The organism is Streptomyces sp. NPDC048254, from assembly GCF_043201895.1.
GTDB lineage: Bacteria > Actinomycetota > Actinomycetes > Streptomycetales > Streptomycetaceae > Streptomyces.
The window spans coordinates 201,680-432,365 of the sequence record NZ_JBICZJ010000008.1; the positions used below are offsets into that span (position 1 = coordinate 201,680).

A 230,686-nucleotide genomic window follows, 5' to 3' on the forward strand; every position below is an offset into this window, starting at 1 on the left:
CCCGCCGTCGTGGACACCGTCGCGCTGGCCGGCGGCCGCGGCAGCCGCTCGGAGTACGTCGCGACGCTGGCCCCGGGCAACACCACCGACTTCCTGGTGGTGCCCGACGAACTCGGGCATCCTGACCGTGCTGCGCACCGAGAGCCTGCTGAACGACGGCACCGCGCTGGTCCTGCTGGCCGTGGCCGTCGATGTCGTCACCGGCGAACGCCCCTTCTCCTGGTCCGGCACGGCGGTCGCCTTCGCCGGGTCCTACGCCGGCGGAGTGCTGGTCGGCGGCGCGGTCGCCCTGCTCCTGATCCCGGTCAGGCGCCGGCTGCCCGAACCGCTGCTGCACAGCGTGCTGAGCGTCGCCACCCCGTTCCTGGCGTACCTGCCCGCCGAACTCGTGCGGGTGTCCGGCGTCCTCGCCGTCGTCACCTGCGGCCTGGTGACCACCCGGTTCGGCCCTCGTGTCATCGGTTCCGACGCCCGTATCCAGGCCGTCGCCTTCTGGGAAGTGGCCGGCTATCTGCTCAACAGCGCGCTGTCCGTTTTCGTCGGCATCCAACTGCCCTCGGCTGTGCGGGCGTTGACGTCCGTCTCCCTGGTGCAGGCGACGCTCGCCGCTGTCGCCGTGAGTGTCGCCGTGATCGGGACACGGATCGCGTGGTTCTACTCGATCCCCTGTCTGGTCAGGCTCCGGGACCGGAGCCCTCGACAGCGCGACCGCCGGATCACCGGACGCCGGCGGCCGCCGCCGGCGTGGGCGGGGATGCGTGGCGCCTCTCGCCGGCGGCGGCGCTGACCTTGCCCGCCACGACCGCCGGGGGGCACGCCGTCGGGCAGCGTGACGCCGTGGTGTTCCTCACCACCGTCGTCATCGTCGTCACCCTCGCGGTCCTCGGTCCCACCCTGCCGGCCGTGGTCCGCGGGGCCCGCTTCCCCGAGGACACCGACAAGACCGCGGAACTCGCCCTCGCCCGCTGCCGTATGAACGGCGCCGCGATGGACGCCCTGGCCTCCGGCCGGGGACAGCGCACCCGGCATCTCGACCTTGTCGAGACACGCGGTGTCGCCGTGGCCGACTACGACCACGACGCCCGCCCCGACCTCGCCGCGTTCTCCTACTCCGGCGACGGCGTCTACCAGACCGAGGCCCGCCTCGGCAGCGCGGAGACCGGACTCGCCGACGCCACCGCGGGCACGAGCACGAAGTACACCGTCTACGCGTATCAGCGAAGCCCGGTCAGACTGCCCCGTTCGGGCCTGCCCAGGTTCTACCCGGAGTGCGGGAAAGCTCGCGCCCAGGGCTGAAGTGCCCGCCCGCGTCGGCCGGTTCGCCGTCAGCCCGCGGCGGCGGTAAGCGCTCCGAGGGCACTGGCCTGGGTCCGCCAGTCGGTCTGGTTGGGGCTGGTACCGGCCCAGCGCTCGCCGAGGGCGTTGAGGGAAGTGCGGTCCTGCGCCCACAGGGTGTCCGCCTGCTTCTGGACGTAACTCCGGTACGCGGCGGCGCCGGTGGTGGTCGCCAGGTCGGCGAAGTTCCGCATGAAGATGCCCTTGAACTGCTTCTGGTTGTCGTCGCAGGACGCCGAGCCGACATCGCAGGACTCGGTGAGCACTCCGCCGGAGGTCAGCGCCGGGCTGCTGATCGCGGCATCGGCAAGGGTCCGCGCGGTGGTGAGCAGCGAGCTGTCGCCGGTCGACTTCCACAGTTCGGTGAAACCGCCGATGGCCAGCCCCTGGTTGTAACTCCACACGGTGGAGCCGTTGTTGGCGCAGGACGAGGTCAGGCCGTCGTTCACCAGACCCGAGGAGCCGATCATCCCGCTGGCCCGGTACCAGGCGGCGGACGTCTTCGCCCGCTGGAGCCACACGGTGTCGCCCGGGATGCGCTGGTGGAGCGCGGTGGTCAGCCACAGGTACTGCCCGTTCGTCACCGCGTTCTTGTAGGTCCGTTCACGGTCCCACCAGACGCCACCGCCACAGGTGCCGGTGTCCCAGTACTGCTGGACGTAGTTCGCGATGGTGACGGCCTCGTTGAGATAACGGGCGTCGTGGGTGTAGTCGTACGCGTCGATCCAGGCGATCGCCCACCAGCCCGAGTCGTCGATGGACCGGCTGATGAAGTCGCCCTCGATCGCGTCCGAACTGCGCGTCCCGGCCGCGAAGACGCCCTTGTTCTGCTCGAAGGTGCGCGCGACGACCCAGTCGTAGTCGTGCGTGCCGGTGGTCCTCGCGAAGTCGATGAGGGAGGTGAGCGTGGCGGCGGAGTTCCACCAACTGCTCGGCCACCAGCCGTTGTAGGGGTCGTACGACGCCATCAGCGTGTCCGCCGCCGCGCGCGCCCTGGTCGGTGCGGGCCTGACCCAGGCGGTGCAGCTGCCCTCGTTGTGGCTCGCCTCCCGGCCGCAGGCGCGGACCGCGCCACCGTAGAGGAGGCCGCGCGGGTCCCGGGTGGCGTACATCGCGGTACGGGTGCCGGTGGCCCCGGACGGGGTGCTGGTACGGCCGAGGGAGGAGCCGTCCGGCCAGGTCGAGCCGCCGTCCCAGGAGCGGTCGAGCCATATCTCGTCGCCGGCGCCACCGGTGTCGACGCTCGCCCAGGCCATGGAGTTCTTCTGGTCGACGTGCAGCCTGATCGTGCGGCCGTAGAGGGTGGTGGACGGTACCGGCTGGTCGTCGCCGGCCGCCTGGCCCGCGCTCATACCGTCGCAGAGGGTGTCGCAGACGGTGGGATAGACCCAGTTCGTGCAGCCGACTCCGGCCGCGTCGCCGCAGGCCCGCACGAGTCCGCGCCGGTGGTCGCGGGGGTCGGTGATGTTGTACATCAGCGTCCTGGTGCCGGTCCAGGAGCCCGGGATGCTGGCCTTGCCGAGCAGTCCCTCCCAGGTGGCACCGCCGTCCCAGGAACGGTCCAGCCACACCGAGTCCCCGGTCACGCCGTTGTCGATGCTGGCCCACGCCATGTCGTCCGCGTCGGACACGTGCAACTCCAGGCGACGGCCGTTGAGGTCCTTGTCCGGTACCGGGAAGGTCTCCTGCCGGGCCTGCGCGGGGTCGAGCGTGTCACAGGCCAGGACGCAGACCTGGGTGGCGGCGGACGCGGGCGTCGCGGCCGGCACCAGGGCGGCGAACGCGAGCGCGACCGCGAGCAGGAAGCCGAGAAGGCGTTGTGCGACAACGTTGTCTGAGCTGCGTGAGGACACCGGGGCTCGCCTCGATTTCGCGATGGGGGACGACGGTCGGCGCGCGTGGCACAGGCCCGGGGCTCCTGTCGAGCCGGGCCGGAATCGAGCACTGGTCCATACCTGTCTGCGAGGCAGTGAACCGGCTTGGCGAGGCCCTGTCAATGCCGTAAGGGCGCTCCGTTCCAAGGGAGTTGAGAGGCGGCCGTGACGGGTTGACACCCGGTTTCCGGGCGCCCATCATCGGTGGAACTTCGGCGAGGCTCCTCGTGCATCCAGCTGTCACTGCGGGCACGGGGCTTCGTGCGGCACGGTTTTGAATCGTTTCAGAACGCGCGTCCCCCAAGCACCCCCCACTCAGGAGGTCTCCATGCGCCGTCGCTCACCACTGAGCAGACCGCCGGGCCGGCATCACCTGCTCGGCCTCGCCGTCCTCGCGGCCACCGCGCTCGCCACCGGCCCGGCCCCCTCCACCGCCGCCGTGCCGATGTCCGCCGCAAAGACCCCGACGGGCGTCCGGGCGGCGGCAGTCGACCCCCTGAACTACTCGCCGACCTCACGCACCCTCAAGCCGACCGCCGTCTACCGGACGTCCGGCAGCGTCGCGAACCCGCAGAACGTCCTGAGCGGACAGCCGACCCGGATCTCCGGCTCCCAGTCGGCCGTCACCCTCGACTTCGGCAAAGAGACCGGCGGCGTGACAACGTTGTCCTTCGGGGGTGTGAGCGACGGCGGACAGCGGGTCGGCCTGGCCTTCAGCGAGTCGTCGCTGTACGCGGGCAACAGCAGCGACCGCAGCAGCGGCCGTGACGGTGAGGACGGCGCCCTCTACGCCACCGCCTCCGCCAACGGCACCTACACGGTGCCCACCGCCCAACTCCGGGGCGGCTTCCGCTACCTGACGGTCTTCCTCGACACCTCGGGCTGGGTGGACCTCAAGGGCGTCAGCCTCGGCTTCACCGCGGCGCCCGGGAAATCGAACCCGGCCGACTACGCCAACTACTTCCACTCCAGCGACGACCTGCTCAACCGCATCTGGTACGCCGGGGCGTACACGGTGCAGCTCAACACGATCGCCTCGAACCAGGGCCGCGCCTGGCCCCCGCCGGCCTCGGCCTGGGACAACGGCGCCACCGTCGGCGTGGGTGACTCCGTGCTGGTCGACGGCGCGAAGCGCGACCGCACGGTGTGGCCCGGCGACATGGGCATCGCGGTCCCCACGCAGTACGCGTACTCCGGCGATCTCACCTCGACCCGCAACGCGCTCACCACGATGTACGACGCGCAGTCGGCGGACGGTGAAATCCCTTGGTCCGGCCCGCCGTTCAACCTCACCGGCTCGGACACCTACCACACCTGGACGCTGCTGGGCACGTCGACGTACTACACCTACAGCGCCGACCGGGCGTGGCTGGACTCCGAATGGGCCGACTACAAGCGCGGGATGGCCTTCATCACCAACAAGATCGACGGCAACAACCTGCTCAACGTCACCCGCACCCAGGACTGGGCCCGGGTCGGCCAGGGCGGGGAGAACATCTCCGCCAACGCGCTGCTGTACGCCGCGCTCAGGGGCGGCGCGACCCTGGCCACGGCCGAGGGCGACAGCGCGCTCGCCGCGAGCTGGACCGGCAGGGCGGACGCGATCAAGGCCGCGGCCAACTCCCGCCTGTGGGATGCCTCGAAGGGCATGTACAAGGACAACCCCACCAGCGGTCTGTACCCGCAGGACGGCAACTCCCTTGCCGTCTGGTACGGGTTGGCGGACACCGCGGCCAAGGCCAAGAGCGTCGTCGCGGGGCTCGGGAGGAACTGGGGCGCGTACGGCCCCACCACCCCCGAATGGGGCGGCAACGTCTCGCCCTTCGCGGGCGGCATGGAACTCAACGCCCGCTTCACGGCGAACGACGACTACACCGCCCTGGACCAGATCCGCCGGACCTGGGGTCACATGCTCGACAGCGACATCGGCACCAAGAGCACCTTCTGGGAGGGCGTCAAGGCCGACGGCGGGCTCGCCTACGGCGGTTCGTTCATGAGCCTGGCCCACGGCTGGTCCTCCGCGCCCACCTCCACGCTCACCTTCGACGTGCTCGGCACCGCGCCGGAGTCGGCGACCGGCGCCTACCGCTTCGTCCCGCACCCCGGCGACCTGACCAGCGCCGAGGGGCGTATCACCCTGCCCCAGGGCGCCGTCGAGGCGTCCTGGTCCCGCGATCCCGCTGCCGGCACCTACTCGGCGCACCTGACCAGCCCGTCCGGCACCACCGGCCGTATCGGCGTGCCGAAGTCCGGCGGCGGCAACATCTCGGTGTCCGTGAACGGCACTGTCGTCTGGAGCAACGGAACCTTCACCCCCGGCGCCGGCATCACCGGCGCGAGCCAGGACGACAGCTACGTCTACCTCACCGGCGTCGCCCCGGGCGGCTACACCGTGACCGCCACCGGCCTCGGCAACCCGGCGGCACCGGCCGACCCGGCCACCACCGGTGCACTGCGCGCGGGCTACACCCGGTGCGCGGGCGAAGGCGGCAGCTGCTCCTTCAGCGGCACCCGCTCGGTGGCCTACGGGGCCGGAACGTACACGTACAAGACGGTGACCGACAGCACCGCCTGCACCAGCGACGCCTTCGGCGGCGACCCGGCGCCGAATCTCGTGAAGTCCTGCTACGTCGCCGACGCGGGCGGCCCGCCGGGGTACACCGCCTGCGCGGCCGAGGGCGGCACCTGCGCCGTGCCCGGCTACAACCGCGACGTCGTCTACGGCGGCAACGGCAACTTCGTCCACCAGGTCACCAACGGCTCCGTCACCTGCTCCAACGCCCACTTCGGCGACCCGATCGACGGCGTCGCCAAATCCTGCTACCTGCCGCCCTCCGGAGCACCGGCCGGCGGCTGGACCAAGTGCGCGGACCAGAACGGGACGTGCGCGGCCGCCGCCGGACAGCCGGTGCTGTACGGCGCGTTCGGAGCGTTCACCACACTCAGGGCCACCGGCGACACCCCCTGCACCGACGCGACGTTCGGCGACCCGATCCCCGGCGAGTCGAAGGCCTGCTACACCGCCACCGGCGGCCCGGCCGGCTACGCCACGAACTGCTCGGACGAGACCGGGACTTGCGCCTTCAGCGGGCAACAGACCGTGGCCTACGGCGCCCGGGGCACCTTCGTCTACCGGACGTTCAGCGGCGGCACCGGTTGCACGACCGCGTCGTTCGGCGGCACGGACCCGCTGCCGGGGGTACGGAAGGGCTGTTACCTCACTCCCTGAGGAGGGCGACGCTCCCGGCGGCCCGCGCGCGTGCGGTGCGCGGGCCGCCGGATCACTCGGGGTGCGCCGGTGTCAGCTGCTGGGCACGGTGTCCTCGAAGGTGGTGCCCGCGCCGCGGTACGCCGCCACCTTGGCGGCGACCTGCGCCGGTGTGAGGACCTGGTCCTTGACGTGCAGGACGTAGTCGACCTGCTCGTCGTACGCGCGCGCGGTGGAGCTGGTCAGGCCGCCGAAATCGATCAGCCACTGGTTGAAGTTGATCGACATCGGCCGCTCCGGCAGGTACGCGGCGTCATGCGTGCCGAAGAGCTGTCCGTCGATGTAGTACCTGATGTTGTTGTTGTCGATGGTCAGCACCAGGTCGTGCCAGCCGTCGTAGCTCTGCCGGCCCTCGGTGTGCTGGTTGACCGCCACCCACGGGTCGGGTTGGTAGGTCTCCCAGGACGTCGTGTAGAGGATGTTCGACGACTCGCCCCAGCCGCCGTTGGGGAGGTACTCGAAGTCGTACTCGGAGTAGTCGTCCGCCATCGGTGCCGTGAGGTCGTTGATGGTGAAGAACGTCTGGACGAGGTGGTCGCCGTCCGGGCCGTACACGGGTGCGTCGCTGAACCTGACCCGGGCCGCGTAGGTGCCGTTCTTGAACTTCCGTGCGTTGGTGACGACCTCTGTCTGCTTGGTGCTCTCGCCGGTGCCCGATGTCGAGGTCTCCAGGTTCATGACGGAGTTGCCGCTGGAGGTGGCGAAGGTGACGTTCCCGGGCGCCCAGGTGGCGCCGGACACGCCGGGGCCGCCGGAGGCGGAGCGCACGCTCCAGCCGTGCGCCGAGATCTTCGGGTCGTTGTAGGCGCTGTAGTCGAAGTCGTCGAACAGCGTGGCGCCGGTGGCCGGAGGGTCGGTCGGCGGGTCGGTGGGCGGGTCCGTCGGGTCGTTGCCGGCGGGAGCCTGGCCCCACAGGGTGGTGCCGGACAGCTGTGCGGTGACCTTGGACCAGTCGCCGTACGAGGTCTGGGAGGCGCCGAAGGAGTAGTCGTCACTCTGGACCAGCGGCTGCCACGTGGACTGGTAGAAGCGCAGCTGCATGTCGCCGGTGTCGGCGCCCGGAGCGAGGGTGCCGGCACCGGAGGTGAAGCCGATCTCCAGGTAGCGGTCGGCCGTGGCCGTCGGGTTGGTGAGCGTGCCGAAGGTGCCGGTGACGTTGGCGCAGCCCTTGACGGCCCAGGAACAGGCGAAGCGGTAACTCGCGCTCGCCGAGTCGGCCTTGAAGTAGTAGCGGATCCTGACGCTCGCCAACTGCACGGTGGTGGTGCCGGTGTTCTTCACCTTGAACCAGGGCTCGGCCTGGTCGGCGCTGGCTCCGGCGGCGCTCGTACGGTACTGGACGCTCAGTCCGTCGCCGGCCGCGCTCGCGGTGCCGGGGAGTGCGGTGAGCGCGGCGGCGCCCATGGCCACCGCGACGGCGGCGGACGCGGTGGCGCGCAGCCGGTTCTTGGTGAGTCTCATCGTGGTTCCTTTCCAGAAAGGTGGGGGTGATTCCCGGAATCGGACAGGTCAGGGGTGGCGCCGGACGCCGAGCGCGTCGAGCCGGGCGGTGTGCCCGTCGAGGCGGGAGCGGAAGTCGGCCCAGTCGGTGGTGCCGCTCCAGGCGCGGTCGGCGAGGGCACACAGCCGGGGGTAGGTGAGGTACTCGATGTGGGCGGGCGTCGTGACGAACTCGGTCCACAGCTGGGCCTGGGTGCCGAGCACCCGCCCGGCCACGTCCGGTTCGGCGTCCTCGGGTACGGGGTCATGGGCGTGGGCGGCGCGCAGATCGACGACGGTGCCGGGCTGGGCCGGCGGCTCGTGCGGGTCGGCGGTCTGGGCGTGGTCGAGGTAGGTGGCCCGGTGGTACGCGCTGACGACGGGGTGGCCGCGGCGCGCCGCCGTCAGGGTGTGGGATGCGTCGCGCCAGGTCATCACGGTGAAGTCGAGGGGCAGTTCGGCGCCGGTCTCGGCCCAGCCGACCGGGCGGCGGCCACGCCGGACGAGGAACTCGCCGATCTGCCCGAGGAACCAGCCGTGCAGGGCCTCGGGGTTCGGCAGGCCCTGTGCCGACGCCCGTTCGCGCGCGGCGGCACTGTGCGTCCACTCGGTGGTGGGGCACTCCTCGCCGCCGATGTGGATGTACGGCGAGGGGAAGACGTCCATGACCTCGTCGAGGACATCGCGGCAGAAGTCGAGGACCTCGTCGTGGACACCGAGGACGGTGTCGCACACGCCCCAGCGCGTCCAGACGTCGAGGCTGCGCTCCGGCTGGTTGCCCAGTCCGGGATAGGCGGCGAGGGCCGCGCGTACGTGTCCGGGCATCTCGATCTCCGGCATGACGGTGACGCCGCGAGCGGCCGCGTACCGGACCAGGCCGCTCAGTTCGGCCCGCGTGTACGACCCTCCGTGCGGGACGCCGTCGAACGTGCCGCTGCCGGCCGGGCCCTGCTGCGACTCGGCACGACGGCCGCCGATCTCGGTGAGCTTGGGACGGGCGGTGACCGGCATCCGCCAGCCCTGGTCGTCCGTGAGGTGCAGATGGAACACGCTGATCTTGTGCAGGGCCAGCAGGTCGACGTAGCGGCGCAGATAGGAGACGGGCTGGAAGTGGCGGGCCACGTCCAGCATCGCGCCGCGCCAGGGGTGCCGCGGGACGTCGGTGATCTCGGCGCAGGGCAGCAGCCACTGTGTGTCTGGCCGCGGGGTCTTCGACAGGGTCTCGGGGGGCAGGAGTTGACGGATCGTCTGGATGCCGCGCAGCAGGCCGGTGAGGTGCGCGGCGCGCAGCAGCACGGTGTGCGGGGCGATGGTGAGCCCGTACCCTTCGTCGCCGAGACCGGTGAGCCCAGGGGCGAGCGCCAGCGTGAACTGTCCGTCCGGGGACGGTCGCAGGGGCAGCCCGGTGGCGGGAGCGAGCAGGGTCCGCAGCAGTTCCGCGGCCGGTTCGGCGCCCGCGCCGATGTGCAGCGCGGTGTCGGCGTCGAGCGTGAAGCGCCCGGGCCGGAGTACGGCTTTGGCGGGGCGCGGGACGAGGGAGAGCACAGGTCGGTGTGCGGGCATGGGTCGTCTCCGGAAGCGGGTCGCGTGGGGGTGGGTGTGCGGTCAGCCTTTGACCGCACCGGCCGCGAAGCCGGCGGTGACATGGCGCTGGAGCAGCAGGAACACCACGAGTGCGGGGGCGGCGAAGAGGGTCGAGGCGGCCATGGTGGCGCCCCAGTCGGTGCCGAAGACGTTCTGGAACGAGGACAGCCAGACGGGCAGGGTGCGGTTGTCCTGCTGCTTGATGATCAGGAAGTTGGCGTACGCGAACTCGTTCCAGGCGGTGATGTAGCCGAACAGCGAGGTGGCCATCAGGCCAGGGGCCAGGAGCGGGAACGCGATGTGCCGGAACGCGCCGAGCCGGGTGCAGCCGTCGACCTGGGCGGACTCCTCCAGCTCCGGCGGGATCGTGCCGATGAAGCCGCGCAGCACGATGACGGTGAAGGGCAGCGTCATCATGAAGTAGACGAAGGTCAGGGTCGGCAGCCGGTCGAGCATGCCGGTGTCCCGGGAGATGATGTACACGGGGATGATCAGAGACTCCCAGGGCGCCATCTGGGCGATGAAGACCATGAGCATGAACTGCCGCCGTCCCCTCCACCGCATCCGGGCGACCGCGTAGGCGGCGCCGAGCGCGATGACGAGGGCGAGCAGGACGGCGCTGAGCGTGACGAGGATGCTGTTGCGCCAGAACAGGCCGAAACCTGCGGCGCCGACGGCGGTGCGGAAGTGGTCGAGGGTCCAGCTCTCGGGGATGATCCGGGGGTTGCCGGACTGGATGTCGCGGGTCGGGGTGAACGCGGTGACGACCATCCAGTAGACCGGGAACAGACAGACCACGACCGTGAGGACGGCGGCGGCGTTCAGGGGCAGGCGGCGGACGCGGGGCCGGGTGGTGCTCATGCGAGCTCGTCCTCCTGGCGGAACATCTGGCGGAAGTAGAAGACCAGCACTCCCGACATCAGCACGACGGTGACCATGGAGGCCGCCGAGCCGAGGTCGTAGCGCTGGCTCGACAGGGCGGTCTGGACCGCGTACACGGGCAGGATCGTGGTCGCGTCGCCGGGCCCGCCGTTGGTCATCACCCAGATCTGGACGAACGCCTTGAACGTCCAGATCACTTCGAGCGAGAGCACCAGCAGGAAGATCGGCCGGACGATCGGGAGGGTGATCGAGCGGAAGATCCGCGGCCCCGACGCCCCGTCGAGCCGCGCCGACTCGTACAGCTCGGTGGGGACGGTGGTGAGGGCCGAGTACAGGGTGATCGCGGCGAACGGCACGGACTGCCACACGACGAGGACGACCACGATGGCGAAGGCGGCCGGGCCGTGCGCGAACCAGGGGTAGCGGTGGAAGGACTCGAACCCCAGGTCGGTCAGGACCGCGTTGACGATGCCGAACTCCGAGTGGAACAGCCACTGGAACACGGTGGTCGCCGCGATGACGGGCATCGCCCAGGTCAGCACGAGCGCACTGAGGACCGCGGTCCGCCCGAACCGGCCAAGGCGTTCGACCATGAGCGCGACCAGGGTGGACAGCACCATGATCAGTACGACGTTGACCGCCATGAAGAGGAAGGTGCGGCGCACCACCTCCCAGAAGCGGCCGTCGCCCAGCAGCGTCTCGTAGTTCCGGAATCCGACGAACCGTGCGTCGCCCAGGATGAGCTGGCGCAGACCGAAGTCCTGGAGCGAGATCACCACGGCGCGGACCAGGGGATAGACAAGCAGGTAGAGCGTGCCGAGGACGGCGGGCGCGATCAGGAGGTACGGCCAGATCCCGCGGCCGGCGGCCGTCGACGGGCGGCGCCTGCCCGCCGCGGTGGACCGCCGGGCCGGCCGGGTGGTGAGTGGGGGGCGGGAGACGGTCTGCTCTCGGAGTGCCGGCACGGCATTTCTCCTTCCCGTGCGTCGACGACGGTTCAGGAGCCGGAGTTCATCGCCGTGGTGATCGCGTCGGACGCCGTGGTGGCCGCCTTCTGCACATCGCCTCCGGTGAGCACGGCCGTCATGTAGTCCTTGATCGGGTTCTTGGCCTCGACCGCGGCCCAGCCCGGCGTGTTGGGTGTGGCGTGGCCCTCGGCGGCGCCGACCGCCATGGCCGCGGCGCCCGGGTCGGAGGCGACCGCGGAGGCCAGGGTGGTCTTGTTCGGTACGTAGCTCATGGCGAGGGCGAGCTTCTTCTGCCAGGTGTCGCCGGTGAGTTCCCTGATGAAGGTGTAGGCCGCGTCCTGCTTGGTGGAGGCCGTGGGGATGACGAGGTCGGAGCCGCCGGTGAAGACCGCGCCGGGCTTGTCGGCGGTCTTGCCCGGGATCGGGAAGAAGCCGAGCTTGCCCTTGAGCGCGGGGTTGTTCTGGATGACGACGTTGGCGCCGCCGGGTGTCGAGACGACCTGGGCGACCTTCCCCTTGGCCATGACGTCCGCCTGCGGGGGGTTGGCCTCGTCGGCGTCCTTGGGGCCCCGGCCGAGGGCCTGGAGCTTCTGGTAGAACTCCATTCCGCGGATCGCCTCGGGGGTGTCCAGCGTGCCCTTCCACCTGCCGCCGGACTCGGCGGCGAGGTCGCCGCCCTCGTCCCAGACGAAGCCGGCGAAGGTGTACCAGTTCTGGCCGGGCAGGTAGATGCCTTGCGTGTCACCGGTGTTGAGCTTCTCGGTGGCGGCGATCCACTGGTCGCGGGTCTTGATCGTGGTCGCGTCGATGCCCGCCTTCTTGAAGAGGTCGGTGCGGTAGACGACGACGCGGTTGGCGGCGTAGTAGGGGACGCCGTACTGCTTGCCCTCGTAGGAGCCCGGCTCGGCGAGGCCCTTGAGCCAGTTCTGCCCGCCGAGTTCGCCGACCTTGTCGCTGAGGTCGAGCAGCCCGCCGCTCTGCGCGAACTGGGCGACCTGGGTGTTGCCGGTCTCGATGACGTCCGGGGCGTCGTTGCTGGCGAGGGCCGCCGTGACCTTCTCGCCGATCCCGTCCCACTCCTGGATCTGCACCTTGGCCTTGATGTCGGGGTGGGCGGCCTCGAAGCCCTTGACGAAGTCGCTCTGGAACCGTGCCGAGACACTGTCGCGCATCAGCCACACGTCGATGGTGGTGCTTTTGCCGGAGCCGTCGCCGGAGGCGTCGGAGGAACTACTGCAGGCACTGAGCCCGGCCGTCATCAGGAGCGCGGACACACCGGCAAACAAGCGGAGCTTCACGGTTCACCTCTGGAGGACATGACCTGACCATCTGACCAGTGAAGTCCACTGGTCAGCTCACCTCTTGATGTGAGGATGAAGGTGGCATAGACCAATTGAGGCGTCAACCCTCCGTACAGCAACGGCATTTGCTGGGCAGACCAGGCGGAGTGCGGACGACCGCCTCTCGGTGGCCGTTACACTTCCCGGAACCAGGAGGGCAGTTGTAGGTGACCACTGGTCAGCTGGTTAACTGGTCAACTGGGATTCCGGGCAACAGGGAGCGCGACATGACGGCCGACGAACCAGGCGCGGTGCTCAAACGGGAGCGCGTGCGCGACTTCCTCCTCGACCTGGTCGAGTCACAGCGCCCGGGGGACGCGATCCCCTCCGAGCGCGTCCTCTGCGCCCGCCTGGGCGTGTCCCGCCCCACCCTGCGCGCGGCGGCCGACGAACTGGTCGCCGCGGGGCTGCTGGTACGGGAGCACGGGCGGGGCATGTTCGTCGCTCCGGAGAAGATCACCCAGGAACTCGTCTCCGGACAGCAGGCCATGACCGTGCCCCGGGCCACCGGAACCTGGTCGAGTCGGCTGCTGGAGTTCACCACCATCCCGGCGGGCGCGCGCGTGGGCCGCAGGCTGCGCATCTCCCCCGCCGCCGAGATCGTGTACGTGGCACGGCTGCGTCTGGTCGACGGCGCCCCGATGGCCATCGAGCACCTGCACATCAAGGCCGGTCTGGTCCCGGCCCTGTCCGCCGGGGAACTGGAGGCCGGCGACCTGTACGAGCACCTGCGCGAACAGCACGGCGTGCACGTCCAGGAGGCCGTCCAGGCGATCGAGCCGACCGTCGTCACCCGGGCCGAGGCCGAACTGCTCGACGTGCCCGAACTGTCACCGGCGCTGCTCTTCGAGCGCCTCACCTCGGACACCACCGGACAGCCCGTCGAGTACGTCCACTCGATCTACCGCGGAGACCGCTACCGCATCGTCTCCCGGCTCACCCTCGGCCCCGCGGCCACAGTGCCGTCGGCAGGCGTCGGACACCATCCCGGCATCCCTCCCGGCGACTTCGCGCACGGCGACACCATCACGTCCTCCACACGCGGCGACATCCAGTCGGCACCGTGAGCCGCTGCGGGAGGGACTACAGCTCGCCCGGCCGGCCGTAGCAACTGTCCTCCGGCAGCCGCGCTCCCGGATCGAGGTCGCCGACGTACACGGGGTCGAAGCCGGCGCCGCCGATGAGCCGTGCGGTGACGTCCATCGCGTCCGGTTCGGCCGCGTACAGGTTGCCGGGTGTCACGCGCTGTGCTCGCCGACCAGCTCGTACGAGGACGCGAAGACCGTGTTGAACGCTTTCGCCGTCGGGCCGCCGACGACGGACTTGACCTGATGCGCGAGCGACGGGAAGGCGCCGTCGCGTTCGGTGTAGAGGTTGGTCGCGTCGATGGTCACCTGACCGTTCAGCCCGGCGACACCGCGCAGCACCTCGCCGATGAGGTGGCCGGGCACGGCCACGACGACGGCATCGGCGGCCGAGGCATCGCCTCCGTCCCGCCCTCGTCCGATCACCGTGATGTTCATGTCGGGTCCTCTCGACCGATGGAGACGTGGGGGGGGAGAACAGCACCGGGCTGCTCTCCCCCCCCACGCCGGAACGGACGTCAGATGGCCTGGGCGGTGGGCAGGATGGTGATCTCGGTGAGGTTGACGTGGCGCGGGACGGCGGCCATGAAGGCGACGGTCTCGGCGACGTCGGCGCTCTGCAGGACGTCGATGTCGTGGATGAGGTCGGCCATCAGCTTGGAGGCGTCGGGGTCGGTGACGTGGGCCGGCAGCTCGGTGTCGACCATGCCGGGCTCGATGGTGGCCACCCGGACCATCTTGGGACCGAGCTCGACGCGCAGCAGCCGGGTGAGGTGGCTGATGTACGCCTTGGTGCCGGAGTAGACGGAGAACTTCGTCAGGATGCGGGTGGCCGCGATCGACGAGGTGTTGATCAGGTCGGCGGGCCGGCCCGCGGCGGCGGATTCCGTCAGGTGCGGGACGAACGCGGCGATCACGTTCATCAGGCCGCCGATGTTGAGGTCGATCTGGCGCTGCCAGTCGTCGACCTTGAGCTCCTCGATGCCGGAGATCAGCTGGACACCGGCGTTGTTGAACACGAGGTCGGCCTTGCCGAAGCGCTCGGCGACCTGGTCGGCGGCGGCCTGGACGGCGGCGCGGTCGGTCACGTCGACGGCCAGGGCGAGCGCGGTGCCGCCGGCGGCCTCGATGTTCTTGACCACATGGTCCAGGCGCTCCTTGCGCCGGGCCAGTACGACCACGGTCGCGCCGAGTCCGGCGAGGCGCTCGGCGGTGACGGCCCCCATGCCGCTGGAGGCGCCGGAGACGACGGCGACACGGCCGGCCAGGGGGGTACCGGTGAGCAGGGCAGCAGACATCACAAAACCTCGATCTCTTTGATCACAGGAGGCGGGGAGGGAGGAGGGGGGAAGTGAAGGGGGAAGGCGCCGGGTGCCCGAGCGGGGCGGGCACCCGGCGGGGCGTCAGGCGGCGTCGTCGTGCGCGGTGGCCGCGGACTTCTCGCGCCACGGGGCGAGGTCGTCCTGCACCTGCTGGTACTTGACGTCGAGCCGCTCCAGCGTGTCGCGCCCGAGGTAGAGATGCGTGGGCAGCTTGTCGGTGGCGGCCACCTCGACGATGAGGGCGGCGCCCTTGACGGGGTCGCCGAGCTGGGCGTGGTTGGCCTGGTCGATCCAGTCGAGCGTCACGTGCGCGGGGGTGTCGTCGTAGTCGCTGATGCGGTTCCCGGCGACCGACAGGGAGCTGGCGTCCAGGAAGTCGGTGCGGAAGACGCCCGGCTCGACGACCATCGACTGGATTCCGAACGGCGCCATCTCGGCGGAGAGCGCTTCGCTGATGCCGGCGACGGCGAACTTGGACGCGGAGTAAAGGCTGACGCCCGGCTCGCCCTCGAAACCGGAGCGGGACCCGATGTGCACCAGCCGGCCCGAGCCCTGCTTGCGCATCACGGGCAGCACAGCGCGGGTGACGTTGATCAGGCCGAAGACGTTGAGGTCGAACAGCGACCGGGCCTCCGCGTCGGAGATCTCCTCCAGCGCGCCGAGCAGGCCGCGGCCGGCGTTGTTCACCAGGACGTCGATACCGCCGAACCGCTCCACGGCGGCCTCGACCGCCTGCGGAATGCTGTCGTTGTCCGTGACGTCCAGGGCGGCCGCGAAGACCTTGTCGGAACTCCTCAGATCGTCCGGTACGCGCTCCGGATTTCGTACGGCGACCACGACATTGTTACCGCCGGCCAGAGCGGCGCGGGCGATTTCCGCGCCGATTCCGCGGGAGGCACCGGTGACAAACCACGTAGCCATGGGAAAAACCTCTTTCGTCGCTTTCCCCTTTGCGGGGGGATTTCTTGTTGACGTATTCGAGTCTGTCCCTCCACCGGGGTGATATGAAGGCAGCGGTTTTCCTGGGAGTCCTACACCCAGGATGGGGCTCAGGTGCCGTGCGCGGGGTTCGGCTGGTGCGGCACCTCGGGCGCGCTGACGGAGCCCAGCAGGGCCAGCCCGTCGGCGGAGGGGGAACCCGGCTCGGCCTGCAGGACGACGAGCTGCTGCCCCGGGGCGCTGCGGATACTGAGGGCCTCGTGCCGCAGCTCCAGGTCTCCCACGACGGAGTGGTACACCTGCTTGATCTCGTAGGGCGGGACCCGGGTGTACTCGCGTGCCCACAGGGCGCGGAACTCGCTGCTGCGCACCGACAGCTCACCGACCAGCTCCAGGATGCGGGGGTCCTCCGGGGTGCTCGCCGCCGTCTGCTGAAGGTCGGCGACCGCCCGGTGCCTGGCCCGCTCCGGGCTGCGGTAGAAGGTCTTCGCGGCGGGGTCCAGGAAGAGCATGCGCAGGACGTTGTCGTGCTGCGCGAAGTCGCGGTAGAGGGCGTCGGCCAGTGCGTTGGTGGCCAGCAGGTCCTGGGCGTGGCCGATGATGAAGGCCGGTGTCCTGGTCCAGCTCCCGATCAGCTGTCGCAGGTGCGGCCGGACACGCTCGACCCGGACGGGTGCCTTCGTACGGCGGGCCGCCGGCTGGGCCAGCCGGAAGAGCTCCCGCTTGTCCTCGTCACCGAGTTGCAGCACCCGGGCCATGGCCTCAAGGACCCGGGGCGAGGGACTGAGCTCACGGCCCTGCTCCAGCCGGCTGTAGTAGCTCAGGCTGACGCCCGCGAGCGTGGCGACCTCGTCGCGCCGCAGCCCGGGCACCCTTCGCCGGCCGGCGGCGGGCAGTCCCGCCGCCAGGGGGCTCAGGCGTTCTCTGCGGGCCCGGAGAAACCGACCCAGCCCTTCCACCGAGTCGAGGTGCGTGTCGTTGTCCATGTCATCGAGGCTAGGCGGAAAGCACCCGGAAAAGTCCCGCCGACGGTGGGTGCATTACACCCAGGATTACGGCGGCGCGGAATCACCCGCTGCGACGAACGCGCGACCTGATGTGATACCGCACGTCCGGCACTTCTCACCGGGCGAAATCCATCTAGTCTTGCCGCATGAGCAATGGGACGCCTTTGGGTGATTTTCTCCGAGCCCGCAGAGAAGCCCTGAAGCCACACGACGTCGGTCTGCCCGAACACGGGCGGCGCCGGGTGCCGGGACTGCGCAGAGAGGAAGTCGCGCTGCTCGCCGGAGTCAGCTCCGACTACTACATCAGGCTGGAACAGGGGCGTGAGAACAGCCCGTCCCCGCAGGTCCTCGATGCCGTGGCGCAGGCGCTGAAACTGGACGCGGAGTCCACCGACCATCTCAACCGCCTCTGCCTCGCCGCCTCGCAGCGCCCCCACGACTGGGGCGGGACGGACGTCAGCCCGCAGCTGCTGCAGCTGATGGAAGGGTGGGATCACACTCCGGCCTTCGTCGTCGGGCCGGCCCTCGACATCATGGCGGGCAACTCCCTGGCCACGGCCCTCCACAGCGGGTTCGACCAGTTCGACAACCTCGCCCGCATGGTGTTCGTCGACCCGGCGGGCCGCGACTTCTACCAGGAATGGGAGCGGACCGCGCACTCCTGCGTCGCCGAGATCAGGGCCGCCTACGGCCATGATCCCGAGTCCGCCCGCATCGCCGAGGTCGTGGCGGAACTGTCCGCCCGGAGCGCGGAGTTCGCCGCGCTCTGGCAACTGCACGACGTCAAGGGCAAATCCCAGGAGGGCAAGCACCTCAAACACCCTCAGGTCGGGGACCTGCACATCAAGTTCGCGGCTTTCACGGTCAACGGGGCCCCGCACCAGCAGCTGGTGGTCTACCAGGCCGAACCGGCGAGCCCGACGGCGACCGCCTTCGAGACGCTGAGGGCCTTGGCCACCCGGCCGAAGCGGGCCCGGACCGGAGCGGTGGACGCGAGCAGGTGAGCTCCGGTGCAGGCCGGTACCGGCACACCCCGGAAGAGCGCGGCCTTCATCGCGGTGCCCCCGCCCTGATTCCGCACGGCCCACCCCGGCAACCGTCCCGCAGCCGGCGGGGTGAGCCTCGTCCTCCAGATCCGAGACCTGCCGCTGCGACGTCACCCGCTAATGGCGGTCCGTCCCCACCGGCCACACCCGGTACTGCCGCTTGCCGTAGACCAGCGGCTGCCGGTCCGGGAACGGGGTGACCCGCAGGACGTTGCCGAAGACCACGAGGTGGTCCCCGCTGCGGTGCTCGTCGCTCACCCGGCAGTCCGCGATGGCGTGTGCGTCGTGGAGGAGATGGGGGCCGGCCGTGTACGGGTCGTCGGCGTCGTACTCCCAGCGCACGCGGTCGAAACGATCGGGCGCGCCCGACGCGAACAGTTCGGCGACCGGCTGGGCGGCGCCGTGCAGCAGGTTCACCACGAACCGGCCGGTGTCCAGGACCGACCGCAGAGTGGGGCTGCCGCTGCGGAGGCAGACCAGCAGGACAGGCGGGTTCAGCGTGACACTGCACACCGAGGAGACGGTCATCCCGCGGGGCGTGCCGTCGGGGTCGGTCGTGGTGAGGACGGCGACCCCGGTGGGGAAGCCGCTCATCATGGCGCGCTGGCTCTCGGCCACGGACGCCGGGGCCGCCGGCCGTGCGGATTCGTTGAGTCGGGCGAGTTCGGTCACGGGGTGAAGCTCCCTGGGGCGACGGACGCGGCACCGCGGCAGCCGGAGCGGCCACCGCGGCGCCCGCGGGGTCAGCGGCGCATGTGCGTGAAGTACTCGTACTGCGTCGGAAGCTGGCCGATGAGAGCGGCGGCATGGTCGTGCACCGACTGGAACTCCTTCAGCGCCGCGCTGTTGTCGGCGAGCGCGAGCGCCGGCGACGGCCTGAGGTCGATGCCGCCCATCCCGAGCAGGATGCACATGTAGGAGTACGGCGGCAGCCCGTGGTAGTACGGGAAGACCGACTCGGTGTCCGGCAGCTGGTACTTCCAGTGCTCGATCCGCTCGGCCAGACCGTCGGGCAGCTCCCGGGTCTTGGTGTCCTTCCAGTACTGCGTGTCGTTGCGCCCGGCGGCGGCGTAGTGCAGGGCGAGGAACTCGCGTACGCCGTCCATCACATGGGCGACGGAGTTGTTGTAGCTGTCGCGCTGCACCGGGTTCCAGTCGGGCCCGGGGAAGTTCTTGACCAGCTGCTCGGCCGCGTGATGGATGAAGAAGATGCCGGTCGACTCCAACGGCTCGACGAAGCCGCTGGTCAGGCCGATACCCACGCAGTTGTTCACCCAGGAGCGGTTGCTGCGGCCGATGCGCATCTTGATGTGGTTGGCCTCGGCGTCGGCCGCGCTCGGCCCCACGAACTCGCGCAGGGTGCGCTCGGCCTCGTCGGCGGACAGGTAGTCGCTCGCGTACACGTACCCGGTGCCGATACGGCCGTACAGCGGGATGGTCCAGATCCATCCCGCGTCCTGCGCGGTGGCGGTCGTGCAGGGCCGGATGCCCCGCGCCTCCATGTCCTGCGGCACCTGGAGGGCGACCGCGCTGTCGTTGGGCAGGGTGTTCTGGAAGGAGATGAAGGGCTCCTCCAGGGCCTTGTTGAGCAGCAGCCCGCGGAAACCGGTGCAGTCGATGAACAGGTCGCCGGTCAGCTCGCCGTGCTCGGCGGTGACCACGCTGCTGATCCAGCCGCGCTCGTCGAGCTTGACGTCCTGGACGTCGTCGACGATGTGCTTCGCGCCGCGGTCCACCGTGTACTGGGTGAGGAACTTCGCCAGCAGCGCGGCCTCGAAGTGGTAGGCGTACGGGAACTGCGTCTTGCCCTGGTGCTCCGACATCGTCAGGCCCTGGGGCTCTTCGCCGTTCTCGTCGTACGGCTGCGACAGCATGGCGCCGCCGAGGTGACGCGGGCTGCGCTCGGCGTCACAGATGTTGGCCATCACGAAGCAGTCCACGTCGAACCGGTCGGTGCGGCCGTTCTTGAGCCACCAGTCCGACAGCGGGAAGCCGTCGACGGACCGCATCTGCTCGAACGGGTGGTAGAAGTGATGACCCGGCTTGCGCCAGTTCTCGAATCGCACCGCGAGCTTGTAGGTGGCGTTGCACGCCGGCATCCAGTCCGATTCCTTGAGCCCGAGAAACTCGAAGAAATGCCGGATGTCGCTGAACGTGGCTTCGCCGACACCGATGGTGCCGACCTTTCCGGATTCGACGAGGGTCAGGTCGATCCGGTCTCCGAAGGCTGCCTTGAGGTACGACGCGGTTATCCAGCCGGCAGTACCACCACCCACGATCACTACTCTATTCAGCATCGAAAAACTCCAATTCTGTGACGAGATGGTTTCCGATGGGCTTCAACGCCATAAGAGCGAGCGTAGGTTTGACAAGGCTTCGTCCACCACGTTGTTAAGTGGTGGACGAAATACGCAGGTGGTAAAGGTGAGACGGACGGGGTTCGGCTCAGTCGCGGCTGCCGATGGCCGAGGAGAGCCGGGTGCGCAGCGCCAGGCGGGCGGTCAGCAGTGTCGTACCGACCGTCAGGACGAGTGCGGAGGCCAGGACCGCCAGCAGAATCGACGGCGGACCGGCGGGCATCGCCCGGGCGAGCACGGCCTGGCTCAGCGGTACCAGGGTCGCGACGGCGACCAGCATGCCCAGCCCGAGACCGGCCAGCGCGGTCAACAGCGCCTCCACCGTCATCATCCGCATCACCTGGCCCTGGGTGGCGCCGACAAGACGCTGGAGGGTGAACTCCCGACGCCGCTCGCCGGTCGCCATCACCAGCGAGTTCACCAGGGCGATGACCGCGTACCCGACGACCATGGCGACCAGGAGGTACGCCACCCAGGCCTGGGTGTCGTTCTGCTCGGCCGAGGCGGTGACCAGGTCGCCACGGTCGGCCGCGCGCAGCCCGGGCAAGGGCGCGCCGGAGCCGGTGAGTTCGGTGGCGAGCCGCGCGGCGCCGGAGCCGGAGTCCGCCGCGACCAGGATCTGCGGCACCGTGCCGTCGGTGGTGTGCGCGGCCACAGTGGCGGCGGGCATCAGGGCCGCACCGTATCCGCGCTGATCCCCGACCGTCGCCACCAGGCGGGGCTCGACCTCGGTGCCGTCGCCCAGGCGCATGGGGATCCGCTCACCGATGCGGTGTCCTCCGGCGGAGGACTCGGGCAGGGCCACGGTGTCCCCGGTCAGATCGGTGAGGCTGCCGCTCACCGCACGGATCGCCGTGGTGCGCTCGATGCCCGTCGCGGATACCCCGGTGACCTGTACGGGGGTGCCCTTCGGTTTGCGGCCCTTGCCGTCGTACGCCGCCATCTCGGCCTTGGACGGCTCCAGGAAGCCGGAGCTCGGCACGTAGGCGGAGGCCGCCGCCACGCCGGGCTCCTTGTCGATGTCGGCGGCCAGCGACGCGGGCATCCCGCCGGTCGCCGAGGTGAGCACCACGTCGGCGCGGAGGTTGTCCTCGAACGCCTGCTGGGCGCCCTGGTTCTGGGTCGTCTGCAGGTAGATCAGGGCGGTGGCCATGCCGGTGGCGAGCATGACCGGCATGACCGCTCCGGCCAGCCGGGTCGCCCGGGCCTTGGCGTTGAGGATGGCCAGTTGCCCGGCGAGGCCGGTGACCGCGCGCAGTGGCCAGCGCAGCAGGGCCGTCATCAGTCTGGTCAGGGTGGGGCCGAGCAGACCGAAGCCGGCGGCCCACAGCATCGCGGCCGGCGTGGCCGTGCTGCCCGCCGTGGCACCGTCGACGTTCATCGTGACCAACGCGAGAGTGGTGCCGCCGGCCAGACAGAGCACGGCGAAGACCGCGCGGATCCAGTTGAGCCGGCGACGCTGGAGAGAGGCCTCGGCCAGTGCCTCGGTCGGGCGGGTGCGGGCGGCGGCGCGGGCCGCGATCCAGGCGGCCCCCAGTGCGGTCAGCAGCGCCGCCCCGGCGCCCGCCACCATCGGGATCCAGCCGCTGCGGTAGATCAGCACGTCGGGCACCACGTCCGCGTCCACGAACCGGCCCAGCAGCCAGCGCCCGAGGCGCGGCCCGGGCACGCAGGCCAGCGCGGTGGCGAAGACGGCGACGGTGAACGTCTCGGCCAGCACCATGCGCCGGACCTGGCCGGGCGTCGAGCCGATCGCGCGCAGCAGAGCCATCTGCCGCTGCCGCTGCTGCAAGGACAGTCCGAGTGTGCTGGCCACCACGAACACCGTGACCATCGCGGCCAGCCCGCCGAACACCGCCGACATGGACACCAGGTTCTTGCCGTGGATCACCACGTCGGGAAACTCGGCACGGCCCCGCTCGTCGCCGGTCAGCACGGAGACCGACTCGCCCGCGAAGGCGTCGGCGAGCGCGGCCCGCACTCGGCTCCGGTCCGTGCCCGGGCGGGTGAGGACACCGATGGAGTCGACCTTGCCCTGCTGCGGAGCGAGACGCGCCGCGTCGGTGTCCGCGAGGAACAGTGTCCCGGCGGCGCCGGGGCCGCTCACCAGCCCGGTCACCCGGTATGCGGTCAGGGTGCCGTGCAGGCCGAGTGTGACCCGGTCGCCCGCCTTGGCACCCGCCCGGGCGGCGAGCCGCGAGTCGAGCGCGACCTGGCCCGCGGCGCTCGGGGCGCTGCCCTGGACCAGGCGGTACGGTCCGAGCCGGGCGGAGTCCCAGCCGTGCCCTGTGGCGGTGACGCCGCCCTTGCCGCCGGCCGGAACGACCACGGCCGGGATGGAGATGTCCGGCACGGCCGCCTGGACACCGGATACCGCCTCGGCCTTGGACACGGCAGCGGCGTCGAGCCGGACCCGCTCTCGGAAGACCTTGTTGGAACCGGGGTAGCCCTGGTCCCCGGTGAGGACGATCGGTGCGGCCTGGAGCCGCTGCGGCGCGGCCAGTTCGCGTACTCCGGTCTCCAGCAGCCCGCCGCAGGCGATCACGATGGCGGCGCCGAAGAACAGCGCGATGAACGAGGCGACGAAGCCCCCCTTGTAGAACTTCAGGGAGCGCAGCGCGAGGCCGATCACTGGGCCGCTCCGTACTGCCTGTCGTGCGCCGTCTGTTCCTCGGCCCAGGCCCCGAGATGGGTCATGCGCTCGGCGACCACGTCGGCGGTCGGACGCTCCAGTGCGTCGACGATCCTGCCGTCGGCGAGAAAGAGGGTGCGGTCCGCGTGCGCGGCGGCCACGGGGTCGTGCGTGACCATCACGATGGTCTGCCCGGACCACTGGACGGCCTCGCGCAGCAGTCCGAGGACCTCGCGAGCGGTTCGGGTGTCCAGGGCTCCGGTCGGCTCGTCGCCGAAGACCACGGCGGGCCGGGTGACGAGCGCGCGGGCGATGGCCACCCGCTGCTGCTGACCGCCGGAGAGTTCGCCGGGACGGTGCTTCTGACGTGCGGCGAGGCCGACGCGTTCGATGACCTCGTCGACCTCGGTGGCCTTGGGGCGGCGTCCCGCCAGACGTAAGGGCAGGGTGACGTTGTCCCGTACGTTCAGTGCGGGCATCAGGTTGAACGCCTGGAAGACGAAACCGACGCGCTCGCGTCGCAGCTTGGTCAACTCACGTTCCTTGAGCCGGGACAGGTCCACGCCGTCGAGCCTGACCGAACCGGACGTCGGCCGGTCCAGGCCCGCGGCGCAGTGGAGAAAGGTGCTCTTGCCGGATCCGGACGGGCCCATCACCGCGGTGAAGGTCCCCCTCCGCAGACTGATGGTGACTCCGTCGAGAGCGGTCACCTTGTTCCTGCCGCCGCCGTAGACCTTGTGCACGGAGTCCAGGTGGATGACCGCGTCAGCTGGCCCGGCCGGTGTTCGGTTCATGGGATTCCCCGTTTTCTGTCGGTTCTGTGGGGGTGCCGGTGCGAAGGCCACCCGGCACGGCGGAGAGCGGACCAGGGCGGTCGAGCACGCCCTTGGCTTCTGCGAGGGGGTCGCCGGGCGGGCGGAGCACCGCCTGGGCCACGGTCAGGTGCAGCCGGGCAGTGGCCAGGAGAAGCCGGGCGGCGAAGGGAAGCAGGACGAGCGCGACGAGCGCGAGCGCCAGTGCCCCGGGCAGGGTGTGGACCCACGCGAGCATGCCGTCCTCGCCCGCGAGCCTGCCGGAGACGTCCGTCGCCCGGTACCACAGGGGCAGCGTGAGGCAGCCGAGGGACAGCAGCCAGATGACCAGCGCGAAGAGGTCCAGGACCAGCAGAGGGGGGAAGAGGAGGATGAGGTAGGCGCAGTCGCGGACGATCGCGGGGTCGGCGCAGCGGGTTCTGATGTGAGCGGGCAGGCCAGGCTCGGTGACCTCGCTGTACCGGTACGGGATCGGCCGGTCGACGAGTGCGGCGCGGCCCCGCTCGACCTGCGCGCAGCCCCTGATCACCCACACCAGGCCGACGAGCAGCGGTACGGTCACCGTGAATTGGCTCAGTACCACGCCGCCGAGGAAGGCGGCCGTCGCCACGGCGAACAGGGCGCCCCCGACCAGGGGATAGCCGGCGAGGTAGCCGGCGGCGAGCCAGGGGGCGGCGGACAACGGAAGTCTGACCAGGGAGGCCGGTGGGCGCAGGCGCCCGGGTGCCGGCCTGGTCACTCGATCCTCCGCAGCATGTCGTCGATCGAGCTCACCTTGGCCTTCAGTTCGGCCAGTTCGGTCTGCAGTGCCTCCTGCCGGGCGACTGCCTCCTCGGCGAGCTTGCGGTACGAGGCCATGGCCACGGCGTCAGCGCGGTGGCGCTGCAGTCTGAAGTTCGAGACCACCGCCGCCGTGATACCTCCGACGACGATCAAGACGATGGCGATGGCGACAACAGCGCCGGTCATGTCAGGGTCCCCCTCATAACGTTCTAACCTTCCTCATCGGCAGGCCCATCCGCTGCAGGCGACTGCAGCTCGTCCGCGCGCAGGGTTTCCAGAATCGTCTGCAGGTTGATGTGCAGATCGAACGGCACCAGCTCGAAGTACTTCAGGGCCTTGCCGTCGTCCGAGAGTTCAAGATGGCCGACGACCAGGCCGGCCTTCTCCAGACGCTCCAGATGCATGTACAGCAGGGGGCGGGACATGCCCAGCTGCCGGGCCAGTTCACTGACGTACATACGCCCGTCGGCAAGGCCTGCGATGGCCCGCAGCCGCTGGACATGACCGACGGCGGACAGGAAGGCCAGAAGCTCCTCGCTGGTCAACGCCCCACCTCCCGCCACCCCGGACTGCATGTGTAAGCCAAATCTTACACATGCCAGAAACGCAGTCAATCAAGGGTCGGGGACACCACGCACGCCAGCACAAGTCCGTCCCGTACCAGCCACCGTCCGGCGAACTCCCGCGGTGCGGCGACGTGTTGCGAGGGGGCCGGGGACAGGACGCGCGCGAGCAGAGTGCCGTCGGGCGCGAGTGAGATCGCTGCCCCGTCGAAGCCGAGCCAGCTCTGTGTCGCGGGGAACCATGCCTTGTAGACGGCTTCCTTGGCGCAGAACAACAGCCGGTCCCAGTGCACTGCGGGGGTGTGGCGGGCCAGCCGGGTGACCTCCGAGGCCTCCCGCGGCAGCGCGATGTACTCCAGCACGCCGTCCGGCAGAGGCGCATGGGGCTCCGCGTCGATGCCCAGGGTGTGCACGTCGGACCGGTGCGCGGTGGCGGCGGCCCGGTATCCCGCACAGTGGGTCATGCTGCCGACGACGCCCTCGGGCCAGCGCGGGGCGCCCCGTGGGCCCGCCACCAGCGGCGCCGGTGCCAGGCCCAGCCCGCCCAGGGCCCGCCGGGCGCAGTGGCGCACCGTCGTGTACTCCCGGCGGCGCGGCTCGCCGACCTCTCCCAGGGCCGTCCGCTCCTCGGGGAACAGCCACGCGTCCGGCTCGTCCCCGAAGGACTCGGCGCTCATGACGACCGCGGGAAGTATCTCGTCGATCACGCGAGCCGCCTGCCGCCGAGGTGTCAGTGGGACAGCGAGGAGCGCTCGGGTGCGCCTTTCGCGGCCACGCCGTCCCGCTCGGGCTCGCACGGCGAGGGCGCGGGCTCGACGCCCTCCGGCCCGATCAGCCGGAGCAGCGGCCTCGTCAGGATCGTCGTGACCAGCGCGATGATGGTGAGGATGCTGAGCAGGCGCTGGTCGATGACACCTGCCTGGTAGCCGATCTGCAGGATGACGAGTTCGGTCAGACCGCGGGCGTTGAGCAGCACTCCGAGCGTGAGGGCCGGCCGCGGGCGCATGCCGGTGAGGACGGCGCTCAGCGCGGGGCCGCACACCTTGGTGACGACGGCCAGGACCAGCAGGGTGGCGATGGCCAGCACCGAGGAACGGTCGAAGCGCAAGGACCCGAGATCAATGGTGAGCCCGAATCCGAAGAAGAAGAACGGGAGCAGCACGGTCTTGGACGTGCTCGACAGCCGGTCCGCCACCCGCGCCGTGCGGGCGTTGCCGGTGGGCCAGGCCAGTCCGGCCAGCAGGGCCCCGATCAGCTGGTGCACGCCGATGACCGTGGTGAGAGTGGCCGTCGCGGCGATACCTCCCGCCAGCAGAAGCATGAGCGTGGCGTCGCCCTCGGCGCTCTCGTCGGCCGCCTGACGGGACCGGGCCCAGCGGGCCAGCCCGCGGCGCAGCGGGCCGAGGAAGACGATGGTCAGGGCGGCGGCGAACAGGCCGTTCCACAGCACGCCCGTGGGGCTGCTGCCGTGCACCACCGCCAGGATCGCGGTGAGCACCAACCACACCACGCCGTCCCCGAGCGCGGAGGCGAACAGGCTCAACTGCCCCTGATGTGTGCGGGTGAGCCGCAGATCGGTGAGGATCCGGGCCAGTACGGGCAGCGCGGTGACGCTCAGCGCGCACCCCACGAACAGGACGAAGGCCGCCGGGTGGCCCGCCCGTCCCGTGAAGTCCTGGACGAGGGGCACGGCGGCCGCGGTGCCGGCCGCGAACGGAATCAGCAGCGAGGCCTGGCTCACCATCAGCACCTGCGGTCCGATGCCTCGCAGCGACATTCCGGTCAGCTCGCGGCCCACCCCGAACATGAAGAACACCAGGCCGATCTGAGCCAGCCCGTCGAGCATCGGCAGGTTGTCCGCCGGGAACAGCCAGTCCTTCGCGTCGGGTGCGAACCGTCCCAGCACGGTCGGCCCCATGGCCAGGCCCGCGCAGATCTCGCCGATCACCCGCGGCTGTCCCAGCCGGTCGGCCAGCCATCCGCCCACGAAGACGGCCGACAGGATGGCCGCGACCGCGAGGAAGAAATGACCGCCCTTGTCCAGCCGTACCGCCTCATGCACCGCCGCCCCGGCCGACGACTTCGACGTGGCGACCGCCACCGCGGCCCACACGATCACCGCCAGTGGCAGCACGACCATGGCGATCATGGCAGCCCTCTGCCCGTTTCTGCCCCGCACTTGCGTCCCCCAGTGATCGAGCTTCTTCGAATCGAGGCCGGCCGGAAGACCGGCATCCGCCCTTCGGCTGCCGGACCGGCCTACCGGCTCGGTGTCTCACCCCGCTCGGCGCACACCTCCCGCACCAGCTCGTACGGCGGCGAGTCCGCGAGGTAGAAGTGCCCGCCCGGCACCATCCGCTGCCGGAACGGCCCCTCGGTCACCTGCGCCCACTGGGCCACCTGCTCCGCCGTCACCCGGGGATCGCTCGCCCCCGCCACGGCCGTGACAGGGCAGCCGAGCAGTGCACCCGCGCGGTGTTCGTAGCTGCCCAGCATCCGGAAGTCGGCCTGGACGTACGGCAGGATCAGCTCACGGAACATCGGGTGGTCCAGCAGTTCGGTGTCGGTACCGCCCAGCTGCTGGAGCGCCGCGATGACGCTCTCTTCGTTCTCCCCGGCCGCCCAGGCGTCTCGCCGTACCAGATGGCCGGCGCGGGCACCCGACACGAACAGCTGCGACAGCACGGCCCCTTCGGCCTCCAGCGCCCTGGCCGTCTCGTACGCCACCACCGCGCCCATGCTGTGTCCGAAGAGCGCGGTGGGCCGGTCCGTCAGCGGCTTGACGGCCTGGGCGATCTCACCCGCCATCGCCACCAGGTCGGTGGCCGTCGGCTCCCCGAACCGGTCGGCCCGACCCGGGTAGCAGACCGCGTGCACCTCGAACTCGGGCAGCCCCTTGCGCCAGTCCCGGAAGAAGTACGACGACCCGCCGGCATGCGGGAAGCAGACCAGCCGCTTCGCGGCGAACGGCCGGGGTTCGCTGCATTCCGTCCAGGACATCAAGAGCCTCCTGCTCGCCGCCGGCCGACCACGTTCGGCACCTCCGCGGATCCGGCCCCAGTACACCAACCGGCCACTGACAACCAGCTGACAGCAGGTTCCGCCGCGGTCCCGGGAACCGCCGTGTCGGCGGCGCGTCGGCGCCACGGCACAGGACGGCCCAAAGCTGTTGGTTGCGGCGGCCCGAGGGCCGGTGCATCAGACCCCGGCCGAGGACGGCACGGGCTTCGGGCCGCGTACCTGGCCCGCGGCGACCGTCATGCCGTCCAGAAGGGCCAGCCCGAGCGGGGTCACCGAGTGCAGCACGGTGTTGCGCACCCGCCGGGTGGTGATCAGCCCGGACTCGCGCAGTACGGAGGCGTGCTGGCTGGCGCAGGGCGCCGAGACGCCGAGACGGTCGGCGAGTTGGCTGGTGGTGCGCGAGGCCCGCAGCTCGCGCAGGGCCGCCGCCCTGGTCTGGCCGACCAGGGCGGCCAGCGCCTGGGACGGGAGACTGACGTCGTCCCACAGCAGGGCGGACTGCTCCGCGCTCGGCGGCGCGGAGAAGACCAGGACGGGCTGGCCGCGCTGCTCGTCGGCGCGGAAGAGCCGGGCGGGGCGGTGGGCGAGGAACACGGAGGGGCTGAGCACCAGGCCCTTTCCGCCGAGACGTACATCGCTGTCGGGGCCGTCGTGCAGTTCCAGCACCTGGCCGTTCCAGATCGCCCGTCGTCCCAGCCCGGCGAGCAGCTGCTCGACACCACCCGCCATGACCATCCGCCCGCGGGCGTCGCACTCGGCCTCGTAGTGGGCCAGCACCCGGCTCCAGTAAGGGGCCACCGCGGCCCGCCAGAAATCGCCCGGGGCCAACGCGGACGCCGACTCGTGGCCCGATTTCGCGCACAGCCTCGCATAGACCTGGCGCTGCCATCGCGCATAGATGGTGCCGACGCCACGCGTGAACAGTTCTCGGGCCAGTCGCGACTCTATTTCTGGTCCCGCGGTGGACTGCAGTCGTGTTCGCGCCAGGTCGGCTGTCGTGAAATGAATTCGCTGCAAGGCAATACCCCCGTGTTGTGCAGGACTTCAGTCATGTATCCACCCTCACCGGTCGGCCGACGGGGCGATTGATTTTCGTACGGTCGTGTGCGGCCGAATCAGTCCGATCGTCCGGTGAGTCGGACAAACGCGTCGTCGAGTGTGGGGCGACGCACGGCGAAGTCCACGACGGTCACCCCGGCCTTTTCCAAGGCCGTCGCGGCAGCGGCGATACTGCCCATGCCGGCATCGAGCGGGAGGGAGATGACGCCCTCGTCCCGGCCCACTGCCGGGTCGTCGAACGCGTTGGTCCGCAGGGCCGCCAGGGCGTCGGCGACGGCGCCGTGGCCCGCCACCCGGATCTCCAGCCGGTCCGGTCCGACAGATCGCTTCAACTCGTCCGGAGTGCCCTCGGCGACGACCCGTCCGGTGTCGACGACGGCGATACGGTCGGCGAGGAAGTCCGCCTCTTCCAGATACTGGGTGGTCAGCAGGACCGTCATGCCGTCGGCCACCAGATCGCGCACGGCGGTCCACAGCGACATGCGGCTCACCGGGTCGAGGCCGGTGGTCGGTTCGTCGAGGAAGAGCACCGAGGGCGACGCGACCAGACAGGCCGCGAGGTCGAGCCGGCGCCGCATGCCGCCGGAGTAGGTCTGGACGGGCCGGTCGGCGGCGCCGGTCAGGTCGAACTGGTCCAGCAGCTGCCCGGCCCGGCGACGGGCGCCGCGTCGGCCGAGGTGCAGCAGCACACCGATGAGGGTGAGGTTCTCGCGTCCGGTGAGCAGCCCGTCCACGGCCGCGTACTGGCCGGCCAGGCCGATCCGGCGGCGGACCTCCGCGGGTCGGCGGACGACATCGAATCCGGCCACTTCGGCGTGGCCGCCGTCCGGTTCGAGCAGGGTGCTGAGGACTCGTACGGTGGTTGTCTTGCCTGCTCCGTTGGGGCCGAGCAGGCCGAGAACGGAGCCCTCCACGACGCTGAGGTCGACGCCGTCGAGGGCCTGGTGGCCCTTGAATCGCTTGCGCAGGCCTTCGGCCCGGATCGCGGTCTTCACGGGTCTCGGCGGTGTCCGCGACGCCGGATCAGGCGCCGAGGCCCTCGGCGGGCTCGCGGAGGCTTCTGGGCCGCATGTCGGTCCAGTGTGCCTCCACATGGGCCAGGGCGGCCTCCCGGGTGCCTTCGCCCAGCGACACCGTCCACCCGTCGGGCACCGCGGCGAAGGCGGGCCACACACTGAACTGGTCCTCGTCGTTGACGAGTACGAGGAACGTGCCGTCCTGGTCGTCAAAGGGGTTCGTCACTTCGTGCTCTCCAAGTCTGAGGAATTCAGGGACCAAGGCCGTGGCGGGCCCCGATACGAACATCGTGTCGAGGCCCGCTGACACGGCACTGACCGCTGCCCGGAACCGGGCGTCAGGCGGGAGTGGCCGCCCGGCGGGACTCCACGAAGCGCACGACGTGGTTCACCGTGCGGAAGTTCTCGATGTCGAGGTCGGTGGGGTGCACCGCGATGTCGAAGGTCCGCTCGACCCACATCACGAGCTGCACGGCGAACAGTGAGCTGACGCTGCCCGTGGCGAAGATGTCGTGGTCGTCACCGAGTTCGGTGTCCCGGACGTGCTCGCCGATGAAGGTGCGCACGATCTTGGCGATGTCGTCTGTCATCAGGCCTCTGCCTTCTTCCCGGTGTGGACCGGCTCGTACGAATAGAAACCATGACCGCTCTTGCGGCCCAGGCGGCCCGCGGCGACGAGTTTGCGCAGCAGCGGCGCCGGAGCGAACTTGGGGTCGTTGAAGTTGTCCAGAAGGACCTCCAGCGAGTACATGACGGTGTCCAGGCCGATCAGGTCCGCGGTCTCCAGCGGACCCATCTGGTGGCCGAGGCACTGCCGGAAGAGCCGGTCGATGTCGCCGGCCTGCGCCACGTTGTCCTGCAGCAGCAGGATCGCCTCGTTGACGCTGAGCATGGCGACGCGGTTCGTGACGAAGCCCGAGGAGTCCTCGACCACCACGATGTCCTGGCCGACGGCGCGGAACAGCCCACGGGTGACCTCGATCGTCTCCGGCGAGGTGTGGAAGCCGCGGATCACCTCGACGAGCTTCTTCAGCGGCACGGGGTTCATCAGATGGGTGCCGACGACCCGGTCCGGACGGCCGGTGACCGATGCCATCCGGGTGATGGGGATGGCCGAGGTGTTCACGCCGAACACACAGTGCTCCGGCGCCACCGCGTCCATCTCGCGGTACAGCTTCTCCTTGATCTGCCAGTTCTCCGTCACGTTCTCCACGACGAAGTCGGCGTCCGCGAGCCCGTCCAGACCGGTGCGGAACTCGATCCGGGAGAGCACCTCGTCGGGGGTGCTCTTGGCCAGCTCGCGGTCGAGCATCGCGTACAGCCGGGCGTTCTCCCCGATCAGCTCACGGGCCCGGGAGAGGGCGGCGTCGGTGGTGTCCACGAGCACCACGGAGAAGCCCGCCGCGGCGAAGGCGTGGGCACCGCCGACGCCCATCGTGCCGGCGCCCAGGACGGCCACGCGCCGGATCTGGCTGGTATCAGTCATCGCTTTCCCTTGCCCGGTCGAGGTGTGGTGCGGCACCGCTCGGCAAGCGGGGCCGGCCAGTCGGCGACGTCCCATCCGTACTGGCAGAGCACGGCGTAGGTGAACCGCTCCAGGCCGAATCCGACGCAGGCGGAGTACACCGTGGCGCCGTCGGGTCCCTTGATGCCGAAGGCGTCGCCGAAGTGCTTTTCATGCAGGTTGAACGAGCCGATCGAGATGCTGTCCCCGGGGCCGACGTCCAGATGGAGTTCGTGCTTGAGTTCCAGCAGACGTTGCGAGGAGACCTGGGCCGCGGTCGCCGCTCCGGCGAAGAAGGGGTCGCTCGCCACCTCGACCCGGCCGGCCAGGTCGAGCTGTTCGACCAGCTCGACGGCACGCCGGCGGAACCGGTCGCGGGCCTCGCGGACGAACTCGGCGGTGCCCAGGAAGACGGTCTCGCGGATGGTGAAGTCGGACAGCCGCTCCAGGGTCCGGTGGTAGCGGGACTCGTGCCGGAAGGAGCCGCCCTTGGCGGTCACGACCGTGTTCTCGTCGGGAAGGGTGCTCCCGGCGAACTGGTCGAAGGTGTGGTAGCACATCGTGGGCGGCAGGCACCGGTCCACCGGTGCGCAGCGGTGCAGCACCCGGTCGCCGATGGTGTCCCGCGCCCCGACCTCCTCGGCGAAGGCCCGGTAGGTGTCGACGTCTCCGTCGAGCCGGGCGGCGAACATCATGTGCTGCGGGAAGGAGGAGAGGTATCCGCTGCGGTGCAGCGCGGTGATCGGCAGCAGCGTCGGGTAACGGTACTCGTGGGCCCCGAACTCCTCGCGGATGATGTCCCGCAGGAGTCCGTCGAGCGCGTCGAGCGCGGCCAGTGCCGGGGCGCCCAGGGCCACCTGGCCGGGCCCGATCTCGTGCACCACGCCGTCCGCCAGCAGCCCGTCGAAGGTGTCGGCGCGCGGGGTGCGGTCCGTGGCGGAGCGCCACAGCACCTTGGGCGGGGTGGGCAGTTGAGGGCGCACCTCGGTGTCGACGACGTGCCGGAGCTTCTTGCCCAGGGCCTCCGCGTCGACCGGATACCCGGTGGTCACCTCGACCGCGTCGACCGCGTCGCCGTCGCCGTCGCCGGGGACGAGCCGGAAGCCGGTGATGGCCTCGGAGATGTAGTAGACGCGCCGGTTGAGTTCGTCGAGGTGGGCCCCCGAGACCGGTTCGTCGAGGGCGAGTCGGTAGGAGTGCATGTCGGCCTCTCGTCCTTACGCCGTCGTCGGCAGGCCCATGAGGCCGGCGATGATGGACCGCTGGATGTCGGAGGTGCCGCCGTAGATCGTGCCCGCGAGCACGTCCCGTACCTCCCGCTCGATGCCGAGCTCCTCGGTGTAGCCGCGGGCGCCGTGGATCTGCATGGCGTCGAGCGCGGTGGCCTTCAGGCCCTCGCTGACGTAGAGCTTCAGCATGGACGCCTCCTGCATCGCGAGGCGGCCCTCGGTTCGCAGCCAGCCGACCTTGTAGAGCATCAGCCGGGCCAGCTCCAGGCGGACCCGCATGTCGGCGATCCGGTGGGAGACGGACTGGAACGCGCCGATGGGGCGGCCGAACTGGCGGCGGCCGGTGGCGTACGCGACACAGCGGTCCGTGAGCCGGCTCAGCACGCCGACCTGGCTGGCGAACATGAAGCCGCGCTCCCACTCCATGGTGGAGGTGAACAGCCGGTACCCGGCTCCCTCCGCGCCCAGCCGCTGGTCCTCCCCGACCACGCAGCCGTCGAAGGTGATCTCGCCCATCAGGGTGCCGCGCAGGCCCGCCTTGGGAATGTCGCGGGCGGTGAGCCCGGCGGTGTCCGCCGGGACGACGAAGGCGGACAGGGCGCGCTGCGGAGCGACGTCGTCGCCACCGGTGCGGGCGAACACGATGAACAGGTCCGCGCGCGGGCCGTTGCTGATGAACTTCTTCGTCCCGTTCAGCACATAGCCGTCCCCGTCACGGACGGCGGTGGTGGTGAGGGAGAGCATGTCGGATCCGGTCTCCGGCTCCGACAGGGCGTGCGCGCCGACCAGCGAGCCGTCGCAGAGGGCGGGCAGCCAGCGGCGGCGCTGCTCCTCGGTGCCGTGGTCGGCGATGTAGACGGCGCAGGCGAAGAGGTGGTTGTTGATCGCGAAGACCAGGCCGTTGTCGACGCAGCCTTCGCCGAGCGCCTCGTAGGCCATGATCGCGGTCAACGGGTCCAGGCCGCCGCCGCCGTACTCCTTCTTGATCGGCCAGCCCAGCACGCCGAAGTCGGCGCAGGCCTTCCAGCCGCTCTCGTCGAACGTGGCGTTGCGATCGTGCTCGGCGGCCTGGGCGCCGAGGTTGTCACGGGCGAACCGGACGACCTTCTCGCGCAGCGCCCGTTGCTGTGGCGTGGGTGCGAAATCCATCAGTCTTCTCCGTGGTCGGGGAGCGAGGTCCGAAGCGGTGGGCGGCTCACACCTCCCACAAGGTCACCGCCCAGGCGGCCACCTGGCTGTTGTTGAGGACGAGCACCAGGTCGCCCTGGTCCAGTTCGCCGCTCGCCAGCAGGGCGTCCATGTTCAGCACCACGTCGGCGGCGCCCAGATGGCCGTACTCGGCGAGGTGCCGGCCGCACACGGGGTGGATCGGCAGGCCGAGCAGAGAGGTGTAGAAGTCGTAGGCGGAGGCGGTGACGTTCTGCATCAGCGTGGCTTTGACCCGGTCCCGGTCCACCCCGGCGTCCGCGAGAACCTGGTCCACCATCGCGCCGAGCCGGCGCGAGCTGAGGGTGGCGAGCTGGAAGCGGTAGCGCGACAGGTCCTGGCACACCTCGCGCCACTCGTACCAGGGGGTTTCCTTGTACTCGACGCGGAACAGGTCGTGGAAGCTGCCGTCCGCCTGCTCACGGTGGGCCCGCAGCACCGGCCGCCCGCCACGGACCATGGTCATGGCGAACGCGCCGTCGCCGACGACGGTGACGGGGAACCGGATCCGGTCGACCCCGGTGGGGCGGCTGGCGTGGGCGATGACGATCTGCTCGCGGCGCGGGTCCGCGACCAGCAGATCCCTGGCGAGGGCCCAGGCGGTGCTGGACCCGGTGCAGCCCAGCCCCTCGACGGTGAGGGGGTACGCGGAGTTCAGCTTCGCCTCGCTCTGCACCCGGCAGACGTCCGAGCCCAGCAGGACGTCCGGTGCCCGCGGCGCCACCAGCAACAGGACGTCCGGCTCCCCCGGATGTGCCTCGAACAGTTCCCGGCAGGCCCGCGCGGCGAGCGGCGCCTGCTCGTTCTCGTCGAAGACCCCGACGGTCCGCACACCGCTGCCCCGGGCGAAGTCCGCCGAGGCGGTGTCCAGCATCGCGAACTCGGGGAGGTCCTCGACGGCCACCCTGGTGTCGGGCAGCAGGCAGTGGATCGCGCCGATGCCGATGTCCGTGCCGGCGTTCATGCGGCGCTCCCTTCTGTGGCCCGCTCGGGGGTCAGGGAGACCGGCAGGCCGCTGTAGCCGTAGACGAAGTTGGAGAAGAGCCGCTCGGGCGGGCCCTGGAGACTGATGCCGGCGACCTGGGTGCGCAGCGCGTCGAGCATCGCGTTCACATGGACGCGGCCGAGGAAGGCACCGAGGCAGAAGTGCGGGCCGTGGCCGAAGGCGACGTGCTTGTTGGGAGTCCGGGCCAGGTCGAAGACGTCCGGGTCGGCGAAGACCGTCTCGTCCAGGTTCGCCGAGCTGTTCCACAGGCTGACCACGTCACCGGCCCGGACGGTCTGGTCACGCAGCGGTACGTCCACCAGGGCGCGGCGGCCGAAGTGCATGGCGGGGGTGGTCCAGCGCAGCACCTCCTCGGTGGCGCTGTCGACGCTGACCGCGCCGGACTTCAGCGCGTGCCACTGCTCGGGGTGCTCGGCCAGGGCTATCAGGCCGCCCACCGAGGACATCCGGCTGGACTCGTCGCCGCCCAGGATCAGGCTGTAGCAGTTGAAGACGATCTCGTCCTCGGTCAGCGGTTCGCCGTCGACGGTGGCCGTGGCGAGGGCGCTGATCACGTCGTCGCCGGGGTGCCGCCGACGCCTGGCGGCCAGGTCGGAGAAGTACATGAGGATCTCGTTGCGGGCGAGCCACTCCTCCATCTCGCTGTCGTCGGCGCTGTGCCGGGAGAGCGTCCGGGTGTTCCAGGCGACGAGTTGCTCACGGTCCGCCTGCGGGACGTCCATGAGGTCGCCGATGGTGTTGATGGGGATGTGGTCGGCCACGTCGGTGACGAAGTCCAGCTCACCGTGGGCGAGGGCCTCGGCGACGAGGGCCCGGGTGCGCCGGTGCACGCCCTCGACCACGGGCTCCAGCACCCGGGGCGAGAAGGACCTGAGCATCAGGTTGCGGATCTCGCGGTGCCGCACGCCGTCGGTGACGGCGAGCATCTTGCGCGAGGCGGAGTCCTCGCCCTGGAGCAGGGTCGCCAGGACGTTGCCCCGCTCGGAGGTGAACCGCTTGTTGTCGCGGTAGACGGTGACGACGTCGTCGTAGGTGGAGATCACCCAGAATCCGGGACCGTGTTCGGTGGCGCGGTGCCAGAAGACGGGCTGCTCCGTGCGGTACCTGCGCCACATGTCCGGCAGGTCCACGTCGAGGAAGGTCTGCGGATCGGTGAGGTCCACCGTGGCCAGGTCGTCCACGGTCTGCCGTGGTGGGGTGGTCATGTGCTGTCTCTCTCCAGGGGTCAGGCGCCCGCGGTGCGGTAGCGGCGGAGGCTCACCAGTGAGCAGAGGGCGAGAAGCAGGCCCAGGGACACCGCGACCACCACCCAGGGGTGGTCGGCGGGGAAGGTGCCGCCGGTGCTCGCGGGGTTGCCCCACAGCCGACGGCAGCAGGCGATCACGGCGCTCACCGGATTCCACTCCGCGACCGGCCGGATCAGGGACGGGATGTTCTGCGAGGCCAGGAACGCGTTGGACAGGAAGGGCAGCACGATCACCACGAAGGGCGTGATCACGCTGATCGTCTCCACGTTGCGCAGGGTCAGCGCGAACAGCACGCCCAGCCACAGCATCACGTAGATGAACGCGCCGATCAGTGCGAAGCCGGCGAGCACGGACCATGGCCCGGTGTGCGGGCGCCAGCCGAGCAGCAGCCCGGCGCCGGTGACGACGGCCAGCCCCAGCAGACCCACCAGGAGGTCGGCGAGGGTGTGTCCGAAGAGCACCGCGGAGCGGCTGATCGGCAGCGAACGGAACCGGTCGGTCATACCGCCGTGCAGGTCCAGCGCCACGGAGATGGCGGTGGGTCCCACACAGGCGAGGGCCACCTGGACGGCTCCGCCGGCGAAGACGTACTCCCCGTAGGTGCCTCCGCCCGGCAGTGTGATGGAGTCCCGGAACAGGTAGCCGAGCATCACCATGCTCACCAGTGGGCTGAGCGCCACGCCCAGCACCCGGGCGGGCGCCCGCCGCAGGTGCCGCAGGCGGCGGCCGGTCACCGCGGAGATCTCGGTGACGAGCGCCGCCACGGGAGCGGGCCGGGTGGCGGCGGCCGTCATGACTGCCGCCCGGCGTTCTCGGTGTTGTTGGCGTTCTTGGTGTTCTTGGCGTGCCAGCGGGCCAGTTCGGCGGTGACGGCCGGGCCGATCTCCTGGAGTGGTCCGTGGCTCATCATCTCGTCGTGGGTGCAGGCGAGGTGGTGGACGTCCATCGGCCCGTCGAAGACCGGCTTCCACAGCCCCACCTTGTCGGCCCGCTCGCCGTCGGAGAGCGCCGACTCGGAGACGAAGAGCTGCATCTTCCCCTCGTAACGCCCGGGGGCGTACCGGGACTTCAGCGTCTGGTGATGGCTCATCAGGTCGACCATCGCCGCCATCCGCCGCTCCCCCATCCGCGCCAGCGGGCTGTCGTCGCGGCGCAGGGTCTCGAAGATGTCCTGGACGGTCAGGTCCCGGTCGCCGAACTCGGAGCGATGGTGTCCGATGCCCTCCAGCAGCCAGGCGTAGAGCGACTGTTCCTCGCGGTCGTCCGGCACCCCGGTGCGTGGATAGGCGTCGAGGACGGAGAGCACGCCGACCTCCTCGCCGGCGGCCCGCAGCTGGACGGCCATCTCGTAGACGATGGTGCCGCCGAACGACCAGCCGAGCAGGTGGTACGGACCCTCGGGCCGCACCTCCTTGATCATCCGGATGTAGTCGCCGGCGATCTCCTCGACCGACCCGGGCAGCGGCGCGAAGTCCACCACGCAGGGCGCCTGGATGCCGTAGATCGGGTGCTCGGCACCGATGTGCCGGGCGAGCGGCAGATACGGCAGGCTGAAGCCGACGCCGCTGTGCACGCAGAACACCGGGGGCAGGCTGCCGGTCGGCCTGATGCACAGCATCGCGCTGAACGGATCGGCCATGTCGGGCGCCGCCGGAGCGGCGAGCGCCTGCGACATCAGCTCCGCGCCGCTGCGGTGCTCCGGCCCGGTGGCGGCCTCGACCGGGCCACCGCGGCAGACCTCGGCGAGTTCGGCCACGCTCTGGTGCACGAAGACATCGGCGACGGTGACGTCGAGTCCGGCCTTGCGGGCCCCGCTGACCAGCAGCAGCGACTTCATGCTGTCCATGCCGACGTCGAAGACGCTCTGCTCGACCCCGATCCGGGCCAGCCCCAGCACCTCGGTGACGATGTCGTGCAGCACGGACTCGGTCTCGTCGCGCGGTGCGGTCCCGGCCGTGTCCCGCGCCTCTTCCGGGGCGGGCAGCGCGGCCCGGTCCACCCGGCCGTCCGCGGTGAGCGGCAGTGCGTCGACCGCCACCCACGCGGACGGCACCATGTACGCGGCGAGCGCCGAACCCGCGGCCCCGGCAAGGGCGGTGGTGTCCGGCACGGCCCCGTCGGCGGGCACGACGTACGCCACCAGCCGGACGTCGCCCGGACGGTCCTCACGGGCCACCACCGCCACCCGGTCCACCGCCGCCTGCGACGCCAGCACCTCTTCGATCTCGCGCAGGGCGACCCGGAAGCCGCGCACCCGCACCTGGTCGTCCGAGCGGCCCACGTGCCTCAGGTCACCGTCCGCACCCCACTTCACCAGGTCGCCGGTCCGGAACATCCGGGAGCCGGGCGGGCCGTAGGGGCAGGGCACGAAGCGTTCGGCGGTCGCCGCGGGGCTGCCGACGTAGCCGCGGGCCAGGCCGTCGCCGGCGAGGTACAGCTCGCCGGGCACGCCGGGGCCGACCGGTCCCAGCCAGGGGTCCAGGACGTACGCCCGTACGTTGCCGATCGGCCGGCCCAGCGGCAGGACTCCGGTGCCGGTCTCCTCGCCGGGCTCGACGATCCGGGAGAGCGCGCCGACCGTGGCCTCCGTCGGGCCGAACTCGGTCACCACCCGCACCCGCGGGTGGGCCGCGCGCCACTCGTCCAGCCGCTCGGCCTGCACGGGCTCGTCGGCGAGGACCAGTTCGCCGCTCGGCGAGCAGCCGTCGGGCAGCGCGCCCAGCAGCGCGAGGTGGGTCGGGGTGCCCTTGAGGAACGCGGCTCCGCCGCGCGCCGTGGCGTCGTCCTCGGCGAGTTCGGCCAGGCGCACCGTGCCGCCGGTGACCAGCGGCAGGAACAGTCCCGTGACCGACACGTCGAAGGACAGCGGAGTGGCCAGCAGCGCGTCGTCGCCGGCGCGGTGGTACGTCTCCCGGGCCCACGTCAGGTAGTTGACCACCGCGCGGTGCTCGACGACGACGCCCCTGGGGCGGCCGCCCGCGCCGGCGGTGTGGATGACGTAGGCGGGATGGGCCGGGCGCAGCGGGTTCGGACGGTCGGTGTCGGTGACCACCGTCGCTGACGCGGCCTTCACCGCCGGCCCGTCCACCACCACCGGGGTCGTCCCGGTGGCCAGCATCCGCCGGGCGAGGCCACCGGTGGTGACCACCCTGAGCGGCGCGGCCTCGGCGAACATCCGCTTGATCCGCTCGACGGGTTCGTCGGCCTCGACGGGCAGGTAGGCGGCACCGGACTTCAGGACACCGAGCACCGCGACGACCGCCTCCGGCGACCGGGGCAGGGCGAGCGCCACGACCTTCTCCGGGCCTGCACCGGCCTCGATCAGATGCCGGGCCAGCTGGTTGGAGCGGGCGTCGAGCTCCGCGTAGGTGAGGGTGCCCGACTCGGCGAGCACCGCGGTGGCGTCAGGGGTGTGTGCGGCCTGCGCGGCGAACAGCTCGGGCAGGGTGGTGTCGGGCACCTCCCGGGCGGTGTCGTTCCACGCGGTGAGCACCTGGGCGCGTTCGTCCTCGCCCAGCACGTCCAGCCGGCTCAGCCGGACGCCCGGGTCGGCGGCCACCGCGCGCAGCAGCCGTACGAAGCCGGCCACGAGGCGCTCGGCGGTGGCCCGGGTGAACAGGTCGGTGCTGTAGCCGAGCAGGCCCCGCATGGAGCCGTCCTCGGGCCACTCCAGCAACTGCAGGGCGAGGTCGACCTTGATCCGGCCGGACTCGACGAAGGCGGGGCGCACCGTCAGACCGGGCAGCACCAGCGGGGCGTCCTCGTTGTTCTGCAGCGTCAGCATGACCTGGAACAGCGGGTGCCGGGCCAGCGAGCGCGGCGGGTTGAGCGCGTCCACGATCTGCTCGAAAGGCACGTCCTGATGGGAGTAGGCGGCCAGGTCGGTCTCGCGGACCCGGGCCAGCAGTTCGGTGAAGGCCGGGTCGCCCGCGGTGTCGGTGCGCAGCACCAGGGAGTTGACGAAGAAGCCGACCAGGTCGCCGAGCGCGTCGTCGGTGCGCCCGGCCACCGAGGTGCCGAGCGGGATGTCGGTCCCGGCGCCGAGCCGGGTGAGCAGGGCGGCGAACGAGGCCTGGAGCACCATGAACTCGGTGGCGCCGGCCTGCCGGGCGATGGCCACCAGGGCGGCGTAGAGCTCGGCGTCGAGTTCGAACATGACCTCGCCGCCGGAGTTTCCGCTCACCGCCGGCCGCGGGAGGTCGGCGGGCAGGGCCAGTTCGTCGGGCAGCCCGGCCAGCGTCTGCTTCCAGTACGCCAGCTGCCGGGAGAGGTGACTGCCGGGGTCGTCCGCCGAGCCGAGCAGCTGCCGTTCCCAGACCGCGTAGTCCGCGTACTGCACCGGGAGCGGCGCCCAGCCGGGGGCCCCGCCGGCGCACCGCGCCCGGTAGGCGGCCGACAGGTCGCCCAGCAGCGGTGCCATCGACCAGCCGTCGAAGGCGATGTGGTGGAAGACCAGCAGCAGCACGTGCTCGCCCTTGCCGAGGCTGAACAGCCTTACCCGCAGGGGCGTTTCGCAGGTCAGGTCGAAGCCGAGGTCGTACTCGGCGTCGAGGGCGGCGGCCAGACCGTCCTCGGACAGGGCCCGGACCTTCAGCTCCGGAGCACCGTCGTCGGCGTCCAGCACCCGCAGCGACGGCATGCCGTCGGTCTCCGGGATCACGGTGCGCAGCACCTCGTGCCGGGCCGCCACGTCCCGCAGTGCGGCCCGCAGGGCCTCGGCGTTCAGCCGCCCGGTGAGCCGGAAGGTCATCGGCGAGTTGTAGGTGCCGGTGGTGCGCCCCTCGCGGCGGTTGAGGAACCAGAGCCGCTGCTGGGCGAAGGACAGCGGCCGGCCGGCGGCCGCGGGGGCCGGTGCCAGGGCGGGGCGGGCCGCGTCGGCGGTGTCCAGCTGCCCGGCCAGGGCGGCCACCGTGCGCGCCTCGAACAGGGCGCGGATGGGCAGTTCCACGCCCAGCGCCGTACGGGCCCGGCTGACCAGCCGGGTCGCCAGCAGCGAGTGGCCCCCGATGTCGAAGAAGTCGTCGTCGATGGTGACCCGGTCCAGGCCGAGCACGTCGGCGAACAGACTGCGGAGGATGTCCTCGACGGGGTTGCGGGGCTCACGTCCCTGCGCCGCGGTGTGCGCGCTCGGCGCGGGCAGCGCCTTGCGGTCGAGCTTGCCCTGGGGGGTCAGCGGCAGCTCGGGCAGGGCCACGACCGCGGAGGGGACCATGTAGTCGGGCAGTTCGCCGGCCACCCGCTCGCGCAGCCCCTCGGCGACGGCGTCCTCGTCGGTGAGGACGACGTACGCCACCAGCCGCCGGTCCCCGCTCTCGTCCTCGCGCACGGTGACCGCGGCCTGGGCCACGCCCTCCTGGGCCAGCAGCACCGAGGAGATCTCGCCGAGCTCGATCCGGAAGCCGCGCAGCTGGACCTGGTCGTCGGCCCGGCCGACGTAGTCCAGTTGACCGTCGTCCAGCCGGCGCACCAGGTCGCCGGTGCGGTACATCCGCTCGCCGGGAGCACCGTACGGGTCGGCGACGAACCGCTGGGCGGTGAGGTCCGGCCGGCGCAGATAGCCGCGGGCGAGTCCGCCGGAGACATACAGTTCGCCGGTCACGCCGACCGCGGTCGGCGCCAGGTCGCGGTCCAGGACGTAGACACGGTGCGCGGAGGTCGGGCGGCCGATGGGCGGCCGGCCGGTCCCGGACAGCGGGCCGGCCACCGTCGAGCTGACCACGGCCTCGGTCGGGCCGTACCCGTTGTACAGCCGTACGCTCGCCGCCCAGCGTTCGACGACCTCGGCGGGCACGGCCTCGCCGGCGACCGCGAGGCGCAGATCGGCGGGCAGGGTGCTGCCCTCGGGCAGTCCGCCGACCACCACCGGCGGCAGACCCGCCAGGTTGACACGGGCCTTGTTGATGAGGTCGACCAGGGGCCGGCCGGGCGTGCGGCACTCCTCGTCGGCGATCACCAGCGTGCCGCCGTTGAGCAGCGCCAGCATGATCTCCCAGACCGACGCGTCGAAGCTGAACGAGGCGAACTGCAGCACCCGGGTGTCGCTGTCAAGGCCGAAGCGCTCGACCAGGCTGGAGACCATCGCCAGCAGGCCCTGGTGCGCCACGGCGACGCCCTTGGGCCGTCCGGTGGAGCCGGAGGTGTAGATGACATAGGCGAGATGGCGGGCGTCCAGCGGAGCGCGGCGCTCGGCGTCGACGACGTCGTGGTCGTCGTAGCGCGCGAGGTCGCCAGGAGTTCCGTCGGTGGTGACGGTGACGACGGCCGCCGGTGTGCCGGGGAGGCCGGCGGCGATCTCCTCCGTGGTGAGTACGGCGACCGGGCGGGCGTCCTCGAGCATGTACCCGATGCGGTCGGCGGGGTATGCGGAGTCGACCGGGAGATAGCCGGCGCCCGCCTTGAGGACCGCGAGCGCGGCCACCACCATCGTGGCCGAGCGCGGCAGGGTCACCGCGACCAGGTCCTCGGGGCCGACGCCACGGTCGATCAGCAGGCGGGCCAGCCGGTTGGCGCGGGAGTCGAGTTCCGCGTAGGTGAGTTCGTCCTCGCCGTCGACGACCGCGACGGCCTGCGGCGTCCGGGCGACGTGTTCCTCGAAGACCTCGGTCGCGGGGCGGGACGCGACCGGCGCCGCGTGGCCGGCCCAGTCACCGAGCAGGAGGCGGCGCTCCTCGTCGCCCAGTGCGTCCACGCTGCCCAGCCGTGCGCCGGGAGCGGCGACCAGCGCACGGAGGACGTGCACGAGGCGGTCCACGATCGCCCCGACACCCCGGACGTCGAAGACGTCGGAGCGGTACTGGGCCTCCAGCCGCAGGCGGTCGCCGGGGAACACGCCGAGCGCCAGCGGGTATTCGGCGATCACCCGGGCCTGCCAGTCGAGCATCGACAGCCCGGGAACGTGCTCGCCGATGCGGTCGAGCACACCGGTCGGGTAGTTGTGGAAGCTCACCACGGTGTCGAAGAGCTCGCCCACCCCGGCGAGTTGCTGCACCTCGGCCAGGCCCAGGTGCTGGTGCGGTTCGAGGGTGAGCTGACGGGACTGGAGGTCGGTCAGCATCTCCTCGAACGTGGTCCCCGGGGTCAGGGGCACCCGCACGGGCAGCGTGTGCATGAACGAGCCCACCATCTGCTCCACGCCCGGCAGTTCGGCGGGGCGCCCGGAGACAACCGCGCCGAAGGTGACGTCCTGGCGTCCGGTCAGCCGGCCCAGGGCCACCGCCCAGGCGCCCTGCATGACGGTGTTCATCGTCAGGCCGCGCGCATGGGCCCACGAGGTCAGCGCCTGCGTCAGGTCCTCGGGCAGCTCCACGCTCCAGGTCCCGGGCAGCGAGTCGACCCGGTCACGGTCGGCGGGGCCGAGCCGGGTGGGCTCGGCCACTCCGGCCAGTTCCTGCCGCCACGCCGTCCGCGCCGCCTCCTTGTCCTGTGCGCCCGCCCACTCCAGGTAACCGCGCACCGAGGCGACCGGTGGCAGTGCCGAGGTGTCCGCGCCGTTGGACCACAGCGTGACCAGCTCGTGGGCGAGGACGGCCGACAGGGACCAGCCGTCCACCAGGATGTGGTGGGCGGTCCACACCACCCGGTACCGGTCCGGCCCCAGGGTGTAGACGGTGAACCGGGTCAGCGGGGCCTCGGCCACGTCGAACCGGCGCAACCACTCCTCGTCGGTCAGCCGGACCGTCTCGTCTTCTCTGCCGTCTGCCGCGGTGTCGGTCAGGTCGACCTCGTACCAGGGCACCTCGACGGTTCCCGGGATCACCTGCACGGGGTCGCCGGCGTCCCGGTCGCGGAAGCAGGCCCGCAGGACGTCGTTGCGCTCCAGCAGAGCCGCCACCGCCCGGCGCAGCGCGGCCTTGTCCAGCGGCCCCTGGATGTCCATGAGGACCTGGAGGGTGTAGGCGTCCATCCCGTGCCGGTCGAACTCCGCCTGGAACAGCAGCCCGCGCTGCAGCGGCGACAGCGGCAGGATGTCCGTCAGTTCCTCGACCTCGCGCTCGTAGGCCTCGATCTCGTCCTGGCCGACGGTCACCAGCGGGAACTCGGAGGGGGTACGGCCGCCCGCCCCCGGGCGCCGGGCGTGTTCGGCGAGCAGGCGCAGCGAGCGGAACCAGCCCTCGGCGAGCTCCCGGACGTCCTCTTCCGGGAGCAGCCCGCCGGCGTACGTCCAGGTCGCCGAGAGCACCGGTCCCCCGGGGCGGTCCTCGGTGACCGCGACGACCTCGACGGGGTGGCGCAGCGGCGTGTCCGGGTGGGCGCTCTGGCCGGAAGCCCCGGACTCCATCTGCCAGGCCTCTCCCGTGCCGGCGGTGAAGCGGCCCAGGTAGTTGAAGCCGAGCTGTGGCACGGGCTGCCGGGACAGCACGCGGGCGGTCTGCGGGTTGACGTGCCGCAGCAGGCCGTGGCCGAGGCCGTGACCCGGCACCGCGCGCAGCTGTTCCTTGACGCGCTTGAGCGCCCTGCCGCAGCTCTCGCCGGCGGCCGCGACCTCGTTCCAGTCGAGGTCGCCGAGGTCCAGGGCGACCGGGTACACACTGGTGAACCAGCCGACGGTGCGGGAGAGGTCGGGCTCACCGTGGATCGGTTCGCGGCCGTGTCCCTCCAGCTCCACCACCGTCCGGGCGGCGGAGGCGCCGTGCCGTCGGCGCCGGTCGGCGATCGCCAGCGCCAGGCCGGTCAGCAGGACGTCGTCGACCTCCGCGTGGAAGACCGCCGGCACGGAGGTGAGGAGCTCGGCGGTCTGCTCGACGGTCAGCTCGATCGTGACCTCTCCGGCGGTCGCGTGGGTGTCCCGGACCGGGTCGAGGGCACGGGTGCCGAGCACCGGCTCGTCAGCGCCCGACTGCTCGGACCACCAGGCCAGTTCAGCCGCGCGCCGGGCGGTGCGGGCCTCCTGCGAAAGGGCCTGGGCCCACCCGCGGTAGGAGGTGGCGACCGGTTCGAGCCGCACCGGTCGGCCCTGCGTCAGCTGGTTCCACGCGGCCTCCAGGTCGGGCAGCAGGATGCGCCAGGAGACCCCGTCGACGGCCAGGTGGTGGATCACGATCAGCAGGCGGCCCGGCCGGTCCGGGCCCGCGTCGAGGAGTACGGCCTGCACCATCAGCCCGTCCTCGGGCCGCAACCGGCCACGCGCGGCGGCGAGTTGGCCGGGCAGCGGATCCTCGTCGGCGCCGGAGACGTCGACCCGCGTGACGGTGTCCGAGGCGGACACGGCGCCGACGGGCAGCGCCTCCAGGGACCAGAGCCCAGGGGCCGGGACGGACAGCCGCATCCGCAGCGTGTCATGGGTGTCCAGCAGCGCCTGTACGGCGGTCGTGAGCTGCTCCATGTCGGTTCCGGCCGGAACCGTGAGCGTCACGTACTGGCTGAACTCCCGTGCGGCGTCGGGATGTTCGGCGAGCTCCTCGCGGAGCTGGTCGACGATCGGGGTGGGCTCGATCTCACCGACGCCGTCCTGGGCGGCCGTCGGGGCCTTGTCCTCCACGGGCTGCGCGGCTGCCGCGATGGCGGCCGGCGTGCGGTGCAGGAAGACGTCGCGGGAGGTGATGACCAGCCCGGCCTTACGGGCCCGGCTGACCACCTGGATCGAGCTGATGCTGTCGCCTCCGAGGGCGAAGAAGCTGTCGTCGGGGCCGACCGAGGGCAACCCGAGCACCTCGGCCAGCACCTGGGCGACGAGCTGCTCCGTGGGGTTGCGCGGAGCCTCGGACGCGGCGCCGGCCACTGCCGCGGCCGGCGCGGCGAAGTCGGGGGCGGGCAGGGCCTTGCGGTCCACCTTGCCGTGCGCCGTCAACGGCAGCCGGTCCAGGGCGACGAGGGCGGCCGGAACCATGTAGCCGGGCAGGACGCCGGCGAGTCCGTCACGGACCGCGTCGGTGCTCGGGGCGGGCTGCTCGGGCACGTAGTAGCCGATGAGCCGCTTCTGGCCGACCTGGTCGGCGCTCGCGGTGACCACCGCGTCGGAGACGCCCGGCAGGGCGCGCAGCGCGGCTTCGACCTCGCCCAGCTCGATGCGGTGGCCGCGGATCTTGACCTGGTGGTCGCGGCGCTCGATGAAGTCCAGCTGCCCGTCGGCGCGCAGCACCACCCGGTCGCCGGTGCGGTACATACGCGCGCCCCGGCCCACGAACGGGTCGGGCACGAAGGTGGTGGCCGTACGGCCCGGGTCGGCGAGGTAGCCGCGGCCGACACCGGCGCCGCCGATGAAGAGTTCGCCCGGCACCCCCTGCGGCACCGGCCGCAGTTCGTCGCCCAGCACGTACAGCCGGGTGTTGCGCAGCGGCCGGCCGATCGGGACGTACGCCCCGTCGAGGAGGTCGCCCCGGCGGACGTAGGCGTGCGTCACGTCGTCCGAGCACTCGGTCGGACCGTACATGTTGACCAGCGGGATCGCCGGGTAGCGGGAGAACCAGCGGTCGCACAGCTCGGGGGCGAGTGCCTCTCCGTTGGAGATCATCCAGCGCAGGCCGGGCAGCTTCGGGGCGCTGCCGGTGGTGTCCCACGCGTCGAGCGTGGCGCGCAGCAGGGAGGGGACCACCTCCAGGGTGGTCAGGCCCTCGTCTCCGATGACGCCGAACAGCGCGTCCGGGTCGGCCGCGGTCTCCCGGCTCACCACCCGGATCCGCCCGCCGACCAGCAGGGTGGTCAGGGTCTGCCACACCGTGATGTCGAAGGTCACCGGCGCGTTGTGCACCAGGCTGTCCGCTCGGGTCAGGGCGAGTTCCTCGACCTTGGCAAGCAGGTGGTTGATCATGCCGCCGCGCTGCACCATCGCGCCCTTGGGCTTGCCCGTGGAGCCGGAGGTGAAGATGACGTACGCCAGGTCCTGGGGACCGCCGACGACCGGCGGGAGGTCCTCCGGTGCGTCCTCGGCGCCGTCCAGGACCAGCAGATCGAGCTGGTGGCCGGCCTCCGCCGCCAGTCGCTCCGCCAGTCGCCGGTTGTCCGCGTCGGCCACCAGGCAGGTGGCCGAGCTGTCGGCGAGCAGCGCGGTCAGTCGGGCGTGCGGCGAGCGCGCGTCGAGCGGCAGGAAGGCGCGGCCGGAGCCCAGCACACCCAGCTCGGCGACGACGAAGTCCCGTCCGGGCTCGACCAGCAGGGCCACCGGACCGGATCCGGTGAGCCGTCGGGAGAGCGCGCCCGCCCGGCCGGCCAGCCGGGCGTAGGTCAGGCTCCCCGCGTCGTCGGTCACGGCCACGGCGTCCGGGCGCTCGGCGGCCCGGGCACGTACCCGCTCGACGACACCGAGGTACGGTTCGGGCCGCTCGGGGCCGGTGAGCACGCGGGTGAGCCGCGTCTGCTCACCGGGCGCCAGCAGGTCCAGGGCGCCGAGCCGGTCGTCGGCGCCGAGGGTCACGAACCGGTCGAGCCAGGCGATGAAGCGCTGCAGGTGGTCACGGGCCTCGTCGCGGTCGTAGCGGCTCTCGTTGGCGCTGAGGTCGACGCCGACGCCGGCCGTGCCCTTGTCGGCGACGGTGAACTCCAGGTCGTCCACCAGACCGGTCGAAGGGCTCTGCAGGACGGCCTCGCACGGCCCGATGGTCAGCTTCTCGATCTGCGGCATCATGTTGAGGAACGGGCCGAACGGGCGCCGGTCGTCGCTGGCCAGCCCCATGCCACGGCGTACCTTGCTGACGCGGTAGCGCTGGTGCTTGAGGGCGCCGGTGATCTCCTTGTGCGCGGCGGCGAGCAGCTCGCCGCGGGTCGTTCGCGGCCCGATCCGCAGCCGCAGCGGCAGATAGTTGACGACCATGCCGGGGATGTTCTGCAGAGCGCCGCCCACGCGGGCGGTGACCGGCAGCGACAGCATGACGTCGTCCGTCCCGGTCATCCGCTGGGTGTAGGCACCCAGCGCGGCGACCAGCACGGTCTGCCAGGTCACCCGGGCGTCCCAGGCAACCGCCCGCAGCCGCTGGGCCAGGTCGTCGGCGAGGACGGTCCCCTCGCGCAGGAACGACTGGGCCGGCTCGGCGTCCCGACGGGCCAGGGTCACCGGTTCGGGGGCGTCGGCGAAGTGATCCAGCCAATAGGCCCGGTCGCGGTCCTGGCGCGGGGAATCGGCGTAGGCGGCCTCCGCCTCGATCAGCGCGCTCAGCGGGGCGAAGCGCCCCTCGTCGAGCGAGGTGCCCGCGGTCATCGCCTCGTAGATGGCGGACAGCCGCTGCCAGTAGATGACGTAGCTGAAGCCGTCGGACGCCAGGTGATGGTTGAGCAGGCAGAAGATCGTGCGGTCCGCGGCGAGCGTGAACACGCTGAACCGGAACAGGGGCGTGTCGCCGCCCACCGTGAAGGGAACCCGCAGGTCGGCCCGGATGGCTTCGTTCGCGGCGGCCACGGGGTCGGCGGCGCCGCTGACGTCGGTGACGGTCAGCGGCAGCTCGGCGAGGTCCTCGACGACCTGGCGGGGCTCGCCGTCGACCTCGAAGAAGCGGGTCCGCAGGCACTCCGACTCCTCGGCGAGCCGGGCCAGCGCCGCCGTGAACCGCGCACGGTCCAGCGGGCCCTTGATGTCCCAGTAGATCGCGGTGTTGTACGTGGCACCGCCGCCGGTGAGCTTCTCGTCGAACCAGATGTCCTTCTGGCCAGCGGTGAGCGGCAGTCCGGCCGTCGGCACACGCGTCATTGCAATCCCCTCGGAAAGGTTCACCAGGTCCATGCGGCCGTCCCGGCCGGCGCAGCGCGATCAGCGCTGGACGCTCAAGGGCTTGGGGCCATGCATGAAGCGCTGCCCCGTCCGGCTGTCCGGAGCGGGCAGGGCAGCGTCGTGATCGATGGTGGTCGAGCGCGCTGACAGCGCACTGACCGGGAACTGACGGTTCGCCACACCCCTGTGGCGTGCCGTGGGCAGGCCGGGACACGACCCGGCAGGGCCCACGAGCGGCCCGGTCAGCCGCAGCCGCCCGCGTGGCCGTCGTCGGCCGAGCGGCCGACGCCCACCGCGCCGGCGGTGGCGGGTGCCAGGGACGCCGCGGAGGCCACCCCGGTACGCACGTGTTCCACGAAGGCGTCGAGCCGGTCGAGCCCCCAGAAGCGGGTGAAACCCTTGACGAAGAACGGCACTCCGAAGACGCCGTCCGTACAGACCTCCATCAGGATGTCCGCACCCCGCTCCCGCAGTTCGGGGTCTTCGTGGGCGCGGGAGATCACCTCGGGGTGGATCCCCAGCTCGCGGCCGATGTCCGCGATCGTCGCCGGGTCGCAGACGTCGCGCCCCTCGCCGAACCGGGCCCGGTAGACCGCGGCGATGTAGTCGTGCCCCCGGCCCTCCCGGGCCGCCACCAGATAGCCCAGGTGCGGAACCTCCCAGACCGGCTCGACGTCCACGGGCCAGTTCACGGTGATGCCGCGTGCCTTGGTGATCCGGCCGACGTCCTGGAGGATGTACCGGTTCTTCTCCCGCGACATCTCCGAGTACGGGAACCGTCCGCCGCGTTCTCGCAGCATCCGCGCGCTGGTCTCGTCCGGTTCGAAGAACGGCAGCCATTCCAGCCGCTCCACGAGGTCTTTGTGGTGTTCCGTCAGTTCCTGGTACGCGAGCCAGGAGTACGGGCTGCGCAGTGAGAAGTAGAAGCGCGGGGTCTTGTTCTTGGGCATGCTGCTCCTTAGCGGGTCAGACGACGAGGCCGCCGTCGACGCCGAAGACCTGTCCGGTGATGTAGGCGGCGCGGTCGGAGACCAGGAACGACACCAGGTCCGCCACCTCCCGGGGGTGGCCTAGGCGGCCGAGCGGAATGCGCTCGGTCATCTTCCGGGTGTGCTCCGGCGCCAGCCCGGAGAGCATGTCGGTGTCGATGAAGCCCGGCGCCACGGCGTTGACGCGCACGCCGTAGCGCCCGGACTCCTTGGCCAGCGCCTTGCTGAAGCCGATGATCCCGGCCTTGGACGCGGAGTAGTTGGTCTGCGTCGCGTTGCCGTACACCCCGGCCACGGACGACATCGTGACGACGGTGCCCGCCCGGCGCTTCATCATGGCGAAGACGGCGGCCTTGCACAGGTGGTAGGTGCCGTCCAGGTTGGTGCGCAGGACGGCGTCCCAGTCGTCCTCGGACATCATCACCAAGGGGTTGTCCCGGACGATGCCGGCGCACGAGACCGCCGCGTGCAGCGGGCCGAGCGTGTCCTCCGCGCTGCGGACGAAGTCCCGTACGGCGCGGGCGTCGGCGACGTCGACGCGGGCGGTGAACACACCCGCGCCCTCCTTCTCGGCCTCCTGGGCGACCGACCGGGCCGCCTCCTCGTCGGACCGGTAGCAGAACGCGACGTCGAAGCCGTCCCGCGCGAGTGCGGTGACCACATGCCGCCCGATGCCCCGGGAACCCCCGGTCACCAGCGCCACCCTGCGGGCGTTCGTCTCCACTCAGCTCTCCTCGTTCGTCGCGGCGGCGAGCAGCGCGCAGCCGGCCGTGCCGTCCCGGTCGACCGCCGTCACGAGGGCGAGTGCGCCGGGTGGGGTCTCCTCGTCGTCGAGCAGCGACAGCACCGCCGCGAGCTGCAGGCCCGCGGTGGCCGCAGAGGTGTCGCCCAGCAGCGCGCGGCTGCCGAGCAGGCGGGGCCCGGCCGAGCCGAGGACGTCCCCGATCGCGGCCTCCTCGGTGCCGGCCAGGTGCCCGCCCGTCTCGGCCGGGGCCACCACGCGCACATCCCCGGCCCGCGCGCCGGCCTGCTTCAAGGCGTCGCGCACGCACTCCGCCAAGGCCGCCCGGGCGTCGGACGGTTCGGCGAAGGCACGGAACCGGGTGGTCAGCAGGCGGGCTCGCACCCGCCGGCCGGCCGCCCGGGCGTCCTGTGCGGTCTCCAGCAGGAACACCGCGCCGCCCTCGCCCAGTGGGGACGTCCGGTCATCGCCGTCCCGGCCGTGCCACTCCAGCCAGGCCCGCTGCTCGGAGTACTCCTCGGCCGCCCCGCACAGCACCCGCGTGCAGTGGCCGCCACGATGCAGCCGGGCGGCGTAGCTCAGCGCGGTCAGGCCGGTCAGGCGGCCGCCGGCGATGGTGGTGTTCGGCCCTTTGATGCCGTGCCAGATCGCGCTCTGCCCGGCGGCCCGGTTCATCACCGTGTTCGGGAAGCGCGCCGGGTCGACGTGGTACGGGCGCTCCCCCACGAGTGAGTCGCGGGTGAAGTCCATGATGCTCTGCACACTGCCCGAGCCGGTGCCCAGCACCAGCCCGGTCTCCTCGGGCCGGGACGTCAACTCCGGTCCGCCGTCGGCCAGCAGCAGTCCCACGGCGGTCACCGCGATGCCGGTGACCCGGTCCATGGTGCGGGTGCCCTTGCGGCCGATGTGATCGGCGGCGTTGAAGTCCGGCACGAGCGCGCCCTCGGTGAACGGTCCTGGGAAGGCCGCCCGGTCGAGTGCGCCGATCGCGCTGCGGCCGGCCCGGATGCCGGTACGGAAGGGCTCGCTGCCCACGCCGTACGGGGACACCGCCGACCAGGTGGAGAAGACCAGCGCGGACATCAGGCGGCCTCCCGGTGCCGGCCCAGGATGAGCACGGCGTTGTTGCCCGCGAAGGCGAGCGCGTTGTTCTGCACCACGGTCAGGTCAGCGGGACGCGCCTCGTTGGGCACACAGTCCAGCCCGCATTCCGGGTCGGTCTCCCGGTGGTTGATGGTGGGCGGGATGAAGCCCTCGGCGATGGCCAGGGCGCAGGCGGCCGAGCCGAGGGCACTGGCCGCACCCATGCTGTGCCCGACCATCGACTTGATGGACACGGTGGGCGGCGGAGTGTCGAAGACCTGACGGATGGCGCCCGCCTCGGTCACGTCGTTGGCCTTGGTACCGGTGCCGTGGGCCGAGATGAAGTCGACGTCCGCCTCGGTGATCCCGGCGTTGCGGTGGGCCAGTGCCATGCAGCGGGCGAGACTGTCCTGGTCGGGCGCGACGGGATGGTGGGCGTCGCAGGTGAGCCCGTATCCGAGGACCTCGGCGTAGATACGGGCGCCGCGTGCCCGGGCGGACTCCAGGCTCTCCATCATGAGGATGCCGGCGCCCTCGCCGGTGAGGATGCCCTTGCGGTCCCGGTCGAAGGGCTGGCACACCTCGGGAGCGATGGTGCCCAGCCGGTAGAAGCCGGCGAAGGTCTTGCGGCACACCGCGTCGGCTCCGCCGCAGAGGGCCACATCGACGTCGCCGGCCCGGATCGCGTCGTAGCCGCTGCCGATCGCGTAGTTGCCGGCCGCGCAGGCGGTGGGGATGGTCAGGGCCTCGACGTCGGTCAGCCCGAGTTCGCGGACGATGCTCGTGGACAGCCTGCTCGCGTGGGCCCGTCGGGCGATCCCCGGGGTGAGGTGCTCGGGGCCCTTGTCGAGCTGTTCACCGACCAGCAGGTCCAGGTCGCGGGACTCCGCGTCCGTGGTGCCGACCGACACCATGGTCCGCCGGCCGCGGAGTTCCTCCGCGCCGATCCCCGCGTCGGCGACGGCCATGTTGGCCGCCGCCACGGAGAACTGGGTCGCCCGGCCCAGTTCCTCCGGTTGGTACGTACGGATCCACTCCGCCGGGTCGAAGCCGGCGACCTCGCACCCGTAGGAGTGGGCGAAACCGCTGGTGTCGAAGGCCGTGATGGGCTTGGCCCCGCTGCGGCCGGCCCGCAGGCCGGCCAGGAACTCCTCGGCTCCGAGGCCGATGCTGGTGACCAGGCCGAGTCCGGTGATCACCACCTGGCGCGGCCACTGATCGTTGTCGTACACCCTGCACTCCAGTCCCTCACGCCCGACCCGGGCGGGCCCGGCCGGGCAGCACCCGCTACTTGGCGGCCACGGCCTCGTCGACGACGGTGACCACGGCGTCGAGATTGACCATGCGGGGCAGCACGCTCTGGTCGAGGTCGATCCCGTACGTCCGCTCAAGGTTGGAGAGGATCTCGATGGCGCCCATCGAGTCGGCCTCGTGGTCCTCCTTGAACCGGCTGGTGCCGGTCATGTCGGACGGCTCGATCTCGAGGATGTCGCAGATGATGCCCTTGATCTGGGCACGCCGTTCGGCGCTGGTGGCTGCAGTAGTCATGCAGACGATGCTGGAGCAAGCGGCTGACAGGCCACTGACCGCGAACTGACGTGACTGCGCGGGGAGTCGGAAGGCCCCTCAATCCGAACCGGGCACGTCCTCATGAGGGTTCGTCAGGTAGCGCTCGACCTCGCGGAAGTTCTCGGGGTGGGCGACCATCCACGACCAGAAGCGCGGGATGGTACGGGCGTATGCGCAGTAGTAGCGGCGTACGTTCTCCACCAGGGTCGCCACGGTCGCCCGGCTGAGCGACCCCGTGCGCCACACCAGGAGCAGCTCGCAGATGTGGGCGTCGGCGACCGGGACGAGACTGACGTCCTTGGTGGCACCGGTGGGAACGGTCAGCGCGGCCACGCCCGCCTCGCGGACCCAGCTCATCGCCTCGTGATGCCCGCGCACCCGGTGGGCCGGCGCGGGTTGCCCCTCGACGAGATCGGCGAAGGCCGCGTCCTCGTGGTCGTGGAACCAGTGGCCGCGCGCGTAGCGCACCCAGTCGAGGGAACGTACCTCGGCCGCGCCGACGGGACCGTTCGCGGCCAGCGGGTGGCCGGGCGGCACCGCCAGCCACACCGGCTCGCGGACCACGACCGCCGTGCTGAGGGGCAGCTTTCTGATGTCGGCCGACTGGCGGTCCGGTGGACTGGGCACCAGCGCCAGGGTGAGCAGCCCCTCGGCGACCGCGCTCATCGCGTCGGCCGGATCCACCGTCTCGGTCTGCACCTCGACGGAGGGCAGGCACGTGGCGATCGCGTCCTTGAGGGTGGGCGGCGTCCACTCCACGTTCCCGACGCGCAGCGTGTTCGTGCTCTGCGCGGCCACCTCGGCGATGACGGCATCACCGCGCCGGGCCAGGTCCACGAGCATCGGGATCAGCCGTTCGCCGAGTGGAGTGGGCACCACGCCGCTGTGCGACCGTACGAACAGTTCCCCTCCGAACTCACGCTCCAGTCGGCGTAGTTGGGAAGAGAGGGCGGGCTGCGGAAGATTGAGCTGGGTTGCGGCCGACGATATGCTCCCGGCACTCGCGATGGCGGCTACGAGTCGGGCATGCCGTAACTCGACGCGCATTGCAGACCCAGCCCCCAGTCCCGGACACATACGACGGTGCGTTCCGCCCCGTTGCAGGGGCACACGCTCCGACCTACGTTACATCACTGTAATTGAATCACGCCGGTTACGGGGCCTCGACGGAATTACCGCCTCCGAGGGATGGAGAGGTGGGTCAGCCGATGAGGGCCAAGGAGCCGCGGGGACGTCCGAGGGCGTCGTCCTGGTGAAGGATTGCCTGGTACACCGCGTGCAGGGAACGCCCCGGCTCCACACCGAGGTCCTCGGCCAGGCGCCTGCGGGCCTGATGGAACACTTCGAGCGCCTCGGTCTGCCGGCCGTCACGGTACAGGGCCAGCATCAGCAGTTCACTGAGTCGTTCGCGGCCGGGATGCTCGGTGGCCAGCTGACGCAGCTCCGGCACCGGCGCGCCTTCCACACCGGCCGCCAGCCTGGCGGTGACCCAGTCTTCGTACGCGGTGAGCCGTCGCTCCTCCAGCTGTACGGACGCCGTCCGGCAGCGGAACCCCTCGCTGACGTCCAGCAGGGCCGCGCCCCGCCATCTGCCCAGCGCCTGTTCCAGTACGCCCGCCGCCGCTGCGGGATCCTGGCCCAGCAGGGCCGCGCCCTCGTCCGCGAGGGCCACGAAGTGGTGGGCGTCGACCGATTCGGGCCGGATGTCCAGCAGATAGCCGGTGCCGACGGTGCGTACGAGTTCCCGCCCCTCTCTTCCGGCCACCGACGCCAGGAGTTTGCGCAGCCGGGTCACGTTGGCCTGCAGAGCGTTCTTCGCGTTGGCGATGTGGTCGTCACCCCACAGCTCGTCCACGAGCTGGTCGAACGGGACAGCCTGACCCGGAGTCAGGGCCAGCAGGGCGAGCACCGAGCTCACCCGCTTCGACGTCACACCCCAGCTCCGTGTGCCGCTGGTGAGCAAAAGTGAACCAAGTATATGGATCTCCACGATTCAATACCCCCGTCTTCGTTTGATCCACATCCTTGTCCGCCCCATCGCGGATGAGAAATATCAAACTTACGACTCCGCCATACCTGAAAGATATGACAGAGGAACAAGCCATTCCGGAATGATTCCAGCCCGAAAACGGTGCTGGGCCGCCCAGCGTGTGAGCGGCCCAGCACCTGGCCTTCCCGGGGGATTGGAAGGCCGGTCAGTGCGGCTGCCTGCATCGACAGCCGTGGCTCAGATGCGCCCCGACTCCTGCGGACGGTACGAAGTGACAGTCCCGGAACCAGCTGATCCGGTCTGCTTCGGCCGTGCCGATCGCGCCTTTCGCGACGGCCACCAGCTCGCGTCGCCCAGCAAAGTCAGGACCGACGGAAGGATCATGATCCGCACGATGAAGGCGTCGAGCAGGACCGCGGCGGCGAGGACGAAGCCCATCTGCTTCATCTCGACCAGGGTGAGGAAGACGAAGCTGGCGAACACGGTGACCATGACCACAGCCGCACTGGTCACCACACCCGCGGAGCTGCCGATCCCCTCGATCACGGCCCTGCGGGTGTCCAGGCCGCGCAGGACGGCCTCCCTGATCCTGCTGACCACGAAGACCTGGTAGTCCATCGACAGCCCGAAGAGGATGACGAACAGGAACAGGGGTACCCGCGCCCCGATCGATCCGGTGGAGTGGAAGTCGAGGATGCCCTCCGCCCAGTGCCCCTGGAAGACCAGGACCAGCAGGCCGAAGGCGGATGCCGCGGACAGCAGGTTGAGCAGGGTGCCGATCACGCCGATGACCACCGACCGGAAGGCCAGCACCGTCACGGTGAACGTCACCAGCAACAGCAGTCCGACGATCAGCGGGAGCTTGGAGTTCTGGTGGTCCAGGTAGTCGGAGTCGCGGGCGATGTCACCGGTGACGTAGGCCTCGGCGCCGGGCACCTTGCCGACCGTGGCGGGCAGGTAGTCGTCGCGGACGCGGTCGAGCGACTGCAGCGCCTGGGGCGAGCTGGGCTTGAACGGTACGGAGAGCATCAGGCTGGAGATCCGGTGGTCACCGGAGGAGCTCAGCTTGAACTCGACGTCCTTGGCGAACAGCGGGTCCGCCTGGGCCCGCCGGCGCAGGTCCTCCATCGCCTTCACCACCTGCGGTGCGCGGTCCGCGTCGGCACGCACCACCACCTGGTGCTGGACGAGCATCTCCGGGAAGGCGGCGGTCAGCCGGTCGTAGGTCTGAACGGCTGTGATCTTGCGCGAGAAGGTGTCCTTCCCCAGCACGCTCAGCTTCAGGTCGAGGGCGGGCGCCGCCAGGCCCAGCATGATGAGCACCGAGACCAGCAGGGTGATCCCGGGGCGCCGGGTCGCGGGCCGCAGCAGCGCGTTCCACGCCCTGCTCGTCTCACCGTGTCCCCGCGTCCGCTTGCCCTGGGCCGCGCGGCGGGCCGTACGACGCTCGGCGCGGGCCCCGAGCTTGGCCAGCAGGGCGGGCAGCACCGTCAGCGAACTGGCCACGGCGACCATGACGACGATGATGGCGCCGGTGGCGAGCGAGGAGAAGATGACGTCGGTCGCCAGGTACAGGGTCGCGGTCGAGACGATCACCGCGAAACCGGAGACCACGATGGCCCGGCCCGCGGTGGCCGCGGCGAGTTCCACGACGGCCTCGGAACCGAGATGACCGCCGGCCCGGGCCCGTTCCTCGCGATCTCGCTTCAGGTAGAAGAGCGAGTAGTCGACACCGACGGCCAGGCCGATCAGCAGGATGACGTTGTTGCCGACGCCGGCGTCCGGCAGCACGTGCGAGGCGACGGCGGACAGCCCCATGGCGGCGGCGATGGAGGAGAGCGCCAGCAGGACCGGTACACCGGCAGCGATCACCGAGCCGAAGGCGATCATCAGCGTGATGACGGTGACCGGCAGGGTGAGCATCTCGGAGAAGGCCAGGTCGTCACTGCGCTGCTGGTCGAGGCCCTTGCTCATCGAGGGGCTGCCGGTCTCCTGCACCCGTACCTCGGGGTGGGCCTTCTGCACGGCCGCGGTCTGCTCGACCAGCGGGCCGACCTTCTTGCGCGCGGCGAGTTCCTCGCCCGCCATGACGACCTGGACCATGAGGACCTTGCCGTTCCGGGAGAGGACCGGCTTCTCGACCCGGTCGACCTCCTGGAGTTTCCGCATCCGCGTGGTGACGTCCGCGGCGGCTGCCCGGGCCGCGGACACGTTCAGCGTGCCGGACGGGGAGTCGATGACGATCTGCTCGGCCGGCCTGCGTTGCAGGCCGCCCTCCGTCGCGATCGCCTCCGCCTTCCCGGCCTTGCCGACCCGGTAGTCCTCGGTGGTGGCGCTGTGGGTCCCGACGGCGGCCGACGCTCCTAAGCACAGCGCGACGAAGACGAACCAGCCGACGATGGCGCGCCAGGGGTGAGCCGCGCTCCAACTCGCCACCCTGACGGTGACCGAGCGTTTCTCCACTGTCTCCAGCCCCTTACTCACGTCGCTTATTTCTTCTACATGTAAGTCCGAGCTTACATGCGTAAGAGTGGTCGTCAATCGTCCTTCACGCCATCTGCGCCTCACCGGAAGGCGGTTGGGCGGCATCCGGCCATTCGGCACGGTCCCCGCCCCCCGGTTTCGGGGGCGGGGACCGTTTTGGCATGCGAAATGCCAGGTCAGGCGGTTGCCGACAGCTTGGCGAAGAAGTAGCTACAGGTGGCGGTGCCGAGGCCCTTGGTGGTGCCGTTCGCGCCAGAGGTGCTTCGTCGGCCTACTGCCGCTGCTCTGTCTTCCTCCCCCTCAGTTCGACGCCGACCAGTGCCGTGGCCCGGTCGAGCGCCTCGACGACCGCCGCCCGGCTCTCGCCGACGGCGACGATATGCCCGATCCGCCCGTATGCGTCCGTGGGCGGGGCGACCTGGGTACCCGCCGCTGCGGTGACCGTCACGCGTTCCACGCCCGGGACCGCCCGGGCCTCCTCCAGCCCGGCGACCCGCTCCAGCACGCCGCGCTCGGCGGGCAGGATGAACTGGATGCCGGCGTGGCGCGCGAAGCCGTCGGGCAGCAGCGGTTCGCCTCCACCGGCATGGGCCACCTGGGCGGCGAGCAGGTCGACACCGGTGGCCAGGCGGTAGAGCTCGGGGATGAGGCCGCCCGCGAGCCTCGGGTTGATCTCCACGACGGCGGTGCCGGTCGCGGTGCGCTTCACCTCGGTGTGGCTCGGGCCGCGGCCGAGGCCGGTCGCGGCCAGCGCGGCCGACACCGTCTCGGTCACCTCCCGCGCCGCCTCGGCGGGCAGTTCGGCGGGCACGAGGTGCCGGGACTCCACGAAGTGGGGTGCACCGGTCACGGTCTTCTCGGTGATGCCGATCAGCCGGTGCACGCCGTCGACCCCGAACATCTCCACGCTGTACTCGGGCGCGTCCAGATACTCCTCGACCAGGGCCCGGCCCGCCATGGCCTGCCCGCGTCCGTTGGTGGTCCGGGCGGTGATCTCCTCGGCCAGCTCGGCGGCCTGCTGCGCCGAGTCGCAGCGACGCACCCGCGTCGAGCCGGAGTCGTCGACGGGCTTGACCACGCAGGGGGTTCCGATCCGGTCGGCGGCCGCGGCGGCGGACGGGCCGTCCTCGACCACCTCGAAGAGCGGCTGCCCGAGCCCGGCCCGCTGCAGGGTCTCGCGCAGCCGCCCCTTGTCCCGGCAGCCGGCTATCGCCTCGGCACGCTCCGCCGGCAGCCCCACAGCGGTGGCCAGCGCCGCCGCGGCCACCAGGTAGAACTCGCTGGTCGTGGACACCCCGGCGATGCAACCGGACTCGAACGCCTTGGTCACCGCCCGGATCAGTGCGTCCAGGTCGTTGGTGTCGCAGTCAACGACCGTCGCACCGGTCTCGGCGAGCCCTCCGTACCGGGTGGAGTCGCCGGTCACGAGCACCGGCTCGTAGCCGGCCTCCGCCGCGATCCGTAGCGCCAGCATGCCGGTGCCGGTGGTGTTGGACTCCACGAAGACCAACGCCGGCCGCGGCGCGTCCGCCCTGTTGCGGCGGAACGACCAGCTGTGCACCTCCGTGCCGTCGAGGACCTGCCGCGGCACGGTGGCCACGGGCAGGCGCCGGAGATCCTGTTCGGCCCAGTGCGCGTCGCTGTGCACGGTGTCGGCGTACCGGTCCCCGCGGTCCGGGAAGATCCCGACGACGGTCGTGCCCGGTGTGGCTCGTTCGGCCATGGCGCCCAGCACCCGGTACACCGACCCGGAGGTGTTGCCGGCGAACAGCTTTTCCTCACGGGCCAGTTCGCGGGTGGCGCCGAAGGCCTCGTGGTCGTTCAGCCAGTGGACCTCGTCGATCAGGGAATGGTCGAGGTTCTTCGGGTGCAGGCTGTTGCCCAGCCCGCTCTGCAGCCTCTTGGGCCGGTCGGGCTGGCCGAAGAGCACACTGCCGACGCAGTCAACCCCGACCACGTACAGTTCCGGCAGGGACTCACGCAGCACTCGTGAGGTGCCGCACAGCGAGCCGCCGCTGCCCACGGCGCCGACCAGGACGTCCACCGTGTCGAGGTCGGCGAGCAGCTCATGGGCCAGGTGCCGGTAGGCGGCCGGATTCTGCGGGTTCTCGTACTGCCGTGGCCAGAACGCCCCCGGGTTGCTGTCCATGATCTCCCGCAGCCGGGTCAGCCGGGCGCCCTGCCAGCCGTGGTCGTCCATCGCGGACACCACATGCACCTCGCAGCCCAGTGCCTCCAGCTTGGCCAGCGTCGTGCGGTCGATCCGCGGGTCGGTGACGATGTGCACCGGATGGCCGAGCGCGGTGCCCACCAAGGCGACTCCGAGGGCCATCGTGCCCGAGGAGCTCTCCACGATCGGGGCGCCCTCGGCCAGGTCGCCCCTCTGGCGCGCCTCGGTGATGATCTGCTTGGCGACCCTGTCCTTCATCGCGAACAGGTTGTTCATCTCGAGTTTCGCGTAGACCCGGACGTCCCGGTCGGCCCCCAGCCGCAGACGTACCAGCGGTGTATGGCCGATGGCCTCGATCACGTTCTGGCTCAGCATGTGCGCTCTCTCTTCCCATCCCTGCGCCGGGCCGGCGAAACGCCGGAGTTCATCGGTCGAAGCTCAAGGTCCGGTACACCGTGACGTTGCCGACGAGCTCGGAGCACGCGCTCGCGGCGTCCACCAGCCGCTGCGGATACGAGGGCTCGGCCGTGTCGAGGAGCACCCCGAGGCAGGTCCCGCTGTGGCCGACGACCACCCCGAGCCCGCCGACCTGCCGACAGACGTCGATCATGTCGTCGAGCGTCCGCTTGGGCCGCAGCACCTGGTTCATCAGGGCACTGCGCGTGGCCACCGCGCCCACCTCGGCGAGGTCCGCACGGGCCACCGCCCCGGCCATCCGCTCCAGCAGTCGGGCGTACTCCGCCCGGTCCGCGGCGGAGAAGGGCTTGGGGATGCGGTTGAAGGCGATCGTGTCGATCTCGCCGCCCTCGTCGACGCCCACCACGGTCATCGGCGGCAGGGACCCCAGCTCGGTGTGGAGTGCCACCCGACGGTGGTAGAAGGCCACGATGCCGGGGTACAGCACGCCGTCGGTGGGCTCGATCTGCGCCAGCAGCGACTCGATCCGCCGGGGCGGCATCGGCTCACCCAGTGCGTTGGCGACCGCGCGTGCCGTCGCCACAAGGTCGGCGGACGAGCTGGCAAGGCCCTTGCCCTCGGTCAGCGTGCTCTCGATGGTCAGCACCCCGCCCATCGGCGCATCCGCGGACTGCATGATCATCCTGGTGAGCCGGAGCGCCTTGAGCTTGTGGGCCGGCTGGACCTCCAACTCGTCGGTACCGGGTGTGCCGTGGAAGGTCACCCGGGCCCAGCGGGCGATGGGCAGGGTGACCAGGAAGTCGCTGTTCTCCTCGGGCAGCACGCCCTGAAGCAGCTCGCCGAATGTGCCGGACGCGGTACTCATCCCCGTCACCGCGGCGAACGGCGCCGGGGCGCGCCCCGGGGCGTCCTGCCGCAGGACGGCGTCGGAGGACCTCACCACTCCTGCCGTCCCTCCGGACCGGCGAGCAGCCGGTCGACCTCGGCCGCCGCCGCGTCGATGTGCGCCCGTCGTCCGTACCAGCGCTTGTCCCATGCGTCGAACGCCGTCTCCTGGTCCGCGAGCAGGGCCCGTACGGCGTCCGGATGGGCCGAGCCGTCCGAACGCTTCGCCGTGAGTCCGCCCTGCACGCTCATCGCCTCGGCGAGCAGTTCCGCCGCGTGTTCGGCCGTATGCCCCTCGGCGGCCAGGATCGTGTCGAGCAGGGCACCGTCGGGCTCTGCGGGAGGCAGCCCGTGCTCGACGGCCTGGACGATGTAGCGCCCTGCGACCACCTGGGCAGTGCGCCAGGGGACCCCGGCTCGCAGGGTCAGCAGGTTGGCGAGCGTGAACCCGCCCAGGTACTCGCTCTCGCAGGCCTCGCGCATCCGGTCCTCCCGGAACCGCAGGTTCTCCAGCACCGCGCCGAACAGCCGCAGCACCGACCCGACGGTGTCGAAGGCGGCGGGTACTCCTGCCCCTGCCTCCTTGGAGATCTCGACGGAGTTGCTGTAGGGGGTGGAGCGCTGCCCGGCGGCGATGGCCGTGTAGGCCGCGCCGAGATGCGCCGTACGGGCCCGGATCCGCTCCAGCACCGGGTAGTTCTTCTTCTGCGGCATCGCCGAGGAGATTCCCGACCAGTGGTCCGGGAGGTCGATGAAGCCGTATCCCGCGCTGCCCCAGGTCATCAGGTCGGTGACGAAGCGGCTCAGCGCGACGCCCAGCAGGGAGAACTCGGCGCAGGCCTCCAGTGCCCAGTCGCGCTGTGCCACCGCCCGCAGCGCGTGCGTACGGACCTCGGTGAAGCCCAGCAGCCCGGCCATCCGGGCCCGGTCCCAGGGCAGTTCCTGTCCCGCCATAGCCCCCGCGCCCATCGGCGAGGCGGCAGCGGTCCGGTACACCGACTCCAGCCGCTCAAGGGTGTGCAGTACTTGGTCGCACAGTGCCGCGAAGTAGAAGCCGGGGCTGATCACCTGGGCCGGCTGCATATGGGTGTAGCCGGGCATCACCAGGTCGGCACCACGGCCGGCCAGCCGGTGCGCGGTGCGGCCGAACGCGATCAGCTCCTCGGCGCACCCCAGCAGCCGTGCCCGGCCCTGCATCAACTGGGCGGTGGCCTGGAGGTCGTTGCGGCTGCGGTCGACGTGCCACGCGGGCGGCACCGTGGTCAGCCGGCGGGCGACGTGGCGCTCCAGGGTGAAGGCGATGTCGCTCATGCTCTCCTCGGCCTCCCGGGCCACCGCCTCGGGTGTGACCCGGTCGAGCAGGTCGGCGATGGCACCGACCTGGGCACCGTCCAGCAGGCCGAGCCGGCGGTACTCCAGCAGGAGCACCTTCTCCAGTTGGACGTACCAGGGCAGCAGGGCGTCGATCTCGAAGCGGAGCTGCGGCTCGAGCACCTCGGCGCGCAGGAGCGCGTCGGGGCCGGCGGTGATCCGCCCGGTCAACCCTTCCGCACCACTGGAACTCGCCGTCGTCACATGGTCGTTGGGCATCGGTTTCCTCACGGGGACGAAGGGGCGGTTCGGTTCAGCGCGGTCAGCACCGCGTCTTTCGCGTCGGTCGCCCGTGTGCGCGGGAAGTGGGCTCCGCCACCCGGAAGCCGGCGGTGCGTCACCTCGTCGGTGAAGAGCCGCCAGTCCCAGTGACCGCGGCCGTGTTCGCCGTCCGCCCCGTCCTCGGCGACGACGAGCTCGATGCCCGCCTTGATTCGGTGGGACTCCGGGTCGAGGCGGGCGGCCAGCAGGAAGTCTCCGGCCGACCGCACGTCGTGCCGGTAGGCGGGCCCGAGCAGCCGCGCCCGCTCCGGCTTGAGCCCGTCGAACTCCACGTACGCGCCCTCGCCCAGGAGGGTCGCGGCGACCTCCTGGTCACTCATGGCACGGGTGCGGTCCATGACCGCCCGCACCCCGGCCGGCCAGTCCGGGGCGACGCCGCCGACGATGACCCGACGAGCTGCCGAAGGGCCGTCCTCCAGCAGCCGGGCCAGGGCGAGCGCGGGCGCCGCACCCTCCCGCTGGCCCCACAGCACGAGCGTTGCGGCGGTCAGCCGCCCCAGCTCCTGCGCAACCCGGCGCGCCACCTCGGGCACCTCCGCCAGATCCTGCGCGCCGGGCACGAAGTCGTGGCCGGGCAGCTCCACGCCGTACACCTCGATGCCGCTCGGAGCGAGTTCCCGGGCCAGAGCGAGGAAGTTGACCGCGTTCCCGCCCGCGCCGGGGAAGCAGACCAGGCGGCCCTCGGGCTCGGTCCGGCCAGGGAGCGCACGGGTCAGCGGTCGGAGCAGGCCGGGCTCCGGGCCCTCCGCCGTCGCGCTCCCACCCGCGTCGACGGCGGCGGCGAGGTCGGACAGCACGGGATGGGCGACGATCTGCGTCAGCGAGACGAGCCGGTCCAGCTTCACGACGAGCCAGGTCGCCGCGAGCGACGTACCGCCGAGCGCGAAGAAGTTGTCGGCCCGCCCGATGCTCTGCAACGGAACGTTGAGCGCCTCCGCCCAGGCCATCGCGAGGCGCTGCTCGGTGGGCGTGGTGGGCGCCGTGCTCGGCACGCCGGCATGGCCGAGCGTGGCGGCCAGCTCGACGAGAACCTTCCGGTCCACCTTGCCGTTGTCGCTGACCGGCAGGGCGTCGATCCAGTGGCAGTGCGCGGGGATCATGTAGTCCGGCAGATGGCGGGCCAGGCCGGTCCGGATGTCGGCGGCCTGCCGACGGACGGCACCGACCAGGAAGGCGACCAGGACCCGGTGCCGGTCACCCGCCCCCGAGGCGACGACCACCGCGTCCTTCACCTCGTCCAGGGCCATGAGCCGGTTCTCTATCTCACCGGTCTCGACCCGGAATCCGCGGATCCTGACCTGCTGGTCGCGGCGGCCGAGGAACTGGAGCCGGCCCCCGGGCAGCCAGCGCCCGAAGTCACCCGTACGGTACATCCGCTGGCCGGGCCGGAACGGATCGGGCACGAACGCGGCCCGGGTCCGCTCGGGGTCGTTGACGTAACCACGGCCGACCGCGACCCCGGAGAAGACGATCTCTCCGGTCGCACCGAGCGGCACCAGCCCACCCTGCTCGTCGAGCACGTAGCCATGCACGTTGCGCCGCATCCGGCCGAGCGTGACGGGCCCGTGCTCGGGCACCATGTCGAGGAACTCGTGCATGGTGTCGTCCGAGACCTCGGTCGCGCCGTACGCGTTGACCACCCGGACGCCCGGATGGCACGCGAACCACCGCCGCAGCAGCGCCGGTTTCAGTTCCTCCCCCGTCACCGAGACGGTGCGCAGCACGCCGAGACCGCGGGGGCCGCGCTCCAGTGCCGTGATCAGCGCGTCGAAGTAGGACGGGGCGAACTGTGCGACGGAGACGCGCGACGCGGTCAGCTCGGCGACGAAACGGTCCACGTCCAGGAGCACGTCGGTGTCCACGATGCGTGAACCGCCGCCGGTCAGCAGGGGGGCGATCAGCTGCCACAGCGAGATGTCCAGGGACTGCGCGGCGGTCTGCGCCACCACGTCGCCGGGGCCGAGTCCGAGGTCGGCGACCTTCATCAACAGGTGGTTCAGCAACCCCGCGTGCTCGCACATCACGCCCTTCGGCGTGCCGGTGGAGCCGGAGGTGAAGTAGATGTAGGCGAGCCGGCGGGGCGTGAGCGGCCGGCCCGGATTGCCGGTCGTCCGCGCCTCGGAACCATGACCACTGGTTCCGGCGGTCAGGGCCGCGACGTCCACCGAGCGGCGCGCGTCGTCCCTGCCCCTCACGAAGGCATGCGGGTCCGCACCCTCCCCGAGCACGAACCGGCAGTCCGCGTCGTCGAGTTGAGCGGCGATCCGGGCGGCCGGGAGGTCCGGCTGCACCGGCAGATAGCACCCGCCTGCCTTGAGTACGCCGATCGTGGCCGCTGCCCACTCCAGGCCGCGTTCCATGACGACGGCCACCACGTCCTCGTCACGGAGCCCGTCCGTCAGCAGCGCGTGGGCGATCCGGTTGGCGCTCGTGTTGAGGCGGTCGTAGGTCCATGACCGGCTCCGGTGCGACACCGCGATCGCGTCAGGGGTCGACCGGACCTGCTCCTCGAACCGCTCGACGAACAGCCTCCCGTCGAAGGGCACCGACTCGCCCGCCAACCCGTAGATCTGGAAGTGCCGTTCGTCCTCGGCGAGCAGACTCCGCTCGCCCGCCGGTGCGTCGGGGTGGGCGGCCAGCAGTTCCAGGGCCCGTCCGTGGTAACCGACGATTCGGGTCAGCTGCTCCTCGGACATCACGTCCGAGCGGGACCGGGCGCAGACGGTGACGCGGTCCGCGTGCACGGCGATACGCACCCACAGGGGCGGTGCGTCCTGCTGGGCCGGATCCGCTGCGCACAGGTCCGTCGTGATCAGGTCTGTCGCGGACAGGTCCAGGACGCAATCGTGGTTCGCCCCGGAGGCCGGGCCCGGCGCCGGGGCGCGCCGGCTCGCCTCCGCGGCCGCCTGCCGCACGAGTTCGCCCCAGCTCTTCCGCAGCACACCACTGACACCCAGCGAGCGTGGCGCGCCGGGATCACCGTCGGCGGGCACGTACCCGGTGACCGGGTCCTGGTCGGAGGTCAGCGCGGCGACCACCCGCAGGTGTGCGGCCAGGAGCACGGCGTCCAACGGGGCCGCGCTCTCGACGGCCACCGCACGCAGCCGGGGGGTCAGTTCGGGAGACAGCACGAGTTCGGCGGTCACACCTCGCCGCGCGCCCGTCTCGTCGGCCGTGGTCCACCGCGGAACGCGTACGGCCGTCGTCCCGGCCGCGACTGAACAGCCCAAAGTCTTCGACACGTGATTGCCAACCTACGGAGGAATGGACGGAAGAATGTGTTGTTCGGCATCGCCTTCGTGACCATGCTGTCGACCGGCACTGACAGGCCACTGACGACGGCTCCGCACCCCGTTCGCGCGCTCACATGGAAGTTTTCGCCGCTGCTTAAGGAAGTGTTCTCCGCCCGCTCCGAACGTTTATCGTCCGGTCGGTCACAGCCCGCAGGTCAGGGAGGGGAAACACAGCGATGAATGCTCTCGACGACATCGTCAGGGGCGTACGTGACGATGTGGCGTCACGCCGGCAGCGCCTGCCCGAGGCGGCCGTGCGGGAGCGGGCCCTGGCCCGGGGCGCGGGGCGGGACTGCGTGCCGCTGCTGCGGGGCGGGCCGGGGGTGCGGGTCATCGCGGAGGTGAAGAGGGCCAGCCCGTCGCGCGGTCCGCTCGCCGGCATCCCTGACCCCGGGGCCCTGGCCGCCGACTACGCGGCAGGCGGTGCGGCCGCGATCAGCGTCCTGACCGAAGGACGCCGGTTCGGGGGCTCCCTGGCGGATCTGGAGGCCGTGCGCGCCCGGGTGGACGTGCCCGTGCTGCGCAAGGACTTCGTCGTGGACCCCTACCAGGTGTGGGAGGCGCGTGCGTACGGCGCCGACATGGTGCTCCTGATCGTCGCCGCCCTGGGCCGAGCCCAGTTGGCCGAGTTCGTCGCGCTGGCGCGCGAGGCGGGACTGACGCCGCTGGTGGAGGTGCACGACGAGCCCGAGGCGGAGCGCGCGGTGGCCGCCGGCGCCACGGTGATCGGCGTCAACGCACGCGACCTGACGACGCTGGAAGTGGAGCGCGGCACGTTCGCGCGGGTCGCGCCGCACCTTCCCGAGGGCCTGGTGCGGATCGCCGAGTCCGGCGTCCGCGGCCCGGCGGACGTCGCGGCATACGCCCGCGCGGGCGCGGACGCGGTCCTCGTCGGCGAGGCGCTGGTGACCCACGGCACCCCCCGAACGGCAGTAGCCGAACTCCTGGCCGCATCCCAGGTCCAGGGTCCGGTCGACGGATGACGCCGGGCAGGTGGGGTGAGTGCGGCTCGGACCTGTCCGGGATCCGTCCCACGGCTCGCCGCGCGGCCATCCGGCCCGGCGTACGTGTCCCTCGCCGCGTCGCATCCCGGAGTCGGCCGGCGCCAGGCCGGGGCCCGGGTACCGCAGAACGGGACCCCTCGGGGCTTGCGCGGCAGAGCCGTCGACGGCAGCCGCGGCTCACCGAGGTGCCGGCCCCGCCGACTGCGCCCGCTTGGTCGTGACGGCCGCCCATCGTTCCAGGACCGCTGCCGCCGCGCCCGAGTCCACCGATTCCGCCGCCCGCTCCCATCCCGTCGCCAGATGTTCGCCGACCGAGCGTCCGCCGTCCGGCTCCAGCGCGGCAAGACCGGCCGCGGCCGACAGCAGTACCGCGTCGCGCACCGGACCGCGCGCACCGGCGAGGACCTCCCGCGCCACCCGGGCGTTGTGGGCCCGGTCGCCGCCGCGCAGGGCGTCGGGCGTGGCGAGCCCGATGCCGATGTCCCGCGGGTCGAAGGTCTCCTCGCGCACCCCGGAGTCCGTGACCGCCCAGATCGTGGAGGTTGTGGTGACCGTCAGTTCATCCATTCCGTCGTCGCCCCGGAACACGAGCCCCCTCGACCCACGCCGGGCGAGGACCCCTGCCAGCAGCGGCGCGAGCCGCGCGTCCGCCACTCCGATCGCCGCACCCGTGGGCGAGGCCGGATTGAGCAGCGGGCCCAGGGCGTTGAAGACGGTGCGTATCCCGAGTTCGCGGCGCGGCGCCGCCGCGTGCCGCATGCCGGGATGGAACGCCGGCGCGAAGCAGAACGTGATGCCGACCTCTTCGGCGACGGCGCCGACGTCCTCCGCGGGCAGCCCCAGAGCCACCCCCAGCTCCTCCAGGACGTCGGCCGATCCGCAGGAGGAGGACGCCGACCGGTTGCCGTGCTTGACCACCCGCGCCCCGGCTCCGGCCGCCACGATGGCCGAGATCGTGGAGATGTTGACACTGTTCGAACCGTCCCCGCCGGTGCCCACGATGTCCACCGTGGGGCCGGGCACGTCCAGCGGCACCGCATGCCGCCGCATGGCGCCGACCAGACCCTCGATCTCCTCGACGGTCTCGCCCTTCGCCCGCAGCGCCACCAGGAGCCCGGCCAGCCGCACCGGCCCCGCGACGCCGGACATCACCTGATCCATCGCCCAGTCGGTCTCCCGCGCGGAAAGGTCCTTCAGATCGAGCAGCGAATTCAGCAATTCGGGCCAACTGAAACTCTGCGGTCCGGTTGTCACGTGAATTCTCCTCGGACATCTGCGGCACGGATCTGACGTCGATCCGGGCGACCAGTGTCACGTCCGGGCACGCGCCCCGACCAGACCACTGCCAAGCGAGAAATACAGGCCACTTCCCAAGAGAGAGAACAAGAGAGAGAAAAGGTCATGTCCCTCCACATGGCGGTCGAAGTCGTCCGGGATTCCGAGGTCTCCCTGACCGCGCAGATACAGAGTTTCATCAAGAGCGAGATAGCGGCCGGAAGCCTGCACGCGGGAACCCGGCTGCCCTCCAGCCGCCGCCTCGCGGACGACCTGGACGTCTCGCGCAGCGTGGTCGTGGAGGCGTACGGCCAACTCGTCGCCGAGGGATACCTGGAAGCCGTCCAGGGCGCCGGCACCCGCGTCGTCGGACACCTGACCGCCCAGGCGGTCGTACCGACGCTCCTCGGGGAGGACCGGGTGCCGGAGGTCCGCTGGGACCTACGGCCGGGCGGCGGCAGTCCGTCCGACTTTCCGCGCCGCGACTGGCTCACCTGCTACGAGCGCGCGCTGCGGGCGGGCGCCCCCTCGGCACACGCCTATCCTCCGCTGGCCGGAGCCCCCGCGCTGCGCCTGGAACTCTCCCAGTACCTGGGGCGGGCACGCGGCGTTCGGACCACCGCCGAGCGGCTGGCCGTGGTGGGCGGGTTCGCGCAGGGACTGGACCTGCTGTGCGGCGTGCTCCGCCGGCAGGGGGTGGACACGATCGGCGTGGAGGATCCGGGCCATCCCGGACAGCGGCGGTTCCTCCAGGAATGCGGTGTGCGTCCGCTGCCCCTGCCCGTCGACGAGGCGGGCCTGGATGTGGCGGCGCTGGCCGCGACGGACCTGCGCGCCGTCCTCGTCACCCCCACGCATCAATTCCCGACCGGCGTGACCCTGCGCGACGACCGGCGCGAGCACCTCGTGCGCTGGGCCCGGGACGTCGACGGCCTGATCATCGAGGACGACTACGACGGGGGCCTGTGGTACGAACGCGGTCAACGTCCGCTGGCGCTGCAACGCCTCGCCCCCGAACGCGTCGTGTACGCGGGCACAGCCAGCAAGTCCCTCGCCCCCGGGCTGCGGCTCGGCTGGCTGGCCGCACCGCCCGATCTGCTGGACCGGCTGCTGCGCGAGCGTGCCCGGCACGACCTCGGCACCGAGACCCTCACCCAGCTGGCCTTCGCCGAGCTGCTGCGCGGCGGGCTGCTCGACCGTCACCTGCGAAGGCTCAACTCCCGGGCGAGCAGCCGCCGTCAGGCCCTCGTGGAGGCCGTCCGCCGGCATCTGCCCGACGCCGACGTGCTCGGCCCGGCAGCAGGGCTGCACGCGTACCTCAGGCTCCCCCGGCACACCGACGAGGCGGCCCTGGTGTCCGGGGCGCTGCGCCGCTCCGTCGCGGTGCGTGGCGGGGCGGCTTTCCACGCCTGGCCGCGCCGGGGCGCACCCGCGCTCGTCGTGGGCCACGCGCATCTGCCGCGCTCGGGCATCACCGAGGCCGTCCGCGTACTGGCGGAGGTCAGATCCCGCTGAGCGGCCGCTCCCGGCTGCGCTCGTCCGCCGCCATGGCCAGGAAGTTCTCCAGCAGTGTCAGGCCTCCGGTGGTCATCACGGACTCGGGGTGGAACTGGACGCCTTCCACGGGCAGGGTGCGGTGCCGCAGGCCCATCACATAGCCGTGGTCGACGGCGACTGCCGTGGTCTCCAGGGCCTCCGGAACCGGTTGGGCGACCACGAGGGAGTGGTAGCGGGTGGCCTGCAGGGTGTGGCCGAGACCGGCGAACAGACCCGTGCCGTCGTGCTGCACGGTGCTGATCCGCCCGTGCATCACCTGGTCGGCCACCTCGATCCGGCCGCCGTAGGCCAGGGCGATGGCCTGGTGGCCCAGACACACGCCGAGCAGCGGCACCCGACCGGCGAACTCGTGCACCAGTTCCACATGGCCCGACTCGGCCGGATGCCCGGGACCCGGCCCGAGGACCACGGCGTCCGGTTCGTACCCGGCGAGTTCGTCGACGGAGCGGGTCAGCGAGCGCACGACCCGCGTCTGCGCGCCGAGGTGGCGCAGATACTGGTCGATGATGTGCACGAAACTGTCGTACGCGTCGATCAGCAGCACCTTCATCGCAGTTCCTCCCCCGTGAGCGCCCAGTAGGCGGCGCCCATCTTCGCCAGCGTCTCCCGCCACTCGGACTCGGGGTCCGACTGGGCCACCAGGCCCGCCGAACTCTGCGTGGAGTAGGTGGCTCCGTCGTACTCGATCGAGCGGATGCACAGCGCGAGTTCGCTCCACCCGCGTACGTCCACCAGCCCCACGGCGCCCGCGTAACTGCCGCGTCGCTCCCGTTCGAGACCGTCGATGATCTCCATGGCCCGCACCTTGGGCGCGCCGGTCATCGTCCCCGCCGGAAACGTCGCGCGCACCGCTTCCCAGGTGCCCAGGCCCTCGTCGAGACGTCCGGTGACGGTGGAGACGAGATGGAACACGTGCGAGTAGGACTCCACGGCCATCAGCCGGTCCACGGGCAGCGTGCCGGGGCGGCTGACCCGGCCGATGTCGTTGCGGCAGAGGTCGACCAGCATGATGTGTTCGGCGCGTTCCTTCGTGCTCTCCCGCATCTCCTTGACGCGCCGGGCGTTCTCCTCGTCGTCCGGCCCCCGGCGCGCGGTGCCCGCGATGGGGCGCATCTCGAGTTCGTCGCCCTTGATCCGGAAGTACAGCTCGGGGCTGGCACCGATGAGCAGGCTGCCGGCGCGGGGCATCAGGTACATGTACGGCGAGGGGTTACGGCCGCGCAGCCGCCGGTAGACGTCGACGGGGGTGAGCTCGGTGCGTACGTCGATACGGTGGCCGATCTGGATCTGGTAGATGTCCCCGACCCGAATGTGCTCCAGGCACCGGTGAGCCCACGACAGGAACGTCTGGCGGCCGACGGTGTCGTGCACGGACGAGGGGGAGGGGGCCGCGGGCACCGTGGCGGCGTCCGTGCCGCCCCGCTCCCGGGCGGCCCGAGCGGCCGCCTCCAGCGACGGGGCATCCGGTGAGCGGTCCCCGAACGCCGCGCTCTCCGCGGCGAGATGACGCACCGTGGCCGTGGTCAGGTCGTACCACACGGCATCCCGGAAGAGCGTGAGCGTGATGTCGGGCCCGTTCGCCTTCTTGGTCCGGGGAGGCAGCGTCTCCATGTGCCAGACGGACTCGTAGGCGAGCGAGGCCAGGAACCCGAAGGCGTACGAGGTCTGCGGTATGTCGGTGTCCACCTCGAAGGCGTGCTGTGCCAGGGGCAGCAGCCGCCAGACGGCGGCTGGGCCGGGTATGCGCAGTCGTCGGGTGCCTGCTCCGGCGGCGCCCGGCGGCGACTCCTCGGGAAGCAGCCCTGCCTCCTCGGCGACCAGAGCCAGCACCGACGCCACGCCCGGCACGCCGTCGATCTCCACGTGTTCGGCGAAGACCCGGATCTCGGCCAGACGGCCCAGACCGACGACGGCGGACCGGCGGTCGGGTGCGGCGCCGTCCGTGCTCTCGAAGAGAAAGACGTCCTCGGCCCGGCACGTGTCGCGCAGGCGCTCGTACAGCTCGAGAGGGGCGTGGTGCGGTAGTTCGGCAGCGGCGACCCGCACCGTGATGCGTTCCTGCGACGACACGACAGACCCCCTGTGAATTCTGAATCGTCCACTGAATGACGTGCGCTCCGCCGTCCTCAGGAAATCAGCGGCTTCGGCGACCGGGCCAGACCGGTCGGTCCCCGTGCGGGCGGACCACTTCCACGAGCGTGCCGCGGTCAGCGTTCCTTCGGCCCTGACAGGTCGATGTCGTGGACCGGGATGTCCGGAGTGGCGGCGGCCGTACGCAGCAGCAGCGTGAAGCGGGTGCAGAGGGCCTCGACGGTGGGCCGGTCGAACAGCTCGGTCCGGTATTCCACCACGCCGTCGAGTCCGCGGCAGGTGCCGTCGGCGTCGCGCCGCTCGAACAGGCCGAAGGTCAGGTCGAACCCGGCGGAGCTGCTGCCGACCAGGTCCACCGTCGCGGACCCGCCCGGTAGCTCCAGCCTTTCGGGAAGGGAGGGTGTGAGCACCAACATCACCTGGAACAGGGCTCGGCCGAACACGGCCTGCCCGCTCGCCGCCCGCCGTGGTCCCTGCGCCTCCACGACCAGGTCGAAGGGCACGTCCTGGTGAGCGAAGGCCGCCAGATCGGCCTGCCTGACCCGGCCGAGCAGCTCACGGAAGGTGGGCTCTCCCGAGGTGTCGGTGCGCAGTGCGAGCGTGTTCACGAAGAAGCCGACGAGGCCGTCGAGCTCCGCGTCCGCACGGTCGGAGACCGCCGTGCCGATCGGGATGTCCGTACCCGCGCCGAGGCGGGTGAGCAGCGCGGCCAGTCCGGCGTGCACCACCATGAAGAGGCTGGCCTGCTCGTCCGCGGCCACCTCCAGGAGCCGTCCGTGGACGTCCGCGGGGACGGTGAAAGCGACCGTGTCGCCGGCGGTGTGCGCCGGGCGCCCGGACGGCGCCTGCTCCCTCCGGTCGGTGGGTAGCGCGATACGTTCCGGCAGACCGGCCAAGGTCTTGTTCCAGTGGGCGAGTTGAGCGGCCCGCAGGGCGCTGGGCTCGCCGTCGGTGCCGAGCAGTCGACGCTGCCACAGGGTGAAGTCGGCGTACTGGGTGGGCAACGGCGGCCAGTCAGGGGCGTCACCGGTGACGCGGGCCCGGTACGCGGTACCGAGGTCGTCCAGCAGCCGCGGTAGCGAAGCCCGGTCGCAGGCGATGTGGTGGAGCAGCAGGAGCAACGTCTGCCTGCGCGGGGTCTCGGTCGTGAAAAGGACCGTACGGAGCGGGAGTTCGCTCTCCAGGAGGAAGGGGCGGCCGGCCGCGGCGCTCAACGCGGCCGGCAGCCGGTCCGGGGCGACGGGTTCGACCGTGAGTGCCGGGCGCGCTGCCGTGACCGGCAGGATGTGCTGGACCGCCTGGCCGTCCCGCTGCTGGACGAGGGTGCGCAGGGGCTCGTGCCGGGCCGTGAGGTCGCCCAGGGCGGCACGGAGCGCTTCCCGGTCGAGCTCGCCGTCCCAGCGCAGCACCAGGGGAACGTTGTAGGTGCTGTCGGGCCCGGCGAGCTTGTGCAGGAACCAGAAGCGCCGTTGGCCGAAGGAGAGCGGGACCGGCTCGGCGCCCCGGTCCCCGGCCGACGGAAGCCGAGGGACGAGCCGGGCCCCCGATGCCACGGAGGTGTCGCCCGGATGATCCGTGTCGCCCAGATGAGCGGCGAGCCCGGCGACGGTCGGGTGGGCGAAGACGTCCCTGACATCCAGCTCCGCCCGGGCCCCGAGGCCGGCTCGGCGCACCATGCTGACCAGCCGTGTCGCCCGCAGGCTGTCGCCCCCGAGGTCGAAGAAGTCGTCGTCGGCGCCCACCCGCGCCACGGCGAGCAGGCCGGCGTACAGCCCGGCCAGTTCGGCTTCCAGCGGCGTGTCCGGGGCGCGTGACGGCGTGTGCGCGCGGGCGTGGGGGGAAGGGAGCGCCGCCCGGTCCAGCTTCCCGTTGGGGGTGAGCGGCAGCCTGTCGAGGGGGACGAACACGGACGGGACCAGATGCGCCGGAAGCCGCGCGCGCAGCCATTCCCGCAGCCGGGCATGGGCCGGCCCGGGATCGTCCGCCGCCGCCTCCCGGGTGGGGACGACGTAGGCCACCAACCGTGCGGCCCCGTCGGCTCCCTGACCGCCGTCCGCCCCGGTGCGGGCCGGACCGTACGGAACGACACCGGGACTCGCCAGCACGGCCCCGCCCGCCACGCCGGGGGCGGCCAGCAGCGCCGCCTCGACCTCGGCCGGTTCGATCCGGAAGCCACGGATCTTGACCTGGTCGTCCGCCCTGCCGAGGTACTCCAGTGAGCCGTCCCGACGGGCGCGTACGAGGTCGCCCGAACGGTACAACCGGGACCCGGCGGGGCCGAACGGGTCGGCCACGAAGCGCTGCGCCGTCAGGGCGGGGCGGTGCAGATAGCCCCTGGCCACACCGGAACCCGCGACATACAGCTCACCGGCCGCCCCGGGGGGCACCGGGCGCAGCCGGCTGTCCAGCACGTACAGCCGGGTGCCGGCGATGGCCTTGCCGATCGGGACGACCCGCGCCGTGCCGTGGCCGCGGTCCAGGTCGAGCCGGGTCGAGAGGACCGCGGTCTCGGTGATGCCGTACATGTTGACCAGGACGGGCGAGAAGTCCTGGTGCCGCCCGTACCAGGAACGCACGACGGCCGGGGAGAGCGCCTCACCACAGAAGATGACCCAGCGCAGGGCCAGTTCCCGCCCCCGCGCGGGCGCTTCGGCGTCCGCCTGCTCCAGCGACCGGAAGGCGGAGGGCGTCTGGTTGAGCACCGTCACGCGCTCCCGCACCAGCAGGTCGAGAAAGGCGCGGGGCGAGCGGCTGACCTCGCGGGGGACGACCACGAGTCGGCCACCGTGCGTGAGGGCGCCCCACATCTCCCACACGGAGAAGTCGAAGGCACAGGAGTGGAACATCGCCCAGGTGTCGTCGGGACCGAACCCGAACCCGGCGGCTCCCGCCTGCAACAGCGCCACCGGACCGCGGTGCGGGACCACCACGCCCTTGGGGCGGCCGGTGGATCCCGAGGTGTAGATGACGTATGCGGGATGGTCGGGCGTCAGCGGCCCTGTGCGGTCCGCGTCGGTCGGGTTGGCGTCGCTGTCCGGCGAGCCGGTGCCGCTCGTCGCGGACGCGGTCGCGGCCGCGTGCGCCGCCGCGGCGGCTCCCGTCGGATCCGTCACGGAGAGAACGCATACCGGCCGGGCGTCGGCGAGGATCCGCTCCGTGTGCTCCGGCGGCCATCCCGTGTCGAGCGGGAGGTAGGCCGCGCCGGTCTTGGACACCGCCAGGATCGCGGTGACCATGTCCTCGGAGCGGGGGAAGAGGACGGCGACGGTGCGTCCGGGTCCCGCGCCGCGCCGGATCAGCGTCCTGGCCAGCCGGTTGGCGCGCCTGTTGAGTTCGGCATAGGTGAGCTGCCCGTCGCCCTGGCCGACCGCCGGTGCGTGCGGGGTGCGTGCGGCCCAGTGTTCGAACAGCTCGGGGAGTGTACGGGGCGAGTGGGGTGCGGGTGTGCCGATGCGCGGTGCGAGCAGCCCGCGCTCTTCCGGTGCCAGCAGATCCAGCTCTCCGACGGGGCGTCGGGGTTCGTCGATCAGCTGGTCGAGCAGGCGTACGCAGCGGTCGGCCTCGGCGGCGACCTCCTCGGGCTCGTACCGCCCGGCCTCGGCGTGCACCTCCACCATCAGGCCGGCCCGGCCGCGTTCCGGCCTGATCATGACGGAGAGGTCCTCCACCGCGCCGGTGTTGAGCTGTCTGAGGGTCATCGGCCGCCCGGCGAAACTGCGGCCGAAGCTGAACGGGACGATGTTCGCGATCAGTTGGTACGGCGCGTGTACGGACCCGGTGAAGCCGAGGTCACGGCGGAGGTCCTCGTACCGATAGCGCTGGTGGTGGAGGGCGAGGGTGGTTGCCTCGCCGACGGTCCGGATCAGTTCGGCGGCCGACCGGCGCAGGTCGACCGGTATCCGCAGCGGGAGCACGTTCGACGCCGCACCGGTCACGGCGCCCGCCGTCCTGGGGGTGCGGCCGGCGACCGGGAACCCCACGACGACCTCATCGCCCCCGCCGGTACGGGCATGGTCCAGCAGGACGGCGGAGGCGGTCGCCAGCACCGTCCAGGGCAGGTCGAGTTCGCGTGCGCGTGCGCGGAGGGCGGCCACCCGGTCCTGGGGCATCCGGGACGCACCACGCACCGGTGCCCCGCCCGTCCCGCCGACGCCGGTCCGGCCGGCTATGTCCCGGCCAGGTGCGGCGGCCCCGGACCCACCCGGCCGGACGGCTCCCGGCCAACCGACCATCTTCGCCGTCCAGAACTCACGGTCGGCCTCGAAGTCGGGCGTGGAGCGGTAGGCCCGCTCGGCGTTGAGCAGGGTGTCCAACGGCACCTGGTGGCCGGGCTCCGGGGACTCGCCGCGCTCCAACGCCGCGTAGATCTCGCCGAGTCGTCGGGCGAACAGCGCCAGACCGAAGCCGTCCACCACCAGGTGGTGCACGAGCAGGTACCAGCAGACCCGGTCCCCGGCGAGGCGCAGGAACGCGGTCCTGAACACCGGACCGTTCTCCAGGTCGAGCGGGCGTGGGAGGTCCGCCCGCATCCAGTCCAGCGCGGCGGCCATCGGCGCGGGTTCCCGCTGGAGGTCGACAACCGGTATGTGCCAGGGAGGGAGGGGGCCGGCCCATTGCCTCGGCTCCCCGGAGGCCGTGACGGCGAACCGCGACCTGAACGGCTCGGTCTCCGACACCGCGAAGCGGAAAGCGGCCTCGTACAGCTCTGGATCGAGGTCTCCGGCGATCTCGAACGCACTCGCCAGTTGGTACCGGACCGGAGGCGCCAGGTGCTGCGCCCACCAGATCCCGTGTTGCATCGTGGTGAGCGGCATCGACGGGTGATCCGGCGAGCCCACATACTCCGGCTCGTTCCTCACGGAGCGTTCACCGACCCCTTCTGTGGTGCCTCGGCGGCCCACTGTTCGACGAGGACGCGGCCGATCTCGCCGAGCGCGGCCGGGCGTCCCATCTCCATGTGCGTGCAGTCGACCGGCAGGAGCTGGAGCGCCCCCTTGATCAGTGGGCGCCACAGGCCGAGCGCGGTCTCGGGCGGGTGGTCCCGGGAGGTGAACATCACCGTGTTCCCGCCGAACGGGCGCGGCCTGTGCAGGCCGGCGACCCGGGCGTTGTTGGTGAAGATCCGGGCCAGCGCGGCGACCCGCCGCTCGTCGAACGAGGCCGGCAGCCCCTCTTCCAGGAGCGCCGCGAGGGCGTCCCGGCCGGCGGCCGGACTCGCGTCCTCGGCCGAGGCCGCGAGTCCGGCAACGCCCGCGCCCGCGGGGTAGGCGTCCAGAAGCACCAGCGTCTCCACCGATTCGCGGTTCTCCTCCAACTGCACCGCCATCTCGTGGGCGACCGTCCCCCCGAAGGACCAGCCGAGGAGGTGGTAGGGGCCCGTGGGCTGGACGGACCTGACATGGTCCAGGTAGTCCGCCGCCATCTCCCGCAGGGACGCCGGCAGCACTTCGGTGCCGTCCAGGCCCCGGGCCTGCAGGCCGTACACCGGCTGATCGGCGCCGAGCGGCGAGGTGAGTCCCGCGTAGCCCCAGGAGAAGCCCGCCGCCGCGTGCACGCAGAACAGAGGTGCCTTGTCGCCCGACTCCCGAAGCGGCAGCAGGACTCCTATGTCGCTTTCGGACGTCTCCTGGATGCCGCCCCACCTGCTGCTCGCGGTGTCGTCGCCCGCCCCGGGCGAGCGGAGGGAACCGACGCTTCCGGCGGGCTCGGCGGCCGCTTCGGCCGGCGCGGCGGAGGTCTCCGGGCTCTTCGTACGGTTCGTCTCGCGCACGACCGAGGCCAGCGCCCTGACCGTCTTGTGCTCGATGATGTCCTGCGGTGTGAGGAGAAGACCCACCCGACGCAGTCGGCTCACCAGCTGGATCGACATGACGCTGTCGCCGCCGAGGTCGAAGAAGCTGACGTCCATGGCGACTTCGGGGAGCCGGAGCACCTCGCGGAACACCCGCGCCACATGCTCCGCCCGCGCTCCGTCGGCGGCGAGCGAAGCCAGATGGGGGTCCCGCCGGCCGAAGGCCGGCGGAGGGTCGGCCTCCAGCGGCCGTACGCCTGTCGGCGGTTTCCCGCGGTCGAGCTTGCCGCTGCCCGTACGCGGCAGCACGGAGGCGGCCTTCAGCTCGGCCGGGACCAGATGCGCCGGCAGCCGCTCGGCCGCCCAGTCCCGCAGCGCGTGGCCGCCGGGAAGGCGGGCTCCCTCCGCGGACACCAGGTAGGCCACGAGCCGGGCGTGGCCACTCGTCCCCTTCCGGACGCAGGCCATGACCTCGGTGACGGCGGGGTGCCGGGCGATCACCGCCTCCACCTCGCCGAGTTCGATGCGAAAACCATTGAGTTTGACCTGGGCGTCCGCGCGGCCGAGGAAGTCGAGCTGCCCGTCGGGGCGCCAACGGGCCCGATCACCCGTCCGGTACATCCGCTCGCCGGGCGGACCGAAGGGGTCGGCGACGAAACGCTCCGCGGTCAGCCCGGGCCGGCGCAGATATCCCCGGGCAAGGCCGTCTCCCGCCAGGTACAGCTCGCCCTGGCGGTCGGCCTCCACCTGGCGCAGAGAGCGGTCGAGCACGTAGGCGCGTACGTGGCCCAGCGGCCGTCCGATGGGCGGTGCGCCCTCCGGCACCGGACCGTCGCCCGCCGAGGCGGTGGCGTGGACGGTGGCCGCGGTGGCATGGACGGTGGCCTCGGTGGGCCCGTACAGGTTGAGCACCCGGGTGCCGGGCATGATGTCCCGGATCCGCGCGGCAAGGGTCGCGGGGAGCGCCTCACCGGTCATCGAGAGCGTTTTGACCGACACCTCGAGACCGCCGGTCTCCATCAGCTTGGAGAACAGTGAAGGGATGGCGCACAGCAGACCGCCCGACCAGCGCGGCGGGTCACCGTCGAGCAACGACAGCAGACTGCCGACCACTTCGACCCTGCCGCCGGCCGCCAGCGCCGGGAAGATCTCGGCCACCGACACGTCGAAGCTGAAGGAGCTCGCCGCCAGCACGTGTGCCAGCGATCCGGCGCCGAACCCGGCGGCCGCCCAGTCCACCAGCGCGACCACACCGCGGTGCGGCACCACGACCCCCTTGGGCGTACCGGTGGAGCCCGAGGTGTAGATGACGTAGGCGGGATGCGAGGGCCGCAGCGGCTCGGGACGGTCGGCGTCGGCCGGTGCCGTGGGTGAGCAGTGCTCCAACTCCCGGGCGATCGCGGGGTCGTCGAGCCGGATGATCGTGGTCGACCGGCTCACTACGTCCGCGACGTACGAGTCGGTGGCGGTGTCGGTCAGCACACAGACGGGTTCCGCGTCCTCGACCATGAAACGGAGTCGCTCGGCCGGGTAGGCGGGGTCGAGCGGCAGGTACGCGGCACCGGTCTTGAGTACCGCGAGCATCGCCACGAGCGTCCCGGCGCACCGAGGGAGCAGCAGCCCGACGACCGACTCCGGCCCGGCACCCCGGTCCAGCAGGAGCCGGGCCAGCCGGTTGGCACGCTCGTGGAGTTCCGCGTAGGTGAGCTGGTCGTCGGCGCCGGTGACGGCGACCGCGTCCGGGTGGCTCCGGGCGGCGCTCTCCAGCAGGTCGGTGAGCGTTCGACGGGGTGCTCCGGAGGCCGTGCCGCCCGTCCGGGAGGCAACGGCCGCCCGCTCGTCCGCCGCCGGCAGGCGGAAGGTGCCCAGCGGGTGCCCCGGGCCGGCCACGGCCAGGGACAGCAGACGGCCGAAACGCCTGGCGTGCGCGTCGAGTTCGGCGGCGGAATAGCGATCCGCCGCACCGCTGAAGACGACCCGCAGCCGCTGGTCAGCGGGGTCAGCGGGGTCGTCGTCGAGTACGACGCGTATGTCGTGGACCGGGTCGGGCACCAGGTCGTGGACCCTCACGGACAGTTCACCGAACCGCACGAGGGTCCCGGGGGTGCGGATGTCGGCGATCGGCCCGAACAGCCGGGGCCGATCGTCCGTCGCCCCGGCCTCGCGCCACAACTCCCGGTGGCCCAGCCGCTGGTGCCTGACCGCCTCACGCGACTCCCGGGCGACGTCCTGGACGAGTTCGGCGAAGGTGGCGGCGGACCGTACCGTCAGCCGCAGGGGCACGATGTACTCGCTCGCGTCCGGGGCGCGCCTGCTCACCCGGTCCGGCCGACCGTCCATCGGCATGCCGATGACCACGTCCGTGGCGCCGCTCAGCCGATGGGCGTAGGCCGCCACGGCGGCGCACAGCACCGCCCGCACCGGCACACCGGCGTAGCGGGCCGTGGTACGCAGGCGTTCGGTGTCGGTGGTGCCGAGCGTCACCGGGCGGGAGTTCACCGGTGCCCGCAACCGGTCGGCGGCCCGGACGGGAGCGGACGCGAAGGTCACCGGCTCGGGGAGGCCGGCGAACCGCTTGCGCCAGTGGGCGCGGTCGGCTTTCTGCGCGGCGGATCCGGCGTACCCGGCCGCTGCCGAGGCCGGCTGGGCCCGGGTGGTCAGGGCGCCCTCGGCAGCCGGGCGGCCCTCGGCCAGTGCCGTGTACACCTCGGAGACCCGACGGGTGATCAGCGCACAGCCGAAGCGGTCGACGACGGCCCGGTGGTGTCGGTGGAACCAGTGGTGGTGGTCCGGGCCGAGCCGCAGCAACGCCTGGGTGGACCAGGGCCGGCCGGTGTCCTCGCCGCCCCGTGCGAGCGCCGCGCGTGTCCACGCGTCGGCGGCGCCCCGCGGGTCCGTCTCCGTGCTCAGGTCCACCACGGGCAGCGGCAAAATCTCCGGGGCGGGCGGTCCGTCCGGTCCCTCGTCGGTGAAACGCGACCGCCCTGCGGTGGTCTCGGCCACGACCAGGGCGACCGCCTTGCCCAGCATGGTGAGGTCCAGGTCGCCGTGGATCTCCACTAGCTGGGCGGTGTGGCCGCCGGGGGCGGTGGACGCCGGACCGGAGTGTCCTGCGGCACGCCAGGCGTCCTGTCCGGCGCGGGGCGTGTCGGTGGGTGCGCCCCGGCGGTCAGCCACGGTCCGTACCTCCCGGCGCGGTGAGGTGCTGTGACGAGTACTGGTAGAAGCCACTGCCCGATTTGCGTCCCACGTTGCCCTCGGCGACGAGACGGGCCAGCAGGGCGCAGGGCCGGAAGCGGTCCTCGCCGGTATGCCGGCGCAGCACCTCCAGCGAGTCGGCGATGGTGTCGAGACCGATGAGGTCGGCCGTGCGCAACGGCCCCATGGGGTGACCGAAGCAGTCCTGGAAAATGCGGTCCACGGTCTCGGCGTCGGCGGTTCCCTCGCCCAGCACGGCGGCCGCCTCGTTGAGCGTCAGCATCAGCACCCGGTTCGTGACGAAGCCGGGGGCGTCACGTACCACGTGGGCGTGCTTTCCGAGGCGGGCGAGGAACGCCTCCGTGCGCTCCACGGTGAGACCGCTGGTCTCCGGCGCGCGGATCACCTCCACCGCGTCCTTGAGCGGCGCGGGGTTCATGAAGTGGGTGCCGATGACCCGGTCGGGGCGGGCGGTGAAGGACCCGAGGCGGCTGACCGGGATGCACGAGGTGTTGGACGCGAAGATCGCCTCGGACCCGCAGATCCGGTCCAGCTCGCGGAGGATCCCCTCCTTGACGTCCTCGTCCTCCCGGGCGCACTCCACCACCAGGAGAGCGTCCGCCAGGTCGGCGAGCTCGGCGGACCAGGTCACGAGGGAGTCGACGCGGGATGCGGGCACGCCCGCCCGCGCCTGCCGGGACCCCGGGCGCACCAGCGTGGCCGTCCTGATCCCCGCGCGGAGCCGGGCCGGCCCCGAGGCCAGCACGCCGGGGTCGTTGTCGACGACGACCACGGGGTGGCCGGCTTCGGCGAAGCACTGCGCCACACCGACACCCATCGTGCCCGCGCCGACGATGCCCACCGGTGCCCCGGCCGGAACGGTCCCCGCGGTCTGTTGAACGTCTGTCTGATCGCCCACTGTTGCAGGTCTCCTTCGTCGGCCGAGCCGCGTCAGTCGGTGTACGCGGGCTGTGCCGTGGCCGGCTTCGCGGGTGTGCTTGCGGTGGTCGTCGTGCTGATGGGCCACAGGCCGGACAGCGGTGCACGGGGGGCGCGGGTGGCCGCGCGCAGAATCGTGAGCAGTCCTTCGAGGAGAGCCCGGGCACTCGACCGGTCGAAGAGCTCGGTGCGGTAGTCCAGCGAGATGGACAGCTCGTCCCGGCCCGGCCCTTCGACGACGGACCAGGAGAGGTCCAGCTCGCTGCGGACGGGCGGCAGCGTGAGCCGTCCCGCGTCCGTGCCGGGCCACCGCACGGGGGCCGCCTCCACCCCGGCCGCCGAGCCGAGTGCCGCCGGCAGCGCCTGGTAGGAGTACGTCACATCGAACAGCGGTGCCCGGCCCGGCTCGTGGGGCAGTCCGGCCGCGCGCACGATGTCGGCGAACGGCACGTACCGATGCTGTTCCGCGTCGGTGATGGCGCGCCGCACCCGGTCGGTGAGCTTCTCGAAGGACGGGTCGTCGGCCAGATCCAGACGCAGCGGCAGGCTCCGCGCCGCCGGGAGGGGAAGTGCCGTGCCGCCGGTCAGCCCGATGAGCGCCTCGTCCGCCTCCGTGTGCAGGGCGAGCAGGGCGGCGAGGGCCGCCAGCACGCTCTCCCTGGTCCCGGAAAGGCCCACCGCATGGGCGAGGTCTTCGGGAATCCGGGACCCGAGGCTGGCGGTGGCGCGGGTGCCGTGGGCGGGCCGGGCCCGGTCCAGCGGCGGCGCGCCATCGGGCAGTCCCGTCAGTGTCCGTCTCCAGTAGGCGAGTTGGTCCTCCCTCCGGGGGCCTGTCCCGGGCTCGGTGTACTCGCCGGACAGCGTGGGAAGCTCGGGCGGCGCGGCCCGGCGTCCGTCCGGGCGGGCGCCGTACAGAGTGAGCAGATCCCGGAAGAACGCCTCCGGCCGACCGTCGTCGTGGGCCTGCTGGTGGGTGGTCACCAGCAGGACGTGCCGGGCCGGGCCCGTCGTCGCGAGGAGCGCGTGGAGCCGGTGACCCGATGCCGGATCGAGTACGCGTGCGGCCTCGTTCCGCGCGATCTCCCTGGCCGCGAAGAGGGGCTCGCTCTCGCCGGAGACGTCAGCGGTGGTGAAGAAGCCGTCGCCGGACGATGAGCCGTACCCCGGGGCTTCGCCGGTCCCGGCACGCGTCGCCTCCTGCCGCTCGGCCAGTTCCGCCAGCGCCGTGCGCAGCGCGGGGAGCCGCACGTCGCCACGCAGTTCGAGGCAGCTGACGACCGGGCGGTCCGCGACCGGTACGGCCACCGGGGGAGGTCCGCCGGGGAGGTCGCTGTAGCGCGTGTCCTCGTTGTCCGCGACGGCGTGCAGCAGGTCCAGGAACGCCTCGGACATGGCGGAGATCGTGTCGGCGTCGAAGAGCCGCGTCGCGTACTCCATCATGACCACGATGTCGTCCTCGTCCGCCAGTTCGCCGACGACCATCGAGATGTCGAACTTGGCGGTGCCGGGGGGCAGCCCGGGGAAATGCGGGATGATCTCCGGATCGTGCGCCGGTCCCGTGACGATCTCGCCGAAGGCGGCGGCCGGGGGCAGCGTCTGGTGCACGTACATCACGTCGAAGAGCGGGTTGCGGCTCGGATCACGGTCGGCGGCGACCTCGCGCACGACCCTGTCGAACGGGACCTCCTGGTGGCCGAGGGCGCCGAGCACCACCCCGCGCACCTGGCACAGCAGCTCGCGGAAGCTCGGCTCACCCGACAGGTCGGAGCGCAGCGCGATGGTGTTGTTGAAGAAGCCGAGCAGACCCCACAGTTCGGGCCGGTTACGACCGATGGTCGAGGTGCCGACGACGATGTCCCGCTGGCCCGACCAGCGTGCGAGCAGCACTGTGAGCGCGGTGAGCAGCACCATGAACAGAGTGGCCGTCTCCTGGGCGCCCACCTCGCGCAGCCGCTGCACCAGTGCGCCCGGGATGGTGAACCCGTGGGTCGCACCCGTGAAGTCCATCCGGCGGGGGCGCGGCCGGTCGGTGGGCAGCTCCAGTGCGGGCGGGTCGCTCAGCCGTTCGCGCCAGTAGCTCAGCTCACCGTCGAGCCGGGAGTCGGCCACCAGCTCGCGCTGCCAACGTGCGTAGTCCGCGTACTGCACCGGCAGCGGTTCGCGGCTTGGGGCACGGTTCTCCAGGCGGGCCGTGTAGAACTCCAGCAGGTCCTGCATCTGGATCTCCGGAGCCCAGCCGTCGTTCACCGCGTGGTGCATGCACCAGCAGACGATGTGGTCGTCGTCGCCGAGCCGCACGACGGTCACCCGTACCAGCGGTTCGCCGGCGATGTCGAAGACCCAGCGCATGGCGGCGGTGACGACCGCACCCGCCGCGGTGTCCGGAGCGTCCTCGCCCGAGACGTCCAGGTACGTGAAGAAGTCGCCCAGTTCTGGCCGGATCACCAGCTCGGGCCTGCCATCGGCCTCGACGAGATTGGACCGCAGCACCTCGTGGCGCCGCGCCAGGTCCTCCCAGGCGAGCCTGAACTTCTCGACGTCCAGGGGGCCGCGGTAGCGGGAGGCGCCGGGGAGGTTGTAGAGCGTGGTCGTCGGGTCGAGCTGATGGTGGAACCACATGCGCTCCTGCCCGTACGACAGCACCGGCTCGCCGCCCGGGACGATCGGCGGCAACTCGGCGTCGGGCACATCGGGAACCACCGGGGCCGTCGGCGCGCCGACGGCGCTCGGCGATTCCGGCCCGGGCGCGTGCGGCACCCGGTCGTGAATGGCCTCCGCCAGCGAGCTGACGACGGGGTGGTCGTAGATGTCCGCCAGCTTGAGCCGGACCCCGTGCCCCGCCCGTACCCGCTCCACGAGCTGGAGCGCGATGACGGAGTTGCCACCGATGGAGAAGTAGTCCGCGTCGGCCGCAACCTCATCGGCGTGCAGCAGTTCGACGAGGGTGCCCCGCAGCCAGTTCAGTACGGTCCCGGATGCTTCGGTCCGTTGCTCGCCGGGTGCGCGGACCGGCTCCTCGGGGGCCGGTGCCGGTGCCGGAGCCGGAGCGGTGGGCCGTTGGAGGTCGTCGAAGGAGAGCACCTCACCCAGTGGCCTGGCCCAGCAGCGAACGCCGGTGAACGGATGTCCCGGCAGCGGAATCCGGCCCGCCGACGGGTCGGCCCGCAGCGCGGACCAGTCCAGGTCGACGCCCTCCTCGTACAACCGGCCCAGCAGCTCCAGGACGGCGGCGTCGGCGGGACCGGGCCGCAGGCGGAACACGCGGGCGTCCGCGCGGTCGTGGAGATGGGCCGTCAACCGATCGCTGATCTCGCCACGGGACGCCAGCTCCACGAACACCACGGGGCCCTCGGAGAGTTGCTCGTCCGCCGCCGCGTGGAGCTGCTCCACCCGCAGCGGGTCGCCCGCCACCGCGGGGTCCTGCCCGCTGCGGGCTCGCCGCAGAGCGGCGGTGTCCTCGGCGCTGAGATCGCCCCGCAGGTACCGGGCGGTGTAGCGGGAGAGCCCCGAACTCATCAACCCGTCCGGCGAGACGCCGGCCCGGACCAGCCGCCGGTACGTCGCGAGCTGGCCGCCGACCATCGCGGCGCGGTCGGCCGGTGCGGGCAACTCGTCCGGCAACCCGTCCGCCACCTGATCGCTCGGCTCGTCGGGTATGGCGTCCGCGGAGAGCAGGAAGACCACCCGAGGGGCAGCCATGGCACCGGGGGCAGCCGCCTCGGCCGCCTCCCCCGCCTCGAGCCGACGCCAGGTGACCTCGGCGGCCAGGCGGGCCGCGAGCTCGAAGGTGTCCCGGGCGACCACCGACGCACGGTGGGCGTCGTGGTCCCTGCCCTCGTTCAGCGTGCGCGCGACGTCGGCCAGCGGGTGTGCGGTGTGGCGCAGTCCGAGCGACAGCCGCTCGCACTGGGCGAGCAGGTCCGCCCGGCTGCGGGCGGAGACCGCGACCAGCTGCGGGGTGCTGACGGCGGGGCGTACCGGGGCGGTCGCCGGGGGCCGCTCGACCACGCAGTGCGCGTTGACGCCGCCGAGGCTGAACGAGCTCACGCCCGCCCGGCGCGTCTCGTCGTCCCACCGCTCGAGCGAGGTGACGACCTCGAGGCGGGCGCCTTCCAGGTCGACCTCGTCGGCGGGCTCCTCGAAGTGCAGCGAGGGGTACAGCTCGCCGTGGTGCACGCTGAGGACCGCCTTGACCAGCCCTGCGATCCCCGCCGCGTGGTCCAGGTGCCCGATGTTGGTCTTGACCGAGCCCACCTTCACCGTACGGTCGCCGTCGGGGCGGGCGAGGGCCAGGCCCTCGGCTTCGACCGCGTCGCCGAGCCGGGTGCCCGAACCGTGCGTCTCGATGTATCCGGCGGTCGCCGGGTCCAGCGAGGCGTTGCGCCACGCCTTGGTGATGACCTGGGCCTGCGAGCGGGCACTCGGGGTACTGATGGTCGCGGAGTGCCGGCCGTTGTGCACCACGGCGCTGCCGCGGATCACGGCGTGGATGAACGAGCCCTCCGCCAGCGCCCGTTCCAGCGTGGTGAGGAGCACCACCCCACCGCCCTCGCCGGCGCCCGCACCGTCCGCCGCACGGTCGAACGCGCGGGACCGGGCGGTGGGCGAGGCGATGCCGGGGAAGTCGGCCACCGCGGCCGCCGGCTGCACGATGTGGCGCAGCTGCACCCCGCCCACGACGGCGTAGTCCGCGTCGTCGTCGCCGAGTTCACGGCATGCCTGGTGAACGGCGACGAGTGAGCCGTTGCAGCCGGTGTCCACGCCGTAGCAGGGGCCGGTGAAACCGAAGAGGTGGGAGATCCTGGCGGGCAGGGCACAGGGAATGTTTCCGGTCATGCCGAGGGTTCCGTGCTCGCGCACCAGAGGTGCGTAGCCGTTGCTCGGCGAGCTGAAGATCACCGCTGTCCGGCTGTCCCTGAGCCCGGACGGGGCGTATCCGGCGTTCTCCAGCGCCTCGTGGGTGAGCTGGAGTGCCAGCCGGTGCTGCGGGTCGGTCACCTCCGCCTCGCGACGGGACATCCCGAAGTGCTCGTGGTCGAAGAGGTCGATGCGGTCGAGGTAGCCCTGTTCCGGATAGTCGTGGCGGGGATCGAGCCCGGTGCTCCGGATCCGTTCCGGAGGGATCGGGCGCACCGAGTCCCTCCCCGCCCGCAGGTTCGCCCGGAAGGCGGTGAGGGAATCCGCCTGCGGGAATCTCGTGGCGATGCCGATCACCGCGACGGCCGGTCTGCGGGGTGTCACGCCCGTACCGCTCATGTCACCTCTCCGTTCACGCGTGTCAGAGCTCGTAGGTGGCCGGCGGGGCGTGTTCCTCGCCTTGCGCGCGCTCGCCCAGGCGGTCGGCGATGCGCTGGGCCTGGGTGGCGATGGTGATGTAGTCGAACAGCTCGCCCACCCGCAGCGCCCCGGGCCATCGCCTGTCCAGCCTGTCGTGCAGGTCGACGACCTTGATCGAACTCCCCCCGACGGCGAAGAAGTTGTCGTCCGGGCCCGAGCCGGAGTGCCCGAGGACCTCCGCCCAGATCCGGCGGACGGCGAGCCGGTGCCCGCTCCAGTCCCCGCCCGCGGTGCCTCCGGAGGCTTGCCGGTCCGTCGGGACGAGCGTGCGGAGCGTGGCCCGGTCCACCTTGGTGCTGCGGTCGAGCGGCATGTGGTCGACCGGTACGAACAGGGTCGGTGTGGCCTGCTCCATCAGTCGGCCCCGGCAGTGTTCGCGCAGCTCCGAGGCGTCCGGCGGCCCGCTGCCGGGTGCCGGTAGTACGAAGGCGATCACCTGCGGCTCGTCCTGTCCGGCACGTTCGCAGAGCACCACGGCCTGCTCCACACCCGGATGGCGTTCCAGCACGCTCTCGATCTCGCCGAGTTCGATCCGCACACCGCGGATCTTGGCCTGGTCGTCCGTTCTGCCGTGGTAGTGCAGCGCGCCCCGCTCGTCGACGCTGGCGATGTCCCCGGTGCGGTAGAGGCGCCCGCCCGGCCGCCCGTACGGGTCCGCGACGAATCGCTCGGCCGTACGGGCCGGCTGGTTCGCGTAGCCGAGTGCCACGAGGGGGCCGCCGACGTAGAGTTCGCCCCGCTCCCCGGCCGGGACCTCACGCAGCCGCTCGTCCAGTACCAGGGTCTGTGTCCCCGGCCAGGGCCGTCCGATGGGGACACGTTCCCGGGTCGGGTCCGGATCGGTCTCCACCGTGCAGGCGATGGTCGTCTCGGTGGGCCCGTACTCGTTGACGATCCGGGTCCGCGGCAGTCGCTCGTGGTGCGCGCCCACCAACCCGGGGGTGCACGCCTCACCCCCCACGACCACCACCCGCAGGGTGTCGGGCAGGCCGGCGGGATCCTGGAGCACGGCCCGGTAGTAGGAGGGAATGTTGAACAGGTGTGTCACACGGTGTTCCCTGGCCAGCCGGGTGAACTCCGCCACCCGCGCGAGCTGTCGGGGGTCGGGGAGTACCAGCGTGTGGCCGCCGGTGAGCGACCAGAACATTCCGCCGAGAATCCCGTCGAAGGACAGCCGCAGCGCGATCAGGAAGACGGAGTGCTCGGTGCCGTACACCGGCCCCCGGCAGCTGATGGACGCCGCGAGCTGGCCCCGGCTGACCATCACGCCTTTGGGCACACCGGTGGATCCCGAGGTGTAGGCGACGTAGGCGGGGCTCTGCTCAGGGACCGGTGGGTACGGGTCGGCAAGCAGTTCCTGGCCCGCCTCGACGAGCCGAGTCAGACGGAGGTCCGCCGCGGCCACGACCGTCGGCGGAGCGGGCATCGCCGAGAGTACGGAGGCCGGCACGGCGTCGCCGCCCTCGCTCAGCACCACCGCGCAGTCGACGTCCCGGCACAGCGCCTCGAACCTCCCGACGGGCAGGTCCGGTTCCAGGACCGCCCAGGCGGCACCCACACGCAGCGCGGCGAGCATGGCGACCACGGACAGGGCGCTCTGCTGCGTCCGGACGCAGACGACCCGTCCTGGCCGCAGTCCGTGCTGCCACAGCAGCCGCGCAAGACCGGCCGAGGCATGGTCGAGTTCGCGGTACGTCAGCGAGACCCCGCCGATGATCAGCGCGGTCGCCTCGGGCGCCCTGACCACCTGGCTTCGGAAGGTGGTCCACACCGGCCGTACCTCCGCCGGGGCGTCCGCGGGGACGAACCCATCGGTGCCATCGGGATGTCGGGGCATCGCGGCCTCGCTTCCCGCGCCGTTCACGCCGCACCGGCGATCACGCGCGTGTGGCCGGGGGCCTTGGGCAGCGGGCGCTCCGGGTCCACGGTGAGCACGAGGTGGTCCTCGTCGGTGTCCGTCGTCTCGTAGCCGGCGAAGCGCATCGTGACCAGCATGTTCCGGTTTGCCTCGGTCGGGATGAAGTGCGCGACAGGGCGCCGGCCGGCCGCCAGGGCCTGCTGGATCAGGTGGTGCAGCAGCACGCTCCCCGCACCGCGCGAGGCGACTCGGCAGGACATCAGCATCAGCCGCAGGACCGAGTCCCGCCCGACGAGTGCGGTGACGGCCAGGCCGATGATCCCGTAGTCACCGAAGCGGTCGCGGAGCGTGGCCAGTAGCACCTGATGGTCCGGTGAGGAACTCAACCGGCGCAGTTCGTCGATGTCGTACGTCAGTCCCGTGCTGTTGAGCTGGTGCGTGCGGACGGTCAGCTCGCTGGCCCGGGACAGGTCTTCCTCGGTGGCCGGGCGCACCTCCATGACCAGGTCGAGCGAGTCGAGGAACGCCTGGCGTCCTTCGGTGAACTCCTTTTCGGCCTCATGGCGTTGCCACTCGGCCCGGTAGAGCCGGCGTCGCCCGGTGGCCTCCGCGGTGATGTGCTCGGGCTGGAACTCCCGGTATTCCGGCAGCTGCCCGACCTCCGCCGCCGCATAGCAGCGGACCATGGGGAGTTCGCTCGCGACCTCCGCCCGCTCCACCGGGTCGTTGTCGACGAACGCGATGGTGTCCAGACCGATGTTGAGGGCCCTCGCGATCCGGCGCACCGCGGCGGACTTGGCGCCCCAGCCCACCTCTGTCGCGCAGAACCAGTCCGCCAGCCGGCGCTCCGTCAGATGGCGTTGAGAGACGCTGTGTTCGCCACGGCCGGCGGCGGCGTGCAGGATGCCCCTACGGTCCAGCTCGGCCAGGGTCTCCAACGCCGGGCGGAAGGGGACGGGATCGTCGCCCTCCAGCACCACCCCGTCCCACAGGGTGTCGTCCAGGTCCCACACCAGGCACTTGACGGTGGGCGCGCCCGCTGCCGCCGTCACGGCGACTCTCCGGGAAGCCGGGGCCCGACGGTGCGGTCCGCGCCGCGCGCGGCATCGCCGAAGCGGCGCAACAACCGCTCTGCTATGTGAAGTTCGGACACTTGCTGCGCTCCTTCGATGATCTCCATGACCTTGGCGTCCCGGAAGTGACGGCCCGCCCTGCTGTCGGGCGCGCAGCCGGCCGAGCCGAGCACCTGTACGGCGGCGCGGCTGCCCTCGGCCGCCGCGGAAGCCGCCGCGTACTTGGCCATGAGCGTCTCCGACACCCCGTGCCCCGGGCCCGCGGCCCGTACCTCCGCGGCCCTGCGGGCGAGTTGCCGGGCCCCGGCGGCGTCCACCGCGGCCCTGGCCAGCAGTGACCGGACCAACTGGTTGTCTCCCAGCGTGATGTCGCCCTGCCGACGGACCGCGGCGTGGGAGGCGGCGTCCTCGACGCACGCCTCCGCCATGCCCACGCATCCCCAGGCGACCGTGAACCGGCCGTGGTCGAGCGCGGTACCGGCGACGTGGGAGAGCCCCAGACCGGGAGGGGCGACGAGCTGACGCCGGGGCACCCGCACGCCGTCGAAGGACAGATGGGCGATCCGGGCGCCCCGCATGCCGAGCTGGCCGTTCACCGGCTCCCGGTCGACACCGGCGCGGTCCGCGTCCACGAGCACGGCGGCCGGCTTTCCCTCGTACTTGCCGAGGACCAGGAACACGTCGGCGACCGCACCGAAGGTGACCCACCTCTTGTGGCCGCTCACGACCAGTTCCTGGTGGTCCGACCGGCCCGACGCCTCGATACGGGTCTCCACCGACCCCAGCGCGCTGCCTGCGCCCTGCTCGGTCGCCGCGAAGCCGGCGGTCAGCGCACCGCCGGCCAGCCGGGGCAGCCAGGCGGCCCGCTGTGCCTCGGTGCCCCAGCGCAGCAGCGCCGCCGCGACCATCCCTTGTACGGTCAGCAGCCCGCGCAGGGCGCTGCACTCACCACCGATCCGTGCGGTGATCTCCCCGAGCGTGAGCGGATCGAGGCCGGCGCCCCCGTACCGCTCGGGCAGGTCCGCGGCGAGCAGTCCCGACGCGGCGACCTCCCTGCGCACCGAATCGGGCAGTCCGCCGTCCTGGTCCCAGCGTGCGGCGCGGTCGTGTGCGTCGGCCGCCAGATCGGCCGCGACCCGACACAGGTCCACGGGCTCCGTGGGCGACAGATCCGTGGTCACCACGTCGGGGCCGCTTTCAGGAACCCTCGGCATGTGCCTCTCCCCACTCGGGCGCCGCGATCTTGCGCCGGACGAACTCCGTGACGCGGTTGGCGGTCCTGAAACTGTCCAGATCCAGGTCCTCGACCTCGACGGTGAGGGCGAAGCGGCTCTCGACGAAGGTCACCAGCTCCAGTGCGAACAGTGAGTCGGCGAGGCCCTGTGCGAAGTAGTCGTCGTCCGGCTCCACCTGCCGACGGAGAGCCATGCTCAGAAAGCCGGTGATCTGCGAGGTGATGTCGTTCATGCCGTGTCCTCCTGTGAACCTGTCTCGACCAGCAGCAGACTCCAGGCGGCCACCGGGCTCACGTTGATCAGGACCGCAAGGTCACCGGGGGCCAGCTCCTTGCGGTCGAGTGCGGTGCGGAGATTGAGGAAGACGTCGTTGGGACCGAGGTGTCCGTACTGCCGGAGGTTCGCCCGGCACGCCGGCAGCAGTTCGATGTCGAGGGAGTCCTCGAGGAAGGTGAAGCTCCCGGCGGACAGGTTCTGGCTGACGAAGCCGGCGACGTCCCCCCGGCCGATTCCGTTGCGCCGCAGCAGGTCGCCCAACATCGCGGAGAGGCGGTTGCGCGTCTCCATGGCCAGGCGGAAGGAGTAGGTTCTGGGTTCCGTGCACTGTTCGCGCCACTGAGCGGTGGGGCGGTCCCGGTAGTCGATGTGGAAGAGGTCCCAGTAGCGCCCGTTGGTCAGCTGCGCGATGTCGAGGACCCGTGTCCTCCCGCTGCGGGAGAGCAGCAGTGCCTGCCCGCCGTCGCCGTTCACGGTGACGGGGTGGCGGTAGCGCAGGGCGGCGGCCGGTTTGCTGCCGTGCACGACCAGGACATGGTCCAGGGCAGGGTCTGCGGCCAGCAGTCCGCGGGCCGTCAGCAGGGCCGGGGTGATCGAGACACAGCCGAGCCCGCCCACCGAGAAGGTGGTGGCGTTGTCGGCACCGAGTCGGTGCTGGAGCCTGGTCACCTCGGAGCTGAGAAACGTCTCCTGGACCCGCGACTCCACCATTACCAGGGCGCCCAGGTCCCGGGCGTCGAGCCCTGCCTGGTCGAGCGCCCGGCGCGCGGCGCGTTCCGCGAGAGTGACGGAACTCAGCCGGTCGTCCGCCCGGACCGTGTCGATGCCCAGAGCGTCGCGTGTGGCGCGCTCGGTCTCGTCGAGCGTCCGTACATCGGTGATCGGCAGGGTGTGCTCGGGCAGATACCAGGCGGCGCTGCGGATGGCGACGGGTGCCGCGCCATGCCTGAGGGCCTGCTGGGACACGGTCATTCCCTCTCGTCTGAGGCAGGATGTCCGGACTGTCAGCCGATCTCCGCGACGTACCAGGCATGCTCAGGAACCGCAGGCGATGGCCATGGCGCCTCCGGATGACTGCGTTGGTCGGGACGTCCCCGATTGTCGCGAGGGCAACTGACGCCGAACTGACGGACCGCTGACGGGAGGTCGGGGGCGACGGCCGGAGAACCGCTCATTGAGCACGCACTGGGTGCCGTAGAGACCGGGCTCAGCGCGCTGCGGTGCGTGTCGGTCGTACGGGAGCGCACATGAGGTCGGCGGCGGGGAGCCGGCCGGTGGCGAGGAAGGCGTTGACGGTGTCGTTGACGCAGACGTCGCCGTAGTCGGTGCCGTACACCGCGTGCCGGTACGAGCCGGTGACGGTGACGAGCCGGGAAGCGGTCCACCTGGCGTGCATCCGCCGGGCCTCCGAGTACGGCACCCGGGGGGCGCCGGTGGCGTTGACCATGAGCGCCGGGATGTCGTTGTGAACGGTGGTGACCGGCTGCTCCCTGGGCGGCGGCCAGAAGGAGCAGGGTGTGACGTTGTTGAGGATCGGGCCGAACAGCGGGTGCCGGGCCCGGGTCCGCTCGATCGCGCGCCAATGGACCTCGGTGTCACGCGGCCCCGGCGTGTCGGCGCACAGGTACGCGGTCTGGGTGCTGCCGTACGCGGAGCCGTCGCCGGTCAGCGTCGCCGCCAGGAAGGCGGCGAGGAACGCGTCCGGCTCGGCGTGCCCGGTGTCGGCGGCCCGCTTGAGCGTGCGGAAGACACCCGCGATGAGCGCGTCCCCCTCCTCCGTGTCGTCGCCCAGGACCGCGTAGTCGAACAGTGGCGCCACGTGCCGGTCCACCCGGTACGGGCCGACCGAGAGCGGCCGCCTGACGGCTGCGGCCTGGATGCGGTCGAGGGTGGCGAGTACGGCGTCAGGGGTGTCGCCCAGCCCATACGTTCGGTCGTGGGCCGCGGCCCAGCCCGCCCAGTGCCGCAGGGCGTCCTCGTTGACCTGCTCGGTGCCGTACTCCGCCCAGGGGGCGAGGCGGCTCGGATCGTGCACGCCGTCGAGGACGACACGGTCGGTGCGGCCGGGGAACATCGCCGTGTAGACCTCGCCCAGGTACGTGCCGTACGAAACGCCGTAGAAGGAGATCCGGCGCTCGCCGAGGGCAGCGCGGACGGCATCCATGTCGCGGGCCGCGTCGCGCGTGGAGACGTGGGGCAGGAGAGCTCCGGAACGGTCGCGGCACTGCTCGGCGAGGCCGCGCTCGAAGGCCGTCATACGGTCGAAGCCGGCCCGGTCCGGGCCCGCCGAGCGGAAGTAGGTCTCGGTCCGCCAGCCGCAGCCCAGCGGCGTGTTGCGGCCGGTGAAGCGCGGGTCCACGCCGACGATGTCGTAGCGGCGGGCGGTCACCCCCATCGCCGCGCTGACGGCCGGCAGGGACTCGATCGCGGGATCCGCCGGTCCGCCCATGTTGTAGAGCAGCGTGCCGATACGGTGCGCCGGGTCGGCGGCCCGGAGACGGGCCACGGCAATGCTGACCGTCCGGCCGTCGGGGGCCGCGTAGTCCAGGGGGACCGTCAGGTCGGCGCACTGGGCGCCGGCCTTGTCGAGAGCCTTGCCGATGTCGTCGTCCTGGCCACGGGCGCAGGTCTTCCAGGTGAGGTGCTGGTGGTCCGCAGACGGGTCGGTGGGCGTGGTCCCGGGCGCCGGGAGAGCGGCCGCGGTCGCCGGGAAGGCGGCCGTGGCCAGGAGAACGGCGGCTGCCGCCACCCTCCCGACTCCCACACGAGATGTGATCGTCACGCCACTCAGCGTAGCCATCCGTCAGTGGGTTCTGTACCCGGATTCCGGGCAGCCACCGAACCGGCCACCCACTGCCGGACCCCCAACAGCAGCACTCCCGAGGCGGCCGGGAGCGCCGTCCAGGTCCGCGCGGACCTGGACCAGGGTCGGGGATCCGAAGCACTCGCACGGGAGCCGGCGCGTCGAGCGGGTCGACCGCCCGTGACCTGCCGAGCTGCTCGCCTCACCGCCGCCGCTGCTCGGCGCGCAGCTCGAAGTCGCCGTAGCTGTTGTCGACCGGGTTGACCGTGACGCCGGGTGCGACGATCTCGTCGATGGCGTCGAGCACGTCCGGCGGAAGTGTGACGTCGGCGGCGGGCAGGAACGCCTCCAGCTGTTCCATGGTGCGGGGCCCGATGATCGCCGAGGTGACGCCGGGGTGGTTGACGACGAAGGCGACGGCGAGCTCGATGAGCGGGAGACCGGCCTTCTCCGCCAGGACGGCGAGTTGTTCGACGGCGTCGAGCTTGCGCTGGTTGGCGGGGGTGCTCATGTCGAAGCGGGCCTGGGGGCGGGCCGCGGAGGCGGGTCCCTCGGTGGCGTGCTTGCGGTAGCGGCCGGAGAGCCAGCCGCCGGCGAGGGGGCTGTAGGTGAGGGTGCCCATGCCGTGGCGGCGCGCGGTGGGCAGCACGTCCTCCTCGATGCCGCGGACCAGGACCGAGTACGGCGGCTGCTCGGTCACGAACCGCTCCAGGTTCCGCTCGCGCGAGACCCACTGGGCCTCGACGATCTGGGAGCCGGAGTAGGACGAGGATCCGATGTAACGGATCTTGCCCTGGTGGACGAGGTCGGAGAGGGCGCCGAGGGTTTCCGAGACGTCGGTGTCGGGGCTGGGGCGGTGGACCTGGTAGAGGTCGATGTGGTCGGTGCCGAGCCGCCGCAGGGAGTTCTCGACCTCGCGGATGATCCAACGCCGCGAGCCGCCCCGCTGGTTGGGGTCGTCCTGGGCCATCGGCATGAAGAACTTGGTCGCCAGGAACACGTCCTCGCGGCGGTCTTTCAGGGCCTTGCCGACGATCTCCTCCGAGACGCCTGCGGAGTACACGTCCGCGGTGTCGACGAAGTTGATGCCCGCGTCGAGGGCGCGGTGGATGATCCGGATCGAGTCGGCCTCGTCCTCGTTGCCCCAGGGGCCGAACATCATCGCGCCCAGGCAGAGCGGGCTGACCTGGACGCCGGTGCGGCCGAGCGGTCGGTACTGCATGAAACGGTTCTCCTCGATCGTGTGTGTGGTGATCAGTCGTTCACGGTGGGGACGACGGTGCCGGAACCCGCCCAGCTGGCGAGCAGGCCCAGGGCCTCCCGCTCCCGGGAGTCCGGTTCCGGTGTGTAGAAGTTGAGGCGCAGGCCGGGATCGGCCGGCAGGTCCATCGCCTCGTAGGGCAACGCGAGATCACCGACCAGCGGGTGGTGCAGGTTCTTGACGCCGGAGCGGTGGAACTTCACGTCATGGCGGGCCCACCGGCGGGCGAAGCCGTCACTCTTGGTCGTCAGCTCTCCGATCAGGTCGGTGAGCGCCTTGTCGTGGGGTGCCCGGCCCGTCTCGGTGCGCAGGAAGGCGACCGCGTCGTCGGCGCCCTTTTCCCAGTCCTTCCAGAACTCCTGGCCGGCGGGGTCGAGGAACATGAAGCGGGCGCTGTTGACCGGGCCGCGCCGGGCGAACAGCGGCGAGTCGAAGACGGGTGCGTACAGCGCACGTCCCAGCATGTTGGCGGCCAGGATGTCGAAGCGCGCGTTGCGCACGTACGCCGGCACGTCGGTCATCGAGTCGAGCAGCCGCAGGATCGTGGGCCGCACGCGGGACGCGGTCACCGTGGGCCGTCGGCCCGACGGCGTCGCCGCGCGGGCGAGGTCGTAGAGGTGGGTGCGTTCGGCCTCGTCCAGCTGGAGTGCCTGCGCGAGGGCGTCGAGCACCGAGTCCGAAGCACCGGTGAGATTCCCGCGCTCGAGCCGGATGTAGTAGTCCACGCTCATGCCCGCGAGCAGGGCGACCTCCTCACGGCGAAGGCCGGCGACACGACGGTTCCCGCCGTAGACCGGCAGCCCGGCCTGCTCCGGGGTGATCCGCGCCCGCCGGGTGCTCAGGAACTCGCGGACCTCGGCAGCCAGAGCCCTCCTGTCCGTGTCAGCCATGCTCAGGCCCCGGAGCTTCTGCGGTGGCGGCGAGGGCGGACATGCGGTGGCTCCTTCTGATCGTCGTGAATCCTGTGCCGGTCCTCACGGTAGATCCGTCGGCAGGCGGCTGCGAGGTACTGCCATTACCTGGAAGAGCAGTGACTCCCACCTGCGGGCCGAGACGCGGTTCTCTGGAAAGGACCGAGGTCCCGATCGCGGCCCGCCCACCTCCCGGGCCCCCCCTCACCGAAAGGTCCCTGTGATGCAGACCCTCACCCTCAACAACGGCGTCGAGATGCCCGCCCTCGGACTCGGCGTCTTCCAGACCCCGCCGGACGAGACCCGGGCCGCCGTCACGGCCGCGCTCGACCTCGGCTACCGGCACATCGACACCGCCGCCGCGTACGGCAACGAACGCGAGGTCGGCCGGGCCATCCGCGAATCCGCCGTACCCCGCGAGGAGATCTTCGTCGAGACGAAGATCTGGATCAGCGACTACGGGTACGACGAGACCCTGCACGGCTTCGACAAGAGCGCCGCCAAGCTGGGCGTCGACCGCATCGACCTGCTGATCCTGCACCAGGCCCTCCCGTCGGACTTCGACAGGACCCTCGCCGCCTACCGCGCTCTGGAGAAGCTCCTGGCCGACGGCAGGGTCCGGGCCATCGGCGTCAGCAACTTCATGGTCGACCACCTGACCGCGCTCCTCGACGCCACCACCGTCGTCCCCGCGGTCAACCAGCTGGAGATCCACCCCTACTTCCAGCAGCGCGCCGTCCTCGACTTCGACGACGAGCACGGCATCCTCAACCAGGCGTGGTCCCCCATCGGCGGCATCACCTTCTACCCGGGGTACGGCGAGAACCGCAGGAGCGTCCTGGAGGACTCCGTCGTCACCGGCATCGCCGAGGCGCACGGCAAGAGTCCCGCCCAGGTACTGCTCCGCTGGGGCGTGCAGCACGGCCGCTCGGTGATCCCCAAGTCGACAAAGCGGCACCGCATCGCCGAGAACATCGACGTCTTCGACTTCGAGCTGACCGCGGACGAGCTGAAGGCCCTAGACGCCCTGGAGACCGGCCGCCGCGGCGGCCCCGAACCCGAGAACATCACCCTCGCCGCCTACGGCCGCGCCATCCCCGAAGCCTGACCGCAATCGTAGGGAGCGATCATCAAGGTCACGTCACGCTGACCGGCCACACGGGGTTGCGCGCAGTACACGGGGCCCGCATCCCGATCGTGGGGCTTCGGCACCCCACCTCGCGGACACGCTGCACCCATACGGCCGGCAGGCGGCCCGGTGTCAACCCTCGACTCCGCGCCGTACCCTCCGCGACGGGCTGAACTCGTACAGGTCCAGGATCTCCGGCGGCTCACTCAGGCCCGGGCCCCCGGCGCGGACCCAGGTGGCGATGTCGGCCGTCGCGTCAGGGTCGTTGACCAGACCGAGCCACACCGGTCGGCCGCCGGCCGCGCGCCCGGTCGGGGACGGCTGGACGACGATGACGTCGGCCTGTTCGCAGGCGTCCAGGCAGTTCACGACCCGGATCTGCGCCACGCCAGTCAATTCGGCTTTGAGAGCGGCGAGTTGGGCAGCATGGTCGACACCGGGCACCTTGGCCGTACCGCAGCAGCAGCCTCGGCACACGGTGACCGTGCACCGGGGCGCCGGCTGCGCGACAGGCGTCCTGCGGCGGCTCATCGGGCAGCCCGCTTCCAGGCAGCCTCGCGCAGCAGGCGGAGTCCGTTGAGGCCGACGATGACGGTGGATCCCTCGTGGCCTGCCACACCGAGCGGCAGGGGCAGAGCCCCGGCCAGGTCCCAGACGACCAGGGCGGCGATGAACACGCCCGCGATCACCAGGTTCTGGACGACGAGTCTGCGAGCCCGCCGGGACAGCGAGATCACGGCCGGGAGGGTGGCGAGTTCGTCACGGACGATGACCGCGTCGGCGGTCTCCAGCGCCAGGTCAGAGCCGGCCCGGCCCATCGCGATGCCGGTGTGGGCGACGGCCAGCGCGGGCGCGTCGTTGACGCCGTCGCCGACGACCATCACCTTACGGCCGGATTCCTCCAGTTCCTGGACCGCTTGCACCTTGTGCTCGGGCAGCAATCCGGCACGCACGTCCTCGATGCCGACCTCAGCGGCCAGCAGGACTGCGGTGCGTGAATTGTCACCGGTCAGCAGGAGAGGTGCCGTTCCGGTCAGAGCCGCGAGAGAGGCGACCGTGGCCGTGCCGTCCGGGCGAAGACGGTCGGCGATGCCGAGGACACCGAGGGGCTTACCGTCCGCCAGGACCAGAACGGCGGTCCGGCCGCCGTCCTCCAACTCGGCGGCAAAGACCGACGCACGCGCCAAGTCGGCGTCCACGGCACCGGCGAGCAGCCGCACGGGAGCCCCGACCGCGACCTCTTGCCCGTCCACGGTGGCCCGCACGCCGACCCCGGGCGTCGAACCGAAGCCGTCGACCGCCGGAAGGACGAGGCCCTTCTCCCGTGCCGCGTCCACGACGGCACGGGCCAGCGGGTGTTCGCTGGAGTGCTCGGCCGCGGCGGCCAGGGTGAGCAGCGCGGCCTCGTCCAGGCCGGAGCCCGGCAGTGGCCGGACGTCGGTGACGCGCGGGGTGCCCTCGGTCAGCGTGCCGGTCTTGTCCAACGCGACCGCGTCGACCTCGCCGAGCCGTTCCATGACCACCGCGGACTTGACCAGCACACCGTGCCGTCCGGCGTTGGCGATCGCGGACAGCAGCGGCGGCATCGTGGCGAGGACGACCGCGCACGGCGAGGCCACGATCATGAAGGTCATGGCCCGCAGCAGCGAGCCGGTCAGTGCGGCACCGAAGGCGAGCGGCACGAGGAGGACAGCGAGGGTCGCGGCGACCATGCCGAGCGAGTAGCGCTGTTCGACTTTCTCGATGAACAACTGGGTGGGCGCCTTGGTCTCCGACGCCTCCTCGACCATGCGCACGATCCGGGCGATCACCGAGTCGGAGGTGTCGCGCTCGACCCGGACGCGCAGCGCGCCGGTGCCGTTGAGGGTCCCGGCGAAGACCTCGTCACCCGGCTCCTTGGCTACCGGCAGGGGCTCGCCGGTGATGGTTGCCTGGTCGACGGCACTGGCCCCGTCCACGACACGGCCGTCCGCCCCGATGCGCTCCCCGGGCCGCACCAGGATCGTGTCGCCGACGCACAGTTCCTCGACGGCCACCGCGGCCTCGGTGCCGTCGTCCGTGATCCGGGCGGCGGTGGCCGGGGCCAGGTCGAGCAGACCGTGTACCGAGTCGGCGGTGCGGGCGGTGGCCAGCGCCTCCAGGGCGCCGGAAGTGGCGAAGATGACGATCAGCAGTGCGCCGTCCATCACCTGCCCGATCGCCGCCGCGCCGAGTGCCGCGACGACCATCAGCAAGTCGACGTCGAGGGTCTTCTCCTTCAGGGCCTGGAGCCCCGCCCAGCCCGGTTCCCAGCCGCCGGCCGCATAGGTCAGCGCGTACAGCGGGCCCCAGGTCCAGGCCGGGCCGCCGGTCAGCTGGAGGGGCAGCGCCACCAGGAACAGCACCAGGGCCACCGCCGCCCACCGCGCCTCAGACAGTGCGAGGACCCGGGTACGACGCTGGGGCACGACGGCTCCGCGCGCATCGGCGGTCCGGTCGGCCGGGACCGACGGTGTGACGAGGGTGGAGGTCATCGGGTGGGGTCCTTCACGAGGGCATGACGGATCTACGGACGACCGGAAACCCGGCACCGTCCTCCCACCGTACAGGACCATATGAAGACTCATTCAAGTGTTCATGGATGGTTCTCCGTAGGATGGAACCCATGGGCCATGGAGCTGACGGACGGACCACCACCACCGCCACCGCACGCGAGCGCCTGGAGACCGTCGGCGCCGGCGACGTGGCCGCCACGCTCCAGGCGCTGGCCACCCCGTCCCGGCTGCACATCCTGGCCCACCTCCAGGAAGGCCCGTGCGCGGCGACGGAACTCGCCGACGCCGTCGGCATGGAACAGTCCGCCTGCTCCCATCAACTGCGCCTGCTCCGCAATCTCGGCCTGGTCACCACCGAGCGCCGGGGCCGCTCGGTCATCTACGCCCTCTACGACAACCACGTCGCCGAACTCCTGGACCAGGCCCTCTACCACGTCGAGCACCTGCGCCTCGGCCTGCGCGACACCCCGGCCACAGCGCACCCCGTGGCCGAGGTGGGCTGAACGCTTCTCGCAAGCAGCCACGCAGACCGACCGCACCCAGCGAGACGGTGGACCTGTGTCGCGGAAGGCCCCGACCGGGACACAGGGGAGGCGGAACTGACGACGACGGCCTTACGGCCACTGCCGCCGGAGGCCAAATGGTGTGCCGTGCAAGCCTGATGGTGGCTCACGCTCGACATGGGCCGCCCAGCAGCCACACTCGCTGTTGGGGCTTGACGATCCGGCGAGATACGTAAACGGAGCGCACCAACACGAGCTTCACCCAGCGTCTCGGCCCCGCAGCGGCGGCAAGGACGGCACCCTTGCCGCAGGTCAGCGTCAGGCGCTCTTCCCGGCCGGCTCCAGAATCGCCACGCACTCCACATGATGCGACATCGCAAAGATGTCACTAGGTGAGAAACCTGCTATACCGGCTGGTCAACGGGGGTTTTGTGCTCTGCTGGAGGCCCCTTCGGACGCCCAGGGCGTCAAACGAGCGTCACGATCCGCCGCAGTGGCTTCCCTCGTGAATCGCTTCGGCCAGGTCTGCCAAGAGCACGTCAGTCACTAGTTCCTCGACCACGGCGGTGCCGTGGTCGGTCATGGCGAAGGTCAGTTCGGGGTCCCAGGGGGCCTCGGTGAGGCGGCCTGGCCGGGGGCCGTGTGGTGTGCGGGCGACCGCGGCGCGGTAGTCCGCCGCTGTCATGCGCCAGGGGCGGGCCGGCGTCTTGTCCAGGAGATACGCGGCGATGCGGATGCCTTCGCCATCGAAGTCGCCGTGGTAGCGGAGGCCGGCGCCCTGATCCGCGAGGAGGCGGAGGAGGTGGACGGCCGCGGTGTTGGGCCAGCCAGATGTGCACACGAGCGGCGGACAGTCCGGGCCGAAGCGGCGTACGGCGAGAGCCAAGATGCTGGGGTTCTCAACGGCGTGGACGACGGGTGCGGGATCGGAGGCGAGGATGAACTCTCCCGGGGCCCGCAGTTGGGCAAGGGTCAGGCTGGCTGCCTGACCGGCCTCGGCACAAACGCGGGCCACACGGGCCAGTGGGCCGTCGCCGGCCGGACGCAGGCCGCCGACGAGAACCGTGGCCGACAGGTCGTTGTCGGCGACACCGGCGCGGGCCCACAGAGCGCGCCGGTCCGCCGCGGACTCCGGTGCAGCGGTGTCGTGGAGGGTCGCCAGAGCACGGACGACGAGGGCGGACAGGCGGGTACCGTCGTCGAGTGCGTGGGCGTCGCCTTTCAGGACCCGGGCAGCGAAGACGGGCAGGGGCTCAGCCTGAGCCGGGAGTTCCCCGAGCACGGTCAGCGCGTCCGCGAGCAGGGTTCGGGTCAGTTCCGGTGAGCCACCGACCAGCCCGGTGGCTCGGCATGACGCGGTCCAGTCGGCGAGCGCGGGCTGGGCCCGCACAGTGGCGTGACCGTCCAACCATGTCCACAGCTCCGCACGTTCGTCCTCCTTGCGACGCCGTTCGCCTGCACGGTCATCGAGGGGGCCGACGAGTTCGGTGACGGTTTCACGCACCGTATGGCCGGACAGTTCCGTGACAGCCTCTTCCAAGCGGGCCAGCGAGACGGAGGGGCGAGGGTCCGGCAGGCGGTCCAGACCCAGGAGGTCGGCGAGGGCCTCACGCTGGGCCTCGTCGAGCGGTCCGAGGCGCACCCGTTTGACGGGGCGGCCGGAAGAGAGACGGCTGTGGACCGTGTGCCAGAGCGGGCGGAGTTCGGGGCGGCGCAGGGTGCGTTCGCCCGGGGCGGGTTCCGTGTGGGTCATCCCGCCTCCAGGTCGGTGCCGTTCCAGACGAAGCGAGCGCTGGTGACAGCGTCGTCGTCCCCGTCGGTGAGGAGTTGGTGGACGGCGATGCCGGGCAGTTCGCCGTAGGTGCACCATTCATGGTCGGAGGTGATCATGAGATCAAGGTCGAGTGCGGTGAGCAGGGCGAAGACCTGTCCGCGGTTGACCGCGTCGACACCGACGAAGACCTCGTCGAGCAGGATGGGCCGGGGTGCCAGGGGCACGGCCTCGTAGTGGGCGGCGACGGCGGCGAACAGCGGCAGGTGCAGTGCGATGGCCTTCTCTCCGCCGGAGAGCGCGCCGTGCAACTTCTTGGTCAGCGGCTGCCAGCCGGTTCCATTTGCCCGGTCGAGGCGGACGGTGAAGCGGTGCCAGGCGGTGTAGTCGAGCACCTCGCCGAGTTGCTCCTCCCAACTCGCGGCCGTGTCACTGCCCTTGGCCTCCTCGATACGGGCACGGAAGAAGGCGTGCAGGGCTTCCCGGTCGGTCTCGTCGACCCGGCCAGGGTCCTTGAGCAGGAGCTGACGGGCGGTGCGGGTGCCGTCCGGGAGATCCGGACGGACGTCCCAGACAAGCTGGACGGCGACGTTGGAGGCGGTACGGACCCGCTCCAGGTGTCTGTTCATGCGGTCGACGAGTTCGCCTGCCTGGCGGATGCGGGCCGCGAGGTGCCGGCGGATGTCACCGGTCAGGATCTGGTCGAAAAGACGCCGCTCGGCGGTGGTGATGTCGCCACGGCTGCGGTCGCGCTCCTGAGTGAGCGTGGTGAGCATGCCCGTCGCCCCCACGCGTACGCCGTCCAGGGTGGCGGTGAACAGCTGGATGTCGTCGTCGGGCTCCAGGTCCAGGTCGGCACGGGCGCCGAGTCTCTGGCGGGCCTCGTGGACCGCTTCGGAGAGACGAGTCGCGGCGTCGCCCAGATTGCGAGGGGCGTGCGGGATGCCGGGCCACTTCGCCGCTGTGGCCCGGGCGGCCTCCAGGGTTGCTTTGGTGCCGTCACCGGCGTCGAGTTCCGGTGCGATGCCGGCGTCCTCGGCCAGCCCGACCAGGCACAGATGCCGGAACCGGTTGGCCGCGGCGTCCCGGGTTCCGGCGGCCTGTTCCCGCCGTTCGGCGTCCTGACCGCTGGTGGCCTGCAGGCCACCGATACGGCCCTCCAGGCGTAGCAGGAGATCGGCTGCCCTACGGGCCTCCTCACGGCAGCGCCGCAGTTCGGCGCGTGCCTCGGCGACACGTGCGACGATCTGCCGGTAGTCCTCACCGACGGTCGCCTCCACCGCCTCCATACGGGCCTTCAGACCCGCTGCCTCCGCTTCGGTGGCAGCCGCCGCCTCGGCCTGTTCCTCGGCGGTCCGACGCGATCGGTCTGCCAACGCGGTCAGTTGGCGGGCCCTGTCGGCAGCGACGGTCGCTGTGAGGCATGCGTCCACCCAGTTGTCGGCGGTATCCCGGAACTTGTCGACGTCGACGGAGAGTTCCCGCAACCGGTCCCGGTCGGTGGGCAGTCCGTGTTCCGCAGCCCGGCGGCTGAGCGTGTGCAGGGCCCCCGCCACCTCGGTCTCACACCGGGCCAGGTGCGCGGCCGCGTCACGCACGGCGTCGTCCCGGGCAGCCGCCTTCGCCTCGGCTCGGTCCCAGTCGCGCCGACGGGCGTCGAGGTCCCTGTGGTCGGGTCGAGCAACACGGTCGGCGTCCAGCAGGACACGACGGGCATCGAGGCCCCTCAGTCGGTCGTCGACCACGGCGAGGGAGGCGTTCACCTCGCCGATGTGCTCAGTCAGTTCACTGATCCTGCGCTGCCGGGCCCGCTGCCGGGCCAGGGCACCGATGTACGCGGGTTCCGGCTTGCTCCAAGTCCCGGTGGCCAGCGCGAGACGCCAGGCGCCGTCGGCGGAGACGGCCGCGGAGTGACCCCCGGGCAGCGCCGCGCCGTATGCGACACCGGCGAGGATGCGGGTCACGGTGTCGGCCGGAACGGGGATGTCTTCCTCGGTCCTCAGCACGTCCAGCAGACTGGGCCCCGCGACTGTCACGGCCAGGGCAGCCTCGGCGCGGGTGTCGTGCCCTGGCAGGGTGATCCCGTCGTAGGGGCTGACCCAGGCGTCCAGGAGGCCCGATGCCTCCAGCGCCGCTTCCACCGCGGCCTGAACAGGGAGCGGGACGTCTTCACGGAAGGCGACCAGCCGCCACAGCGGTGCTCCCGCCGTCGCCGTGCGGACGGTGGTGCGGGTGCGCGGAGGCGGTGGCGGGAGGTCTGTCTCGCCGCTGAGCCGTCGTACCTCCTCCTCAAGTCGGTTCCACTCGTCCCGCAGTCCCTGACGCGCGGCTCGGGCGGTGGCCTCCGCCGTTGCGATCTCCTGTTCCAGCGGGCGTGCGGCAGCTTCGACAAGGGCTCTCACGTCGGCTTCCGCCGCCGCTTCGGCCGCTAGTTCCCCAGGGTCGGCGATGCGCAGTTCCGTGCAGCCCTCGGCCCAGGCGAGGAGCCGTTCCGCCTGCGTGGCAAGGGCCTCGTCCCAGGCGCCGGACGCCTCCTCCCGCCGGGCGATCGCCTCCGCGAGTCGGGTACGGGCCTCGTCCAACAGGTCCTCGCCGGCGCCCCGGTCGCGTACCGCACGGTCGTGGGCGTCGATCGCCTCGGTGATGAGGGCGACCTGCTGCCGTCGGGCGGTGACCGCGCCCCGTAGGAGCCGACGGGCCTGTCGGGCCCCGTGCTCGCCCACCGTTCGTCGCATGCCTTCGGAGAGACGGCTGCCATCGGAGAGACGGCTGCCGTCGGAGGGACGGCCTCCCTCCTCACGCACCGTGCCGTCGGAGAGCGTCACCGTGGGATCCGCGTCGAGGATCACCTTCACCTCGTGGTGGACGGATTCCATACCCGCCGCCCGTGCCGACCGACGTGTCTCCTCTCCCGCTTCACGCGCGTGCTCGTCGAGTGCGCGGGCCTGACCCGCCGCCTCGTCCGCGTGCCTCCTGTCCTTCTCCGCCCCGACCTGAGCGGTCTGGGCAGTGGCGCGCTGTCGCCCGGCGGCGGCTACCGCGTCTTCCGTGCGGCGGCGGAGCCGGTCGAGTTCCTCGCCCTGCTTGTACGTGTCGCTCTCACGCAGACCTTCGACGGTCTCTTCCAGGGCGTGTGCTCGCAGCTCCTGTTCTTCGCGCCGAGCCCGGGCTGACTCACGCTCCGTCAGCGCCTGTTCGAGTTCCTCGGCGCTCTGCCGGGCGGCACGGGTGAGGTCGTCCATCTCGGTGGTCGCCGAGATCAGCGCGGCCGAGCCGGCCCGCAGAACCCGTCGGGCGTAGGCGCGCTGCCGGGATGCGACGGTCTCGGCCGCCGTCACCTCGTCATTGAGCCGCTTGAGGTGTTCGCGCTGACGGTCCAGTCGCTCGAACCCCTCGGCGAGTTCGGCGATCTCTCCCTCGCCCAGCGGGGGCAGAGCTCGTGACAGCAAAGTGGACAGCAGGGACGGGTCGAGCCGTTCGGACAGTTTGGGCTGGCGCAGCTGGAGCAGGGCGGACAACAGCGAGTCATAACGCTGCTCACCCATGCCTGCGAAGAGTTCACGCCGGACAGCGGTGCGATAGTCAGTGGCCGAGGCGTGTACATCGCCGCGGTCGCGCAGGGCTTCTACGAGGGCAGCACGGGTCAGGGGCTGTTTCGACTCGTTGACGAGGAGCACACCGTCGGTGTGGGCGATCCTGGAGCCGGTGGTGAAGTAGTCGGCGTGCACCCCGCTGGTGTGCACGCTCGCCTGCAGGCGCGCACCGCAGCCGAACCATCGCTCGGTGCCGTCGTCCCCGACGCGGCGGAACTCCATCCACACGTATCCGACGCGGGTCTTGCCGGAGGCGCCTTCGCCGAGCAGGTTCCAGTGCATGGTTCGTTCCGAACCGCCGAACGTGGAGAGGCGGTTGGGCCGGAGGCTGGCGTCGAAGAGGAAGGGGAGCAGAAGCTCCAGGGCCTTGGACTTGCCCGAGCCGTTCTGGCCGCGCAGCAGCAGGCGCCCCTGGTGGAAGGTGAAGGTCTCGTCGTAGTAGCGCCAGACGTTGAGGATGCCCGCGCGGTGCGGCTGCCACCGGTTGCGGGCGGCGTCCGCCTCTTGCCTCGGCGGCCCGGCCGGTTCGGCCGCCTCCTCCGGCCGTCGCGGGAGGGGAAGCTCTGTCACGCTCACTGCTTGTCTCCTTCTGCGAGACCGCCGCCGGAAGTCGTGGTGCTTGCCGTCTCGCACGAACTCACGCCCGATTCCGGTCCGGACCGATCCTCCGGATCCGAACTCGTCGTCTCTGTCAGGCGGTAGCGGTACGCGGCCGGGCACGCGACGACACGGTCCCCTGCCGGGCGGGCGAGGCCGACGTCGCGCAGTACGCGTACGGCGTCCTCTGACAGCCGGGCCGCGCCGTCCTCGGACTGGTACGCCTTGGCCCAGCGCGGGAAGCGGCGCAGCAGGTCCGCTCCGGCCTCGGCGAGCTGTTCGGGCAGCATTCCGGCAGGCGCGGCGGAGAGCGGCTCCAGAAGGAGGAGAGCGGCAACCCGGGCAGTGGACGTGTCGTCGGGAAAGCGGACGTCGGTGGCGAGCCCGTCCGGGTCCACGAGCAGGAAGCCTTCGGCTCGTTCCTCCAGGAGAAAGCCGGCCTGCTCGACCGAACGGCGCAGGATCTGGCGTCCGGTCAGGGAGGTGACGTATGCGAGCTCGTCATCGGCGAGGTCCGCCCGGTGCAGCACGGGGTCGTCGAAGAGCCTGCGCAGTACCGAGTGACGCAGCCTCAGGTTGCGTTGTGCATCCGTGGTGGCGGTCTCGCTGTGTGCCTCGTCGGCTGTCCCGTCGACGACTACGCCGCCGTAGCGGCGCTCCCGCACAAGGCCCGTGAGGAGCCCCTCGAACCGCGCCGGCACCTCGTCCGGCGGTACGGCGAGTCGGGAGGCGCCGACGGGCGCGGCGGGCAGCCGCATCAGCAAAGTGGTGTCCACGCGGTAGAGGACCTTTGCCTCCGCGGACTCGACGTACGCCTCGGTCGTGCCGTCCACCGCGCGCAGTACGTCGTACGACTCCAGCAGCTTCAGGACGTCGACGAATGCCATCCGCTCCGGCTTGTGGACCGGGTCGAACGCGGCCAGTGCCCGATCGGCCGCCGTGGCCTGTACGACGCGATCGGCGAGCATGCCGATGGTTGTCATCGGCATCGACAGCAACTCGGCCGCGGTCACGCACAGCAGAACGTAGCGTCGGCGGTCGAACGGGGCCCGGCCGGAGCGGGCCCTGCGGGCCGGTCGGGAGCTGTCCGGGTTCGCGCGGACTTTGGTGAGGCGGGCGTACCCGCGGCGAGGCTCCACGACCAGACTCCAGCCACACGTGTAATCGAACCACTGGGCCAGCGGCTCGCGACGGCGTCGTACCAGTTCGAAGCCGGTCGGCTCGGCAGCCACGGTCAGTAGGGGGCGAGCCAGGAGGAGGCGGATGGCGCGCGCGACCTCCTCCCGTTCCGCAACGGCCAGTTGGTTGGCCAGCGTGCTCATCCCGCCGCCTCCTGCCACGCGGCGCGGCCGGCCGGGAGGGCGTTCGCTCCGCCCGCCGCGGTGATGTGGAGGACGTAGTCCGGACCGGTCAGTGAACCCTTCGCGGTGTGCAATACGGCGGTGCGCTCATCGGGAGGCGGCACGAGCACGATCTCCACCCGGCCGTCTCCCGTCGTGGCACGCCGCAGACCGGCCACGTCCGGCCGGGCGGACAAAGCCCGACCCAGCAGGTCGAGCAGGCGGTCGAAGACAGCGGGATCCAGCGCGCCGAAGGAGGACAGGCGCACGGGTCCGTCCGTCTCCAGTTCCTGCCACGCGCGCGCGAGTTCCGCTCGCTCCACTCGGGCCCGCTCGGCGCGCTCCGCCCTGACGGCCGCGACATCTCGCACCTTGGCCGTACGGGTGAAGCGCTCCGTCCGTCCGCTGGTCCGCAGCAGCGCCGACACCTCCACCGGCGGGGCTTCGGACCAGGAAAGGGACGACGGAATCAACTCCGGGTCGGGGTGCGCGAGGTGAGCGTGGCGGGCCGGGCCGAGGCCGAAGGCGGTCGACCACAGCCGGTGCAGGTCCTCTTCAGCGGGGGCCGCCGCGAACCAGCGCGCCAGTTCCCGGAAGTCCTGCACCGCGCTGGAGGAGCGGCGCCGCGACTCGTTGATCCGTTCCAGAACCTGCAGGAGGGAGACGATGGCCCGCCGGGCGATGTCATGCAGCTGCTCGATCCGGGGCCGCGCCCCTTCGTCCGGAAGGAACCATGCCCGCAGACCCGCCCAGCGCGCCCGCCTGCTCTCCAGCCAGCCGGCCGCGGGATCCTCACCAGCCACCGGCGGCAGCTCGGCGCCGCGCAGGGCTCGCTCTCGCAGCACGGCGGTCCCCCGCTCCTCCACCCGGGCCACGGCGGCGGCGACCATCCCCCCACGCCGGTCGAGGTTGACCAAGAACTCCTGTAGATAGGCGACGGTGGCGGCCTTGACCTCATGGAAAACTTCCAGATCCGCGCCCTCTGCGCGCAGGAGCCGCTGCAGTTCGCCGTTGAACGCCTTGGTGTTCTCCACCAGGGCCTCCAGATGCCCCTCCAGCTCCCGCAGCGTGCTGAAGATCCGGCGGTCGGCCGAGGCGGGTTCATCGGACAGCAGGCACAGCTCGTCCAGCCTGTCGGCGATCGCCTCCAGCACGGCCGTCTGCAGCGCCCCCGTGGAGGCAAGAACCTCAAGCGCGTGCCGAACTCCGGCGAGAGCGGCCTCACCCCGTCGGGTCAGCGAGTACTGCAGGTTGCGCCGCTCGTATTCCTCGGCCGTGCGGTAGTTCTCCGCGTGGTTGTGCACCACGTCCAGGAGCTCCCACTGCACGAGCTTCCTGAGCGCCTCATGCAGTTCCTCATCCTCGACCGCCGCCGCCCAGCCCACCCCGCGCAGCTGCTCGCGCACCGCATCGAGCCCCAGGGCCGTCTCCAGGTGCTCGCCGGCCACACCGAAGGCGTTCAGCACCGCCCCGTACAAATCGGACCTCTCCACCGTCGTGAACCGGAACATCTCCGGTGGAACCCTGCGCATGCCTGTCCCCCCTCCCCCACCGCTTCGGCGGCATCCGGATCTCCACGGTAGAGGGCGGCTCCGACATTCACAGGCGAGTCCCCGAACAGCAGATTCATCCGAGGAGAATCGGGCGGTCTCGTGGCCTGGGCCGCTAAGAAGTGTGGTCGCACTCGGCGGGCGAGCAGCGTCCGGTCCCCGCCCTCGTGCAGGAGCTGGGGCCGATCCGTGACTCGTCGAAAAGATGTCGTCCCAGACGAGTCACGAAAAACACCAGCTCAGGGACCGTTTCCCGGCTCATTGCTCCGCATGCGTGCGCCGAGAGCGTCAAGAGCAACAGTCCATTCCTCCTCATCACTCGCGACCGGCATTCGGGACTTCAAGGACAGCTTCTTCCTGCACCACCAGGACGTGCTCGAGCAGTCGCAGCAGGGAAGACGAGCCTTCGATACATGCCGGAATCCGGTTGGGGTACTCGACTCGATTCGGGCTTGAACAGAGGAGGAACATGGACGACGTCGCCGCTCCTGGGAGGGAAAGTGTTCCCCTGTCCGGGCATCAGGCGCATTCTTGCGCCCTGCTCGACGGAACGCTGGAAAACCTGCGGGCGTCCGCCATCGCGGTCGATGACGATGGCCTCATCGTCGCGGTCAACAGCGCGGCCCAAAGCCTGCTGGGCAGGGAAGCCTCAGAACTCGTCGGTCAGGACTTCCACGACCTGCTGCACCGGGACAGATACGGGCACTCGGTGCCGCGCACGCGCTGCCTGATGAGGAAGGCCATCCTCACGGGGGACACCAGACATGGCGACGCCGAATGGTTCGCCTGCGGGGACGGCACTCTCGTCCAGTTGTCCTGGCTGGTCACGCCCTACTCACCCGGTCCGGGCGGGACAGGTGCGCTGGCGATGCTGTACGAGCCGAAGCCAGGGGACGTGCGCCACACCGACGGCGGGCACTCCGCGCCGCTGGCGGAACTGGACCGCCTGTCCCTGCTGGCGGAGACAACCACGCAGCTCACATCCACCCTGGACGCGGACGAGGCGCTGCACCGGCTGGCGGCCCTGACCGTGCCCCGGCTCGCGGACTGGGCCGTGTTCGACCTGCTCACCGAACGTGACGAAGTACGACGCGTTCTCGTGATGGAGCACAAGGACGGCATCCTCGTCGAGCGGGACGACCTGCAAGGCCCGATGCCTCCCGTGCCGGCAGAGTCACCGATGCCCCTGTCACGGGCCCTGCGCGGCGCCGCCTCCTCCCTCGCCGGCCCCGCCACCTACCAAGGTCCGCCCGACTCCGGCATAGCGGTCGAGCAGCAGCGCCTGTTCACCGCGACAGGTATGCATTCCGCCGTCATCGCACCCATTCGCGGACTGCGGGACGTACTCGGCGCCCTGACCCTGGGCCGCGCCCAGCGTCATGACGCTTTCACCCCTGCCGACCTGCCGCTGCTGGAGGACCTCACCCGCCGGGCGGGCCTGGCGCTGGACAACGCGCGCCTGTACCAGCGCCAGCGCAAAGTCGCCGAGACCATGCAACGCCACCTGCTGCCCCAGCTGCCCGTCCTGCCCGGGCTGGAGATGGCCGCGCGCTACGTACCCGCTCCGGACGCCTCATCCGTGGGCGGTGACTGGTACGACGCCTTTGCTCTGGCCGCCCACGCCCACGCACTGGCCATCGGCGACGTCGTCGGACACGATCTCGACGCCGCAGCCGGCATGGCGCAGGTCCGCAACATGCTCCGCGCCTTCGCCTGGTCCCACCCCGAGGCCGCACCCAGCGCCGTCGTCACACGGCTTGACGATGCCGTGATGCATATAGCCGAGGTACCCATGGCCACCATGATCCTCGCCAGGCTCACCCTCGGGAATGACACACTGTGGCGCCTGCGCTGGACGAACGCCGGCCACCCGACGCCCCTGCTCATCACCCACGACGGTCAGACCCGCTACCTCGACGAGGCTCACGGCATACTCCTCGGAACCGGAGTCACCAGACCTCGCCCCGACGCCGTCACCGTCCTGCCACCCCAGGCCACGCTCCTGCTCTACACCGACGGACTGGTCGAATCCCCGCACCACTCCATCGATCACGGGCTTGACCGGCTGCGCCGACACGCGGCCTCCCTCGCCCACCGCCCCCTCGACTCCTTCTGCGACTTGCTGCTGGACCAGGTCCGCCCCAGCGACAACGATGACGACGTCGCCATGATCGCGCTGCGCACACCCCCTCCCGTAGGACTCGCCTGACCCGCGCGTGAGGCAGATCGAGTGGGCGGAACGGGAGACTGTCGAAGCTCCTGAGCCGGTGGGCTGAGGCTTCGAACGTCTCTCTCCACCGCGCTGGAACTTCGCCGGGGACGGGCACCGCGGGCATGTAGGTCGGGGGCGGCCGGGAGGAGCTGTCTGGTGAAGGCGTACGGCAGGTCCCTGCGGTGCTCGCGGGTATCGGCGTCATGGTGTCCAGGTCGGCTCCGGCGTATGGCCATCACTTCGACGGCGCACTCGGCACAGCACGACATTCGCCTCAACCGCCTTACGCACACCGATGACGGGACAGCCTCTTGGCCACACGTCCGTCGTCCTTCCAGGCGCCCCGTCGGACGACTTCCGCGAAGCCCTGCTCTACACATGGGCCATCGCCTACATCGCGGGCAGCGACGGCAAGGAACCACTCCTACTGGGCCCAGAGTCATCCCCATTTCGTCCGCCGCCTTCATCGACCGACGTCTATGCACCCCACCTCGACGGCAGCACGGTCGCCCGGTTCTGGACGGCATCCGCCGACGGACTCTGCGGACCTGGCATCGCGTTGCCGGTGGGCCTCAGCGGTGGGTGAGCATGCCTTCACGCAGGCGGCTCAGGGTCCGTGACAGGAGTCGGGAGACGTGCATCTGGGACACGCCCAGGTGTTCGCCGATCTGGGCCTGGGTGAGTTCTTCCACGAACCGCATATGGATGATCTGCCGGTCCCGCTCATCGAGTTCGGCGAGCAGCGGGGCCAGGGTGTGGAAGTCCTCCACCAGTTCCAGCGCCTGGTCTTCGGCACCGATGAAGTCCTGCAGGGCGCTTTCGCCGTCTTCGCTCCCGCCGATCGCGACGTCCAGGGAGGAGGAGTTGTAGCCGTTGGCGGCCAGACGAGCCTCCCGCACCTCTTCCTCGGACAGGCTCATCAGCTCCGACAGCTCCTGGACCGTGGGCGTGCGGCCGAGTCGGCTTCGCAGTTCCTCGGTGGCGCGGGCGAGTTCGACGCGGGCTTCCTGCAGCCGGCGCGGCACGTGCACGGCCCAGGTGGTGTCGCGGAAGAACCGCTTGATCTCGCCCACGATGTAGGGGATCGCGAACGAGGTGAACTCCACTTCGCGCGTCAGCTCGAACCGGTCGATGGCCTTGATCAGGCCGATCATGCCGACCTGGACGATGTCCTCCATCTCCTCCGCGCCGCGGCTGCGGAAACGGCCGGCCGCGTATCGGACCAGGGACATGTTCATCTCGATCAGCGTTCCGCGAGCGTAGCTGTACTCGGGGGTGCCCTCTTCCAGGACCGTCAGCTGTTCGAAGAAGAGCCGGGAGAGCTGGCGAGCGCCCTTGGGCGCCACCCGGGAGGGGTCGGCGACCTCCGGCAGCTCGCTCGTTCGTGCGTCCAGTGCCGCCGCAATGCTCATGACCGCCATGCTGTGCCCTCCCAAAGTTCGAGCCGACCGCTACCGCCTGCAAAACTGCCGACGGCGCAGCGCATACCCCGTACTCCCGTACCCATACGTGTGCTGTGTTGAGCGGGCCCGTCACCTGGTCGTGGTCAGCTGGGGAGGTAACAGCGAATGGTGGTGCCGTCGGGGCCGGTGTGGACGCGGACGAGGTCGGCGAGTTGGTGGACGAGTAGGAGTCCACGGCCGCCGGGCTGCGTGGGATTCGGCGGCCGGCGGCCGGCCAGGGGATCGGCCAGCTGTCCGCCGTCGTGGATCTCGCAGACGATCCGGTCGCTCTCGGCCCAGATCCGCAGTGTCCCCGAACCGGCGCCGTGGATGACGCTGTTGGTGGTCAGCTCCGCCACCGCGAGTTCCAGATCTCCCAGGCTCACGCCGGACACGCCCAGGGACCGCGCCTGGGACACGGCGAAGTCGCGGGTGTCGGGCAGTGTCTGGGCGGCGAACGGGCGGGCCGCGGCTTCGAGGGGGGCGAGCAGTGGCTCGTTGTAGCGGGCGATGATCTGCTCGGGACCATAGGCTGTGGATTGCGTCTGGCCATCGGCGTCGATGACGACCGGGTGGGTCGCCAGGGCGTCGCTGAGGGCCTGCTTGTCCAGCTGGCCGGCGTCGTAGGGGCACAGGATGGTCACCGCGCGCCCGGTGAAAGCGGTGTTGATCAGCGCCTCGTGCTGGACGCACGCCGGGTACTCGACGGCGGAACGACCCTGCCAGATCGGCTCGCCGATGATGCGGACCCGGCGGGCGCTCGGCTGGGCGTCGGCGAACTTGCGCAGCACGCTGGGGATGATGCGGCCGGGGTTGCGGCCGGCCTGGGTCATGTCGATGAAGCGCACCTCCGCTGCTCGCTCACCCAGCCCCTCGCGGATCAGCTCCAGGCGATCCGGCGGAGCGGCGACGGCTGCGGGCTCACCGGCGTCCAGCCCTTCCCGCAAAAAGGGAACCGTGCCCTCGATGTACTGGTCCGTGCCGCGGTAGAAGAGAGCCGGGTGAACGAACGGCTCGTGCGAGGTGGCTGTGCTCATCACGCAGCCACCTCGATCGCGGCGATATCGGGCCAGAAATGCTTGAGGATGCGTGGCAACTGCGGCGGTGGTCCGTGAAGCACGATCCGCTGCCCCTCGGGGAGACGCTGGGCGGTGACCGCCAGGTCCGTCACACCGGCCACATCCACGAACCTCACCCGGGACAGATCCACGTGCAGCACATCCGTGCGACGCTCGACCAGCTGATTCAGCGCCTGCTGCCATACGGACCGCGTGTTCATGCTGATCTCCCCTATCGCCCCCAGCCCCGAACTGTCAGGCAACGGATTGATCTGCAGTACCGCACCACGTGGCGGCACGGCGGGGCACCCGCCCACGCCAGGTACGTCATCCACGCTCTTGCCCCCAGTTCCCCGGGCTCGGCCGCACGGCGGCTCTACCGATCACCTTGCACGATACTCGGTCAGACACCGCGGACTCCCGGTCCGGCCAAGTGAGGGAATCGGGCCGGGCGCCTGGCCTGCACGGGTCCCGGGGAGGCGAGTTGGTGGAGCTCATGCGACCGAGTAGGTGTCCTCCCGTAGTGGCGCCCATGCTGACTCACGCTCAGGGGGAGGGCGAGCTCAGGGAGCGAGGCTGAGTTCGCCCCAGGCCGTCGTGCGTTCCTGCAAACAGGTCGGCCTACCCCGCACCCAACCAACAGGAACCGAAGAAGCGCAGGTCAGGAGCCTTTTTCAGCGGGCTCAAGAATCGCCACGCACTCCACATGATGCGTCATCGGAAAGATGTCACACGAAACGGGGGCGGAAAACACCAGCTCAGACGATGTTTCTCCGTCTTTGGACGGACAGGCAGGCCTTCGGAGCGTCAGACGAGCGTCAGGAGCGAGGTGCTCTGCCTCGCCTCATCGCATCGGGCGGGCGGGCGGGCGGGCGGCCGACGGATGCAACGGATCCCCCGTCAGGACGCCCTTGCAGCTCATCCGTGCTGAGCGAGCCCGCCCGCTCCTGTCGCGTGCGGCGCGTTACCGGGTCGCGTCCGCGGCCGGTGCCGTCGTGAACGGCAGCACCAGACGGGACGGGTGTGCGGCGTCGCGGTAGATCTTGTGGGTGACGGGGCGGCCCACCGGGAGGTGGAAGGCGTCCGGCGGCAGCAGCGCGTTGTGCGCGTCGGCCAGGGGCTCATCGTTCGACAGCTCCACCACCAGGCGGTGACCCGGCCGGAACGTCGCGGCGAACGGGTAGAGCCGCAGCACGTACTCCTCGATCTGCCCGGGCTCCACCGGCACCGCCCGGGTGTGCGGGTGGTACGGGTCGCCCTCGGTGGTGCGCTCCTCGTCGAGTTCCCGGTGGGACGCCTTGAGGTAGCCGGTGGTGATCAGTTGCCGCTTGCCGCCGGGTGCCTCGTCCCACAGGCGCAGGATGAAGTTGGTGTCGGCCTGGTCGATCTCGGCGAACAGGTGCGCCGCGCCGGTGCCGATCATCTCGGTGGGTTCCTCGAAGGGCTCCGTGCTCCACCTGAGCACCTCGACCTTGTCGGTGACGGTGAGCGGTGCCTGGTAGAAGCCGTCAGGGGCGGCGTGTCCGGTACCCATGTACTCGGGCTCGAAGGAGAGCTTGTGCCGCGGGCGCAGGTAGAGCGACCTGTGCTGGTTCTCCTTCGGCGGCCACTGCGCCGCGGTGACGACCTCCCGCGAGCCCTCCACGAAGACGCTCACGGCCGGCTCGTCCATGATTCCGTTGTCGATGCCCTTGAGCCAGTACTCGTACCAGCGGAACATCGTGTCGTGCTCCTCGATCCAGGGACGCGACTGCATCGGGGGGTAGGAGCCGATGTCGAGCTTCTTGGGCCCCTTGAGCACGTTGAAGAGCTCGATGTGACCGTCCACCGTCCAACCGCGGCCCTGGTCGATCTGGAGGTAGACCGGGATGTCGATGTTCCGGGCCAGGTTGACGGGATTGCGTTCCTCGTACCAGTCGCCGTCGAGCGGGTTCATGACGATGTCGAACCAGAACTCGCGGTTCTTGGGGTACTTGAGCACGTGGACGAGGTTCGGCCAGGCCGCGACGTCCGGGTCGTTGAGCCGCTCGTCGACGAGCTTCCTCAGCTTCTCGGGGCTGTGGACCTCCTGCATGCGGGACTTCACGTCGGTGTGCGCGATGCCGGAGTCGCCGCCGCGGCCCTCGCGGGCGGCCCGCGGCATGAACCACATGACGCCGCCGTGGTACGTCGTCTCGTAGAAGTCGAAGTGGCCGCCGCTGACGAAGATCGCCTTGAGGTGCGGCGGGCGTTCGGCGGCGGCGAGCACCTGCATCGAGCCGAAGTAGGAGATGCCGATCATGCCGACGTTGCCGTCGCACCACGGCTGCGCGGCGACCCACTCGATCAGGTCGTGCAGATCCTGTCCCTGGGGGACTCCGCCGGCGTTGTAGTTGCCGATCATCTCGCCGCCGGAGTCGCCCGTGCCGCGCATGTCGCCGATGACGTGGACGTATCCCTCGCGGACGACGCGGGCGATGTCACCGGCCTCGATGCAGCCGTCCCACATCGGGCTGGGCCGGCGCTGCGGGGGCGTGGTCAGGGCGAGGGCCTGCAGCTCCTTGCCGTAGGCGCTCATCGCGATCAGGGCCGGCCGGGGCGCGTCGTCCATGCCGTGGTACGCGTCCACGGCCAGTTCGACGCCGTCCCGCATCGGCACCCGCAGGTCCTTGTGGACGGCGATGGCCTGCTCGCCCGCCCGGATGGTGTGAAGGTCTGTCATGGTGCGAAGCTCCTGTACTGCACGGTCTGGTGGTGCTGCGCGCGGTAGCCGTGCAGCGAGGTGAAGAAGGGCGACGGCTCCAGCGCCGGGTCGCCGGTGTAGCCGAGCGCGTCGGCGACGGGGGTGAAGGGCGAGTACGGCGAGTCCGTCTCGCCGAGGCCGGCGTCGAGGCAGGCGCAGGCGGCCTCGGCGACCCGGTGCTCGGCGGCGAGGCTCTGGGCGAGGGCCTCCCGGGCCTGCGCCTCGTCGAGCTCGACGCCGTACGGGGTGCCGTCGGCGCGGCGGTACGGATGGCCGAGGTACAGGCGCCGCGGGCGGATCTCGTCCCGCAGGTACCGCAGGCTGCCGCGGTAGCCGGCCGGGTCGGTGTAGCCGGGGAAGCCGTTGGCGGCGCCGTGGACCTGCACGGCGTCACCGACGAAGACCGAGCGCTGCCCGTCGAGGACGTAGGCGACCGAGCCGGGGGTGTGACCCGGGATCGCGTGCACCGAGACGGTGACGTCGCCACCGAGGGAGAGAGTCTCCCCGCCCCGGACGAGCAGGGAGGGTTCCATCTCCCCGGAGATGACGGCGTGCGCGGCCGCCGCCACCCCGGCCTCGCCCTCGGCGTCGCGGAGGTACCGGCCGCGTCCGGCGCGGTACTCCTCGACGTGCGACCGCCGGGAGCGGAGCATCGGTGCGTCGGCCTCGTGGATCACCACCTGTGCGCGCCGGCCGGTGAGTTCCCACAGGGCGTGCGCCCCGCCGACATGGTCGATGTGGCCGTGCGTCAGCAGGATCCAGCGCACGTCCTCGATGCGGCGCCCGATCGCCTCCAGTGCCGGGGCCATGCCCTCGGCGGGCGAGCTGGCGATCCCGGTGTCGACGATCGCCGGTTCGGGTGCGTCGACGAAGAAGCTGGACAGACCGAACCGGCCCCATGGCGAGACCAGGGGGTGGACGGTGACGTCGTGTGTCATGGTCCTCTTTCCGAACTCGTGCGCGACGGCGGCCGGCTCAGCGCCGGGTGAGGAAGTCGCGGGTCTCGGTGAAGACCCGGTAGTACTCGGGGAGCCGGGAGAAGTGCTGGACGAACCCGTGGCCGGCGCCCTCGTACCGGCTCACCCTCGCCGCCACGCCGGCCTGCCGGAGGCGGCGGCCGTAGAGTTCGCCCTCGTCACGCAGCGGGTCGAACTCGGCGGTGACGACCAGGGCCGGCGGCAGTCCGCTCAGGTCCTTCCGCTTGACCGGGGAGACCAGCGGGTCCGCGGGGTCGGCGCCGCTGTCGAGGTAGAAGGAGTTGAACGGCTTGAGGCCTGCTGTCTCCAGGCCGTAGCCGACCGCGTTCTCCCGCAGCGAGGCGTACCGGTCCTCGTCGAAGTCCAGGTCCAGCGAGGGGTAGTAGAGGACCTGGTGGGTGATCCGGTCGAAGCCGTCGTCGTGTGCCCGGGCCGCCACGGCGGCCACGAAGGTGCCGCCGGAGCTGTCCCCGGCGAGGGCGAGGGTCGTCCCGTCCCAGCCCAGGCTCTCGCCCTGCTCGGCGGCCCACCGGGTCACGGCGTGGCAATCGTCGAGACCGGCCGGGAAGGCGGCCTCGGGCGCCCGGCGGTAGCCGACGGAGACCACCTTGAGCCCGGTCTCCTTCGCCAGCGAGCGCGTCACGTGGTCGTGCGTCTCCAGGCTGCCGAGGAAGAACGCTCCCCCGTGGAAGTAGACGAGCAGGCCGTGGCGGTCCGCGGCGGTGGGCGTGTAGACGCGCACCGGCACGTCACCCGAGGCGGTGTGCGCGGTCAGGTCATCCACCGCGTGCAGCGGCAGGCGCTCCTCGACGGGGGGTATGTGTGCCTCTTCCGCGGCGCGCATCGCGACCGGGTCGAGCGGGCCCTCGGGCGGGGGCGGGAGGGTCGCGAGGAACGTCGCGATCTCGGGGTGCAGCGGCATGATCTCACTCCTTCGTCGCGGCGGCCGCGGTTTTCTGGCCGGGGAAGACGTCGTTGATCTCGTCCTCGGTCCAGCCCTGCCGCGAGATGGCCTGCAGCTTGTCGGTGACCGGCTTGCGGGTGGCCTGGTACAGGGCGAGGCCCTCCTTCAGGGAGTCCGCCCCGCGCAGGGCGTCGGCGAGCGCGCCGGCGTCCTCGATGGCCGAGTTGGCGCCCTGGCCCTGGTGGTGCAGCATCGAGTGCGCGGCGTCACCGACGAGGACGACGGAGTCGGAGTGCCAGGTGTCGACCGGGTCGATGTCGTAGACGGCGCGGATGTTCACGGTGTCCATGTCGAGGCCGCGCGTGATGTCGACCAGGCGCTCGTCGAAGCCCTCGACCGTGCGCAGCATGTCCTCCTTGGTGGCCTGCGGCGTCCACGTGCTGTCCGGGCACAGGGCGGTGATGTCGAAGGACACCTGGTTCCGGTGGCGCAGCGGCAGCAGGTAGATCTTGGTGCCGCGGCCGATGTACATGCGCAGGTTGTCGTCGGTGACCATGCCGTGGGCGTCGTCCACGGAGATGACGGCGCGGTAGGCGTGCTCGCCGGAGAACACCGGGCCCCTCTCGCCGAACAGCCGCTGCCGGACGACCGACTTGATGCCGTCGGCGCCGACGACGAGGTCCGCCTCGACGGTAGTGCCGTCCGCGAAGGTCAGGACGGAGCTGCCGCCCTTGTCCTCGACGGTCTCGAGCCGGTGGCCGAGGCGCACCATGCCCTCGGGCAGCACGCCGAGCAGCGCCTCGATGAAGTCGCCGCGGTGGATCAGGTGCGTGTGGGTCTGCTCGCCGTCAGCCGGCCACGCTTCCTTCATGATCGGGTCGCCGGTGGCGGTGAGGATCTCGAAGCACTCGCTGGGCGAGCTGACCCGGTCGATCGCGTCGAAGATCCCCCACTGGCGGAACCGGTTCATGGTGGCGGGGCGCAGACCGATGCCGGCGCCGACCTCCCGGATGCGGTTGGCCTGCTCGTGGACGGTGACGTCCGCGCCGAGCAGGCTGAGGGCCTTGGCCGCCGCCGCGCCGCCGTATCCCGCTCCGACGATCGCGATCTTCAGGTTCTTCAGGTCCGAGGACTGCATGGGGGTCTCTCTTACTTCTGGATGGTCAGGAAGTCGGCGGGGTTGCCGACGAAGATCGTCCGGATGGCGGCGTCGTCGAGGCCGGCGGCCCGCAGGTCCGGGATCAGGTCGTCGAAGAGGTAGTTGACGGTGTGGCCCTTGACGCCCGGCCAGCCCAGCGGGGAGCAGTTGGCGTCGGCGGAGGCGAGGACCTGCCGGATCCGGCGGCCCCCGTCGACGAAGCGCAGGAAGTGGTCCAGGCGCTCCTTGCGGGGACGTGCCCAGAACGGGGGGTCGGGCAGCTCGGTCTCGTAGCCGAAGGTGTCGAAGCCGATGCGCCCGCCCTGCTCGGCGATCCAGACGTCGCGCGTCCTGTCGGCGTTGACCCCGTCGTCGACATGCCCGAAGAGCACGCGGTGCAGGGGGAGTCCCTCTTCCTCGAAGATCGCGATGGCGTTCTCGGCGTCGATCGCGAGGTGGGTCAGGATCGGTACGCCCGTGGTGAGCGCGGCGCGGGCGGCGGCACGGTAGATGCGCTTGTCCAGGTCGGTCATGCGGCCGCCCCGGCTCACGCCGACCTTGACGACGCCGGCGAGGCTGCCGGTGTCGCCGATGCCGACGGTGATCTCGTGGACGAACTGCCGCGTCAGGTAGTCGACGTCGGCACGGGCGAAGTGCGGCAGGGCGGTGTCGCCGCCGACGAAGCCGGTGCAGGCGACGATGTGGACGCCGGTCTTCGCCGACAGCGACTTGTAGTGGTCGACGTCGCGGCCGTTGCAGATGCCGGTCGCGTCGACGAAGGTGCCGCCGCCCAACTCGTGGAACCTGCGCAGCTTCGGGACGGTTTCCTCGTGACGCTGCTCGGGGGTCTTCCACCATTTCGTGTCCAGCTCGGAGCCGGGCATGCCGTAGCCGACGTGCTCGTGGATCGCCACGAAGCCCAGTTCCTCGGCGGGGACCGGCCCCAGGACGGTGTTCACTCGCGACACAACACTCACCTTCGGAAAAGATCTTGACAGTCGATCGGGACGGCGCGTTCAGCGCATCGCGAGCAGATCGCGCGGGTTGGCCTCGAGGATGCGCCGCACGTCGTCGTCGCCGACGCCGTGCGCCGTCAGCAGCGGCACGAAGGCGGTCAGCACGTGGCTGTACGGCAGGTCGTTCGCGGGGTGCCCCTTGGCCACGCCGGTCGCGCCGACGGAGAGCAGGATCCGGTCGGCGTGCCCGGCCCGCACGAGCTCGGCGACCAGGGCGGCGCGTTCGGCGTCGGTGAGGTGCTCGGCGTCCTCGGTGCCGATGTGGTCGAGGACGAGGTGGGCGCCGCGGTCGGCCACCTTCTCGGGTGCGCCGGCCGCGACGGCGTCCCTGCGGTCCAGTCCGCCGACGGCGACCCGCTCGGCCGGCAGCTTCTCGTCCAGGACGACGTCGAGTTCCCCTACGGCGTCGCCGCCGTACCGGAGGGAGACGGCGACGCCGGTGGCGAGGGCGGCGCGGGCAGCTCCGCGCAGCAGGCTCTCGTCGGTCGGGGTCATGCCGGCGCGGGTGGCGGCGGTGGCGACCAGTCCGGCGGGGCCGCGGCGCTCCACGCGCGGGACCACCATGCCCTCGGTGATCTCCCGGGTGAAGAGGTCGGCGAACTTCTCGGCCGGCCAGGGGGTCGGCGGGTTGGTCTGCGGAGTGAGGAAGTAGCCCCCGAGCAGTTCCTCGGGCCCCTGGCCGGTCGAGGTGACGATGTGCACGCCGGTTGCGCGGGACAGGGCCTCGTACAGCCTGACGTCGCGGCCGTGGAACATGCCGGTGCTGTCGACGACGGTGCCGCCGCCGTGGGCGCGGAAGTCGCGCAGCTTGCCGGCGAGCGTCTCGAAGATCTCGGCGCGGCCCAGGGTGATGTCGAAGGCGTGCTCGGCACCCGGGAGCACCGACAGCAACGCCTCGTGGACCGAGACGACGCCCAGCTCATCGGCGGGCACGGGGCCCAGGACGGTGTGGACGGTGTTGCTGTTCACGCTCATGGCTGCCTCACGTGTCCGGTGTGGGTGCGGCGGTGCACCCTGTGGCTGCCCGTCACGGTAGCCATTCGGTTTACATGACGTCAATGAAACGTACATCACGAGAAGACATTGGCCACGGGGTTGCGCTGGAGCGCGGCATCAGAGCACGGCACGGGCACCGAGCCAGGCCGTGTGAATCATTCGATGGACGCGACGGGGGCCACTTTCACCGAGGGGCACGCGCTATGAGGTCATCCATAACGCCCTCGCCGACCGGGAGTCGTCCCTCGTCGATGTAGATCGCCTTCGATCCGGCGGCCGACCAGGGCCTGACCGGCACCTGGCCGGCGTCCGACCCGCCGGTGCACACCCGGCTGCCCGCCGCCCTCGCCGAAAACCTCTCGCCCCGCGCCCTGCCCGGACCGAAGGGGCGGATCAAGGCCAAGGACGACGCCGGTCACGGCCGACGGCCTGGCCGAGGGCTCGGTGGGCCGCGGCATCTTCGACGCCGAGGCTCGCGGGGAGGCGAAGGAGGGGAAGTCGATGATCTGCGCTGCCGCTGCCGTTCCACGCGGCCCGCGCCGGGGGCGTCGCCCTGCTGAGCTACCGGGTGGCCGCCACCATGCGCACCCTCGCCGCGCCGCGGGTCGAGGAGTTCCCGTGCCCGCTGCCCGGGCCCGGCGTCCACATGGTCTGGAATCCGCGGTCGGCCGACCGCCGCTTCGTCGCCCGGCTGCGGGCGTTGCTGCTCGACGCCGCGACCGACCGAGCGGTGAGAGGACCTGTCCCGCCCGTGGCGGTCAGGTCAGCAGCCGCACCCAGCTGGCGCTCAGCTCGTCGAGCATCTGCTCGCGGGTGAGCCTCCAGTCGGCATCGCCCCAGTGCTGGGCGACGTAGTCCAGCTCGGCCATCGCCAGCACGCCCCGGAAGCGGCGCTGGTGGCGGTCGAAGCGCCCGGCCTGCGTCAGGCCGTCCTCGATGTCACTGATGGCCTCCTCCAACCACCGCTCGACCAGGTCGCGCAGCTCCGGGTCGACCGCCGCGGCGTCCCGGCCCACGCGGATGATCGGCCGGATCTCGCTCCAGCTGCCGGCGGTGCGGCGCAGCCAGGCGCCGATCGCCTCCGGCGCCCCGTCGGCCACGGTGGCGACCAGGTCCTGCGCCGTGGAGCCGTGCTCGGGCGAACGGACGCGCTGGAGCGCCTCGTTGAGCCGCTCGTCGATGAGCGCCTTCATCAGATCGCTGCGGGAAGGGAAGTAGGCGTAGAAGGTCACCCGGGTGGTGCCCGCCGCGGTCGCGATGTCGTCGACCGTGGTGGCGGCGTAACCCTTCGCGGTGAACAGCTCGAGCCCGGACTCCAGCAGCAGGCGGCGCGTCATCTGCTTCTGCGCCTGTCGAAGGTTCGCCATGCCGGAGATCCTAGCCCCACGTCGCACGCCGGACGTACGGACCGGTTCCGCCGCTGACACCCTGCTCGGGTCATGGACGGTGTGTAAAGCGTCCCGGGGGGCCGGTGCCGTGGGCCGTCACCGCAGCGGCGCCCACGCCTTCAGACGAGCAGTTCGACAGAGAGCCGCTCGCGCGGTTCGGCCACCGTGATGCCGTACGTCTCCCGCACGCGCACCCCGTCCGGACCGGGCTCGAAGACGCCGTGATCGGTGTAGACGAGGCTCACGCAGCCGACGCCGGTCAGCGGGTACGTGCACACGGGCACCAGCTTCGGGGCGCCGTCTCGGGGCGAACAGCTTCATCATCACCAGCACCCGGCGCGCCCCCACGGCCGGGTCCATCGCGCCGCCCACGGCGGGAACGCGGTCCGGGTCGCCGGTGTGCCAGTTCGCCAGGTCGCCCCGCCGGGAGACCTGGAAAGCCCCGAGCACGCACACGTCGAGGTGGCCGCCGCGCATCATCGCGAAGGAGTCGGCGTGATGGAAGTACGCCGCCCCGGGCAACTCGGTGACCGGAACCTTCCCGGCGTTGGTGAGGTCGGGGTCCACCTCGTCGCCCACCGCGGCCGGGCCCATGCCGAGCATGCCGTTCTCGGTGTGCAGCACGATGCCCGCGTCGGGTGGCAGCTGCTCGGCGATCCGGGTCGGCTGCCCGATGCCGAGGTCGACGTAGGAGCCGGGCGGGATGCCGCGGGCCGGGAAGGCGCGGTCCGGCTTGGGCACCACCCAGGGCGCGCGGGTCATGGACTCCACGCCGCCGGCGCCGACGACGTCTGCGTCGCCCGACTCCAGGGTGCGCGAGGCGATGATCGCGGCGTCGAGGCCGGAGCCGCACAGCCGGTTCACGGTGGTGGCGGGGACCTCACCGGCAGCCCGGCCAGCGGGACGGCCATGCGGCCGACATTGCGGTTGTCCTCGCCGACGCCGTTGGCGTTGCCCCACACCACGTCGCCGACGGCGGCGCGGTCGAGGTCCGGGGCCTGCGCGAGCAGGCCGGTGAGCGCGGTGGCGGCGAGGTCGTCGGGGCGCACCCCGGACAGGCCGCCGCCGAACCGGCCGAAGGGGGTGCGAGCGGCGGCGTAGAGGTAGGCGTCGCTCATGCCGTACCAGCCGCCGTCACCGCATCCTCGGCGGCCGTGGAGGCGAGCGGAATCGGCGTGAACATCTCGGGCTCCTCGTCCGGCGTCAGCGCGGTGGGGCCGTACAGCCAGTCGGTGAAGGAGTAGTCGGAGGTGTCGCGGGCGCGCAGCAGCACGTTGCGCTGCTCGCGTGCGAACCCGTCGAGGTGCCACAGCTCGCCCCACTTCCGGGAGGTGGTCAGCACCCGTCGGCAGTGCTCGGGGCGGACGGCCTCGTAGGCGGCGAGGGCGCCGTGCCAGTCGATCGTGCCGTCCTCGGCGCGGTTGCGGGCGACGTGCTCGCCCAGCACCCAGCCGTCCTCGACGGCCATGATCGCGCCCTGCGCGATGTACTGCAGCGGCGGATGCGCGGAGTCGCCGAGCAGTGCGATCCGGCCGTGGACCCACTTCGTGATCGGGTCGCGGTCGAACATCCGCCACCACTTGTCGCGCCACATGAACGGCAGGCCGTCCCTGACGAAGTCGCAGGTCCGGGCGAAGGCGGTGTCGAGCTCGTCGGGTGTGCCCCAGTCCTCCCGGCCGGCCAGGGCCTTGGGCGACTCGAAGACCGCGACCTGGTTGAGCAGCTCGCCTCCGCGCAGGCCGTAGTGGACGAAGTGGCAGCCCGGGCCGACGTACACCACGACCTCGCTGAGGTCGACGGACGTCACCCGCGGCTGCTCGGCGGGGACGGTGCCGCGGTAGGCGACGTACGCCGAGGAGACGGGCCGGTCGTCGGCGAGGAGCTTGCGGGCGACGGAGTGCAGGCCGTCGGCCGCGATCACGACCCCGGCCTCGTGCGTCGCGCCGGAGGCGAGCGTCACGCGGGCGCCGCCGTCGGTGTTCTCGTACGACGTCACCTGCGCGGCGTTGATCAGCTCGACACCGGCACGCTCGCAGGCGCGCAGCAGCAGGCCGTGCAGGTCACTGCGGTGGATGACCAGGTACGGGTAGCCGTAGCGCTTCTCCAGGTCGCGCAGGTCCAGCCGGGTCAGCTCGTCGCCGTCGACGGCGTCGCGCATGACCATCGCGTCCGGGACGACGCCGAGGCTCTTCGCCTCCTCCAGGAGGCCGTAGTCGTCGAGGATGCGGGTGCAGTTGGGGGCGAGCTGGATGCCGGCGCCGACCTCGCCGAAGGCGGGGGCGCTCTCCAGCAGGCGGACGGAGAGGCCCTGGCGGGTCAGGGAGAACGCCGCGCCGAGGCCTCCGATGCCGCCACCGACGACGATCACATCAGGTTGGGACATGGGACTCTCCTGTCAGAGCCACGGGCCGAGCTCGGGGGCGTCGGCGAGCGAGTGGGGCCGGCCGGCCAGCCAGGCGGCGACCTCGGGCAGCGGACCGTCGGGCAACCCGGCCAGCCCGCGCTTGGCGCGGATCTCCTCGGCCAGGGCGGCCAGGAAGCCCCTGGGCAGGTCGGCGAAGGTGACGACGCCGCTGCCGAGATCCACGACGTGGACGCACACCTCGCGGGCGCGCATCCACGGCAGCTCGGTGGCGGGGACGGTGCGGCCCTGGGCGGTGACGACCTTGCTCTGCCACTGCTCGTCGGTGAGTCCGTCCAGTCCCTCCGCGAGCCGGTGCGCCGAGTTGGTCAGCCAGGAGCGCAGTTCGTCGGCCGACAGGGTGGGGCCCTTGGCGATGCCGGCGGCGCGTTCCCCGGCGGAGCCGTACATCGGCGTCTCCTCGCCGGTGGCCGCCCAGTGCACCAGGTTGCACAAGGCGTCGGCGTTGGCGGCGACATGCGCCACGAGGTGCTTGCGGGTCCAGTCCGGGAGCACGCTGGGGGCCGAGAAGCCGGCCTCGTCGAGTCCCGCGGCGGCGTCCAGCAGCAGAGCGGTGCCGGTGCGAACCCACCCGCGCGCGTCGGCGAAGGTCCGCGTGCCGGCAGCCGTGCCGGTCATCCCTCGACCACCTTGTTGGTGCAGGCGCCCAGACCGGCGATCTCGGTGACCACGGTCTGGCCGGGGAGCAGGAAGACCTTGGGGTCGCGGGCGTTGCCCACACCGGCCGGGGTGCCGGTGGCGATGATGTCGCCCGGGCGCAGGGTGATGACGGTGGAGATGTACTGGACCAGGAAGACCGGGTCGAACAGCAGCGTGCCGGTGTCGTCCTGCTGCATGACCTGGCCGTCGACGACCGTCTTCACCCCGAGTGCGGGGCGGACGCCGCCGACCTCGTCGGGGGTGACGACGTACGGGCCGACCGGGGTGGTGGCCTCCCAGATCTTGCCCTGGGTCCACTCGATGGTGCGGAACTGCCAGTCGCGCACCGAGATGTCGTTCATGACGGTGAAACCGGCGATGGCGTCGGCGGCCTGCTGCTCGTCGGCGCGGCGCACCGCCTTGCCGATCACCACGGCCAGTTCGACCTCCCAGTCGAACGCCTCGGTCTCGGCCGGCCTGACGATGTCGTCGTTCGCGCCGAGCAGGGTTTCGGCGAACTTCGGGAAGAGGGTCGGATGGGCGGGCAGGTCCCGGCCCATTTCCTTGATGTGGTTGGTGTAGTTGTGGCCGACACAGACGACCTTGGACGGGTTCGGCACGACCGGCGCGAAGTCCGCGCCCTCGACCGGGTACGTGGCGCCGGATGCGGCGGCGGCCTTGGTCTGCCAGCCGTCCTCGGCGAACAGCTCGCCCAGGTCGGCGTACCCGAGATCCACGAGGACGTCGCCGTCGAGGCGAACCGCCCGGGTTCCGTCGGCGGCGCGGAGGGTGGCGAGCTTCATGGTCAGGCGTCCTTCTGGGTGCGGTCGGTGCGGTCGAGCTTGAGCGCCTCGAAGACGGGTGCGTCGGAGAAGCGGAACAGGTCGAGGGAGCCGGAGTCGGAATCGGTCGCGCCGGCCTCGGAGCGGGCGGAGAATGGCTCCCAGGACGGGACCACGAACAGGTCGCCGCGGGTCACCGTCCACGTGGTGTCGCCGACGGTCACCACGCCGGAGCCGTCGAAGACCTGGTAGACGGAAGAGCCGGTCTCGCGCGTCGGCGCGGTCTCGGCACCGCGGGCGATGCGGTGGAACTCGGCGCGGATGGTCGGCAGGACGTCGCAGCCGTCGTGCGGGTTGGCGTAGCGCACCGCGGCGTGGCCGGGCTCGACGGTGCCGCCGAAGCCCTGCTTCTCCAGCAGGAGCTGGTCGCGCAGGGCCGCGTCGGTGTACTGCCACTTGTAGGACAGCAGCGGGCTGCCGGGCGTGGCGGGTGCGGCCGACAGCGGGCGCAGGCCGGGGTGGCCCCACAGGCGTTCGGAGCGCGACCGCTCGGGTGTGGTCCGCTCGGCGTCGCTGATCTCGTCGCGCCCGAACTCGAAGAACTGCGCCTCGGTGACGTACTGGAAGGGGATGTCCAGGCCGTCGATCCAGGCCATCGGCTCGGAGGTCGCGTTGTGGTGGGCGTGCCAGTTCCAGCCGGCCTGCGGCAGGAAGTCACCGCGGTTCATGGGCACGGGGTCGCCGCCGACGACGGTCCACACGCCGGAACCCTCGACGACGAACCGGAAGGCGTGCTGGGTGTGCCGGTGCTCGGGAGCGTCCTCACCGGGCATGAGGTACTGGATGGCCGCCCACAGCGTCGGGGTGGCGAAGGGCCGACCGCCGAGCGAGGGGTTGGCCAGGGCGATGGCCCGGCGCTCACCACCGCGGCCGACGGGGACCAGTCCGCCGGCCCGGTCCGCCAGCTCCCGCAGCCGCTCCCAGCGCCACAGATGCGGCACGGCGCGCGAGCGCGGGTGGGCGGGCATCAGGTCGCCGATCTCGGTCCACAGCGGGACGAGGAGTTCCTGCTCGAAGCCCCGGTACAGCTCCTCGAGCGCCGGGGTGACCTCGGGTTGCCCCTCCTCGGCGACGGCCTGCAGCCGGACGGGGGAGCCCGCGGTGATGTCTTGGGTGATGGAGGACTCAGTCACAGGCTCAGCGTGCCGCGCGTCTACAGCGGGAACATCTAGATTCTGGAGAGCAGAATTCACGAGGGATCATCATGGACAAGCCGCTGAAGACACCGCCGCCCTATCCCATCGCCAGCGTGGACCATGCCCTGCGGGCGGCGACCATCCTCCAGATGGAGGGGGGCGCGACCGTGGCACAGCTCGCCGAGCGTCTGGGCGTCGCCAGGTCGACGGCCCACCGCATCCTGGCGATGCTCGTCTACCGGGATTTCGCCGTGCGGGGCGAGGACCGTGTCTACCGCGCGGGCCCGGTGCTGGAACTGGCCGCGCACTCACAGTCCCTCGTGTCACGGCTGCGCGCGGCGGCTCTTCCCCACCTCCACCGGGTCGTCGACCTGGTGGACGAGACCGCGAACCTGATCGTGCGCACCGGGGACACCGCGCGGTTCATCGCCAGCGTCGAGTGCCGGCAGGCCCTGCGAGTCGGCTCCCGAGAGGGCATGGTCTTCCCGGCCCACCGCACCACGGCGGGACTGCTTCTGCTCGCCGACCTGACCGACGAGGAACTCGAGGAGGTCTACGCCCCCGGGCGCTACCGCGACCGCCCTGCCGACCGCCCCGACCTCGTGCGGCTGCGGACGGAGCTCAGGCGTATGCGCCGCAACGGCTTCGCCGTCAACAGGGAGCGGTCCGAACGCGGTCTCGTCGCGGTCGGTGTCCCGGTGCGCGACCGGGACGGCACAGCGTTGGCCGGCCTCTCCGTCTCGATGCCCAGCGTGCGCTACGACCCGCACCGGCTCCAGGCGCTGGTCAAGACCCTCCAAGCCTCAGCGGACGCGCTGGAGCAGGACCTGTCTCACCAGGACTGACACACCTGGCCAGGCAATCAGTTTCCATGGTGGCCATTACCTTGCTTGTACGCATACATCATTGACGTGACGTAAAGCGAGTGTCATTCTCCACGGCATTGCACCCTCTTCGGGCTCCCGCTCACGGGACGTCCGTCTTTCCCCAGCCAGGGAGAACAGCAATGACGCTCAACAACGGGACGACCATGTCCCAGGGCCCAACCGCGGGGGCCGCCCGGACGCCGGGCTACGCGGGAACACTGGCTGCCGCCTGCGGTGCGGTCTTCGTGGCCCAGGTCGCGAACGCACTGCCGGCCTCGCTGAACGGACTGTTCCAGCAGGACCTGAACACCCGCGGCTCGCAGCTCACCTGGATCACCGCCGCCTTCATGGTCGCGGTGGTGTGCTTCGAGTTCACCTTCGGCGTCCTCGGCGACCTGTTCGGACGCCGCAGGCTCGTCGTGGCCGGTACGGCTTTGGTCGCCGCGGGCAGCACCGTCGCCGCGCTCGCCCCGACCGTCCATGTGCTGTGGCTCGGCACCGCCCTGAACGGCCTGGGCGCCGGCGCCATGTTCCCCGGCTCGCTCACCGCACTGAACGCTCACACCCGCGACATGCGTCAGCGGTCCCACGCAGTCGCGGTCTGGAGCGGGTTCCTGTCCGCCGGCGCCGCCGTCTCCCCCCTCCTCGGCGGCGTGTTCGCCAGGGTGGGGTCGTGGCGCGGCTCCTTCTGGGTCCTCGTCGGCCTGGCCCTGGTCAGCATGGTGCTCACCGTGGCACTCGCCACGGAGTCGAGGGCGCCCGAGGGCCGCAGGCTCGACGTGGCCGGTCAGGTCACCTTCGCGCTCGGCCTCATCCTGGCGCTGTACGGCGCCGTCGAGGGACCCGAGTCGGGCTGGACCACCCTGCCCGTCATGCTCTCCCTCATCCTCGGCGCGGTGTTCCTCGCGGGGTTCGTCGTGGTGGAACTGGGGGCCGGGTCCCCGATCTTCGACCTGCGGTTGTTCCGCAACCGCGCCTTCGCCGTGTCGTCCGCGGCCGCGGTCATCGGCATGCTCGCCTTCCTCGGTGCCTGTTACGCGACGAGCATGTGGCTGGGTCCCGTGCAGCACCAGGACCCGATCCGCGTCGCGATCCCCTTCCTGCTCCTCCAGGGGCCCGCCTTCCTGCTCATTCCGGTCGTCTCGCGGCTGCTCCACCGGGTCGCCGCGTCCTGGCTGCTGACCTCCGGATTCGTCCTGATGGCGGCCGGCTGTCTGCAGTGCGCCCGGCTGGACGTCACCGACCCGCGGCTCGCCGCGTTCGTGGCGCCCGCCCTGCTGATCGGCGTCGGTTTCGCCCTGACCGTCAGCTCCGTCACGGCCGTGGCGCTGAACAGCGTGCCCCCGCGCCTTGCAGGCATGGCCAGTGCCACCACCAACATGCTGCGCGACCTCGGCTTCGTACTCGGCCCGGTCGTCGTCGGCGCGGTGGCCCTCAGCAACGCCGGGTCGGCGTTCGCGACGAACCTCTCCGGCGCGGGCCTGTCGGCCGCTCAGACGGAAGCGGCACAGGAGATCGCGAGGGCCGGCGGACCGCTGGCCGTGAACAGCGTGCCGTCCGGTGCTCCTGGCTCGCCTGCCCACGGCCTGGCCCTCGACGCCCTGGGCAGCGGGTTCGGCACCGCGTTCCTGGTATGTGGGGCGGCGGCGGCCGTCGCCGCGGCGCTCACCGCCTTCGGCATGATCGGCCTCCACGCCGGCGACGAGGTGGCGGCGCCTGCGCCGCCCGGCCACGACGGCAGCCCGGAACCGGTTGCCGGCGCCACACATCCCTGACCTCCGCATCCCTCGGGACGCCAGAGGGAACGATCAGCGTGCACGGCCTGTCCGCCCTACACCACCGGGGTGCGGACGGGCCGCGCCGCCGCTCGTCGACGGACCTCGCCCGCGCTCCGTTCACGCCTTGAGCCGCGCCCGGCACAGCAGGCGGCGCTTGGTGAACGGTGTGCAATCCGGGACCGTCCGCCCCCGGGTGACGGCACATCAGAACGAGCGTCACCTGAGCGTCGGGACGGTTGGCGCCGTGCCGAGCATGATCGGCCCTCACCCCAGCACGGCCGCATGAAGGGCCTGGTCAAGTGTGGTTCACGAGAAGGAACGCGCCTCACGTCGTGCTTATCCGGAAACACGTCGCAGCGCCCGGCACCACACTCGCTCACCTGCACGAACGTGCAGGTCAGACGCCCTTGGTGACGGGTTCGAGAATGGCGACGCACTCCACGTGATGCGTCATCGGAAAGATGTCAGCCTGAGCGGATCCCAGAAAAGCCCTGGTCAGAGCCATTATATCGACTCATCGCCCTTCATGCAGACACCCGGAGCGTCAAACGAGCGTCAAGGCCGAGAGTCCGTCCTGCCCAGCGCTGAGCAGACTGCAGCAACCAGTTCACCGGGGATCCGCCACCGCTCCGGACGTCAGGTCGCACATCATGCCCCTCGCAACGTCTCCGGCCGCCATAATGGAGTCATGCCCTCCAGCACACAGCACCCCGCCCCGGCCCCGAGGGACATCTCGGGCGCGGACGCCGAGGACCTCGCGCTGTACCGGGAGAAGTTCCGCGGCCGTCTGCCGGAGTCGCTGGACGAGCTGCACGGACCGATCCACGGTGTCGTGGATCTGCCGCTGCACATGGCCTGGTCCGGGATGACCTCATATGACCTGGGCAAGCCACGCCAGCGTATGGGCTTGTACCGCACCGTCCTGCACGAGGGCCTGCACGACGACCTGCCCCGCTACCTCAACCAGGACCTGCTCCACGAGCTGTGGCCGGTGCTGCGCACACTCGTCGGCCGCACCGTACGCGCCGTATGGGAAGACGCTTTCCCCCAGCTCGCCTCCCGTACCCGGGCAGCCGCGTGACGGACATGCCGGAGCTGCACACACGGCTCTTGGCGGATGTGATCGCGCTCGGTTCCCCGTACCCCCTGGTTCTCACCGGCGGGTACGCCGTACGGGCGCACCACCTCGTCAACCGCCCGAGTCAGGACCTCGATGTCGCCACCGAGAACCCGGCGCCCATGGCAGACATCGCGGCTGCGCTCCGCGCCGGCCTGGAAGCCCACGGCTGGAAGGTGCACGCGCTGGAGACCGCCCCGCTGTCCGCCCGCTTCACCGTGACCGACCCGGCCACCGGGCAGGAATGCGAAGTCGACATCCTCAAGGAGATCTTCTGGCGGCCGGTCGCCCAGAGCCCGTACGGGCCCGTCCTCGCGGAGGAAGACGTGATCGGGACCAAGGTCCGCGCCCTCGCCGACCGCGGAGCGCCACGCGACCTGATCGACGTGTTCGCAGCCTCCCGCCGCTGGACCAATGCCGAGCTCGAAGAATTCGGCCGCCGCCACGCCCGCGGCCGCTTCGAGCGCGAGGATCTGCAGGCGAACCTCACGGGCGCCGAGTGGACCGACGACGAAGCCTTCGCCGCCTACGGGATCGATGACGCCACCATCACCGCTCTCCGCGCCTGGGCTGTGGAGTGGGCCGACGACCTCGCGGCCCGTCTCCTCGAAGAGGCCGACGATCCGGGCATCGACTGATCACGCCGGACTGGGGCATCTCCACCACCCTGACCTCCCTCACCCCCTGCGACGGCTTCACCGGCGGCGGCGCCGCACCCAACGACCCCTGCACCAGCACCGTCGACGGCAACCGCACCGACGTCAACGGCTGGCTCGACGACATGGACCTCGGCAGCCCCTGGTCCCCCCACCGGTCTACTACGCCGACTTCGACACCACCCTCGCCGTACCCGACACCAGCAAGGGCGAGGACAAACTTTCCACGGCCGCGGACACCGGCGACCACGTGAACCTCATCAACTCCGGATACGCCGCCGAAACCCTCGCCATCCTCTCCCCCCACGACGCCTGGGCCCTCAACGACGGCGACGGATTCACCATCGCCAACGACACCGCCCCCACCGACACCCCCTACACCGTCAACGACACCACCGGCGTCGGCAGCAACACCGTCGCCCTCAATGGCACCACCACCTGGACCAACGACCCCACGCCCGTGGGGAAACCCTCTCCTTCGACAGCACCACCGGCTACGCCGCCGGCAGCGGCCAGGCGCTCAACACCACCGGCAGCTACTCCGTCGCCGCATGGGTGCAACTCTCCTCACTGCCCACCCGCAGCGCCACCGTCGCCGCCCAGGACGGCACCGAGAGCAGCCCCCTACTACCTCCCATACGACTGCACAGACACCAGTAGCCCACAGTGGGCCTTCACCTTCGCCAACACCGACACAGCCAACCCGGACCTCACAGCCGGCGACTCGACAACAGCAGCCACCGCCAACACCTGGACCCACCTGGTCGGCACCTACGACGCCACCACGAAAACCGCCCAGCTCTACCTCAACGGCAGCCTCGCCGCCACCGCCACAGGTGTCATCTCCTGGAACGCCGCCAACGCCTTCACCATCGGCCGCAGCCTCCACAACGGCACCAACTACGACTTCTTCCCCGGCCTGATTAGCACCGTCCAGGCATGGAACTACGCACTCACCCCCAAACCAGGTCACCGCCCTCTACCATCAAATCCCCTGGCCCCTCCCGCCACGGGTGCCCCGAGCCGACAGCCAGGAGCACCCACGGCAACGAGCCACATGGGCCACAAGTCCTGCTGAGCCCGCTGCTCGCCCTGCCCGACCTGGAGGCCGCCATCCGGAGTCGGCATCTCCGGAAGCCGGTTCAAGAGGCCGACCGCCCGCACGTCGCCACCAGCGAGCTGCGACCAGCCCACTTCATCCGAAATACCACGTAAACCTGCAAGACGGCGTTCCAGAGCATCCGGCGAGAGGTCACGAGATTGTCACGCACTTCAGGTGATGCCTCATCACCCTCGCGTCAGCGACAGGTTCAAGCAGTACATCGCACTCCACAGTGCACCCGCTCGGCGGTCCAAGTAGGACGAGGAAACCTATCGCATCCTTGAACGCACCGGTCAGACGGTTTTCGCCACAGGCTCCAGGATCACGACGCTCTCCACGTGCGAGGTCATCTGAACCGTGTACGACTCCATGCCGCCAAAGAAGTCGCAGGTCAAACGATACTTATGGCCTCTCCACCGTGAAATTTCGGGGCTGGAGCGATAAATGAGCGTCACGCGAGCCTGCCACACCACCCACAAAGTGAGGCTCTTCAGCACTGACGCTCCAGGGTGAGGACGGCGGCAGTGATTGACGTATTCGATTCGGGCTGTACCGGGCTTTGCGGAAGATGCGCCAGGACTTCAGGTCGGCCACGCCTCGCTCCACCGGTGCCAGTGCTGCGGAGAGTGCGCGGTTGACCGGGATCTCTGGGTTCGCGGCCGGGTGGGCGCCTGACCGGTGGTAATCCATGACCCGACGGCCGTCGTGTAGGCGGGGGCAGTACCAAGGGCGATGCCAAAGCCGGCCGCGATCTGCGCGCCGGGGCGGGCGACCAGGATCCTTCGGGCATGACCACTTCGTGGGAATCGAAATCGGCTGACCTCCAGCCGCTTTTGAAGGCCAGCGACGGCGGGATGCCGGCTGCCCTGCGTTCAGAGGTCGTCGCCAGTGGCGGCCTGGCGGAGCCTCCGGGGTGTCGGAACGGCCGAGGGCCACGGCGAGGAAGCGCCCGATGGTTGGTGGCGACTGCCGCCTTGTGGCCCTGACGCTGTCCCAACTCGGTTCCGAGGAAGCCAGCACGGATTATTCAGGAGCGTACCTGAACCGTGCTGGTGTTCTGGTCGGGCACACGGACCTGGCGTGCAGTGCGACGCGGCGACAAGGGCATTTTATTACTGTCCGGGTCGGCTGATTCGTGCTGCACCTCGGTGAATCTGCGGGCCGAGCCAGCGCGGACGACTTCGGGCATACGCTCGTTGGGTCGGAAGTACGCCATCTCCCAGACCCCGTCAGAGATCCATAGATTCCAGGTCTTGAGCAGCAGCCCCAACTGAAGTGAGCTGACAGTGTTGCCGCGCCGTGGGCGAGCCGGATGCTGAAAGTATCGGCGGACGACCCATCTGGGGTCGGCTGTGTCCAGGTGGGCTCCGGACACCAGTCCTCGGAAGAAGTCGTCTGCCTGCGAGGTGCTCCCGCCGTCCCGGTGGACCAGGTACGCGCATGCCAGTGATGCTGCGGGGGCGGAGTACACGCCGCTCTTCAGGGCGGTCATCAGTGGCAGGAAGTCCGGAAGGTCGAGGTACTCCGACTGGAAGAACCGTACGATCTCGGCATTGGTGTAGACGACCGACCGCCACGCGGGCCAGGCAACGTTCTTGCGTTCGGCGTCGTAGAGTCGCAGCAGCCGGACGGTCGAGGAGATGTCCTTGCGGTGCCGCTCGACGCCCACCAGGGACAGTGCGGTGGCGGCGGAGCGCGCCTTGCCGCAGTCCATAGTGGTGGCCGTCTGGTGTGGAAGGTCTCGGGCGACAAGGAAGCTGCGGGGCGTCTTGCTGATAATTACCGCTTCAAGGCGGTGCTGTCCCTGGATTGCGGCTCCATGACCGCACAGAGAGAGGACGTCGGGGTTGTAGTCGTCCCAGCGTCCGTTGCACATGTCACGAGCGAGTCGCCGGGCGTGAGAGGAATCCAGCTTGCGCGGATTGCAGCCGTGCAAGCGGGTCTTCTCAAGGATTTCGGCCGCCGCAGCAGGGGTGATGATCTCACGCACCGGCAAGGGGAGCGGTGCAGAGGAAGACATGCTCTCGTCGTTCATGTCAGACTCCGATGGATGCGAGACAGGGGCGATTGAGTGGCGTTTCCGTAGCGATGGTTCGTGTCTGCGTAATCAGGAGCGGGCTCACGTCGCCGGAACGGGTGACCTTGCTTTGCCGGAGGTGAGCCCAGCACGGTGAGTAATGCCCGCCATTGCCGACGGCTCGGCTTCCTTTTCTGGATCGAGAATAGGGCACAGTTGACGGCGAGGCGGGCGGTGCACCGTCAACTCGGCACGGTGTTCAGTGGCCCGTGACGTCAATCCGTATGTTCGTGGAAGAATCCGATGGCTGCACCGAACGCGAAGACTCCTGCGGTCAGCCCGGCCATTGGATCGCTACTTGCGGACGCCGCGATGTAGCCCACGCTGTTGGCAAGGGTGACCGCTGCGCACAATACGAGGAGGGTGCGCTGTCTGAACAATGAATCGTTCCGGCCTGCTCTGGGAGGAGCGCTCTCGGGAGGCTGAACGTGCGAAGAGACATCACAGAGCGGTGAAATTACGTCCGGTTGAGGGACGGCATCACCGGGGGGCCTGCGCCAGCGTGAAGTGGCTCTGATTCTGGGAGAGTGACTCATGACCGTGTTTCTCCTTGATTGGGCACACGGGATTGTGGTGGGAGCCCTCTCGCGAAGGGCTCCCACCTTTATATGATCAGTCACACCATCGAAGATCAATGTCTGTCGCGCGAATCGATGTCGTGGCGCGACCACGTGAAACCGGGTGGCGCAACGGGGCGCGTTGGATGTGACCATTCGCTCAATGATTCGGATCTACGACGGAGACGCGTGACCGCGGCTTGTCGACAGCCCTGTCAAAAGACGTTCTGCTTGGACCAGCGCGTTCCTGCCCGGTTCGACGAGTATTGGGCTCCACCGACGTCCCGCCGTCCTCGGCATGGAGCAGCATCACCGCGAATCCACTCCTCGCTGCGCGGTCCGCTGCACGGGTGACGCCGTGACAGCAGTCCGTTGCGCCTGCTGGTCGCAGCGGCACTCCGCGGTGGCTTCGCCTCAGGAGGCGCCCAAGCATGCCGACCGACTCTAGGGGGCAGAGCCAAAGGCTCCTGACGCTCGTCCACGTCGATGTCCGAGCCGGCATACACGTCCGAAGCTCGGCGGGGCATGGCATTGCGTGACCGCCCGCCAAAGCCTTGGGCTCCAGCGGTGCTTGTTGAAGAGGTCGGGCAGGGCAAGCGGCCCAACGCCATCGCCTTGTCCGGGATGCGCCTCTCATCCGGGGAAACCCTCTTCCAGGGGCAGGTGCATCATCCCCATCGTCTGTCCAGGAACGCTGACTCGGTCTGCAGCTCGGCGGCGTGGAACGACGGGTCCGTCCTCGCTCGGATTCCTGAAGGCTTGCTGCGCTTGTACAGCACATGACGCATTGACGATGTCAGGCATGCGCTGTGTCGCGCGAAAGTTGGCGATCTCCCAGGTCTCACCGGTGACCCAAAAGTTCCACGTCTTCAGGAGCAGTCCCAGGTGAAGGGCGCTGGTGATGTTGCCGCGTCGTGGCCGGGCCGGGCTGTGGAAGTACCGGCGAGTGATCCACCTAGGATCGGCTGTGTCCAGGTGGGCTCCGGAGATCAGGCCCTGGAAGAAGTCGTCCGCGTGCGAGGTGCTCCCGCCGTCCCGGTGGACCAGGTACGCGCATGCCAGTGATGCTGCGGGGGCGGAGTACACGCCGTTCTTCACTGCGGTCATTAGCGGCAGAAAGACCGGCAGGTCGGAATACTTGAATTGGAAGAACCGTACGATCTCTGCATTGGTATAGACGACCGACCGCCACGCGGGCCAGGCAACGTTCTTGCGTTCGACGTCGTAGTTCTGCAGCAGCCGGATGGTCGAAGAGATGTCCTTGCGATGCCCATCGACGCCCACTAGGGACAACGCGGTCGCAGCCGATCGAGCCTTGCCACAGTCCATCGTTGTCGCCGCACCATGTAGCACGTCTCGGGCGACAAGGAAGCTGCGGGGCGTCTTGCTGATGATTACCGCTTCAAGGCGGTGCTGTCCCTGGATTGCGGCTCCATGACCGCACAGAGAGAGGACGTCGGGGTTGTAGTCGTCCCAGCGTCCGTTGCACATGTCACGAGCAAGTCGCCGGGCGTGAGAGGAATCCAGCTTGCGCGGATTGCAGCCGTGCAAGCGGGTCTTCTCAAGGATTTCGGCCGCCGCAGCAGGGGTGACGACCTCGCGTACGAGATCAGGCAGCGCTACGGTAGCGGGCGCGGCGTCTTCGATCACGGTCAACTCCGGTTGCGTGCTGAATGCGGGGCGAGCCGGAGTGGTTCACCGTGCGGACTTCTATGAGCGTTCGGGTGACCGTTCTCCGAATTAGCGTCACTTGGCGCGGCGACCTGAAGCGCGGGCAGTGACGCGGCGGCGATTTATCACATCGGGCAGCTTCATCGCCCGTAAATGCCTAGTTCATCGGGTAGGCGATACGTTGTCGCAATAGTGGCGGATGACGCACTGTCAGTCGCTGATGACACGCATACTCAGGTTGAACTCGTAGAGCCTGCTGGGTCGTGACGGTTCATGGTCCCTGCGATACGACGGGATCATGCGGTACGCACGGAGGGGCGGGTATACGCCCGTCGAGGAGGAGAAGCGGAAGTTGCTGAGGCTGGAGGCGGCCGAGCGGTTCGAGCACGGCGATGAGGCCACCGTGATCGCGGCCGATCTGCGGGTCACGGAGCGGACGGTGCGGCGGTGGCGCAAGGCGTGGCGCGAGGGCGGGATCGCGGCGCTGACGTCGAAGGGGCCGGTGTCACGCGAGCGGCAGTCGGTGCGGGAGTGGGACCGGCTGGAGGCGGAGCTGAAGCGGGGGCCGCTGACACACGGTTTCAGTGACGACCAGCGGTGGACGCTGGGCCGGATCAAGACCTTGACCGGCAGGCTGTTCCACAAGGGCTATACGGTTCACGAGGTGGCCAAGCTGCTGAAGCGGCATGGCTGGTCCTGCCAGGTCCCGGTGCGTCATGCGGTCGAGTTTGACGAGGAGGCCATCGAGACGTGGAAGGACGAGGTGTGGCCGCGGTTAAAAGGACAGCGGCTGACCTGGGCGCCTACATCTGCTCCGAGGACGAGGCGGGCCAGGGACTGAGGCCGCCGAAAGGCCGCACCTGGGCACTGCGCGGAGCACGCCCAGTGGTGCGGGTGCGAGGCCGGGGAAACGGCTGTGTCAACATCGCCGGCGCCGTCTGATACCGGCCCGGCAGCCGCCCGCACTTCCTTCTACCGGCTGCACGTCGGCCACGGCCGCGGGGGCGAGCCGAAGACGTTCGCTCGGCACGAGTACCGCGATCTGATCATCACCGCACACCAGCAGCTCAACGCCCCGCTCGTGTGGTGCTGGGACAACCTCAACGTCCATCTCGCCAAGGAAGTCATCGCCTTCGCCGAAGAGCACGTGGACTGGTTACGGATCTTCCAGATGCCGTCATACGCACCAGAGCTGAACCCCTCGGAAGGTGTGTGGTCACTCCTCAAGCACGCTATCGCCAACTTCGTGGCCACCGATCTCAGCGGCCTCGTCCGTATCGTCAAAAGCAAGCTGAAGAAGATCCAGTTCAGAGCCGACCTGATCGACGGCTGCCTCGCCGGGACCGGCCTGACCATCCAACCCTGACGATCGCTCGGGCAGGCTCTACGAGTTCCAGGGCACCGACGGCGCCGTCCGGGTGCCCCTCCGCAGCCAATGGGAGCGACTCTTCGCAGGTCAGCAGGCCGTCAACCGATGCCACGCGCGCATCTGAGTGCTGGGCGAGCATGCCATGGCACCTTGAAGGGCTGGCATCTTGCTGCGGAAACTCCGCTGCAGCTCGTCCCGCATCACCATGCCTCGTCCAAGCCGTCCTCACTCTGCACCTGACCTGCTCAAACTGAGGTTGGAAAAGTCTCAGGGTCTCGGCGCTGCACTGGGGTGCCGGTTGCTCGACGACGCCCGACGGCTCGGGGCTTGCCTGGAATCAACACGTCGATTTGATCTTGCTTTTGTCGGGGCCGAGGAACCTGGCGATGTCTTCCCACATGCGGAAACGGGCTGTTGATGCGGGCAGGTGAATACCGTGGGCTTCCAGGAGCGGGCGGACGTCTTTCACTGCGCGGCTGATGGTCATGGCGGTGGTGTTGAAGAGCTGGCCCAGGAGGTCCATGGTCGCGAGTTCTCGCAGGAGGAGCGCGGTGACCAGGACCCGGTCGGCTGAGGTGAGCTTGGCTTTGGCACCTGCGCCAGGGGCCACCAGGCGCTCGTGGCCTCGACGTGTGCGGAGCACTTGCTCGCGTTGGACACCCATCGTTGGAGTCAAGGGGTCGATGAGCTCGCTGAGCTGCCGGCGGGTCATCCCGGTCAGTTCCGGGTCCTGGAGCGAACGCCGCATGAGGCGAGTCGGCCTGTCCGCCAGGGCTTCGTCCGGTGTGCTGCCGGTGGTCGCATCGTCCATCGGACGCTGAGGGTGGAGAGTGTAGTTCCAGTCGCCGTGGAAGCGATGGCGGGTGATGGGCAGGGAGGCAATCTCGTCGTCGCTGACGCGGATGCCGGTGGGGTACTCACCGCTGTCGAGTTCGGCATGCACGGTGAGGCCGGTGCGGCTGGTGGTCGCGGCGATGGTCTGGAGCATGACTTCACGGCTGGTCAGGGGCCTGCCGAGCCAGTTCATGGTGATGTGGAAGAACAGCCGGTGCTCGATCTTGTTCCACTTCGATGTGCCGGGCCAATGCCGTTGCTTGAGCTAGTCAACTATTGCCCGATGGAGCGTGATGACCTTGGGGGCGATGCGTCTGGTCGGCTGCCGGTCGCGGGTGTTGATCCGGTAGGAGAGCTTCGAGGAGTACTTCGAGTCCGGCCGTTTGAGGTGCCGGTCTGCCTCGCGCAGGCGCCGGGCGCCGTTGTCGAGCTTCCGGCGGACCTTCGCCGCCAGTACGGCCAGGAACTTCTTGATCTTCATGGGTGTGTCGGCGCACTGACGAACCACGCTGCGCCGGGTGTGCTTGAGGACCTTCACGAACGAGATCCGGTCCGGGTCGATGCCGTTGTCATCGGCGAGGGACATGATGACCCGTGTGAGGCAGTGGTGCACCACCATGTGCGCCCAGACCTCCTGCCGCACCAGTTCCGGGGCCGCCGAGCGTAGGACCTCGGCGGGCCCGCGCTGGAAGGTCTTGATCTGCCGGAATGCTGATTCCGCCTCCCACCTGGCGTGATAGAGCCGGGCCAGCTCCGCCGCCGGATACGCGTCCGGGGCCAGCAGATCCGTCAGCAGCCTGACCACCTCGCCGCCGTCGACGCGGTACTCGACCACCCGCACCGTCACCCCGCCCGGGTGCGAGGCCCGTTGCCCCGCCAGGCTCATCCTCGCCAGGTAGGTGCCGTCGGGCAGGTGCTGCACCGGACGACACGCGACGCAGGAGCGCGCCCGCAGCAGCAGGTGCGCGCCGGCGGCGGTGTAGGTCCTCCACAGATCCACTCCAGGAAAGCCCCGGTCCATGATCACAAGTATCCCGGCGGCCGAGACCGCCATGGCGACGGCCAGGTCGCGTTCGCCGCCGTTGAAGCCACCCACTACCGCGTCGATCTGGGCGTGCGTGCCGCACTCGGTCAGCGTGACCACCCTCACCTGGGGAAACCCCGCGGGCAGGCCGTTCTTGGTCGGACCTCCGAACGCGGCCCGGTTGGCCTTCGTGTCCGGCGCGTCCAAGACGAACCCGTCCACCGCGGCCAGCCGCATCCCCTGGTAGAAGGAAGCTTCCAGGCCGACCGGCGCCAACGGGCCAGCCAGCTCACGGAACAAGGTCTCGAGAACCTGCGGCCCCAAGCGCGTGCGCGCCCGCGCGAACGAGGACTTGTTCGGAACGCTGGCGCTCAACTCCGGCATACTGCCGACCAGTTGCTCGGCGACATCGTCATAGGAGTCATGCTGGAACAGCGCCAGGGCGAGGGTGTAGTAGACCATGAACCCGGCCGGCAGCGCGCCGGGCTTCTTGTCCCGGACCCCGCACCTGCCCAGCACCGCGGCGACCAGTTCCGGAGTCACCCACCGGGTCACCACACCCAGCCGCACCCGATCAGACAACCCCACCCAAGGATGCATGCCGGGCTCAACGACCGCCCCTGCTCCAATGTTACGAACTGTTTGACAAGCTCAAGCAACGGCATTGTGTGCCGGGCGGCAGGTGACACACCGTAATCTCAAGGCCGGTCTCGGCAGCGAGATCGGCGAGTTGGGTCTTCCAGCCGCGGGGTGCGGTAGCCGTTGGATCCCCCGCCGTCGGCGGTGATCGGCAGTCGGCGGGCGCGGGGCTAGTCGTGTCGGCCGCGGGCCTGCCACCAGCGACGGAGTGAACGTGCAGGTAGTGGCCGATCCGGCGGAAAGCTGCTGCAGCTCTCGCCCGCACTGCCCGGCCGCACCCACCGGATCATCTGCATCTGCGAGCGCCAGGGCGCGCCCGTGCTCGCCTACCGCGCCTGCCTGGGCGCCGGTCCATGAGTTACCACCGGTCAGGCGCCCACCCGGCCGCGAACCCAGCGTTCTCGGTCAACCGCGCACTCTCCGCAGCACTGGCACCGGTGGAGCGAGGCGTGGCCAGCCTGAAGTCCTGGCGCATCTTCCGTAAAGCCCGGTACAGCCCGAACCGAATGTCGTAAATCACTGCCGCCGTCCTCACCCTGGAGCGTCAGCGCTGAAGAACCTCAGTGTTAGCACGGCACCCAGGACCCGCTTTCGGGGGATTCTTAGGCCGGGGTCCAGTCGTATCGGCGGGGCGCCGGGGGGTGTCGGTCAGCTCTCCTTCGGGACGCAGTTTCCGCGCCGAGCGGACTCGCTGCTCCGCCTCTCGAAGGCATACAAATTAATCCGCTGAACGAACGGATCCCAAGCGAACGGGATCAGCCTGCCCGGCGGAATGCATGGAACCAGCACCGCTTACGGTGGCGATGACCGGTACATCGATGTTGTCCTGCGCAACTTCCTCGACGAACGGGCCGGCAATGGAGACGGGTGGCGGACGGTACTCGCGCTGACGCGTTGAACCGCGGGAAGACGCGCACGGCGAGCCAGGTGGTGCGTTTGTTGCTGTCGATCAACGCACGATTTCGGGCGACAGCGTGCAGCCGTCTGCTCGTGCAGCGTGGGATACAACTCGACTCCGAATGTGTTCGTCCGGGGTCGCTCGATCGCCGACACCAGAAGGCTCATGCCACGAACGCTGTACTCGGTACCGTTGACCGTGCGCGCGATGGCCAGGATCTCGTCGATCGGGACGTAAGGCACGTCGACAATTTCAGGTAGTCCAGGGTCTCCGCATCGCTGTCCATGAGTTCGGCCAAGACGTCCTCAACCTTCAACTCGGCCCGGTTCGGAGCGTCACGTGATTACCTCAACGACAAGTCCCTGACTGCTGCGGCCCTCATGACGAGCCCGCTCGGTGAGCTTCGTATCAAGGTCGTCGGAGAGCCGGAGTGTCATCGCCATGCAGGAGCGATACGAGGTCGGTATCAGAGTGGCGCGGTCGAGCCACGTTCTCAGCTCCAAGGAACGTGGGCCGGGTGGTCGCTCGCACCGCCACTGCAGAGCATCAGAGACGTCCGCTTCGAGCGTCAGCCGAGCGTCAAGAATCTCCGAAAGAACCTCCGAAGGCGTCGCCGATACAAACGCATCGCTCACGAATCCGCAGTTCAGGGGTCTCAAAAATCGATCCGCCCGCTCGAACCGCTCCCAGGAGGGAAACAGGTCGAGCAACCCACCCGCACAGTAAAATCGCAGGTCAGACGCCCTTGGCCGCTGGCTCCAAAATCGCCACGCACTCCACGTGCGAGGTCATCGGAAAGATGTCGACCTGAACGGATCCCAGAAAATCCCTGGTCAGAGCCGGTTTCTCGGCTCATCGTCCATCCTGCAGGCACCCAGAGCGTCAAACGAGCGTCACGGCCGAGAGTTCGTCCTGCTCAGGACTGAGCAGGCTGCGGCAACCAGCTCACCCAGGCATCCTCCCCCGTTCGCTCCGGACACCAACTCGCACATCATGCCCCTCACAACGTCACCAGCCGCCATTATGGAGTCATGCTCTCCAGCCCACAGCGCCCCACACCGAGGGACGTCTCAGGCATGGACGCCGAGGATCTCGCGCTGTATCGAGAGAGGTTCCGCCGCCGTCTGCCGGAGTCGCTGGACGAGCTGCGCGGGCGACCCATGGTGTCGTGGATCTGCCGCTTCACATGGCCCGGTACGGGGTGGCCTCGTACGACCTGGGCAAGCCTCGCCAGCGTATGGGCATGTACCGCACCGTCCGGCACGAGGGCCTACGCGATGACCTGTCACGTTACCTTGGCCAAGATCTGCTCCTCCAACTGTGGCCAGTGCTGCACACCCTCGTCGGCCGCACCGTGCGCCCAGTATGGGAGATGCTTCCCAGCTCACTTCACGCACCGGGCAGCCGCATGACAGGCATGCCGGAGCTGCACACGCGGCTTCAGGCCGACGTGATCGCCCGCGGCTCGCCGCACTTCCTGGTCCTCGCCGGCGGATACATCGTGCGGGCGCACCGCCTCGTCAACTCTGCGGCGGCCGAAGAGTATGCAGCCGGTCGTGTCGTCCATCTGCCACCGCGCGGGGTTTTCGCCTGGCCTCATCTCGTCCGCCACCGCGCACCCCTTCCGCTGTGCTCCACCACGGAACACTCCTCCGCAGCCCGGCGCCCCCCACCGCCCACGTACGAACCCGATCCCCCCAGCGCAGCGTCCCTGCGCACAACGACCCGATGTCTCCCGGCGCACCGGTTAGTGACCTGCGGCGTTACACCACAGCAACCTGTCAATCGGGATGTCCGGCTAGCGGCAGTACGACGCTGAAATGCGCGCCCCTGAGCGTCGAAGGTGCAGTGTCCGAAGGCAACGCACTGATGCCCGCGAAGTCCGGTCTGACCATCTGCAAGATCCTCATGACGCGGGACAGGCCGGCGCCGCGGCCTGTCCCGCGCGTGGAGTACCCCTCGCGGAACACGGTGCGTTCCCGGCCGCGTACATCGGCAGCGAAGCCCGGGCCGCTGTCCCGGACATCGACGACGGCGTCGTACGCCTGCAGGCCGACGTCGATCCTGATCGTGCCGCCTTGCCGGGAGGACAGCGCCTCGGCCGCGTTGTCGAGGAGTTCGTGGAACACGACCCGAAGGGCGTCGTCGGCGACCGCGACCCGGGTGTTCTCGGGACAGCGCACGTCGACATGCACCTCGGGGAAAACGGAGCGCAGTTCCGTGGTCAGGACCGCCAGCACGGTGTCCAGCGCGGCCGTGCCGACGGGGACGACGGGGTCGGACGAGGCCGTCTCGGCGAGCACGGTGCGGGCGCGGTCGAGGAGTTCCCCCGCTTCCGCGCCCTCCGCCCCGGCCAGCTCCTGGAAGGCCGCGTAGGACGGGGTCAGCAGGTGGCGGTGGGCGGGCCAGCCCGTCAGCAGCGCGACTTCCGGGGCGACGACGGATTCGGCGGCTGGGGCGGCGGGCTCCGCGGGAAGCCGTTCGACGGCCGTGGCCAGTTCCGCCTCGGCTCGCTGCCGCAGCCGTCGTTCCAGAGCGGAGTTCCGCAGCGTCAGCTCCCCCTCAGCGGTCCGTACGAGGGTTCCGTTGGCCAGAAGGGTCTCGGTGCCGGCGGCGATCGCGGCGTCGACGTTCCGGCCGCCCGCGACCGCCTCCGTGATGACGGACATGTCCTCCTCCGTCACGCTGCCGTCGGGTCCCGCGACGACCAGCGCGGCCCACAACGCCGCCTCGGACCGCGTATCCGTACAGCGGCCGAGCAGTTCACCCTCCAGCGCCCCGACGAGCTCGGGGTGGTCCTCCCAGGCGTCGACCCGGCGGGACCCGGACACCGGGCCGGGCCACCCGCAGCCCGGTCTCACCACCGCGCGCAGCATGACGAGCAGTAGTCCGGGGTCCATCCCCGTGCACCCGGCCATGGCGTCGGCCGCGACCGCGTCGCCGGCCCCCGTCAGGTCGAGAATCCAGCGAAGCGTCTGCCAGGCGGCGTCCCGGTCGGTGGCCAGGACGCGCCGGAAGTCCTGGACCGTCGAGCCCGTCAGCGCGTCGAGTGGCCATTGCCGGGCGATCAGCCGCAGCAGCAGTACGGCACGCCGCTCCCGCACGGTGGCCAGCCGCAGCAGATCGCGCAGCGTGACCACCGCCACATGAGCGCGGCCCAGATAGCCAGAGGGTTCGAGGTCCGGGCCCAGCGCCAGCCAGAGCCTGCTGTTGGCGGAGTGGCCGGTGAGATCCGCGGGGATCTCCCGTACGTCGGGGCGCGCGATGAAGAGATCGATCCGCCCGGAGGTGTGGAAGCGGCGCAGCGGCTCCTCAGTGAAGAGCCCGTCCAGCGAGGTGACGAAACCGTCGCCGTCCGGACGGCGGTCGGCCCGGGGCTCCGTGCCACCTCCGCAGAGGGCCGTGGCCAGCGCGGCGGCGAAGCGCACCGCGGAGCTCTCGTGGTTGTGCTCAAGCCCGGCGTAGGCGTCGAGCAGTTCCCGGCCGTGCTGATCGGCCGGCTTCCAGCGGGCGAACCCCGCCTCCCGTTGTGCGGTCTCGTCACGAATCAGGTCCAGGACCCGTTGCGGAGTCAGCTCGCGCCAGTCCCCCGGCCACAGCGGGGGTACGGCCTCGGGGAACAGAGCGGTGGCGGGCTCGTGGGCAAGACGGGAGCGGACGATCCTCAACTGGCCTGCCTTGAGCAGGGCTTCGAGGTCGGCGGCCGCCCCGTGGGGCTCCTGCGCGTCGCTCTCCCCGCCGGTCGACCTGGCGGCGATCCGGGCACGCAGCATCTCGGTCTCGGCGTCGACGATCCGGTCGATGTGCCCGGTCCGGTCCTTCAGCAGCAGAGTGGCTTCCGGTTGCCGTCGGCGGGCGGCGGCGGCGAACTCGTCCACCTCGTCCGGTCCCATCTCCAGGCCCGCCTCCTGCGCGCGGCGCATCAGCTCCCCGCCCTCCAGCCGGGCGGCCTCGTCGGCCCGGTCACGGGCGGCCAGCAACGCGGCCCACCGCTGCCCGGACGGGTCGTCCAGCCCCGCGCACTCCAGGAGCATCGCCTCCGCGGCGGTGAACTCGCCGTCGTGGACCAGGCGTTCGTACACCTCGGCGGGCTCCCGGCCACCGAACCCGTCCAGGATGTCGTCGCCCAGTGCCTCGCGGTCCGGGTCGGCGGTTCCGTCTGCCAGCGCGAGCAGCACGGCCCGGTGGCGGAAGCGGCCCGGCCAGGTGGCCAGCAAGTCACGCAGCGGGGTGGTCATGGGGCTCCTTCCGGGACCTGCTCAGCAGCCGCAGCTGCTTGAGCAGGGCCAGGGCCGGCATACGGTACGGATCGCCGAGGGCGTCCGCCTCGCTGAAGAGCTGGTTCCAGTGCTGCGCGACGAAGACGGCGAGGGGAAGGTGATCCGCTGAAACGGGCCCCTTGGCGCTGTCCCGGTCCGCGAACTCGGCCGTGTCCCGGATCAGCATGCGGGCGTCGTCCACCATGATGTCGATCCGCTCGGCGTAGTTGAGATGCCGACTCCACTGGATCTGCTGCCGTTTGCGCGGGCCCGGGAGCCGCGGCATATCGGCGACGATCTTATCGACGTACTCCCTGATGTCCCGGTCCGGCAGCAGGGTGGCCAGCTCCTCGCGTCCGCTCTCCGTGCCCCCGCCCGCGAGCCCCACGGTGATCATCGTGTCCAGGAAACCGCCCGCCTCGCACAGGGTTTCGTGGACATACCGCCCCGAGGCGAAGCCGAAGCTCTGGCGGGACGCCGTGAAATTCTGGGCGCGCTCGGCGAGTTCCTGCCACCGCTTGGTGATCCGGTCGGCCTGCGAGGAGTGCTCCGCCTCACCCTCCAGCAAGTGCAGCGGAAGTGCCGTCAGGGCGATCTGGTGGTACGCCACGGTCAGTTCGGCGAGCTCCGACCAGGTCGGCGGAATCCCGTCCAGGCCGCCCCCGTCGGCACCCGCCAGTTCGGTGTAGGCGAAGACGCCGGTCTCGCCGCCGCGCAGCAGCAGCTCGGCGATCGTGCCGACCAGGGCGACGGCCCGTTCCTGCGGCGAACCGGTGAGCAGTTCGGCGATCGCGTAGAACAACAGCTCGCCGGTGGGTCCGTGTTCCACGGGTACCGCGGCGGCGGTCAGCGCCGGGGACAAGGCGGCCGCCGTTCCGATCCGGGGAGCCAGCAGGCTCGCCTCCAGGAACGCGTTCCGGCGCCAGGCATCCTTGAGCAGCCAGTTCGCCCAGGTGTCCCAGTCGGGGCCGGGAGCAGGGTGTTCGCGCAGGGTTCTGGCGATCTCGGCGCGCAGGGTCTCGGGTGGGCACGCCGGATCCTCAGCACGTGCTTCGAGGATCTTCCAGGGGAGGCGCGCCGCGGTGCCGGTGTCCGTGGCCACGGCCTGTTCCTCGGGACGAGACGCTGCGGCCGGCTGGGCAGGGGCGGGGAGGGCTTCCCAGTCGGCGATGCCGAGGGTGCGGGTGAAGGCGACGGCGAAGTCGGCGCCGAGGACGTGCAGGCCGACGTGTCCGCTGTGCGAGGACGCCGCCGAGCGTGCCGTCGGCCGGTCGAGCGGGGAGTAGCTGCCGGTCAGAACCTCGTGGTCGCTGACGATCGCGCGAACCTCCGCGCGCCCCTCGCGGTAGGTCCGCCGCCGTCGGAGGTCCGCGAGGAGATGGTCGTACTGTCCGGGTTCGGACAGCGGAGCCGGCAGCGCGGGGTGGTGGAGGTGGAGCACCGCGCCGGCGTCGAGCCGCAGGCGCAGACGGCGGGCGAGGAAGTCTCCGCAGACGATGCGGTCGGCGCGGTCGTCGGTGATGGCGAGCCGGTTCGTCGTTCCGCCGAGGGCCTGATGGACGGCGTCCCGGTAGTCGGCGTCGTCGGTCATGCGGACGACCGGGGCGCCGTCCCGGAGGGCGGCGACCGCACCGACCAGCCGAGCGTGGACGTCCTCCCACTCGGCGGTCCACACGACGCGCGCGGCGACCTGGTCGTCCCGCCAGCCGTCGGCCAGGGTGGGGAGCCGGCCCGGCGGTACGAGGCCGGGGGCGGCAGCGGTCTCCCGGGTCCGGCCGAAGTCCTCGTGCCGGAAGGCGATGCGCCGGCTGTCCGAGCGGTACGGGTAGACCCGCCGGGCCCACAGCAACAGGTCGACGACGCAGCGGGCCGGTCCCGGCGTGTCCGGGGCGGCCTGGACAAGGACGCTGCCGCCCGGGTCGAAATCGAGGACACTGCGAGTGCCGACGAAGGCCCGCTCGTCGTCCTGGATCAGGACGCAGGCCCGGGTACGAGAGCTGCGGTTGGCGAGCAGGACCTGTTCCGGGTGCCGCGCCTGCAGATCGTAGAGCGCGGTGGAGACTTTGGCGGGCAGGGTGGCCGTCGGATCGGTACCCCAGAGGAAGACCAGGGTGACCCCGCGGGCCAACGCGGCTTCCAGCTCGGGAAACACGTCGTTCAGCGCCGAGTAGTCGATGGTCGGAACGGACAGGACCAGTTGGTGCCGGGCCCGGCGGATGAGCTCGCCGCGCCACCAGGTCACGTCCTCCCCCGCCGCGACGGGTGTGGCCGCGGCCCGGAAGTCGGCGAGCTGGTCGACGCGTTCGGCGAGCCGTCCGGCGGCCTCCGTCAGCTCGTCGTTGTCCGCCTCCATCGTGGCCGGGTCCGCGGTGCCGGTCCGCGCCACCAGGGCGGTGAGCCGGTCGGCGAGATGACCGAGGTCGATGCGTTCGGGGTCCGCGGGCTCCGCCTTGTTCCGCAGGGAGGTGACGAAGGGGTCGTTCGGGCTCTGCTCGGCGAGTGCCGCGATCTGACTGCGGAACCGGTCCCTGGCCTGGCGGTTCCAGCCGGAGGTGTCCGAGAGGGACACGGCGAGCCGCCCGGTCTCGGGGTCGATCTGGACGGTGCCGCTCACGGAGAGCCAGCGGACGCCGCCGTCGGTGCTGATCAGCGGGTTACCGAAGGAGACGTCGAGGATGTTGCTGCGCAGTCCCCTGGTGCGCTGCTCGTGCCGGATGGTGGCGCGCACCGCGCGCAGCAGTTCACCGCGCGGCAGGTCGTCCGCACCGACACCCTGGCTGATCGGGACCTCCACGCTGTCCACGGGCGCCTTGAGCAGGGACCGTTCGAAGACGAACACGCTCCCGGTCATCGGCTCGAAGACGAACTGGCGCTGCTCCGTCTGTGTCGAGGCGTCCTGCAGGCCGTCGCCCGCCGCGAGGAGATCCTTGGCGGTCTCGGTGAGTTCCAGGAAGCCGTAGGAGAAGTCGATGGACACATAGCCCTTGGTCCACAGGCCGTGGATCACGTCCAGCATCACCCGGTGGGGCAGCGAGAACAACTGGGCCAGCTCTTGGACGGTGCGTCGGCCGGCGACGACGCCGCGTGCGACAAGACCTTCCAAAGTGGTCGTCCCCGCTTCGGGGCCGAGCACCAGGTTGAGGGTCACGACCTGGCAGGGCACCGCGATGTCAATGGTCTGGGCCATCAGTCGCCTCCTCCTGTGTCCCGAGGTACGCGGGCGCGGGCTTGATCGCGTCGTGGCTCCGGAACACGTCGATGACGGTCCGCCAGTCCTCCCCGCCGTGCTTCTCGAAGTGCCGCAGATCCCCGACCACAACGAGGAGCTGTACGGCTCGCGAGAGCATGACGTTGATCAGCTCCGCCTGGGCGACGTGGCCCACGTTCTGCCGCGGGTGGGGGCCCTGTTCGACGGAGCGCACCAGGGAGACGACGACGATGTCCGCCTCCTGCCCCTGGAAGGAGTGCACCGTGTGCACCTTGTCCTCGATCCCCCGTTCGGCCAGGCACTTGCGCAGCAGTTTCTGCTGCTGAATGTACGGGGTGAGCAGGGCGAGGTCGCCCGGGTCAGGCCGTTGTTCGCGCAGAGTGACGACCAGATCTCGGACCAGCGCGGCCTCGCCCCCGTTGCTCCAGTGCGGCTGGTCCCGGCAGCCGTCTCGCTGGGAGGTGTCCAGCCAGACGAGCGGCGCGTTCTGGAGGTACGACGGTCGGCTGAGGCCGTGGAGCATCTCGGCCTCGGTTGACGGGGATTCGAGGAAGCTGACGGGCAGGCCCGTGTCGTCCCGTTCGACACCGCCGTCCTTTTTCCTCTTCTGGTAGAAGGTACGCCCGACCGTTTCGGCGATCGACGGGTGCATTCGGAACTGGCTCACGAGCCGATTGAGGGGCCGGTGTTCGGCCGTGGGCGAGGGCCGGACGACGCGGGTGACGCTCATCCGTGCCCCCGCGTCGGCGCCTTCCTGGTCCTCCTCGTCGGCGCTGTCCCCCGTCACATCCGCGAACAGCGAGCCGAAGAGCTCCAGATGACGGAGGTAACGGTCTGTGGCCTGCACATGGCGCATGATCTCGTCGCTCCTGTTCGACTTCAGTCGGTCCAGGAAGCCGGCGAGATCCGTCGCGCGGTGCGGGCCGAGCTGCCGGTGGTCGCCGATCAGGGTCCAGCGAACGCCGAGGGCGAGCGGCATGATGATCTCGGTGGGCCACGCCTTGGCCGCCTCCTCAATGATCACCCAGTCGAAGACGTCGGTCGCGTCACGGATGTCGTCGTTCAGGGTGCCCGCGATCGAGCAGGTCGCGAGCACGATGTTGGCGCCGGCCTTGATCCGGTCCGAGACCTCCACGTCGTTGCCCTCCACGACCCGTGCCCACTCGTCCCTCAGATGCTGCTCCGTCGGGCTGAGGACGGGGCCGCCCTCCTCGGGGTCGGTGGTGCCGTGCGCCGCCTCGACGATCTTCTCCCTCAGTCGCTGCGTGAGCGTGGTCAGGGTGTGATTCCGCAGGACGGGCGGAAGCTGGTCGTCGCTGCGGCTGTCCTGGAGTTCCCGGAGCAGCAGCACCTTCCCTTCCGCGATCTCCTTCTTCAGCCGCTCGGCCAGACGGACACCGAGGCTGTCGAGGGCGTGGTTGGACTGGGCACTCACCAGCACCCGTCCTCCCGGCTCGGCATCCAGGTACTCCTGGACCGCGTGGGTGGCGACCGTGGTCTTGCCGGTGCCGGGTGGTCCCTGCAAGGCGTAGAAGGGGTGGTAGTCCAGCATCTCGTTGATGATCTGCGGGGCGTTGCCCTTGAGGCGCTTTATCCGTTCCTCGCCCTCGTGGCTCCACCGGCCTCGGCTGAGCCGGATCGAGGACGGACTGTGCAACGCGCGCATCAACCCGTGCCGCTGCCGCAGCGCCTCGATCCCCCGTGCCATGCGGCGCAATTGGATGTCGGTGCCGCGGTCGCCCGACGGGCGGACCCACCCTCGCTCGGGGAGGGTCTGACCGCCCGGCGCCGTGACCGTGATCGAGTCCTCGTCCTCCTTGCGCTCGATCCTGACCTCGACGGAGTCGCGGCCGAAGTAGGGTTTGCCGCCATCGTCGCGTACGACGGTGAGCGTGCCCCCGCCCTCTTCGTGGAGCAGCGCGGCGGCGAAGTCCCCGAGGGACGGACGGCGCACGCGATCCCCTGCGTACGCGGTGAGCAGCGGCGATTCGTTGATGCGTTTACGGTCGCGCTTGAGGTCGTGCTCCAGCACGTAGCTTGTGCCGGAGTGGGCGCCCTCCGGCAGCCGGTAGGCGTACTGGCGGGCGCGGTAGATGACTCCCTGATACTCCATCATGAAGCGCATGGACTGGAGAAGTTCCTTGTTCTCCGGGTCCGCGGGCGCACTCGCGGCCCTGACGGCTTCGGTGATCGGCACCCAGAGGGGCCGGTCATCGTGCACGTCGTCGCCAAAGTCCTGCCCGATCTTGTACGGCACGAGGTCGAGACGGCCGACACGGCGGCGCGGCCGGGCGGCGAGGACCTCCGGGGCGAACCTCCGGTCCACGAGGTACTTGATGACCAGGGTGTCCTCGTGGGTCTTCTTGATCTCTCCGGTGAGCTTCTCGTCATAGAGGAAGGCGCAGAACCAGACGGCCCGTTCTCCGATCAGCACCCACTCGGCCTGGGCGAGCCGCTCCTCCCGGCCGGTGTACACGTATCCCTTGGCGCCGCCGGGCACCCAGACCAGCTCAGCCTGCCGCAACTCCCTTTCCAGAAAGGCTTGCAGTTCCTCTCGGCCGGCCGTCTCGATGGGGCTGCGCGAGATCCAGCGGCGCTGGCGGTAGATGGTGTCGACGGACTGCTCGGGCATGAAGGCGACGAGATAAGGCCGTTCGGTCTCCTGGTGCCGGGACCACACCGAGCTGATGGGTTCCCAGTTCTCCTCCAGCGCCCGGGCCGCCTCGAACGAGGAGCACCGGCCGCGGGGGTCGGGATCGAGCATATCGAGCAGCACCTGCCGCAGTTCGCGGGGCACCCGGACGGCGGTGTGTACGTTCAGGTGCTGGCGCATACGAGCGTGCAGTTCCCGCAGCGCGTCCGGCAGTTCCGGCGGGGCGGCCGCGGCCACCGCGGCGTACGCCTCCGGAAGGGTCGTGGCCAGCGGGCCGCAGAACAGCTCCCAGCCGAACACCCCGAGCCCGAAGACATCGGTACTGGCCCAGTCCCGGCGCGGCGGCGCGTTGTCAGAGAACAGCGACGGCCATGTCTCGGGCGCGAGGTACGCGAGGTGGTGGGCGGGCGCGATGCCGTCGTGCGCCTCCAGGTACAGGTCGGTGACCATGCTGCGGTAGTCGCTGTCCCGGGTCGGCGCGTACATCGACTGGACGAGGTTGCCGAGCAGGGCGCTCATCTCGAAGCGGCCCAGCGCGAAGGAGTAGCGGTCCTCCTGATCGGTGCGGCGGATCGTGATCGCGGCGAGCGTCACATTGCGGTGCAAGATGCGAGCGCCGTGCAGCTGGCTGAGGGCGTCGACGAGCAGGGTGTACTGGTCGAACACCACGTCCCGGTTGCCTTCCACCCAGCCGGGGAAGTCGCCCTCGTGCCACTCCTCGCTGACCCGGCTGCCCTCCTGGCGGGTGAGGGTGAAGGCCGCGCCGAGGCCCTCGTCGTACCTCCCGTCGACGAATTCGGGCAGCGCGGGGTGTCCGAGTGCCTGGAGGCGCAGCAGGCTGCGCACCTCGTGCTCCCACAGCTCACCGACGATGCTCGTGAGCTTCCGGAACACGCACACGTCGTAGCGTTCTGGGTCGCCGGGCCGGCCGAGGGTGGCCCGGATCATGCGACCGCCCGCGACGGCGACCGCGGCGCCGTGACGGACGTACGGGCCGAAGGGGGCTCCGTCGCCGGTGAAGAGCGAGTCGAGGACTTCCTCGGGGGTCTCGTCGTCGAGTTCCGTGATCATGACTCCGTCTCCCCTTGTCCAGCCGGGCGTCGGCGGAGGGCCTCCACCACGATCACCCCGTCATCCAGCGCCAGCGCGGTGCGCCGACGGTCGAGTACGGCCCAGTCCCGCAACCGGGCACCCAGCTTGTCCGGCAGTTCGGGCAGCGTCCCGGGCAGCGGCGCCGGCCTGTCGTTCCCGGTGGCCCGGTCGGCGCCGTCGGCCGCGGAGCACACCCGCCGGGTGCCGTCACGCAGCCCGAGCAGCAGCAGCTCTTCGCCATCGGGCCCCAGCGCGCGGTCGACGCTCGTCACTCCGGTGAGCGCCCGGTCCGCCGGGCCGCCGGGGTCCGGCGTCCCGTCCAGGCCGTCGGCTTCGCTCGGCCCCGCCGCTCCCGCCGGGGCGCCGGAGGTGTGCGGGCTCCAGAGCCGTACGGCGCTGTCGCGTCTCGCGGCGGTGGCGGGCAGCGGCACCCGGGTGGGCCCGGTGACGGGCAGTATCCGAACCGTAGGCGCCGACGCTCCCTCGCGGAGCACCCCGGTGCGGGTGCGGGTGCGGGGGTCCCACAGGTACAGCGAGCCGTCCCGGGCCGCCGTCACCAGCCGGGTGCCGCCCCCCGTCCCGGTGATCGCGCCGATGGCGGTCAGCGCGCTGTCGCCGGTATGCAGGGGTTCGCCGTCCTGTGCGAGGCCGTCGTCGGTGAGAGTCCAGAAGGTCACTTCCGCCGCGGCCTTCGCGTCGCCCGCCGCGGCCTCGGTGTGCGCGGAGGCGAACCGTACGACGCCGGGCGCGCCGGGCAGCACGGCGAGGGCGGTCGGGGGCGTGGCGGGGCGGCCGGAGACGAGGCTCCGCGGCGCTTCTCCCGAGGCGTCCCAGACCTTGACGTAGCCGCCCTCGTCGACGGTGACCAGCCGTCGCTGTGCCACGGAGACGACGCCGTGCACGCGTCCGGCCGGCTCGGCGCCGGAGCGTGGCCTGTCCGTCGGCCGGGTGAAGTCCCACAGAGCGACGTAGCCCTGCGTGCCGGTCAGCGCGAGCCGTGGCCCGGGCACGGCGGCCATGCCGGTGAGGATGGTGGGCACATCGGTCTCGGCGTGGACGGCGGGGGTGTCGCCCAGGTCCCAGATCCGTACCCTCCGGTCGTTGTGGGCGACGGCGAGCCGGGGGCCGTGGCCGCCGCCGGGCGGAAGGGCGGCCATGGCCAGAAGGCTGCTCCGCAGCGGTGCGGGCAGCGCCGCGACCGGCGCGTGCCCGGCCCACGGCTCCCACAGCAATACGGTGCCGTCCTCCGCGCCGCTCGCGAGCACGGTGGTCTCCGCGTCCCAGGTCACCAGTTCCTTCACGGGCCGGACATGGCCATCGAGCGGCAGGTGCGGGAAGTGCCGCGCCATCCGGCTCCAGCAGACCCGCCACGCGGCGTCCGGTCCGGCCTCGGTGTGCTCGCCGGTGATGCGGGCGGCGCCGAGCTGGCGGAGGCCCGGTCGGTCACCGGGCGACGCCGATCGGATGAGGTGGGCCGAGGCCACGGTGCCGAGCACACCGCCGGGCAGCCGTCCGGCGTTCCCGGCCTCGGAGGTCAGCGACATCCCGCCGGAGAGGACGTCCCCGGCCAGGGCAGGCACGTCGATCCGGTCCAGGACTCGGGGGCACCCGGCCAGTTCCCGCCAGCCGTCGGGTCCGGCCTCGGCCGCGTACGCCGACAGGTGCCGGGCGAGGTGGCCGGGCAGCGGGACGTCGGGGGCGGCCTCGACCCGGTCCGCTGCGAGGGCCACGAGCGCGCGCAGGACGGCCGCCCGCTCGTGCGGGCCCGACCGTTCCAGGAACTTGTCCGCGAAGGTGCGGTGCGCGAGCCGGTAGACGGTGTGGCCGTCCTCGCCGTCGAGGAGTACGTACGCGGCGGCGCGGTGGAGCAGGCGGGCGATGTCGGCGTCGGCGGGGGCGACCCCGCCGGGGTCGAGGGCGCCGGCAACGGTGGCCCACAGCTGGCCGGCGCGTGGCAGGCCGCGGCCCTGAGCGTGGGCGAGCGCGGCCAGCAGCGGAGTGGCCTGCGGAAAACCTTCGGCGATCCTTCCCACGGCGGAGTTGAACAGGCCCCGCTGGTCGTGGGCGAGCAGCCGGTGGAGATCGGCCAGTCGCTCCGGTCGGAGCAGCTCGGGGCTCTGCTGGATCTCCTGGACGACGAGTGAGGCCTGGAGGAACTCCCAGTCCCCGCTCTCGACCCGCTCCCGCACGATGTCGGCGACCCCGTCGACGGCCTCGGCGGACAGCCCTCCGGGCGTGCCGCGCAGACTGCGGGTCACATAGCGGTGCACGGCCTCGGCGTCGCGCTCCAGGGCGTGCACCTGGGCATGGCCGGTGTCGCGCCCGAGCGCGTCGAGCAGTTCCTCCGAGGCCGCGCGCGTGCCGCGTCCGGAAGGCAGGACCGGGTCGGCGCCGGGCGTCTGCCCTTCCGGGGCGCGGCTCACCTCACCGGGCGGCCTGTGCCCGACGACGGGCGTAGGTGCGGTGGGCCGGGTGCCGACGATCAGGCGTACGCCGGTCAGCGGAGCCAGTTCCCTCAACAGGCCGGCGACGAGGACGGGTTCGCGGGCCTCGTCGAGTGCGTCGGCCATGATCACGGTACTAGCCCGGGCCTCCACGGCCTTGCGTAGGGCGGCGATCCGCTCCTGGAGGGCGAGTCCCGGCTCGGCGGGGGCGACGCCCAGCAGCGTCGTAAGCCTGCCGACCACGTCGTCCAGGGTGGAGCCGGCGAGGTGGAGAACGGCGTCGACGGCGGGGAGCGCGAGGTCCGGATCGAGTCGGTCCGCGAACCCCGCCGCGTGGAGCTCCTCGCCGACGGCGGGGTACGCGTGCACCATCAGATTGCCGAGCAGCGCCGACTTCCCCGCACCGGGTGCGCCGGTGACGATCAGCATGCCCGGCGTGTGCGGGTCGGCGGCCCAGCGGGCGACACCGCGGCGGTCGGCCGCCCGGCCCGTGAACCCCCAGGTAAGTTCAGTGAATCCGCTGCAGACGCCACTGCGTAGGAAGTGCGCCAGCGCGCTGTCCGTCTGAGTGTCGAGGAGCCGGTGGAGCCGGTCGTAGTCCTCCACGGTGGCGGTCACCGGCAGCGGGTGTGCCGTCCTCGGCCGCAATGGGAGTTGCCTGCTGCACCCGATGGCACGGGCGTACACCCCATCGTGCGCGTTGAGGCGGTGCGCGAGTTCTCCGGGCTCGATGTCCCTGTCGTGGTCCGTGAAACCGTCGAGGACCTCGGCCATCTTCTCGCGGAAGGTGCCCAGGTGTCCGGGACCGAGATGCTGGCCGGATCCGACCAGCAGCAGGGCCAGTTCCTTCTCCGCAGTGGCGCCGACGGCGGTGAGTTCCTCGGCGACCCGGTCGACGAAACCCCCGGATCCGCAGGCTTCGACGACCACGAAGGCCCAGTGCGGTGCCACGCGTCGGCTCGCCTCGTCATGGAGGTGCCACGCGAGGGTCTGTGGGACGACGCGGGCCGCGCGAGTGTTCTCGGGGTTCCCCGGTACGAGCAGGCCGGCCTGTTTGTGCTTCCCCTTGCCGTGCCCGATCCACAGCAGGACCGAGGTACGTTCGCCTCCCGATGACGCCCAGTAGGCGAGCCGCTCCTCGACCGTGTTCAGGTCCCACGTCACGGCCTCTGGGACGCCCGGTGCGGCGACCGCCCCAAGGCGGCCGAGGAGCGCCAGGATCGCGGCGGCCTCCTTGGTGGCGTCGACGTGCGTCTGGTCGTGCACGTCGTCGAAGGCGAGTGCGTGGACGGGTAACTCGTCCACGTACTCGGCTCCGTAGAGGTCTGTCTCCCCCGCGTTCATGTGCTCAGTTGTCGTCTGCGACCGCCATGACGAGGTGCGACACGGGTTCGAGTCCGCCGGTGACCTCGATGCGGTAGAGCCCGGGGCGGGGCAGTGCGCACTGTCCCGTCATGGTCTCCGGGTCGGCGCGGTCGGGCTTGAGGGTGGTGGGGGCCGAGACGTCGGCGCCGGTGACCTCCTCCACGGTGCAGTGCACCTCGGACGGATCGTCGGCGCCGGTGAGGCGGATGGTGAACGGCTCTCCCGGCCGGGCGGCCTCGGGGGCGTCGAGGCCGAACTCCCCGCCGCCGAGAACGGCACCGCGCTCGCCGGGATCGCGTAGACCGCTCAGTGCGGAGACCGCCATCGTCCGGACCTGCTTGGAGGACATCAGTGACCCGTGCTTGCGGGCGACGGGGATCTCCGTCGCGTCTCCGGTCGCGGCCGCGTGGCGGAAGACCGTGCCGTCACCCATCCCGTCCTCGGTGACCGCCCGCCCCTGGCCGTCATAGCGGAGCTCACCGTCCGGCCGCCGACCGGGGAGAAGGCGGGCGGTGGCGGCACGTCCATTGTCGATCCGCAGGCTCAGGGGTGTGGGCTGCGCGACCCCCACGACCATGCTGTGGCCGCGCAGCTCGGTGTCGGCGGTCGCGGCCTGCCATGCCTGGGTGTCCCGTACGAGGTCGGCGTCGCCGCCGAGTCCCGTGATGTCGGAGACCGTCAGCCGCCGGGTGTCGTCCCCGTCCCAGACACAGCGGTAGGAGGGGAGGAGGTCGTACAGACCGGGCATCGTACGGCCGGCTTCCCGCAGCGCCTTCTTCGGCAGCCAAGGAGCGCCCGCCTTGCCGCTGGCGAGCACGACGGCGGACTTGACGGAGCCGTGGAAGGGCGTGCCCGCCGTCAGCACGGCCCGTACGTTGTCGGCGGCGCCGGAGATCCGGAACAGTTCGCGGACCAGCAGTCCGCCCATGGAGTGGGCGACGAACAGGAGTTGGGCCGGGCGGTCCTCACCCGTGCTCCTCATGTGGTCCGCATGAGCCCGATGGGAGCGCCAGCGCTCCAGGTGGCGATGGGCGGCGACCGCGAGGAGGTTGGCGTTGTGCCGTACGGACAGGCGCCAGTCGTAGGGGAACGGGACGACGGCGTGCGGATGAACGGCGTACTTGCGAAGGTCGCCGAGCAGCTGGCTGTACGGTTCGAGGCCACCGAGATCGGGCAGCCACTCATGGACCGAGAGCAGCCCTCCTGGTTTGATCCGCCCGGTCCGCCCAGCGCGTTCGTCCTCGGTCACCGCCAGCGAGCGGAGCCGGTCGGCGTGCATCCGCGCGGTGTACTTGAACAGATGGGGCGCGCCCCAAAGGAGCTTCCGACTCTCCGAGTCGATCAACTCGCTGCCCATGATCCCGGGCACGACCACCACCGCGTCGTGCAGACGTCGCCTCGGGGCCATACGTGTCATTCGATCCACAAAGCCGGTCACCCGCTCATTATGCCGACGGCTCGGCGGGTGCGATCTACGCTTCCCCGAAAAGGGGCTCCGTCCTCGTTGCCAGACGGCGAGATTGGGCGCACCGGGCGCGCACTAATGACGCGAGTCACAGGTTCGGGGTGAATCGTCGCGGTCCGAAGATCTCGCCGTTGCCGGTAATGGACGCCCAGCGGGCTGTGCTTGAGGGGCGGGTCTGTCTCCGTTCGACGACGACTCAGGCCCTGCCTCTGCGGGTCCGGATCGTGCTGGCGTGTGCCGCGGGACACGCAACCAGCACATCTCGCGGACCGCTGGGAGTCAGTATCGCTCACGAGATCATCGTCACGGCCGATCTCCCGCTGTGAGCGACCAGGCGTGACGAGGGTTCAGCACGAGCGTCATCTGAGCGTCGAAAGTGCGAAAACGGCTCCGGGCCAAGACACGGCGGGTCACCGTCTGTGCCTCAAGACCGCACCTCGGAGCGCACAGGGAGGATGGTTCCCCGCTATATATGTCCTGTGCCGTGGAAGACAGGTCGAGGCAACCCCCGGGCTGGCGAACTCGCAGGTCAGCGACCCTTTTCGGTCGGCTCCAGAACCGCCACGCACTCCACGTGCGAGGTCATCGGAAAGACATCAGAAGGGGAAGGATCTGACGTATTCCCAAGTCAGATGCCATTCACAGCCCAGCCAAAGGGCCCTACGGACGCTCGGAGCGTCAAACGAGCGTCAGCCGAGACATGAGGTGACCTTCACCCACCGAGGCCCAGCCAGCGGTAGGCGCTGGCTCCGCCTCACCGGTGCCGACCCACATCCCAGTGACTACGGGGCTACGGAACGCCGTGGAGTGAGGAACCTACCGCTCCTCATGCCCTGCGGTAGGCATCACTCCTCGACAGCTGAGAGCAGGCTGGCAACTGCCATGACAAGCAGGCAACGGCCACAGAAGGATGTGGGACGGCATGCACGAGCTAGGCAGTATTCCGGTGGAGATGGAGCGGCTGCAAGGACACGCTGAACGCGCCTTCGTCGAGGTACAGCGGGCGGATACGAAGGCAACGGCCTTGTGCGGAATAGCCGGTGGCCTTCTGGCTGCAGGGGTTGCCGTGCTGTCGAGTGCACACGACATGGCCCCCATCGCAGTGTTCTCCCTGGTCCTGATGTGCCTCTTGCTGATGGCCACGATAGGGGCTGCGCTGCTCGCGCTGCGGCCCGTGGTCCCAAGGGAGGGACTGCATACCGAATTGATGGGCGAGGCGCTCGTACACCACCGGGTCGGTGTGAGTACGACTGCGCATGGGGAGCTCGAACGGCATGTCGAGGGCCGCCGACTGCAGGTGCTGGCCTGGCTGGCGGACAGGAAGCTGCGAGCGGCCCGCCTGTCCGTCGACTTTGCCCTGGCAGCACTCCTGATGGCTGGAATGTGTCTATTGAGCAACATTCTGGTTAGTTGAGACGATCACCTAAGTGTGTCGGGGCCGCATAGCAGGGGGACGCGTGTATCAGCCGCATGCCACGGTGATCGGCGACAAGTTATGGGCACGCCTGAAGGCGCTAGCACCGCAGCGCGTCAGGCCCGCTCGGAGTGTGCTGCTCCGCCAGGGAGACCCAGCAACTCACGTGATCGTGCTGGAGTCCGGGTCAACGTTGATCACCCTGGCCTTACTCGGCGAGCTGGCCGTGTTGGACTCCCAGCCGCGCACCGCCACGGTCATCGCCGCCGAGACCTGCCAGATCCGAATCATCCCGGCTGCCGCTTTCCTCACGTTCGTTGAGGAGCATGATCTGCTGGCCCCACTCCTGCGCCATGCCATCGCCCGGGTCAGGGAATCGGAGGCCGTTCGACTCGAACTGGCCACCGCGTCTGTGCCGCTGCGACTGGCATCGGCTCTGTCGCGACTGGTCGAGGCCGCATCTGCTTCGGCTTCGGATCTCGCCGTGCGTCTGACCCAGACGGAGCTGTCTCAGATGATTGGCGCTTCCCGCAACGCGGTGGTCAACGCGCTCAAACCCTGGCGCGAGCAGGACTGGGTCCGCACCACCTCCAGTGGTGGGCTCCTCGTTCGCGACATCCATTCGATTCAATCGCACGCGCGTACGCAGGCGTGACGGGCCGCACTTCAGGCGTGCCCACTACTGGGCAGCGGCGGCCGTCCCGCCCGATCAGCATGGGCACTTCCCTGACCGCCTGTGCTGACAGGACGGTGCCCGATGGATGCGCCGCTGCACGCAGAGCCCTTGGATGTGCCCGCCGAACTCGCCCTCGTGGCGATCGACATGGAGAAGTACAGCCAGATCCCCGAGGCGAAGATGGCCGCCGCCCGGTGCGACGTGGACGACATCGTGGCGACCGTGCTCGCCGATTGCCAGCTGCCCGACCCGCAGGAACTTCCCGGCGGCTACAAGGACAGTGGCGACGGGGCGATCCTGCTGTTCCCTCCCTCAGTACTGGCACGACTCGTCGACCCGCTGCTGGGCCGGCTCAATGCGGCTCTGGTGCGCTACGAGCGGCAGCGGCTGGCCAGTAGTCCCGTCCTGCGGCTGCGGGCCAGTGTGCACATCGGCCCGCTGTCCCTGCCCGACCACCGCGGTAACGCCATCAATGACACCACCCGGCTGCTCGACAGTCAGGCAAACCGCGAGGCGCTGTCCGCCGCGAAGGACAATGGCGGCTTCCTTGCTGCCGCGCTCTCCGAGATCGTCTACCAGCGCACCGTGCACTCGGGACGCACGCAGGATCTGGGCTCACATCACTTCCTCGAGGCGGTTGCCCGCGTCAGCGACAAGCCCGGCTTCGAGCAGCCCTGCCGGATTCATGTACCGGGCCTGACCGGTCCGGCCGTACACCCCTATGTCACAGACGCCGCATCGTCGGCTTCTGCTCCGTCCTCTCCCGCGCAGCAGAACGCTGCGTCGGCGGCACCTGCTGCCAGCAGCGGCGGCACGTTCCAGTTCCACGCTCAGGTCAGCGACGCCACGATCGCCAACAGCATCGAAACCGTGCGAATCGATCGCCGCCAGCGGTGAGGCGTCTGGCCTTCCGCCCCACTGCCTTTCCCGCACTCGCCCTGGAGTTCCAGTATGACTGACGTACCGTTCGACCCCACTCGCTCCGACGCCACCCCACCGAACAACGAGGGTGATGAGAGCCAGTCCAACGGCTCCGGCGGCTGGCTGCATCGATTGCGCACCGGAACCGGCTCCGCCGATCGACCGGGCGCGAACCCTGACGACCCGCCCCCTTCTCCAGTTCCCTCACAGCCGGGCGCTTTGCCACCCGCGCCCCGGGTGCACGAAACGGACGGTGCAGCGACACACGTGTACGGGGACCCCGAAGTTGTCGCCCACCACATCGAGCAGGTGATTCTGGAGACTCGAAAACGGGACCTACTGGAGGGTGTGGAACAGAACCGTGAGCGGCTGCTCGACCAGCCGTTCGTACGGGGCCCGCACTGGGACGTGGTCTGGGAGCAGATCGTCAATCCTGTCACCGGCCGTCCTCGCCAGCCGATCATCGTCATTGTGGCACCACGTTCGTGTGGCTCCACTACCTTCGCTCTGCGACTGTTGGCCGAGCACACTGCCGACGAAACCACCGTGGTCCAGCTGGATGCGGACTGGGACACTCCCCGCCAAGGGCGCCTACCTCTGGAGAGGGCGCATGCGTACCAACTCGATCTCAAGCATCCGGAGAACGACCAAGTCTCCGCCGACTTCCTGAACGCCCTGTCGAAACACGCCTCCCACCTGCGCGACTGCCGCTCCTATCTCGCGCTGACCGTCGCACAGGACCTGTGGAAGGACCACCGCCTCAGCGATCGTGACGGCATCCAAGTCGTTCACCTGCACGAGGCGCCCGATGCCCAGCGCGTGGTCGAGGCACACCTGACTGCCCACGGCTACGACCAACTCGTCACGTCACTCCGCTCCTTCTCCAAGACCACCACGTCCTTGCGGGGACTGACAGCAGTGGCCGCCGTACGGGCCGCGCACACCGTCGTGATGGCCTGGAAGGAGCACACCCGCACCAGCTCCCAGCAGTCATTCGTGCAGGCCGAAGGCGAGGGCGAAACCGGGAGCACCCTCGAAGACCGCATCATCGCAGCGTTGACCGACTGGCGCGGTGAACTCGACAGCCGATTCGGCGAGATGAACAGCCTGCACACCCCCGACAACCCATCGCTCACCGTGGAAGACCGTTGCCTGCTGCTGGCCTTGGCCGTGCAGCAGTCTGCGCCCATGCCCATCGTCGCGAGCAGCGCAGCCGCGCTGCTCGCAGCCATCGGGGACGCGCCCGGCACCGCCGACACAGCACCTGGATTTTCGCCGACCTTCAATGCCTTGGCAGGACGGGGAATGCGGCGGCGTATCCGGGACGTCGGAGGTCGAGTCGACCTGCAGGACACAGTGGTCTTCGACCGGCCCGCCTACGGACGCGCGGTGCTGGAGTACGTCTGGGACAACTACGACGTCATGCGCAAACCCCTGCTGACCTGGCTCGTCGCGACAGCCCAGAGCGCCGATCCGGAAGACCACGCCGTGGCGGCGCTGGCCGAACTCACCGTGCGGCACGGAACGGTGGGCTACCTCACCGACTTGGGTGAACTCGTCGGCAGCAGCCAGCCAGAGGTGCTCGGTGCGGTCCTGGAAAAGGCCGTGCGCAACGAACACGTCGGCCGCCTGGCGTGGGCAGCGCTCTACGGGTGGGCAGAACAGAGGAGTTATGCGTCCGCCGTGATTGCGCTGTGTCAACGGATCCTGGAGGACTCATCCGCCGCCACGTCTCTGACCAAGCGAGCAATGGTGCGCCTGCGTCGCGTCGCGCACAAGAACGCCGACGCAGCGGGCCAAGTCCTGGCTGCCTACGACGATCTGGTCCAACACCCCACCGTGGGGCAGCGACTGGTCGCTGAGGTCCAGGGCTGGCAACAGGGCAAAGTCTCCGCCCGCGGCGGTGCACTGGCCTTCCTCGCGCTGATGACCGTCCGCCGGGACGGCACACCGTGGCTCGTGTGCGCGCCTCCCCCGGACATCGACGTACAGCGAGCCCTCAACAACCTGCTCTCCTCATCGGACACCGCTGCCCAGGTCATTTCGCGTCTGACGGACTGGATCCGCTCGTGCGCCGACGATCCCAGCGCCTACACACAGTTGCGCGACCAGCTCCTGCCTGCGCTACGCGGCCACAACATGTTCGAGGCCGGCATGAAGCTCATGAACGAGCTGCGTGGCATCTCCACCGTTGAGGGCGTCAGTGTGGCTGACGACTTCTACAACCACCTCGTCGACAGCCGTCTGCGCACGGTCTTTCCGCTCGAAGAGAGCCTCACGTGAGGTGGCCATGGAGGCGCGCAGTCCGTAAGAGTACGTCTGTCCAGCCGCGTCTGCTGCCGAGTGCCACGGACGACATCGCGTTCGAAGCCGTGTACACGATCACCTGGCGACCGCTGTGGCGTGTGCCTCCCAATGCGGAGGAGACAGTACGCGCCGCCGTGCATGCCACGGCCTCCGCTACAGCGGCACGCCTGACGGCCTCGGACGTACCCGCTGCCCAAGACGCCGTCAACGCCGCCCTCGGTTGTCTGCCCCACCGCGCCTCGAACTACTGCCTGTTGAACGTCTACGCGGCTCTCGGTCTGCCCAGCACCGCGAAGGACCTACTGGCACAGCGGGCAGCGGACGAGCAACGCGTTCGCCGTCTGCGTTTCTTGAAGGACAACCTCTACGATCACCCGGACCTCGTCGTCCTGGACCAACTTGAGCACCACGCCCCCGGTGCCCTGACTGACGAGCATGTTGCCGAACTCCAGCGCCTCGCTCGCCTGATCTACTCCTGCAACCGCTGGTGGTTCCCACTCCTGCAGCAATGGGAGCAGGTCGGCCAAGGGTTCACGGACATCGAAAAGCGACAGCAGGCAATGGTCGTACTGTCCGACTCCCTCAAGGCACTCAACGGCGGCAGCCTGCCCAGCAGCATCGCGCCGGTGGACATACCCGGGGCCGACACGACAGCTCGAAGGGCACATCCATGAAGCTCGTCTTGTGGCGAGTGCTGCTGGCCCCGATGACCAGCCTCCGAGCCCTCCTCGCTCAACGGCGCAGCGCAACGCCCCTGTCCTACGACGCTGCCTGGCGTCGAGCCCGCCTAGACCGTTGTCCGGATGAAATGGTCTATCGACTCCACGGCCACCAAGCCTCCAGCCCCTCCGATCAAGCGACCGGCGCTCAGGCACCCTCCGGTCCGCCCAAGAGCGACGAGCCCACCGACCGGCGCCCGTAACTCGAGCATCCCGGGAGCGGACAACTCCTTCGCCCTGTCGCGGATACTCGCGTCCATTGGTTCAGGCTCATGTCTGAGAACGAGGTTCGCCTCGACCGCGGCCTGACGAGATTCCCGGCTGTTCACCCGAGGAGGCACGCACCGGTGATGCCCGCAGCCCGGGCCCGCGTCCCGCATAGACGTTTCTTTGCCCCGTCCTTGAACGACGGGGCAAAGAAACGTCTATGCGGCGATCGTCAGTGGAGCGTCCAGGCTCTCCCAGGCCCCGAGAACCGCCTTGTGAGCATCCGGCTGCAGGTGGGCGTACCGCTGCGTGGTCTGGAAGCTCTCGTGCCCGAGGAGGTGCTGGACCTCATAGAGCGAGACTCCCTTCTGGACCAGCCACGAGGCGCAGGTGTGCCGCATGGAGTGCGGCGGGTAGTGCGGGACGAGCTGCTGCTCGCCGTCGGCGTCGAAGTAGTGGGCGCCTTCGACGGCGGGCCACCAGGTCTGCCGTCGCCAGTTGCTGTCGGCGAGAAGGCGTCCGGCCCGCCCCTTGGAGCCAATGAGGGCGTCCTGCAGACTCTGTCTGGTGATCCTCAGCGTCAGTAACGGGGAGTACCCCTGCCACATCCGTCCACGCCGCGGGATTTCCTGATCCGGCTCGCCGTACGGTCTGCGCAGCACCTCGTCGGTAACACCGGACAACTGGGAGTGCATCCACCGGATGTCCGCCGAGTCGTAGGTGTAGCCCGCAACTTGATGGGTGTACCGCACGGATGTCCGCACATGCTCCATCATCGCCTCAACTCGCTGGCGCAGTTCAGGCACAGAGACCCCGTCGCGGGGCACGTTTCCCTGGCGAAGTCGCTGCGCAAGGTGCCACAGCCGCTCATGGGCCAACGGGGAATCTGGCGGCATCAGAAGAGCACCACGTCGGACTACACGCTCAAGGGGCTCGCGGATCCGTCCGCGAGCCCAGCCCCACCTGCCCAGCGGATCTCCAGGAAAGAGGTGCTGACTCCACCATCGCCATTCGGGGTCTTCACGGTTCGACGGGTGCGAGGCCAGTGGAGTCACCGCGGGCAGCTCTGAGGAGTATCTCGACGGAGAGATGGCCACCCAGCCCTCCTTCACCCACACTCCCCACCGAGGCAACCGTCCATCCCGCATTTCGACAAGCGAGCCGCTCAACGGACCGAAGCCTTCAACAAGGGCTTCGAGCGCCTCCCGCAACCAAGTGCCTGCGGCTTCAGCGGTTCGGAGTTCGCCGTGGTCCACCCGGACCAGTCGAGCGATGGCGGTCCTGGCGCTGTCTTCAGCCTCTCGCATGTCATGGCGTTGCTTCTTGCCCCGGGCGATCTCGTCGAACGTCCAGGAAGCGGCCGCTGGGTTGGCCCGGGCAAGGCGGAGCATGAGGTTCTCCGCTTCGTCTGGGGCACTCGCGCTCACGGCGAATGCGATCGCGTAGCGCCACCGGGGGAAAGCGTCAGCAGTGACGATCTCCTCCGGCAGCACGGAGCCCTTACGCAAAGCCTGGGCGCCGAAGTGCTGCTCGAAGACAGGCAGGGCGAAGCGAAGTCCCGCAGCTTCCTGGACGACCAGACCGGTGTCGGTCAGCTCCCACACCTCGGCTTCATGCCCGAAGTGCTGAGCGGGGACTGGACCTCCGGCATTCAGGATGTGTACGGCGAGACGAGCAAGGCGGTCCCAGGTCTGTGACGTTGGGGAGCCCTTGCGCCGTCCTTTGATGACGGAAGCGGCCAGACCGGACAGTAGCTCCAGGCTGGACACCCGTGCGTCTTCACCGGCCAGGAGGCGGGAGGCGACGGACAGGACTTGAAGGGGGCTGGTCAGCAGGTCCTGTACTTCACGCTCTTCGAAAAGGATGCGCCCGTCGTCCCCGACCACAAGGTCCAGAAGTTCCGCGCCTCTCCGCACTGGCCACGGGGCGACCTCGTGCACGACAGCCCTGCCCAGCTCGATTCCAGGTCTGCACGTCGCGAGAATCCGGGCAGTCGGGTGGGCGGCCAGCAGAAGCCTGGCCTCGTACAGGAGCTGCGCAACCTGCTCGGGTGAGAGCCTATCGAGATCGTCGATCACGATACGCCCGAGTCCACTCGCCGGCTCGCCGCCCGCGCGCGTGATGGCATCCAGCAGATCCGGTACGGCCTTGCCCGCATCCACCCACACAGGGATCACTGCATCAGGGTCACCCGCAGCCTCGCGGAGCCCTTCCCGCCACCAATTCTCGGCTTCCTCGCTCTTGCCGGCGCCCATCGGAGCGACCAGAACCGCCAGAGTGCCGACAGGGACGGTCACCACCTGCGATGAGGATTTGTCAGCCCAGTCCAGAACGGCATCGACACGTTCCTCGGGCACAAGACTCAGTCGTGCCTCACGGCGGTATTGCGAGGCACGGGTCGCATCGGTGAGGGCATCTGACCTGGACTTGTGTCCGGCGGACACGGTGTCGCGCAACTGCGCGAGGACGTCACCAGAGGTGATGGCACCAGCATAGGTACGGCGGATGGAGTCGTACCGATCGAGGTAGCGGCACAGCTGGTCGTAGGACCATACTGCCCAGCCCTTGAGCCCGAGGCGTGCCGCATACGTGGACACGAATTGCTCGATCTGGGCAATGCCTCCGCTGCCCGGCACGGGAGTCAGGATCACATTGGTGGTGAAGATCAGATACTCGGGCAGCCGCTCCCGCTTCGAGGCCGGGCTGAGCCACGCTTCGAGTTCCTCTTTAACCTGCCCCTTCAGCCACGAGACCGCATCCTGGGGCTGTTGATCCGTACGCTGTCGAAACTTGGCCTGCACCACCCCGTAGCCGTCCCATGCGTCAAGCTCGCTCGGGTAGGGCACCCGCCCCTCGAACGTTGCCTCACGCCCGCCGTCCCTGCCGTCCCCGAAGACGGAGACGCCCGGCCCGAGGATCGCCTGGGTCAGGGCCTGCGACACGTGCTCGAACTCCCGGGTGCTCAGCCCGCTGAGGTTGTGATCCACCCCGCCATGATGCCGCCGCGGCTATCTCCCGACCGCCTAATGGAACATTTTCCCCGGCCGGGCCTCTGCAACAACGCCAATTCACGTGGCTTGACCAGCCCAGCGACACACCTGACATCCCATCAGAACGAGCGTCAAATGAGCGTCACGAGCGTCATTTCAGCGTCAAGATATCGCCCGTAACGCCCACACCGCACATAATGCGCGTCAGTGAAACCGCAGGTCAGGAGCCCTTTACTGCCGGTTCAAGGATGGCAACGCACTCCACATGATGCGTCATCGGAAACAGATCGAACGCCCGCAGCGTCCGCACCCGGTACCCGCCGTCCCGGAAGTACGCCAGGTCGCGGGCGAGGGCGGCCGGGTCGCAGGCGACGTAGGCGACTCGGCGGGCGCCCAGCGATGTCAGGTGCTCCACCGTCTTACGGCCCGCGCCCGCGCGGGGCGGGTCGAGGACGATGAGGTCGACCTCGGTGATGCCGGTGCGCGGGAGGACCGACTCGACCTTGCCCTGTTCGACGCGGACCCGGGGGAAGTCGGCCAGGTTGTGGCGCGCGTCCTCCACCGCTCGCTTGCCGGACTCGATGCCCAGCACCGCGCCCTTCTCGCCGAGGCGGTCGGCGAGGGCGCCGGCGAACAGGCCGACTCCGCAGTAGAGGTCCAGCGCCATCTCACCCTTGCGCGGCAGCAGGCCCTGCATCACCGCCGTCACCAGGGTGTCCGCCGCCTTCGGATGGACCTGCCAGAAGCCGCCGTTGCCCACGCGGTGGGTGCGGCCGTCGGCCCGTTCGCGGACGAAGGCGCGGCCGTGGACGCGGTGGATGCCGCCGTCGTTCTCGTCCACCCGCAGGACCGAGACCGGCTTGTCCAGTTCGACCAGGGGCAGGCGGGCGCCGGGGCGGGGCTCCAGGATCACCATCCGGTCCTGGGAACCGGTCGCCGCGATCGCGTCCACCGACACCATGCCCGACCAGTCGCGCTCCTCGATGCCGAGTTCGCTGACACCCGGCGCCGCGATCATGCAGTGCTCGATCGGCTCCACCTCGTGCGAGCGGTGCCGGCGCAGTCCCGCGTTGCCGTCGGCGTCGACCGCGTACTGCACGCGCGTGCGCCACTGCGGCACCTCGCCCGCCGGCAGCTTGTCGCCCTCGGCGGGCATCACCGTGCCGTCCCAGCCCGCCTCCTCCGGCGTCAGGCCGGCCAGTCGCCGCAGCTGCTCGGCGATCACCTCGCCCTTGAGCCGGCGCTGGGCACCCGGCTTGGCGTGCTGCCAGTCGCAGCCGCCGCAGCGACCGGGGCCGGCGTAGGGGCAGGGGGCCTCGACGCGGTCCTTGGAGGCGTCCACGATGTCGACCGCGTCGGCGCGCAGGAAGCGGGCCCCCTCCTCGCCCTCGGTCACCCGGGCCACGACCCGCTCGCCGGGCAGCGCGTGCCGGACGAACAGCACCTGGCCCTCGGCGGTCCGGGCGATGCAGTGCCCGCCGTGCGCGACCGGGCCCACCTCGACCTCGTACTCCGTCCCCACCAGAGATTTCTTCGGTTCTGCCTGCATGGCGGGGTGACTCCAGATCAACGAGAGGGGGTACGGCCGCGCATGGGCCGACGACAGCCCACCAGTCTACGTGCTCGCCGAGGCGCCCCGGCCGACCGTGATCGCCGGGGCCCCGGGCCGCGGTCAGCCCCCGCTGTGCTCCTTCGGCCGGTGTTCGGCCGGCCCGCGCCGGACCGCGCCCGGTGCGTTCCAGTCCTGCCGCTTGCGGGCCCGGTTCCTCGCGACCTCCGAGGACTCCAGCTGGTAGGGCACCGAGGTCACCATGACACCCGGCGTGAACAGCAGCCGGCCCTTGAGGCGCAGGGCGCTCTGGTTGTGCAGCAGATGCTCGTACCAGTGGCCGACCACGTACTCCGGGATGATCACGGAGACCGCGTCCCGCGGGGACTGGGCGCGCAGGCCCTTGACGTACTCGATGATCGGCCGGGTGATCTCGCGGTAGGGCGAGTCGAGGACCTTCAGCGGCACGTCTATGCCGCGCCGCTCCCACTCCTCGCGCAGCGCCTTCGTCTCGGCCGGGTCGACGTTGACGGTGAGTGCCTCCAGGGTGTCCGAGCGCATCAGCTTGGCGTAGGCCAGGGCGCGCAGGGTGGGGCGGTGGATCTTGGAGACCAGGACGACCGAGTGCACGCGGGACGGCCGCACCACGTCGTCGTCCGGCTCCTCGGGGGCCGAGATCTCCTCGGAGACCCGGTCGTAGTGCTTACGGATGGCGGTCATCGTCGCGTAGAAGATGCACATGCCGAGCAGCGCCACCCAGGCGCCGTGCGTGAACTTCGTGACCAGGACGACGACCAGCACCAGGCCGGTGAAGAAGGCGCCGAACGCGTTGATCGCGCGGGAGCGGATCATGTGGCTGCGCTTGGCCGGGTCCTTCTCGGTCGCCAGGTGGCGGTTCCAGTGCCGGACCATGCCGGTCTGGCTGAGCGTGAAGGACACGAACACACCGACGATGTACAGCTGGATGAGGCGGGTCGAGTCGGCGCCGTAGATGACCACCAGCAGGGCGGCGGCGCCGGCGAGCAGCACGATGCCGTTGGAGAAGGCGAGGCGGTCGCCGCGAGTGTGCAGCTGGCGCGGCAGGTAGCGGTCCTGGGCGAGGATCGAGCCGAGCAGCGGGAAGCCGTTGTACGCGGTGTTCGCCGCCAGGAACAGGACCAGGGCGGTGGCGGCGGCGAGCAGGATGAACAGGAAGCTGCCCTTGCCGAAGACGGCCTCGGCGACCTGGGAGATCACCGGGTTCTGGACGTAGCCGGAGCCGATCGCGACGCCGTTGTGGAGCAGGTCGGTGGCCGGGTTCTCGGCCATGCGGACCTTGGTGACCATGGCGAGCGCGATGATGCCGCAGAACATGGTGACCGCCAGCAGACCCATCGCGGCCAGCGTGGTCGCCGCGTTCTTCGACTTGGGCTTGCGGAAGGCCGGGACGCCGTTGGAGATCGCCTCGACTCCGGTGAGCGCGGCACAGCCGGAGGAGAAGGCGCGCAGCAGCAGGAAGACCAGGGCGAAACCGGCCAGGCCCTGGTGCTCGGCCTTGATGTGGTAGTCGGCGGTGGGTGCCCGCATCGTGTCCCCGAGGACCAGGCCCCGGAACGCACCCCACGCGATCATGATGAAGACGCCGCCGACGAACACGTACGTCGGGATCGCGAAGAGCTTGCCGGACTCCTTCACCCCGCGCAGGTTCATCAGGGTCAGCAGCACGATCACGGTGACCGCGCAGAAGACCTTGTGCTCGACCACGAAGGGGATCGCCGAGCCGAGGTTCTCGATACCGGAGGCGATGGAGACGGCGACGGTCAGGACGTAGTCGACTAGCAGGGCGCTGGCGACGGTCAGGCCGGCCTTGTTCCCGAGGTTGGTGGTGGCGACCTCGTAGTCGCCGCCGCCGCTCGGGTAGGCGTGCACGTTCTGCCGGTAGGAGGCGACCACCGTGAACATCAGCACGACGACCGCGACCGCGATCCACGGACTGAAGTGGTACGCCGACACGCCCGCGATGGAGAGGACCAGCAAAACCTCCCCCGGCGCGTAGGCGACGGAGGACAGCGGGTCGGAGGCGAAGACGGGGAGTGCGATGCGCTTCGACAGGAGCGTTTCGCCCAGCCGGTCACTGCGCAGTGCGCGCCCGATCAGGATCCGTTTGGGCACGTCGGTCAGTTTGGACACGAGAGAGGATCGTAGGCCTTCCACCTGGCAGGTCTCCAGCCGCAGTGCAGGATCTGCCTCCCGAGTGAAAAAGGTGATGGCTGGAACTGCGGATTCCGCAGCTTACGCCCGATCCGTGCCTAGATGACAGACCCCAGCTGTCATCGCACTTCGGAGGTCTCATGCCCGCGACCGCAGAACTGATCGGTGCCGCGGTGACCCTCGTCGGGCTCGGAATCCTCACTGCCTGGAGCGTGCGCAGCATCACTCGGCGATGAGCGTGGCACAGGGGTGCCCGGCCGGGACGGTGCGTGTGTAGCTTGGGCCTCGGTCTGAGACCCTGATGGGGCTGAGCACTAACTTTTGGACACCGGAAGGACGGTCGTGCACATCGTCATCATGGGCTGCGGCAGAGTGGGTTCCGCTCTCGCCCAGACCCTGGAGCAACAGGGGCACACGGTCGCCGTGATCGACCAGGACCCCACCGCCTTCCGCAGGCTGGGCCCGGGGTTCGGCGGCCGCCGGGTCACCGGGGTCGGCTTCGACCAGGACACTCTGCGCGAAGCGGGCATCGAGGAGGCCGGCGCCTTCGCCGCCGTCTCCAGCGGTGACAACTCGAACATCATCTCGGCCCGGGTGGCCCGCGAGATGTTCGGTGTGGAGAACGTCGCGGCCCGCATCTACGACCCGCGCCGTGCCGAGGTCTACCAGCGCCTCGGCATCCCGACCGTGGCCACGGTCCGGTGGACCGCCGACCAGATGCTGCGCAGGCTGCTGCCCTCGGGCGCGGAGCCGCTGTGGCGCGACCCCACCGGCGGGGTCCAGCTCGCCGAGGTGCATGCCTCCCCGAAGTGGGTCGGCCACAAGATCAGCACGCTCCAGGAGGAGACCGGCGTCCGGGTCGCGTTCCTCACCCGGCTCGGTGAGGCGATGCTGCCCACCTCGCAGACGGTGCTGCAGGAGGGCGATCTGGTGCATGTAATGATGCGGACGGACGACGTCGACAAGGTCGAGGCCGCCTTCGCCGGGGGTCCGGAAGAGGAGAGCGGTCACTGATGAGGGTCGCCATTGCCGGAGCCGGCGCCGTCGGCCGCTCGATCGCGGGCGAGCTGCTGGAGAACGGCCACGAGGTCCTGCTGATCGACAAGGCCCCGACCGCCATCTCGGTCGAGCGGGTCCCGCAGGCGGAGTGGCTGCTCGCCGACGCCTGTGAGATCACCTCCCTGGACGAGGCGGCGCTGCAGCGCTGCAACGTCGTGATCGCCGCGACGGGCGACGACAAGGTGAACCTGGTCGTCTCGCTCCTCGCGAAGACGGAGTACGGCGTTCCGCGCGTCGTCGCCCGGGTCAACAACCCCAAGAACGAGTGGCTGTTCAACGAGGCCTGGGGCGTGGACGTCGCCGTCTCGACGCCCCGTCTGATGTCCGCCCTGGTCGAGGAGGCGGTGAGCGTCGGCGATCTGGTCCGGCTGCTCCGCTTCAGCCATGGCGACGCCAACCTGGTGGAGCTGACCCTGCCCGAGGAGTCGGCCCTGGCCGGCACCCAGGTCGGCGACGTGGAGTGGCCCGAGGACACCTCCCTGGTCACGATCATCCGGGGTACCCGGGTCCTCACCCCCTCGCGCGAGGACTCCCTGGAGGCGGGCGACGAACTCCTGTTCGTGGCCGCCCAGGCCCGCGAGGAACAGCTGGAGGACCTGCTGTCGGTACGACGGGAGGACGTCTGAGGCAGCGCGGGAAGGTCTGACGCGGCGCAGGAAGACAGGAAGCTCTGACGCGGCGCAGGAAGAAGGGCGCCCTCCGTAGCGGGGGGCGCCCTTCTCCCGTGTCCGGGTGTACGCCTACCTGCGGTGCCGTCCGCCGGTGGGTTCGCCGCTCTCCGCGGCCAGCGCGGCCTTGCGCTCCTCCTCGGCCTTCTCCTCCGCCTCCATCTCGGCGAAGACGTCGATCGGCGCCGGCGCCTTCGCCAGGAAGACCCAGGTGAGCCAGACGGCGAGCAGGAACGGCGGGATCTTCAGCGCGACCAGCACCCAGCCGAGCTGGGCCGTATTGGCCCACCAGTACAGCGGGAAGAGGATCGCGCACTTGGCGAGCAGGATCAGGCCCCAGGCCCAGCTGGCCTTGGCGTACGCCTTCTTGCGGCCGGGGTTGCGGGTGCGCCAGGAGAGGTTCTCCTTGAAGACCGGGCCGAGGATCAGGCCGATCAGCGGCACCCCGCACAGCGTGGTGATGATGTACGCCAGCGCCAGGCCCAGCGTGTAGAGCATGCCGGGCAGGTAGAAGTCCTTGGCGTTGCCGGTCATCATCGCGAAGACGACACCGAAGGCGACGCCGAAGACCCCGCTGAAGGCGTGCTTGACGGTGTCCCTCATGACCAGGCGGACCACGACCAGCGCCACGGAGACCGCGAGGGCGGCGATCGCCGACCAGTGCAGGTCCTTGTTGATGGTGAAGATCGTGACGAACAGCAGGCCGGGCAGCACCGTCTCGACCATGCCGCGCACGCCGCCGAAGGCCTCGAACAGCGCGGCCTCGGTCACCGCCCGCGCATCGTCCTTGGCCTGAGTGTCTTCGGTCGGCTTGTCGAGCGACGTCACCGGCTACTCCCTACCGAGGGGTCTCAGTTCGTACTTGGGGTTGAAAAGCACCCGGCGGCCCCGGCTCAGCGAGATCCGGCCCGATGCGATCAGCCTGCGCCCCGGTTCTATGCCCACGATGGAGCGCCTGCCGAGCCACACCACGTCCAGTGCCGCGGAGCCGTCGAACAGCTCGGCCTCCAGGGCCGGGACTCCGGCGCGCGGCCGCAGGGTGACCGTGCGCAAGGTACCAGTAACGGTGACGATCTGCCGGTCCTGGCAGTCGCCGATGCGGATGCAGCCCGCCGTGTCGGCGTCCTCGCGCAGCTCCTCGGACTCCAGGTCCTCCTGCGACGAGGACAGCCGGCCCAGCATGCGCCGGAACCGGCCGGCCGGCTTTTCGGAACGAGGAACAGCACTCATGTCTGAAGCGTACCGGGGCTCGCCGACACTGCCGTAGTCCAGCTCACGCCCGGGCCGGTTTCCCGAACCGGTCGCCCGGTTCACTTCTCGAACCGGTAACCCATCCCCGGCTCCGTGATGAAGTGCTTGGGGTGCGAGGGGTCCGCCTCCAGCTTCCGGCGCAGCTGTGCCATGTACACGCGCAGGTAGTTGGTCTCCGTCCCGTACGACGGCCCCCACACCTCCTGCAGCAGCTGCTTCTGGCTGACCAGCCGGCCGGTGTTGCGGACCAGCACCTCCAGCAGATGCCACTCCGTGGGGGTCAGCCGGACGTCCCGGCCGGCCCGGTTGACCTTCTTCGCGGCCAGATCGACGGTGAACCCCTCGGTCTCCACCAGCACGTCGTCCTCGCCGCCCCCGGCGACCGGCTCGGCACGGCGGACGGCGGCCCGCAGCCGGGCCAGCAGCTCGTCCATGCCGAAGGGCTTGGTGACGTAGTCGTCGGCGCCCGCGTCGAGCGCCTCGACCTTCTCGTCGGAGGAGTGGCGGGCGGAGAGCACCAGGATCGGCACCCGAGTCCAGCCGCGCAGCCCCTTGATCACCTCGACGCCGTCCATGTCGGGCAGGCCGAGGTCGAGGACGACCACGTCGGGGTGGCGGGAGGCGGCCAGTTCGAGGGCGGTACGGCCGTCGGGGGCCGCGTCGACCTCGTACTTGCGCGCCTTGAGGTTGATCACGAGGGCACGCACGATCTGCGGCTCGTCGTCGACCACGAGCACACGGGTCATGAGGCCTGCCTTTCCGGTTCTGCCGTGGCTTGTGCTGCCGCTTCCGCCACGGGTTCTGCTGCTGCGGTCACCGATCCTGCCGCGCGAAGGGTGAGGACCATGGTGAGGCCGCCACCGGGAGTGTCCTCGGCGTTGAGGGTGCCGCCCATCGCCTCGGTGAAGCCCCGGGCGACCGCGAGCCCCAGACCGACCCCGGCGCCGCGCGGAGCGTCACCGTAGCGCTGGAAGGGCTCGAATATGCGTTCTTTGGCATCGTCGGGCACGCCGGGCCCGCGGTCCACGACCCGCAGCTCCACCCGGTCGGCGATGGCGCTGGCGGACACGACGACCACACTGTCGGGCCGGCTGTACTTGACGGCGTTCTCGACCAGGTTGGCCACCGACCGCTCCAGGAGCCCGGCGTCGGCCTCGACCATGGGCAGGGTCTCGGGGACGTCCAGCTCGACGCTGCCCTCGTCCACCCCGACCAGCGCCATCGGGACCACCTCGTCCAGGTCGATCTCACGGACGATCGGGGTGACGGTGCCGGTCTGCAGGCGGGACATGTCGAGCAGGTTGCCGACGAGGTGGTCGAGCCGGTCGGCGCCCTCCTCGATGCCCTCGAGCAGCTCCGCCTGGTCCTCCTCGGACCACGCCACGTCGTCCGAGCGCAGCGACGACACCGCCGCCTTGATCCCGGCGAGAGGGGTGCGCAGATCGTGGCTGACGGCGGCCAGCAGGGCGGTACGGATCCGGTTGCCCTCGGCGAGCGCGCGGGCCTGCTCGGCCTCCTCCTGAAGCCGCCTGCGGTCCAGTACGACGGCTGCCTGGGCGGCGAAGGCGGCGAGCACCCGGCGGTCCTCGGCGGGCAGCACCCGGCCGGTCAGCGCGAGGGCCATGTGGTCGCCTATCGGCACGTCGACGTCGGCGTCCTCGGGCCGCTGGAGGGCGGGGCCGACACCGACGCGCCCGGCGCAGCTCCACGGCTCGACGTCGGCCGCCCGCTCCAGGAGGGCGGCGGACTCCATGCCGAAGGTCTCCCGCACCCGCTCGAGCAGCTCCTCCAGGCTGGTCTCGCCGCGCAGCACGTTGCCGGCGAGGAAGGAGAGGATCTCGGACTCGGCGCGCAGCCGGGCGGCCTGGTGGGTGCGCCGGGCGGCGAGGTCCACGACCGAGGCGACGGACAGCGCGACCCCGAAGAAGATCACGATGGCCACGATGTTCTTCGGATCGGCGATGGTCAGCCGGTGCAGGGGCGGGGTGTAGAAGTAGTTCAGCAGCAGGGACCCGAAGGCCGCCGAGGCCAGCGCCGGGAAGAGCCCGCCGAGCAGCGCGGCCGCGACCGTGAGGGTCAGGAAGAGCAGCATGTCGTTGGCGAGGCCGAGGCCGACGGTGTTCAGCAGCACCGCCAGGACGGCCGGGCCGGCCAGTCCGACCAGCCAGCCCGCGATGATCCGGCCCCGGCCGAGCCGGGCACCCCGGGCCACCGGCAGTCCGCGTCCCTTGCCTGCCTCGGAGTGGGTGACGATGTGGACGTCCAGGTCGGGTCCCGACTCGCGGGCGACCGTGGCGCCGACGCCGGGCCCGAGGACGTACTGCCAGGCCTTGCGTCGGGAGGAGCCGAGCACGATCTGGGTGGCGTTGACCCCGCGTGCGAAGTCGAGCAGGGCCGCGGGGATGTCCTCGCCGACGACATGGTGGAAGGTGCCGCCGAGGTCCTCGACCAGGGTGCGCTGGACGGCGAGTTCCTTCGGGGAGGCCGAGGTCAGGCCGTCGCTGCGGGAGATGTAGACGGCGAGGACCTCGCCGCCGGCGCCCTTCTCGGCGAGCCGCGCGGCCCGCCGGATCAGCGTGCGCCCCTCGGGGCCGCCGGTGAGCCCGACGACGATCCGCTCCCGCGAGCCCCAGATCGCGGAGACCCGGTGCTCGTTGCGGTACTGCTTCAGGTACTCGTCCACCCGGTCGGCCACCCACAGCAGCGCCAGTTCGCGCAGGGCGGTCAGGTTGCCCGGCCGGAAGTAGTTGGAGAGGGCCGCGTCGACCTTGTCCGACTGGTAGATGTTGCCGTGCGCCATGCGCCGGCGCAGCGCCTGGGGCGACATGTCGACCAGCTCGATCTGGTCCGCGCGCCGTACCACCTCGTCGGGCACGGTCTCGCGCTGGCGCACTCCCGTGATGGACTCGACGACGTCGCCGAGGGACTCCAGGTGCTGGATGTTGACGGTCGAGACGACGTCGATCCCGGCGGCCAGCAGTTCCTCGACGTCCTGCCAGCGCTTGGCGTTGCGGGAGCCGGGGATGTTGGTGTGGGCGAGTTCGTCCACCAGGGCGACGGCGGGGGCGCGGTGCAGCACGGCGTCCACGTCCATCTCCGTGAAGAGGGCGTCCCGGTACTCCAGCTCCCTGCGCGGGACCTGCTCCAGGCCGTGCAGCATCACCTCGGTGCGCGGCCGGTCGTGGTGCTCGACGAACGCGACCACGCAGTCGGTGCCGCGCTCCACCCGCCGGTGGGCCTCGGAGAGCATGGCGTAGGTCTTGCCCACACCCGGTGCCGCACCGAGATAGATCCGAAGCTTGCCGCGTGCCATGGCCCTATTGTCTTCCCGTAACTACCGCCTACGCAGCGTCGACCTTACGGCCAACAATCCCGGCGAACGGGACAGCGGACGGGGCAGCGGGCATCTTTGACGCAACTCTGATGTGCCCCGCGGCCCCCTCCGGGTGGGCCGCGGGGCACCTCGTCGGCTCAGTTGGGGTTGTCGCCGTGGGTGAGGGTCTCCCAGGCCACGAAGAGGTTGTTGGTGCCCGCGGGACGGTTGTTCTGGGTGAGCGTCTGGGTGTTGGTCATGGCGATGCCCAGCCGGTTGTGGAGGGCGTTGTAGCCGACCTCGGTGACGGGCCCGAGGCCGAGGGTCAGGGAGCCGCCGCAGAGCCAGCTGGGGACGGCGGTGCCCAACTGGTACTTGGACTGGAAGCCGAGCGCCTGCCGCAGCCGCTCGCCGACGTCCGTGCCGTACAGGTCGGTGCCCTGGATCCGGCTGGTCTCGGCGACGTGCGAGATCGAGGAGATGCCGTAGCCGGTGTGCGTGAAGTCCCGGCAGGTCTCCTGGGTGAGGCCGGTGACGAAGGTGGACTGGCCCTGCCAGTAGGAGACGATCTTGGCGGTGGTGTCGAGGTTCTGGCTGGGCACGGTCTTCGGCACCGACCCGTCGGAGGCCAGGTAGACATAGGCGGCCGTGCGGGTGCGGAACTTGGCCATGGCCGTGTCGTACGACGCCTTGTCCTCCAGGAAGACGGAGATGCCGACGGCGGCCTCCATCATCGTCAGCTCCCAGTTGCCGTTGGAGTTGGAGCCCTTGATGACGGTGGGGAGGTAGACGTTGCGCAGCATGGTGGCGAAGCGGGCCTCGTTCGCCCAGGTGCCGGTGTACGTGTACTTGATGATCTCGGCGGCCTTGGGCCAGGAGGAGCCGGCCCAGCCGGTCTGCAGGGGCGCGTTGCTGTTGGTGTGGCTGGTGATGGTGGCCGACCAGGCGTCCATGATCTGGATGGCCTTCTGGGCGTAGCGGGCGTCCTTGGTGATGTACCAGGCGAGGGCGTCGGTGTAGGCGGCGATCGCGTCCTCGCGCTCGTCGGTGCAGCCGTAGTTGGGGTTCGAGTACGACCCGCACTCGACCGTCGCTCTGGGTGCGGGCGTCCGGTTCAGGTCGGCGTACTTGCTCGCCATCATCTGGTCGTAGGCCGCCTTCCAGGGCTGGGCGCCGGCCAGTACCTCGGTGCGGGCGAAGTCCAGCTGGGCCCTGGAGACGGTGACTCCGGGATGGACGAAGGTGGCGGGGGCGGCCTGGGCCGGCCAGGAGAGGGCTCCGACGACGAGGGCGACGACGGCCGCGAGGAGTCCGGTTCTGCGCATACCTGAAGGCCTCTCGTTCATGTGGGTGAACGTGAAGCGCCTTTATGAACGGCGCGTTGAGCCGTGACCGTAGGTACAGACCAATGCGCCGTCAAGGGGGTGCGCACACAAAAGAGCCGCACCCCGAAGGGTGCGGCTCACGAACGGCTCTCCCGCGGATCGCCTAGCGGACCTCGGTGATCTCCGGTCCGCGCTGGAGCTGGCCCATGCCGCCGGAGAAGCGCGAGGACTCCTCCTGCTGCTGGACGCCCTCGGGGACCATCTGGGCGTCGTTCGGCAGCTTCAGGACGATCGGGTCGCGGGGGGCCATCGGACCCTCGCCGCGGACGACGACGGTGTCCCGGAAGATCTGCTCCAGGAGCCCGGCGGCCTGCGGCTGCACCGCGCCCTGCCCGGAGATCACCCCGCGCAGGAACCAGCGGGGACCGTCCACACCGACGAACCGCACGACCTGGAAACCGCCCGTGCCGTCCGGCAGCTGCACCGGCACCTGGGCACGCAGCTCCCAGCCCAGCGGACCCTCGACCTCGTCGACGATGCCGCCCTGCTGGGTGATGCCGGAGCCGATCTCCTCCCGCACCTCACCCCAGATGCCCTCGCGCTTGGGCGCGGCGAAGGCCTGCAACTGCACGGCACTGTCCTTGAGCACCACGGTCGCCGCGACGATCGCGTCACCCGCGACCTCGACCCGCAGCTCCATGCCGTCGACGCCGGGCACGAACAGCCCGCCGAGATCCACCCGGCCCTCGCCCGGCTCGCGCACCTCGGAGTCGTCCCACGGCCCGTCGGGCCGGGGCTCCGGTTCCAGGCGTACGCGCTCGCGCCCGCCCTCTTCCTCGTCCGCCTCGGTGCCGACGCTGTCGACGACCTGCTCGGCCTCGCCGGCCGCGTCCTCGGCGGCACCCTTCTTGTTGCGACGTCCGAACACGTCACTGTCCTTCCCGGTCGGATACGACCGAAGCGTATCGATTCCCACCCGTCCGGCCGCCGTCGGCGGCCTGACCGCTTGTGCCGCTCACGTCGCCCACCGCGGCATGCCCGCCGGTGGACCCGAAGCCCCCCTCGGCCCGCGCCGAGCCGGGAAGCTCCGCCACCTCCTGGAAGCGGACCTTCTCGACCTGCTGGACGACCAGTTGGGCAATCCGGTCGAAGCGCTCGAACCGCACAGCCTCGCGCGGGTCGAGATTCACCACGATCACCTTGATCTCCCCACGGTACCCGGCATCAATCGTCCCCGGGGCATTCACGAGGGCCACACCGCACCGGGCGGCGAGCCCCGAACGAGGGTGTACGAAGGCCGCGTACCCATCCGGGAGGGCGATCGACACCCCTGTGGGCAGTACGGCCCGTTCGCCGGGCTTCAGCTCGCACGCCTCGGTGGTACGCAGATCGGCTCCCGCGTCACCGGGGTGCTCGTACGCCGGAAGCGGTACGCCGGGGTCGACGCGGCGGATGAGCACGTCGAGCGGGCTCACTGGGGATGCGGGGTTCACGGGTTCACCTCGAAGGCGCGAGTGCGCCGGATCTGGTCCGGGTCGTTCATGGCGGCCTTGATCTCTTCCTCGCGGCCGTTGTCGACGAAGTGCTCGACCGGTACCTCCACGAAGAGGGCGTCGGCACGGACGGCGACGGGCCCGCCGGGGCCGTCCAGGCACCCGGTGGCGGTCGAGTAGATCTTCCGGCCGGCCACCGCGACGACCTCGGCCGCCAGGTACAGCGTGGTGCCCACGGGCACCGGCCGCACGAAGTCGGTCTCCAGCCGGCCGGTGACGGCGATCTTCCGCAGCAGCCAGTTCAGCGAACCGAGCGTCTCGTCGAGAGCGGTGGCGAGGACACCGCCGTGCGCGAGGCCCGGGGCGCCCTGGTGGGCGGCCCGCACGGTGAACTCGGCGGTGAGGGAGACCCCCTCGCCGGCCCGCACCTCCAGATGCAGCCCGTGCCCGTGCTCGCGGCCGCACCCGAAACACTGTTCGTAGTGCGCGCCGATGAGCTCGCCGGGCGCGGGAGCGTCGGGATGCCGCACCGGTTTCCGGGCACTGGCGGGAGGCTGAAGAGCTGCGGAACTACCACTCACAGCCGCAGACCTTACCCGCGCGTCCGGTGAATCCGGACACCGTGCCAAGCTTGGCTTCATGCAGCTTTCCGCCACCCCGTACGAAGAACGCCTCACGGCCCCCCGGTCGTGGTGGTTCCTCAGCTTCCTGATCGGCGTCTCGTGCGCCCTGGTCCTGCTTCCCTTCGGCACTCTGCCGACGCTGGGCGGCCTGGTGGGCGGCACGGCGGCGGCAGCGGTGGTGGCCAGTTCGTACGGCTCCCCGCGCATCCGGGTGGTGGGCGACTCGCTGATCGCGGGCGAGGCGAAGATCCCGGTGTCCGCCCTGGGCGCGTCCGAGGTCCTGGACCCGGAGGAGGCGCGCGCCTGGCGCACGTACAAGGCCGACGTCCGCGCCTTCCTCCTGCTGCGGGCCTACATCCCCAGGGCCCTGCGCGTGGAGGTCACGGACCCGGCGGACCCGACGCCGTACCTGTACCTGTCGACGCGGGAGCCGGAGGCTCTGGCGGCGGCGATCGAGGCCGCCAAGAAGGCCCAGTAGGTCCGGTAGATCTCTCCGCCGGCCGGCGTCAGCCCCCGAGGTCCTCCGGCAGCTCGGCGATCGGCAGTGGCTCCGCCGGCTTCTCCAGCGGCGGCAGCTCGGGCAGTTCCTCCCACGGCACCTGGATCTTTCTCAGGTCCGCCCGGATCCGCGCGGCGAGCTTCTTGGTGTCCCGGCGGTTCATGACCGCGCCCACCGCTGCGCCCACCATGAACGGCATCAGGTTGGGCAGGTCCCGCACCATCCGCTTCATGATCTGCTGGCGCAGCTCGCGCTTCATGTGCCCGCCGAGGGCGCCGTTGATCGTCGACGGCTTCATCACGTCGATCCCGCGCTCCCCCGACCAGGAGGACAGATACGCGGTGCTGCGGGCCTTCAGGTTCCCCGGCGGCCGCACGCCGTAGACCTCGTGGAGCTCGGCGATCAGCTTCAGCTCGATCGCCGCGACCCCGGTGATCTCCGCGGCCAGCTCGGTCGGCATCGCCGGCGGCACCGGCAGCATCGCCGCCGCGCCGACCCCGGCCCCGACCGCCGAGGTCGCACCCGCCGCGCCCGCCACCAGCTTGTCGGCGAGCTGCTCCGGTCCCAGGTCCGGGAACTGCCGGCGCAGGGTCGCGAGGTCGCGTACGGGGACACGAGGGGCGATCTCGATGATCCGGTCCGCGAGGTGGGCCAGCCCCGCTCGCGCCCGGCTGCCGCCCTTGCGGGCGCCTTCCCGGGCCAGATTCACGGCCCTGTCACGGATGACCCCGGCCCGTCGCCGTGCGACGGGCGCGGGCTGGTCCGCCGGCGCCGGGAGGTCGCCCCGGTCGGCCGCCGGTTCGAGCGAGGCTCCCGGATCGGATGAGCCTCGCTCGTCGTCACGCGCGCGTGGGCCGTCGGACGGCCCCGAGTCCGCTCCCGGAAGAGAGAAGCGGCGCCTCCGAGGTGGGGTCGAGCCAGTCATGCCCGACCCCTCCTCAGTCGCAGTCGCGGCAGATCGGCTGACCGTTCTTCTCGCGGGCCAGCTGGCTGCGGTGGTGCACCAGGAAGCAGCTCATGCAGGTGAACTCGTCCTGCTGCTTGGGCAGCACCCGGACGGCCAGCTCCTCGTTCGAGAGGTCCGCGCCGGGCAGCTCCAGGCCTTCGGCGGCCTCGAACTCGTCTACGTCCACTGCGGACGTGGACTTGTCGTTCCTCCGAGCCTTCAGCTCTTCAAGGCTGTCCGAGTCGACGTCATCGTCGGTCTTGCGTGGAGTGTCGTAATCGGTTGCCATGTCGCTCTCCCCCTCTGGGTGTCTGCGGTGTCTCCAGCGCACGTAACGCGTGAGAGGCCGGACTTGTGCCCGACCCGAGGCGGAGATTTTGCCTCACATCAAGGTCTGTTACTCAATCGACACCCAACCGGATCCCCCAAGAGTGATCGGGTTGAATGGCGATGGGGACCGTACACGGTTCTCACGAGACACCTCAAAGGCGCCTCACCCTGTACTTCCCGTGATCAAGACCCCTGAAAACAGGGATTTTCCCGGCTTTATTCCCCTAGCCATGATCACGGAGAGTATATGGCCGGAAAACCGCCCCTGTGATCGATCACACAAGGGGTACCACGCCACGCCGATAGAAAATTCCGCGCAAAGCGAACATCCTCCGGGTGTGTCGCGATCTTGTAACGGCATCAGATCGGCAGGGTGACCCTCATCACGAGCCCACCGCCCTCACGGGGCTGGGCCGCGATATGGCCGCCGTGCGCCCGGGCCACGGACCGGACGATGGACAGACCGAGGCCGACACCCTTGTCGCTGCCCGTGCGCTCGGTACGGAGCCGCCTGAAGGGCTCGAACAGGTTGTCGATCTCGTACGCCGGCACCACCGGGCCGGTGTTAGAGACGGACAGTACCGCCTGGCCGTGCTGGATGTCGGTGTCGACCTCGACCCAGCCGTCCTCGGGCACGTTGTAGCGCACCGCGTTCTGCACCAGGTTCAGCGCGATCCGCTCCAGCAGGACGCCGTTGCCCTGCACGACCGCCGGCTTCCGCACGCCCCGGATGGTCACGCCCTTGGCCTCCGCCTCGGCATGCACCTGGTCGACGGCCTGGGTGGCCACCTCGGCCAGGTCGACCGGTTTGCGCTCGACGATCTGGTTGTCGCTGCGGGCGAGCAGCAGCAGGCCCTCCACGAGCTGCTCGCTGCGTTCGTTGGTGGCCAGCAGGGTCTTGCCGAGCTGTTGCAGCTCCACGGGCGCACCCGGGTCCGAAAGGTGCACCTCCAGGAGCGTGCGGTTGATCGCCAGCGGTGTGCGCAGCTCATGGGAGGCGTTGCCGACGAAGCGCTGCTGGGCGGTGAAGGCCCGCTGCAGCCGCTCCAGCATGTCGTCGAAGGTGTCCGCGAGCTCCTTGAGCTCGTCGTCCGGGCCGTCCAGCTCGATCCGGCGGGACAGGTCCGAGCCGGCCACCGCACGGGCGGTGCGGGTGATCCGGCCGAGCGGGGACAGCACCCGTCCGGCCATCGCGTAGCCGAACGCGAAGGCGATCACGGCGAGGCCCAGCAGGGCCAGCAGCGAACGGCTCAGCAGGTCGTCCAGGGCCGCCTGGCGCTGGTGGTCCACGCACTGGGCGATCGCGTTGTTGAAGTCCGGCAGCGGCACGCTGGACGTGGCGCTGGCCATGTTGATCGCGGGGCAGTTGTCACTGGAGACCTGGAGCGCCGAGAATTTGACGATCTTGAACAGCGGCTGGTTGCCGGTGCTGATCGCCTGTGCCGCGAGCAGGTAGATGATCGAGAGCAGCAGGATGCCTGCGATCAGGAACATGCCGCCGTACAGCAGCGTGAGCCGTATGCGGATGGTCGGGCGCAGCCACGGGAAGACGGGCTGTGGTCTCCGGGGGTCCCAGGTGGGCTTGGGGGGTGCCTGCGGAGGTGCGGGAGTGGTGGCCACGGTCATCAGATCCGGTAACCCGAGCCGGGGACGGTGACGATCACCGCGGGCTCGCCCAGCTTGCGGCGCAGCGTCATCACGGTCACCCGCACGACGTTGGTGAAGGGGTCCGTGTTCTCGTCCCAGGCCTTCTCCAGGAGCTGCTCGGCGGAGACCACGGCGCCCTCGCTGCGCATCAGCACCTCCAGGACCGCGAACTCCTTGGGCGCGAGCTGGACCTCCTTGCCGTCGCGGAAGACCTCGCGGCGGTTCGGGTCGAGCTTGATGCCGGCGCGCTCCAGGACCGGGGGCAGCGGCACGCTGGTACGGCGGCCGAGGGCGCGCACGCGCGCGATCAGCTCGCTGAACGCGAAGGGCTTGGGAAGGTAGTCGTCGGCGCCGATCTCCAGCCCCTCCACGCGGTCGCTGACGTCGCCGGACGCGGTGAGCATCAGCACGCGCGTGGGCATGCCGAGCTCGACGATCCGGCGGCAGACGTCGTCGCCGTGCACGAGGGGGAGGTCACGGTCGAGGACGACCACGTCGTAGTCGTTGACGCCGATGCGCTCCAGGGCGGCCGCACCGTCGTACACGACGTCGACGGCCATGGCCTCCCGGCGCAGTCCGGTGGCCACCGCATCGGCGAGCAGTTGCTCGTCCTCGACGACGAGTACGCGCACGTCGCTGTCCTTCCGCTGTCCACCCGCGTAGCGCGCACCGGCGTACGTGGGCAGGGGTCTCCATGGGGTGTGTGGCCTCCATCCTGCCCTTTTCGGCCATAAGTCGGCAGTAAGACGGGGGCTGGGGCAGCAGGATCGGCGGCGCCGGGCGGGAATGCGAGATTTTCTCTTCCGGTTGAGGTTTCCACGGAAGGGAGCGGGGGGAGGACGGCATGTACACCCCGCGATCACGCTCTGCATGTGCCGCAGCACCATGCGGTACGTACGTCGCCGCTACAGCAGAGTGGACGATGGGGGTGTCCGGCACCGTCGCCGCCCAGCTGGGCAGCGCTGGGCACCCGCGAGAGACGTGATCGCCCCTTCCAACGGCACACCCCCGTGCCACCGACCCACGACCCAGGACGAGGGGGCGCAGCATGGACGCATTCACCACAGGACTTCTGCAGCGCATAAAGGCGACCGAGTCCGACATCACCCGGGCTCGTGACGAGGGCGACGACTTCCTCGTCGAAGTGGAACAGGCCGAGCTCGACGACCTGCGCCGCCTCGCCGCCGAACACGGCGTGGAAGTCGGCGCGACCAGCGTCTGACAGTCCACCAGCAGCAGCTCACCGGCACAGGAGCAGGGCCCCGGCGAATCCAGCGCCGGGGCCCTGCTCATGCCTTGACCACTACCCACCGCAACGACGTTCGATTCCCCACCAGGCGAAAAGAACCCAGGCCCCCCTACCCCCACACCACTCCCAGCAGCCCCTCCAGCCCGAACGTCAAGGGCTCAGTCGTGCCAGGCCCCGAAGTCGTCCAGTAGGTGCTGGAGCGGCTCGAAGACGCCCGGGGTGGCCGCGATCGTCAGGGCACGGGACGGGGGTTCTCCGGGGCGGCCGCCCGTGAGCGCGCCGGCCTCTCTCGCGATCAGGTCGCCCGCGCCCCAGTCCCACGCGTTCAGTCCGCGCTCGTAGTACCCGTCCAGCCGGCCGCCGGCCACGTCGCACAGGTCGATCGCCGCCGACCCGCTCCGGCGTACGTCGCGGAGCAGCGGGATCAGCCGGGCGGCGACCTCGGCCTGGTGGGTGCGGACCTCCGTCACGTAGTTGAAGCCGGTCGACACCAGCGCCTGCTCCAGCGGCGCGGCCGCACGGCAGGTCAGCCGCCGCTCACCCGCCCACGCCCCGGTCGCCCAGGCTCCGCCGCCCCGCACCGCGTGGTACGTCTCGCCGCGCATCGGCGCCGCCACGACCCCGGCCACGGTCTCGCCGTCCTGTTCGGCCGCGATGGAGACCGCCCAGGTCGGCAGCCCGTACAGGTAGTTGACCGTGCCGTCGAGCGGGTCGATCACCCAGCGGATCCCGCTCGTGCCCTGCGTCGACGCGCCCTCCTCCCCGAGGAAGCCGTCGTCGGGGCGGTGTCCGGAGATCAGGTCGGTGATCAGCTTCTCCGCCGCGATGTCCATCTCGGTCACGACATCGATCGGGCTGGACTTGGTCCGGGCCACGGCGAGGTCGGCCGGGCGGCCGTCCCGCAGCAGCTCGCCCGCGCGGGCGGCCGCCTCCCGGGCGAGCTTGAGCAGGTCGGTGTGCAGGGCGTCGGTCACGGGGCTCCTCACGCGTACGGGCTGTCGGCGCCGGCCGCGGCCGGCCGGGGGGCACGGGCCGGGCAGCAGCCGACCGGGCACAGGTGGTGGCTCGCGCCCAGCGCGCCCAGCGCGCACGGCGTGACCTCCCGCCCGCTCTCCACGGCCGCGCGCTCCAGGACCAGCTCACGGATCGCGGCGGCGAACCGCGGGTCGTCCCCGACGGTCGCGGACCGTCGTACCGGCAGGCCCAGCTCCCCGGCCTTGGCCGTGGCCTCCGTGTCGAGGTCGTAGAGGACCTCCATGTGGTCGGAGACGAAGCCGATGGGGGCCATGACGACGGCCGGGACCCCCGCGCCGTGCAGCGCCTCCAGGTGGTCGCAGATGTCGGGCTCCAGCCACGGGATGTGCGGGGCGCCGGAGCGGGACTGGTAGACGAGCCGCCAGGGGTGGTCGATGCCGGTGCGCTCGCGGACCGCGTCGGCGATCAGCTGGGCCACGTCCAGGTGCTCCTCGACGTACGCGCCGCCCTCGCCGTGCGTCTCGACCGGGCCGGAGGTGTCGGCGCTCACGGTCGGGATGGAGTGGGTGGTGAACGCGATGTGGGCGCCCGCGCGGACGTCCTCGGGGAGGTCGGCGAGGGACGCGAGGACCCCGTCGGTCATCGGGTCGAGGAAGCCGGGGTGGTTGAAGTAGTGCCGCAGCTTGTCAATCTTCGGGAGTTCGAGGCCCTCGGCCGCCAGCGCGGCCAGCGAGTCCGCGAGGTTCTCGCGGTACTGGCGGCAGCCCGAGTAGGAGGCGTAGGCGCTGGTGGCGAGCACCAGGATGCGGCGGCGGCCGTCGGCGACCATCTCGCGCAGGGTGTCCGTCAGGTACGGCGCCCAGTTGCGGTTGCCCCAGTAGATCGGCAGGTCCAGGCCGTGCTCGGCGAAGTCCTTGCGCAGGGCGTCCAGCAGGGCGCGGTTCTGGTCGTTGATCGGGCTGACCCCGCCGAACAGGAAGTAGTGCTGCCCGACCTCCTTGAGACGTTCCTTCGGGATACCGCGCCCGCGCGTCACGTTCTCCAGGAACGGGACCACGTCGTCCGGGCCTTCCGGGCCGCCGAAGGAGAGCAGGAGCAGGGCGTCGTAGGGGGTGGCATCGAGCGCGTCTGACATGTGCCGATCCTGCCACCCGGCGCTGACGGCCCGGAAACAGGAGCGTGAAGAGTCGGATTCGGGAGGTTTATCCCCAGTGCCCAGCAGGTGCGTCGGGGTGACCGCACTCGTAAGCTGTATCAGCCGCAGTCACGCCTTACCCAGCCGTCGGAGATCCCCGTGCCCAGCCCCTATCGCGCCCTGTTCGCCGCCCCCGGCAGCAAGGGCTTCTCCGCCGCGGGCTTCGTCGGCCGGATGCCGCTGTCCATGATGGGCATCGGCGTGGTCACGATGATCTCCCAGCTCACCGGTCGGTACGGCCTCGCGGGCGCGCTGTCGGCCACCATCGCGCTGTCCGCCGCGGCGATCGGGCCGCAGGTGTCCCGGCTGGTCGACCGGCACGGCCAGCGCCGCGTCCTGCGCCCGGCGACCCTGCTCGCGCTCGCCGCGGCGGCCGGACTGCTGTTCGCCGCGCACTACGGGTGGAGAGACTGGGTGCTGTTCGTCTGCGCCGCCGGGATCGGCGCGGTGCCGAGCCTGGGCGCGATGATCCGGGCCCGCTGGGCCGCCCTCTACCGGGGCACCCCGCAGCTGCACACCGCCTACTCGTTCGAGTCGGTCGTGGACGAGGTCTGCTTCATCTTCGGGCCGATCATCTCCATCGGCCTGTCCACGGCCTGGTTCCCGGAGGCGGGGCCGCTGCTGGCCGGCTGCTTCCTGGCCGCCGGCGTCTTCTGGCTGACCGCCCAGCGGGCCACCGAGCCCGCACCGCACCCGCGCGAGCAGCACGCCCGCGGTTCGGCGCTGCGGGCGCCCGGCCTCCAGGTGCTGGTGGCGACCTTCGTGGCCACCGGGGCGATCTTCGGGGCGGTCGACGTGGTGACCGTCGCCTTCGCCGACGAACGCGGCCACAAGGGCGCCTCCAGCGTCGTCCTGGCGTTGTACGCGGCGGGTTCCTGCGTGGCCGGAGCGGTCTTCGGGCTCATGCGGTTCGCGGGGAAGCCGGAACGCAGGTGGCTGCTGGGCATAGGTGCGATGGCCGTGAGTATGATCCCCCTCCTACTGGTCGGAAACTTGCCGCTTCTGGCCGTGGCGCTGTTCGTTGCGGGCCTGTCCATCGCACCAACGATGATCACGGCGATGTCCCTCATCGAAAAGCACGTACCTCGCGCGAAGCTCACCGAGGGCATGACCTGGGTGAGCACCGGCCTCGCGGTCGGGGTGGCGCTCGGCTCCTCGGTCGCCGGCTGGGTGATCGACGCGGCCGGGGCCCGCGCCGGGTACGGGGTTCCGGCCGTGTCCGGGGCCGTCGCGGTCGCGGTCGGTTTCCTCGGGTACCGCCGGCTCAACAGGCCGGTCACGGGTCGGGGAGGCACCGTTGAGCAGTACAGCGAGCGGGAAGAACGGCGCGTGGCGTAACTGGGGAGGGAATGTCACCGTCCGCCCCGCGCGGGAGGTCACGCCCGCCTCCGTGGACGAACTGGCGGCGGCGGTACGGCAGGCGGCGGAGGACGGTCTGAAGGTGAAGGCGGTCGGCAGCGGCCACTCCTTCACGTCGATCGCCGCGACCGACGGCGTCTCGATCCGCCCTCAGCTGCTGACCGGGATCCGCAACATCGACCGCAAGGCCATGACCGTCACGGTCGAGGCGGGCACCCCGCTCAGGAGACTCAACATGGCCCTGGCCCGCGAGGGCCTGTCGCTGACCAACATGGGCGACATCATGGAGCAGACGGTCTCCGGGGCCACCAGCACCGGCACCCACGGCACGGGCCGCGAGTCCGCCTCGCTCGCCGCCCAGATCCGGGAACTCGAACTGGTCACCGCCGACGGCTCGGTGCTCACCTGTTCCGAGCAGGGGACCGAAGAGGAACGCGCGATCTTCGCGGCCGCGCGGATCGGCCTCGGCGCGCTGGGGATCGTCACCGCGATCACTTTCGCCGTGGAACCGGTCTTCCTGCTCACCGCGCGTGAGGAGCCGATGCCCCTGGACCGGGTCCTCGCCGAGTTCGACCAGCTCTGGGCGGAGAACGAGCACTTCGAGTTCTACTGGTTCCCGCACACCGGCAACACCAACACCAAGCGCAACAACCGCAGCGCGGGTCCGCCGCAGCCGGTGGGGCAGCTGGCCGGCTGGTTCGAGGACGAGTTCCTCTCCAACGGCCTCTTCCACGGCGTGCAGTTGCTCGGCCGCGCGGTGCCCGCCGTCGTGCCGACGGCCGCCCGGATCTCCAGCAGGGCACTGTCCGCGCGGTCGTACACGGACATTCCCTACAAGGTCTTCACATCCCCGCGCCGGGTGCGCTTCGTGGAGATGGAGTACGCCGTGCCGCGCGAGGCGCTGGTGGACACGCTGCGGGAACTGAAGGCGATGGTCGACCGTTCCGGTCTCAGGATCAACTTCCCAGTCGAGGTCCGCACCGCCCCGGCCGACGACATCGCCCTGTCCACCGCCTCCGCCCGGGACAGCGCCTACGTCGCCGTGCACATGTTCCGGGGCACGCCGTACCAGGCGTACTTCACCGCCGCCGAGCGCATCTTCACCGCGCACGAGGGCCGCCCGCACTGGGGCAAGGTGCACACCCGGGACGCGGAGTACTTCGCGAAGGCCTACCCGCGCTTCGGCGAGTTCACCGCACTGCGGGACCGGCTCGATCCGGATCGGCTGTTCCAGAACGACTACTTGCGGAGGGTTCTGGGCCAGTAGCCGAGGACGCGGCGGGCGAGGGGGCCGTACCCGGCTCCCCGCTCGCGGACCCGCTCGAGGACGGGGCCGGCGTCGTGGCCCCCTCGCTCGCGGGCGTCCGGGACGCGTCCGAGGAGGACGACGGCGACGGGGCCGGCGAAGTGGCGGTACCGTCACCGGACTTCGGGTCGGGGGAGCCCGACGGGTCCGAGGGGCCCGGGGGATCCGAGGGGTCCGACGACTTCGAGGAGGTGGTGTCGCCGGTGACGGCGCCGCTGACCGTCGTACCGGAACCGCCGCTGAAGCTGCTGCCGGAGACCAGTTCACAGGTCGTGATGCCGGCCATGGTCACCGCGAACACCAGGGCCGCCGCGCACACCGGGCGCCGCCAGGTCCGCACCCGGGCGCGGTAGACGGTGCCCTCGGTGAACTCGCCGGGCGCCTGGGGCGCTTGCTCGCGGGGCCGGGTGGTCATCGTGGCGTCGCGCAGCTGCTCTCCGGTGCGCTTGAAGAAGTGCTGGAACAACGAGCCGCCGCAGGTGGCGACCACGCTGACGACTCCGGCGCCGAGGATCGTGCCGTACACCCCGGCACAGGACGCGAGTTTGGCGGCCACCACCGCGGCCACCGCGCCGCCCGCGACCTGGGGCACGCTGAGATCGATCCGCTTCGAACTTCCCTTCACCTCCTCCCCCGTACTGGTCTGGTCACCGAAACCGGGCCTTTCGCGCATTCCCGAACCTTGCCTGCCCTTCCCCTACTTGTTCGATCGACTGCATAAGAAAGGGACGTACGGACGAAACCATTAGTTCCGTTTCTGCGGATTGCGTGAAGTACGCCACGTTCAAGATCCCCCGAAGTGGGCAACCGGCGGCCAGGGAGGGGTCGTTGCCAGAAGTTGGGCGGCGCGCCAATCCACGCACGTGGCCCGAATGGAGTACTGTTGCGAGCCCTGGGTCCGGTCTCCCGCCAGGGCGTCCGGGGCCTTGCAGGACCGCCGGGAGGGGGCTAGTTGCACAGGGTGACGGTTTTGGTCACTTAGCGTTGCGAATAGGTAACCGTGCCATAACGGCGGTGCAGGGCCTGTGCCCGACACGCCGGGCAACTCGGCAAGGTTGTGGCAGGCTGCACCCGGGCAGGCCACACTCGACTAGCGGAAGCAGCGACGCACGTGACGTCGGCAGGCACCACCCGGGAGGTCCCCATGCCCGAACTGCGTGTCGTGGCCGTCTCCAATGACGGCACACGGCTGGTGCTCAAGGCTGCCGACTCTACGGAGTACACGCTTCCGATCGACGAACGGCTCCGTGCCGCCGTGCGCGGCGACCGGCCCCGGCTCGGCCAGATCGAGATCGAGGTCGAGAGCCATCTGCGGCCCCGAGACATCCAGGCGCGGATACGAGCGGGCGCGACCGCGGAAGAGGTCGCCCAGCTCGCCGGGATCCCCGTCGACCGGGTGCGGCGCTTCGAGGGTCCGGTACTGGCCGAGCGCGCCTTCATGGCCGAACGGGCCCGCAAGACGCCGGTCCGTCGGCCCGGCGAGAACTCCGGGCCGCTGCTCGGCGAGGCCGTCCAGGAGCGGCTGGTGCTGCGCGGTGCCGACAAGGACACCGTGCAGTGGGACTCCTGGCGCCGCGACGACGGCACCTGGGAAGTCCTGCTCGTCTACCGGGTCGCGAGCGAACCGCACTCGGCGAGCTGGACCTACGACCCGCCCCGGCGGCTGGTCCAGGCCGTCGACGACGAGGCGCGCTCGCTGATCGGCGAGTCCGACGACCTCGCCGTACCGGAGCCCAGCTTTCCGTTCGTGCCGCGGATCGCACGGCTGCCGCGCGACCGCCCGATGGACCGTTCCGGCGACCGGGACCGGCCGAGCCTGCCCGCGCAGTCGTCCGACCCCGTCGAGGAGACGGCCGGCGAGCGGGACTCGCTGACCAGCCTGCTGGAGGCGGTGCCGAGCTTCCGGGGCGACATGGTGGTCCCGGAGCGCCCCGCGGAGGTCGTCCCGGAGGAGCCACCCGCTCCGGAACCGGCGGAGGAGGAGCCCCCGGCCCCCGCGGCCTCGGCCGGCTCCGCCTACGCGGACGTCCTCATGCCGCGCTCCGTCGGCAGCCACCGTGACCGGCTGATCGGCGCCACCGACCGCCAGGCCGAGGCGGACGGCGTCCGCCCGGGCCGCCGGGCCGCCGTGCCGAGCTGGGACGAGATCGTCTTCGGGACGCGGCGCAAGAAGCAGGAGTAACAGCAGTCGTACGGCCGTACGAAGAGGGGGCACGCGCGCGTGCCCCCTCTCACCGCTGCCCTACTGCGGGTCGGGGCCGACCGCGACCGGACGGTCCGCGTCGGCGGACCACTCCGACCAGGAACCGACGTACAGCGCCGCCGGAATGCCCGCCACCGCCAACGCCAGCACCTCGTGTGCGGCCGAGACGCCCGAGCCGCAGTAGACGCCCACCGGGGCTGCCCCGGAGGCGCCCAGGGCCTTGAAACGGTCACTCAGCTCCCCGGCGGACCGGAAACGGCCGTCTGGGCCGACGTTCTCGGTGGTCGGCGCGGAGACGGCGCCCGGGATGTGGCCGCCGATCCGGTCGATCGGCTCCACCTCGCCCCGGTACCGCTCCCCCGCGCGGGCGTCGAGCAGCACGCCCGCGCGGGCCAGCGCGGCCGCCCCGTTCGCGTCGAGCAACTCCAGTGCACCGGGCGCCGGTTCGAAGTCACCCTCGGCCGGCTCGGCCGCGTCAGTCGAAAGAGCGCCTTCCCAGGACGGCAACCCGCCGTCCAGGACCCGCACTTCCGGGTGACCCGTCCAGCGCAGCAGCCACCACGCGCGCGCCGCCGCCCAGCCGGGTCCGCCGTCGTACACGACCACCGGCCGGTCCGCCGACACCCCCGCACGGCGCATCGCCGCCCCGAAGACTGCCAGGTCGGGCAGCGGATGGCGGCCGCGGCCCGCGGGCGCGGCGGCCAGCTCCGTGTCCAGGTCCACGTAGCCGGCGCCCGGCAGGTGCCCTGCGGCGTACTCGGCCCGGCCGTCGAAGGGCGCGGCGCCCGGCGTGGTCAGCTGCCAGCGCACGTCCAGCAGCACGGGCGGGTTCGGCCCGGTCAGGGCTTCGGCGAGTTCGGTTGCGGTGATGATGGCTTCCATGGCCCCATCCTTACGCCAGGGGTGGCCGCATCGTCCAGGTACGACTACTCTGCTCGGCCGGACAGGCTCGATCACCGGGCGTGCGGGATCGGGCACATGCTGTACGGCTGATGGACACCCGGCGGCAATCGGCCGGAAACGGGCGAGAAACGGCAGATCAGGCATCCTCGCGGCGAAGGCCGCCGCCACAGCCTGGACACAGGGCGCCACGGAGGGTGCGAGCATCGGCACGGGGCGTGCCCACGGCTGTGGCACAGCCGGTCCGGAGAGCGGAAGCGACACGGCCACCGCGAGGGGCCGAGGAGAGAGTGACGATGACCGAGGTACGGGGATCGGCCGGCCCGAACGGCGGTACACACGCTCGGCGCGCGCCCGGCACCCCCTGCTGGGTGAGTCTGATGGTGCACGGCTTGACCGCGACCGAGGAGTTCTACGAGGCCCTGTTCGGCTGGGAGTTCCAGCCCGGGCCGCAGCAGCTCGGCCCCTACGTCCGGGCGCTGCTGGACGGTCAGGAGGTCGCGGGCATCGGGCAGCTGCCGCCGGACCGCCGGCTGCCGATCGCCTGGACGCCGTACTTCGCCTCCGAGGACGTGGATCTGACGGCCGAGACGGTCCGGCTGTGCGGCGGCACGGTGGGCGTCGGCCCGCTGGACGCGGCCGAGGCCGGGCGGATGGCCATCGGCTCCGACCCGTCGGGCGCGGTGTTCGGCATCTGGCAGGCCTCCGCCCGCCTCGGCACGGCCGTCACCGGTGTCCCCGGCACACCCGCCTGGAACGAGCTGCTCACCTTCGAGACCGTGAGCGTCGCCAAGTTCTACGAGGCGGTGTTCGGCTACGCGGAGGAGCCGGTGGTGTCCGCCGACTTCGACTACGTGACCCTGCACGTCGAGGGCCGCCCGGTGGCCGGCATCCACGGGGTCGGGCTCTCACTGCCCCGGGACCGGGGGCCGCACTGGCTGACGTACTTCGAGGTGGCCGACGCGGACGCGGCCCTGCGCGAGGTCGCCGAGCTGGGCGGACAGGTGCTGAAGCCGGCCCGGGACAGCGCACACGGCCGGGTCGGCACGGTGGCCGACCCGGAGGGCGCGGTCTTCTCGGTGATCCAGAGCCCGCGCCGAGTCAGGTCGTGACGGGCAGGACGTCCGGGGAGAGGGCCGCCGCATGGGCCGACGTGGCGGTCATCCGGCGCCGGTGGTGGCGGCGGCACAGCACCTCGTAACCGACCTCCCCGGCCGACCCGTTGACATCGCCCACGACCACCTGGGCGCCCTCGACGACCATCTCGCCACCCACCGTGCGGGCGTTGTGGGTGGCGCGGGCGCCGCACCAGCACAGGGCCTCGACCTGGAGCACCTCGACCCGGTCGGCCAGCTCCACCAGCCGCTGGGAGCCGGGGAACAGCTTGGAGCGGAAGTCGGTGGTGATGCCGAACGCGTAGACGTCCAGGCCCAGATCGTCGACCACGCGCGCGAGCTGGTCGATCTGCTCCGGCGCCAGGAACTGTGCCTCGTCGGCGATGACGTAGTTCGCGCGGCCGCCCTGCGAGAGATGGTCGACCAGGTACGCGTACAGGTCCTGGCCGTCCTCGACCTCCACGGCGTCCGTGACCAGGCCGAGGCGGGAGGACAGCTTGCCGTGGCCGGCGCGGTCGTCACGGCTGAAGATCATGCCGACGAGGCCGCGGGCCGACCGGTTGTGCTCGATCTGCAGAGCCAGGGTCGACTTCCCGCAGTCCATCGTTCCGGAGAAGAAGACCAGCTCGGGCATGGGGAGTTGAGCACCTTTCGGGGGTGGTGGGATCAGGGGCGCTAGGAGCGTACTTCGAGCAGCGGGACGAGCTGCTCGACGGGGGTCATCGAGCCGTGGTTGCCGACCATGGCCGACTCCTTGGGCTCGCGCTCGGAGGCGATGATCAGGACGTCGTCGTGGGCGGCCGCGACGACGTCGCCGATCCGGCCGTACACCCGTTCGTCGAACCGGTCCGGCGGGCCGAACCAGCCGGCCGCGATCGCCTCGTCCCGGGAGGCCACCCAGAACTGCTCGCCGAGCACCTCGCGCCAGCAGGTCAGCACGTCGTTCTGGGCGCCCTGCACCGCGTAGACGTGCCGGGCGCGGCCCTCGCCGCCGAGCAGGGCGACGCCGGCCCGCAGTTCCCAGTCCTCGTCGAAGTCGATGCGGTGCTGCTCGTCGAACGGCACGTCGAGCATGCCGTGGTCGGCGGTGACGTACAGCGCGCTGCGCGCCGGGAGCTGCTCGGCGAGCCGCTGCACCAGCCGGTCGACGTGCATCAGCTGGCCGCGCCAGGTGTCGGAGTCGACGCCGTACCGGTGCCCGGCGCCGTCCAGTTCGGCGTAGTACGTGTACACCAGGGAACGGTCGGCGGCGGCCAGTTGCTCCGCCGCGAAGTCCATCCGCTCCTCGCCGGTGAGCCGCCCGTGAAACGTTCCGCCGCTGAGGGCGACCTTGGTGAGCGGGGTGTGCTCGAAGGTCGGGGAGGACACCTGGGCGGAGTGCACACCGGCGTCGGCGGCGAGCTGGAAGACGGTGGGGTACGGCTGCCAGGCGGCCGGGTCGGTCCACGGCTGCCAGCGCAGCTGGTTCATCAGCTCGCCGGTGGCCGGGTTGCGGACGGTGTAGCCGGGCAGGCCGTGCGCGCCGGGCGGCAGGCCGGTGCCGACGGAGGCGAGGGAGGTCGCGGTGGTCGCCGGGTAGCCTGCGGTGATCGGCCGTCCGGTGCCGCCGCGTGAGCTGCCGAGCAGCGAGGCCAGGAAGGGCGCCTCGTCGGGGTGGGCCCTGAGCTGTTCCCAGCCCAGCCCGTCGACCAGGAAGACGCAGTTGCGGTCGGCCGCGGTCAGTTCCGTGATGGACGCGGTCATTCCGGGTACGGCCATCCCGGCGGCCAGGGTGGGCAGCAGGTCGGCGAGGGAGCCGCTGCCGTACTCGGGCAGCGGCGCGGAGCCGAGGGCCAGCGGTTCCGGATGGTCCCAGGTGGCGTACGCCATCAGTGCGTGACGTCCGCGGTCGCCTCGGAGATGGCCTGGGCGAAGGCGAGCGCCTGGCGCACCGTCTCCGGGCCGTCCCCCGCCTCGCTGACGCGCAGGCTGAGGTCGTCCGCCGTGGAGTTGCCCGTGTAGCCGTGGTCGGCCTCGCAGTTGGGGTCGCCGCAGGCGGCGGGCTCCAGATCGATACGGGAGACGGCGCCCCAGCCGATGGTCAGCACGATCTCGCGGGGCAGAGTGCCCGGCGTGTACTGCTCCGGGTTGGCCACCACCCGGCTGACCACGACCGACGAGATCCGGCTGAGCTTCACCGACTCGGTCGAGGTGGTGGCGTACGGCGTCGGGGAGGTGGTGTCGGCGGCCTGCTCGTCGGTGTGGCTGACGATGAAGCGGTTGCCGGTGAGGACGAGCACGGTCACGTGCCGCCGCACCTCGTTCTGGTCGAACGTCGTCTCCTGGTGGACCAGGTACGACCGGATCGGCTCACCGCCCACGGAAGCCTCCACCGCCTCGGCCACGAGGGCCGGGTAGTAGCCGCTGCGCTCGATCGCGACGCGCAGCCCCTGGGTCGTCGTACTGGTCTTGGCCATGGCGTCCATCCTAATCCGTGGGCAAGGGGGGTCCGGGCCAGTCGACGCACCCTCTTGGAAAGCCACCGCGGGGACGGGTGTTCGCGGCGGTCAGTAGGCGGGCAGGGTCCGCGGACCCAGGTCGTCGCGGGCGGGCGGGGGCGCCAGGCGGACGGTGGCACCGAGGACGCTGACGCCGTGCCGGGCGACCACGACCGGTTCCAGGGTGACCGCGACCACCTCGGGATGGTCGTCGACCAGTCTGGAGACGCGCAGCAGCAGCTCCTCCAGGGCGGGCGTGTCGACGGGGGCCGAGCCGCGCCAGCCGAACAGCAGGGGCGCGGTCCGGATCGACCGCACCAGCGAGGTCGCGTCCCGGTCGGTCACCGGGACCAGCCGGTGGGCCGTGTCCCCGAGCAGTTGCGAGGCGGCCCCGGCCAGCCCGAAGGACAGCACGGCCCCGGCCGCCGGGTCGATCACGGCCCGTACGACGGTGTCCACGCCCCGGGGTGCCATCCGCTGGACCACCGGGCGCAGTTCCCCCGGCGGCCCGAACAGCTCGGTCAACTCGGTGTACGCCCGGCGCAGTTGCTCCTCGTCCGCCAGGTCCAGCCGGACTCCGCCCAGGTCGGCGCGGTGGCGCAGGTGCGGGGCGGTGGCCTTGAGGGCGACCGGGTAGCCGAGGTCGCGGGCGGCCGCGACGGCGGCCTCGGGGGTCGGGGCGGCCAGTGCGCGGTGCACGGCGACGCCGTACCTGCCGAGCAGCTCGCAGGTCTCCTCGGTGCCGAGGGTGAGCCCCTCCCCGCGCTCCAGCAGGGCGCCGATCAGCTCGGCGGCCCCCTTCTCGTCGATGTCGTCGTACTCGGGCACCTTCCCGGGGTCGGCGGCCTCCCGCCGCCACTGCGCGTACTTCACCGCTTCGGCGAGGGCCCGGACGGCACGCTCGGCGGCGGGATAAGCGGGGATCAGCCGGGAGCAGGGGTGGGGATGGGGGGGCTTGGCGGCCTCGGCGACGGCGGCGGGGGGCGTCTGGGCTCCTGTCTCCACCGGGGTGGGCAGTCGTTGCGCAGGCCGGAACAGCTGGACGCCGGGTGCCATGACAGCCGTCTGCGGTGCGGTGCGGCCGGCGGCCGAGAGCGCCTCCGCGAGCCCTCCGAGCTCCACATGCACCACCAGCACCGGCTTCCCGGGCACCACCTCGGCGGCCGACCGCAGCGCCTCCGCCAGCTCCGCGTCCGCGACCGCCCCCTCCCCGATCGTCGGGATGGCCGTGACGACCACCGCGTCGCACGACTCGTCCGCCAGCGCCTCCGACAGCGCCCGGTGGAAGTCCGCGGGGGTCGCCATGGTCGTCAGGTCCAGCGGCGGCGCCGGCCGGAGCCCCTCCGCCAGGCACCGGTCGTAGGTCAGCAGCCCCAGCGACTCGGAGTTCCCGAGGATCGCCACCCGGGGCCCGGCCGGCAGCGGCTGCCGCGCGAGCAGCAGTCCCGCGTCGACCAGCTCCGTGATCGTGTCGACGCGGATCACCCCGGCCTGCCGGAGCAGCGCGGACACCGTGGCGTGCGGCAGCCGCGTGGCCCGTACCGCGTGCCCCTGCGGCGCCGAACCGGCGCTCTGCACCACGACCAGCGGCTTCGCCGCCGCCGTGCGCCGCGCGAGGCGGGTGAACTTGCGCGGGTTGCCGATGGACTCCAGGTACATGAGGACGACGTCGGTCTCGACGTCGTCGTACCAGTACTGGAGGACGTCGTTGCCGGACACGTCCGCACGGTTACCGGACGACACGAAGGTCGACACGCCCGTGGTCCCGGTGACGCCGCCGCCGCGCCGGTGCAGCCGGGACAGCAGGGCGATCCCGATGGCGCCGGACTGGGCGAAGAGGCCGATCCGGCCGGGGCGGGGCATCTCGGGCGCGAGGGAGGCGTTCAGCCGTACGTCGGCGGCGGTGTTGATGATCCCGAAGGCGTTCGGCCCGATGATCCGCATGCCGTACGTGCGCACGTGCCGGACGAGTTCGCGCTGGCGTTCGCGGCCGTCCGGACCGCTCTCGGCGTACCCGGCGGCGAGGACGACAAGCCCCTGGACGCCGTGTTCGCCGCAGTCGGTGACGGCGTCCGGGACCTGCTCGGCCGGTACGGCGACCACGGCGAGGTCGACCGGCTCGCCGATGTCGCGCACGGAGCGGTGCGCGGGCACCCCGTCGACCTCCTTGAGGTCCTCGGGGAAGGCCTGGTTCACGGCGTGCAGCCGGCCGGTGAAGCCGGCGTCCCGGAGGTTGCCGAGGACGCTGCGGCCCACGCCGCCGGGCGCCCGGCCGACGCCGATCACGGCCACCGAACCGGGGGTCAGGAGCCGTCGTACCGAACGGGCCTCGGCCCGCTGCTCCCGCGCGCGCTGGACGGCGACCGAGCGGTCCGTGGGCTCCAGGTCGAACTCCAGGCGGACCACGCCGTCCTCGAAGCTGCGCTGCTGGGTGTAGCCGGCGTCCGTGAACACCTTGATCATCTTGCTGTTGGCGGGCAGCACCTCGGCGGCGAACCGGCGGATACCGCGCTCCCGTGCGACGGCCGCGATGTGCTCCAGGAGGGCGGAGGCGACGCCCCGGCCCTGGTGGGCGTCCTGGACGAGGAAGGCGACCTCGGCCTCGTCGGCGGGCGCGGAGGCGGGCATGCCGTCGGCGCCAATGCGGTCATAGCGTACGGTGGCGATGAACTCGCCGCCGATGGTGGCCGCGAGTCCCACCCTGTCCACAAAGTCGTGGTGCGTGAAGCGGTGGACGTCCTTGGCGGAGAGCTTGGGGTACGGCGCGAAGAAGCGGTAGTACTTCGACTCGGCCGAGACCTGCTCGTAGAAGCTGACCAGGCGGTCGGCGTCGTCGACGGTGATGGGCCGGACGCGCGCGGTACCACCGTCGCGCAGCACCACGTCCGCCTCCCAGTGGGCGGGGTACTCGTGCCGGTCCTGCCGGTCCGCCGGGGTCTGCATGGGCCCCAGAGTACGGCTCGCGTCCGACAGTGGCGCGAGGCAGTCTGTGGAGGACGGAAGTCGGGCCGAGGCCGCGGTCCGACGACACACCCGGAAGGACTCACGTCCGCTCCGGGCATGCTTCACGATATGGGAAACTGGTCTAGACAACCCTGAACACCGAAGGGCAGCATCACATGGCTGAGCGCCGCGTCAACGTCGGCTGGGCCGAGGGTCTCCACGCCCGCCCCGCTTCCATCTTCGTCCGAGCCGCCACGGCCACAGGCGTCCCGGTGACGATCGCCAAGGCCGGGGGCAACCCCGTCAACGCGGCCTCCATGCTGGCTGTCCTGGGCCTGGGCGCCAAGGGCGGCGAGGAGATCGTCCTCGCCTCCGACACCGAGGGCGCGGACGCCGCCCTCGACCGCCTGGCCAAGCTGGTCGCCGAGGGTCTCGAGGAGCTCCCCGAGACCGTCTGAGCGCCATAGCGCCCGCACGGCGGAGGCCGCGCCGCCCCTCCTGGGGCGGCGCGGCCTCCGCCGTTCCCGCCGCCCGTGACCTCTTCCGGCGCCGGCCTCCATGAAGGGCCACCCTTTATACGGGGCCGGACATCGCGTTATGCGGGCCGGACATCGCGCCGGGCGCAGTTAATTCCCCGTCGGGCACGCCGATGACGCGCCACCGGAAATTCCGGGCGCGCCCGAAATAAGGGCGACGGGGACCGGCAGAGGGCAACGGAAATACCGCTCCACCGAATAACACTTCTTTGTATACGGTGCCCGTGTTAATGCCGCAGGCCCGACATGTTTACGGGATGTTGCGAAGTCCTCACACCGTTCGCCCGGTCCGTGCCGCCGGAAAAGCGCAACCGGTGGGAGACCGCGGACCGCTCGGTGTGCAGCGCGGTGATCGCCCGCGCGCGTTCGCTGTCGCCGCGCGTCACCGCGTCCACGATGGCGCCGTGCTCGGCCCAGGACTCCACGGGGTTGGCGGGCGCGTCGACGGCGTACATCCAGGCGATCTTGTGCCGCAGCTGGGTGAGTGTCGAGGTGAGTGCGTGGCTGCCAGTGGCCTGGGCGAGCGTCTCGTGGAACCAGCCGCCCAGGGAGCGCAGGTCCTCGCTGCCGCCCCTGCGGGCCCGTTCCTGGCCCAGCCTGACCAGTCCGCGCAGCACCTTGAGGTGGGCCTCGGTACGGCGCTGGGCGGCCCGGGAGGCGCCGAGCGGCTCCAGGAGCAGGCGCATCTCCAGCAGGTCGGCGGCCTCCTGCTCGGTCGGTTCCGCGACGCACGCGCCCGCGTGCCGGCGCGTCACCACGAAGCCCTCGGCCTCCAGGGTGCGCAGGGCCTCGCGGACGGGGACGCGCGAGACGCCGTAGCGACGGGCCAGGAGTTCCTCGGTGAGCCGGCTGCCGCGCTCGTAGACACCCGCGACGATGTCGTCCCGGATCGCCGTGCATACCGAGTGCGCCGGAATACGCATGTCCGACCTCCGCCTTAATCCCCGTGAAACGCCGCCGAGTGGCGTCCGTTCCGTGACTCTATTGCAATGGGCGGGAATTTCCGACGGCGGCCCTGAATCCATGCATATTTTTTGGACACCGGGGTCACGAAAACGACGAAAGCCCCGGCTCGGAGGGCCCGGAGCTTCGGGGCTGTCGCCCTGTGGCGTCACGTGTTCTTCGCCGGGGTCGTGTGTTTGGAGGTATGTGATGCGTCGGCGCAGAAACCGGCGCAGAAACGTTCATGCGGTGGTCGGGCGGGGCGTGCGCGCCGGAGTTCGCGGGAGGCGTGCACGTCGGGGTCGCGCGCGGGAGGCGTGCACGCCAGGGGCCCGCGCGGGAGGCTTGCACGCCAGGGGCCCGCGCGGGAGGCTTGCACGCCGAGGTCGTGCGGGCGAGGGTGCACGCCGGGCTCGCACAACGCGCACGCCGTGGTGTGACGCGCGCCCTGCGCCCTGCGCCCCGCGCTCACGCGATGGCCGCGCCGGGCGTGCGCGCCGTAACCCGCGTGGGGCGTGCGCGCGGTACCGCGCGCCCCGCGTGCGCGCCGTGGTCGGTCAGACGTTCACGCCGTGCTTGCGGAGGTAGGCGACCGGGTCGACGTCCGAGCCGTACTCCGGAGTCGTGCGGGCCTCGAAGTGGAGGTGGGGGCCGGTCACGTTGCCGGTCGCGCCGGAGAGGCCGATCTGCTGGCCCGGGGTGACCTTCTGGCCCACCGAGACGCCGATCGACGACAAGTGGCCGTACTGGGTGTACATGCCGTCGGCCATCTTGATGACGATCTGGTTGCCGTAGGACCCGCCCCAGCCGGTGGAGACGACCGTGCCGGTGCCGACGGCGTGCACCACCGTGCCGGTGGCCGCGTGGAAGTCGATGCCGGTGTGGGCGCCGGAAGACCACAGGGAGCCGCCGGTCTTGTAGCCGGTGGAGACGTACGAGTCGGAGATCGGCGCGACAAAGGCGTTGAGGCGCTTGCGCTCCGCCTCCCGCGCGGCGCGGGCCTCGGCCTCGCGCTCCTTCTTGGCCTTCTCCGCCGCCTTCTTGCGTGCGGCCTTTTCGGCCGCCTTGCGCTCGGCGGCGGCCGTCTGCGCGGCGGCCTGGGCGTCGATCTGGTCCGCGACCGAGTCGCTGACGGTGATGACCGGGGTGAGGCCGGTCTGCTCGACGGAGTTCTCGGCGGCGAGCGCCGGGGCGGCCGAGACGGTGCCGATGACACCCGTGGTGGTGAGGGCCGCGATACCGGCGGCCTGCGCGGTGGTGCGCTTCACCCGGCCGGGACGACGGTGCTTCCCGGAGGCGCACATGAACGCCATGTAGAGGCTGGTCCTTTCCTTCCCTCTCGCCTACCGGGTTAGCTGACGGGTTCGGAGCAGGAAGGTCTCCTACGGGCCCCCTCGCGGCTCGCGCGGGCGCCCGATTCACCCCAGGGACTGCGTGGGTCCCCGGCTCCCCTGGCTCGCGCCGTACGGGGACTCGGCGATGACTGTCCGGTGCCGCGGGTGCGGCGCAGTGCCTGGCGGACAGCCCGGAAGAACCTACGAGGACGTTCTCGTAATCCTCAAACGGAACGCGGATTTTGTCGCGCATCCCACAGGGCAGACAGGCAACCTCCGCCCCAATTCGGACATTTCAGAGCCCTGGTGACCGGATGGTCACCAGGGCTCTGCGCGCGCGTGCCGTTACTCCGCGGCGACGACCGTCACTTCGCCGATGCCGAGGGCCTCGACGGGCTCCTTGATCTGTGCCGCGTCGCCGACGAGGACGGTCACCAGGTGGTCGACCGGGAAGGCGTTCACGACCGCCGCGGTGGCCTCCACGGTGCCGGTGGCGGCCAGTTGCCGGTAGAGCGTGGCCTGGAAGTCGTCGGGCAGATGCTGCTCGACCTGGTCGGCCAGGGTGCCGGCGACGGCCGCCGCCGTCTCGTACTTGAGCGGCGCGACACCGACGAGGTTCTGCACGGCGACGTCGCGCTCGGCGTCCGTGAGGCCCCCGGAGGCGAGGGTGCGCAGCACCGTCCACAGGTCCTGGAGCGCCGGGCCGGTGTTCGGGGTGTCCACGGAGCCGCTGATGGCGAGCATCGCGGCGCCGCTGCCGTCGGGAGCGGACCGCAGGACCTGCCCGAAGGCGCGGACGCCGTAGGTGTAGCCCTTCTCCTCGCGCAGGACGCGGTCCAGGCGCGAGGTGAGGGTGCCGCCCAGGCAGTAGGTGCCGAGCACCTGGGCGGGCCAGACGCGGTCGTGCCGATCGGCGCCGACGCGGCCGATGAGCAGCTGCGTCTGGACGGCTCCGGGGCGGTCCACGATGACGACACGGCCGGTGTCGTCGGCGGAGACCGAGGGCACCGGCCGGGGCTGGGCGGTGGAGCCGCGCCAGGCGCCCAGGGTCTCGCCGAGCAGCTCGTCCAGGTCGATGCCGGTCAGGTCGCCGACGACGACCGCGGTGGCGGTGGCCGGCCGCACGTGCCGGTCGTAGAACGCGCGTACGGCGGCTGCGTCGATCTTCTCTACGGTGTCCTCGGTGCCCTGGCGCGGACGGGACATCCGCGTGGTCGACGGGAACAGTTCCTTGTAGAGCTGCTTGGCAGCCCGGCGGCTGGGGTTGGCCAGCTCGTGCGGGATCTCGTCGAGGCGGTTGCGGACCAGCCGCTCGACCTCGCTGTCGGCGAAGGCGGGTGCCCTGAGCGCGTCGGAGAGCAGCCCGAGCCCCTTGCCCAGGCGGGAGGCAGGGACCTCCAGGCTGAGCCGGACGCCGGGGTGGTCGGCGTGTGCGTCGAGGGTGGCGCCGGCCCGCTCCAGCTCGGCGGCGTAGTCCTCGGCGGAGTGCTTGTCGGTGCCCTCGGAGAAGGCGCGCGCCATGATCGTGGCGACGCCGTCCAGGCCGGCCGGCTCGGCGTCCAGGGGCGCGTCCAGAAGCACCTCGACGGCGACGACCTGCTGGCCGGGGCGGTGGCAGCGCAGCACGGTCAGACCGTTGTCCAGGGCGCCGCGCTCGGGTGCCGGGAAGGCCCAGGGCCGGGCCTCGCCCGCTTGGGGCCGGGGGTGGAATTCCATGGTGGCGAGCTCGGTCACTTGGCCGTCTCCTCGTCGTCGTGCTCGGCGGTGGCGGCCTCGACCGTGGCCTCCGCCTCGGGGTCCTCGGGTACGTCGGCGTCCTCGACCGTCTCCGGGGACTTGGGCTCGTAGACGAGCACCGCGCGGTTGTCCGGCCGCAGCCGGGCCTTGGCGACCTCCTGGACCTCTTGCGGGGTCACCGCGAGGACGCGCTGGACGGCGGTCAGGGCGAGCTGCGGGTCGCCGAACAGGACGGCGAACCGGCACAGTTCGTCCGCGCGGCCGGCGACGGTGCCCAGCCGGTCCAGCCACTCGCGCTCCAGCTGGGCCTGGGCGCGTTCCATCTCCTCGGGTGTGGGACCCTCCTCGGCGAACCGGGCGAGCTCCTCGTCGATGGCGGTCTCGATGACCGGCACCTCGACGTCACCGGAGGTCTTCACGTCCAGCCAGCCCAGGGAGGGCGCGCCGGCGAGCCGCAGCAGGCCGAAGCCGGCGGCGACGGCCGTACGGTCGCGCCGTACGAGGCGGTTGTAGAGGCGGGAGGACTCGCCGCCGCCGAGGACGGTGAGGGCCAGGTCGGCCGCGTCGGACACGCGCGTGCCGTCCTCGGGGAGCCGGTAGGCGGCCATCAACGCGCGCGCGGGCACCTCCTCCACGACGACCTCGCGCAGCTGCTCGCCCATGATGTCGGGCAGCGAGCCGTCGCGCGGGGCGGGCTTGCCGTCGTGCGCCTGGATGGAACCGAAGTACTTCTCGATCCAGGCGAGGGTCTGCTGGGGGTCGATGTCGCCGACCACCGAGAGCACCGCGTTGTTGGGCGCGTAGTAGGTACGGAAGAACGCCCGCGCGTCCTCCAGGGTGGCCGCGTCCAGGTCGGCCATCGAGCCGATCGGCGTGTGGTGGTAGGGGTGGCCCTCCGGGTAGGCGAGGGCGGTCAGCTTCTCGAAGGCGGTGCCGTAGGGGACGTTGTCGTAGCGCTGGCGGCGCTCGTTCTTGACGACGTCCCGCTGGTTCTCCATGGACTCGTCGTCCAGGGCGGCGAGCAGGGAGCCCATACGGTCGGCCTCGAGCCAGAGGGCGAGCTCCAGCTGGTGGGCGGGCATGGTCTCGAAGTAGTTGGTGCGCTCGAAGCTGGTGGTGCCGTTGAGCGAGCCGCCGGCGCCCTGGACGAGCTCGAAGTGGCCGTTGCCCTTCACCTGGGCGGAGCCCTGGAACATCAAGTGCTCGAAAAGGTGAGCCAGGCCGGTACGTCCCTTGACTTCGTGCCGGGAGCCGACGTCGTACCAGAGGCAGACCGCCGCGACCGGGGTCAGGTGGTCCTCGGAGAGCACCACGCGCAGACCGTTGGCCAAGCGGTGCTCGGTCGCTGTCAGGCCTCCGGAGCCTGTCTCGGCCGTGGTCGTGTGACCCATGGGCATGTACGTCCCTTCACTCGCGTCACTCACTCGCGGAAGCGGTCTCGAACCGCGGTTTTCCTGCCGGTCCTGCCACTGTATGCAAGCGCGCCGGGACCCGGCGAAGTTCCCGCACCACGTACGCCCACAGCGGATCGCGTAGCCTGCGTCCGACCCGCTCCCGAACGCCTCCGAGGCACCGGGGCGGGCCGCGGAGGCCGGGGCCTGGCCCGGGTTGTCAGTACCGCGGTCCACAATGGTCAGCGTCAGATCCCGTTCACGCATGAGCAAGGAGCCGGCAGCGATGGCCCGCCGCAGCACGAAGACCCCGCCGCCCGACGACTCGTACGAGGAGAGGATCCTCGACATCGACGTCGTGGACGAGATGCGCGGCTCCTACCTCGAGTACGCGTACTCGGTCATCTACTCGCGCGCTCTGCCGGACGCCCGCGACGGCCTGAAGCCGGTGCACCGCCGCATCGTCTACCAGATGAACGAGATGGGTGTGCGCCCCGACCGCGCCTACGTGAAGTGCGCGCGCGTGGTCGGCGAGGTCATGGGCAAGCTGCACCCGCACGGCGACGCGTCGATCTACGACGCGCTGGTGCGTATGGCCCAGCCGTTCTCGATGCGCGTCCCGCTGGTCGACGGCCACGGCAACTTCGGCTCCCTGGGCAACGACGACCCGCCGGCCGCCATGCGGTACACCGAGTGCCGGATGGCCGAGGCGACCAGCCTGATGACCGAGTCGATCGACGAGGACACGGTCGACTTCTCGCCCAACTACGACGGCCAGGAGCAGGAACCGGTGGCGCTGCCCGCCGCGTTCCCGAACCTGCTGGTGAACGGCTCGTCGGGCATCGCCGTCGGCATGGCGACCAACATGCCGCCGCACAACCTGGGCGAGGTGATCGCGGCCGCCCGCCACCTGATCCGCTATCCGAACGCGGACCTGGACACGCTGATGAAGCACGTGCCGGGCCCCGACCTGCCCACCGGCGGGCGGATCGTCGGCCTGGAGGGCATCCGGGACGCGTACGAGACGGGCCGAGGCACCTTCAAGATCCGGGCCACGGTGGCGGTGGAGGCGGTGACGGCCCGCCGCAAGGGCCTGGTCATCACCGAACTGCCCTTCACGGTCGGCCCCGAGAAGGTCATCGCCAAGATCAAGGACCTGGTCAACTCCAAGAAGCTGCAGGGCATCGCCGACGTCAAGGACCTCACCGACCGCGAGCACGGGCTGCGTCTGGTCGTCGAGATCAAGAACGGCTTCGTGCCGGAGGCGGTCCTGGAGCAGCTCTACAAGCTGACGCCGATGGAGGAGTCCTTCGGCATCAACAACGTCGCCCTGGTGGACGGCCAGCCGCTCACCCTGGGCCTCAAGGAACTGCTCGAGGTCTACCTCGACCACCGCTTCAACGTGGTCCGCCGCCGCAGCGAGTTCCGCCGCACCAAGCGCCGGGACCGCCTCCACCTGGTCGAGGGTCTGCTCACGGCCCTGGTCGACATCGACGAGGTCATCCGGCTGATCCGCTCCAGCGACAACAGCGCGCAGGCCAAGGAACGCCTGATGGAGCGCTTCTCGCTGTCGGAGATCCAGACCCAGTACATCCTGGACACGCCGCTCCGCCGGCTGACCAGGTACGACCGCATCGAGCTGGACGCGGAGAAGGAGAAGCTCACCGCGGAGATCGCCGAGCTGACCCGGATCCTGGAGTCGGACGCGGAGCTGCGCAAGCTGGTCTCGGCCGAACTGGCCGCGGTGGCGAAGAAGTTCGGCACCGAGCGGCGCACGGTCCTGCTGGAGGCCTCCGGTGCCCCGGCAGCCTTGGTGCCGCTCCAGGTGGCCGACGACCCGTGCCGGGTGCTGCTCTCCTCGACGGGCCTGCTGGCGCGGACGACGAACGGCGAGCCGTTCCCGGAGGACGCCGACGGCAGGCGGGCCAAGCACGACGTGATCGTCTCGGCGGTCCCGGCGACCGCCCGCGGCGAGGTCGGCGCGGTGACCTCGTCCGGCCGCCTGCTCCGCGTCAACGTGGTCGACCTCCCGCAGCTCCCGGAGACGGCGACCGCCCCGACCCTCGCGGGCGGCGCGCCCCTGTCCGAGTTCCTCTCCCTGGAGGACGACGAGTCGGTGGTCTGCCTGACCACGCTGGACGAGTCGTCACCGGGTCTCGCCCTCGGCACCGAACAGGGCGTGGTCAAGCGCGTGGTCCCCGACTACCCGTCCAACAAGGACGAGTTGGAGGTCATCACCCTCAAGGAGGGCGACCGGATCGTCGGCGCGATGGAACTGCGCACCGGCGAGGAGGACCTGGTGTTCATCACGGACGACGCGCAGCTGCTGCGCTACCAGGCCTCCCAGGTGCGCCCGCAGGGCCGCCCGGCGGGCGGTATGGCGGGCGTCAAGCTCACGGAGGGCGCGAAGGTCATCTCCTTCACGGCGGTGGACCCGGCGGCCGACGCGGTGGTCTTCACGGTGGCCGGTTCGCGCGGCACGCTCGACGACTCGGTGCAGACGACGGCCAAGCTCACCCCGTTCGACCAGTACCCGCGCAAGGGCCGCGCCACCGGCGGGGTGCGCTGCCAGCGGTTCCTGAAGGGCGAGGACTGCCTGGCCTTCGCCTGGGCGGGCCCGGTGCCGGCGAAGGCGGCCCAGAAGAACGGCACGCCGGCGGACCTCCCGGAGGCCGACCCGCGCCGGGACGGCTCGGGTGTCTCGCTGCCGAAGACGGTGTCGGTGGTGGCAGGCCCGGTCTAAGCCCCGCAACCACCTTCCTCAGGGCCTTCCTCAAGGCCCGGTACGTAGCGCAGGACGCCCCACATGCCGTGCTCGTCGGCGTGCGGGGCGTCGCTCGTACACGCGTCCAGTTCCTTGCGCAGGGCGGGCGCGTCGATGCCGGAGCCGATCAGCACGAGTTGCGTCAGCCGCTCCTCGTCCCGCCCCCAGGGCTCCGGGTAGAACCGCAGAAACCGCCCCACGGCATGCACGGCGTACCGGTTCCCGGTGTCGTACGGCCCGAAGTCGACGTACCCCTTGATCCGGTAGAGCCCCTCGGGCCGGCTGTCGAGGAAGGCCATGAGCCGACGGGGGTCGAGGGGCCGGCCGGAGACGAAGGACAGGCTGTCGTACCGGGTGTGCAGGTGTCCCGCGTGCTCATCGCCTTCTCGATGCTCGTGCAGGTCGTCGAAGGACAGTTGCCCGATGCGCTCCTCGCCCGGCCGGCAGTCGAAGAGGAACTCGGGGTCGATACGGCCGTAGGTGGCCGGGACGACGGCGGCCCCGTGGTCGCTGAGCGACCGCACGAGCCCCAGGACATCCTCGCCGCCGCGCTCGGCCCGGTCGAGCTTGTTGACGACGACCAGGTCGGCGAGGGCGAGGTGCCGGTCGATCTCGGGGTGCTTCGCGCGCGTGTCGTCGAACTCGGCGGCGTCGACCACCTCGACGAGGCCGCCGTAGACGATGCCGGGGTGCTCGCTGGCGAGCAGCATCCGGACGAGTTCCTGGGGCTCGGCGAGACCGCTCGCCTCGATGACGATGACGTCGACACCGGTGGCGGGGCTAGCGAGCCGCTTCAGGTACAGGTCCAGGTCACTCGCGTCGACGGCGCAGCACAGGCAGCCGTTGCCGAGCGAGACGGTGGAGTCGCCGAGCGCGCCGGCCACGGCCATCGCGTCGATCTCGATGGCCCCGAAGTCGTTGACGATCGCCCCGATCCGGCTGCCTCCGCTGCGGTGCAGCAGGTGATTGAGGAGCGTGGTCTTCCCGGAGCCCAGGAATCCGGCGAGCACGACGACCGGGATCTGCTGGGGGCTGCGGTGGTGCTCCAACGGGGGCCTCTTTCGTGCGGGCGGGGGTGCGGGCCGGTCCAGGATAGGAAACGGCCCGCCGCCGAAAGCCGCGCGCGTCGCCCCTGGCGTGCCGACCGGGAGACGACGGTGCGTGACGATCGCCGCAGAGGCCTACCAGACCCCGGCCGCCACCCTCGGCTCCGGTCCCACATACCGTGCCACCGGCCGGATGATCTTCGAGTCCGCCGCCTGTTCCAGGATGTTGGCGCTCCAGCCGACCGCGCGGGCCGCCGCGAACGTCGGGGTGAACATCTCCCGGGGCAGGCCGCAGAGTTCCATGACCACGCCCGCGTAGAACTCGACGTTGGTGTGCAGCTCGCGGCCGGGCTTCAGTTCGGCGAGGATGCGCTCCACATGGCGTTCGACCTCGACGGCGAACTCGACCCGGGGGCCGCCGAAGTCCTGCGCGATCTCGCGCAGCATGCGGGAACGCGGGTCCTCCGTACGGTAGATCGCATGCCCGAAGCCCATCACGCGGTCACCGGCCAGGACCCGTTCGCGGATCCACGGGTCGATCCGGTCCGGCGTGCCGATCGCGTCCAGGGTGTCCAGCGCCCGGCTGGGCGCGCCCCCGTGCAGGGGCCCGGACAGCGCACCGACCGCCCCCACGAGGCAGGCCGCGACGTCCGCGCCGGTCGACGCGACGACGCGGGCAGTGAATGTTGATGCATTGAATCCGTGATCAATGGTTGAGATCAAGTATTGCTCGACCGCACGCGCCTGCCGGGGATCCGGTTCCGAACCCGTCAACATGTACAGGTAGTTGGCCGCGTACGACAGGTCCGCGCGCGGCTCCACCGGGTCGAGCCCATGACCGAGCCGGTACAGCGCGGTGAGCAGCGTCGGTACGGCCGCACAGGCGGCGACCGTGTCGGCGCGTCGCTGGTCCGCGTCTATGTCGTACACCGGCCGGAACCCCTGCGCGGCGCCGAGCAGCGAGAGCGCGGTGCGCATCCCGGCCAGTGGTCCGGACCCGCCGCTCGCCGCGGCCACCGCGGGCAGGGCCGCCCGGACCCCGTCGGGCAGGCGCCGCAGCGCGGCGGTCTCGGCGGAGAAGGCAGCGGCGCGCTCCGCGTCGGGCAGTTCGCCGTGGACCAGCAGGTGCCAGACGTCCTCGAAGCCACGGGTGCGCGCGAGTTCGACGGCCGAGTACTGACGGTAGTGGTAGAAGCCCTCGATCCCCCGGACGTCCCCCACCTCGGTGTCCGTGACGACGACACCGGCGAGCCCGCGCGGCACCTCGACAAGGGCCGACGCGCTCCTGTTGACGGTCATGACATGCCTCCGCTTTCCACCCTGAACTTGATTCGACTGTCTATGCTTGACTCATACTCTGTCAATATTGATTCAATCAATGTACGCCGGACACGACTACGGTGGCGCCATGCGCGATCAACAACCCGCTCCCGGCAGTCCCGCGCGGCGGCTGAGCACCAAGGAGACCGCCGAACTGCTCGGCGTGAAGCCCGAGACCGTGTACGCCTATGTGAGCCGCGGTCAGCTCAGCAGCAGGCGCGAGCCCGGTGGCCGCGCCAGCACCTTCGACGCCGGCGAGGTGGAGGCGCTCGCCCGGCGCAACAGGCGTGAAGCCGTGGGGACTTCGGGCTCCGGCGGGGATCTGTCGGTGCGCACCCGGATCACCCTGATCGAGAAGGACCGCTACTTCTTCCGGGGCGTCGACGCCACCGAACTCGCCACGCGCCACTCCTACGAGGAGGTGGCCGAATGGCTGTGGACGGGCCGGATGACCCCAGGCGTGTCCCTCACCGCCCCGGAGGCCACCGTCGCCGTCGCCCGCCGGGCCGTCGACGCGCTGCCGGAGCACACCTCCCCCACCGACCGGCTGCGGGTCGCCACGATCGCCTCGGCCGCCGAGGACCCCCTGCGCTTCGACCTGTCCGAGGACGCCGTCCTCGGCACCGCGCGCGTGCTGATCCCCACACTGGTCGCCGCGCTGCCGGTACAGCGCGAGCGCCGCCGCGACGACGGCCCGCTGGCCCACCGGCTGTGGCGCCGGCTGACCGGCATCGACCCCAGCGACGCGGCGCTGCGCGTGCTGGACACGGCGCTCGCCCTGCTCGTCGACCACGACCTGGCCGCCTCCACGCTGGCGGTCCGGCTCGCCGCCTCCGCACGCGCCCACGCGTACGCGGCCGTGTCGGCCGGGCTCGGCGTCCTCGAAGGCCCCCTGCACGGCGCCTCCAGCGGCCTCGCCCACCGGATGCTGCTCGATGTCCTCGACCAGGGCACCGCCGTCCCGGTGATCGCGGACGAGCTCCGCGCGGGCCGCCGTATCCCCGGCCTCGGCCACCGGCTCTACCAGGGTGAGGACCCGCGCGCGCGTGTCCTGTTCGGCCTCCTGGAGGAGGTCCCCCGCGCGGAGCCCGCCCTGCTCGCGGCCCGGGACATCGTCGCCACGACCGCCCGGCACGCTCCGCTGCACGCCAACGTCGACCTGGCGCTGGCCGTGTTCACGGCCTCCTGCGGCATGCCCGCCACCGCGGGCGAGACGATCTTCGCGGTCGCCCGAACGGCAGGATGGATCGCGCACGCCCTGGAGGAGTACGGGGAGCGCCCGCTGCGGATGCGTCCCAGCGGTCACTACGTCGGTCCGAAGCCGCCGCAGCCCCTGCCGGAGTAGCCCACCCGGGTAGCCCGTCGCAGCGGCGAACGACCGGGGCCGGAAGTCACTCCGGGCGAAGTCAGGTTAGGCTCACCTCTGTGAGTAGGTGCGCAACCGTCTCCCGGATGCTTGACGAGCCCGTTTCCGGCACCGCCGCCACCGCGACGACGTGGCTGCTGCTGGAACAGTCCGGCCCGTGGGGTGCCAAGGCGCTCACTTCGAGCCATCTGGACCCCGCGCTGGGCCGCGCTCTGGAGGCCGCCGCCAAGGGGACCGGCGTGCGGATCGCGCTCATCCGCCGCGCCGGCCGGCACGCCGATCCGGGCACCTCCGCCATTCGCCAGGTGTACGCCGCCCACACGGTCCCCGGGAACGTCTGGTTGCACAGCGCCGCCACCCGCGACCCCGGGCGGCTGCTCGGCCTCGACTTCGCCGCGCTCGGCGCGGGCGACCACCGTTCGTTCGGTACGGCGCTCGGCGGCCGGCCGCATACGGGCAGCCCCCTCGCGCTCGTCTGCACCAACGGCAAGCGCGACCGCTGCTGCGCCCTGCTGGGCCGCCCGCTCGCCGCGGAGCTGGCCGCGTCCGGTGTGGAGGGCACCTGGGAGGTCACCCATCTGGGTGGTCATCGCTTCTCGCCGACGGTGCTCGTCCTGCCGTACGGCTACGCGTACGGCCGCGCCGAGGCCCATGCCGTCAAGGAGGTCCTGCACGGCGCCCAGGAGGGCCGTGTGGTGCTGGAAGGGTGCCGTGGGTGCTCCGCCTGGGAACGGCCCGGCCAGGCGGCGGAGCTGGCCGTGCGCGAGGCGGCGGGCGAGTACGCGGCGGGCGTGCTGAGCGTCGTACGAACCGAGGGCGCGGCCCCGCACTGGGACGTCACCGTCGCCCACGCCGACGGCCGGCGCTGGCGGGTCGGCGTGGCCCAGGGCACCTCCCTGCCACCCCGCGCGGAGAGCTGCGGGGTGTCGGTGCTGGGGTCGCCGGTCCGGATGGACGTGGTGTCGCTGCGGGAACTGCGCACGACGACCGCTCTGGCGAGCTGACTCGACCGCGCAAGGTGAGCTGACCCGACCGCGAAGGGTGAGCCGAGACGACCGCGAAGGACGAGCCGACGCGGCCCCGACGACGGATTTCCCCAAGAAATAGTCAAGAGATCCACGCCACACCCCCTACGGCCGGGCCCGCACGCCCACGTACCGTCGTGGGCATGAGCCCCACTCCTCCCGCGCGCCGCCTGCGCCTCGGCCTGCCCCGACGGGCGTTCTCGCAGGTCCTGCTGATGCAGGTGGTGATCGCCGCGGGGGTCGCGGTGCTGGCGACCGGGCTCTTCCTGGCACCGCTGAGCAAACAGCTGGACCAGGAGGCGATGCGCCGGGCGCTGGCGATCGCGCAGACCACGGCCCAGGACCCGGGGATCGCCGAGGGAGTCCTCACCACGCAGCCGAGCACGACCGGCCCGGTGCAGCGGGAGGCGGAGCGGATCCGGAAGGCCACCCACGCCGAGTACATCGTGGTCATGGACCAGCGGGAAATCCGCTGGTCGCACCCCACGCTCTCGGAGATCGGCCGCCATGTCTCGACCTCCCCGAAGGATGCGCTGGCCGGCAAGGACGTCATGCAGATCGACAACGGCACCCTGGGCCGCTCCGCGCGCGGCAAGGTGCCGTTGTACGACTCGGAACACCGGATCATCGGGGCGGTCTCGGTCGGCATCGCGTACGACAGCGTGCGGGCGCGCCTGCTCAGCGCGATCCCCGGGCTGTTCGCCTACGCCGGCGGCGCTCTCGCGGTCGGTGCGCTGGCCGCCTGGCTGATCTCCCGGCGGGTCCAGCGGCAGACCCGCGACCTGGCCTTCTCCGACATCTCGGCGCTGCTCGCGGAGCGCGAGGCAATGCTGCACGGCATCCGGGAGGGCGTCGTCGCCCTCGACCGCGGCGGCCGCATCCGCCTGCTGAACGACGAGGCGAGACGGCTGCTCGGCATCGGCGACGAGGCCGTGGGCCGCTCTCCTGACGAGGCGCTCGGCGAGGGCCGTACGACCGATGTCCTGGCCGGCCGGGTGACCGGCACCGATCTGCTCACCGTGCGCGGCCAGCGGGTCCTGGTCGCCAACCGCATGCCCACCGACGACGGCGGTGCCGTCGCCACCCTGCGCGACCGCACCGAGCTGGAGCAGCTCGGCCGCGAACTCGACTCCACGCGCGGGCTGATCGACGCCCTGCGCGCCCAGGACCACGAGCACGCCAACCGTATGCACACCCTGCTCGGGCTGCTGGAACTGGAGATGTACGACGACGCCGTGGACTTCGTCGGCGAGGTGGTGGGCGACCACCGGGTCACCGCCGAGCAGGTCACCGAGAAGATCCAGGACCCGCTGCTGGCCGCCCTGCTGGTCGGCAAGGCCACCGTCGCGGCCGAGCGCGGGGTCGCCCTGTGGGTGTCGGACCGCACCCGGCTCCCGGACCGGCTGATCGACCCCAGGGGCCTGGTCACGGTCGTGGGCAACCTCGTGGACAACGCCCTGGACGCGGTCGCCGGCACTCCGCACGCGCGCGTGGAGGTCGAGTTGTGCGCCGAGGGCCGCGCGGTCGTCCTCAGGGTGCGCGACACCGGGCCCGGGATCCCGGCGGAGCAGCGGGAGCTGGTCTTCACCGAGGGATGGTCCACCAAGAAGCCGCCCGCGCACGGCAAGCGCGGCATCGGGCTCTCGCTGGTGCGCCGGCTCGCCGAACGGCAGGGCGGCACCGCGGCCGTGGGCGAGGCGGACGGCGGGGGCGCGCAGTTCACGGTCGCGCTCCCCGAGGCGCTGACCGAGCCGGAGCCGGCACCGGCGCTCGTCCCGGCCGACGAGGAGACGCGATGATCGAGGTCCTGGTCGTGGACGACGACACCCGGGTCGCCCGGGTCAACGCCGCCTACGTCGAGAAGGTGCCGGGCTTCCGTGTGGCCGGCGAGGCCCACAACGCGGCAGAGGCACTGCGCCAGTTGGAGACGCAGCCCCGTCTCGACCTGGTCCTCATGGACCACTACCTGCCCGACGACACGGGCCTCGCGGTGGTCCAGGAGATGCGCCGGCGCGGCCACCAGACCGACGTGATCATGGTGACGGCGGCCCGAGACGTGTCGACCGTGCAGGCGGCGATGCGGCACGGCGCCCTGCAGTACCTGGTCAAACCCTTCGCGTTCGCGGGACTGCGCGCCAAGCTGGAGGCGTACGCGCAGCTGCGGCGCACCCTGGACGGCGGCGGCGAGGCCGAACAGGCCGAGGTGGACCGCATCTTCGGCGCCCTGTCCACGACGTCCGAGCCGGACCTGCCCAAAGGGCACTCCCCCACCACGGCCGAGCTGGTGCGCCGGTCCCTGATGAACGCCGAGGGCCCGTTGTCGGCCCAGGAGATCGCCGAGCGGACGGGGGTGAGCCGTCAGACCGCCCAGCGCTATCTGAAGCTCCTGGAGCGCACGGGACGGGCCCGGCTGACCCTCAAATACGGCGACGCGGGCCGCCCCGAACACCGTTACGTGTGGGCGACCCGCGGCTGAGGCGTGCTACTTGGCGGCCTCGACGAACTCGGTCGTGTACGTCTTGGCGAGGTCGACATCGGCGTTCTGGATGTTCGTGTTGAACGCCTTGAGCACCTTCTCCACGGTCTCCGGGCCGTTCTCGGGCATCACGCCGTCGTCGGTGAACATCGGCAGCGTGCTCTTGATCGACTGCGTGTAGAGAGCCTTGTCGCCCTGGGCGTAGTCGGCGGGCATCTTGGCCGCGATCTCGGCAGCGCTGTGCGTGGACATCCACTTGAGCGTCTTGACGAATGCATTGACCAACTTCTGGACGGTGTCCTTGTGACCGTTGACCCAGTCCGTCTGCATGTACAGGCTTGACGACGGGTACGGGCCGCCGAGCGCCTTCTGGGAGCCTTCCGGCGTCCGCATGTCCAGCAGGACCTTGCCCGCCTTCTTGTCCAGGATGGTCGCGACGGTCGGATCGGTGGTCATGCCGCCGTCGATCGAGCCCTGCTGGAGCGCCGAGATGAAGGTCGCGCCCGCTCCGACGGCGACCGGCGAGAAGTCGCTGACCTTCACCCCGTTCTTGACGGCGAGGTACTTGGTGAGGAAGTCGGTCGACGACCCGAGGCTGGTGATGCCGAGCTTCTTGCCCTTGAAGTCCGCGGGCGACTTGATGTCGCCGGCCGCCTTGGTGGAGACGACCTCCACCTCACCGGGCGCGCGCGAGAACTGCACGACGGACTCCACCGCCTTGCCCTTGGTCTGGAGGTCCAGCGTGTGGTCGTAGAAGCCGACGGTCCCCTGGACCTGCCCGGCGACGAGCGCGGTCTCGGCCTGTACGCCGGCGGGCTCGGTCAGCAGCTCCACGTCGAGGCCCTCGGCGTCGAAGTAGCCGAGCCGCTGGGTGAGCATGGCCGGCATGTAGATGACCTTGTCCAGGCCGCCGACCATGATCTTGACCTTCGTACCTTTGCCGTCACCCTTGCTGCCGGAGCCGGTGGAGGCGGTGCTCGCCGCGTCGTTGGCACAGGCGGTCAGGGAGGAGAGGGCGAGCAGGCCGGCGGCGGCCAGGGCGGAGTATCTGGCGGACTTGCGCATGACGGTTCACGTCCTTGTGAGAGGGCGGTGCGGGGAGGAGTCGAGGGGGCTGGTCAGCTGTCGGAGTCCGACGGCTTCCAGCGGAAGATGCGGCGCTCGGCGAAGGTGAGCAGTCCTTCGGCGGCGAGCGCGACGACGGCGAGGATGACCATCGCGGCGTACACACCGGCCGCGTTGAAGGTGCCCTGCGACTGCGCGACGAGCAGGCCGATGCCCTTGGTGGCGCCGATGTACTCGCCGACGATGGCGCCGATGAGGGCGAAGCCGAAGCTGACGTGGAGGCTGGTGAAGATCCAGGAGGTGGCGGACGGGATGACGACCTGGAGGGTCACCCTGCGGTCGCTGGCGCCGAGGATACGGGCGTTGGCGACCAGGTTGCGGTCGACCTCGCGGGCGCCCTGGAAGGCGTTGAAGAACACCGGGAAGAAGACCAGTACGACGGCGGACGCGACCTTGGAGGAGGCGCCGAGCCCGAACCAGATCACGAAGATCGGGGCGAGCACGATCCGGGGGATCGAGTTGAGCACCTTGATGTAGGGACCGAGGACATCGGCGAGGAAGGCGATCCGGCCGAGAGCGATACCGCAGACCACACCGGCGATGACACCGATGACCCAGCCGAGCAACGCCTCGTAGAGGGTGTACCAGATCTGCTCGCCCAGGGAGCCCAGGGCGGTGCCGTGAGTCACCCAGGTCCAGATCTGGTCCCAGATCTTGGAGGGCATCGAGAAGTTGAACGGGTCGATGACCTCGGCCCGGGACAGGACCTCCCAGAGACCGAGCACGGCCACCAGGAGCAGCACGCGCACGGCGAACACGATCGCCTTGCGTCTGCGGGCGGCCTGGGCCCGCGACTGCGCGCGGTCCGGGGCCTTGGCCGTCTCGACGACCGGTGTGCTGAGGGTGTCAGGCGACATGAGCGGCACCCCTCTCACGGGTGATGCGGACCTCTTCGCCGAGGGACTCCCAGATCTCGCGGTAGATCTCGATGAACCGCGGCTCCAGACGCACCGACTCGACCTTGCGGGGGCGGGGCAGGTCGATGTCGAAGACCTGCTTGACGGTCGCCGGCCCGGCGGTCATGACGACGACCTTGTCGGCCAGCGCGATGGACTCCTCCAGGTCGTGGGTGACGAAGACGACCGAGGCGCCCGTGCCCTCCCACAGTTCAAGGAGCTCGTCCGACATCAGGGCCCTGGTCTGCACGTCGAGCGCCGAGAACGGCTCGTCCATGAGCAGGATCTCGGGGTCGTTGACGAAGGTCGCGGCGAGCGCCACGCGCTTGCGCTGGCCGCCGGAGAGCTGGTGCGGGTAGCGGTCCTCGAAGGCGGCGAGGCCGACCCGGGCCAGCCATTCGCGGGCCTTCTCCCTGGCCTCCGCCTTGGGCACGCCCCGGAAGCGGGGCCCGGCCATCACGTTGGACAGCACGGTCCGCCAGGGAAAGGTGGCGTCCTGCTGGAAGACGAAGCCGACCTTGTCGCCGACGCCGGCGACCGGCTCACCGGCCACCAGCACCTCGCCCTGGCTGGGCTCCTCCAGCCCGCTGACCAGGGTCAGCGTGGTGGACTTGCCGCAACCCGTCGGCCCTACGACGGCCACGAACTCACCACGCCCCACGGTGAGGTCGAGGTCGCGGACAGCCGTGTGCAGACCCCCCGACGGGGTCTTGAAGATCTTGCTCGCGCCCCGCAGCTCGATGGCGGGGCTGGTGTCTGCGCTCATGGGCCGGGACGGTAGGTGTGAGCCGGACCACGGCAGCAGTCTTCTGGGCGCAAGCCGTTCTTTTGCTCGCAAGCATCTGTTGTGCTCTTTTTGCTCGCGCTACAACTGCGGAGCCGAAACACGGGCTTAACGCTCGCCGGCCTTGAAGGAGAGGCCTGATGATTGACGTCCTGGTAGTCGATGACGACTTCCGCGTCGCTGAGATAAACGCCAAGTACGTGGGCAAGGTTCCCGGCTTCCGGGTGGCCGCCCGCGCGCACAGCGCCGCCCAGGCCCTGGCCGCCGTGAACCGCGGCACCATCGACCTGGTCCTGCTGGACCACTACCTGCCGGACCAGACCGGCCTCGAACTCGTCCACCGGATGCGGGAACAGGGCCATGGCACCGACGTCATCATGATCACGGCCGCCAGCGATGTGACCACCGTCCAGAAGGCCATGCGCCTGGGCGCCCTGCACTACCTGGTCAAGCCGTTCACCTTCGCCGCCCTGCGCACCCGCCTCGACTCCTACGCGGCCCTGCGCCGTACCGTCGACCGGGTCGGCGGCCGGGGCCTGACGGGCCAGGAGCAGGTCGACCGGATCTTCGGCGCCCTGCGCACCTCACCGGCACCGTCCGCGCCCGGCCTGCCCAGCGGCCAGTCCGAGCCCACGACGGACCTCATCTGCGGCGTCCTGCACCGCGCCGACCATCCGCTCTCCGCCCACGAGGTCGCCGCCGAGACCGGCCTCAGCCGCTCCACCGCCCAGCGCTACCTCCGCCATCTGGAACAGGCGGGCCGGCTCCGCCTCTCCCTGAAGTACGGCGACACGGGCCGCCCGGAGCACCGGTACGCCTGGGTGGCGCCGTAGCGGCTCCGAGGCGGGTCAGACGGCCCCCGCCCCGGTCAGCGACCGCACCTCGGTCTCCGCGTGCTTGGCCTCGTCCGGGACCTCGTCGGAGGTGACGGTGCCCAGCCAGCCGGCGAGGAAGCCCAGCGGGATGGAGACGATCCCCGGGTTCTGCAACGGGAAGTACTGGAGGTCCACGCCTGGGAACAGCGCGCCCGGGCTTCCCGACACCACCGGCGACAGCACCACCAGTGCCAGCGCCGGAACCAGCCCGCCGTACACGGCCCACACCGCGCCGCGGGTCGTGAAACCCCGCCAGAACAGCGAGTACAGCAGCGCGGGCAGGTTCGCGGAGGCGGCCACCGCGAAGGCCAGCCCCACCAGGAAGGCGACGTTCATGTCACGGGCCAGCAGGCCCAGGGCGATCGCCACCACCCCGATGCCGACCGCAGCCGTGCGCGCCACCGTCACCTCGCTGCGCCGCTTGGCGTGCGGCCTGCGCAACGAGGCGTACAGGTCATGGGCGACGGAGGCCGAGGAGGCGAGGGTGATCCCGGCGACCACCGCGAGGATCGTCGCGAAGGCGACGGCCGCGACCACCGCGAACAGAACCGTTCCGCCGGTGGAGCCCGCGCCACCGCCCAGATCGAGCGCCAGCAGCGGAACGGCCGTGTTCCCCGACGCGTTCGACGCGCGCACCGCATCCGGTCCGACGAGGGCCGCCGCCCCGAAGCCGAGCACGATCGTCATCAGGTAGAAGCCGCCGATCAGCCCGATCGACCAGACCGCCGAACGCCGTGCCGCCCGCGCCGTGGGCACCGTGTAGAAACGGGACAGGATGTGCGGCAGCCCCGCCGTGCCCAGCACCAGCGCCAGCCCCAGGCTGATGAAGTCCAGCCGCGCGCTCCAGCTGCCGCCGTACTTGAGCCCCGGCGCCAGGAACGCCTGCCCGTGTCCGCTGCGGTCGGCTGCCGAGAGCAGCAGACGGTCGATGTCGCCGTGGAACCGCAACAGCACCAGCACGGTCAGCACCACCGTCCCGCTGAGCAGCAGGACCGCCTTCACGATCTGGATCCAGGTGGTCGCCCGCATCCCTCCCAACGACACATAGATCACCATCAGCGCGCCGACCCCGATGACCGTCCAAGCCTGCGCGGCCTGGCTCGTCCGCCCCAGCAGCAGCGCCACCAGGCTGCCCGCTCCGACCATTTGCGCCACCAAATAGAGAACGGACACGGTGATCGAGGAAGTTCCCGCCGCGATCCGCACCGGCCGCTCCCGCATCCGCGCCGCGATCACATCGGCGAGCGTGAACCGCCCGCAGTTGCGCACCAGTTCGGCCACCAGGAACAGCACGACCAGCCAGGCGACCAGGAAGCCCACCACATACAGCAGCCCGTCGTAACCGAAGAGCGCGATAAGCCCGGTCACACCCAGGAAGGAGGCCGCCGACATGTAGTCGCCCGCGATGGCAAAACCATTCTCCATCGGGGAGAAGAGCCGCCCGCCGACGTAGAACTCCTCCGCCGAACCATGCCGTCTCCGGCTCACCCACGTCGTGATCCCGAGCGTCACCGCGACGAATGCGCTGAACAGCAGCAACGCCAGCGTCTGATGGTGCCCCGTCATGACGCACCGCCCCGAGCGCCCCGGGTCAGCTCCTGGGTGTCCCAGCGCAGTTCCAGCGCGGCACGGTCCCTGCGCAACCGCGCGTGCCGGGCGTAGGCCCAGGTGAGCAGGAACGTGGTGAGGAACTGGCCGAGACCCGCGACCATCGCCACGTTCACCGCCCCCGCGACGGGCCTGGCCATCAGCCCCGGCGCGCTCGTCGCGGTCACCACGTACCCCACGTACCAGGTGAGGAAGACGGCGACTCCCGGCACCACGAACCTCCGGTAGCGGCTGCGCACCTCCTGGAAGGCCGCGCTGCGCTGCACCTCCAGATACACGTCACGGGCGCGAACGGCCGCCCCCTCCCACTCCGTTCGCGCGGAGGGTACGGCGGGAGCCGGCACCCCGGTGCCGTCCAGCTCGCCCCAGCCGGAGGCCAGTGCGTCGTACCAGGGGTCCTCGTACCTGACTTCTCGGGAGGCCGTGCCGTACTCGCCCTGGTCCTCGTGCCGTCCGGCCGAACTCTCGGAGTCGCCCCCGCCGTCGCGGTGACGCCCGTTGCTTGACTGCATGCCCAAGGATGGACAGATCGGGAAGATCCCCGACTCTTTTCCCCTGGCTCTTCACCCCATCAGGTGACTCAATCCGCTGGTGGCCGCACCAATCCCTTCCCGTAGGCGTAACGCACCGCCTGGGCCCGGTCCTTGAGCCCCGTCTTCGCGAACAGGTTGTTGATGTGTGTCTTCACGGTCGCGGTGGAGACGTGCAGCTTCCGGGCGATCTCCTGGTTGGTGAGCCCCTCGGCGATCAGCACCAGGACCTCGGTCTCCCGCGCGGTCAGCCCGTCGGGCGCCTCGGTGGCCACGGGCGCCGGCTCGGGCTGCGACAGCCTTTCCAGCAAACGGCGTTGGATGCTCGGCGACAGTCCAGCGTCTCCCGAGAGCACGCTCTGCACCGCCCGCACGATCTCGTCGCCGCCCGCGTCCTTCGTGAGATAGCCACGGGCACCGGCTTTCAGCGCCGGGAACAGCGACTCGTCGTCCGCGAACGTGGTAAGCACCACGACCTGCGTCCCCGGGTACTCCGACCTGATCCGCCGCGTCGCCTCCACACCGTCGCAACGGGGCATCCGCAGGTCCATCAGCACGACGTCCGGCGCGAGTTCGGCGACCAGCCGCACCGCCTCCTCCCCGTCGCCCGCCGCTCCCACGACCTCCACACCGGACAGCAGGCCGAGGAGCATCACGATGCCCTCCCTGACCACTGTCTGGTCGTCGGCGACCACCACCCGTGCGGGCTTCTTCTCCCCCTCCGTCTCCGTCATACGGGCACCCTCAACGTCACCTCGAACCCCTCGTCGTCACGCCCTGCCTCCAGGGACCCGCCCAGCAACTCGGCCCGCTCCCGCATTCCCAGCAGACCGTACCCGCCGCCGGCGTCGGTGAGTTCGCCGGGACGACCCCCCGAGTCCCTCACGTTCAGGGTCACTTCGTTCTCCTGGTAGTCCAGCCGTACCTGAACCTTCGCGCCGTAGGCGTGCTTGCGGACGTTCGTCAGCGCCTCCTGGGCGACGCGTCGTACGGTCTGCGAAGCCTCTGCACGCAGGGTCCTGCGTTCACCCGTGACGGTGACCTCGGCGCCGTCGGTCGACGCGACGATCTCCGTGAGGAACTCCTCCAGCGGGGTCAGCTCGCCGCGCAGGGCGGACAGCGCCTGACGGGTCTCGGCGAGTCCGTCCCGGGCCATACCCCGGGCGGCCACCACCCGTTCGAGAATCTGCTCCCGGTCGGCTCCGCGCTCGATCAGCAGCCGCGCCGCCTCCAGGTGCACCATCTGGGCCGAGAGGCTGTGGGCCAGCACATCGTGGATCTCCCGCGCGATCCTGGCCCGCTCCGCCAGCGCCGCCGACTCCGCCTCGGCCGCTCTCGCCGCGCGCTCCTGGGCGAGCAGCCGCTGAGCATGGCCCCGGGCCTCGGCATCGAGTCTCATCACGTACCCGGCGAGTGCCAGTCCGACGACGGTGGCCGCGGTGGTCAGCCACACGTCATTGTTGAACGCGGAGTACGAGGCCAGGGCCACGGACGTGACGGGCACCGCGACCCCGATCGGCAGCCGCTCCAGGGCGGAGATGCCGCAGCCGCACCAGATCACGAGGGCCGGTCCCCGGAATCCGTTGGCCTCAGCCGCGACCGCGACGGCCAGGAGGACCCCGATGAGGAGCAGGGCCGGCACGAGCCGGTGGGCGTAGGTGGTCCGGTAGAAGCCCCAGGAGGCCACGGCGGTCACGACGACACCCGCCACGGCCGCGGCGATGTTCCAGCCGCGGACGTGCGACTGGCTGAAGGCGCCCCACAGCAGCAGGGCGAGGATCACCAGTCGCACGGCCCAGGCGAGCATGCGCCGGGGCCGGGAGACCCCCGCGCGGCTCAGTGCCTCACGCGAGGGCCAGCGCGTCCAGACGTTCTCCGTCACACGCCTTCCTTCCTGGTGACCCGGGCCATGCCGTCACCGTACGCCCGGGTGGGGCCGCCCGCGGGCGGGGCCGAGGGGAGCGACTGCGCACGCCAGACGAGGATGCCGGCGCGGACCAGCAGGGTGACCGCCAGTCCGAGCATGAGGGCCGAGCTGTCCTGATGGACTCCGACGAGGGCGCCGAGGGCGAAGAGACCGACGCGCACGGCTATCCCGACGAACCAGACGGCCCCGCTGGCCTTGGTGCTCTTGGTCCAGACGACCCCGTCGGGCTCCGTCCACACCCGGGTGGTCCAGGCCCAGGCGGCGCCCGTCGCGAGTCCCACCAGCATCTCGGCGCCGAGCAGTAGCGCGGATTCCGTGCGGTGATGGGCATCGAGTATGCCGGGTTCGCGCAGCGCGACGACCGCGAGGATCACGGGCAGCAGCCACCAGCGCCGTCCTGTGTCGATCGGGCGGGCGCGGAACTGGCGCACGATCACCACGACGACGACTGCCACGATCAGCAACGCGTTGACGAGCCCGGCCATCAGAGCCTCCGTGAGCGGGAAGGGGCGGTGCCGGGAGCGGGAGCCGCCGACACCTCCGACGCTACGGAAATGCGCAGGTCAGCAGATCGGAGCGTGGGTGGATCACGGGTGGAATCCGACGAGCGGGTTCTCTCCACCCGAGGGTGGAGAGAACCCTGCGCGGGCTGCACGGACCGCTGCCGCGTGGCGGTCGGCGGGCGCCACGCCCCGAAGGGCGTCGACGGGCCGGCGAAGGCGGGCGGGTGACCAGAAAGAGGCGCCGACCGGCGGACAACGGGCAGCAGGCGCCGCCCACCTCCACCGGCGCCCACCTTGACTGGCGCCCGCCTTCACCGCCGCCCACCTTGACAGGCGCCCGGCTCACCGCCGCCGCCCCGTCGGCCAAAGCCCGGCGCAGCGGCTACGCGTCGATGCGCGACCGGTCCAGCGTCGCCGCCGAGCCGGAGATGAACTCCTTTCGGGGGGCCACGTCGTTGCCCATCAGCAGGTCGAAGACCTGCTCCGCCGCTTCGAGGTCGGAGAGGTTGATCCGGCGCAGGGTGCGGTGGCGCGGGTCCATGGTCGTCTCGGCCAGCTGGTCGGCGTCCATCTCGCCGAGACCCTTGTAGCGCTGGATGGAGTCCTTGTACCGGACGCCCTTGCTCCGGAACTCCATGAGCTTGTCGCGCAGCTCACGGTCCGAGTACGTGTACACGTACTTGTCCTGGCCCTTCTTGGGCTGGACGATCTCGATGCGGTGCAGCGGCGGCACCGCCGCGAAGACGCGGCCGGCCTCCACCATGGGCCGCATGTAGCGCTGGAACAGCGTCAGCAGCAGGCAGCGGATGTGGGAGCCGTCGACATCGGCGTCGGTCATCATGATGATCTTGCCGTAGCGGGCCGCGTCGATGTCGAAGGTGCGGCCGGAGCCCGCCCCTATGACCTGGATGATCGCACCGCACTCGGCGTTCTTGAGCATGTCCGTCACCGAGGACCGCTGCACGTTGAGGATCTTGCCCCGGATCGGCAGCAGCGCCTGGAACTCCGAGTTCCGGGCCAGCTTCGCCGTACCTAGCGCGGAGTCTCCCTCGACGATGAAGAGCTCGCTGCGCTCGACGTCGTCACTGCGGCAGTCGGCGAGCTTGGCCGGCAGGGACGAGGACTCCAGGGCCGTCTTCCGGCGCTGCGCGTCCTTGTGCTGGCGGGCGGCGATGCGGGTCCGCGCTGCGGCGACCACCTTCTCCAGGACCACGCGGGCCTGGGCGGCCGCGTCACGCTTGGTGGAGGTGAGGAACGCCTTCAGTTCCTTGGTGACCACGTTGTTCACGATCCGGCGGGCAGCCGAGGTGCCGAGGACCTCCTTGGTCTGGCCCTCGAACTGCGGCTCGGCGAGGCGCACGGTGACGACGGCGGTGAGGCCCTCCAGCGCATCGTCCTTGACGATGTCGTCCTCGGCGACGCGCAGCAGCTTCTTGGCGCGCAGCACCTCGTTGAGGGTCTCGCGGACGGCCTGCTCGAAGCCGGCCATGTGGGTGCCGCCCTTGGGCGTGGCGATGATGTTGACGAACGACCTCATGGTCGTGTCGTAACCGGTGCCCCAGCGCAGCGCCACGTCGACGCCGAGTTCACGGGTGACCTCGGTGGGAGTCATCTGGCCGTGGTCGTCCAGGACCGGGACGGTCTCCTTGAAGGTGCCCTGTCCGGAGAAACGGAGGACATCGCAGACCGGCTTGTCGGTGGCCAGGTACTCACAGAACTCGCTGATGCCACCGTCGAAACGGAAGGACTCCTCGCCCTTGCTGCCGTCCGGGCCGAGGCCGTACTCGTCACGGACGACGATCGTCAGGCCGGGCACCAGGAACGCGGTCTGACGGGCCCGCTGGTGAAGGGTCTCCAGAGTGAGCTTGGCGTCCTTGAGGAAGATCTGGCGGTCGGCCCAGTAACGCACGCGCGTGCCGTTGCGGGTCCTGGGGATCTTCTTGGTCTTGCGCAGCCCGCTCTTGGCCTCGAACTTCGCGTCCGGGCCGTCGCCTGCGAAGGCGCCCGGGACACCGCGGCGGAAGCTGATCGCGTGCACATGGCCGCCGCGGTCCACCTCGACGTCGAGCCGCGCGGAGAGCGCGTTGACCACCGAGGCGCCGACGCCGTGCAGACCGCCGGAGGCCGCGTAGGAGCCGCCGCCGAACTTGCCGCCGGCGTGCAGCTTGGTCATCACGACCTCGACGCCGGACAGTCCGGTCTTGGGCTCGACGTCCACGGGGATGCCGCGGCCGTTGTCCCGGACCTCGACGGAGCCGTCGTCGTGGAGGATGACCTCGATGTGGTCGCCGTAGCCGCCCAGGGCCTCGTCCACGGCGTTGTCGATGATCTCCCACAGGCAGTGCATCAGACCGCGACTGTCGGTCGAGCCGATGTACATACCGGGGCGCTTGCGCACTGCTTCGAGGCCCTCGAGGACGAGCAGGTGCCGCGCGGTGTAGTTGGAGCCGTCCCGGTCTGCTCCTGCCAGCAGCGCTGTGGACGGCACGGACGTGTCGGCGGTCACGCGGTTCGCTCCTCGCTGAATTTCAGTGAAGCCCCTTTTGGGTAAGGGGCCGGCTTCGGTCGCCGTTCAGAGGGTACCGAGGCCTGGTAGAGCCGTTGTAACGCCACCCTCGTCGTGAACTCACACTAGTCCACGGTCGTATGCGTGTTCGATCCCTCGATGGAGTGAAGTACATATCACGTTCCCTTCGAGGCATGAACCATTTAGGCTCCGGGCACGTCCTCACAAACAACCGGCAACCCGGCCGGGAGGATGAGACCGATGAACCGCGCGAACCCGTAAGCACCTAAGACGACGCAATACGGCACATTCGCCGCCAACCGGCAGCAGACGGCCACCTCGAAAGATTTTTTTCGAGGAGAAGCCCCGAGCGGGAACGTTTTCGGGCTGGTTGGATGTTGACCCTGGTACGACAGCTCGTCGAGCTAGAGAAGAGGCGACGTGACTACTGTTCTGACCCCCGCGAGCCACCTGACGGCCGCCGATCGCTGCGACCGCTGCGGCGCCCAGGCATACCTGCGCGTCGTGCTGCTCAGCGGCGGAGAACTGCTCTTCTGCGCCCACCACGGTCGCAAGTTCGAGCCGGAACTCAAGAAGATCGCCGCTGAGATACAGGACGAGACGGAGCGGCTGACGTCCGTTCCGAACAACGCCTCCGAAGATGAGCGCTGACCTCTCGCACACACGACGAGCCAGCTCCGGCCCAGGCCGGTGAACGGGCGGTCGCTCCCCCGGGGGAGCGACCGCCCGTCGTCATGTACCCGCGACGGCCCTCAGGAGGGCGCCTGAGGCCGCCGTGAGCCGCTGAAGGCACCACCGGGCCCCAGGGCGCGCACGACCTCGGAGACGCGCGTGTAGACGCCGGGACTCCCCGGGCGTCCGCAGCCGCTGCCCCACGACACGAGTCCGATCAGCCGGCCCCCGGTGACCAGCGGTCCCCCGCTGTCGCCCTGGCAGGCGTCGGGGCCGCCCAGGGCCTCCCCGGCGCACACCATGGAATCCGCCCGGTAGGTGCCGTCGGCGCCGCCGGGATAGGCGCGCTCGCACGCTTCGTCGGGCAGCACATGGACCTGCGCGGCGTACAGGCGGCGCGCGTAGTCGCCGCCGCCCGTGATGTCGCCCCATCCGGAGACCAACGCACCGGTGCCGGTCCGGTAGGCGGTGTCGCCCTCGGCGGCCATCTTGACGACGGCGTCGCCCGGCAGGGGCCGGGCGAGGGTGAGGACGGCGAAGTCGCCGGTGTTCGCGTCGGCGTCGTAACGCGGATTGACCCGGGCGACGGTCACCGGGATCTCCTGGCCCTGCGCCGAGAGCAGATCCGTGCGGCCGGCGATGACCTTGAGGTCGTGCACCCGGTCGGAGGGTCCCCCGATCACCTCGTCGGCCAGGCAGTGGGCCGCGGTCAGCACCGTGGTCCGGCCGATCGCCACCCCGCCGCAGAACTGGCCGGCCCGAGTACCCCCGAACCGGTCACGGCTGGACAGCGCGACCGTCCAGGGAGTCTGGGAGACGTCGACGGGGAACCCGCCGACGACAACGCTGTCGGCGGCCGCCGGAGGCGGGCCGGCCAGCGGTATCACGGCGGCGACGGCCGCCAGGATCATCGGTCGGATCAGGACCGGGGCAAAAGGACGGCGCATGCACACTCCTCACTCTGGGTGGTACCAGGACACCCAGAGTCATCCAGCGCATCGCGACCCGCAGCCCGAAGGCCCGGCTCCCCGTGGGGAGCCGGGCCTTCGACGTCGTATGGGTGCGGCCTAGTCGAGGTAGTCGCGCAGCACCTGGGAACGCGACGGGTGACGCAGCTTCGACATGGTCTTGGACTCGATCTGGCGGATGCGCTCGCGCGTGACGCCGTAGACCTTGCCGATCTCGTCGAGGGTCTTCGGCTGACCGTCGGTGAGACCGAACCGCATGGAGACGACACCGGCCTCGCGCTCGGACAGGGTGTCCAGCACCGAGTGGAGCTGCTCCTGGAGGAGCGTGAAGCTGACGGCGTCGGCGGGGACGACGGCTTCGGAGTCCTCGATGAGGTCACCGAACTCGCTGTCACCGTCCTCACCCAGCGGGGTGTG

Annotated in this window: 167 protein-coding genes, 6 pseudogenes and 1 riboswitch (1 of these 174 only partly in view); of the genes and pseudogenes, 39 read left to right on the plus strand and 134 right to left on the minus strand. The window is 70.7% G+C overall.

Features of this window, described 5'->3' with window-relative positions:
• Nucleotides 1-127: 127 nt before the first annotated feature.
• Both ACGFZQ_RS23585 and ACGFZQ_RS23590 read left to right on the plus strand, forming a co-directional pair.
• Nucleotides 128-787 (plus strand): cation:proton antiporter, encoded by a 660-nt coding sequence (locus tag ACGFZQ_RS23585; protein ID WP_393841947.1) that lies wholly within the window; start codon nucleotides 128-130, stop codon nucleotides 785-787.
• Between the two features lie 2 nt (nucleotides 788-789).
• A complete protein-coding gene (locus tag ACGFZQ_RS23590) occupies nucleotides 790-1,296 on the plus strand; it encodes a hypothetical protein (RefSeq protein ID WP_393841948.1) in 507 nt (168 codons plus the stop codon).
• A gap of 29 nt (nucleotides 1,297-1,325) precedes the next feature.
• Here ACGFZQ_RS23590 and ACGFZQ_RS23595 read toward each other — a convergent pair whose 3' ends face one another.
• A complete protein-coding gene (locus ACGFZQ_RS23595) occupies nucleotides 1,326-2,948 on the minus strand; it encodes a glycoside hydrolase family 76 protein (protein ID WP_393842098.1) in 1,623 nt (540 codons plus the stop codon).
• A 589-nt stretch (nucleotides 2,949-3,537) separates the two neighbouring features.
• Between ACGFZQ_RS23595 and ACGFZQ_RS23600 the strand changes: the two genes are divergently transcribed.
• A complete protein-coding gene (locus ACGFZQ_RS23600; protein ID WP_393841949.1) occupies nucleotides 3,538-6,438 on the plus strand; it encodes an alpha-L-rhamnosidase in 2,901 nt (966 codons plus the stop codon).
• 72 nt (nucleotides 6,439-6,510) lie between these two features.
• Here the strand turns inward: ACGFZQ_RS23600 and ACGFZQ_RS23605 are convergent, their stop codons facing one another.
• From ACGFZQ_RS23605 to ACGFZQ_RS23625, 5 genes are read right to left on the minus strand one after another with little or no spacing between them, the layout of a single operon-like run.
• Nucleotides 6,511-7,938, minus strand: coding sequence for a cellulose binding domain-containing protein (locus ACGFZQ_RS23605; protein ID WP_393841950.1), 1,428 nt, complete (start codon nucleotides 7,936-7,938; stop codon nucleotides 6,511-6,513).
• 48 nt (nucleotides 7,939-7,986) lie between these two features.
• Nucleotides 7,987-9,519 carry a beta-N-acetylhexosaminidase gene (locus ACGFZQ_RS23610; protein ID WP_393841951.1) on the minus strand — a complete coding sequence of 511 codons (1,533 nt, stop codon included), beginning with the start codon at nucleotides 9,517-9,519 and terminating at the stop codon, nucleotides 7,987-7,989.
• Nucleotides 9,520-9,561: 42 nt separating this feature from the next.
• A complete protein-coding gene (locus tag ACGFZQ_RS23615) occupies nucleotides 9,562-10,401 on the minus strand; it encodes a carbohydrate ABC transporter permease (RefSeq protein ID WP_393841952.1) in 840 nt (279 codons plus the stop codon).
• Nucleotides 10,398-11,387: a carbohydrate ABC transporter permease gene (locus ACGFZQ_RS23620; RefSeq protein ID WP_393841953.1), complete on the minus strand. Its 990-nt coding sequence runs from the start codon at nucleotides 11,385-11,387 to the stop codon at nucleotides 10,398-10,400. Before ACGFZQ_RS23620 ends, ACGFZQ_RS23615 begins: the two co-directional genes overlap by 4 nt.
• Before the next feature lie 32 nt (nucleotides 11,388-11,419).
• On the minus strand, nucleotides 11,420-12,649 hold the full coding sequence (locus ACGFZQ_RS23625) for an extracellular solute-binding protein (RefSeq protein WP_393842099.1): 1,230 nt from the start codon (nucleotides 12,647-12,649) through the stop codon (nucleotides 11,420-11,422).
• Between the two features lie 308 nt (nucleotides 12,650-12,957).
• Here ACGFZQ_RS23625 and ACGFZQ_RS23630 point away from each other — a divergent pair, with 308 nt between their 5' ends.
• Nucleotides 12,958-13,797 carry a GntR family transcriptional regulator gene (locus ACGFZQ_RS23630; protein WP_217560864.1) on the plus strand — a complete coding sequence of 280 codons (840 nt, stop codon included), beginning with the start codon at nucleotides 12,958-12,960 and terminating at the stop codon, nucleotides 13,795-13,797.
• 16 nt (nucleotides 13,798-13,813) lie between these two features.
• Here the strand turns inward: ACGFZQ_RS23630 and ACGFZQ_RS23635 are convergent, their stop codons facing one another.
• The 5 genes from ACGFZQ_RS23635 to ACGFZQ_RS23655 form a co-directional block, all read right to left on the minus strand.
• On the minus strand, nucleotides 13,814-13,972 hold the full coding sequence (locus tag ACGFZQ_RS23635; RefSeq protein WP_393841954.1) for a hypothetical protein: 159 nt from the start codon (nucleotides 13,970-13,972) through the stop codon (nucleotides 13,814-13,816).
• A complete protein-coding gene (locus ACGFZQ_RS23640; RefSeq protein ID WP_393841955.1) occupies nucleotides 13,969-14,253 on the minus strand; it encodes a hypothetical protein in 285 nt (94 codons plus the stop codon). The genes ACGFZQ_RS23635 and ACGFZQ_RS23640 overlap by 4 nt, the downstream gene beginning before the upstream one ends.
• An 80-nt stretch (nucleotides 14,254-14,333) precedes the next feature.
• Entirely contained in the window at nucleotides 14,334-15,116 is a 783-nt protein-coding gene (locus ACGFZQ_RS23645; RefSeq protein ID WP_393841956.1) for an SDR family oxidoreductase, read from the minus strand.
• Between the two features lie 102 nt (nucleotides 15,117-15,218).
• Entirely contained in the window at nucleotides 15,219-16,058 is an 840-nt protein-coding gene (locus ACGFZQ_RS23650) for an SDR family NAD(P)-dependent oxidoreductase (protein WP_393841957.1), read from the minus strand.
• Nucleotides 16,059-16,186: 128 nt separating this feature from the next.
• The gene (locus tag ACGFZQ_RS23655) at nucleotides 16,187-17,062 is read right to left on the minus strand and encodes a helix-turn-helix transcriptional regulator (protein WP_393841958.1); all 876 of its coding nucleotides are present in this window, start codon (nucleotides 17,060-17,062) and stop codon (nucleotides 16,187-16,189) included.
• A gap of 167 nt (nucleotides 17,063-17,229) precedes the next feature.
• On the opposite strand from ACGFZQ_RS23655, the gene ACGFZQ_RS23660 reads away from it, so the two are divergent.
• On the plus strand, nucleotides 17,230-18,087 hold the full coding sequence (locus ACGFZQ_RS23660; protein WP_393841959.1) for a helix-turn-helix transcriptional regulator: 858 nt from the start codon (nucleotides 17,230-17,232) through the stop codon (nucleotides 18,085-18,087).
• Nucleotides 18,088-18,246: 159 nt separating this feature from the next.
• Here the strand turns inward: ACGFZQ_RS23660 and ACGFZQ_RS23665 are convergent, their stop codons facing one another.
• The 33 genes from ACGFZQ_RS23665 to ACGFZQ_RS23825 all read right to left on the minus strand — a co-directional run bounded on the left by ACGFZQ_RS23665 (nucleotide 18,247) and on the right by ACGFZQ_RS23825 (nucleotide 66,425).
• Nucleotides 18,247-18,801: a flavin reductase family protein gene (locus ACGFZQ_RS23665; RefSeq protein ID WP_393841960.1), complete on the minus strand. Its 555-nt coding sequence runs from the start codon at nucleotides 18,799-18,801 to the stop codon at nucleotides 18,247-18,249.
• 71 nt (nucleotides 18,802-18,872) lie between these two features.
• Entirely contained in the window at nucleotides 18,873-20,426 is a 1,554-nt protein-coding gene (locus tag ACGFZQ_RS23670) for a tryptophan halogenase family protein (protein ID WP_234536927.1), read from the minus strand.
• Nucleotides 20,427-20,574: 148 nt separating this feature from the next.
• Nucleotides 20,575-23,118 carry an FtsX-like permease family protein gene (locus ACGFZQ_RS23675; RefSeq protein WP_393841961.1) on the minus strand — a complete coding sequence of 848 codons (2,544 nt, stop codon included), beginning with the start codon at nucleotides 23,116-23,118 and terminating at the stop codon, nucleotides 20,575-20,577.
• On the minus strand, nucleotides 23,115-23,912 hold the full coding sequence (locus ACGFZQ_RS23680; RefSeq protein ID WP_393841962.1) for an ABC transporter ATP-binding protein: 798 nt from the start codon (nucleotides 23,910-23,912) through the stop codon (nucleotides 23,115-23,117). Before ACGFZQ_RS23680 ends, ACGFZQ_RS23675 begins: the two co-directional genes overlap by 4 nt.
• A complete protein-coding gene (locus ACGFZQ_RS23685; RefSeq protein WP_351728719.1) occupies nucleotides 23,884-24,669 on the minus strand; it encodes a sensor domain-containing protein in 786 nt (261 codons plus the stop codon). Before ACGFZQ_RS23685 ends, ACGFZQ_RS23680 begins: the two co-directional genes overlap by 29 nt.
• Nucleotides 24,666-24,899, minus strand: coding sequence for a hypothetical protein (locus tag ACGFZQ_RS23690; RefSeq protein ID WP_234536935.1), 234 nt, complete (start codon nucleotides 24,897-24,899; stop codon nucleotides 24,666-24,668). Before ACGFZQ_RS23690 ends, ACGFZQ_RS23685 begins: the two co-directional genes overlap by 4 nt.
• Nucleotides 24,900-24,922: 23 nt before the next feature.
• Nucleotides 24,923-25,258 carry a winged helix-turn-helix domain-containing protein gene (locus ACGFZQ_RS23695; RefSeq protein ID WP_351728716.1) on the minus strand — a complete coding sequence of 112 codons (336 nt, stop codon included), beginning with the start codon at nucleotides 25,256-25,258 and terminating at the stop codon, nucleotides 24,923-24,925.
• A 65-nt stretch (nucleotides 25,259-25,323) separates the two neighbouring features.
• The gene (locus ACGFZQ_RS23700; RefSeq protein WP_393841963.1) at nucleotides 25,324-25,983 is read right to left on the minus strand and encodes a 4'-phosphopantetheinyl transferase; all 660 of its coding nucleotides are present in this window, start codon (nucleotides 25,981-25,983) and stop codon (nucleotides 25,324-25,326) included.
• Between the two features lie 23 nt (nucleotides 25,984-26,006).
• Complete coding sequence (locus tag ACGFZQ_RS23705) at nucleotides 26,007-27,416, minus strand: cation:proton antiporter (RefSeq protein ID WP_393841964.1); 1,410 nt, start codon at nucleotides 27,414-27,416, stop codon at nucleotides 26,007-26,009.
• Between the two features lie 119 nt (nucleotides 27,417-27,535).
• The gene (locus tag ACGFZQ_RS23710; protein ID WP_393841965.1) at nucleotides 27,536-28,276 is read right to left on the minus strand and encodes a thioesterase II family protein; all 741 of its coding nucleotides are present in this window, start codon (nucleotides 28,274-28,276) and stop codon (nucleotides 27,536-27,538) included.
• Nucleotides 28,277-28,474: 198 nt separating this feature from the next.
• Nucleotides 28,475-29,095: an ArsR/SmtB family transcription factor gene (locus ACGFZQ_RS23715; protein WP_393841966.1), complete on the minus strand. Its 621-nt coding sequence runs from the start codon at nucleotides 29,093-29,095 to the stop codon at nucleotides 28,475-28,477.
• Nucleotides 29,096-29,412: 317 nt separating this feature from the next.
• Nucleotides 29,413-30,351 (minus strand): ATP-binding cassette domain-containing protein, encoded by a 939-nt coding sequence (locus ACGFZQ_RS23720; protein ID WP_234536949.1) that lies wholly within the window; start codon nucleotides 30,349-30,351, stop codon nucleotides 29,413-29,415.
• A 28-nt stretch (nucleotides 30,352-30,379) separates the two neighbouring features.
• Nucleotides 30,380-30,598 (minus strand): MbtH family protein, encoded by a 219-nt coding sequence (locus ACGFZQ_RS23725; RefSeq protein ID WP_234536953.1) that lies wholly within the window; start codon nucleotides 30,596-30,598, stop codon nucleotides 30,380-30,382.
• 112 nt (nucleotides 30,599-30,710) lie between these two features.
• Complete coding sequence (locus tag ACGFZQ_RS23730; RefSeq protein ID WP_234536955.1) at nucleotides 30,711-30,962, minus strand: acyl carrier protein; 252 nt, start codon at nucleotides 30,960-30,962, stop codon at nucleotides 30,711-30,713.
• Entirely contained in the window at nucleotides 30,962-31,858 is an 897-nt protein-coding gene (locus ACGFZQ_RS23735; RefSeq protein WP_393841967.1) for a 3-hydroxyacyl-CoA dehydrogenase family protein, read from the minus strand. The genes ACGFZQ_RS23730 and ACGFZQ_RS23735 overlap by 1 nt, the downstream gene beginning before the upstream one ends.
• Nucleotides 31,855-33,078: a hypothetical protein gene (locus ACGFZQ_RS23740; protein ID WP_393841968.1), complete on the minus strand. Its 1,224-nt coding sequence runs from the start codon at nucleotides 33,076-33,078 to the stop codon at nucleotides 31,855-31,857. The genes ACGFZQ_RS23735 and ACGFZQ_RS23740 overlap by 4 nt, the downstream gene beginning before the upstream one ends.
• 15 nt (nucleotides 33,079-33,093) lie before the next feature.
• Nucleotides 33,094-34,254, minus strand: a complete 1,161-nt coding sequence (locus tag ACGFZQ_RS23745; protein WP_393841969.1) for an acyl-CoA dehydrogenase family protein — start codon at nucleotides 34,252-34,254, stop codon at nucleotides 33,094-33,096.
• Nucleotides 34,255-34,300: 46 nt separating this feature from the next.
• Nucleotides 34,301-35,275: a 3-oxoacyl-[acyl-carrier-protein] synthase III C-terminal domain-containing protein gene (locus ACGFZQ_RS23750; RefSeq protein WP_393841970.1), complete on the minus strand. Its 975-nt coding sequence runs from the start codon at nucleotides 35,273-35,275 to the stop codon at nucleotides 34,301-34,303.
• Nucleotides 35,272-36,522 carry a cytochrome P450 gene (locus tag ACGFZQ_RS23755; RefSeq protein WP_393841971.1) on the minus strand — a complete coding sequence of 417 codons (1,251 nt, stop codon included), beginning with the start codon at nucleotides 36,520-36,522 and terminating at the stop codon, nucleotides 35,272-35,274. The genes ACGFZQ_RS23750 and ACGFZQ_RS23755 overlap by 4 nt, the downstream gene beginning before the upstream one ends.
• A 20-nt stretch (nucleotides 36,523-36,542) precedes the next feature.
• Complete coding sequence (locus tag ACGFZQ_RS23760; RefSeq protein WP_393841972.1) at nucleotides 36,543-37,358, minus strand: ABC transporter permease; 816 nt, start codon at nucleotides 37,356-37,358, stop codon at nucleotides 36,543-36,545.
• Nucleotides 37,355-49,180: an amino acid adenylation domain-containing protein gene (locus ACGFZQ_RS23765; protein ID WP_393841973.1), complete on the minus strand. Its 11,826-nt coding sequence runs from the start codon at nucleotides 49,178-49,180 to the stop codon at nucleotides 37,355-37,357. The genes ACGFZQ_RS23760 and ACGFZQ_RS23765 overlap by 4 nt, the downstream gene beginning before the upstream one ends.
• A gap of 263 nt (nucleotides 49,181-49,443) precedes the next feature.
• The gene (locus ACGFZQ_RS23770) at nucleotides 49,444-50,151 is read right to left on the minus strand and encodes a DsbA family protein (RefSeq protein ID WP_351728684.1); all 708 of its coding nucleotides are present in this window, start codon (nucleotides 50,149-50,151) and stop codon (nucleotides 49,444-49,446) included.
• A 16-nt stretch (nucleotides 50,152-50,167) separates the two neighbouring features.
• Nucleotides 50,168-50,914, minus strand: a complete 747-nt coding sequence (gene fabG, locus ACGFZQ_RS23775; protein WP_393841974.1) for a 3-oxoacyl-ACP reductase FabG — start codon at nucleotides 50,912-50,914, stop codon at nucleotides 50,168-50,170.
• A complete protein-coding gene (locus ACGFZQ_RS23780) occupies nucleotides 50,915-52,015 on the minus strand; it encodes a beta-ketoacyl synthase N-terminal-like domain-containing protein (protein ID WP_393841975.1) in 1,101 nt (366 codons plus the stop codon). It lies immediately after the preceding gene.
• Nucleotides 52,015-53,247: a beta-ketoacyl-[acyl-carrier-protein] synthase family protein gene (locus tag ACGFZQ_RS23785; protein WP_393841976.1), complete on the minus strand. Its 1,233-nt coding sequence runs from the start codon at nucleotides 53,245-53,247 to the stop codon at nucleotides 52,015-52,017. Before ACGFZQ_RS23785 ends, ACGFZQ_RS23780 begins: the two co-directional genes overlap by 1 nt.
• A gap of 55 nt (nucleotides 53,248-53,302) precedes the next feature.
• Nucleotides 53,303-53,563 carry an acyl carrier protein gene (locus ACGFZQ_RS23790; RefSeq protein WP_234536984.1) on the minus strand — a complete coding sequence of 87 codons (261 nt, stop codon included), beginning with the start codon at nucleotides 53,561-53,563 and terminating at the stop codon, nucleotides 53,303-53,305.
• A 78-nt stretch (nucleotides 53,564-53,641) separates the two neighbouring features.
• Nucleotides 53,642-54,661, minus strand: a complete 1,020-nt coding sequence (locus ACGFZQ_RS23795; protein WP_393841977.1) for a LysR family transcriptional regulator — start codon at nucleotides 54,659-54,661, stop codon at nucleotides 53,642-53,644.
• A 124-nt stretch (nucleotides 54,662-54,785) separates the two neighbouring features.
• Entirely contained in the window at nucleotides 54,786-55,517 is a 732-nt protein-coding gene (locus ACGFZQ_RS23800; protein WP_351728671.1) for an AfsR/SARP family transcriptional regulator, read from the minus strand.
• Between the two features lie 294 nt (nucleotides 55,518-55,811).
• Nucleotides 55,812-58,058: an MMPL family transporter gene (locus tag ACGFZQ_RS23805; RefSeq protein ID WP_393841978.1), complete on the minus strand. Its 2,247-nt coding sequence runs from the start codon at nucleotides 58,056-58,058 to the stop codon at nucleotides 55,812-55,814.
• Nucleotides 58,059-58,329: 271 nt separating this feature from the next.
• Entirely contained in the window at nucleotides 58,330-60,603 is a 2,274-nt protein-coding gene (locus tag ACGFZQ_RS23810; protein ID WP_393841979.1) for a pyridoxal-phosphate dependent enzyme, read from the minus strand.
• A 49-nt stretch (nucleotides 60,604-60,652) separates the two neighbouring features.
• On the minus strand, nucleotides 60,653-61,585 hold the full coding sequence (locus tag ACGFZQ_RS23815) for a kinase (protein ID WP_351728663.1): 933 nt from the start codon (nucleotides 61,583-61,585) through the stop codon (nucleotides 60,653-60,655).
• A complete protein-coding gene (locus tag ACGFZQ_RS23820; RefSeq protein WP_393841980.1) occupies nucleotides 61,582-63,120 on the minus strand; it encodes an argininosuccinate lyase in 1,539 nt (512 codons plus the stop codon). The genes ACGFZQ_RS23815 and ACGFZQ_RS23820 overlap by 4 nt, the downstream gene beginning before the upstream one ends.
• 8 nt (nucleotides 63,121-63,128) lie before the next feature.
• Nucleotides 63,129-66,425: an amino acid adenylation domain-containing protein gene (locus ACGFZQ_RS23825; protein WP_393841981.1), complete on the minus strand. Its 3,297-nt coding sequence runs from the start codon at nucleotides 66,423-66,425 to the stop codon at nucleotides 63,129-63,131.
• Nucleotides 66,426-66,652: 227 nt separating this feature from the next.
• Here ACGFZQ_RS23825 and trpC point away from each other — a divergent pair, with 227 nt between their 5' ends.
• Nucleotides 66,653-67,459: an indole-3-glycerol phosphate synthase TrpC gene (gene trpC / locus ACGFZQ_RS23830; protein WP_393841982.1), complete on the plus strand. Its 807-nt coding sequence runs from the start codon at nucleotides 66,653-66,655 to the stop codon at nucleotides 67,457-67,459.
• Between the two features lie 198 nt (nucleotides 67,460-67,657).
• Here trpC and trpD read toward each other — a convergent pair whose 3' ends face one another.
• On the minus strand, nucleotides 67,658-68,734 hold the full coding sequence (gene trpD, locus ACGFZQ_RS23835) for an anthranilate phosphoribosyltransferase (protein ID WP_393841983.1): 1,077 nt from the start codon (nucleotides 68,732-68,734) through the stop codon (nucleotides 67,658-67,660).
• Between the two features lie 147 nt (nucleotides 68,735-68,881).
• Between trpD and ACGFZQ_RS23840 the strand changes: the two genes are divergently transcribed.
• A complete protein-coding gene (locus ACGFZQ_RS23840; RefSeq protein ID WP_393841984.1) occupies nucleotides 68,882-70,270 on the plus strand; it encodes a PLP-dependent aminotransferase family protein in 1,389 nt (462 codons plus the stop codon).
• On the opposite strand, the gene ACGFZQ_RS23845 is transcribed toward ACGFZQ_RS23840, so the two are convergent.
• The 14 genes from ACGFZQ_RS23845 to ACGFZQ_RS23910 form a co-directional block, all read right to left on the minus strand.
• On the minus strand, nucleotides 70,257-70,862 hold the full coding sequence (locus ACGFZQ_RS23845) for an anthranilate synthase component II (protein ID WP_393841985.1): 606 nt from the start codon (nucleotides 70,860-70,862) through the stop codon (nucleotides 70,257-70,259). The two genes, ACGFZQ_RS23840 and ACGFZQ_RS23845, sit on opposite strands and share 14 nt — an antisense overlap.
• Nucleotides 70,859-72,382, minus strand: coding sequence for an anthranilate synthase component I family protein (locus ACGFZQ_RS23850; RefSeq protein ID WP_393841986.1), 1,524 nt, complete (start codon nucleotides 72,380-72,382; stop codon nucleotides 70,859-70,861). Before ACGFZQ_RS23850 ends, ACGFZQ_RS23845 begins: the two co-directional genes overlap by 4 nt.
• Before the next feature lie 137 nt (nucleotides 72,383-72,519).
• Nucleotides 72,520-77,217: an amino acid adenylation domain-containing protein gene (locus ACGFZQ_RS23855; RefSeq protein WP_393841987.1), complete on the minus strand. Its 4,698-nt coding sequence runs from the start codon at nucleotides 77,215-77,217 to the stop codon at nucleotides 72,520-72,522.
• Between the two features lie 41 nt (nucleotides 77,218-77,258).
• Nucleotides 77,259-81,371: an amino acid adenylation domain-containing protein gene (locus ACGFZQ_RS23860; RefSeq protein ID WP_393841988.1), complete on the minus strand. Its 4,113-nt coding sequence runs from the start codon at nucleotides 81,369-81,371 to the stop codon at nucleotides 77,259-77,261.
• Entirely contained in the window at nucleotides 81,364-82,311 is a 948-nt protein-coding gene (locus ACGFZQ_RS23865; RefSeq protein WP_393841989.1) for a 3-hydroxyacyl-CoA dehydrogenase family protein, read from the minus strand. The genes ACGFZQ_RS23860 and ACGFZQ_RS23865 overlap by 8 nt, the downstream gene beginning before the upstream one ends.
• Before the next feature lie 32 nt (nucleotides 82,312-82,343).
• Nucleotides 82,344-87,587: a condensation domain-containing protein gene (locus ACGFZQ_RS23870; protein WP_393841990.1), complete on the minus strand. Its 5,244-nt coding sequence runs from the start codon at nucleotides 87,585-87,587 to the stop codon at nucleotides 82,344-82,346.
• A 22-nt stretch (nucleotides 87,588-87,609) separates the two neighbouring features.
• Nucleotides 87,610-89,505 (minus strand): amino acid adenylation domain-containing protein, encoded by a 1,896-nt coding sequence (locus ACGFZQ_RS23875; protein WP_393841991.1) that lies wholly within the window; start codon nucleotides 89,503-89,505, stop codon nucleotides 87,610-87,612.
• Between the two features lie 23 nt (nucleotides 89,506-89,528).
• Nucleotides 89,529-90,578: an HAD-IIIC family phosphatase gene (locus tag ACGFZQ_RS23880; protein ID WP_393841992.1), complete on the minus strand. Its 1,050-nt coding sequence runs from the start codon at nucleotides 90,576-90,578 to the stop codon at nucleotides 89,529-89,531.
• Nucleotides 90,575-91,813: an acyl-CoA dehydrogenase family protein gene (locus ACGFZQ_RS23885; protein WP_393841993.1), complete on the minus strand. Its 1,239-nt coding sequence runs from the start codon at nucleotides 91,811-91,813 to the stop codon at nucleotides 90,575-90,577. Before ACGFZQ_RS23885 ends, ACGFZQ_RS23880 begins: the two co-directional genes overlap by 4 nt.
• Nucleotides 91,797-92,066, minus strand: a complete 270-nt coding sequence (locus ACGFZQ_RS23890; RefSeq protein ID WP_234537022.1) for an acyl carrier protein — start codon at nucleotides 92,064-92,066, stop codon at nucleotides 91,797-91,799. The genes ACGFZQ_RS23885 and ACGFZQ_RS23890 overlap by 17 nt, the downstream gene beginning before the upstream one ends.
• Nucleotides 92,063-93,082, minus strand: a complete 1,020-nt coding sequence (locus ACGFZQ_RS23895) for a 3-oxoacyl-ACP synthase (protein ID WP_393841994.1) — start codon at nucleotides 93,080-93,082, stop codon at nucleotides 92,063-92,065. Before ACGFZQ_RS23895 ends, ACGFZQ_RS23890 begins: the two co-directional genes overlap by 4 nt.
• A gap of 235 nt (nucleotides 93,083-93,317) precedes the next feature.
• On the minus strand, nucleotides 93,318-94,892 hold the full coding sequence (locus tag ACGFZQ_RS23900) for an alpha/beta hydrolase (RefSeq protein ID WP_393841995.1): 1,575 nt from the start codon (nucleotides 94,890-94,892) through the stop codon (nucleotides 93,318-93,320).
• 223 nt (nucleotides 94,893-95,115) lie between these two features.
• On the minus strand, nucleotides 95,116-96,135 hold the full coding sequence (locus ACGFZQ_RS23905; RefSeq protein WP_393841996.1) for an aldo/keto reductase: 1,020 nt from the start codon (nucleotides 96,133-96,135) through the stop codon (nucleotides 95,116-95,118).
• Between the two features lie 32 nt (nucleotides 96,136-96,167).
• Nucleotides 96,168-97,064 (minus strand): helix-turn-helix transcriptional regulator, encoded by an 897-nt coding sequence (locus ACGFZQ_RS23910; protein WP_393841997.1) that lies wholly within the window; start codon nucleotides 97,062-97,064, stop codon nucleotides 96,168-96,170.
• A gap of 244 nt (nucleotides 97,065-97,308) precedes the next feature.
• Here ACGFZQ_RS23910 and ACGFZQ_RS23915 point away from each other — a divergent pair, with 244 nt between their 5' ends.
• Nucleotides 97,309-98,193 (plus strand): aldo/keto reductase, encoded by an 885-nt coding sequence (locus tag ACGFZQ_RS23915; RefSeq protein WP_393841998.1) that lies wholly within the window; start codon nucleotides 97,309-97,311, stop codon nucleotides 98,191-98,193.
• A 153-nt stretch (nucleotides 98,194-98,346) separates the two neighbouring features.
• Here the strand turns inward: ACGFZQ_RS23915 and ACGFZQ_RS23920 are convergent, their stop codons facing one another.
• Nucleotides 98,347-98,745 carry a (2Fe-2S) ferredoxin domain-containing protein gene (locus ACGFZQ_RS23920; RefSeq protein ID WP_393841999.1) on the minus strand — a complete coding sequence of 133 codons (399 nt, stop codon included), beginning with the start codon at nucleotides 98,743-98,745 and terminating at the stop codon, nucleotides 98,347-98,349.
• A complete protein-coding gene (locus ACGFZQ_RS23925; protein ID WP_393842000.1) occupies nucleotides 98,742-100,727 on the minus strand; it encodes a heavy metal translocating P-type ATPase in 1,986 nt (661 codons plus the stop codon). Before ACGFZQ_RS23925 ends, ACGFZQ_RS23920 begins: the two co-directional genes overlap by 4 nt.
• Before the next feature lie 131 nt (nucleotides 100,728-100,858).
• On the opposite strand from ACGFZQ_RS23925, the gene ACGFZQ_RS23930 reads away from it, so the two are divergent.
• Nucleotides 100,859-101,251 (plus strand): ArsR/SmtB family transcription factor, encoded by a 393-nt coding sequence (locus ACGFZQ_RS23930; RefSeq protein WP_393842001.1) that lies wholly within the window; start codon nucleotides 100,859-100,861, stop codon nucleotides 101,249-101,251.
• A gap of 478 nt (nucleotides 101,252-101,729) precedes the next feature.
• Here ACGFZQ_RS23930 and ACGFZQ_RS23935 read toward each other — a convergent pair whose 3' ends face one another.
• The 4 genes from ACGFZQ_RS23935 to ACGFZQ_RS23950 are packed head-to-tail and all read right to left on the minus strand — an operon-like array spanning nucleotide 101,730 to nucleotide 110,084.
• The gene (locus ACGFZQ_RS23935; RefSeq protein ID WP_393842002.1) at nucleotides 101,730-103,004 is read right to left on the minus strand and encodes a TIGR02679 family protein; all 1,275 of its coding nucleotides are present in this window, start codon (nucleotides 103,002-103,004) and stop codon (nucleotides 101,730-101,732) included.
• Nucleotides 103,001-107,191, minus strand: a complete 4,191-nt coding sequence (locus ACGFZQ_RS23940) for a TIGR02680 family protein (RefSeq protein WP_393842003.1) — start codon at nucleotides 107,189-107,191, stop codon at nucleotides 103,001-103,003. Before ACGFZQ_RS23940 ends, ACGFZQ_RS23935 begins: the two co-directional genes overlap by 4 nt.
• On the minus strand, nucleotides 107,188-108,534 hold the full coding sequence (locus tag ACGFZQ_RS23945) for a TIGR02678 family protein (RefSeq protein WP_393842004.1): 1,347 nt from the start codon (nucleotides 108,532-108,534) through the stop codon (nucleotides 107,188-107,190). Before ACGFZQ_RS23945 ends, ACGFZQ_RS23940 begins: the two co-directional genes overlap by 4 nt.
• The gene (locus ACGFZQ_RS23950; RefSeq protein WP_393842005.1) at nucleotides 108,531-110,084 is read right to left on the minus strand and encodes a TIGR02677 family protein; all 1,554 of its coding nucleotides are present in this window, start codon (nucleotides 110,082-110,084) and stop codon (nucleotides 108,531-108,533) included. The genes ACGFZQ_RS23945 and ACGFZQ_RS23950 overlap by 4 nt, the downstream gene beginning before the upstream one ends.
• A 487-nt stretch (nucleotides 110,085-110,571) precedes the next feature.
• Here ACGFZQ_RS23950 and ACGFZQ_RS23955 point away from each other — a divergent pair, with 487 nt between their 5' ends.
• Entirely contained in the window at nucleotides 110,572-112,311 is a 1,740-nt protein-coding gene (locus tag ACGFZQ_RS23955) for a SpoIIE family protein phosphatase (protein ID WP_393842006.1), read from the plus strand.
• Nucleotides 112,312-112,886: 575 nt separating this feature from the next.
• On the opposite strand, the gene ACGFZQ_RS23960 is transcribed toward ACGFZQ_RS23955, so the two are convergent.
• The 16 genes and pseudogenes from ACGFZQ_RS23960 to ACGFZQ_RS24035 form a co-directional block, all read right to left on the minus strand.
• Nucleotides 112,887-113,735, minus strand: coding sequence for an RNA polymerase sigma factor SigF (locus tag ACGFZQ_RS23960; RefSeq protein ID WP_393842007.1), 849 nt, complete (start codon nucleotides 113,733-113,735; stop codon nucleotides 112,887-112,889).
• A 125-nt stretch (nucleotides 113,736-113,860) separates the two neighbouring features.
• On the minus strand, nucleotides 113,861-114,793 hold the full coding sequence (locus ACGFZQ_RS23965; protein ID WP_393842008.1) for an anti-sigma factor RsbA family regulatory protein: 933 nt from the start codon (nucleotides 114,791-114,793) through the stop codon (nucleotides 113,861-113,863).
• Complete coding sequence (locus ACGFZQ_RS23970; RefSeq protein ID WP_393842009.1) at nucleotides 114,793-115,149, minus strand: STAS domain-containing protein; 357 nt, start codon at nucleotides 115,147-115,149, stop codon at nucleotides 114,793-114,795. Before ACGFZQ_RS23970 ends, ACGFZQ_RS23965 begins: the two co-directional genes overlap by 1 nt.
• Before the next feature lie 629 nt (nucleotides 115,150-115,778).
• Nucleotides 115,779-117,515 (minus strand): CocE/NonD family hydrolase, encoded by a 1,737-nt coding sequence (locus ACGFZQ_RS23975; protein ID WP_393842010.1) that lies wholly within the window; start codon nucleotides 117,513-117,515, stop codon nucleotides 115,779-115,781.
• Nucleotides 117,512-118,474: an MBL fold metallo-hydrolase gene (locus tag ACGFZQ_RS23980; RefSeq protein WP_393842011.1), complete on the minus strand. Its 963-nt coding sequence runs from the start codon at nucleotides 118,472-118,474 to the stop codon at nucleotides 117,512-117,514. The genes ACGFZQ_RS23975 and ACGFZQ_RS23980 overlap by 4 nt, the downstream gene beginning before the upstream one ends.
• Nucleotides 118,475-118,511: 37 nt before the next feature.
• The gene (locus tag ACGFZQ_RS23985; protein WP_393842012.1) at nucleotides 118,512-119,435 is read right to left on the minus strand and encodes an alpha/beta hydrolase; all 924 of its coding nucleotides are present in this window, start codon (nucleotides 119,433-119,435) and stop codon (nucleotides 118,512-118,514) included.
• A gap of 4 nt (nucleotides 119,436-119,439) precedes the next feature.
• Nucleotides 119,440-120,555: an FAD-dependent oxidoreductase gene (locus ACGFZQ_RS23990; RefSeq protein WP_393842013.1), complete on the minus strand. Its 1,116-nt coding sequence runs from the start codon at nucleotides 120,553-120,555 to the stop codon at nucleotides 119,440-119,442.
• An 11-nt stretch (nucleotides 120,556-120,566) separates the two neighbouring features.
• Nucleotides 120,567-121,523: a phosphotriesterase gene (locus ACGFZQ_RS23995; RefSeq protein ID WP_393842014.1), complete on the minus strand. Its 957-nt coding sequence runs from the start codon at nucleotides 121,521-121,523 to the stop codon at nucleotides 120,567-120,569.
• A gap of 48 nt (nucleotides 121,524-121,571) precedes the next feature.
• Nucleotides 121,572-122,546: a phosphotriesterase gene (locus ACGFZQ_RS24000; protein ID WP_393842015.1), complete on the minus strand. Its 975-nt coding sequence runs from the start codon at nucleotides 122,544-122,546 to the stop codon at nucleotides 121,572-121,574.
• Nucleotides 122,547-123,325: 779 nt separating this feature from the next.
• A complete protein-coding gene (locus ACGFZQ_RS24005) occupies nucleotides 123,326-123,934 on the minus strand; it encodes a TetR/AcrR family transcriptional regulator (RefSeq protein WP_362576707.1) in 609 nt (202 codons plus the stop codon).
• Nucleotides 123,935-124,074: 140 nt separating this feature from the next.
• Nucleotides 124,075-124,669, minus strand: a pseudogene (locus ACGFZQ_RS24010) (CoA-transferase); the annotation flags it as partial.
• Nucleotides 124,667-125,073: pseudogene (locus tag ACGFZQ_RS24015) on the minus strand (3-oxoadipyl-CoA thiolase); the annotation flags it as partial. The pseudogenes ACGFZQ_RS24015 and ACGFZQ_RS24010, both read right to left, overlap by 3 nt.
• Entirely contained in the window at nucleotides 125,070-126,338 is a 1,269-nt protein-coding gene (locus tag ACGFZQ_RS24020) for an FAD-dependent oxidoreductase (RefSeq protein WP_393842016.1), read from the minus strand. The gene ACGFZQ_RS24020 and the pseudogene ACGFZQ_RS24015, both read right to left, overlap by 4 nt.
• Nucleotides 126,339-126,350: 12 nt before the next feature.
• Nucleotides 126,351-126,995 carry a maleylpyruvate isomerase N-terminal domain-containing protein gene (locus ACGFZQ_RS24025; RefSeq protein ID WP_393842017.1) on the minus strand — a complete coding sequence of 215 codons (645 nt, stop codon included), beginning with the start codon at nucleotides 126,993-126,995 and terminating at the stop codon, nucleotides 126,351-126,353.
• Nucleotides 126,992-127,819 (minus strand): fumarylacetoacetate hydrolase family protein, encoded by an 828-nt coding sequence (locus tag ACGFZQ_RS24030; protein ID WP_393842018.1) that lies wholly within the window; start codon nucleotides 127,817-127,819, stop codon nucleotides 126,992-126,994. The genes ACGFZQ_RS24025 and ACGFZQ_RS24030 overlap by 4 nt, the downstream gene beginning before the upstream one ends.
• 2 nt (nucleotides 127,820-127,821) lie before the next feature.
• Nucleotides 127,822-128,991 carry a cupin domain-containing protein gene (locus tag ACGFZQ_RS24035; protein ID WP_393842019.1) on the minus strand — a complete coding sequence of 390 codons (1,170 nt, stop codon included), beginning with the start codon at nucleotides 128,989-128,991 and terminating at the stop codon, nucleotides 127,822-127,824.
• Between the two features lie 71 nt (nucleotides 128,992-129,062).
• Between ACGFZQ_RS24035 and ACGFZQ_RS24040 the strand changes: the two genes are divergently transcribed.
• From ACGFZQ_RS24040 to ACGFZQ_RS24060, 5 genes are all read left to right on the plus strand, one after another.
• Nucleotides 129,063-129,839: an IclR family transcriptional regulator gene (locus ACGFZQ_RS24040; protein ID WP_393842020.1), complete on the plus strand. Its 777-nt coding sequence runs from the start codon at nucleotides 129,063-129,065 to the stop codon at nucleotides 129,837-129,839.
• 161 nt (nucleotides 129,840-130,000) lie between these two features.
• Nucleotides 130,001-131,635 (plus strand): MFS transporter, encoded by a 1,635-nt coding sequence (locus tag ACGFZQ_RS24045; RefSeq protein ID WP_393842021.1) that lies wholly within the window; start codon nucleotides 130,001-130,003, stop codon nucleotides 131,633-131,635.
• A 691-nt stretch (nucleotides 131,636-132,326) separates the two neighbouring features.
• Complete coding sequence (locus tag ACGFZQ_RS24050) at nucleotides 132,327-132,719, plus strand: hypothetical protein (protein WP_393842022.1); 393 nt, start codon at nucleotides 132,327-132,329, stop codon at nucleotides 132,717-132,719.
• 5 nt (nucleotides 132,720-132,724) lie between these two features.
• Entirely contained in the window at nucleotides 132,725-133,393 is a 669-nt protein-coding gene (locus ACGFZQ_RS24055) for a nucleotidyl transferase AbiEii/AbiGii toxin family protein (protein ID WP_393842023.1), read from the plus strand.
• Nucleotides 133,394-133,661: 268 nt separating this feature from the next.
• Entirely contained in the window at nucleotides 133,662-134,489 is an 828-nt protein-coding gene (locus ACGFZQ_RS24060) for a LamG-like jellyroll fold domain-containing protein (protein WP_393842024.1), read from the plus strand.
• Between the two features lie 317 nt (nucleotides 134,490-134,806).
• On the opposite strand, the gene ACGFZQ_RS24065 is transcribed toward ACGFZQ_RS24060, so the two are convergent.
• The 4 genes and pseudogenes from ACGFZQ_RS24065 to ACGFZQ_RS24080 all read right to left on the minus strand — a co-directional run bounded on the left by ACGFZQ_RS24065 (nucleotide 134,807) and on the right by ACGFZQ_RS24080 (nucleotide 138,797).
• Complete coding sequence (locus ACGFZQ_RS24065; protein WP_393842102.1) at nucleotides 134,807-135,010, minus strand: hypothetical protein; 204 nt, start codon at nucleotides 135,008-135,010, stop codon at nucleotides 134,807-134,809.
• A pseudogene (locus ACGFZQ_RS24070) lies at nucleotides 135,004-135,161 on the minus strand (IS5/IS1182 family transposase); the annotation flags it as partial. The gene ACGFZQ_RS24065 and the pseudogene ACGFZQ_RS24070, both read right to left, overlap by 7 nt.
• 379 nt (nucleotides 135,162-135,540) lie before the next feature.
• Nucleotides 135,541-136,548: a hypothetical protein gene (locus ACGFZQ_RS24075; RefSeq protein WP_393842025.1), complete on the minus strand. Its 1,008-nt coding sequence runs from the start codon at nucleotides 136,546-136,548 to the stop codon at nucleotides 135,541-135,543.
• A gap of 1,232 nt (nucleotides 136,549-137,780) precedes the next feature.
• Nucleotides 137,781-138,797: a hypothetical protein gene (locus ACGFZQ_RS24080; RefSeq protein WP_393842026.1), complete on the minus strand. Its 1,017-nt coding sequence runs from the start codon at nucleotides 138,795-138,797 to the stop codon at nucleotides 137,781-137,783.
• Between the two features lie 319 nt (nucleotides 138,798-139,116).
• Between ACGFZQ_RS24080 and ACGFZQ_RS24085 the strand changes: the two genes are divergently transcribed.
• On the plus strand, nucleotides 139,117-139,659 hold the full coding sequence (locus ACGFZQ_RS24085) for a winged helix-turn-helix domain-containing protein (RefSeq protein WP_393842027.1): 543 nt from the start codon (nucleotides 139,117-139,119) through the stop codon (nucleotides 139,657-139,659).
• Between the two features lie 75 nt (nucleotides 139,660-139,734).
• Complete coding sequence (locus tag ACGFZQ_RS24090; RefSeq protein ID WP_393842028.1) at nucleotides 139,735-140,184, plus strand: transposase; 450 nt, start codon at nucleotides 139,735-139,737, stop codon at nucleotides 140,182-140,184.
• A gap of 340 nt (nucleotides 140,185-140,524) precedes the next feature.
• Here ACGFZQ_RS24090 and ACGFZQ_RS24095 read toward each other — a convergent pair.
• The 3 genes and pseudogenes from ACGFZQ_RS24095 to ACGFZQ_RS24105 all read right to left on the minus strand — a co-directional run.
• A pseudogene (locus tag ACGFZQ_RS24095) lies at nucleotides 140,525-141,268 on the minus strand (ISAzo13 family transposase); the annotation flags it as partial.
• An 18-nt stretch (nucleotides 141,269-141,286) separates the two neighbouring features.
• The gene (locus tag ACGFZQ_RS24100; RefSeq protein WP_393842029.1) at nucleotides 141,287-142,645 is read right to left on the minus strand and encodes an IS4 family transposase; all 1,359 of its coding nucleotides are present in this window, start codon (nucleotides 142,643-142,645) and stop codon (nucleotides 141,287-141,289) included.
• A gap of 67 nt (nucleotides 142,646-142,712) precedes the next feature.
• A pseudogene (locus ACGFZQ_RS24105) lies at nucleotides 142,713-142,896 on the minus strand (ISAzo13 family transposase); the annotation flags it as partial.
• Here ACGFZQ_RS24105 and ACGFZQ_RS24110 point away from each other — a divergent pair.
• A pseudogene (locus ACGFZQ_RS24110) lies at nucleotides 142,860-143,199 on the plus strand (IS5/IS1182 family transposase); the annotation flags it as partial. The pseudogenes ACGFZQ_RS24105 and ACGFZQ_RS24110 overlap by 37 nt on opposite strands.
• 1,767 nt (nucleotides 143,200-144,966) lie before the next feature.
• Here ACGFZQ_RS24110 and ACGFZQ_RS24115 read toward each other — a convergent pair.
• The 6 genes from ACGFZQ_RS24115 to ACGFZQ_RS24140 form a co-directional block, all read right to left on the minus strand.
• Nucleotides 144,967-145,194, minus strand: coding sequence for a hypothetical protein (locus ACGFZQ_RS24115; protein ID WP_393842030.1), 228 nt, complete (start codon nucleotides 145,192-145,194; stop codon nucleotides 144,967-144,969).
• Nucleotides 145,195-145,363: 169 nt separating this feature from the next.
• Nucleotides 145,364-147,820: an ATP-binding protein gene (locus ACGFZQ_RS24120; protein ID WP_393842031.1), complete on the minus strand. Its 2,457-nt coding sequence runs from the start codon at nucleotides 147,818-147,820 to the stop codon at nucleotides 145,364-145,366.
• Nucleotides 147,801-151,028: a hypothetical protein gene (locus ACGFZQ_RS24125; RefSeq protein ID WP_393842032.1), complete on the minus strand. Its 3,228-nt coding sequence runs from the start codon at nucleotides 151,026-151,028 to the stop codon at nucleotides 147,801-147,803. The genes ACGFZQ_RS24120 and ACGFZQ_RS24125 overlap by 20 nt, the downstream gene beginning before the upstream one ends.
• Nucleotides 151,012-154,773 (minus strand): DEAD/DEAH box helicase, encoded by a 3,762-nt coding sequence (locus tag ACGFZQ_RS24130; RefSeq protein ID WP_393842033.1) that lies wholly within the window; start codon nucleotides 154,771-154,773, stop codon nucleotides 151,012-151,014. The genes ACGFZQ_RS24125 and ACGFZQ_RS24130 overlap by 17 nt, the downstream gene beginning before the upstream one ends.
• Entirely contained in the window at nucleotides 154,770-158,582 is a 3,813-nt protein-coding gene (locus tag ACGFZQ_RS24135; RefSeq protein WP_393842034.1) for a hypothetical protein, read from the minus strand. Before ACGFZQ_RS24135 ends, ACGFZQ_RS24130 begins: the two co-directional genes overlap by 4 nt.
• A gap of 4 nt (nucleotides 158,583-158,586) precedes the next feature.
• Nucleotides 158,587-160,011, minus strand: a complete 1,425-nt coding sequence (locus ACGFZQ_RS24140) for a hypothetical protein (protein WP_393842035.1) — start codon at nucleotides 160,009-160,011, stop codon at nucleotides 158,587-158,589.
• 979 nt (nucleotides 160,012-160,990) lie between these two features.
• Between ACGFZQ_RS24140 and ACGFZQ_RS24145 the strand changes: the two genes are divergently transcribed.
• From ACGFZQ_RS24145 to ACGFZQ_RS24165, 5 genes are all read left to right on the plus strand, one after another.
• A complete protein-coding gene (locus tag ACGFZQ_RS24145; protein ID WP_393842036.1) occupies nucleotides 160,991-161,482 on the plus strand; it encodes a hypothetical protein in 492 nt (163 codons plus the stop codon).
• Nucleotides 161,483-161,648: 166 nt separating this feature from the next.
• The gene (locus ACGFZQ_RS24150) at nucleotides 161,649-162,137 is read left to right on the plus strand and encodes a Crp/Fnr family transcriptional regulator (RefSeq protein WP_393842037.1); all 489 of its coding nucleotides are present in this window, start codon (nucleotides 161,649-161,651) and stop codon (nucleotides 162,135-162,137) included.
• 102 nt (nucleotides 162,138-162,239) lie between these two features.
• A complete protein-coding gene (locus tag ACGFZQ_RS24155; RefSeq protein ID WP_393842038.1) occupies nucleotides 162,240-163,055 on the plus strand; it encodes a hypothetical protein in 816 nt (271 codons plus the stop codon).
• Between the two features lie 54 nt (nucleotides 163,056-163,109).
• Entirely contained in the window at nucleotides 163,110-165,362 is a 2,253-nt protein-coding gene (locus ACGFZQ_RS24160) for a hypothetical protein (RefSeq protein WP_393842039.1), read from the plus strand.
• A gap of 89 nt (nucleotides 165,363-165,451) precedes the next feature.
• Nucleotides 165,452-166,060 (plus strand): hypothetical protein, encoded by a 609-nt coding sequence (locus ACGFZQ_RS24165; RefSeq protein WP_393842040.1) that lies wholly within the window; start codon nucleotides 165,452-165,454, stop codon nucleotides 166,058-166,060.
• Between the two features lie 470 nt (nucleotides 166,061-166,530).
• Here the strand turns inward: ACGFZQ_RS24165 and ACGFZQ_RS24170 are convergent, their stop codons facing one another.
• The 3 genes from ACGFZQ_RS24170 to ACGFZQ_RS24180 form a co-directional block, all read right to left on the minus strand.
• Nucleotides 166,531-169,299 carry a tyrosine-type recombinase/integrase gene (locus tag ACGFZQ_RS24170; protein WP_393842041.1) on the minus strand — a complete coding sequence of 923 codons (2,769 nt, stop codon included), beginning with the start codon at nucleotides 169,297-169,299 and terminating at the stop codon, nucleotides 166,531-166,533.
• A gap of 223 nt (nucleotides 169,300-169,522) precedes the next feature.
• A complete protein-coding gene (locus ACGFZQ_RS24175) occupies nucleotides 169,523-170,851 on the minus strand; it encodes a class I SAM-dependent RNA methyltransferase (protein ID WP_393842042.1) in 1,329 nt (442 codons plus the stop codon).
• Nucleotides 170,852-170,974: 123 nt separating this feature from the next.
• Nucleotides 170,975-173,020 (minus strand): APC family permease, encoded by a 2,046-nt coding sequence (locus tag ACGFZQ_RS24180; RefSeq protein ID WP_393842043.1) that lies wholly within the window; start codon nucleotides 173,018-173,020, stop codon nucleotides 170,975-170,977.
• Between the two features lie 363 nt (nucleotides 173,021-173,383).
• On the opposite strand from ACGFZQ_RS24180, the gene ACGFZQ_RS24185 reads away from it, so the two are divergent.
• Together ACGFZQ_RS24185 and ACGFZQ_RS24190 are read left to right on the plus strand one after the other, a co-directional pair.
• Entirely contained in the window at nucleotides 173,384-174,055 is a 672-nt protein-coding gene (locus ACGFZQ_RS24185) for a TrkA family potassium uptake protein (protein WP_351325777.1), read from the plus strand.
• Complete coding sequence (locus ACGFZQ_RS24190; RefSeq protein ID WP_351710019.1) at nucleotides 174,055-174,726, plus strand: TrkA family potassium uptake protein; 672 nt, start codon at nucleotides 174,055-174,057, stop codon at nucleotides 174,724-174,726. Before ACGFZQ_RS24185 ends, ACGFZQ_RS24190 begins: the two co-directional genes overlap by 1 nt.
• Nucleotides 174,727-174,840: 114 nt before the next feature.
• On the opposite strand, the gene ACGFZQ_RS24195 is transcribed toward ACGFZQ_RS24190, so the two are convergent.
• From ACGFZQ_RS24195 to ACGFZQ_RS24230, 8 genes are all read right to left on the minus strand, one after another.
• Nucleotides 174,841-175,596, minus strand: coding sequence for a DUF3159 domain-containing protein (locus ACGFZQ_RS24195; RefSeq protein WP_393842044.1), 756 nt, complete (start codon nucleotides 175,594-175,596; stop codon nucleotides 174,841-174,843).
• A 3-nt stretch (nucleotides 175,597-175,599) separates the two neighbouring features.
• A complete protein-coding gene (locus ACGFZQ_RS24200) occupies nucleotides 175,600-175,998 on the minus strand; it encodes an OB-fold nucleic acid binding domain-containing protein (RefSeq protein ID WP_351325771.1) in 399 nt (132 codons plus the stop codon).
• 80 nt (nucleotides 175,999-176,078) lie between these two features.
• Nucleotides 176,079-176,765, minus strand: coding sequence for a response regulator (locus ACGFZQ_RS24205; RefSeq protein ID WP_351710013.1), 687 nt, complete (start codon nucleotides 176,763-176,765; stop codon nucleotides 176,079-176,081).
• Nucleotides 176,762-179,332, minus strand: a complete 2,571-nt coding sequence (locus ACGFZQ_RS24210) for an ATP-binding protein (protein WP_393842045.1) — start codon at nucleotides 179,330-179,332, stop codon at nucleotides 176,762-176,764. Before ACGFZQ_RS24210 ends, ACGFZQ_RS24205 begins: the two co-directional genes overlap by 4 nt.
• A 158-nt stretch (nucleotides 179,333-179,490) precedes the next feature.
• Nucleotides 179,491-180,657 (minus strand): alginate lyase family protein, encoded by a 1,167-nt coding sequence (locus ACGFZQ_RS24215; protein ID WP_393842046.1) that lies wholly within the window; start codon nucleotides 180,655-180,657, stop codon nucleotides 179,491-179,493.
• Nucleotides 180,658-180,820: 163 nt separating this feature from the next.
• Nucleotides 180,821-181,585: a DUF3710 domain-containing protein gene (locus tag ACGFZQ_RS24220; RefSeq protein ID WP_393842047.1), complete on the minus strand. Its 765-nt coding sequence runs from the start codon at nucleotides 181,583-181,585 to the stop codon at nucleotides 180,821-180,823.
• Nucleotide 181,586: 1 nt separating this feature from the next.
• Complete coding sequence (gene dut / locus ACGFZQ_RS24225) at nucleotides 181,587-182,150, minus strand: dUTP diphosphatase (RefSeq protein ID WP_351728559.1); 564 nt, start codon at nucleotides 182,148-182,150, stop codon at nucleotides 181,587-181,589.
• Nucleotides 182,147-182,731: a PaaI family thioesterase gene (locus ACGFZQ_RS24230; RefSeq protein WP_382541953.1), complete on the minus strand. Its 585-nt coding sequence runs from the start codon at nucleotides 182,729-182,731 to the stop codon at nucleotides 182,147-182,149. The genes dut and ACGFZQ_RS24230 overlap by 4 nt, the downstream gene beginning before the upstream one ends.
• A 58-nt stretch (nucleotides 182,732-182,789) precedes the next feature.
• Between ACGFZQ_RS24230 and ACGFZQ_RS24235 the strand changes: the two genes are divergently transcribed.
• Nucleotides 182,790-183,251, plus strand: a complete 462-nt coding sequence (locus tag ACGFZQ_RS24235) for a DUF3093 domain-containing protein (protein WP_351728554.1) — start codon at nucleotides 182,790-182,792, stop codon at nucleotides 183,249-183,251.
• Nucleotides 183,252-183,279: 28 nt separating this feature from the next.
• Here the strand turns inward: ACGFZQ_RS24235 and ACGFZQ_RS24240 are convergent, their stop codons facing one another.
• The 4 genes from ACGFZQ_RS24240 to ACGFZQ_RS24255 all read right to left on the minus strand — a co-directional run bounded on the left by ACGFZQ_RS24240 (nucleotide 183,280) and on the right by ACGFZQ_RS24255 (nucleotide 186,827).
• The gene (locus ACGFZQ_RS24240) at nucleotides 183,280-184,197 is read right to left on the minus strand and encodes a hypothetical protein (RefSeq protein WP_393842048.1); all 918 of its coding nucleotides are present in this window, start codon (nucleotides 184,195-184,197) and stop codon (nucleotides 183,280-183,282) included.
• A gap of 13 nt (nucleotides 184,198-184,210) precedes the next feature.
• Nucleotides 184,211-184,507 carry a DUF4193 domain-containing protein gene (locus ACGFZQ_RS24245; protein ID WP_005481602.1) on the minus strand — a complete coding sequence of 99 codons (297 nt, stop codon included), beginning with the start codon at nucleotides 184,505-184,507 and terminating at the stop codon, nucleotides 184,211-184,213.
• 401 nt (nucleotides 184,508-184,908) lie between these two features.
• Nucleotides 184,909-186,168 (minus strand): HAMP domain-containing sensor histidine kinase, encoded by a 1,260-nt coding sequence (locus tag ACGFZQ_RS24250; RefSeq protein WP_351728550.1) that lies wholly within the window; start codon nucleotides 186,166-186,168, stop codon nucleotides 184,909-184,911.
• Nucleotides 186,169-186,173: 5 nt separating this feature from the next.
• Nucleotides 186,174-186,827, minus strand: coding sequence for a response regulator transcription factor (locus tag ACGFZQ_RS24255; protein WP_351728548.1), 654 nt, complete (start codon nucleotides 186,825-186,827; stop codon nucleotides 186,174-186,176).
• Between the two features lie 416 nt (nucleotides 186,828-187,243).
• On the opposite strand from ACGFZQ_RS24255, the gene ACGFZQ_RS24260 reads away from it, so the two are divergent.
• A complete protein-coding gene (locus tag ACGFZQ_RS24260; protein ID WP_165939545.1) occupies nucleotides 187,244-187,417 on the plus strand; it encodes a hypothetical protein in 174 nt (57 codons plus the stop codon).
• 185 nt (nucleotides 187,418-187,602) lie between these two features.
• Here the strand turns inward: ACGFZQ_RS24260 and ACGFZQ_RS24265 are convergent, their stop codons facing one another.
• Together ACGFZQ_RS24265 and ACGFZQ_RS24270 are read right to left on the minus strand one after the other, a co-directional pair.
• Nucleotides 187,603-188,418, minus strand: coding sequence for an inositol monophosphatase family protein (locus tag ACGFZQ_RS24265; RefSeq protein WP_351728546.1), 816 nt, complete (start codon nucleotides 188,416-188,418; stop codon nucleotides 187,603-187,605).
• 8 nt (nucleotides 188,419-188,426) lie between these two features.
• Nucleotides 188,427-189,554: a ferrochelatase gene (locus ACGFZQ_RS24270; RefSeq protein WP_393842049.1), complete on the minus strand. Its 1,128-nt coding sequence runs from the start codon at nucleotides 189,552-189,554 to the stop codon at nucleotides 188,427-188,429.
• Nucleotides 189,555-189,713: 159 nt separating this feature from the next.
• Between ACGFZQ_RS24270 and ACGFZQ_RS24275 the strand changes: the two genes are divergently transcribed.
• Nucleotides 189,714-190,952 (plus strand): MFS transporter, encoded by a 1,239-nt coding sequence (locus tag ACGFZQ_RS24275; RefSeq protein ID WP_393842050.1) that lies wholly within the window; start codon nucleotides 189,714-189,716, stop codon nucleotides 190,950-190,952.
• Nucleotides 190,912-192,240 (plus strand): D-arabinono-1,4-lactone oxidase, encoded by a 1,329-nt coding sequence (locus ACGFZQ_RS24280; protein WP_393842051.1) that lies wholly within the window; start codon nucleotides 190,912-190,914, stop codon nucleotides 192,238-192,240. The genes ACGFZQ_RS24275 and ACGFZQ_RS24280 overlap by 41 nt, the downstream gene beginning before the upstream one ends.
• On the opposite strand, the gene ACGFZQ_RS24285 is transcribed toward ACGFZQ_RS24280, so the two are convergent.
• Nucleotides 192,164-192,952 carry a hypothetical protein gene (locus tag ACGFZQ_RS24285; RefSeq protein WP_393842052.1) on the minus strand — a complete coding sequence of 263 codons (789 nt, stop codon included), beginning with the start codon at nucleotides 192,950-192,952 and terminating at the stop codon, nucleotides 192,164-192,166. The genes ACGFZQ_RS24280 and ACGFZQ_RS24285 overlap by 77 nt on opposite strands.
• Nucleotides 192,953-193,423: 471 nt before the next feature.
• On the opposite strand from ACGFZQ_RS24285, the gene sepH reads away from it, so the two are divergent.
• The gene (gene sepH / locus ACGFZQ_RS24290) at nucleotides 193,424-194,461 is read left to right on the plus strand and encodes a septation protein SepH (protein ID WP_351728532.1); all 1,038 of its coding nucleotides are present in this window, start codon (nucleotides 193,424-193,426) and stop codon (nucleotides 194,459-194,461) included.
• Nucleotides 194,462-194,521: 60 nt separating this feature from the next.
• Here sepH and ACGFZQ_RS24295 read toward each other — a convergent pair whose 3' ends face one another.
• The gene (locus ACGFZQ_RS24295) at nucleotides 194,522-195,364 is read right to left on the minus strand and encodes a sulfurtransferase (RefSeq protein WP_393842053.1); all 843 of its coding nucleotides are present in this window, start codon (nucleotides 195,362-195,364) and stop codon (nucleotides 194,522-194,524) included.
• A gap of 314 nt (nucleotides 195,365-195,678) precedes the next feature.
• Here ACGFZQ_RS24295 and ACGFZQ_RS24300 point away from each other — a divergent pair, with 314 nt between their 5' ends.
• Nucleotides 195,679-196,494, plus strand: coding sequence for a VOC family protein (locus ACGFZQ_RS24300; RefSeq protein ID WP_393842054.1), 816 nt, complete (start codon nucleotides 195,679-195,681; stop codon nucleotides 196,492-196,494).
• On the opposite strand, the gene ACGFZQ_RS24305 is transcribed toward ACGFZQ_RS24300, so the two are convergent.
• The 4 genes from ACGFZQ_RS24305 to ACGFZQ_RS24320 form a co-directional block, all read right to left on the minus strand.
• Nucleotides 196,484-197,131, minus strand: a complete 648-nt coding sequence (locus ACGFZQ_RS24305; RefSeq protein ID WP_393842055.1) for a thymidine kinase — start codon at nucleotides 197,129-197,131, stop codon at nucleotides 196,484-196,486. The genes ACGFZQ_RS24300 and ACGFZQ_RS24305 overlap by 11 nt on opposite strands.
• Nucleotides 197,132-197,172: 41 nt before the next feature.
• A complete protein-coding gene (locus ACGFZQ_RS24310) occupies nucleotides 197,173-198,366 on the minus strand; it encodes an alkaline phosphatase family protein (RefSeq protein ID WP_393842056.1) in 1,194 nt (397 codons plus the stop codon).
• The gene (locus ACGFZQ_RS24315; protein ID WP_351709936.1) at nucleotides 198,366-198,962 is read right to left on the minus strand and encodes a DUF5998 family protein; all 597 of its coding nucleotides are present in this window, start codon (nucleotides 198,960-198,962) and stop codon (nucleotides 198,366-198,368) included. The genes ACGFZQ_RS24310 and ACGFZQ_RS24315 overlap by 1 nt, the downstream gene beginning before the upstream one ends.
• Before the next feature lie 81 nt (nucleotides 198,963-199,043).
• Nucleotides 199,044-201,917: a GNAT family N-acetyltransferase gene (locus ACGFZQ_RS24320; protein WP_393842057.1), complete on the minus strand. Its 2,874-nt coding sequence runs from the start codon at nucleotides 201,915-201,917 to the stop codon at nucleotides 199,044-199,046.
• 176 nt (nucleotides 201,918-202,093) lie between these two features.
• Here ACGFZQ_RS24320 and ACGFZQ_RS24325 point away from each other — a divergent pair, with 176 nt between their 5' ends.
• The gene (locus ACGFZQ_RS24325) at nucleotides 202,094-202,375 is read left to right on the plus strand and encodes an HPr family phosphocarrier protein (RefSeq protein ID WP_393842058.1); all 282 of its coding nucleotides are present in this window, start codon (nucleotides 202,094-202,096) and stop codon (nucleotides 202,373-202,375) included.
• Between the two features lie 305 nt (nucleotides 202,376-202,680).
• Here ACGFZQ_RS24325 and ACGFZQ_RS24330 read toward each other — a convergent pair whose 3' ends face one another.
• The 4 genes from ACGFZQ_RS24330 to ACGFZQ_RS24345 form a co-directional block, all read right to left on the minus strand.
• On the minus strand, nucleotides 202,681-203,376 hold the full coding sequence (locus tag ACGFZQ_RS24330) for a GntR family transcriptional regulator (protein ID WP_351709601.1): 696 nt from the start codon (nucleotides 203,374-203,376) through the stop codon (nucleotides 202,681-202,683).
• A 576-nt stretch (nucleotides 203,377-203,952) separates the two neighbouring features.
• Nucleotides 203,953-204,708, minus strand: coding sequence for a M23 family metallopeptidase (locus ACGFZQ_RS24335; protein WP_382545881.1), 756 nt, complete (start codon nucleotides 204,706-204,708; stop codon nucleotides 203,953-203,955).
• Nucleotides 204,709-204,720: 12 nt separating this feature from the next.
• Nucleotides 204,721-204,884: riboswitch (cyclic di-AMP (ydaO/yuaA leader) on the minus strand.
• A 190-nt stretch (nucleotides 204,885-205,074) separates the two neighbouring features.
• A complete protein-coding gene (locus ACGFZQ_RS24340) occupies nucleotides 205,075-206,463 on the minus strand; it encodes a M16 family metallopeptidase (protein WP_382545884.1) in 1,389 nt (462 codons plus the stop codon).
• Nucleotides 206,460-207,863: a pitrilysin family protein gene (locus ACGFZQ_RS24345; RefSeq protein WP_351709610.1), complete on the minus strand. Its 1,404-nt coding sequence runs from the start codon at nucleotides 207,861-207,863 to the stop codon at nucleotides 206,460-206,462. The genes ACGFZQ_RS24340 and ACGFZQ_RS24345 overlap by 4 nt, the downstream gene beginning before the upstream one ends.
• A gap of 280 nt (nucleotides 207,864-208,143) precedes the next feature.
• Here ACGFZQ_RS24345 and ACGFZQ_RS24350 point away from each other — a divergent pair, with 280 nt between their 5' ends.
• A complete protein-coding gene (locus tag ACGFZQ_RS24350; protein ID WP_393842100.1) occupies nucleotides 208,144-210,600 on the plus strand; it encodes a DNA topoisomerase (ATP-hydrolyzing) subunit A in 2,457 nt (818 codons plus the stop codon).
• On the opposite strand, the gene ACGFZQ_RS24355 is transcribed toward ACGFZQ_RS24350, so the two are convergent.
• Both ACGFZQ_RS24355 and ACGFZQ_RS24360 read right to left on the minus strand, forming a co-directional pair.
• Entirely contained in the window at nucleotides 210,597-211,670 is a 1,074-nt protein-coding gene (locus tag ACGFZQ_RS24355; protein ID WP_393842059.1) for a CobW family GTP-binding protein, read from the minus strand. The genes ACGFZQ_RS24350 and ACGFZQ_RS24355 overlap by 4 nt on opposite strands.
• Nucleotides 211,671-211,802: 132 nt before the next feature.
• On the minus strand, nucleotides 211,803-212,966 hold the full coding sequence (locus tag ACGFZQ_RS24360; RefSeq protein WP_393842060.1) for a citrate synthase: 1,164 nt from the start codon (nucleotides 212,964-212,966) through the stop codon (nucleotides 211,803-211,805).
• A 109-nt stretch (nucleotides 212,967-213,075) separates the two neighbouring features.
• Between ACGFZQ_RS24360 and ACGFZQ_RS24365 the strand changes: the two genes are divergently transcribed.
• From ACGFZQ_RS24365 to ACGFZQ_RS24380, 4 genes are all read left to right on the plus strand, one after another.
• Nucleotides 213,076-214,332 carry a citrate/2-methylcitrate synthase gene (locus tag ACGFZQ_RS24365; RefSeq protein ID WP_393842061.1) on the plus strand — a complete coding sequence of 419 codons (1,257 nt, stop codon included), beginning with the start codon at nucleotides 213,076-213,078 and terminating at the stop codon, nucleotides 214,330-214,332.
• An 80-nt stretch (nucleotides 214,333-214,412) separates the two neighbouring features.
• On the plus strand, nucleotides 214,413-215,357 hold the full coding sequence (locus ACGFZQ_RS24370) for a sucrase ferredoxin (RefSeq protein WP_393842062.1): 945 nt from the start codon (nucleotides 214,413-214,415) through the stop codon (nucleotides 215,355-215,357).
• 164 nt (nucleotides 215,358-215,521) lie between these two features.
• On the plus strand, nucleotides 215,522-217,177 hold the full coding sequence (locus tag ACGFZQ_RS24375; protein ID WP_393842063.1) for an ATP-binding protein: 1,656 nt from the start codon (nucleotides 215,522-215,524) through the stop codon (nucleotides 217,175-217,177).
• The gene (locus ACGFZQ_RS24380; protein ID WP_393842064.1) at nucleotides 217,174-217,854 is read left to right on the plus strand and encodes a response regulator; all 681 of its coding nucleotides are present in this window, start codon (nucleotides 217,174-217,176) and stop codon (nucleotides 217,852-217,854) included. The genes ACGFZQ_RS24375 and ACGFZQ_RS24380 overlap by 4 nt, the downstream gene beginning before the upstream one ends.
• A 6-nt stretch (nucleotides 217,855-217,860) precedes the next feature.
• On the opposite strand, the gene ACGFZQ_RS24385 is transcribed toward ACGFZQ_RS24380, so the two are convergent.
• From ACGFZQ_RS24385 to ACGFZQ_RS24395, 3 genes are read right to left on the minus strand one after another with little or no spacing between them, the layout of a single operon-like run.
• Complete coding sequence (locus ACGFZQ_RS24385) at nucleotides 217,861-218,919, minus strand: ABC transporter substrate-binding protein (RefSeq protein ID WP_393842065.1); 1,059 nt, start codon at nucleotides 218,917-218,919, stop codon at nucleotides 217,861-217,863.
• 53 nt (nucleotides 218,920-218,972) lie between these two features.
• Entirely contained in the window at nucleotides 218,973-219,836 is an 864-nt protein-coding gene (locus ACGFZQ_RS24390) for an ABC transporter permease (RefSeq protein WP_351728489.1), read from the minus strand.
• Nucleotides 219,826-220,641 carry an ABC transporter ATP-binding protein gene (locus ACGFZQ_RS24395; RefSeq protein ID WP_351728486.1) on the minus strand — a complete coding sequence of 272 codons (816 nt, stop codon included), beginning with the start codon at nucleotides 220,639-220,641 and terminating at the stop codon, nucleotides 219,826-219,828. Before ACGFZQ_RS24395 ends, ACGFZQ_RS24390 begins: the two co-directional genes overlap by 11 nt.
• A 158-nt stretch (nucleotides 220,642-220,799) precedes the next feature.
• On the opposite strand from ACGFZQ_RS24395, the gene ACGFZQ_RS24400 reads away from it, so the two are divergent.
• On the plus strand, nucleotides 220,800-221,492 hold the full coding sequence (locus ACGFZQ_RS24400; protein ID WP_351709640.1) for a response regulator: 693 nt from the start codon (nucleotides 220,800-220,802) through the stop codon (nucleotides 221,490-221,492).
• Between the two features lie 15 nt (nucleotides 221,493-221,507).
• On the opposite strand, the gene ACGFZQ_RS24405 is transcribed toward ACGFZQ_RS24400, so the two are convergent.
• The 6 genes from ACGFZQ_RS24405 to ACGFZQ_RS24430 form a co-directional block, all read right to left on the minus strand.
• The gene (locus tag ACGFZQ_RS24405; protein ID WP_393842066.1) at nucleotides 221,508-223,100 is read right to left on the minus strand and encodes a cation acetate symporter; all 1,593 of its coding nucleotides are present in this window, start codon (nucleotides 223,098-223,100) and stop codon (nucleotides 221,508-221,510) included.
• On the minus strand, nucleotides 223,097-223,654 hold the full coding sequence (locus ACGFZQ_RS24410) for a DUF485 domain-containing protein (protein WP_393842067.1): 558 nt from the start codon (nucleotides 223,652-223,654) through the stop codon (nucleotides 223,097-223,099). Before ACGFZQ_RS24410 ends, ACGFZQ_RS24405 begins: the two co-directional genes overlap by 4 nt.
• Before the next feature lie 68 nt (nucleotides 223,655-223,722).
• A complete protein-coding gene (locus ACGFZQ_RS24415) occupies nucleotides 223,723-224,406 on the minus strand; it encodes a response regulator (RefSeq protein ID WP_393842068.1) in 684 nt (227 codons plus the stop codon).
• Nucleotides 224,403-225,554 (minus strand): sensor histidine kinase, encoded by a 1,152-nt coding sequence (locus ACGFZQ_RS24420; RefSeq protein WP_393842069.1) that lies wholly within the window; start codon nucleotides 225,552-225,554, stop codon nucleotides 224,403-224,405. Before ACGFZQ_RS24420 ends, ACGFZQ_RS24415 begins: the two co-directional genes overlap by 4 nt.
• Nucleotides 225,551-226,084 (minus strand): DUF1453 domain-containing protein, encoded by a 534-nt coding sequence (locus ACGFZQ_RS24425; RefSeq protein WP_393842070.1) that lies wholly within the window; start codon nucleotides 226,082-226,084, stop codon nucleotides 225,551-225,553. Before ACGFZQ_RS24425 ends, ACGFZQ_RS24420 begins: the two co-directional genes overlap by 4 nt.
• A 400-nt stretch (nucleotides 226,085-226,484) precedes the next feature.
• Nucleotides 226,485-228,608 carry a type IIA DNA topoisomerase subunit B gene (locus tag ACGFZQ_RS24430; RefSeq protein ID WP_393842071.1) on the minus strand — a complete coding sequence of 708 codons (2,124 nt, stop codon included), beginning with the start codon at nucleotides 228,606-228,608 and terminating at the stop codon, nucleotides 226,485-226,487.
• A 441-nt stretch (nucleotides 228,609-229,049) separates the two neighbouring features.
• Here ACGFZQ_RS24430 and ACGFZQ_RS24435 point away from each other — a divergent pair, with 441 nt between their 5' ends.
• The gene (locus tag ACGFZQ_RS24435; protein ID WP_351709661.1) at nucleotides 229,050-229,280 is read left to right on the plus strand and encodes a hypothetical protein; all 231 of its coding nucleotides are present in this window, start codon (nucleotides 229,050-229,052) and stop codon (nucleotides 229,278-229,280) included.
• Between the two features lie 101 nt (nucleotides 229,281-229,381).
• On the opposite strand, the gene ACGFZQ_RS24440 is transcribed toward ACGFZQ_RS24435, so the two are convergent.
• Nucleotides 229,382-230,248, minus strand: coding sequence for a serine protease (locus ACGFZQ_RS24440; protein WP_393842072.1), 867 nt, complete (start codon nucleotides 230,246-230,248; stop codon nucleotides 229,382-229,384).
• A gap of 120 nt (nucleotides 230,249-230,368) precedes the next feature.
• Nucleotides 230,369-230,686, minus strand: the final stretch of a protein-coding gene (locus ACGFZQ_RS24445; protein WP_393842073.1) for an RNA polymerase sigma factor. It continues 1,236 nt past the right edge of the window; 318 of the gene's 1,554 nt are visible here — the last part of the coding sequence; its start codon lies off the right edge, out of view; the stop codon is at nucleotides 230,369-230,371.

Bases quoted from the DNA above. Each gene is read 5' to 3' on its own strand.
- ACGFZQ_RS23595 (WP_393842098.1), bottom strand. From the start codon at position 2,948: ATGGCGTGGGCCAGCATCGACAACGGCGTGACCGGGGACTCGGTGTGG.
- ACGFZQ_RS23600 (WP_393841949.1), top strand. From the start codon at position 3,538: ATGCGCCGTCGCTCACCACTGAGCAGACCGCCGGGCCGGCATCACCTG.
- ACGFZQ_RS23605 (WP_393841950.1), bottom strand. From the start codon at position 7,938: ATGAGACTCACCAAGAACCGGCTGCGCGCCACCGCGTCCGCCGCCGTC.
- ACGFZQ_RS23610 (WP_393841951.1), bottom strand. From the start codon at position 9,519: ATGCCCGCACACCGACCTGTGCTCTCCCTCGTCCCGCGCCCCGCCAAA.
- ACGFZQ_RS23615 (WP_393841952.1), bottom strand. From the start codon at position 10,401: ATGAGCACCACCCGGCCCCGCGTCCGCCGCCTGCCCCTGAACGCCGCC.
- ACGFZQ_RS23625 (WP_393842099.1), bottom strand. From the start codon at position 12,649: ATGACGGCCGGGCTCAGTGCCTGCAGTAGTTCCTCCGACGCCTCCGGC.
- ACGFZQ_RS23630 (WP_217560864.1), top strand. From the start codon at position 12,958: ATGACGGCCGACGAACCAGGCGCGGTGCTCAAACGGGAGCGCGTGCGC.
- ACGFZQ_RS23640 (WP_393841955.1), bottom strand. From the start codon at position 14,253: ATGAACATCACGGTGATCGGACGAGGGCGGGACGGAGGCGATGCCTCG.
- ACGFZQ_RS23650 (WP_393841957.1), bottom strand. From the start codon at position 16,058: ATGGCTACGTGGTTTGTCACCGGTGCCTCCCGCGGAATCGGCGCGGAA.
- ACGFZQ_RS23655 (WP_393841958.1), bottom strand. From the start codon at position 17,062: ATGGACAACGACACGCACCTCGACTCGGTGGAAGGGCTGGGTCGGTTT.
- ACGFZQ_RS23660 (WP_393841959.1), top strand. From the start codon at position 17,230: ATGAGCAATGGGACGCCTTTGGGTGATTTTCTCCGAGCCCGCAGAGAA.
- ACGFZQ_RS23670 (WP_234536927.1), bottom strand. From the start codon at position 20,426: ATGCTGAATAGAGTAGTGATCGTGGGTGGTGGTACTGCCGGCTGGATA.
- ACGFZQ_RS23680 (WP_393841962.1), bottom strand. From the start codon at position 23,912: ATGAACCGAACACCGGCCGGGCCAGCTGACGCGGTCATCCACCTGGAC.
- ACGFZQ_RS23690 (WP_234536935.1), bottom strand. From the start codon at position 24,899: ATGACCGGCGCTGTTGTCGCCATCGCCATCGTCTTGATCGTCGTCGGA.
- ACGFZQ_RS23705 (WP_393841964.1), bottom strand. From the start codon at position 27,416: ATGGTCGTGCTGCCACTGGCGGTGATCGTGTGGGCCGCGGTGGCGGTC.
- ACGFZQ_RS23710 (WP_393841965.1), bottom strand. From the start codon at position 28,276: ATGTCCTGGACGGAATGCAGCGAACCCCGGCCGTTCGCCGCGAAGCGG.
- ACGFZQ_RS23730 (WP_234536955.1), bottom strand. From the start codon at position 30,962: ATGACAGACGACATCGCCAAGATCGTGCGCACCTTCATCGGCGAGCAC.
- ACGFZQ_RS23735 (WP_393841967.1), bottom strand. From the start codon at position 31,858: ATGACTGATACCAGCCAGATCCGGCGCGTGGCCGTCCTGGGCGCCGGC.
- ACGFZQ_RS23740 (WP_393841968.1), bottom strand. From the start codon at position 33,078: ATGCACTCCTACCGACTCGCCCTCGACGAACCGGTCTCGGGGGCCCAC.
- ACGFZQ_RS23745 (WP_393841969.1), bottom strand. From the start codon at position 34,254: ATGGATTTCGCACCCACGCCACAGCAACGGGCGCTGCGCGAGAAGGTC.
- ACGFZQ_RS23750 (WP_393841970.1), bottom strand. From the start codon at position 35,275: ATGAACGCCGGCACGGACATCGGCATCGGCGCGATCCACTGCCTGCTG.
- ACGFZQ_RS23755 (WP_393841971.1), bottom strand. From the start codon at position 36,522: ATGACCACCCCACCACGGCAGACCGTGGACGACCTGGCCACGGTGGAC.
- ACGFZQ_RS23760 (WP_393841972.1), bottom strand. From the start codon at position 37,358: ATGACGGCCGCCGCCACCCGGCCCGCTCCCGTGGCGGCGCTCGTCACC.
- ACGFZQ_RS23765 (WP_393841973.1), bottom strand. From the start codon at position 49,180: ATGACGCGTGTGCCGACGGCCGGACTGCCGCTCACCGCTGGCCAGAAG.
- ACGFZQ_RS23770 (WP_351728684.1), bottom strand. From the start codon at position 50,151: ATGCCCAAGAACAAGACCCCGCGCTTCTACTTCTCACTGCGCAGCCCG.
- ACGFZQ_RS23780 (WP_393841975.1), bottom strand. From the start codon at position 52,015: ATGTCCGCGCTGGTCTTCTCCACCTGGTCGGCGGTGTCCCCGTACGGC.
- ACGFZQ_RS23790 (WP_234536984.1), bottom strand. From the start codon at position 53,563: ATGACTACTGCAGCCACCAGCGCCGAACGGCGTGCCCAGATCAAGGGC.
- ACGFZQ_RS23795 (WP_393841977.1), bottom strand. From the start codon at position 54,661: ATGTGTCCGGGACTGGGGGCTGGGTCTGCAATGCGCGTCGAGTTACGG.
- ACGFZQ_RS23810 (WP_393841979.1), bottom strand. From the start codon at position 60,603: ATGCTGAGCCAGAACGTGATCGAGGCCATCGGCCATACACCGCTGGTA.
- ACGFZQ_RS23820 (WP_393841980.1), bottom strand. From the start codon at position 63,120: ATGCCCAACGACCATGTGACGACGGCGAGTTCCAGTGGTGCGGAAGGG.
- trpC (WP_393841982.1), top strand. From the start codon at position 66,653: ATGAATGCTCTCGACGACATCGTCAGGGGCGTACGTGACGATGTGGCG.
- ACGFZQ_RS23840 (WP_393841984.1), top strand. From the start codon at position 68,882: ATGTCCCTCCACATGGCGGTCGAAGTCGTCCGGGATTCCGAGGTCTCC.
- ACGFZQ_RS23845 (WP_393841985.1), bottom strand. From the start codon at position 70,862: ATGAAGGTGCTGCTGATCGACGCGTACGACAGTTTCGTGCACATCATC.
- ACGFZQ_RS23855 (WP_393841987.1), bottom strand. From the start codon at position 77,217: ATGCCGCTCACCACGATGCAACACGGGATCTGGTGGGCGCAGCACCTG.
- ACGFZQ_RS23870 (WP_393841990.1), bottom strand. From the start codon at position 87,587: ATGAGCGGTACGGGCGTGACACCCCGCAGACCGGCCGTCGCGGTGATC.
- ACGFZQ_RS23875 (WP_393841991.1), bottom strand. From the start codon at position 89,505: ATGCCCCGACATCCCGATGGCACCGATGGGTTCGTCCCCGCGGACGCC.
- ACGFZQ_RS23885 (WP_393841993.1), bottom strand. From the start codon at position 91,813: ATGCCGAGGGTTCCTGAAAGCGGCCCCGACGTGGTGACCACGGATCTG.
- ACGFZQ_RS23890 (WP_234537022.1), bottom strand. From the start codon at position 92,066: ATGAACGACATCACCTCGCAGATCACCGGCTTTCTGAGCATGGCTCTC.
- ACGFZQ_RS23895 (WP_393841994.1), bottom strand. From the start codon at position 93,082: ATGACCGTGTCCCAGCAGGCCCTCAGGCATGGCGCGGCACCCGTCGCC.
- ACGFZQ_RS23905 (WP_393841996.1), bottom strand. From the start codon at position 96,135: ATGCAGTACCGACCGCTCGGCCGCACCGGCGTCCAGGTCAGCCCGCTC.
- ACGFZQ_RS23910 (WP_393841997.1), bottom strand. From the start codon at position 97,064: ATGGCTGACACGGACAGGAGGGCTCTGGCTGCCGAGGTCCGCGAGTTC.
- ACGFZQ_RS23915 (WP_393841998.1), top strand. From the start codon at position 97,309: ATGCAGACCCTCACCCTCAACAACGGCGTCGAGATGCCCGCCCTCGGA.
- ACGFZQ_RS23920 (WP_393841999.1), bottom strand. From the start codon at position 98,745: ATGAGCCGCCGCAGGACGCCTGTCGCGCAGCCGGCGCCCCGGTGCACG.
- ACGFZQ_RS23925 (WP_393842000.1), bottom strand. From the start codon at position 100,727: ATGACCTCCACCCTCGTCACACCGTCGGTCCCGGCCGACCGGACCGCC.
- ACGFZQ_RS23930 (WP_393842001.1), top strand. From the start codon at position 100,859: ATGGGCCATGGAGCTGACGGACGGACCACCACCACCGCCACCGCACGC.
- ACGFZQ_RS23935 (WP_393842002.1), bottom strand. From the start codon at position 103,004: ATGACCCACACGGAACCCGCCCCGGGCGAACGCACCCTGCGCCGCCCC.
- ACGFZQ_RS23945 (WP_393842004.1), bottom strand. From the start codon at position 108,534: ATGAGCACGCTGGCCAACCAACTGGCCGTTGCGGAACGGGAGGAGGTC.
- ACGFZQ_RS23950 (WP_393842005.1), bottom strand. From the start codon at position 110,084: ATGCGCAGGGTTCCACCGGAGATGTTCCGGTTCACGACGGTGGAGAGG.
- ACGFZQ_RS23955 (WP_393842006.1), top strand. From the start codon at position 110,572: ATGGACGACGTCGCCGCTCCTGGGAGGGAAAGTGTTCCCCTGTCCGGG.
- ACGFZQ_RS23960 (WP_393842007.1), bottom strand. From the start codon at position 113,735: ATGGCGGTCATGAGCATTGCGGCGGCACTGGACGCACGAACGAGCGAG.
- ACGFZQ_RS23965 (WP_393842008.1), bottom strand. From the start codon at position 114,793: ATGAGCACAGCCACCTCGCACGAGCCGTTCGTTCACCCGGCTCTCTTC.
- ACGFZQ_RS23975 (WP_393842010.1), bottom strand. From the start codon at position 117,515: ATGACAGACCTTCACACCATCCGGGCGGGCGAGCAGGCCATCGCCGTC.
- ACGFZQ_RS23980 (WP_393842011.1), bottom strand. From the start codon at position 118,474: ATGACACACGACGTCACCGTCCACCCCCTGGTCTCGCCATGGGGCCGG.
- ACGFZQ_RS23985 (WP_393842012.1), bottom strand. From the start codon at position 119,435: ATGCCGCTGCACCCCGAGATCGCGACGTTCCTCGCGACCCTCCCGCCC.
- ACGFZQ_RS23990 (WP_393842013.1), bottom strand. From the start codon at position 120,555: ATGCAGTCCTCGGACCTGAAGAACCTGAAGATCGCGATCGTCGGAGCG.
- ACGFZQ_RS24000 (WP_393842015.1), bottom strand. From the start codon at position 122,546: ATGAGCGTGAACAGCAACACCGTCCACACCGTCCTGGGCCCCGTGCCC.
- ACGFZQ_RS24005 (WP_362576707.1), bottom strand. From the start codon at position 123,934: ATGGCGAACCTTCGACAGGCGCAGAAGCAGATGACGCGCCGCCTGCTG.
- ACGFZQ_RS24020 (WP_393842016.1), bottom strand. From the start codon at position 126,338: ATGTCCCAACCTGATGTGATCGTCGTCGGTGGCGGCATCGGAGGCCTC.
- ACGFZQ_RS24025 (WP_393842017.1), bottom strand. From the start codon at position 126,995: ATGACCGGCACGGCTGCCGGCACGCGGACCTTCGCCGACGCGCGCGGG.
- ACGFZQ_RS24030 (WP_393842018.1), bottom strand. From the start codon at position 127,819: ATGAAGCTCGCCACCCTCCGCGCCGCCGACGGAACCCGGGCGGTTCGC.
- ACGFZQ_RS24040 (WP_393842020.1), top strand. From the start codon at position 129,063: ATGGACAAGCCGCTGAAGACACCGCCGCCCTATCCCATCGCCAGCGTG.
- ACGFZQ_RS24045 (WP_393842021.1), top strand. From the start codon at position 130,001: ATGACGCTCAACAACGGGACGACCATGTCCCAGGGCCCAACCGCGGGG.
- ACGFZQ_RS24050 (WP_393842022.1), top strand. From the start codon at position 132,327: ATGCCCTCCAGCACACAGCACCCCGCCCCGGCCCCGAGGGACATCTCG.
- ACGFZQ_RS24055 (WP_393842023.1), top strand. From the start codon at position 132,725: ATGCCGGAGCTGCACACACGGCTCTTGGCGGATGTGATCGCGCTCGGT.
- ACGFZQ_RS24075 (WP_393842025.1), bottom strand. From the start codon at position 136,548: ATGAACGACGAGAGCATGTCTTCCTCTGCACCGCTCCCCTTGCCGGTG.
- ACGFZQ_RS24085 (WP_393842027.1), top strand. From the start codon at position 139,117: ATGCGGTACGCACGGAGGGGCGGGTATACGCCCGTCGAGGAGGAGAAG.
- ACGFZQ_RS24100 (WP_393842029.1), bottom strand. From the start codon at position 142,645: ATGCATCCTTGGGTGGGGTTGTCTGATCGGGTGCGGCTGGGTGTGGTG.
- ACGFZQ_RS24120 (WP_393842031.1), bottom strand. From the start codon at position 147,820: ATGACCACCCCGCTGCGTGACTTGCTGGCCACCTGGCCGGGCCGCTTC.
- ACGFZQ_RS24125 (WP_393842032.1), bottom strand. From the start codon at position 151,028: ATGGCCCAGACCATTGACATCGCGGTGCCCTGCCAGGTCGTGACCCTC.
- ACGFZQ_RS24130 (WP_393842033.1), bottom strand. From the start codon at position 154,773: ATGATCACGGAACTCGACGACGAGACCCCCGAGGAAGTCCTCGACTCG.
- ACGFZQ_RS24135 (WP_393842034.1), bottom strand. From the start codon at position 158,582: ATGAACGCGGGGGAGACAGACCTCTACGGAGCCGAGTACGTGGACGAG.
- ACGFZQ_RS24140 (WP_393842035.1), bottom strand. From the start codon at position 160,011: ATGGCCCCGAGGCGACGTCTGCACGACGCGGTGGTGGTCGTGCCCGGG.
- ACGFZQ_RS24145 (WP_393842036.1), top strand. From the start codon at position 160,991: ATGCACGAGCTAGGCAGTATTCCGGTGGAGATGGAGCGGCTGCAAGGA.
- ACGFZQ_RS24155 (WP_393842038.1), top strand. From the start codon at position 162,240: ATGGATGCGCCGCTGCACGCAGAGCCCTTGGATGTGCCCGCCGAACTC.
- ACGFZQ_RS24160 (WP_393842039.1), top strand. From the start codon at position 163,110: ATGACTGACGTACCGTTCGACCCCACTCGCTCCGACGCCACCCCACCG.
- ACGFZQ_RS24175 (WP_393842042.1), bottom strand. From the start codon at position 170,851: ATGCAGGCAGAACCGAAGAAATCTCTGGTGGGGACGGAGTACGAGGTC.
- ACGFZQ_RS24190 (WP_351710019.1), top strand. From the start codon at position 174,055: ATGAGGGTCGCCATTGCCGGAGCCGGCGCCGTCGGCCGCTCGATCGCG.
- ACGFZQ_RS24200 (WP_351325771.1), bottom strand. From the start codon at position 175,998: ATGAGTGCTGTTCCTCGTTCCGAAAAGCCGGCCGGCCGGTTCCGGCGC.
- ACGFZQ_RS24205 (WP_351710013.1), bottom strand. From the start codon at position 176,765: ATGACCCGTGTGCTCGTGGTCGACGACGAGCCGCAGATCGTGCGTGCC.
- ACGFZQ_RS24210 (WP_393842045.1), bottom strand. From the start codon at position 179,332: ATGGCACGCGGCAAGCTTCGGATCTATCTCGGTGCGGCACCGGGTGTG.
- ACGFZQ_RS24215 (WP_393842046.1), bottom strand. From the start codon at position 180,657: ATGCGCAGAACCGGACTCCTCGCGGCCGTCGTCGCCCTCGTCGTCGGA.
- ACGFZQ_RS24235 (WP_351728554.1), top strand. From the start codon at position 182,790: ATGCAGCTTTCCGCCACCCCGTACGAAGAACGCCTCACGGCCCCCCGG.
- ACGFZQ_RS24240 (WP_393842048.1), bottom strand. From the start codon at position 184,197: ATGACTGGCTCGACCCCACCTCGGAGGCGCCGCTTCTCTCTTCCGGGA.
- ACGFZQ_RS24245 (WP_005481602.1), bottom strand. From the start codon at position 184,507: ATGGCAACCGATTACGACACTCCACGCAAGACCGACGATGACGTCGAC.
- ACGFZQ_RS24260 (WP_165939545.1), top strand. From the start codon at position 187,244: ATGGACGCATTCACCACAGGACTTCTGCAGCGCATAAAGGCGACCGAG.
- ACGFZQ_RS24270 (WP_393842049.1), bottom strand. From the start codon at position 189,554: ATGTCAGACGCGCTCGATGCCACCCCCTACGACGCCCTGCTCCTGCTC.
- ACGFZQ_RS24285 (WP_393842052.1), bottom strand. From the start codon at position 192,952: ATGCGCGAAAGGCCCGGTTTCGGTGACCAGACCAGTACGGGGGAGGAG.
- sepH (WP_351728532.1), top strand. From the start codon at position 193,424: ATGCCCGAACTGCGTGTCGTGGCCGTCTCCAATGACGGCACACGGCTG.
- ACGFZQ_RS24295 (WP_393842053.1), bottom strand. From the start codon at position 195,364: ATGGAAGCCATCATCACCGCAACCGAACTCGCCGAAGCCCTGACCGGG.
- ACGFZQ_RS24300 (WP_393842054.1), top strand. From the start codon at position 195,679: ATGACCGAGGTACGGGGATCGGCCGGCCCGAACGGCGGTACACACGCT.
- ACGFZQ_RS24305 (WP_393842055.1), bottom strand. From the start codon at position 197,131: ATGCCCGAGCTGGTCTTCTTCTCCGGAACGATGGACTGCGGGAAGTCG.
- ACGFZQ_RS24310 (WP_393842056.1), bottom strand. From the start codon at position 198,366: ATGGCGTACGCCACCTGGGACCATCCGGAACCGCTGGCCCTCGGCTCC.
- ACGFZQ_RS24315 (WP_351709936.1), bottom strand. From the start codon at position 198,962: ATGGACGCCATGGCCAAGACCAGTACGACGACCCAGGGGCTGCGCGTC.
- ACGFZQ_RS24320 (WP_393842057.1), bottom strand. From the start codon at position 201,917: ATGCAGACCCCGGCGGACCGGCAGGACCGGCACGAGTACCCCGCCCAC.
- ACGFZQ_RS24325 (WP_393842058.1), top strand. From the start codon at position 202,094: ATGGCTGAGCGCCGCGTCAACGTCGGCTGGGCCGAGGGTCTCCACGCC.
- ACGFZQ_RS24330 (WP_351709601.1), bottom strand. From the start codon at position 203,376: ATGCGTATTCCGGCGCACTCGGTATGCACGGCGATCCGGGACGACATC.
- ACGFZQ_RS24335 (WP_382545881.1), bottom strand. From the start codon at position 204,708: ATGGCGTTCATGTGCGCCTCCGGGAAGCACCGTCGTCCCGGCCGGGTG.
- ACGFZQ_RS24345 (WP_351709610.1), bottom strand. From the start codon at position 207,863: ATGCCCATGGGTCACACGACCACGGCCGAGACAGGCTCCGGAGGCCTG.
- ACGFZQ_RS24350 (WP_393842100.1), top strand. From the start codon at position 208,144: ATGGCCCGCCGCAGCACGAAGACCCCGCCGCCCGACGACTCGTACGAG.
- ACGFZQ_RS24360 (WP_393842060.1), bottom strand. From the start codon at position 212,966: ATGACCGTCAACAGGAGCGCGTCGGCCCTTGTCGAGGTGCCGCGCGGG.
- ACGFZQ_RS24365 (WP_393842061.1), top strand. From the start codon at position 213,076: ATGCGCGATCAACAACCCGCTCCCGGCAGTCCCGCGCGGCGGCTGAGC.
- ACGFZQ_RS24375 (WP_393842063.1), top strand. From the start codon at position 215,522: ATGAGCCCCACTCCTCCCGCGCGCCGCCTGCGCCTCGGCCTGCCCCGA.
- ACGFZQ_RS24380 (WP_393842064.1), top strand. From the start codon at position 217,174: ATGATCGAGGTCCTGGTCGTGGACGACGACACCCGGGTCGCCCGGGTC.
- ACGFZQ_RS24385 (WP_393842065.1), bottom strand. From the start codon at position 218,919: ATGCGCAAGTCCGCCAGATACTCCGCCCTGGCCGCCGCCGGCCTGCTC.
- ACGFZQ_RS24390 (WP_351728489.1), bottom strand. From the start codon at position 219,836: ATGTCGCCTGACACCCTCAGCACACCGGTCGTCGAGACGGCCAAGGCC.
- ACGFZQ_RS24395 (WP_351728486.1), bottom strand. From the start codon at position 220,641: ATGAGCGCAGACACCAGCCCCGCCATCGAGCTGCGGGGCGCGAGCAAG.
- ACGFZQ_RS24400 (WP_351709640.1), top strand. From the start codon at position 220,800: ATGATTGACGTCCTGGTAGTCGATGACGACTTCCGCGTCGCTGAGATA.
- ACGFZQ_RS24405 (WP_393842066.1), bottom strand. From the start codon at position 223,100: ATGACGGGGCACCATCAGACGCTGGCGTTGCTGCTGTTCAGCGCATTC.
- ACGFZQ_RS24410 (WP_393842067.1), bottom strand. From the start codon at position 223,654: ATGCAGTCAAGCAACGGGCGTCACCGCGACGGCGGGGGCGACTCCGAG.
- ACGFZQ_RS24415 (WP_393842068.1), bottom strand. From the start codon at position 224,406: ATGACGGAGACGGAGGGGGAGAAGAAGCCCGCACGGGTGGTGGTCGCC.
- ACGFZQ_RS24425 (WP_393842070.1), bottom strand. From the start codon at position 226,084: ATGGCCGGGCTCGTCAACGCGTTGCTGATCGTGGCAGTCGTCGTCGTG.
- ACGFZQ_RS24440 (WP_393842072.1), bottom strand. From the start codon at position 230,248: ATGCGCCGTCCTTTTGCCCCGGTCCTGATCCGACCGATGATCCTGGCG.